The organism is Bordetella genomosp. 5, from assembly GCF_002261475.1.
In the GTDB taxonomy this organism is placed as follows: domain Bacteria; phylum Pseudomonadota; class Gammaproteobacteria; order Burkholderiales; family Burkholderiaceae_B; genus Bordetella.
In genome coordinates, this window is sequence record NZ_NEVN01000007.1 from 112,984 (window position 1) to 343,669 (window position 230,686).

General features: G+C 67.2%; 200 protein-coding genes, 2 tRNA genes, 4 rRNA genes, 1 other RNA gene and 1 pseudogene (1 of these 208 cut by a window edge). 79 read left to right on the top strand and 129 right to left on the bottom strand.

All coding sequences use genetic code 11. The annotated features are described in order from the left end of the window. The first annotated feature begins 116 nt into the window (after nt 1-116). From rpmB to CEK29_RS13465, 3 genes are all read left to right on the top strand, one after another. On the top strand, nt 117-353 hold the full coding sequence (gene rpmB, locus CEK29_RS13455; protein ID WP_026349988.1) for a 50S ribosomal protein L28: 237 nt from the start codon (nt 117-119) through the stop codon (nt 351-353). Nucleotides 354-400: 47 nt separating this feature from the next. Further along, nucleotides 401-568: a 50S ribosomal protein L33 gene (rpmG, locus tag CEK29_RS13460; RefSeq protein WP_003810296.1), complete on the top strand. Its 168-nt coding sequence runs from the start codon at nt 401-403 to the stop codon at nt 566-568. 127 nt (nt 569-695) lie between these two features. Then, nucleotides 696-2,348 (top strand): ABC transporter substrate-binding protein, encoded by a 1,653-nt coding sequence (locus tag CEK29_RS13465; protein WP_176456904.1) that lies wholly within the window; start codon nt 696-698, stop codon nt 2,346-2,348. On the opposite strand, the gene CEK29_RS13470 is transcribed toward CEK29_RS13465, so the two are convergent. Beyond that, nucleotides 2,315-4,099 (bottom strand): SulP family inorganic anion transporter, encoded by a 1,785-nt coding sequence (locus CEK29_RS13470; RefSeq protein WP_249279065.1) that lies wholly within the window; start codon nt 4,097-4,099, stop codon nt 2,315-2,317. The genes CEK29_RS13465 and CEK29_RS13470 overlap by 34 nt on opposite strands. Before the next feature lie 274 nt (nt 4,100-4,373). Here CEK29_RS13470 and CEK29_RS13475 point away from each other — a divergent pair, with 274 nt between their 5' ends. The 9 genes from CEK29_RS13475 (at nt 4,374) to CEK29_RS13515 (ending at nt 13,621) form a co-directional block, all read left to right on the top strand. Next, a complete protein-coding gene (locus CEK29_RS13475; RefSeq protein WP_094858425.1) occupies nt 4,374-4,862 on the top strand; it encodes an HU family DNA-binding protein in 489 nt (162 codons plus the stop codon). Nucleotides 4,863-5,017: 155 nt separating this feature from the next. Beyond that, nucleotides 5,018-5,530 (top strand): MarR family winged helix-turn-helix transcriptional regulator, encoded by a 513-nt coding sequence (locus CEK29_RS13480; RefSeq protein ID WP_094858426.1) that lies wholly within the window; start codon nt 5,018-5,020, stop codon nt 5,528-5,530. Continuing rightward, entirely contained in the window at nt 5,527-6,747 is a 1,221-nt protein-coding gene (locus CEK29_RS13485) for an MFS transporter (protein WP_094800751.1), read from the top strand. Before CEK29_RS13480 ends, CEK29_RS13485 begins: the two co-directional genes overlap by 4 nt. A 121-nt stretch (nt 6,748-6,868) precedes the next feature. Then, nucleotides 6,869-9,526, top strand: coding sequence for a leucine--tRNA ligase (gene leuS / locus CEK29_RS13490; RefSeq protein WP_094858427.1), 2,658 nt, complete (start codon nt 6,869-6,871; stop codon nt 9,524-9,526). A gap of 11 nt (nt 9,527-9,537) precedes the next feature. After that, nucleotides 9,538-10,200 (top strand): LPS-assembly lipoprotein LptE, encoded by a 663-nt coding sequence (locus CEK29_RS13495; RefSeq protein WP_094800754.1) that lies wholly within the window; start codon nt 9,538-9,540, stop codon nt 10,198-10,200. Between the two features lie 3 nt (nt 10,201-10,203). Continuing rightward, nucleotides 10,204-11,256 carry a DNA polymerase III subunit delta gene (gene holA, locus CEK29_RS13500; RefSeq protein ID WP_094800756.1) on the top strand — a complete coding sequence of 351 codons (1,053 nt, stop codon included), beginning with the start codon at nt 10,204-10,206 and terminating at the stop codon, nt 11,254-11,256. Nucleotides 11,257-11,445: 189 nt separating this feature from the next. Then, nucleotides 11,446-12,705 (top strand): glutamate-5-semialdehyde dehydrogenase, encoded by a 1,260-nt coding sequence (locus CEK29_RS13505; RefSeq protein WP_094858428.1) that lies wholly within the window; start codon nt 11,446-11,448, stop codon nt 12,703-12,705. A gap of 29 nt (nt 12,706-12,734) precedes the next feature. Continuing rightward, nucleotides 12,735-13,097, top strand: coding sequence for a hypothetical protein (locus CEK29_RS13510; protein WP_094800760.1), 363 nt, complete (start codon nt 12,735-12,737; stop codon nt 13,095-13,097). An 8-nt stretch (nt 13,098-13,105) separates the two neighbouring features. After that, the gene (locus CEK29_RS13515; RefSeq protein ID WP_094858429.1) at nt 13,106-13,621 is read left to right on the top strand and encodes a GNAT family N-acetyltransferase; all 516 of its coding nucleotides are present in this window, start codon (nt 13,106-13,108) and stop codon (nt 13,619-13,621) included. Between the two features lie 29 nt (nt 13,622-13,650). Here the strand turns inward: CEK29_RS13515 and CEK29_RS13520 are convergent, their stop codons facing one another. Then, nucleotides 13,651-15,060, bottom strand: a complete 1,410-nt coding sequence (locus tag CEK29_RS13520; RefSeq protein ID WP_094800764.1) for an amidase family protein — start codon at nt 15,058-15,060, stop codon at nt 13,651-13,653. Nucleotides 15,061-15,405: 345 nt separating this feature from the next. On the opposite strand from CEK29_RS13520, the gene CEK29_RS13525 reads away from it, so the two are divergent. Continuing rightward, nucleotides 15,406-16,362 carry a 3-hydroxyacyl-CoA dehydrogenase NAD-binding domain-containing protein gene (locus tag CEK29_RS13525; protein WP_094858541.1) on the top strand — a complete coding sequence of 319 codons (957 nt, stop codon included), beginning with the start codon at nt 15,406-15,408 and terminating at the stop codon, nt 16,360-16,362. After that, nucleotides 16,359-16,631: a GNAT family N-acetyltransferase gene (locus CEK29_RS13530; protein ID WP_094858430.1), complete on the top strand. Its 273-nt coding sequence runs from the start codon at nt 16,359-16,361 to the stop codon at nt 16,629-16,631. Before CEK29_RS13525 ends, CEK29_RS13530 begins: the two co-directional genes overlap by 4 nt. A gap of 212 nt (nt 16,632-16,843) precedes the next feature. Here CEK29_RS13530 and CEK29_RS13535 read toward each other — a convergent pair whose 3' ends face one another. The 7 genes from CEK29_RS13535 to CEK29_RS13565 form a co-directional block, all read right to left on the bottom strand. Beyond that, complete coding sequence (locus tag CEK29_RS13535) at nt 16,844-17,245, bottom strand: YchJ family protein (RefSeq protein ID WP_176456905.1); 402 nt, start codon at nt 17,243-17,245, stop codon at nt 16,844-16,846. 207 nt (nt 17,246-17,452) lie between these two features. Then, a 5S ribosomal RNA gene (gene rrf, locus CEK29_RS13540) occupies nt 17,453-17,565 on the bottom strand. 158 nt (nt 17,566-17,723) lie between these two features. Beyond that, nucleotides 17,724-17,836: ribosomal RNA gene (gene rrf / locus CEK29_RS13545) — 5S ribosomal RNA — on the bottom strand. A gap of 241 nt (nt 17,837-18,077) precedes the next feature. Next, a 23S ribosomal RNA gene (locus tag CEK29_RS13550) occupies nt 18,078-20,961 on the bottom strand. Between the two features lie 316 nt (nt 20,962-21,277). Next, a tRNA-Ala gene (locus CEK29_RS13555) sits at nt 21,278-21,353 on the bottom strand. Between the two features lie 24 nt (nt 21,354-21,377). Next, a tRNA-Ile gene (locus CEK29_RS13560) sits at nt 21,378-21,454 on the bottom strand. Nucleotides 21,455-21,544: 90 nt separating this feature from the next. After that, nucleotides 21,545-23,075: ribosomal RNA gene (locus CEK29_RS13565) — 16S ribosomal RNA — on the bottom strand. Together the 16S, 23S and 5S rRNA genes with 2 tRNA genes alongside form the textbook arrangement of a ribosomal RNA operon. Before the next feature lie 1,729 nt (nt 23,076-24,804). Between CEK29_RS13565 and rng the strand changes: the two genes are divergently transcribed. Then, nucleotides 24,805-26,268, top strand: coding sequence for a ribonuclease G (gene rng / locus CEK29_RS13570; protein ID WP_094800819.1), 1,464 nt, complete (start codon nt 24,805-24,807; stop codon nt 26,266-26,268). A 348-nt stretch (nt 26,269-26,616) separates the two neighbouring features. Here the strand turns inward: rng and CEK29_RS13580 are convergent, their stop codons facing one another. Beyond that, nucleotides 26,617-26,820, bottom strand: coding sequence for a hypothetical protein (locus tag CEK29_RS13580; protein WP_094800823.1), 204 nt, complete (start codon nt 26,818-26,820; stop codon nt 26,617-26,619). Nucleotides 26,821-27,009: 189 nt separating this feature from the next. Next, a complete protein-coding gene (locus CEK29_RS13585) occupies nt 27,010-27,567 on the bottom strand; it encodes a TetR/AcrR family transcriptional regulator (RefSeq protein WP_094858433.1) in 558 nt (185 codons plus the stop codon). A gap of 118 nt (nt 27,568-27,685) precedes the next feature. On the opposite strand from CEK29_RS13585, the gene CEK29_RS13590 reads away from it, so the two are divergent. Continuing rightward, complete coding sequence (locus CEK29_RS13590) at nt 27,686-29,182, top strand: MFS transporter (RefSeq protein ID WP_094858434.1); 1,497 nt, start codon at nt 27,686-27,688, stop codon at nt 29,180-29,182. Nucleotides 29,183-29,346: 164 nt separating this feature from the next. Here CEK29_RS13590 and msbA read toward each other — a convergent pair whose 3' ends face one another. Continuing rightward, nucleotides 29,347-31,122, bottom strand: coding sequence for a lipid A export permease/ATP-binding protein MsbA (gene msbA, locus CEK29_RS13595; protein WP_094800829.1), 1,776 nt, complete (start codon nt 31,120-31,122; stop codon nt 29,347-29,349). A 133-nt stretch (nt 31,123-31,255) separates the two neighbouring features. Between msbA and CEK29_RS13600 the strand changes: the two genes are divergently transcribed. From CEK29_RS13600 to CEK29_RS13610, 3 genes are read left to right on the top strand one after another with little or no spacing between them, the layout of a single operon-like run. Continuing rightward, a complete protein-coding gene (locus CEK29_RS13600) occupies nt 31,256-32,242 on the top strand; it encodes a glycosyltransferase family 9 protein (RefSeq protein WP_255176156.1) in 987 nt (328 codons plus the stop codon). Nucleotide 32,243: 1 nt separating this feature from the next. Beyond that, complete coding sequence (locus CEK29_RS13605; RefSeq protein WP_094800831.1) at nt 32,244-33,008, top strand: YdcF family protein; 765 nt, start codon at nt 32,244-32,246, stop codon at nt 33,006-33,008. Nucleotides 33,009-33,010: 2 nt separating this feature from the next. Beyond that, nucleotides 33,011-33,265 (top strand): YkgJ family cysteine cluster protein, encoded by a 255-nt coding sequence (locus CEK29_RS13610; RefSeq protein ID WP_094800833.1) that lies wholly within the window; start codon nt 33,011-33,013, stop codon nt 33,263-33,265. Nucleotides 33,266-33,286: 21 nt separating this feature from the next. Here CEK29_RS13610 and CEK29_RS13615 read toward each other — a convergent pair whose 3' ends face one another. From CEK29_RS13615 to dnaE, 7 genes are all read right to left on the bottom strand, one after another. After that, the gene (locus CEK29_RS13615; protein WP_176456906.1) at nt 33,287-34,444 is read right to left on the bottom strand and encodes a glycosyltransferase family 4 protein; all 1,158 of its coding nucleotides are present in this window, start codon (nt 34,442-34,444) and stop codon (nt 33,287-33,289) included. After that, nucleotides 34,422-35,147 carry a polysaccharide deacetylase family protein gene (locus tag CEK29_RS13620; RefSeq protein ID WP_255176157.1) on the bottom strand — a complete coding sequence of 242 codons (726 nt, stop codon included), beginning with the start codon at nt 35,145-35,147 and terminating at the stop codon, nt 34,422-34,424. Before CEK29_RS13620 ends, CEK29_RS13615 begins: the two co-directional genes overlap by 23 nt. A gap of 226 nt (nt 35,148-35,373) precedes the next feature. Continuing rightward, nucleotides 35,374-36,486: a glycosyltransferase family 4 protein gene (locus CEK29_RS13625; protein ID WP_094858436.1), complete on the bottom strand. Its 1,113-nt coding sequence runs from the start codon at nt 36,484-36,486 to the stop codon at nt 35,374-35,376. After that, entirely contained in the window at nt 36,483-37,235 is a 753-nt protein-coding gene (locus CEK29_RS13630) for a glycosyltransferase family 2 protein (RefSeq protein ID WP_094800837.1), read from the bottom strand. The genes CEK29_RS13625 and CEK29_RS13630 overlap by 4 nt, the downstream gene beginning before the upstream one ends. Then, nucleotides 37,232-38,104 (bottom strand): polysaccharide deacetylase family protein, encoded by an 873-nt coding sequence (locus tag CEK29_RS13635; RefSeq protein ID WP_094858437.1) that lies wholly within the window; start codon nt 38,102-38,104, stop codon nt 37,232-37,234. The genes CEK29_RS13630 and CEK29_RS13635 overlap by 4 nt, the downstream gene beginning before the upstream one ends. Further along, entirely contained in the window at nt 38,097-39,218 is a 1,122-nt protein-coding gene (locus tag CEK29_RS13640) for a glycosyltransferase family 4 protein (RefSeq protein ID WP_094858438.1), read from the bottom strand. Before CEK29_RS13640 ends, CEK29_RS13635 begins: the two co-directional genes overlap by 8 nt. Further along, nucleotides 39,218-42,709, bottom strand: a complete 3,492-nt coding sequence (gene dnaE, locus CEK29_RS13645; RefSeq protein WP_094800843.1) for a DNA polymerase III subunit alpha — start codon at nt 42,707-42,709, stop codon at nt 39,218-39,220. The genes CEK29_RS13640 and dnaE overlap by 1 nt, the downstream gene beginning before the upstream one ends. Nucleotides 42,710-42,790: 81 nt before the next feature. On the opposite strand from dnaE, the gene lpxO reads away from it, so the two are divergent. Together lpxO and CEK29_RS13655 are read left to right on the top strand one after the other, a co-directional pair. After that, nucleotides 42,791-43,690 (top strand): lipid A hydroxylase LpxO, encoded by a 900-nt coding sequence (lpxO, locus tag CEK29_RS13650; RefSeq protein WP_094800845.1) that lies wholly within the window; start codon nt 42,791-42,793, stop codon nt 43,688-43,690. An 18-nt stretch (nt 43,691-43,708) separates the two neighbouring features. Beyond that, nucleotides 43,709-44,638, top strand: a complete 930-nt coding sequence (locus CEK29_RS13655; RefSeq protein ID WP_094858439.1) for a transcriptional regulator GcvA — start codon at nt 43,709-43,711, stop codon at nt 44,636-44,638. Between the two features lie 94 nt (nt 44,639-44,732). Here the strand turns inward: CEK29_RS13655 and CEK29_RS13660 are convergent, their stop codons facing one another. Beyond that, nucleotides 44,733-45,950, bottom strand: a complete 1,218-nt coding sequence (locus CEK29_RS13660) for a CaiB/BaiF CoA transferase family protein (protein ID WP_094858440.1) — start codon at nt 45,948-45,950, stop codon at nt 44,733-44,735. A gap of 29 nt (nt 45,951-45,979) precedes the next feature. Next, complete coding sequence (locus CEK29_RS13665) at nt 45,980-46,759, bottom strand: enoyl-CoA hydratase/isomerase family protein (RefSeq protein ID WP_094858441.1); 780 nt, start codon at nt 46,757-46,759, stop codon at nt 45,980-45,982. A 257-nt stretch (nt 46,760-47,016) separates the two neighbouring features. Between CEK29_RS13665 and CEK29_RS13670 the strand changes: the two genes are divergently transcribed. Both CEK29_RS13670 and CEK29_RS13675 read left to right on the top strand, forming a co-directional pair. Further along, nucleotides 47,017-47,982, top strand: coding sequence for a Bug family tripartite tricarboxylate transporter substrate binding protein (locus tag CEK29_RS13670; protein ID WP_094800853.1), 966 nt, complete (start codon nt 47,017-47,019; stop codon nt 47,980-47,982). A gap of 40 nt (nt 47,983-48,022) precedes the next feature. Continuing rightward, on the top strand, nt 48,023-49,204 hold the full coding sequence (locus CEK29_RS13675) for an alpha-hydroxy acid oxidase (protein WP_094858442.1): 1,182 nt from the start codon (nt 48,023-48,025) through the stop codon (nt 49,202-49,204). A gap of 18 nt (nt 49,205-49,222) precedes the next feature. On the opposite strand, the gene hrpA is transcribed toward CEK29_RS13675, so the two are convergent. Continuing rightward, nucleotides 49,223-53,500, bottom strand: coding sequence for an ATP-dependent RNA helicase HrpA (hrpA, locus tag CEK29_RS13680; RefSeq protein WP_094858443.1), 4,278 nt, complete (start codon nt 53,498-53,500; stop codon nt 49,223-49,225). A gap of 252 nt (nt 53,501-53,752) precedes the next feature. Here hrpA and argA point away from each other — a divergent pair, with 252 nt between their 5' ends. The 3 genes from argA to CEK29_RS13695 all read left to right on the top strand — a co-directional run bounded on the left by argA (nt 53,753) and on the right by CEK29_RS13695 (nt 55,986). Continuing rightward, nucleotides 53,753-55,108, top strand: coding sequence for an amino-acid N-acetyltransferase (gene argA / locus CEK29_RS13685; protein ID WP_094858444.1), 1,356 nt, complete (start codon nt 53,753-53,755; stop codon nt 55,106-55,108). A gap of 108 nt (nt 55,109-55,216) precedes the next feature. Further along, nucleotides 55,217-55,489, top strand: coding sequence for an oxidative damage protection protein (locus CEK29_RS13690; RefSeq protein ID WP_094800861.1), 273 nt, complete (start codon nt 55,217-55,219; stop codon nt 55,487-55,489). 56 nt (nt 55,490-55,545) lie between these two features. Further along, nucleotides 55,546-55,986, top strand: a complete 441-nt coding sequence (locus tag CEK29_RS13695; RefSeq protein WP_094858445.1) for a secondary thiamine-phosphate synthase enzyme YjbQ — start codon at nt 55,546-55,548, stop codon at nt 55,984-55,986. 10 nt (nt 55,987-55,996) lie between these two features. On the opposite strand, the gene CEK29_RS13700 is transcribed toward CEK29_RS13695, so the two are convergent. Genes CEK29_RS13700 through CEK29_RS13710 form a run of 3 tightly spaced genes read right to left on the bottom strand, consistent with a single transcriptional unit; the run spans nt 55,997 to nt 59,038 of the window. Further along, nucleotides 55,997-57,253 (bottom strand): CaiB/BaiF CoA transferase family protein, encoded by a 1,257-nt coding sequence (locus tag CEK29_RS13700; protein ID WP_094858446.1) that lies wholly within the window; start codon nt 57,251-57,253, stop codon nt 55,997-55,999. After that, nucleotides 57,250-58,110, bottom strand: a complete 861-nt coding sequence (locus CEK29_RS13705; RefSeq protein WP_094858447.1) for a MaoC/PaaZ C-terminal domain-containing protein — start codon at nt 58,108-58,110, stop codon at nt 57,250-57,252. Before CEK29_RS13705 ends, CEK29_RS13700 begins: the two co-directional genes overlap by 4 nt. 10 nt (nt 58,111-58,120) lie before the next feature. After that, nucleotides 58,121-59,038 (bottom strand): SDR family NAD(P)-dependent oxidoreductase, encoded by a 918-nt coding sequence (locus CEK29_RS13710; protein ID WP_094858448.1) that lies wholly within the window; start codon nt 59,036-59,038, stop codon nt 58,121-58,123. A gap of 138 nt (nt 59,039-59,176) precedes the next feature. Here CEK29_RS13710 and CEK29_RS13715 point away from each other — a divergent pair, with 138 nt between their 5' ends. Both CEK29_RS13715 and CEK29_RS13720 read left to right on the top strand, forming a co-directional pair. Continuing rightward, on the top strand, nt 59,177-60,076 hold the full coding sequence (locus tag CEK29_RS13715) for a LysR family transcriptional regulator (protein ID WP_094858449.1): 900 nt from the start codon (nt 59,177-59,179) through the stop codon (nt 60,074-60,076). A gap of 159 nt (nt 60,077-60,235) precedes the next feature. Then, nucleotides 60,236-61,237 (top strand): tripartite tricarboxylate transporter substrate binding protein, encoded by a 1,002-nt coding sequence (locus tag CEK29_RS13720; RefSeq protein ID WP_094858450.1) that lies wholly within the window; start codon nt 60,236-60,238, stop codon nt 61,235-61,237. 99 nt (nt 61,238-61,336) lie between these two features. Here CEK29_RS13720 and CEK29_RS13725 read toward each other — a convergent pair whose 3' ends face one another. From CEK29_RS13725 to CEK29_RS13745, 5 genes are all read right to left on the bottom strand, one after another. Next, on the bottom strand, nt 61,337-62,299 hold the full coding sequence (locus tag CEK29_RS13725; protein WP_094858451.1) for an NAD(P)H-dependent flavin oxidoreductase: 963 nt from the start codon (nt 62,297-62,299) through the stop codon (nt 61,337-61,339). Between the two features lie 97 nt (nt 62,300-62,396). Continuing rightward, nucleotides 62,397-63,368 carry a Bug family tripartite tricarboxylate transporter substrate binding protein gene (locus CEK29_RS13730; RefSeq protein WP_094858452.1) on the bottom strand — a complete coding sequence of 324 codons (972 nt, stop codon included), beginning with the start codon at nt 63,366-63,368 and terminating at the stop codon, nt 62,397-62,399. A 40-nt stretch (nt 63,369-63,408) separates the two neighbouring features. After that, nucleotides 63,409-64,959, bottom strand: a complete 1,551-nt coding sequence (locus CEK29_RS13735) for a class I adenylate-forming enzyme family protein (protein WP_094858453.1) — start codon at nt 64,957-64,959, stop codon at nt 63,409-63,411. A gap of 4 nt (nt 64,960-64,963) precedes the next feature. Further along, the gene (locus CEK29_RS13740) at nt 64,964-66,136 is read right to left on the bottom strand and encodes a thiolase (RefSeq protein WP_094858454.1); all 1,173 of its coding nucleotides are present in this window, start codon (nt 66,134-66,136) and stop codon (nt 64,964-64,966) included. Then, nucleotides 66,133-66,525 carry a Zn-ribbon domain-containing OB-fold protein gene (locus tag CEK29_RS13745; RefSeq protein WP_094858455.1) on the bottom strand — a complete coding sequence of 131 codons (393 nt, stop codon included), beginning with the start codon at nt 66,523-66,525 and terminating at the stop codon, nt 66,133-66,135. The genes CEK29_RS13740 and CEK29_RS13745 overlap by 4 nt, the downstream gene beginning before the upstream one ends. Nucleotides 66,526-66,723: 198 nt before the next feature. On the opposite strand from CEK29_RS13745, the gene CEK29_RS13750 reads away from it, so the two are divergent. Genes CEK29_RS13750 through CEK29_RS13760 form a run of 3 tightly spaced genes read left to right on the top strand, consistent with a single transcriptional unit; the run spans nt 66,724 to nt 69,976 of the window. Then, nucleotides 66,724-67,917 (top strand): acyl-CoA dehydrogenase family protein, encoded by a 1,194-nt coding sequence (locus tag CEK29_RS13750; protein WP_094858456.1) that lies wholly within the window; start codon nt 66,724-66,726, stop codon nt 67,915-67,917. A 20-nt stretch (nt 67,918-67,937) separates the two neighbouring features. Further along, the gene (locus tag CEK29_RS13755) at nt 67,938-69,182 is read left to right on the top strand and encodes an acyl-CoA dehydrogenase family protein (protein WP_094858457.1); all 1,245 of its coding nucleotides are present in this window, start codon (nt 67,938-67,940) and stop codon (nt 69,180-69,182) included. After that, nucleotides 69,179-69,976, top strand: a complete 798-nt coding sequence (locus tag CEK29_RS13760) for an enoyl-CoA hydratase-related protein (protein ID WP_094858458.1) — start codon at nt 69,179-69,181, stop codon at nt 69,974-69,976. The genes CEK29_RS13755 and CEK29_RS13760 overlap by 4 nt, the downstream gene beginning before the upstream one ends. On the opposite strand, the gene CEK29_RS23935 is transcribed toward CEK29_RS13760, so the two are convergent. The 5 genes from CEK29_RS23935 to rmuC all read right to left on the bottom strand — a co-directional run bounded on the left by CEK29_RS23935 (nt 69,963) and on the right by rmuC (nt 75,237). Then, on the bottom strand, nt 69,963-70,100 hold the full coding sequence (locus CEK29_RS23935) for a hypothetical protein (RefSeq protein WP_176456907.1): 138 nt from the start codon (nt 70,098-70,100) through the stop codon (nt 69,963-69,965). The two genes, CEK29_RS13760 and CEK29_RS23935, sit on opposite strands and share 14 nt — an antisense overlap. 55 nt (nt 70,101-70,155) lie before the next feature. Beyond that, nucleotides 70,156-70,875: a phosphate signaling complex protein PhoU gene (phoU, locus tag CEK29_RS13765; protein ID WP_094858459.1), complete on the bottom strand. Its 720-nt coding sequence runs from the start codon at nt 70,873-70,875 to the stop codon at nt 70,156-70,158. 326 nt (nt 70,876-71,201) lie between these two features. Further along, complete coding sequence (rpiA, locus tag CEK29_RS13770) at nt 71,202-71,882, bottom strand: ribose-5-phosphate isomerase RpiA (protein ID WP_094858460.1); 681 nt, start codon at nt 71,880-71,882, stop codon at nt 71,202-71,204. Nucleotides 71,883-71,936: 54 nt separating this feature from the next. Next, complete coding sequence (locus tag CEK29_RS13775; protein ID WP_094858461.1) at nt 71,937-73,619, bottom strand: isovaleryl-CoA dehydrogenase; 1,683 nt, start codon at nt 73,617-73,619, stop codon at nt 71,937-71,939. Between the two features lie 187 nt (nt 73,620-73,806). After that, nucleotides 73,807-75,237 carry a DNA recombination protein RmuC gene (rmuC, locus tag CEK29_RS13780; RefSeq protein ID WP_094858462.1) on the bottom strand — a complete coding sequence of 477 codons (1,431 nt, stop codon included), beginning with the start codon at nt 75,235-75,237 and terminating at the stop codon, nt 73,807-73,809. Between the two features lie 229 nt (nt 75,238-75,466). Here rmuC and CEK29_RS13785 point away from each other — a divergent pair, with 229 nt between their 5' ends. Beyond that, nucleotides 75,467-76,111, top strand: coding sequence for a YrbL family protein (locus CEK29_RS13785; protein WP_094800875.1), 645 nt, complete (start codon nt 75,467-75,469; stop codon nt 76,109-76,111). On the opposite strand, the gene CEK29_RS13790 is transcribed toward CEK29_RS13785, so the two are convergent. The 9 genes from CEK29_RS13790 to CEK29_RS13830 form a co-directional block, all read right to left on the bottom strand. Beyond that, entirely contained in the window at nt 76,112-76,822 is a 711-nt protein-coding gene (locus CEK29_RS13790) for a DNA-3-methyladenine glycosylase (protein ID WP_094858463.1), read from the bottom strand. Between the two features lies 1 nt (nt 76,823). Beyond that, nucleotides 76,824-77,183, bottom strand: coding sequence for an arsenate reductase (locus CEK29_RS13795; protein WP_094800879.1), 360 nt, complete (start codon nt 77,181-77,183; stop codon nt 76,824-76,826). Further along, entirely contained in the window at nt 77,180-77,983 is an 804-nt protein-coding gene (locus CEK29_RS13800) for an ABC transporter permease subunit (RefSeq protein WP_094800881.1), read from the bottom strand. The genes CEK29_RS13795 and CEK29_RS13800 overlap by 4 nt, the downstream gene beginning before the upstream one ends. Continuing rightward, nucleotides 77,980-78,900: an ABC transporter permease subunit gene (locus tag CEK29_RS13805; RefSeq protein ID WP_094800883.1), complete on the bottom strand. Its 921-nt coding sequence runs from the start codon at nt 78,898-78,900 to the stop codon at nt 77,980-77,982. Before CEK29_RS13805 ends, CEK29_RS13800 begins: the two co-directional genes overlap by 4 nt. Then, the gene (locus CEK29_RS13810) at nt 78,897-80,024 is read right to left on the bottom strand and encodes an ABC transporter ATP-binding protein (protein ID WP_094800885.1); all 1,128 of its coding nucleotides are present in this window, start codon (nt 80,022-80,024) and stop codon (nt 78,897-78,899) included. The genes CEK29_RS13805 and CEK29_RS13810 overlap by 4 nt, the downstream gene beginning before the upstream one ends. Before the next feature lie 6 nt (nt 80,025-80,030). Next, nucleotides 80,031-81,134: a polyamine ABC transporter substrate-binding protein gene (locus CEK29_RS13815; RefSeq protein ID WP_094858464.1), complete on the bottom strand. Its 1,104-nt coding sequence runs from the start codon at nt 81,132-81,134 to the stop codon at nt 80,031-80,033. Between the two features lie 198 nt (nt 81,135-81,332). Beyond that, the gene (locus tag CEK29_RS13820; RefSeq protein WP_094800889.1) at nt 81,333-82,043 is read right to left on the bottom strand and encodes a 3-deoxy-D-manno-octulosonic acid kinase; all 711 of its coding nucleotides are present in this window, start codon (nt 82,041-82,043) and stop codon (nt 81,333-81,335) included. Beyond that, nucleotides 82,033-82,458: a group II truncated hemoglobin gene (locus CEK29_RS13825; protein WP_094858465.1), complete on the bottom strand. Its 426-nt coding sequence runs from the start codon at nt 82,456-82,458 to the stop codon at nt 82,033-82,035. The genes CEK29_RS13820 and CEK29_RS13825 overlap by 11 nt, the downstream gene beginning before the upstream one ends. Further along, nucleotides 82,458-84,995, bottom strand: coding sequence for an ABC transporter permease (locus tag CEK29_RS13830; protein ID WP_094858466.1), 2,538 nt, complete (start codon nt 84,993-84,995; stop codon nt 82,458-82,460). The genes CEK29_RS13825 and CEK29_RS13830 overlap by 1 nt, the downstream gene beginning before the upstream one ends. 115 nt (nt 84,996-85,110) lie before the next feature. Between CEK29_RS13830 and CEK29_RS13835 the strand changes: the two genes are divergently transcribed. The 3 genes from CEK29_RS13835 (at nt 85,111) to CEK29_RS13845 (ending at nt 87,988) form a co-directional block, all read left to right on the top strand. Next, nucleotides 85,111-86,085, top strand: a complete 975-nt coding sequence (locus tag CEK29_RS13835; protein ID WP_094858467.1) for a TRAP transporter substrate-binding protein — start codon at nt 85,111-85,113, stop codon at nt 86,083-86,085. A gap of 75 nt (nt 86,086-86,160) precedes the next feature. Then, a complete protein-coding gene (locus CEK29_RS13840; protein WP_094800897.1) occupies nt 86,161-86,661 on the top strand; it encodes a TRAP transporter small permease in 501 nt (166 codons plus the stop codon). Nucleotides 86,662-86,710: 49 nt separating this feature from the next. Further along, a complete protein-coding gene (locus CEK29_RS13845) occupies nt 86,711-87,988 on the top strand; it encodes a TRAP transporter large permease (protein ID WP_094858468.1) in 1,278 nt (425 codons plus the stop codon). A gap of 46 nt (nt 87,989-88,034) precedes the next feature. On the opposite strand, the gene CEK29_RS13850 is transcribed toward CEK29_RS13845, so the two are convergent. Next, complete coding sequence (locus CEK29_RS13850; protein WP_094800901.1) at nt 88,035-88,691, bottom strand: GntR family transcriptional regulator; 657 nt, start codon at nt 88,689-88,691, stop codon at nt 88,035-88,037. Between the two features lie 236 nt (nt 88,692-88,927). Between CEK29_RS13850 and CEK29_RS13855 the strand changes: the two genes are divergently transcribed. Both CEK29_RS13855 and ggt read left to right on the top strand, forming a co-directional pair. Then, nucleotides 88,928-89,902: a Bug family tripartite tricarboxylate transporter substrate binding protein gene (locus CEK29_RS13855; protein WP_094858469.1), complete on the top strand. Its 975-nt coding sequence runs from the start codon at nt 88,928-88,930 to the stop codon at nt 89,900-89,902. A 35-nt stretch (nt 89,903-89,937) separates the two neighbouring features. Further along, complete coding sequence (ggt, locus tag CEK29_RS13860) at nt 89,938-91,533, top strand: gamma-glutamyltransferase (protein ID WP_094858470.1); 1,596 nt, start codon at nt 89,938-89,940, stop codon at nt 91,531-91,533. Nucleotides 91,534-91,589: 56 nt separating this feature from the next. On the opposite strand, the gene CEK29_RS13865 is transcribed toward ggt, so the two are convergent. The 17 genes from CEK29_RS13865 to paaA form a co-directional block, all read right to left on the bottom strand. After that, complete coding sequence (locus CEK29_RS13865) at nt 91,590-92,564, bottom strand: Bug family tripartite tricarboxylate transporter substrate binding protein (protein WP_094858471.1); 975 nt, start codon at nt 92,562-92,564, stop codon at nt 91,590-91,592. Nucleotides 92,565-92,748: 184 nt separating this feature from the next. Further along, on the bottom strand, nt 92,749-93,564 hold the full coding sequence (locus tag CEK29_RS13870; RefSeq protein ID WP_094858472.1) for an enoyl-CoA hydratase: 816 nt from the start codon (nt 93,562-93,564) through the stop codon (nt 92,749-92,751). Between the two features lie 48 nt (nt 93,565-93,612). Then, on the bottom strand, nt 93,613-94,404 hold the full coding sequence (locus CEK29_RS13875) for a FadR/GntR family transcriptional regulator (protein WP_094800911.1): 792 nt from the start codon (nt 94,402-94,404) through the stop codon (nt 93,613-93,615). 38 nt (nt 94,405-94,442) lie between these two features. Then, on the bottom strand, nt 94,443-95,621 hold the full coding sequence (locus CEK29_RS13880) for a CaiB/BaiF CoA transferase family protein (protein WP_094800913.1): 1,179 nt from the start codon (nt 95,619-95,621) through the stop codon (nt 94,443-94,445). A 271-nt stretch (nt 95,622-95,892) separates the two neighbouring features. After that, nucleotides 95,893-96,723: an IclR family transcriptional regulator domain-containing protein gene (locus tag CEK29_RS13885; RefSeq protein ID WP_094858473.1), complete on the bottom strand. Its 831-nt coding sequence runs from the start codon at nt 96,721-96,723 to the stop codon at nt 95,893-95,895. Next, the gene (locus CEK29_RS13890) at nt 96,720-97,442 is read right to left on the bottom strand and encodes a 3-oxoacid CoA-transferase subunit B (RefSeq protein WP_094800917.1); all 723 of its coding nucleotides are present in this window, start codon (nt 97,440-97,442) and stop codon (nt 96,720-96,722) included. The genes CEK29_RS13885 and CEK29_RS13890 overlap by 4 nt, the downstream gene beginning before the upstream one ends. A gap of 10 nt (nt 97,443-97,452) precedes the next feature. Beyond that, a complete protein-coding gene (locus CEK29_RS13895) occupies nt 97,453-98,133 on the bottom strand; it encodes a 3-oxoacid CoA-transferase subunit A (RefSeq protein ID WP_094800919.1) in 681 nt (226 codons plus the stop codon). Between the two features lie 13 nt (nt 98,134-98,146). Then, the gene (locus CEK29_RS13900; RefSeq protein WP_094858474.1) at nt 98,147-99,136 is read right to left on the bottom strand and encodes a Bug family tripartite tricarboxylate transporter substrate binding protein; all 990 of its coding nucleotides are present in this window, start codon (nt 99,134-99,136) and stop codon (nt 98,147-98,149) included. Between the two features lie 345 nt (nt 99,137-99,481). Continuing rightward, entirely contained in the window at nt 99,482-100,795 is a 1,314-nt protein-coding gene (paaK, locus tag CEK29_RS13905; protein ID WP_094858475.1) for a phenylacetate--CoA ligase PaaK, read from the bottom strand. A gap of 67 nt (nt 100,796-100,862) precedes the next feature. Next, on the bottom strand, nt 100,863-101,327 hold the full coding sequence (gene paaI, locus CEK29_RS13910; RefSeq protein WP_094801173.1) for a hydroxyphenylacetyl-CoA thioesterase PaaI: 465 nt from the start codon (nt 101,325-101,327) through the stop codon (nt 100,863-100,865). Next, nucleotides 101,327-102,115 carry a 2-(1,2-epoxy-1,2-dihydrophenyl)acetyl-CoA isomerase PaaG gene (paaG, locus tag CEK29_RS13915; protein WP_094800925.1) on the bottom strand — a complete coding sequence of 263 codons (789 nt, stop codon included), beginning with the start codon at nt 102,113-102,115 and terminating at the stop codon, nt 101,327-101,329. The genes paaI and paaG overlap by 1 nt, the downstream gene beginning before the upstream one ends. 11 nt (nt 102,116-102,126) lie before the next feature. After that, nucleotides 102,127-103,791 (bottom strand): phenylacetic acid degradation protein PaaN, encoded by a 1,665-nt coding sequence (paaN, locus tag CEK29_RS13920; protein WP_094858476.1) that lies wholly within the window; start codon nt 103,789-103,791, stop codon nt 102,127-102,129. 81 nt (nt 103,792-103,872) lie between these two features. Beyond that, nucleotides 103,873-104,961 (bottom strand): 1,2-phenylacetyl-CoA epoxidase subunit PaaE, encoded by a 1,089-nt coding sequence (paaE, locus tag CEK29_RS13925; RefSeq protein WP_094800929.1) that lies wholly within the window; start codon nt 104,959-104,961, stop codon nt 103,873-103,875. A gap of 13 nt (nt 104,962-104,974) precedes the next feature. Beyond that, nucleotides 104,975-105,499 carry a 1,2-phenylacetyl-CoA epoxidase subunit PaaD gene (paaD, locus tag CEK29_RS13930; RefSeq protein WP_094858477.1) on the bottom strand — a complete coding sequence of 175 codons (525 nt, stop codon included), beginning with the start codon at nt 105,497-105,499 and terminating at the stop codon, nt 104,975-104,977. Then, entirely contained in the window at nt 105,493-106,257 is a 765-nt protein-coding gene (gene paaC, locus CEK29_RS13935; protein WP_094858478.1) for a 1,2-phenylacetyl-CoA epoxidase subunit PaaC, read from the bottom strand. Before paaC ends, paaD begins: the two co-directional genes overlap by 7 nt. An 11-nt stretch (nt 106,258-106,268) precedes the next feature. Continuing rightward, nucleotides 106,269-106,553 carry a 1,2-phenylacetyl-CoA epoxidase subunit PaaB gene (gene paaB, locus CEK29_RS13940; protein WP_094800935.1) on the bottom strand — a complete coding sequence of 95 codons (285 nt, stop codon included), beginning with the start codon at nt 106,551-106,553 and terminating at the stop codon, nt 106,269-106,271. Nucleotides 106,554-106,686: 133 nt separating this feature from the next. Then, the gene (gene paaA, locus CEK29_RS13945) at nt 106,687-107,676 is read right to left on the bottom strand and encodes a 1,2-phenylacetyl-CoA epoxidase subunit PaaA (protein ID WP_094800937.1); all 990 of its coding nucleotides are present in this window, start codon (nt 107,674-107,676) and stop codon (nt 106,687-106,689) included. 240 nt (nt 107,677-107,916) lie between these two features. On the opposite strand from paaA, the gene paaX reads away from it, so the two are divergent. Next, a complete protein-coding gene (gene paaX, locus CEK29_RS13950) occupies nt 107,917-108,867 on the top strand; it encodes a phenylacetic acid degradation operon negative regulatory protein PaaX (protein WP_094800939.1) in 951 nt (316 codons plus the stop codon). Nucleotides 108,868-109,021: 154 nt separating this feature from the next. Next, nucleotides 109,022-110,200 (top strand): GGDEF domain-containing protein, encoded by a 1,179-nt coding sequence (locus tag CEK29_RS13955; RefSeq protein ID WP_094858544.1) that lies wholly within the window; start codon nt 109,022-109,024, stop codon nt 110,198-110,200. 104 nt (nt 110,201-110,304) lie between these two features. On the opposite strand, the gene CEK29_RS13960 is transcribed toward CEK29_RS13955, so the two are convergent. Beyond that, complete coding sequence (locus CEK29_RS13960; RefSeq protein ID WP_255176160.1) at nt 110,305-110,952, bottom strand: NAD(P)H-hydrate epimerase; 648 nt, start codon at nt 110,950-110,952, stop codon at nt 110,305-110,307. A gap of 81 nt (nt 110,953-111,033) precedes the next feature. Beyond that, the gene (gene orn / locus CEK29_RS13965; protein ID WP_094800941.1) at nt 111,034-111,579 is read right to left on the bottom strand and encodes an oligoribonuclease; all 546 of its coding nucleotides are present in this window, start codon (nt 111,577-111,579) and stop codon (nt 111,034-111,036) included. 47 nt (nt 111,580-111,626) lie between these two features. Between orn and CEK29_RS13970 the strand changes: the two genes are divergently transcribed. The 3 genes from CEK29_RS13970 (at nt 111,627) to otnI (ending at nt 114,707) form a co-directional block, all read left to right on the top strand. Continuing rightward, a complete protein-coding gene (locus CEK29_RS13970) occupies nt 111,627-112,892 on the top strand; it encodes a M48 family metallopeptidase (protein WP_094800943.1) in 1,266 nt (421 codons plus the stop codon). After that, the gene (rsgA, locus tag CEK29_RS13975; RefSeq protein WP_094858479.1) at nt 112,889-113,791 is read left to right on the top strand and encodes a ribosome small subunit-dependent GTPase A; all 903 of its coding nucleotides are present in this window, start codon (nt 112,889-112,891) and stop codon (nt 113,789-113,791) included. The genes CEK29_RS13970 and rsgA overlap by 4 nt, the downstream gene beginning before the upstream one ends. A gap of 118 nt (nt 113,792-113,909) precedes the next feature. Further along, entirely contained in the window at nt 113,910-114,707 is a 798-nt protein-coding gene (gene otnI / locus CEK29_RS13980; RefSeq protein WP_094800947.1) for a 2-oxo-tetronate isomerase, read from the top strand. Between the two features lie 24 nt (nt 114,708-114,731). Here the strand turns inward: otnI and CEK29_RS13985 are convergent, their stop codons facing one another. Then, entirely contained in the window at nt 114,732-115,472 is a 741-nt protein-coding gene (locus tag CEK29_RS13985; protein ID WP_094800949.1) for a CoA pyrophosphatase, read from the bottom strand. Nucleotides 115,473-115,607: 135 nt separating this feature from the next. Beyond that, nucleotides 115,608-115,988 (bottom strand): 50S ribosomal protein L19, encoded by a 381-nt coding sequence (rplS, locus tag CEK29_RS13990; protein WP_094800951.1) that lies wholly within the window; start codon nt 115,986-115,988, stop codon nt 115,608-115,610. A gap of 806 nt (nt 115,989-116,794) precedes the next feature. Here rplS and CEK29_RS13995 point away from each other — a divergent pair. Beyond that, on the top strand, nt 116,795-117,667 hold the full coding sequence (locus tag CEK29_RS13995; RefSeq protein ID WP_094800953.1) for a DMT family transporter: 873 nt from the start codon (nt 116,795-116,797) through the stop codon (nt 117,665-117,667). A 43-nt stretch (nt 117,668-117,710) separates the two neighbouring features. Here the strand turns inward: CEK29_RS13995 and CEK29_RS14000 are convergent, their stop codons facing one another. From CEK29_RS14000 to CEK29_RS14065, 16 genes and pseudogenes are all read right to left on the bottom strand, one after another. Then, the gene (locus CEK29_RS14000) at nt 117,711-118,343 is read right to left on the bottom strand and encodes a hypothetical protein (RefSeq protein WP_094858480.1); all 633 of its coding nucleotides are present in this window, start codon (nt 118,341-118,343) and stop codon (nt 117,711-117,713) included. Between the two features lie 458 nt (nt 118,344-118,801). Next, a complete protein-coding gene (locus CEK29_RS14005; protein ID WP_094858546.1) occupies nt 118,802-119,887 on the bottom strand; it encodes a PA0069 family radical SAM protein in 1,086 nt (361 codons plus the stop codon). 999 nt (nt 119,888-120,886) lie between these two features. Then, a pseudogene (locus CEK29_RS24190) lies at nt 120,887-121,063 on the bottom strand (PA0069 family radical SAM protein); the annotation flags it as partial. Nucleotides 121,064-121,243: 180 nt separating this feature from the next. After that, nucleotides 121,244-122,542, bottom strand: coding sequence for a sulfate adenylyltransferase subunit 1 (locus CEK29_RS14010; RefSeq protein ID WP_094800957.1), 1,299 nt, complete (start codon nt 122,540-122,542; stop codon nt 121,244-121,246). 32 nt (nt 122,543-122,574) lie between these two features. After that, the gene (gene cysD, locus CEK29_RS24115) at nt 122,575-123,483 is read right to left on the bottom strand and encodes a sulfate adenylyltransferase subunit CysD (RefSeq protein ID WP_249279076.1); all 909 of its coding nucleotides are present in this window, start codon (nt 123,481-123,483) and stop codon (nt 122,575-122,577) included. 9 nt (nt 123,484-123,492) lie between these two features. After that, nucleotides 123,493-124,263 carry a phosphoadenylyl-sulfate reductase gene (locus CEK29_RS24120; RefSeq protein ID WP_249279077.1) on the bottom strand — a complete coding sequence of 257 codons (771 nt, stop codon included), beginning with the start codon at nt 124,261-124,263 and terminating at the stop codon, nt 123,493-123,495. 3 nt (nt 124,264-124,266) lie between these two features. After that, entirely contained in the window at nt 124,267-125,340 is a 1,074-nt protein-coding gene (locus CEK29_RS14020; protein ID WP_094858481.1) for a sulfate/molybdate ABC transporter ATP-binding protein, read from the bottom strand. A gap of 12 nt (nt 125,341-125,352) precedes the next feature. Then, entirely contained in the window at nt 125,353-126,255 is a 903-nt protein-coding gene (gene cysW / locus CEK29_RS14025) for a sulfate ABC transporter permease subunit CysW (RefSeq protein ID WP_094800961.1), read from the bottom strand. Then, on the bottom strand, nt 126,252-127,130 hold the full coding sequence (gene cysT / locus CEK29_RS14030) for a sulfate ABC transporter permease subunit CysT (RefSeq protein WP_094858482.1): 879 nt from the start codon (nt 127,128-127,130) through the stop codon (nt 126,252-126,254). Before cysT ends, cysW begins: the two co-directional genes overlap by 4 nt. Before the next feature lie 23 nt (nt 127,131-127,153). Next, entirely contained in the window at nt 127,154-128,185 is a 1,032-nt protein-coding gene (locus CEK29_RS14035) for a sulfate ABC transporter substrate-binding protein (protein ID WP_094800965.1), read from the bottom strand. A gap of 238 nt (nt 128,186-128,423) precedes the next feature. Beyond that, nucleotides 128,424-129,065: a peroxiredoxin gene (locus tag CEK29_RS14040; protein ID WP_094800967.1), complete on the bottom strand. Its 642-nt coding sequence runs from the start codon at nt 129,063-129,065 to the stop codon at nt 128,424-128,426. A gap of 83 nt (nt 129,066-129,148) precedes the next feature. Then, the gene (locus CEK29_RS14045; protein WP_094800969.1) at nt 129,149-130,975 is read right to left on the bottom strand and encodes an acyl-CoA dehydrogenase; all 1,827 of its coding nucleotides are present in this window, start codon (nt 130,973-130,975) and stop codon (nt 129,149-129,151) included. A gap of 75 nt (nt 130,976-131,050) precedes the next feature. Then, nucleotides 131,051-132,760, bottom strand: a complete 1,710-nt coding sequence (gene aspT / locus CEK29_RS14050; RefSeq protein WP_094858483.1) for an aspartate-alanine antiporter — start codon at nt 132,758-132,760, stop codon at nt 131,051-131,053. 323 nt (nt 132,761-133,083) lie between these two features. Then, nucleotides 133,084-134,013, bottom strand: a complete 930-nt coding sequence (locus CEK29_RS14055) for an electron transfer flavoprotein subunit alpha/FixB family protein (protein WP_094800973.1) — start codon at nt 134,011-134,013, stop codon at nt 133,084-133,086. After that, nucleotides 134,013-134,762, bottom strand: a complete 750-nt coding sequence (locus tag CEK29_RS14060; RefSeq protein ID WP_094800975.1) for an electron transfer flavoprotein subunit beta/FixA family protein — start codon at nt 134,760-134,762, stop codon at nt 134,013-134,015. Before CEK29_RS14060 ends, CEK29_RS14055 begins: the two co-directional genes overlap by 1 nt. 72 nt (nt 134,763-134,834) lie before the next feature. Next, complete coding sequence (locus CEK29_RS14065; protein WP_094858484.1) at nt 134,835-135,758, bottom strand: histone deacetylase family protein; 924 nt, start codon at nt 135,756-135,758, stop codon at nt 134,835-134,837. A gap of 10 nt (nt 135,759-135,768) precedes the next feature. Here CEK29_RS14065 and mltB point away from each other — a divergent pair, with 10 nt between their 5' ends. Further along, the gene (gene mltB, locus CEK29_RS14070) at nt 135,769-136,977 is read left to right on the top strand and encodes a lytic murein transglycosylase B (RefSeq protein WP_094858485.1); all 1,209 of its coding nucleotides are present in this window, start codon (nt 135,769-135,771) and stop codon (nt 136,975-136,977) included. Here mltB and cysM read toward each other — a convergent pair. From cysM to gyrA, 15 genes are all read right to left on the bottom strand, one after another. Beyond that, complete coding sequence (gene cysM, locus CEK29_RS14075) at nt 136,974-137,885, bottom strand: cysteine synthase CysM (protein WP_094800981.1); 912 nt, start codon at nt 137,883-137,885, stop codon at nt 136,974-136,976. The two genes, mltB and cysM, sit on opposite strands and share 4 nt — an antisense overlap. A gap of 347 nt (nt 137,886-138,232) precedes the next feature. After that, nucleotides 138,233-138,841 carry a ComEA family DNA-binding protein gene (locus CEK29_RS24125; protein ID WP_255176161.1) on the bottom strand — a complete coding sequence of 203 codons (609 nt, stop codon included), beginning with the start codon at nt 138,839-138,841 and terminating at the stop codon, nt 138,233-138,235. Nucleotides 138,842-139,062: 221 nt separating this feature from the next. Beyond that, entirely contained in the window at nt 139,063-140,052 is a 990-nt protein-coding gene (rfaD, locus tag CEK29_RS14085; RefSeq protein WP_094800983.1) for an ADP-glyceromanno-heptose 6-epimerase, read from the bottom strand. Beyond that, nucleotides 140,049-140,990: a D-glycero-beta-D-manno-heptose-7-phosphate kinase gene (gene rfaE1 / locus CEK29_RS14090; protein WP_094800985.1), complete on the bottom strand. Its 942-nt coding sequence runs from the start codon at nt 140,988-140,990 to the stop codon at nt 140,049-140,051. The genes rfaD and rfaE1 overlap by 4 nt, the downstream gene beginning before the upstream one ends. Next, a complete protein-coding gene (gene lapB, locus CEK29_RS14095; protein ID WP_094800987.1) occupies nt 140,987-142,207 on the bottom strand; it encodes a lipopolysaccharide assembly protein LapB in 1,221 nt (406 codons plus the stop codon). The genes rfaE1 and lapB overlap by 4 nt, the downstream gene beginning before the upstream one ends. A gap of 110 nt (nt 142,208-142,317) precedes the next feature. Continuing rightward, on the bottom strand, nt 142,318-142,632 hold the full coding sequence (locus CEK29_RS14100) for a lipopolysaccharide assembly protein LapA domain-containing protein (protein ID WP_094800989.1): 315 nt from the start codon (nt 142,630-142,632) through the stop codon (nt 142,318-142,320). A 195-nt stretch (nt 142,633-142,827) separates the two neighbouring features. Then, nucleotides 142,828-143,187 (bottom strand): integration host factor subunit beta, encoded by a 360-nt coding sequence (locus CEK29_RS14105; RefSeq protein WP_094800991.1) that lies wholly within the window; start codon nt 143,185-143,187, stop codon nt 142,828-142,830. Nucleotides 143,188-143,190: 3 nt separating this feature from the next. Then, nucleotides 143,191-144,903: a 30S ribosomal protein S1 gene (gene rpsA / locus CEK29_RS14110; RefSeq protein WP_170948495.1), complete on the bottom strand. Its 1,713-nt coding sequence runs from the start codon at nt 144,901-144,903 to the stop codon at nt 143,191-143,193. Nucleotides 144,904-145,206: 303 nt separating this feature from the next. Further along, nucleotides 145,207-145,890 carry a (d)CMP kinase gene (cmk, locus tag CEK29_RS14115; protein ID WP_094858486.1) on the bottom strand — a complete coding sequence of 228 codons (684 nt, stop codon included), beginning with the start codon at nt 145,888-145,890 and terminating at the stop codon, nt 145,207-145,209. A gap of 147 nt (nt 145,891-146,037) precedes the next feature. Further along, nucleotides 146,038-147,360: a 3-phosphoshikimate 1-carboxyvinyltransferase gene (gene aroA / locus CEK29_RS14120; protein WP_094858487.1), complete on the bottom strand. Its 1,323-nt coding sequence runs from the start codon at nt 147,358-147,360 to the stop codon at nt 146,038-146,040. Beyond that, on the bottom strand, nt 147,361-148,263 hold the full coding sequence (locus CEK29_RS14125) for a prephenate dehydrogenase (protein ID WP_094858488.1): 903 nt from the start codon (nt 148,261-148,263) through the stop codon (nt 147,361-147,363). Continuing rightward, nucleotides 148,260-149,378 (bottom strand): histidinol-phosphate transaminase, encoded by a 1,119-nt coding sequence (hisC, locus tag CEK29_RS14130; protein ID WP_094858489.1) that lies wholly within the window; start codon nt 149,376-149,378, stop codon nt 148,260-148,262. Before hisC ends, CEK29_RS14125 begins: the two co-directional genes overlap by 4 nt. Nucleotides 149,379-149,497: 119 nt before the next feature. Further along, nucleotides 149,498-150,583, bottom strand: a complete 1,086-nt coding sequence (pheA, locus tag CEK29_RS14135; RefSeq protein WP_094858490.1) for a prephenate dehydratase — start codon at nt 150,581-150,583, stop codon at nt 149,498-149,500. After that, the gene (serC, locus tag CEK29_RS14140) at nt 150,576-151,706 is read right to left on the bottom strand and encodes a 3-phosphoserine/phosphohydroxythreonine transaminase (protein ID WP_094801005.1); all 1,131 of its coding nucleotides are present in this window, start codon (nt 151,704-151,706) and stop codon (nt 150,576-150,578) included. Before serC ends, pheA begins: the two co-directional genes overlap by 8 nt. A gap of 2 nt (nt 151,707-151,708) precedes the next feature. Continuing rightward, on the bottom strand, nt 151,709-154,387 hold the full coding sequence (gene gyrA, locus CEK29_RS14145; protein WP_094801007.1) for a DNA gyrase subunit A: 2,679 nt from the start codon (nt 154,385-154,387) through the stop codon (nt 151,709-151,711). Between the two features lie 402 nt (nt 154,388-154,789). Between gyrA and ompA the strand changes: the two genes are divergently transcribed. The 14 genes from ompA (at nt 154,790) to CEK29_RS14215 (ending at nt 172,530) form a co-directional block, all read left to right on the top strand. Beyond that, the gene (gene ompA, locus CEK29_RS14150; RefSeq protein ID WP_094801009.1) at nt 154,790-155,386 is read left to right on the top strand and encodes an outer membrane protein OmpA; all 597 of its coding nucleotides are present in this window, start codon (nt 154,790-154,792) and stop codon (nt 155,384-155,386) included. Nucleotides 155,387-155,623: 237 nt separating this feature from the next. After that, nucleotides 155,624-156,349, top strand: a complete 726-nt coding sequence (gene ubiG / locus CEK29_RS14155) for a bifunctional 2-polyprenyl-6-hydroxyphenol methylase/3-demethylubiquinol 3-O-methyltransferase UbiG (RefSeq protein WP_094801011.1) — start codon at nt 155,624-155,626, stop codon at nt 156,347-156,349. After that, nucleotides 156,346-157,020: an HAD-IA family hydrolase gene (locus CEK29_RS14160; protein ID WP_094858491.1), complete on the top strand. Its 675-nt coding sequence runs from the start codon at nt 156,346-156,348 to the stop codon at nt 157,018-157,020. Before ubiG ends, CEK29_RS14160 begins: the two co-directional genes overlap by 4 nt. A 189-nt stretch (nt 157,021-157,209) precedes the next feature. After that, on the top strand, nt 157,210-158,382 hold the full coding sequence (wecB, locus tag CEK29_RS14165) for a non-hydrolyzing UDP-N-acetylglucosamine 2-epimerase (RefSeq protein WP_094801014.1): 1,173 nt from the start codon (nt 157,210-157,212) through the stop codon (nt 158,380-158,382). A 9-nt stretch (nt 158,383-158,391) separates the two neighbouring features. Further along, entirely contained in the window at nt 158,392-160,605 is a 2,214-nt protein-coding gene (locus CEK29_RS14170; protein ID WP_094858492.1) for a hypothetical protein, read from the top strand. A gap of 15 nt (nt 160,606-160,620) precedes the next feature. Then, the gene (locus CEK29_RS14175) at nt 160,621-162,324 is read left to right on the top strand and encodes a glycosyl transferase family protein (RefSeq protein ID WP_176456909.1); all 1,704 of its coding nucleotides are present in this window, start codon (nt 160,621-160,623) and stop codon (nt 162,322-162,324) included. Beyond that, nucleotides 162,321-165,095 (top strand): NfrA family protein, encoded by a 2,775-nt coding sequence (locus CEK29_RS14180; protein ID WP_094858494.1) that lies wholly within the window; start codon nt 162,321-162,323, stop codon nt 165,093-165,095. Before CEK29_RS14175 ends, CEK29_RS14180 begins: the two co-directional genes overlap by 4 nt. Nucleotides 165,096-165,128: 33 nt before the next feature. Further along, complete coding sequence (locus CEK29_RS14185) at nt 165,129-166,124, top strand: alginate O-acetyltransferase AlgX-related protein (protein WP_440588324.1); 996 nt, start codon at nt 165,129-165,131, stop codon at nt 166,122-166,124. A gap of 2 nt (nt 166,125-166,126) precedes the next feature. Next, the gene (locus tag CEK29_RS14190) at nt 166,127-167,332 is read left to right on the top strand and encodes an alginate O-acetyltransferase AlgX-related protein (RefSeq protein WP_255176162.1); all 1,206 of its coding nucleotides are present in this window, start codon (nt 166,127-166,129) and stop codon (nt 167,330-167,332) included. Further along, nucleotides 167,316-168,932, top strand: a complete 1,617-nt coding sequence (locus CEK29_RS14195; protein WP_249279080.1) for an MBOAT family O-acyltransferase — start codon at nt 167,316-167,318, stop codon at nt 168,930-168,932. Before CEK29_RS14190 ends, CEK29_RS14195 begins: the two co-directional genes overlap by 17 nt. Nucleotides 168,933-168,948: 16 nt before the next feature. Then, entirely contained in the window at nt 168,949-169,188 is a 240-nt protein-coding gene (locus CEK29_RS14200; RefSeq protein ID WP_094801024.1) for an acyl carrier protein, read from the top strand. A 45-nt stretch (nt 169,189-169,233) separates the two neighbouring features. Further along, nucleotides 169,234-170,706, top strand: coding sequence for an AMP-binding protein (locus CEK29_RS14205; protein ID WP_094858495.1), 1,473 nt, complete (start codon nt 169,234-169,236; stop codon nt 170,704-170,706). Then, a complete protein-coding gene (locus CEK29_RS14210; protein WP_094801028.1) occupies nt 170,703-171,392 on the top strand; it encodes an alginate O-acetyltransferase AlgF in 690 nt (229 codons plus the stop codon). The genes CEK29_RS14205 and CEK29_RS14210 overlap by 4 nt, the downstream gene beginning before the upstream one ends. Before the next feature lie 10 nt (nt 171,393-171,402). Next, nucleotides 171,403-172,530, top strand: a complete 1,128-nt coding sequence (locus tag CEK29_RS14215) for an acyl-CoA dehydrogenase family protein (protein WP_094801030.1) — start codon at nt 171,403-171,405, stop codon at nt 172,528-172,530. 66 nt (nt 172,531-172,596) lie between these two features. Here the strand turns inward: CEK29_RS14215 and CEK29_RS14220 are convergent, their stop codons facing one another. The 11 genes from CEK29_RS14220 to CEK29_RS14270 form a co-directional block, all read right to left on the bottom strand. Then, on the bottom strand, nt 172,597-173,076 hold the full coding sequence (locus tag CEK29_RS14220) for a VOC family protein (RefSeq protein ID WP_094801032.1): 480 nt from the start codon (nt 173,074-173,076) through the stop codon (nt 172,597-172,599). A gap of 236 nt (nt 173,077-173,312) precedes the next feature. Beyond that, complete coding sequence (locus CEK29_RS14225) at nt 173,313-174,335, bottom strand: DUF4434 domain-containing protein (RefSeq protein WP_094858496.1); 1,023 nt, start codon at nt 174,333-174,335, stop codon at nt 173,313-173,315. A gap of 217 nt (nt 174,336-174,552) precedes the next feature. Further along, the gene (locus tag CEK29_RS14230) at nt 174,553-176,448 is read right to left on the bottom strand and encodes a hypothetical protein (protein WP_094858497.1); all 1,896 of its coding nucleotides are present in this window, start codon (nt 176,446-176,448) and stop codon (nt 174,553-174,555) included. A gap of 31 nt (nt 176,449-176,479) precedes the next feature. Then, the gene (locus tag CEK29_RS14235) at nt 176,480-177,295 is read right to left on the bottom strand and encodes a glycosyltransferase family 2 protein (protein WP_094858498.1); all 816 of its coding nucleotides are present in this window, start codon (nt 177,293-177,295) and stop codon (nt 176,480-176,482) included. Between the two features lie 3 nt (nt 177,296-177,298). Then, complete coding sequence (locus CEK29_RS14240; RefSeq protein WP_094858499.1) at nt 177,299-177,655, bottom strand: EamA family transporter; 357 nt, start codon at nt 177,653-177,655, stop codon at nt 177,299-177,301. Further along, nucleotides 177,652-178,485 (bottom strand): sugar phosphate isomerase/epimerase family protein, encoded by an 834-nt coding sequence (locus tag CEK29_RS14245; RefSeq protein WP_094858500.1) that lies wholly within the window; start codon nt 178,483-178,485, stop codon nt 177,652-177,654. The genes CEK29_RS14240 and CEK29_RS14245 overlap by 4 nt, the downstream gene beginning before the upstream one ends. Next, nucleotides 178,482-179,279 carry an NAD(P)-dependent oxidoreductase gene (locus tag CEK29_RS14250; protein ID WP_094858501.1) on the bottom strand — a complete coding sequence of 266 codons (798 nt, stop codon included), beginning with the start codon at nt 179,277-179,279 and terminating at the stop codon, nt 178,482-178,484. The genes CEK29_RS14245 and CEK29_RS14250 overlap by 4 nt, the downstream gene beginning before the upstream one ends. Next, complete coding sequence (locus CEK29_RS14255; protein WP_094858502.1) at nt 179,276-180,427, bottom strand: NAD(P)/FAD-dependent oxidoreductase; 1,152 nt, start codon at nt 180,425-180,427, stop codon at nt 179,276-179,278. Before CEK29_RS14255 ends, CEK29_RS14250 begins: the two co-directional genes overlap by 4 nt. Next, nucleotides 180,424-181,449: a glycosyltransferase gene (locus tag CEK29_RS14260; RefSeq protein ID WP_094858503.1), complete on the bottom strand. Its 1,026-nt coding sequence runs from the start codon at nt 181,447-181,449 to the stop codon at nt 180,424-180,426. The genes CEK29_RS14255 and CEK29_RS14260 overlap by 4 nt, the downstream gene beginning before the upstream one ends. A 458-nt stretch (nt 181,450-181,907) precedes the next feature. Next, nucleotides 181,908-182,297, bottom strand: a transfer-messenger RNA (tmRNA) gene (gene ssrA / locus CEK29_RS14265). Nucleotides 182,298-182,489: 192 nt separating this feature from the next. Then, nucleotides 182,490-183,716, bottom strand: a complete 1,227-nt coding sequence (locus CEK29_RS14270; protein ID WP_094858504.1) for an MFS transporter — start codon at nt 183,714-183,716, stop codon at nt 182,490-182,492. 942 nt (nt 183,717-184,658) lie between these two features. Between CEK29_RS14270 and CEK29_RS14275 the strand changes: the two genes are divergently transcribed. After that, entirely contained in the window at nt 184,659-185,375 is a 717-nt protein-coding gene (locus CEK29_RS14275) for a response regulator transcription factor (protein ID WP_094801052.1), read from the top strand. 22 nt (nt 185,376-185,397) lie between these two features. Here CEK29_RS14275 and CEK29_RS14280 read toward each other — a convergent pair whose 3' ends face one another. After that, entirely contained in the window at nt 185,398-186,249 is an 852-nt protein-coding gene (locus tag CEK29_RS14280; RefSeq protein ID WP_094858505.1) for an IclR family transcriptional regulator, read from the bottom strand. Nucleotides 186,250-186,468: 219 nt separating this feature from the next. On the opposite strand from CEK29_RS14280, the gene CEK29_RS14285 reads away from it, so the two are divergent. From CEK29_RS14285 to CEK29_RS14330, 10 genes are all read left to right on the top strand, one after another. Next, complete coding sequence (locus tag CEK29_RS14285) at nt 186,469-187,548, top strand: ABC transporter ATP-binding protein (RefSeq protein ID WP_094858506.1); 1,080 nt, start codon at nt 186,469-186,471, stop codon at nt 187,546-187,548. Nucleotide 187,549: 1 nt separating this feature from the next. Beyond that, nucleotides 187,550-188,440, top strand: a complete 891-nt coding sequence (locus CEK29_RS14290) for an ABC transporter permease (RefSeq protein WP_094858507.1) — start codon at nt 187,550-187,552, stop codon at nt 188,438-188,440. A gap of 13 nt (nt 188,441-188,453) precedes the next feature. Beyond that, nucleotides 188,454-189,248 (top strand): ABC transporter permease, encoded by a 795-nt coding sequence (locus CEK29_RS14295; protein WP_094858508.1) that lies wholly within the window; start codon nt 188,454-188,456, stop codon nt 189,246-189,248. A gap of 43 nt (nt 189,249-189,291) precedes the next feature. Continuing rightward, nucleotides 189,292-189,585, top strand: a complete 294-nt coding sequence (locus tag CEK29_RS14300; RefSeq protein ID WP_094858509.1) for a (2Fe-2S)-binding protein — start codon at nt 189,292-189,294, stop codon at nt 189,583-189,585. Then, nucleotides 189,582-190,970 (top strand): NAD(P)/FAD-dependent oxidoreductase, encoded by a 1,389-nt coding sequence (locus CEK29_RS14305; protein ID WP_094858510.1) that lies wholly within the window; start codon nt 189,582-189,584, stop codon nt 190,968-190,970. The genes CEK29_RS14300 and CEK29_RS14305 overlap by 4 nt, the downstream gene beginning before the upstream one ends. Continuing rightward, complete coding sequence (locus tag CEK29_RS14310) at nt 190,967-192,151, top strand: NAD(P)/FAD-dependent oxidoreductase (protein WP_094858511.1); 1,185 nt, start codon at nt 190,967-190,969, stop codon at nt 192,149-192,151. Before CEK29_RS14305 ends, CEK29_RS14310 begins: the two co-directional genes overlap by 4 nt. Further along, nucleotides 192,148-193,221 (top strand): ABC transporter substrate-binding protein, encoded by a 1,074-nt coding sequence (locus tag CEK29_RS14315; RefSeq protein WP_094801067.1) that lies wholly within the window; start codon nt 192,148-192,150, stop codon nt 193,219-193,221. Before CEK29_RS14310 ends, CEK29_RS14315 begins: the two co-directional genes overlap by 4 nt. A gap of 125 nt (nt 193,222-193,346) precedes the next feature. Then, on the top strand, nt 193,347-194,126 hold the full coding sequence (locus CEK29_RS14320; protein WP_094801069.1) for an SDR family NAD(P)-dependent oxidoreductase: 780 nt from the start codon (nt 193,347-193,349) through the stop codon (nt 194,124-194,126). A gap of 2 nt (nt 194,127-194,128) precedes the next feature. Next, nucleotides 194,129-195,067: a 2-hydroxyacid dehydrogenase gene (locus tag CEK29_RS14325; RefSeq protein ID WP_094858512.1), complete on the top strand. Its 939-nt coding sequence runs from the start codon at nt 194,129-194,131 to the stop codon at nt 195,065-195,067. A 47-nt stretch (nt 195,068-195,114) separates the two neighbouring features. Beyond that, a complete protein-coding gene (locus CEK29_RS14330; RefSeq protein WP_094801073.1) occupies nt 195,115-195,450 on the top strand; it encodes a hypothetical protein in 336 nt (111 codons plus the stop codon). Nucleotides 195,451-195,453: 3 nt separating this feature from the next. Here the strand turns inward: CEK29_RS14330 and CEK29_RS14335 are convergent, their stop codons facing one another. Together CEK29_RS14335 and CEK29_RS14340 are read right to left on the bottom strand one after the other, a co-directional pair. After that, a complete protein-coding gene (locus CEK29_RS14335) occupies nt 195,454-197,067 on the bottom strand; it encodes a GGDEF domain-containing protein (RefSeq protein ID WP_094801075.1) in 1,614 nt (537 codons plus the stop codon). Between the two features lie 169 nt (nt 197,068-197,236). Continuing rightward, nucleotides 197,237-198,757, bottom strand: a complete 1,521-nt coding sequence (locus CEK29_RS14340; RefSeq protein ID WP_249279081.1) for a sensor domain-containing diguanylate cyclase — start codon at nt 198,755-198,757, stop codon at nt 197,237-197,239. A 260-nt stretch (nt 198,758-199,017) separates the two neighbouring features. Between CEK29_RS14340 and CEK29_RS14345 the strand changes: the two genes are divergently transcribed. After that, complete coding sequence (locus CEK29_RS14345) at nt 199,018-199,872, top strand: universal stress protein (protein WP_094801079.1); 855 nt, start codon at nt 199,018-199,020, stop codon at nt 199,870-199,872. A 5-nt stretch (nt 199,873-199,877) separates the two neighbouring features. On the opposite strand, the gene CEK29_RS14350 is transcribed toward CEK29_RS14345, so the two are convergent. The 4 genes from CEK29_RS14350 to CEK29_RS14365 form a co-directional block, all read right to left on the bottom strand. Next, a complete protein-coding gene (locus CEK29_RS14350) occupies nt 199,878-200,297 on the bottom strand; it encodes a YidB family protein (RefSeq protein ID WP_094801080.1) in 420 nt (139 codons plus the stop codon). A gap of 151 nt (nt 200,298-200,448) precedes the next feature. Continuing rightward, nucleotides 200,449-201,696 (bottom strand): lytic murein transglycosylase, encoded by a 1,248-nt coding sequence (locus tag CEK29_RS14355; protein WP_094858513.1) that lies wholly within the window; start codon nt 201,694-201,696, stop codon nt 200,449-200,451. Between the two features lie 35 nt (nt 201,697-201,731). Next, nucleotides 201,732-202,424 (bottom strand): MOSC domain-containing protein, encoded by a 693-nt coding sequence (locus CEK29_RS14360; protein WP_094858514.1) that lies wholly within the window; start codon nt 202,422-202,424, stop codon nt 201,732-201,734. Beyond that, the gene (locus tag CEK29_RS14365) at nt 202,421-203,245 is read right to left on the bottom strand and encodes a ferritin-like domain-containing protein (RefSeq protein WP_094858515.1); all 825 of its coding nucleotides are present in this window, start codon (nt 203,243-203,245) and stop codon (nt 202,421-202,423) included. Before CEK29_RS14365 ends, CEK29_RS14360 begins: the two co-directional genes overlap by 4 nt. 101 nt (nt 203,246-203,346) lie before the next feature. Between CEK29_RS14365 and CEK29_RS14370 the strand changes: the two genes are divergently transcribed. Then, nucleotides 203,347-204,486 (top strand): GNAT family N-acetyltransferase, encoded by a 1,140-nt coding sequence (locus CEK29_RS14370; RefSeq protein ID WP_094858516.1) that lies wholly within the window; start codon nt 203,347-203,349, stop codon nt 204,484-204,486. Nucleotides 204,487-204,502: 16 nt separating this feature from the next. Here the strand turns inward: CEK29_RS14370 and CEK29_RS14375 are convergent, their stop codons facing one another. Beyond that, nucleotides 204,503-204,979, bottom strand: a complete 477-nt coding sequence (locus tag CEK29_RS14375) for a cyanophycin metabolism-associated DUF1854 family protein (protein WP_094801090.1) — start codon at nt 204,977-204,979, stop codon at nt 204,503-204,505. Between the two features lie 4 nt (nt 204,980-204,983). Beyond that, nucleotides 204,984-207,266 carry a cyanophycin metabolism-associated ABC transporter gene (locus CEK29_RS14380; protein WP_094801092.1) on the bottom strand — a complete coding sequence of 761 codons (2,283 nt, stop codon included), beginning with the start codon at nt 207,264-207,266 and terminating at the stop codon, nt 204,984-204,986. A gap of 262 nt (nt 207,267-207,528) precedes the next feature. Here CEK29_RS14380 and cphA (CEK29_RS14385) point away from each other — a divergent pair, with 262 nt between their 5' ends. From cphA (CEK29_RS14385) to CEK29_RS14405, 5 genes are all read left to right on the top strand, one after another. Continuing rightward, nucleotides 207,529-210,144 carry a cyanophycin synthetase gene (gene cphA / locus CEK29_RS14385; RefSeq protein WP_094858517.1) on the top strand — a complete coding sequence of 872 codons (2,616 nt, stop codon included), beginning with the start codon at nt 207,529-207,531 and terminating at the stop codon, nt 210,142-210,144. Between the two features lie 55 nt (nt 210,145-210,199). Continuing rightward, a complete protein-coding gene (gene cphA / locus CEK29_RS14390; RefSeq protein ID WP_094858518.1) occupies nt 210,200-212,770 on the top strand; it encodes a cyanophycin synthetase in 2,571 nt (856 codons plus the stop codon). 464 nt (nt 212,771-213,234) lie between these two features. Beyond that, nucleotides 213,235-213,435 carry a CsbD family protein gene (locus CEK29_RS14395; protein ID WP_094801098.1) on the top strand — a complete coding sequence of 67 codons (201 nt, stop codon included), beginning with the start codon at nt 213,235-213,237 and terminating at the stop codon, nt 213,433-213,435. Between the two features lie 87 nt (nt 213,436-213,522). Continuing rightward, nucleotides 213,523-213,687: a DUF1328 domain-containing protein gene (locus CEK29_RS14400; RefSeq protein ID WP_094801100.1), complete on the top strand. Its 165-nt coding sequence runs from the start codon at nt 213,523-213,525 to the stop codon at nt 213,685-213,687. A 152-nt stretch (nt 213,688-213,839) separates the two neighbouring features. Next, on the top strand, nt 213,840-214,175 hold the full coding sequence (locus CEK29_RS14405; RefSeq protein WP_094801102.1) for a BON domain-containing protein: 336 nt from the start codon (nt 213,840-213,842) through the stop codon (nt 214,173-214,175). Between the two features lie 191 nt (nt 214,176-214,366). Here CEK29_RS14405 and CEK29_RS14410 read toward each other — a convergent pair whose 3' ends face one another. Next, nucleotides 214,367-214,867 carry an Rrf2 family transcriptional regulator gene (locus tag CEK29_RS14410; protein WP_094858519.1) on the bottom strand — a complete coding sequence of 167 codons (501 nt, stop codon included), beginning with the start codon at nt 214,865-214,867 and terminating at the stop codon, nt 214,367-214,369. Nucleotides 214,868-214,999: 132 nt separating this feature from the next. Between CEK29_RS14410 and CEK29_RS14415 the strand changes: the two genes are divergently transcribed. Further along, the gene (locus tag CEK29_RS14415) at nt 215,000-215,890 is read left to right on the top strand and encodes an NAD(P)/FAD-dependent oxidoreductase (protein WP_094858520.1); all 891 of its coding nucleotides are present in this window, start codon (nt 215,000-215,002) and stop codon (nt 215,888-215,890) included. Nucleotides 215,891-215,911: 21 nt separating this feature from the next. Here CEK29_RS14415 and CEK29_RS14420 read toward each other — a convergent pair whose 3' ends face one another. From CEK29_RS14420 to CEK29_RS14465, 10 genes are all read right to left on the bottom strand, one after another. After that, the gene (locus tag CEK29_RS14420) at nt 215,912-216,790 is read right to left on the bottom strand and encodes a PhzF family phenazine biosynthesis protein (protein WP_094858521.1); all 879 of its coding nucleotides are present in this window, start codon (nt 216,788-216,790) and stop codon (nt 215,912-215,914) included. 155 nt (nt 216,791-216,945) lie between these two features. Then, complete coding sequence (locus CEK29_RS14425; protein ID WP_094801110.1) at nt 216,946-218,367, bottom strand: 4Fe-4S binding protein; 1,422 nt, start codon at nt 218,365-218,367, stop codon at nt 216,946-216,948. Nucleotides 218,368-218,412: 45 nt separating this feature from the next. Next, nucleotides 218,413-219,258, bottom strand: a complete 846-nt coding sequence (locus tag CEK29_RS14430) for an FTR1 family iron permease (RefSeq protein WP_094801112.1) — start codon at nt 219,256-219,258, stop codon at nt 218,413-218,415. Between the two features lie 13 nt (nt 219,259-219,271). Then, nucleotides 219,272-219,622 (bottom strand): cupredoxin domain-containing protein, encoded by a 351-nt coding sequence (locus CEK29_RS14435; protein ID WP_094801114.1) that lies wholly within the window; start codon nt 219,620-219,622, stop codon nt 219,272-219,274. A 2-nt stretch (nt 219,623-219,624) separates the two neighbouring features. Continuing rightward, nucleotides 219,625-220,164, bottom strand: a complete 540-nt coding sequence (locus tag CEK29_RS14440; protein ID WP_094801116.1) for an iron transporter — start codon at nt 220,162-220,164, stop codon at nt 219,625-219,627. A 168-nt stretch (nt 220,165-220,332) separates the two neighbouring features. After that, nucleotides 220,333-220,899 carry a polyhydroxyalkanoate synthesis repressor PhaR gene (gene phaR / locus CEK29_RS14445; RefSeq protein ID WP_094801118.1) on the bottom strand — a complete coding sequence of 189 codons (567 nt, stop codon included), beginning with the start codon at nt 220,897-220,899 and terminating at the stop codon, nt 220,333-220,335. A 109-nt stretch (nt 220,900-221,008) separates the two neighbouring features. Then, nucleotides 221,009-221,746, bottom strand: a complete 738-nt coding sequence (phbB, locus tag CEK29_RS14450; protein WP_094801120.1) for an acetoacetyl-CoA reductase — start codon at nt 221,744-221,746, stop codon at nt 221,009-221,011. A gap of 83 nt (nt 221,747-221,829) precedes the next feature. Then, the gene (phaC, locus tag CEK29_RS14455) at nt 221,830-223,455 is read right to left on the bottom strand and encodes a class I poly(R)-hydroxyalkanoic acid synthase (protein WP_094858522.1); all 1,626 of its coding nucleotides are present in this window, start codon (nt 223,453-223,455) and stop codon (nt 221,830-221,832) included. A gap of 158 nt (nt 223,456-223,613) precedes the next feature. Beyond that, nucleotides 223,614-224,378 carry a peptidoglycan editing factor PgeF gene (pgeF, locus tag CEK29_RS14460; RefSeq protein ID WP_094858523.1) on the bottom strand — a complete coding sequence of 255 codons (765 nt, stop codon included), beginning with the start codon at nt 224,376-224,378 and terminating at the stop codon, nt 223,614-223,616. After that, nucleotides 224,366-225,328, bottom strand: coding sequence for an RluA family pseudouridine synthase (locus CEK29_RS14465; RefSeq protein WP_094858524.1), 963 nt, complete (start codon nt 225,326-225,328; stop codon nt 224,366-224,368). Before CEK29_RS14465 ends, pgeF begins: the two co-directional genes overlap by 13 nt. 53 nt (nt 225,329-225,381) lie before the next feature. On the opposite strand from CEK29_RS14465, the gene CEK29_RS14470 reads away from it, so the two are divergent. Beyond that, on the top strand, nt 225,382-226,230 hold the full coding sequence (locus tag CEK29_RS14470; protein WP_170948498.1) for an outer membrane protein assembly factor BamD: 849 nt from the start codon (nt 225,382-225,384) through the stop codon (nt 226,228-226,230). A 105-nt stretch (nt 226,231-226,335) separates the two neighbouring features. Here the strand turns inward: CEK29_RS14470 and CEK29_RS14475 are convergent, their stop codons facing one another. Next, nucleotides 226,336-228,417: an ATP-dependent DNA helicase gene (locus CEK29_RS14475; RefSeq protein WP_094858525.1), complete on the bottom strand. Its 2,082-nt coding sequence runs from the start codon at nt 228,415-228,417 to the stop codon at nt 226,336-226,338. Nucleotides 228,418-228,605: 188 nt separating this feature from the next. Between CEK29_RS14475 and tex the strand changes: the two genes are divergently transcribed. Next, nucleotides 228,606-230,686 carry the 5' portion of an RNA-binding transcriptional accessory protein Tex gene (gene tex, locus CEK29_RS14480; protein ID WP_094801130.1) on the top strand. Its footprint extends 304 nt past the window's final position, so 2,081 of the gene's 2,385 nt are visible here — the first part of the coding sequence; it begins with the start codon at nt 228,606-228,608; the stop codon falls past the right edge of the window.

Consider the following 230,686-nt stretch of genomic DNA (forward strand, 5'->3'; position numbering starts at 1 on the left):
CAGTTGGGTGGCCGGCCGTGTCGCAGTCTCGACACTCTCTCGCCGGCAGCTTGTATCTCCCCAACGCCCCCCCCCTGAATTGCACCGGCAAAGAACAAACCTCAAGAGGTGCATCCATGGCACGCGTATGCCAAGTTACCGGCAAAGGCCCGATGGTGGGCAACAATGTTTCGCACGCGAACAACAAGACCAAGCGTCGTTTCCTCCCCAACCTGCAATCGCGCCGGTTCTGGGTTGAAAGCGAAAACCGCTGGGTCCGTCTGCGCGTGACGACCAAGGCCATCCGCACGATCGACAAGAACGGCATCGACGCCGTCCTGGCCGACCTGCGTGCCCGCGGCGAAGCGGTCTAAGCAAGACCAGACCCACAACCGCCACATCTACATACTAGGAGCACGACATGGCCAAAGGTATCCGCGAAAAGATCAAGCTCGAGTCGACTGCCGGCACGGGCCACTTCTACACGACCACCAAGAACAAGCGCAACATGCCCGAGAAGATGCTGATCAAGAAGTTTGATCCCGTCGCTCGCAAGCACGTTGACTACAAGGAAACCAAGCTGAAGTAATTCAGCTGGATTCCGGTTCAGTCGTATGCTGACGGCCTCGCTCTTCGCGAGGCCGTTTGCTTTTGCGCCGGCCCGATCCCATCGCCGCCGTCCCGCCGTTAGCTGTCCCCGCCACGCCGCCACCGCCATGCCGTTTCGATTCGTGATCGCGCTTTTCGCCACCACCCTGATGCTCGGCGCCGCCACGGCCAGCGCGACCTCCGCGCCCCAGGCGCCGGCCGCGCGCATGCCGGCGGGCGCCACGCCACCGCCGATTCGTCTGGGCGACATCATCGGCAGCCGCCAGGATCCGGCGCAAGCCGCCTACCGCAAGGGTTGGCAGCTCGCGCTCGAGGCTCTCAACGCCGAAGGCGGCGTGCTGGGACGCAAGCTGCAGGTCGTCACACGCGAAGACGGCGGCCAGGCCCAGGAAACGGCCCGCCTGGCGGCCGAGCTGGCCGACCGCGAAGGCGTCGTGGCGCTGATGGGCGGCGCCTCCGAGGCCACCGCCGGTGCGCTGTCCGCCTACGCGGGCGAACATCAGATCCTGTATCTGGCGACGCTGGCGCGCGGCGAAGCCCTCACCTGGTCACGCAACAACCGCTACACCTATCGCCTGCCGCCGTCGGTGCGCATGCGCGTGGCGGCCGTGGCGCCCAAGGCATTGGGGCAGCGCAAGACACGCTGGGCGATCGTGCACCGGGACGACGAAGCCGGGCGCGAGAGCGCCGCCGCCTTCCGCTCGGTCATGCAGGCGTTCCAGTCTCACATCGAGTTCGTGGCCACCCAGCCGCTGCCTACGACCGCGAAGGCGCTCGACGAAACGGTGCGTGCGCTCGCCGATGCGCGCCCGGACGCGCTGTTTCTCGACCTGGACGCCGCCGGCCTCGCGCGCTTCGCCCACGCGGGCTACGCGCGCCAGTTGTTCGACGGCCGCGCCGTGGTGGCCCTGGACGCCGCCAACCCCGACGCCATCGCCGCATTGGAAGGGGGGGCGGGAATGCCGGCGGCGGGCGTCCCCGCGGCGGGCAGCCCCGCGCCGGGCGTCCCTTCGAGGGGCAGCCCCGCGACGGGCGCCCCCGCGCCGGGCAGCCCCGCGCCGGGCGCCACCGTACCGACCTCTCCCAACGCTGGCGCTGCGGTCGCCGGCCTCCCCGCCGGCTGGCTCGTGACGGGCTACGCCTGGGAAGGTATCGCCAGCCCCGCCGCGCAGGCCTTCGTCGAGGCCTATCGCAAGCGCCATGGCGAAACGCCCACCGCGTCGGCACTGCTGGGCTACGCCGCGATCCAGTCCTTTGCCGCCGGCCTGCGCGTGGCGCAGACGACCGACAGCGCGCAGCTGGCAGAGGCGTTTTCAGGACTGCGGGTCGACACGCCGGTCGCCACGATTCACTATCGCCCGCTCGATCATCAATCGACGCTCGGCGTCTACACCGGCCTGCTCACCGGCGCGCCGCCCCCGGCCGCGGTGAACAGCGTGAATTATCAGGAAGGCGGACGCCTGCAACCGCTGGACCACGATGTGCGCCGCCTGCGCGGCGAGGGCCGTGCGCGCACCGCGCCCGCGGCAACGGCCGCACCGGCACCGAACGCGCCGGCACAGAACGCCGCCAGCGACGCGGCGGCTGACGCCGCGCCCACGACGCCCGGCAAAGCGGGCGCCACACCGGCCCAGCCTCGCCCCGCCACGTCCTCACATCTCGTGCGACCCGCCACGCCGGTGACACGACCCGCGGACACCTGGACGCCCGACGCGGGCCCCGTGCTTCAGGATTGGCCGTCGGACGCGCAGGCGCGCTGATGGGCCGTCCCTGCGGGTCCGCACTCCTTGAAGATGCGGGCCGTGCAGCGGCGGCAAATCTCGGGATCCAGACGCTCGTAGATCTGCGCGATCGCGCTCGCCTTGTCGCGGAAGATGTGGTCGGCGCCCAGGCGTTGCACGAACCCCGTCCGCTCCCACTTGCCCAGCACTTCGGGACGCGGCCGATGGAAGTACAGGTCGCCGCCCATCGCGCGCCGGCGCGCGAGTTCGTCTTCCCAAACCTGCGCGCCCGCCACGTCGATGAAGTTCATGCTCTTGGTCATCACCAGCAGATGGCGCTGCGCCCCCGGGGCATCGCGCAGCATCTGCAGCCGCTCGGTCACATAGGCCGCCGCGCCGAAATAGATCGATCCCTCCATGCGCAGCAGCTTGAGTTGCGGACACTCGGGCAACGCGGTGCTTTGCCCTTCCAGCACCGCGAAGTGCCGCTCCGGGTCGCCCGCCTCGAACCCCATGGTGCGCATGGCCGGGCGTGATGTGCGATAGAGATAGGCGGTGAGCGACAACAGCGTGCCCAGCAGAATGGCCACTTCCATGCGCACCGTGACCGTGGCGATCAGCGTGACCAACGCGATCAGCGCCTCGTTGCGCTCGGTGCGCCAGAGCCAGCGCCAGCGCGCCAGATCGAACAGACCCCACGCCACCAGCAACAGCAGCCCCGAGATCGCGGCATACGGGATGTGCGCGAGCAAAGGCGCCGATAGCGCCACCAGCACGATCAGCAGCAGCGCCGCGAACACGCCCGCCAGCGGGGTCCGCGCGCCCGCTTCGTAGTTGGGCACCGAGCGGTTCAGCGAACCGCATGACAGATAACAGGAGAACAGTCCGCCCACCGCATTGGACAAGCCCTGCCCGAAGAACTCACGATTGGCGTCGATATGCTGACCCGAGCGCTGGCCGATGGCCTTGGCGATCGAGATCGACTGCGCCAGCGCGATGATGGTGAGCGGCACCGCCACGCCCAGCATGTCGGGCAACAGGCGCCAGTCGACCTGCGGCACGTGCAACGTCGGCCAGGGGCTTCCCACCGAACCCAGCACCGCGATGTCGGCGTTGGCGGCGGCCTGCAGCAGCGCGCCGCAGGCGGTGCCGGCCAGCAGCCCGGCCAGCATGTGCGGCTTGCGCCGGTCCCAGCGTTTGACGAGCAACGCGGCGCCCATCGTCACGACGGTGACCATGATCGCGGCCCAGCTCGATTGTCCGATTTCCGCGCCGAGCGTCCAGAGCAGCACGCCCGCGCCATGCGCATCGATACCGCGCAGGCCCAGCGCGTCCTTGGCCGCATGCAACGCGATCAGAAGCGCCGCGCCGCTGGTGAACCCGAACAACGCCGACGGCGAAATGAAATTGGCCAGCACGCCCAGGCGCAGCACCGCCACGGCCAACTGCAGCAATCCCACAAGCAAGGTCACGGCCAGTGCGAGTTCGATATAGCCGGGCGACCCCACCGCCGCCATCGGCGCGAGCACGGCGAACAGCGCTAGCGAATTGGCATTGGTCGGGCCTGACAACACATGACGGCTCGAACCGAACAGCGCCGCGATGATGCAAGGCACGATCGCGCTGGCGAGGCCGTATTGCGGCGGCAGCCCTGCCAGCAACGCGAATGCCACGCCTTGCGGCAACACCAGCAACGCACCGAGCAGACCGGCCCACGCATCGGCGCGCAACGTCTGTGGCGACACCTCGCGTACCCAGCTTCCAAACAGCGCGCTGACTCGTGCATGCACGACAAAAACTCCTTCGGGGCAGAGCCCGCAGACATCCGGCGGGCAGCTTAACCCCGCCCGCGCCGCGCTGGCAACGATGCCGCCGGCAACGCGCCGCGCACGCGCGCAGCAGTGCGCGCGCAACGCTTTCCATGCAAAACATCATGCCATAGGCATTCTTCTCGCAAAAAAGACGTGCACACACGGGAGATTCCGCTATCATCGGGCGCGTAGTGTCTATTGCCGGATTTCCGGCACAACGCTGCCTCATATACCCAACATACGGATTTTGACCATGGCTACCAAAGCAAAAGCTCCCGCCAAGAAAGTGACCAAGGCCGCCACCAAGGCGCCGGCTAAGGCCGTCAAGGCTCCGGCCAAGGCCGCCAAGGCACCCGCCAAGGCCCCCGCCAAGAAGGCTGCCACCAAGGCTGTCGTGAAGAAGGTCGCTGCCGCTCCGGCCGCCGCCCGTCCCATCAAGGCTGCGCTGAACAAGTCGCAACTGATCGCTCACCTGGTTGAAAACACCGGCGTGGAAGCCAAGTCGGTCAAGGCCGTTCTGGCCACCCTCGAAAGCGCCGTGCTGGGTTCGATCGACAAGAAGGGCGCTGGCGAATTCACGATGCCCGGCCTGTTCAAGGTTTCGGTGCAGAAGGTTCCCGCCAAGGCCAAGCGTTTCGGCAAGGATCCGTTCACCGGCGAAGAGCGCTGGTTCCCGGCCAAGCCCGCTTCGGTCAAGGTCAAGGTTCGCCCGCTCAAGAAGCTGAAAGACGCCGCTCAGTAAGCACGACGTCTTCCGGTCAAACCGGGAAGAGCCCGCCCTCAAGGCGGGCTCTTCTTTTTTCAGCTGCCGAATCGCGCACGTCCGACAAAGACCGTGTTGCGAACCGGGAATTTATTTTGATATAAAAATACTTTACGTCAAAATACTTTCTCATCATGCATGATCACGTAGACCGGGTTCTGGCCGACTGGAACCGCGAACGTCCCGATCTGGACGTCAGCGCAATGGCGGTGTGCTCGCGCCTGTTCCGCCTGGGCATCGTGGCCGCGCGCGGCGTCGACCGCGCCTTCAAGTCCCATGGCCTCACGCAGGGCGAGTTCGACCTGCTCGCGACCCTGCATCGCAGCGGCGCGCATGCCGGGCTCAGTCCGCAACAGCTCGTCAGCGCTCTGCTGCTGTCGGCGGGCGCCATGACCAACCGGCTCGACCGGCTCGAAGAGGCCGGCCTGATCGCCCGGCATCCGAATCCGGAGGATCGCCGCAGCGTCATCGTGTCGCTCACGCCCGAGGGCTTGCGCCTCATCCGACGCGCGCTCAACGACTACCTCGAAGAGCTCGACGGCCTGCTGGCTCCGCTCTCGGCGAGCGAACGCCGCCAGCTCGCGGGTCTGCTCAAGCGCATGCTGATCGAACATGACGGCGCCGCGCCCGGAGGGCTCGCAGCATGAGCGCCACGCAGAGCACGGCGCAACGTCCCGCCAATCTGTCGGCGCCGATCGTGTTGCTGATGGCGGTCGCCACCGGCCTCGCCGTGGCCGGCAATTACTACGCCCAACCGCTGCTGCACACCATCGGTCAGCAATTCGGCCTGTCCACCGCCGGCGCCGGCAGCATCGTCACGATCGCGCAGCTGAGCTACGCCGCCGGGCTGGTGTTGCTGGTGCCGCTGGGCGACATGCTCGAGCGCCGCGCGCTCATCGTGTCCATGACCGCGCTCTCGGCCGTCGGGCTGTTGATCTCCTCGTCGGCGCAAAGCATCGGATGGCTCATGTTCGGCACCGCGGTGAGCGGCATGCTGTCCGTCGTGGCGCAGGTGCTGGTGCCCTTCGCCGCCACGCTGACCGAGCCGCACGAACGTGGCCGCGTCGTCGGCACCATCATGAGCGGCCTGCTACTGGGCATCCTGCTGGCGCGCACGGCGGCCGGCGCGCTGGCCGACCTCGGCAGCTGGCGCACCATCTATTGGGTGGCCGCGATCCTGCTGTTCGCGATGGCGGGTGCCCTGTGGCGCGTGTTGCCGCGCCACCGCAGCCCGGCCGGCCTCGGCTACCCGCAACTGCTGCTGTCGATCCTGCATCTTTATCGCGACGAGCCGCTGCTGCGCGCGCGTTCGTTGATCGGCGCGTTGCTGTTCGCCTCGTTCAGCATGCTGTGGACGCCGCTCACGTTTCTGCTGGCGGGTCCGGCCTACGGCTATTCCGACACCGTGATCGGTCTGTTCGGCCTGGCGGGCGCCGTCGGGGCCTTCGCCGCGAACCGCTGCGGCCGGCTGACCGACCGCGGGCTGGGCAATCTCGCCACCCGCGCGGGGCTGCTGCTGCTCTTCGGCTCCTGGGCGTTCGTGGCCTGGGGCGCGAGCTCGGTGTGGGCGCTGCTGGCGGGGATCCTGATCCAGGACATGGCCATCCAAGGGGTGCACGTCACGAATCAGAGCGCCATCTATCGGCTTCGTCCCGAGGCGCGCAGCCGCCTCACCGCCGGCTACATGACCAGCTATTTCATCGGCGGCGCGGCGGGCTCGCTGGCCTCGGCCTGGATTTACACCCACGCGGGCTGGACCGGCGTCACGCTGACCGGCGCGGCCGTGGGCCTGCTCGGCCTGGCTTACGGCCTGCTGGCTCGCGGCGCGCGCATCCCGGACCTGGCGCCCCCGCAAGCGCAATAAAGCCCATCCGCCCCCGATCTGGGTCCGATCGCTCAGGATCCCCGGGGGTAGCCCTATAATCTATGGTTTTGGCCGACCCGCCCCGGTGTCGGCCTCTTCCTCTTTCTACGCGCACGAGTCCATGCAGGAACGCTATCAACCCAACGCCGTCGAAGCGGCCGCCCAACAAGACTGGCAGGCCCGCGACGCCTATCTCGTCCAAGAGCACGCCCGCACCGCCGACGGTGAGGAAAAGCCCAAGTTCTACGCCTGCTCGATGCTGCCCTACCCCAGCGGCAAGCTGCACATGGGCCACGTGCGGAACTACACCATCAACGACATGATGGCGCGCCAGCTGCGCATGCGCGGCTACAACGTGCTGATGCCCATGGGCTGGGATGCCTTCGGCATGCCCGCCGAGAACGCCGCCATCAAGTCCAAGGTCCCGCCCGCCAAGTGGACGTACGACAACATCGCCTACATGAAGAAGCAGATGAAGGCGATGGGTCTGGCGATCGACTGGTCGCGCGAGATGTGCGCCTGCGATCCGGCCTACTACAAGTGGAACCAGTGGCTGTTCCTCAAGATGCTCGACAAGGGCATTGCCTACCGCAAGACGCAGGTCGTCAACTGGGATCCGGTCGACCAGACCGTGCTCGCCAATGAGCAGGTGATCGACGGCCGCGGCTGGCGTTCGGGTGCGCTGGTCGAGAAGCGCGAGATCCCCGGCTACTACCTGCGCATCACCGATTACGCCGAAGAGCTGCTGTCGCAAGTGCAGACGGGCCTGCCCGGCTGGCCCGAGCGCGTGCGCGTGATGCAGGAAAACTGGATCGGCAAATCCGAAGGCGTGCGCCTGGCGTTCCCGCACACGATCAAGGGTGCCGACGGCGCCCTCATCCAGGACGGCAAGCTCTACGTCTTCACGACGCGCGCCGACACGCTGATGGGCGTGACCTTCGCCGCCGTGGCGCCCGAGCATCCGCTCGCCACGCTGGCGGCCAGCACCAATCCGGCGCTCGCCGCCTTCATCGAGCAGTGCAAGCTGGGCGGCACCACCGAGGCCGAAATGGCCACGCGCGAAAAAGAAGGCATGCCCACCGGCCTGACCGTCTCGCATCCGCTCACCGGCGCACCCGTCGAGGTGTGGGTCGGCAACTACGTCCTGATGAGCTACGGCGACGGCGCCGTGATGGGCGTGCCCGCGCACGACGAACGCGACTTCGCCTTCGCCCGCAAGTACGGCCTCGCGATCCGCCAGGTCATCGCCCAAGAGGGCAAGACCTACTCCGACGCCGCCTGGCAGGAGTGGTACGGCGACAAGCAGACCGGCCGCACCGTGAATTCGGGCAAATACGACGGCCTGGCCTACAAGGAAGCCGTCGACGCGATCGCGGCCGACCTCGTCGCCGCCGGCCTCGGCGAAAAGCAGACCACCTGGCGCCTGCGCGACTGGGGCATCTCGCGCCAGCGCTACTGGGGCACCCCGATCCCGATCATCCATTGCGAAGACTGCGGCCCGGTGCCGGTGCCGGAGCAGGATCTCCCGGTGGTGCTGCCCGACGACCTCATCCCCGATGGCTCCGGCAATCCGCTCGCCAAGAACGAAGCCTTCCTGTCGTGCAAGTGCCCGAGCTGCGGCAAGCCCGCGCGCCGCGAAACCGACACGATGGACACGTTCGTCGACTCGTCGTGGTATTTCATGCGCTACACCTCGCCGGGCAACGGCGACGCGATGGTGGATGCCCGCAACGACTACTGGATGCCGATGGACCAGTACATCGGCGGCATCGAACACGCCGTGCTGCATCTGCTGTACGCACGATTCTGGACCAAGGTCATGCGTGACCTGGGCCTGCTCAATTTCGACGAGCCGTTCACCAAGCTGCTGTGCCAGGGCATGGTGCTCAACCACATCTACTCGCGCAAGACCCCGCAGGGCGGCGTCGAGTACTTCTGGCCCGAAGAAGTCGAAAACACCTACGACGCCAAGGGCGCCATCACCGGCGCGCGCCTGAAGTCCGACGGCAGCGAGATCACCTATGGCGGCGTGGGCACGATGTCCAAGTCGAAGAACAACGGCGTGGATCCGCAGTCGCTGATCGACACGCAGGGCGCCGATACCGCGCGCCTGTTCGTGATGTTCGCGAGCCCGCCCGAGCAAACGCTCGAGTGGTCCGACTCCGGCGTCGAAGGCGCCAACCGCTTCCTGCGCCGCCTGTGGGCGCTGTGCCACGCGCAGCGCGACGCCGTGGCGCGCGGTCTGGCCCAGGGCGCCGACTGGACGCAGGCGCCGGCCGCCGTCAAAGACCTGCGCCGCGAGGTCTACGGTCTGCTCAAGCAGGCCGATTACGACTACCAGCGCATCCAGTACAACACCGTCGTGTCGGCCTGCATGAAAATGCTCAACGCCATCGACAACGCCACGCTGCCCGAAGGCCCGGCCACGGACGCCGCGCTCGCCGAAACCATCGGCGTGCTGCTGCGCGTGCTCTACCCGGTCGTGCCGCACGTCACCTGGAATCTCTGGCGCGAACTCGGTTATGCCGCCCCGATGGGCGACCTGCTCGACGCCCCGTGGCCGCACGTCGACGAAGCGGCGCTGATCGCCGACGAAATCGAGCTGATGCTGCAGGTCAACGGTAAACTGCGCGGGTCGATCCGGGTCGCGGCGCAAGCCTCCAAAGACGAGATCGAGAAGCTGGCCGCCGCCCAGGAAGAGGTGGCCCGTTTCCTCGAGGGCCGTCCGCCCAAGCGCGTGATCGTCGTTCCGGGCAAGCTGGTCAACGTTGTAGGCTGATGAGGTCACGCATGAACATCGCCGGGCACTCCCCGCTCTCCTCCCTGAAATGGCTGGGCCGCGCCGCCGGCCTGGCGGTGCTCATGCTGCTGACGTCCTGCGGCTTCGCGCTCAAGGGCGAAACGCCGCTGCCGTTCGACACGATGTACATCGGCATTCCGGACAACACCCTGTTCGGCGCCGACCTGCGCCGCCAGCTGAAGGCGGCCTCGCCCAACACGCGTCAGGTCGAGCGTCCCGACGAAGCCGAAGCCATCCTGCAGCAGACCGAGATGCGGCGCACGCAGCGCGAAGTCTCGCTCAACGCGCAGGGCCGGGTCGAGGAATACGAACTGGGCGTCATCTTCAGCTTCCGCCTGATCGACAACAAGGGCAACGCCCTGTTGCCCGACACCACGTTCGCCGTCTATCGCGACATGCCCTACGACGAGCAGATCGTGCAGGCCAAGCAGACGCAGATGGAAACCCTCTACAAGGCCATGCAGCAGTCCATCGTGCAGCGTCTGATGCGTCGCCTGACGGCGCCCGACGTGCGCGTGGCCGCCGAGCGGGTCCGCGCGGGCAAGGCCGATCCCGACGCACCGGTCTTCGATCCGAAGTCCGCCGTGCCGCAAAACACCACGCCGCAACCCTGGAACAGCCCGAGCATCAACCGCCAGCTGGACCCGCTCTGACCGATGGCTCAGGCGATGGACGGTGACGGGCTCATCGACCACCTGCGGCGCGCGGGTGGCCGGCTGGCCCCGCTCTACACGATCTCCGGTGACGAGCCCCTGCTCGTCACCGAGGCCGTCGATGCGCTGCGCGCGACGGCACGCGAGGCCGGCTATACCGACCGGACCTCGATGGTGATGGACGCCCGCTCCGACTGGAGCGCGGTGGCCGCCGCCACGCAGAGCGTTTCGCTGTTCGGCGACCGGCGCCTGCTCGAGCTCAAGATCCCGACCGGCAAACCCGGCAAGACTGGCGGCGACACCCTCGCCAAGCTGGCCGAACAGGCTCAGGCCCAGCCCGACGATTCCACGTTGGTCGTGATCGCGCTGCCGCGCCTGGACAAGGCCACGCGCGAGTCGCGCTGGGCGCAGGCGGTGGCGCGCGCCGGCATCTATGCCGAGATACCCACCATCGAACGCGGCCGCCTGCCGGGCTGGATCGGCGCCCGTCTCGCGCGGCAAAACCAGCGCGCCGACTCGGCCACCCTGCAATGGATGGCCGACAAGGTCGAAGGCAACCTGCTGGCGGCCCACCAGGAAATCCAGAAGCTCGGCCTGCTTTACCCCGAAGGCGAGCTGGCGGGCGCCGACGTCGAGCGCGCCGTGCTCAACGTCGCCCGTTACGATGTCTTCGGCCTGCGCGACGCCATGCTGGCCGGCGACATCGGACGCACCGTCCGCATGATCGACGGCCTGCGCGCCGAGGGCGAGGCCTTGCCGCTGGTGCTCTGGGCCGTCGGCGAAGAGATCCGCCTGCTCGCTCGGATCGCCCAGGCGCGCGCCCAGAACCAGGACGTGCCCGGCCTGATGCGCCGGCTGCGCATCTTCGGCGCGCACGAACGGCTCGCGATGCAGGCGCTGTCGCGCGTGCCGCCTCAAGGCTGGCCCGCCGCCGTGCAGCACGCGCACGAAGTCGACCGGCTGATCAAAGGCCTGAGCGTGCCGGGCCGCCTGTCCGACGCCTGGGAAGAGATGACGCGGCTCGCGCTGCGCGTGGCCGCCGCCGGACGACCGTGAAGGCGGTTTCGACCGCCGCCTTCGCCCCCGCGATGTCGACCGGCGCCCGTCCGGTTCCGGCCGATACCGCACCCCACGATGCCCTGCCCGCCCTCCGACGACCGGACCGGGAGAGCCAGCTACACTTCCGGGGATAGCCCCAGACATACCGGACGCCGTTCCAACGGCGCAGCCAGCGAGACCACCGCCATGTCCACGATAGAACAGACCATGCTCGCCCTGGGCGAGAACGCCCGCCAGGCTTCACGCGCCATGATGCGCGCCAGCGGCGCCGCCAAGAACCGTGCCCTGCACATCATGGCCGAGACCCTCGGCGCCGAGCGCGACGCGCTGAAGGCCGCGAATGCGCGCGACCTCGACGCCGCACGCGCCAACGGCATCGAGCCGGCCCTGCTCGACCGCCTCACGCTGTCGGATCGCTCGATCGACCTGATGGCCGAAGGCCTGCGCCAGATCGCCAATCTGCCGGATCCGATCGGCAGCCTCACCGGCGCCAGCATCCGCCCCAATGGCATGCGCGTGGCGCAGATGCGGGTGCCGCTGGGCGTCATCGGCATCATTTACGAGTCCCGCCCCAACGTCACGATCGACGCGGCCGCGCTCTGCCTGAAGTCCGGCAACGCCACCATCCTGCGTGGCGGCAGCGAGGCGCTGCATTCGAACCTGGCTCTGGGCCGCATCGTGCAGGCCGGCCTGCGCGCGGCCGAGCTCCCGCCCGCCGCGGTGCAGGTCATCGACACGCCCGACCGGGCGGCCGTCGGCAAGCTGATCACCATGACCGAACACGTGGACGTCATCGTCCCGCGCGGCGGCAAGGGCCTGATCGCACGTCTCGCCCAAGAGGCGCGCGTGCCGCTCATCAAGCACCTCGATGGCAACTGCCACGTCTATGTGGATGCGGCAGCAGACCTCGATCGCGCCTTCGAGATCGCGTTCAACGCCAAGACCTACCGCTACGGTATCTGCGGCTCGATGGAAACGCTGCTGGTGCACGCCTCGGTGGCCTCGACCTTCCTGCCCCGTTTCGGCCGCGCGCTGAGCGAACACGGCGTGCAGCTGCGTGGTTGCGAACGCACGCGCGCCCTGCTGCCCGACGCCCTACCGGCCTCCGATGAAGACTGGGGCACCGAGTACCTCGGCCCGATCCTGGCGATCCGCGTGGTGGACACGCTCGACGATGCCATGGAGCACATCGCGCGCTGGGGCTCGGGCCATACCGATGCCATCGTCACGCAGGACCTGAGCGCAGCCGAGCGCTTCCAGCGCGAGGTCGATTCGAGCTCGGTCTATGTCAACCTGCCGACCTGCTTCGCCGATGGCTTCGAATACGGGCTGGGCGCGGAGATCGGCATCTCCACCAACCGGCTGCACGCGCGCGGCCCCGTGGGCCTCGAAGGCCTCACCACCCTGAAATGGGTACTCAACGGCGAAGGCCAGACCCGAGGTTAAGGCAAGTGGCAACTCAATCCCCGATCTTCATGTACATCTTCAGCCTGCTGGCGACCTGCTTCATCACGTGCACGATCAGCGGCCTGTATCTGTTCTTCGTGGCACAGCGCCAGGTGAATGCCGAACTCAAGCATCCTTACCTGAAGCACAAGCCCTTCGGCCAGTATCCGTTTTCGATCCGCGCGGCGATCTTTCTCGACTATTTCCTGCGCCTGATGTTTCCGCGTACCAAGTTCTGGATCGTGGGCCATGCCAACGAGCAGTTGGCGCACGTCGATCCCAAGCGCGTACCGCTGGCCGTCAAATGGCCGATCGTGGGATTCTGGGGCGCATGCTGGCTGGGCCTGATCGCCATGATCGCGCTCTGGACCATGCTGCTGCTGGGCGCCTGATCGCGGCCATGCAGCTACGCGCCTTCGACCCCGCCGATTTCGACGCGCTTGCGAGCTGGTTCGATAGCCAGCGAGCGGTCTCGCAATGGGGCGGCTCGCATGTCCGACATCCCCTCACGGCCGCGCAGTTCGAGGTCATGCTCGCCGAAGGCCGCGGAACGCGTCCGCAACGGCAATGCTGGACGGCCTGGCACGAAGACCGGGCGGTCGGCCACGGCCAGATCGCCTACGACTGGCAGGACGGCAACGCGCGGCTCGGGCGCATCGTGATCGCGCCACAGGCGCGTGGCCAGGGCCTGGCGCGGCCGATGCTGCGCCAGCTCATCGACCTGGCCTTCGACATGCCCGACATCCAGCGCGTGGAATTGAACGTCTACATGTTCAACGAGGTCGCGATCCACACCTACAAAACGCTGGGCTTCGCCTTCGAAGGCGTGCGCCGTTCGTCGACCCGCGTGGACGACGAACGCTGGGATACCGGCATGATGGGCCTGCTACGCCACGAGTGGCGCCCACCCGCATGAACGGCGGCGGCAGCGCCGCCCCGCGTGGTTCAGCCCGCCGGCTGCGCGATCTGCACGGGCGGTAGCGCCGCCTCGATCGCCGCGCCCGCGGCCAGGCAGAGGTCTTCGCGATACCGGCCCGCGATGATCTGCACGCCCATCGGCGCGGGGCCGTCCGGGCCCTGGGTCTCTCCCGTCGCCACCGACAGCGCCGGCAGCCCCATGAACGGCACGGCGATCTGCGTCAGCTGCGCCGCCCAGACGCGCGCGTAAGCCGACTCGCCCTGCAGGTCGAGGCCATCCGGAAACGGCACCTCGCTGGAGACGGGCGTGAGCAGCACCGGATAACGCGAGAAGAACAGCTCCCAGTCGCGTACCAGGGTGGCCCGGCGGGTCAGGGTCTGGACATAACCCGGCAGATCCAGCCCGCGCGCCACCTCCTGCTGTCCCGCCAGCGCGGTCATCGCGCCGGGATCCCCCTCGCGCCGCGCCGCATCCAGCATGGCATCGTACCCATCGGCGAGCCACATGCGCAGTTGCAGCGCAGCCGCTTCGCGCATCGGCGGCGGATCCACTTCATCCACTTCCCAACCGGCCTCGCGCAGGGACGCGGCCGCATCGCGCAGCGCCTTTTCGACAGCGGGCTGCACCTCGAGGCCTTCCGGACTCACGCACAGCGCCGCGCGCCGCGGCACGACCGGGCCCTGCAGCGGCGCCGGCACCCACCAGGGATCGCGCGGATCGGGCGCGGCCATGACGGCGAGCGCGAGCCGCACGTCGGCGATCGTCCGGGCCAGCGGCCCGGACACCGCGGTGATCTGGCCGCCGAGCGAGCGCTCCGGCAGCGCCGCGTTGAACGCCGCCACCCGGCCGAGCGTCGGCCGCAGACCGTGCACGCCGCAGGCATACGCGGGATAACGGATGGAGCCCGCGATGTCGGTGCCATGGGCGATGTGACCGATGCCGGCCGCCACCGCCGACGCCGCGCCGCCCGAGGAACCCCCGGGTGTGAGCCGGGCATTGCGCGGATTGCGCGTGGCGCCGTGCAGCAGATTGTCGGTGAACCAGCGCAGCGAGAACGCCGGGGTATTAGTACGACCGAGAATGACCGCGCCGGCCCGTTTGAGGTTGTCCACCACGGGGCTGTTCTCGCGCGCGATCACCTGGGCTTGCAGCTTCACGCCGTTGCTGGTCGCGTAACCGGCCTGGTCGATGTTGATCTTCACGGTCACCGGCACACCGGCCAGCGGCCCCGGATGCTCGCCGCGCGCACGGCTCGCATCGGCTTCGCGCGCCTGCGCGAGCACCTCGTCCGGACGATGATCCACCACCGCGTTCAGCTGCGGATTCACCGCGTCGAGCCGTTCCAGCGCGGCCTCTGCCGCCTCCACGGCCGACACCTCACCCGCCCGGATATGCCCGGCCAATTCCGCTGCCGACATGCGCCAAAGCTCAGTCACTCTGTTCCCCTTGCATCGTTGCGTTCGTCGTTGGTCACTGCGCCGCCCGCGGGCGGCGCGTTCCACCATAGCGCCCGCACCGTCATGGCACAAGTCCGACGCCGGCACCACGCGCCGCGCCCCTTGCATTCCCGCGGCGCAGTGAGCCATGCGTGGCGCCCCGCCCCGCGCACGCTCGCGCCCTCGTCAGCCACGCCTTGCGCCGCATCCCGCGCACACTCACGGGCGTCGTCAGCCACGCGTTGCGCCGCCCCGCAATGGGCGCATTCCCGGTTGCGCGGCCTGCTCCGCGACTGCAACATCAGCACTTCCGCATCCCATTCCCCGCGCTGGCGGGGCGCCAGCATGCACACCCCTCCCATCTCGCATGTCGCCGTGGTCGGCGGCGGCACCATCGGCGCCAGTTGGGCCGCCCTGTTCCTGGCCCGTGGCCTCTCGGTCGCCATGTTCGATCCGGCTCCCGACGCCTGCGCCCAGACCCTGGCGCGAATTCACGCCGCGTGGCCCGCGCTGACGCAGGCCGGGCTCGTCGTGGCCGGCGCCTCCCTTGATCAGCTACGCTTCGAGACCGAGCTCGAGGCCGCGCTGGATCAGGCCGACTTCGTCCAGGAAAACGCGCCCGAGCGCGAGGCGTTCAAGATCGACTTGTTTTCGCGCATGGATGCCGTGCTGCCCGAGCACGTGCTGATCGCCTCCAGCTCTTCCGGGCTCTTGATGAGCCGCCTGCAGTCCGGATGCCGCTACCCCGGGCGCTGCCTGATCGGCCATCCCTTCAACCCGCCGCACCTGATTCCGCTCGTCGAGGTGGTGGGCGGTGAGCGCACGGCGCCCGACGCGCTGGCGCGCGCGATGGATTTTTATCGCGGTCTGGGCAAATACCCGATAAGGCTCAACAAAGAAGTGCCCGGCCATATCGCCAACCGCCTGCAGGCGGCGCTATGGCGAGAAGCCGTACACCTCGTCGCCGAAGACGTCGCGAGCGTGGCCGACATCGATGCCGCGGTCGCGCAGGGCCCGGGCCTGCGCTGGGCGCTGTTCGGCCCGCACATGACGTTCAATCTGGGCGGCGGCGCCGGCGGCCTGCAGCATTTCATGGACCATCTGCTGGGTCCGATGCAGGCCTGGTGGGACGACCTCGGCCATCCCGAACTCACACCCGAGCTGCAGCGTAAACTGGTGGCTGGCGTGCAGTCCGAAGCCTCCGGCCGATCGCTCGCCAGCCTTGCCACCGAGCGCGATCAGCAATTGGGCGCCATTCTTGCCCTGTTGCGGTCCGCCAGACCAGGAGCCCCCACCGAATGAGCGACATTCACCACGACTCGGCGCGCCAGCGCTTCGAAACCCGCGTCGACGGCCACGCCTGCGAACTCGATTACCAGGTGCGCAATCAGGTCATGGCGATTCTGCATACCGGCGTGCCCCAGGCCGTCGGCGGCCGCGGCATTGCCGCCCGCCTCACTCAGTCGGCACTCGACTACGCACGCGACCAGGGTTGGCAGGTGCAGCCCCTGTGTTCCTACGCGGCGGCCTACATACGCCGGCACCCGCAATACGCCGACCTGGTTCGCTGACCCGCTCTGCGCGCGGCCTATCAACGATCCCGTGACACGGCGCCGGCCACGGCCGGCCGCATTCCTGCGATACGCAAGGCTGCGCTGACGCTGCCTGCTGAACGACGCCTATCGTGGCGGTCATCCCGCCGCAGAGCACTGCCGCGCCTCGTGGTGAGGCCACCCGCTCGAACAGGTGCAGCAAATGCGCGCGACTGCGGTCGAGCGCCCGCTCAGCGATGCTCGCCGTCCAGGTAGTACCAGCGGCCCTCGATGCGCTCGAATCGGCTGGTTTCGTGCATGCGCGTGGCCCGTCCGGCCTGACGGCAGCGGGCCACGAACTCCACGACCGCGTGGTCGGCGTCCGTTTGCGCACTGCGCTTCACCTCCAGGCCCAGCCATTTCAGGTCGGGCGCATTCGGCTCGAGCTCAGACGGCCGCGTCTCGGGATGCCAGGTCGCCAACAAATACGCGATCTCGTCCAGCACGAACGCGCTGTAGCGTGAGCGCATGAGCGCGGGCGCGTCGGGCGCCTGCAGCGCAAGCGGCCCCTGATGCCAGCGGCCGCAGCAAGCCTGGTAGTCCTTGCCCAGATCGCAGGGGCAGGCCGTCGAAGAAGAAGACATTTTTTTCACGCCGCTATTTTCCCATGATCGTCCGCCGCCCGACGCCACGATCGTCCGCCGCCCGACGCGCCGAGGCCATGATCGTCCGCCGGCCAATGCGCCCAGGCCATGAGCCTCCGCTGGCCGACGCGCCGAGGCTCAGCTCAGCCGCGGAGCGAGGCGCTCGCAAAAACAAAAACCCCGCCGGATCTCTCCAGCGGGGTTCGGGGCATAAAAGCCTGACGATGACCTACTTTCACAAACGAATGTTCACTATCATCGGCGCGAAGGCGTTTCACGGTCCTGTTCGGGATGGGAAGGAGTGGGGCCACCTTGCTGTGGTCGTCAGGCGTAACCGTGGGCGGTAGACGCCATATTCTTGCCAGGTCGATGTCCGGCGTATGCCGGCGCGGGCTACCTGAGCGAGCCCTGAATCTGCGAAGCCAGTGGCTTCACCTAAAAGACAAAACCCCACTGGCGTGAGCCAGTGGGGTTTTGAGCAATAAAAGCCTGACGATGACCTACTTTCACAAACGAATGTTCACTATCATCGGCGCGAAGGCGTTTCACGGTCCTGTTCGGGATGGGAAGGAGTGGGGCCACCTTGCTATGGTCGTCAGGCGTAACCGGTAAGCGGTTGACGCGAGGGTCAAGCACTTGAATCTGGAAGAAGCACCGCGCTCGTGTCGCAGTCGGGCCGGGCGGTATGCGCCGGGCGGGGACTGGTCATCGAGAGCACGTATTGTGTGTATGGGTTGCGTTGATTGTGTTTGAACGGCACTGGCACGATGTCGGCCAGCGTCACGTGCGAGGGGCAAGGGTTAGTTGCGCTCTACACGGTTAATTAAGACTTGAGAGTTATAGGATCAAGCCTCACGAGCAATTAGTATCGGTTAGCTTAACGCATTACTGCGCTTCCACACCCGACCTATCAACGTCCTGGTCTTGAACGACTCTTCAGGGGGGTCAAGCCCCCAGGGATACCTTATCTTCAGACGAGTTTCCCGCTTAGATGCCTTCAGCGGTTATCTCTTCCGTACTTAGCTACCCGGCAATGCCATTGGCATGACAACCGGTACACCAGAGGTACGTCCACTCCGGTCCTCTCGTACTAGGAGCAGGCTCCGTCAAGTATCCAACGCCCACGGCAGATAGGGACCAAACTGTCTCACGACGTTTTAAACCCAGCTCACGTACCTCTTTAAATGGCGAACAGCCATACCCTTGGGACCGGCTACAGCCCCAGGATGAGATGAGCCGACATCGAGGTGCCAAACACCGCCGTCGATATGAACTCTTGGGCGGTATCAGCCTGTTATCCCCAGAGTACCTTTTATCCGTTGAGCGATGGCCCTTCCATTCAGAACCACCGGATCACTATGTCCTGCTTTCGCACCTGTTCGACTTGTCAGTCTCACAGTCAAGCACGCTTATGCCATTGCACTATCAGCACGATTTCCGACCGTACCTAGCGTACCTTCGAACTCCTCCGTTACGCTTTGGGAGGAGACCGCCCCAGTCAAACTGCCCACCATGCACTGTCCCCGATCCGGATAACGGACCAAGGTTAGAACCGCAAACAAACCAGGGTGGTATTTCAAGGTTGGCTCCACGAGATCTAGCGACCTCGCTTCAAAGCCTCCCACCTATCCTACACAGACCGGTTCACAGTCCAATGCAAAGCTACAGTAAAGGTTCATGGGGTCTTTCCGTCTAGCCGCGGGTAGATTGCATCATCACAAACACTTCAACTTCGCTGAGTCTCGGGAGGAGACAGTGTGGCCATCGTTACGCCATTCGTGCAGGTCGGAACTTACCCGACAAGGAATTTCGCTACCTTAGGACCGTTATAGTTACGGCCGCCGTTTACCGGGGCTTCGATCAAGAGCTTGCACCCCATCACTTAACCTTCCGGCACCGGGCAGGCGTCACACCCTATACGTCGACTTTCGTCTTTGCAGAGTGCTGTGTTTTTAATAAACAGTCGCAGCCACCGATTCTCTGCGACCCCATCATGCTCAGCGCGCAGGCGCATCACACTACCGGGGTATACCTTCTCCCGAAGTTACGGTATCAATTTGCCGAGTTCCTTCTCCCGAGTTCTCTCAAGCGCCTTGGAATATTCATCCCGTCCACCTGTGTCGGTTTGCGGTACGGTCTCGTATAGCTGAAGCTTAGAGGCTTTTCTTGGAACCACTTCTAATCACTTCGCGAGACATGCTCGCTCGAGCCACACCCTTGATTTACGCGCCCGGATTTGCCTAAGCGCCATCTTCAATGCAGCAACAGGGACATCCAACACCCTGATGATCTTCCGCGATCCGTCCCCCCATCGCACTATACGACGGTGCTGGAATATTAACCAGCTTCCCATCAGCTACGCATCTCTGCCTCGCCTTAGGGGCCGACTCACCCTGCGCCGATGAACGTTGCGCAGGAAACCTTGGACTTACGGCGAGGGGGCTTTTCACCCCCTTTATCGCTACTCATGTCAGCATTCGCACTTCTGATACCTCCAGCAGCCTTCACAAGCCACCTTCGCAGGCTTACAGAACGCTCTCCTACCGCGTATATCTAAAGATATACACCCGCAGCTTCGGTTTATCGCTTAGCCCCGTTACATCTTCCGCGCAGGACGACTCGATCAGTGAGCTATTACGCTTTCTTTAAAGGGTGGCTGCTTCTAAGCCAACCTCCTGACTGTCTATGCCTTCCCACTTCGTTTCCCACTTAGCGATAATTTGGGACCTTAGCTGGCGGTCTGGGTTGTTTCCCTCTTGAGTCCGGACGTTAGCACCCGGTGCTCTGTCTCCCAAGCTGTACTTGCAGGTATTCGGAGTTTGCCATGGTTTGGTAAGTCGCCATGACCCCCTAGCCATAACAGTGCTCTACCCCCTGCAGTAATACTTGAGGCACTACCTAAATAGTTTTCGGAGAGAACCAGCTATTTCCAGATTTGTTTAGCCTTTCACCCCTATCCACAGCTCATCCCCTAGTTTTTCAACACTAGTGGGTTCGGTCCTCCAGCACGTGTTACCGTGCCTTCAACCTGGCCATGGGTAGATCATCTGGTTTCGGGTCTACACCCAGCGACTGAACGCCCTATTCGGACTCGCTTTCGCTACGCCTTCCCTATCCGGTTAAGCTTGCCACTGAATGTAAGTCGCTGACCCATTATACAAAAGGTACGCCGTCACCCCACAAGGAGGCTCCGACTGTTTGTATGCACACGGTTTCAGGATCTATTTCACTCCCCTTCCGGGGTTCTTTTCGCCTTTCCCTCACGGTACTGGTTCACTATCGGTCGATCACGAGTATTTAGCCTTGGAGGATGGTCCCCCCATCTTCAAACAGGATTTCACGTGTCCCGCCCTACTTATCTCACGCTTAGTTCCACTATCAACATTTCGTCTACAGGGCTATCACCTGCTACGGCCAGACTTTCCAGACTGTTCGACTATGCTGTTAGCTAAAACGTGAAGGCTCTTCCGATTTCGCTCGCCACTACTTTCGGAATCTCGGTTGATTTCTTTTCCTCGAGCTACTGAGATGTTTCAGTTCACCCGGTTCGCTTCCACTGACCTATGTATTCAGTCAGGGATACCGCTTGCGCGGTGGGTTTCCCCATTCGGATATCTACGGATCAAAGCTTGTTTGCCAGCTCCCCGTAGCTTTTCGCAGGCTACCACGTCCTTCATCGCCTGTGATCGCCAAGGCATCCACCATGTGCACTTAGTCGCTTGATCCTATAACACTGAAGTCTTATAGGACGCTTGTTGACATTTCGCGTTTGTGCCGTTCTATCAAAGCTTTTCTCAACACACACTTGCGTGCGCATCGAGCTTGAGACTTTGGAACAAAATCATGCAATCACAACCCGTATCCATCTTCATCAGGCTTGCGCCGATTACTTGATGAACACTTTACGTTGTGCTTCTTCCAAATTGTTAAAGAACAAATATAGCTGTCAGGCCTAAACCCAACGATTAACACTGACTCGCAGCGCTAATCGTTGAACTCTTGCTGTCTAGATTTCTACCAACACCCGGCTAAGCCAGGCAGTGGTGGAGGTGAACGGGATCGAACCGATGACATCCTGCTTGCAAAGCAGGCGCTCTCCCAGCTGAGCTACACCCCCATACCCCGATCACTCGGAATAACTTGGTGGGTCTGGTTGGATTCGAACCAACGACCCCCGCCTTATCAAGACGGTGCTCTAACCGACTGAGCTACAGACCCCAGACTCTTTCTCTCGGATCTGTACGATCCACAGCAGCTATATTTCAACAACCGATAAGCGTGGACACTTGCTACGAGCGCTAAGCTCTTAAAGGAGGTGATCCAGCCGCACCTTCCGATACGGCTACCTTGTTACGACTTCACCCCAGTCATGAATCCTACCGTGGTAATCGCCCTCCTTACGGTTAGGCTAACTACTTCTGGTAAAACCCACTCCCATGGTGTGACGGGCGGTGTGTACAAGACCCGGGAACGTATTCACCGCGACATGCTGATCCGCGATTACTAGCGATTCCGACTTCACGCAGTCGAGTTGCAGACTGCGATCCGGACTACGATCGGGTTTCTGGGATTGGCTCCCCCTCGCGGGTTGGCGACCCTCTGTCCCGACCATTGTATGACGTGTGAAGCCCTACCCATAAGGGCCATGAGGACTTGACGTCATCCCCACCTTCCTCCGGTTTGTCACCGGCAGTCTCATTAGAGTGCCCTTTCGTAGCAACTAATGACAAGGGTTGCGCTCGTTGCGGGACTTAACCCAACATCTCACGACACGAGCTGACGACAGCCATGCAGCACCTGTGTTCCGGTTCTCTTGCGAGCACTCCCAAATCTCTTCGGGATTCCAGACATGTCAAGGGTAGGTAAGGTTTTTCGCGTTGCATCGAATTAATCCACATCATCCACCGCTTGTGCGGGTCCCCGTCAATTCCTTTGAGTTTTAATCTTGCGACCGTACTCCCCAGGCGGTCAACTTCACGCGTTAGCTGCGCTACCAAGGCCCGAAGGCCCCAACAGCTAGTTGACATCGTTTAGGGCGTGGACTACCAGGGTATCTAATCCTGTTTGCTCCCCACGCTTTCGTGCATGAGCGTCAGTGTTATCCCAGGAGGCTGCCTTCGCCATCGGTGTTCCTCCGCATATCTACGCATTTCACTGCTACACGCGGAATTCCACCTCCCTCTGACACACTCTAGCTCGGTAGTTAAAAATGCAGTTCCAAAGTTAAGCTCTGGGATTTCACATCTTTCTTTCCGAACCGCCTGCGCACGCTTTACGCCCAGTAATTCCGATTAACGCTTGCACCCTACGTATTACCGCGGCTGCTGGCACGTAGTTAGCCGGTGCTTATTCTGCAGGTACCGTCAGTTGCACGGGGTATTATCCCGTGCCGTTTCTTTCCTGCCAAAAGTGCTTTACAACCCGAAGGCCTTCATCGCACACGCGGGATGGCTGGATCAGGGTTTCCCCCATTGTCCAAAATTCCCCACTGCTGCCTCCCGTAGGAGTCTGGGCCGTGTCTCAGTCCCAGTGTGGCTGGTCGTCCTCTCAAACCAGCTACGGATCGTCGCCTTGGTGAGCCATTACCCCACCAACTAGCTAATCCGATATCGGCCGCTCTAATAGTGCGAGGCCCGAAGGTCCCCCGCTTTCCCCCGAAGGGCGTATGCGGTATTAGCTACGCTTTCGCGTAGTTATCCCCCGCTACTAGGCACGTTCCGATACATTACTCACCCGTTCGCCACTCGCCACCAGACCGAAGTCCGTGCTGCCGTTCGACTTGCATGTGTAAAGCATCCCGCCAGCGTTCAATCTGAGCCAGGATCAAACTCTTCAGTTTAATCTCTGTTTTGCGCCGCTATCCGAAGACAGCGACTTCGCTTGCTCTCAAAGGAAGTGAGGTTTAAAAAACCTTACTTCATATTGTGAGCACTTTGATACTTTTGCTTTGTCTGCCAGACCGAAATCTGACCGACTGCGCACTCGCATCAAGTGCCCACACTTATCGGCTGTTTAGTTGTTAAAGAGCGGTACTGCTAAATTCTTGCCCACTTACTGACTCGCCTCGCTGCGCCGCTTTCGCTTCGCGTCGTTTGCTGTGTCAGCAGCAGAGAAACGAGATTATGAAGAAGTTTTTTTCGTTTGTCAACTCAGTTTTGAATTTATTTATTCATCACGTCGCTGACTCACTTACCAACCACCTCACTCGCTTCCGGCTCGCTGCGTCGTTGCCGACATCGCTTGCCTTCTGCTTTGGCCTTTCTCAGAACATCAGGGTTAACCCTAACGTTTTGACAACTGCCAAGTCCGAAACTATAACACAGTTTTTGCAGATCGTGCAACTCAGTGCGCACAATTTGCAGCTCACCGTGCAACGCTGGAATTCGGTAAGCCCTTTCGGACAACCTCGGAAGCAAGCTTCCGTTCCTGCGCTGAAAGCCCTGTTTCGCGCCTCGCGTCCCACTCAGGTGGCAACCGCTTTGAGGCCGGCGAAACAGCACTTGCCGCTTCGGCTTCGTCGTTCACACTGTTGTGTGAGCAGCGAAGGGGGCGAACTATAGCACGGAAAAAAACGCCGTGTCATCCAAATGCCAAATTTTCTTCATTTCGATGAAAAAAAAGCGGCACGCTCTCTGATTTCTCGGGGAAGAATGACTCGCTTCCCAGGGAAAAGCAGGCTTTGGTGCAATGGAAGATGCCCTGGGGGCCGGGGTTCACGCCCTGGCACACTGTCAGGCAAGCAATGTTCTCGGCGTAATCCTGAAGAACAAGGGAGTAGGACTCTCCCTGAATGCGACAGTTCCTGCGTCACAGCAAATTTTTTCTCGCGGGGCGGGGACGCATCTTGGACAGGCTGTGCCAACGCGGTCCTCTGCCCCGCCCTCCCCCCTCTACTCTATATAGGGAGCGAGTGCGTTAGGTCCAACAACGGGCCGTGCATCCCGCCGGTATTGCGCAGCCGTACCGTTGCGCGTCTTTCGGCATCGGCCAAAGGCGCCGCCCCCGATGCGCGCGACAGGCGCGCATGCGGACAGACCCGGTCGCATGGCGGGCAGCTTCTGCGCAGAGGATCGCCTCGCTATATATAGGTGCGCGTTCCCTGGCGGGCTGTCCGGCTACAGATGTGCCAGGCCACGTGGGCACGCGATCGCCCGCCCGTCCGCCCGACCTATCGACCTATCGACCTATCGACCTATCGACCTATCGACCTATCGACCTATCGACCTATCGACCTATCGACCTAGCGACCTAGCGACCGCGTGAATCGAGGGAACCGCGGCCTAGGGGTCGCTGCATCGCCATATAGTTGACTCGCTAGGCCTCCACGTCGCCGTATCGCCGTATCGCCGGCTCCTCTGACCGCCGGATCGCCAGGAAGCCCCCCAAGACGCGCCTCCGCTATATATAGCGGGTGCAGAGGCGCGGACTCCGCTGCCGGCACGCGCGCGCGCCACCACTGGCGGCGCTCACAGGAACGTCAGCGACAAGCAGCCCGTCATCGCACGGACGGGCTGCGGGACTTACGGTACCCTACGCCATCGAGGACCGCATCTACGACACGGACAACAATGACAGAAGATATCCTGGTTAACGTCACCCCTTTCGAGACCCGTGTTGCCCTGGTGGCCCAAGGCGCCGTGCAGGAGCTGCACGTCGAACGCAGCATCCAGCGTGGCCAGGTCGGCAATATCTATCTCGGTCGTGTCGTGCGGGTATTGCCGGGCATGCAGAGTGCCTTTATCGATATCGGGCTCGAGCGCGCGGCCTTCATCCACATTGCGGACCTGCGCGAGAATCGCCTGGAGCGTAGCCAGGGGCACAATCCGACGCCCATCGAGAAGCTGCTGTTCGAGGGTCAGACCTTGATGGTGCAGGTGATCAAGGATCCGCTGGGCACCAAGGGCGCGCGCCTGTCCACGCAGATCAGCATTGCCGGCCGCATGCTGGTGTACCTGCCGCACGACCCGCACATCGGCATTTCTCAGAAGATCGACTCCGAGGTGGAGCGCGTTCAGCTGCGCGAGCGGCTGCAGAAGCTCATGCCCGAAGAAGAGAAAGGCGGTTTCATCGTACGCACGCAGGCCGAAGGCGCAAACGACGAGGAAATCGCGGCGGATCTGGAATACCTGCGCAAACTCTGGAGCAGCGTGCAGGCCGCGGCGCGCACTCACCCCGCCCCCACCGCGCTGCATCGCGACCTGACACTCGGTCAGCGCGTGCTGCGCGACATGGTCAGCCCGCACACCGGCAGCATTCTGGTGGACTCGCGCAGCACCACGGCCGAGCTGCAGGAATGGGCCCGCGTGTACACGCCCTCGGTGGCCGACCGCATCCGTCATTACAGTGGCGAACGGCCTCTGTTCGACACCGCCAATGTCGACGAAGAAATTGCGCGCGCCCTGTCGCGCCGGGTCGACCTGAAGTCCGGCGGCTATCTGATCGTGGACCAGACCGAAGCCCTCACGACGGTGGACGTGAACACGGGCGGTTTCGTGGGCGGCCGGAATTTCGACGACACCATCTTCAAGACCAATCTCGAGGCCGCGCAAGCCATCGCGCGCCAGTTGCGTCTGCGCAATCTGGGCGGCATCGTGATCCTGGACTTCATCGATATGGAGGACGCCGAGCATCGGGACACCGTGCTGAGCGAACTCAAGAAGGCGCTGTCGCGCGATCGCACGCGCATGACCGTGAATGGCTTCACGCAGCTGGGCCTGGTCGAAATGACGCGCAAGCGCACCCGCGACTCGCTCGCGCATCAGCTGTGCGAACCCTGCCCGATGTGCCAGGCGCGCGGCAACGTGCGTACCGCGAGGACGGTCTGCTACGAGATCCTGCGCGAAATCCTGCGCGAGGCACGGCAGTTCAACCCCAAGGAATTCCGCATCCTCGCGGCGCAGAGCGTGGTGGATCTATTCCTGGAAGAAGAAAGCCAGCATCTGGCCATGCTGGGCGATTTCGTGGGCAAGCCGATCTCGCTGGAGGTCGAGGCGACCTACTCGCAAGAGAACTACGACATTATTTTGATTTAGGCGTACCGGGTTCTGACCCTCTCGAGATGATGCAACAGTTCGCAAGAGCGCGATCAATGCGCGTCGTGACCGAGTATGGTGTAGGCGCAGGCGGAAACATTTTCCGCCTGATCCACGGAGTCGCCAGCATGGCACCGGCAGCCAAACACACCATGGTGATGTCTGAGTACCAGGCAGGGGCAATGGGAGCCCTCTGGGCCCGCGCCAATAGTTCCGACGAATGCGCCGCAGAGGCTGCCGCTCAAGCCTGGTACGCCCGAACGCCTCCGACGCAGCGGTATCGCTCCATGTTGGAACGGTATCTCGCTGGGACGTTCTACATCCACGTCCACGGGCTCTGAGCCCTTTCTAAGCGAATTCAAGGTCACGTAACGCGACCTCACCTGCCGCCTGCGCGGAGGCGAACGTGAGGAACCGCTCCCGCGCTTCCGTGATGGAGTGAATTCGCCCGGCATCCTCGTCGATCGTGAGAATGCGCCAGAAAAAGCTGACCGTATTGGGCTGGAGGATCTCGACTGTGCTGATCAGCGAGGTCCCGGGGTGCTGCTTCATGGCTTTCCAATATAGGGACACCCCTGACCACACTCAGCGTATGCCTTTGCCGGGCTGGGGTTCCCCGGAGGTCAGCAACAATCATGCCCTTGTTCAGCCTCTTGCAAGTTCCAAGCCGGGCGCGCGCCCGAACACGTCGATCTGATCAGGTAATGCACACCCTTGCGCCGCGGCCGCGCGCCCCGGCGCTCAACGCTTCCGGGCGGGTGGCGCGGGCAGGAGGCTGCGGATGTCTTCGAATGCGGCGTCCCAATCGGTGGCGTCCATGGGCAGCAGGTTGAAGAAACGCAGCATGAAGGCGCCTTCGGTGGCCAGGAACGCGAGGCGCGCCCGGCGCCCGGCCTCGGTGGTCAGGTCCAGGCCGTCGATGCGGCTGCGATACCAGGCCTGGGTGCTGGCCAGGTGTTCGGGCGACTGGATCAGGGTGGCCATCAGGCCGGCGGCTTTGGCGTTGGAGAGCGCGTCGGAGCCGTGGGTGGCGCCCACGTGCCCCGCGATGCGCTCGAGCGGGCCGGGCGACGTGCCCGCGATGTCGGCGAACAGGGTTTCGTAGCCTTTGCCGAAGCGCTCGAACAGGGCGTCGATGAGCGCGTCCTTGCTGCCGTAGCAGTACTGGATGCCGCCTTTGGTCACGCCCATTTCGCGGGCGACGGCGTCGATGGTGAGGCCGGCCGCGCCTTCGCGGGCGACGATGGCTTCCGCCGCGTCGAGCACTTTGTCGCGGTCGATGGTTCGCTTGCGCCCCATATTCGCCCTCTTTTCAATACATACGTATGGATTTATATTATAGCCCACGGACCTCTCGTCCGGTGTCCATGTTGGCCCTTCCTCGCGCTCGCGAGAAGCCGGGCCGAGGTGTTGTTTCATGCAGTCCCTTCCGCTTTCCCCCAACCGCTGGCGCGTCCTGGCGATCGTCTCGGTCGCGCTGCTTCTGATCACGGTGGATGCCACCGTCCTGTACGCCGCCCTTCCCCGCCTGACCCACGCCCTGCACGCGGACGCGTCCGCCAAGCTGTGGATCATCAACGCCTACCCGCTGGCGGTCACGGGCCTGCTGCCCGGCGCGGGCGCGCTGTCGGATCGCTTCGGCGCCAAGCGCATGTTCGTCTCGGGTCTGATCGTGTTCGGTCTGGCGTCGGCCTGCGTGGCCTTTTCGCCCACCGCCGCGTGGCTCATTGCGAATCGCGTGCTGCTGGCCCTCGGCGCGGCCATGATGATGCCGGCCACCCTGTCGCTGCTGCGCCACGCCTTCACCGACGCGCGCGAACGGGCGCTCGCCATCGGCGTGTGGGCGGCCATCGCCGCGGGCGGTGCCGCGCTCGGCCCCGTCGTGGGCGGCATCCTGCTGGAATTCTTCTGGTGGGGCTCGGTGTTCCTCATCAACGTGCCGATCGTGTTGCTGCTGCTGTGGCCCGCGACGCGCATCGCCGAGGCGGACGCGGGTCATGCCGTGCGTCCTTTCGATCCGGTGGGCTCCGTGCTGATCCTGATCGGCATGGTGGGCGTGGTCTACGCCATCAAGGAATTCAGCATGCCGCAGCCCTGGTACGCCGGCGCGAGCGTCGCCGCCCTGCTCGGCGTGGTGTTTTGCGGGGTGTTCGTGCGGCGCCAGCGGCGCAGCGCTCGGCCGATGATCGATTTCGGCCTGTTCCGCCTGCCTGCGTTCCGCCAAGGCGTGCTGGTGGCGCTGGTGGCGAGCTCCACGCTGGTGGGCATGGAGCTCGTGTTGAGCCAGCGCCTGCAACTGGTCATGGGCATGAGTCCGCTGCACGCCGCGCTCTATCTGTTGCCGGTGCCCGCCGCCGCCGCGGTGTCCGGTCCGCTGGCCGGCCTGATGATCGGGCGCGCAGGTCAGCAGACCGTGATGCGCGCGGCGTTGCTGACGGCCGGCCTCGGCATGGCGGGCACCGCGCTGCTGCATGCGCACTCGCCGATGATTCAGGTGATTGCCTTGTCGGTGCTGGGGCTGGGCCTGGGCGCCGCGATCACCGCCGCCTCGAACGCAGTGATGGGCAGCGCGCCGGTGGAGAGCGCCGGCATGGCGGCGTCGATCGAAGAGGTCTCTTATGAGATGGGCCATGTGCTGGGCGTGACGCTGCTGGGCAGCCTGCTGACGGCGGTGTACGCCCGCACCCTGGTGACGCCCGCCGCGCTGCAAGCCGACGCAGCCGTGCGCGACAGCCTGGACCAGGCGTTGGAGATGGCGAGCCGGCTCGATGCGGGCACCGGCGCCGAGCTGGTCCGGCTGGCGCATGGTGCCTTCGATCACGCTTATGTGATCGTGGTGGCGGTGGCCGCGGCGGTGCTGCTGCTGACGGCGCTCGGCCTGCGCGGCCGGTCGCAGGCCATGCGGCCGGGCTGAGGCCCGCGCGCCGCCGCCGAAGGGCGACACAACCGACGCGCTGCACGCGATGCGAGGGCGCGCCAAGGCGGGCCGTCAACGAAGCCGCCTCAGGCAGCCGCAGATGCAAAAACGCCCGGGACCGCGAGGTCGCCGGGCGTTTTCTTCGCGCAGCCGAGCCGGGCTCAGTCTTCGCGGAACTGCATGTTGTAGAGCGAGGCGTACAGGCCGTTGGCCGCCAGCAGTTCTTCGTGCGGGCCCTGCTCCACGATCTGGCCGTTATCCAGCACGACGATGCGATCGGCGTTCTGGACCGTGGAGAGACGGTGGGCGATCACCAGCGTGGTGCGGCCGCGCATCAGGCGCTCGAGCGAGGCCTGGACCTGGCGCTCGGATTCGTTATCCAGGGCCGACGTGGCCTCGTCCAGAATCAGGATGGGCGCGTTCTTGATGAGCGCACGCGCGATGGCCAGCCGCTGGCGTTGGCCGCCCGACAGGCGCGCGGCGTTTTCGCCTACCGCGCTGTGCATGCCCTGCGGCAGGCTGTCGACGAAGTCCAGCAGGTTGGCCGCGGCCAGGGCCTCGCGCACGCGCGCGTCGTCGGCCTCGCCCAGGGCGCCGTAGCCCACGTTGGCGGCGATGGTGTCGTCGAACAGCACGACATCCTGGCTCACCAGCGAGATGTGCGAACGCAGGTTCTGCAGCGTGAGCTCGTCGACCGGCACGTCGTCGACCAGGATCTGGCCCTCGGTGGGCAGCACGAACCGCGGCAACATGTTGGCCAGCGTGGTCTTGCCGCTACCCGAGCGCCCCACCAGGGCCACGGTCTGGCCCGGCAGCACCTCGAACGACACCTGCGAGACGGTGTCGCGGCTGGCGTCGGGGAAGCGATGCGTGACGTTGCGGAACTCGACCTTGCCGCGCACCGGCTCGGCCAGCTTGCGCGTGCCGGTATCGGTTTCGGGCTCCTGGTCGACCAGCGTGAACACGCTTTCGGCGGCGACCAGCATCTTCTGCATCTTGCTGGCCAGGTTGGTCAGGCGCTTGATCGGATCGAACAGCTGCGCCAGGGCGGCCATGAACGACGCGAAGCTGCCCGCGGTGAGCGCGCCGGCATTCGCCTGGCCCAGCGCCACGGCGATGACGGCGCCCACGGCGATGGAGATGCAGACCTGCGTGAGCGGCGTCATGGCCGCGTCGGCCGTGGCCGTGCGCATCGCGTAACGGCGCAGCTTGGCGTTGACGAAGCTGAAGCGGCCGCGCTCGGACTCGTAGCCGTCGAACAGCTTGATGACGCGCTGGCCGTCGATGCCTTCGCTCACGACCCGCGTGAGCTCGGCGTTCATGTTCACGGTTTCGCGGTTGATCTTGCGCAGGCGGCGGATGAACGTGCGGGCGATCAGCACCGACACCGGCAGCATCACCAGGATGATGAGCGTGAGCATCCACGACATGTAGAGCAGCACGCAGATCAGGGCGATGACGACGAGGGTTTCGCGCACCAGCACCGTGATCACGTCGGTGGCGTAACCCGTGACGTTGCCGGCGTCGATCGTGAAGCGATTGAGCAGGCGGCCGGTATCGCCGCGCTTGAAATCCGCGTCGGGCAGACCCAGCAGACGGTTGAACATGTCGCGGCGGATGCCGAGCAACACGTTGTTGGCGACCCAGGCCAGCAGATAGTCGGAGAAGAAGTTGCAGACGCCGCGCAGCATGATCAACCCGACCACGGCCAGCGGAATCGACCACATATACGACGGCTTGGCACCGGAGAAGCCATCGTCGAGCAGCGGCTTCATGATGATCGCCAGGGTCGGCTGGGTGGCGGCGGCGCCTGCCATCAGCAGGATGGCGAGGGCCAGGCCTTTCCAGTATGACCCCACCCGGCTGTAGATGCGTCGCCAGAGTTCGGGCCTGACCGGCTGCGACCCGGCGGACGCGTTGCGTGCGGCAGAATTCAAGGAATCACTCGCTTTAATACAATTGTGCCCGTGATTGTACTGGCCGACAGGCTGGCGGCCAGCGTCCGGGCCCCGCCCGCCCGGCGCCCGCCGCGCCGCCGAGCCTATCCGACTCTTAGCAAAACACCCCTCTATGTCCATTCCGTGTCTTTACGTGCGCATGCCCAATTGGGTGGGCGATGTCTGCATGAGCCTGCCCAGCCTGCGGCTCGCGCTCGCTACCGGCGTGCCGGTGGTGGTGTGCGCCCGGCCCTGGGCCCGCGAGCTGCTCGCCGGCCTGGATCTGGCCGGCTTCATCCCCATGCGCGGCAAGCTCGGCGCCGACCGGGCGGCCGTGCGGGCGCATCGCCTCACGCTGGGCGCGAACGCGCGCGCGGCCCGAGGCCTCGTCCTGCCGGATTCCCTCTCGAGCGCCGCCGTGTTCCGCCTGGCCGGCGTTCCGAGCGCGGGCTATCGGGACGATGGCCGCAGCCTGCTGCTGCGCTGGCCGGTACGCAAACCGGCCCGGCCGCTGCACGCCGTGCAATCCTGGTACTACCTGACCCGCCAGGCCCTCGGCGCCTGGGGTCTGCCCAACGGCCCCGAACAACCCGCGCCCGAGCTGGATCTGCCGGTGACCGCGGCTCAGGTGGCGCAGACCGACGCCGCCCTCGCCGACGCGGGGCTGGCCGACAAGCCCTTCGTGCTGATCGCGCCCACGGCCACCGGCCTGCACAAGGGCAAGGTCAAGGTCTGGCCGGGCTTCGACGGGCTCACCCGCCACTTGCAGGAACGGGGTCATACCGTGTTAATGTGCCCACCGGCATCCGAAGTGGACGAGGCGCGCCGCAACGCACCCACCGCCACGCTGCTGGCGCCGCTGCCCTTGGGCGCGTTCGCCGCGCTCACCCGACGGGCGGCCCTGGTGGTGTGCAATGATTCCGGGGTTTCGCACGTGGCGGCCGCGGCCGGCGCGAACGAACTCACGCTTTTTGGCGTGACGCGGCGCAGCCGCACCGGCCCCTGGTCACCGAAGGCGATCCTGCTCGGCGACGAGGACGCCTGGCCCACCCAGGACGCCGTGGAAAGTACGACCGTAGCATTGCTCGCCGGCGACCTGCCCGGGCAGAACCCGAATTGATATGCAGATCACGAGTTACCTGACCAGCCTCATCATTCCGCTCAATCTCTGTATCACCCTGGTGATACTCGGCCTCGTGCTGGGCCTCTTTCGGCTGCGCAAGACCGGCGCGACGCTGATCGCGGCCGGCGTGCTGTGGGCCGCCGCGTGGTCACTGCCGGCCACGTCGCTCTACTTCGGCGGCAAACTCGAAACCCATTATCCGCACCTGCAGCCTGCCCAGGCGCCCACCGCCGATGCGATCGTGGTGTTGGGCGGCAACACGGCCAATGGCCGCGCCAACTGGTTCCTGCCCTACGACAAGGACACCGCCGTGGTGCGTGTCGATACGGCCACCGAGCTCTATCTGGCGGGCCGCGCGCCCAAGGTGGTGCTCTCGGGCGGTGCGCTCGAAGGCGACGTGAGCGAGGCCAAGGGCATGGCACATCGGATGCGCCAGCAGGGCGTGCCCGAGCAGGCCCTGATCCTCGAGAACTCCAGTCGCAACACCTACGAAAACGCGGCGCTCACCGAAGACACGCTGCGCGCGCACGAGATCAAGAAGGTGCTGCTGGTGACGTCGGCGCTGCACATGCCGCGCGCCATGGCGGCCTTCTCGAAGCAGGGTGTGGAAGCCATCGCAGCACCCGCGCCGCAGCAGATCGTGCTGCCGCCCGACGGCTCGGTCTCGGCCTGGATCCCGGACGAGCGCACGCTGGACGCCAGCCGCTCCATCATCAAGGAATACGCCGGCCTGCTGGTGTACTGGCTGCGCGGCTGGGTGTAATCATGCAATGCCGTCCGGCCTGCGGGGCCTGTTGCACCGCGCCGTCCATCTCGAGCCCGATTCCGGGCATGCCGCAGGGCAAGCCCGCGGGCGTGCGCTGCGTGCAACTGGATGCCGACGAGCGCTGCCGGATCTTCGGCGACCCGGCCCGCCCGGCCGTCTGTGGCGGGCTGAAACCCTCGGCCGCCATGTGTGGCGAGTCGCGCGCCCATGCCCTGCACTGGCTGGGCGACCTCGAGCGGGCCACGGCGCCCTGAAACCGGCGCACGCCGGATCGCTCAGGATCCTGCGGCCTGCCGCTGCGCGACGATCTCGCGATATATCGCTTCGAACTGGGCCGTGACCGACTGCCAGCTGCGGGCGCAGGCGACCGCGTCACCTCCCGCGATCAGCTGACGGCGCAGGCCCTCGTCTTCTCCGATCAGACTGATGGCATCGGCCAGCTCGCGCGCGTCGCGCGGGTCTTTGAGGATCAGGGCATCCTGGGCGTGCGTGAGATAGCAGGCAAAGCCGCAATACCCCGAGGCGCTGATGACGACCGGCAGGTGATGCGACATGGCTTCGAGCGGCGCCATGCCGAAGCTGTCGTTGAGCGTGGGGTGGGTATAGAGATCGGCCGCTTCGTAATACTGCCCGACGTCCTGCGTGGGATCGACGAGCGAAATCCGGCTGCCCACCACGGCGCGGCGCGCGACGGCAGCCTTGGTGGGGGCATCCGCGCCCACCACCAGCAGCCGGTAGCGGGCCGGAAGCCGCTCGAGCGCGTCGAGCAGCGTGGGCAGCCCTTTGCGCATGGGATTGCGCGCCACCAGCAGACACAGCACGTCGCCGGGCTTGCAGCCCAGGCGCTCGCGCGTCGCCACGCGCCGGTCGGCGTCGAACGGCTTGCACACCTGCACCCCGGGCGCGATCGTCGCGAGCGGGATATCGCCATACGCCGTGCGCATCTGCTCGACGATCAGGGCCGACACGGCGACCACGCGCTTGTCGGGGCGGGGCCGCACGCGTGCACGCTCGAGCAGCAGATAGGTGGCGAGGCGCGGGCTGAGCCACACGAACGGACGCCGCCAGGCGGGCAGCGCGCAGATCCGGTTGTAGCGCACCGGGGTGACGTGCATGACCTGCACATCCCCTGCCCAACCGTTCATGTGCGAATGCACGATGTCGAAACGGCCGCCGCGCGTCAGCCGGCTGGCGCGCCAGGCAAAATTCAGTACCCGCATCCAGCTGGGCAGCTTGAAGGGCGGACACACCTTCATGTAGGGCAGCTGCAGGTCGCTGTCGTAGTCGCGCGCGATCACGGTGACATCGTGGCGCTCGGAGAGTTGGCGGACCAGCTCGACGCCGTAGGCTTCGGCGCCGCCGAAACGGTTGCCGAAGCGGTCCACCAGCAACGCAATACGCAAACGCGTGTCAACGCCGCCGGATGTCTTCATAGCGTGTCAGGGTCTTTTGCAGGAAGCGCAGCAGATGCGTGGAGCGTGCCACCGTGACACGGGGCAAGCCGTAGGGATCGTCGCGTTCGCTGGCCAGCCCGCGGGTGGTCAGCGTGGCGTTGACGTAGCCGGCCTCGCGCGCCATGTCGCGGTGCTCGGGGTTGTTGTCGCCGTAGGGATAGCAGAACGCGGTGACGGGCGCGCCGAGCACCTGCTCGAGGGCGTCTTTCGAGTCGCGGATCTGACGCCGGGCCTCGTCGGGCGCGATGCGCGGCAGATGCACGTGGTCGAGCGTATGCGAGCCCACTTCCTGGCCAAGCGCATGCCATTGGCGCATTTCATCGGCGCTCATCAGACCGGAATAGGGAATGCCCTTCGCCGTGTCCCAGACGTTGCCACCATCGAGCTGGTTGGCCACGAAATAATTGGTCCCGGTGAATCCGCACTCCTGCAGCACGGGCGCGGCGTTCTCGAGCACATTGCGATAGCCGTCGTCGAAGGTGATGCCGAATACCTTGCCCTGCTTCTCGTTGCGCAGATAGGGCATCAGGTCGCGCATCGACAGGCCGCGATAGCCGAGCCGGCGCATCCAGGTCATCTGGCGGCGAAAGCTCGCCGGATGCACCGTCAATCCGCGAAACGGCGTGCCGCGCGGGTTGGGCTGGCCGATCTGGTGATACATCAGGATGGGGATGGAACTCATGCGCGATCGGGATCCGGAAGAACGGCGAACGCGACCCAGCGCGCGCGCCGCAGGCATGCCTGCAAAGACCCTCATTATATGAGGGGCTCACGTTTCAATATGACGAGTCAGGGGGCGAACAGGCGCTATTTGTAGCGCCGTCGCAGCATCGACGGGCCGCAACGGCGGATCGGCCGTACCCGGCGGATCCGCCACACCAGCGGTCGCCACCGGCGGGCCGCCGCGTTCAGCGTGCCAGGGCGGCGTGGTAGACCTGCATGGTCGCCGCGGCGAAGTCCGGCAGGTTGAATTCGCGCAGAGCCTTTGCCCGCGCGGTCCGGCCCATCCGCTCGGGCAGGCCGCGGTCGGCCAGAAGCGTGTGCAGCACCTCGGCGATGCGCGTCACGTCGCGCGCCGGCACGACCCAGCCGTCGACGCCAGGCTCGATGTTTTCGGGCAGGCCGCCCGCATCGCTGGCCAGCACGGGCAGGCCGATCGACATCATTTCGCGCGCGGCGAACGACAGCGCTTCGCGATAAGACAGGACGAAACCCACATCGCAGGCGGCCAGCGCGGGCCGGACGTCGTCGAGCAGACCGGGGAAGAACACCTGCCCTTCCATGCCGGCGGCGCGCACGCGCGCCAGCTTGGCCTCGTTGGGCGGATCGCCCGCGACCATGATCAGAACCTGCTCGCGCAGGGACTGGGGCAGGATGCCCGCCGCCTCGACCAGGTCGAGCCAGCCCTTGGCGAGATCGGTGCCGCCGGCGCTGCCCAACAGCAGCTTGCCGCGCCAGCCCGCGCCGAAACAGGTCTCGCGCAGACGCTCGACGTCGGCCGCGGGCGGCGGCGCGTAGTAGTCGGTGTCGATGCCGTGATGCACCGTCGAGACCGGCAGCACGCCATAGGGCGAGTCCATCACCAGTTCGCGCACGTAATTGCTCACGGCAATGACGTGGTCCGTCGCCAGCCTGGCCCGCACGGCATTGCCCAGGCTCTTGAGCGAGTGGTCGTTGTGCTTGGTGAAGACGACGCGCGGCCGCTTGCGCAGGCCCAGCATCGCCACCATGACCTGGCGGTGGTCGGAGGATCCATTGCAATGGATCACGTCGAACTGCTCGCGCTTGATCAGCGCGCGCATCTGCGCCACCGGGCCCGGCCAGCGCGACACGCGCGAGGGGTAATCCATCGGCTCGACCCGCACGCCGGGGATCTCGGCCGCGTAACGATGCAGGCGGCTCGTGCCGGGCGACGCGACGAAAATCTCGTGGTGAGGCGCCAGCGCGCGCGCGAGGTTGATCACATACGTGACGTGGCCCCCGCCATTGCGCGGGTGAAAGTTGGTATAGAGGATCTTCACTTGCGCTGGTCGGTCAGGAACATCAACTTCGCGTAGCGGTAGAAGCTGCCGGAGGCGGCGGTGACCGCGAGCACGAGACCGTGCTTGCCATCGAGAAAGCCGCGCCGGATCAGGTAGATGCGCACGAAGGTCCAGAAGCTGTGGCCCAGCGCCGAAAAAATCGTGGCGCGCTTGCCGCGCGCGTGCATCATGGCCGCCGCGTCGGACGAATAGCGGTTGACCTTGTTGATGAGGGCTTCGAAGTTGTTATAGGGGTAATGCACGAGGTGACCCTTGAGGCGCGCGGGGCCACCGTGTTGCGGCACGACGCGCTCATGGACCGCCGCGTCGTTGAAGCGGGCCGAGCCGCGCTTCCAGAGGCGCAGCACGTAATCGGGCCACCAGCCGCTGTGGCGGATGAAACGGCCGCAGAAATCCGACAGGCGCGCCACCTCGAAGGTGTCGGCCGAGGGGTTGGCCATGACCGCCTGGATCTCGGCCGCCAGTTCGGGCGGGACGCGCTCGTCGGCGTCGATCGAGAACACCCAGTCGCCGGTCGCCAGATCGAGCGCGCGGTTTTTCTGCGGACCGAAGCCGGGCCAGTCGGGTGTGATCTCGACGCGGGCGCCGAAGTCGCGCGCCAGCTCGACCGTGTTGTCGGTGCTGCCAGAATCGACCACGATGAACTCATCGGCGAAGGCGACCGACTCCAGGCAGGCCAGGATATTCGCGGACTCGTTTTTGGTGATGATGATGACGGAGAGCGTCATTTGCGGTTCCTTGCGCGCTTGCGCCATGCCTTCCAGGCATGGAAGTACGGGCCGATCACGGGATGACGCGACAGCCAGATACGGCGGCGCAGCCAACCGCCGGCGCGATTGCGTACGGCAAAGCGGTAGATATGCCCGGGATCCGTGCCGGGGCGGTTCTGGCCGAACGGATCGGTCGTGTAGAGGTGGCGAAAGCCCGCCTCGCGCGCCGCCTCGACGTAATCGGCGTCGAAATACCCCTGCGGCCAGCACAGATGACTGCTGACCTCGCCCAGGCGTTCGGTCAGGGTGGCGCGCGACTGCGCGAGCTCTTCGTCGACATGCCGGCGCTTGGCCTGCGTGTCGCCCTTGCATTCCTTGTCCCAGCGCGTGTGGGTGTGCGTATGCGAGTGAAACTCGAAGGTGCCGGCGGCGCGCATGGCGTCGATTTCGCTCCAGCGCAGCATGCACTGGTCGGCCTGGCCCGCCGCGACGAGGCGCTTCGAGGCGTCGTGGTCGGGCGTGGCGGGCAGCGTGGCGCCCTGCTGTCCGGCATGCGGACGCACCGGGCCATCGCCGATCCAGCCCGTGATAAGGAACAGTACCGCGCGCATGCCATGACGCTCGAGCACGGGATGGGCATAGACCCAGTTGTCGAGATAGCCGTCGTCGAACGTGATCAGCACCGACTTCGGCGGTACCGGCGCACCGTCGAGGTAGGCCTCGAATTCGGCACAGGACAGGGCGTGATAGCCCGCCGCGGCCAGGCTCGCGATCTGCGCTTCGAAGACGTCGGGCGTGGCATTGATCATGCCGCCTTCGGGGGTGACGTGGTGGTACATGAGTACCGGCACGTTGGGTGCACTGTCGCGCGGCGATGCGTCAGCCATGAACGGCCCCCCCGTGACCCAGCTCGGCGAGCCAGCGCAGGTACTGCGTTTCGGTCGTCAAGGCGAGGCGCTCGGTCGAGAACACGCCTTCGTCGCGGATCATGCGATAACCAGCCTGCCCCATCGTACGGCGCAGCTCGGGATCGTCGATCAGGCGGCGCAAGGCGGCCGTGAGCGCGGGCGCGTCCCGGGGCGGGACGAGCAGGCCCGTCTCGCCTTCACGCATCATTTCGGCCACGCCACCCACGCGCGTCCCGATGACCGGCAGGCCCATGGCCTCGGCCTCGACGTACACGGTGCCCGACGCTTCCTGCTCGGTCGCCAAGGCAAAAATATCGAAGCCCGCGAGCAGGTTGGGCACGTCGCGGCGCACGCCCATGAGGTGAATGCGCGACTGCAGCCCGAGCTCGGCGATGTAGGCCTGCGTCCGCTCGAACACCGGCGAGCCACCGCCCACGAACACCAGGTGGAGGTTGTCGTGCTCGGCGATCAGCGGAAGCATGGCGTCGATCAGGGTGCGGTGACCCTTGAGCGCGCGCATCACGGCCACGCAGCCCACCACGATATCGGTGTCGGCCAGCGACAGCTCGCCGCGCAGGGTCGATTGCTCGATGGGCGGCGGCAGAATGATCGGCGAATACGCGGTCGCGACGCGCTCGCGCGGCACGCCCCGCGTGATCAGGTATTCGCGGACGTGATCGCTCACGGTCAGCACACGGTGGGGCAGCCAGGTGTACGACCACATCGACCCGACCTTGTTGGCCAGGTGACGGGTCCGCACGATCAGCGGCGTGCGGGCAAAACGCGCCGCGGCGGCCGCGATGACCGTGTCACGCCGGCTGTGCGTGTTGAGCACGTCGTAGTTGCGCTCACGCAGCAGGCGCGTCATCCGGGCCACGCCGCGCACATAGTTGACCGGGCCATTCATCGGCACTTCGTGCACGACGAAGTTTTCGGCCTTGAGGCGTTGGCCCAGCGGCGCGTCGGGTTGGACGATCGCCTCCATGTGGTGGCCGCGCTCACGCATGGCCAGCATTTCTTTGAAGATGCGGCCTTCCTGACCGCCGAAGCCCGTTGCGGCTTCCGAATGAACAATACGCAAAGGACGAAACATCAGTAAGTTACCTCGACGCCGTCCGGCTTGGCCCAGGCGGCCAGGTTTTCGAGCAGGGTGTCGGCCATGCGCACCCGCCACTCTTCGCCGAGGCGGACCGTGCACAGGAAGTTGTCCTTGCGGTAGACCACGTCGACGGGCACGCCAGGCACGCCATTCTCGGGCTCGGCGCGGAACGGATTGAGCATCTGACGCAGACGGGCGGCATCGGCCTGCCCGTTGAGGCTGATCCGCAGCGAGCGGGCCCGCGCTTCGCGAGCGAGCTGCAGGTCGTAGAGCTGGTCGGCCACGATGCGCATGCCGCCGGAATACTCGTCGTTGCTGACCTTGCCCTGCACGATGAGCAGCTGGTCTTCGCGCAGACGATTGCGATGCTTTTCGTAGAGCTCGTTGAAGACCGAAATCTCGACCTGGGCGGTGCCGTCGTCGAGCACGGCGAACACCATCTTGCCGCGGCGGGTCATCATGACGCGCACGGCGGCCAGCACGCCGCACATCCACTGAAGATCGCGCTGCGGTTCGACGCGCGCGAGCTGCATGGGCACGATGCGCCGGACTTCGTCGCGCCAGTGGTCGAACAGGTGACCGCTGAAGTAGTAACCCAGGGCCGACTTTTCTTCGGTGAGGCGCTGGTGCAGATTCCAGGGCGCGACCTTGGCCAGCTCGCCCGCCACCACATCGCCGCTGTCGTCGCCGAACAGCGAGGCCTGGTTGGCGCTGCGGGCGGCCTGCTCGGCCGCTTCCATGGCGGTGGGCACCGACGCCAGCATGGCGGCGCGGTTGGGCTCGATGGTGTCGAACGCCCCCGCACGGATCAAGGCTTCGACCGTGCGGCGGTTGACCGCATGTTTGCTGACGCGACGGCAGAAATCGAACAGGTTGAGGAACGGACCACCCTCTTCGCGTGCGCGCAGGATCTCTTCGACCGCGCCCTGCCCCGTGCCCTTGACCGCACCCAGGCCGTAGCGCATGGTGCGCGGCGGCTTGCCCTTGGCGGTGTAGGCGTCTTCGACCGGCGCGAAGCGATAGCCCGAGTAGTTGACGTCGGGCGGCAGCACCTCGACGCCGTTGTCCTTGGCGTCGCGGCAGAAGGTCTGGACCTTGTCGGTGTCGTCCATATCGGACGACAGGGTCGCGGCCAGGAACTCGGCCGGGTGATAGGCCTTGAGCCAGGCGGTCTGGTAGGAGATGAGCGCGTACGCGGCCGAGTGCGACTTGTTGAAGCCGTAGCCCGCGAACTTCTCCATCAGGTCGAAGAGCTTGACGGCCAAATCGGGATCGTGGCCCTTCTCCATGGCACCCTGCTGGAACAGCTCGCGGTGCTTGGCCATCTCTTCGGCCTTCTTCTTGCCCATCGCGCGGCGCAGCAGATCGGCGCCCCCGAGCGAGTAGCCGCCGAAGATCTGCGAGATCAGCATCACCTGCTCTTGGTAGACGATGACCCCGTACGTGCTCTTGAGGGTCGCCTCCAGATCGCCGTGGAAGTAGTCGACCGCGGCGCGCCCGTGCTTACGATTCACGAAGTCGTCGACCATGCCCGACTCCAGCGGGCCCGGACGATACAGCGCCAGCACGGCGATCACGTCTTCGAACGTGTTCGGCCGCAGCTTCTTGAGCAGCTCTTTCATGCCGCGCGATTCGAGCTGGAACACCGCGGTGGTGTTGGCGTCGCACAGCACCTTGTAGGCGGCGGGATCGTCCAGCTCCAGCGCCATCACGTCGAAATCGCGCTTCTCGGGGTTGAACTGGCGCACGTAGCGCACCGCCCAGTCGAGAATGGTGAGGTTGCGCAGGCCCAGGAAGTCGAACTTGACCAGGCCCGCGGCCTCGACGTCGTCTTTGTCGAACTGCGAGACCGCGCTGTTTTCCTGGCCCGGCTGGCAATACAGCGGGCAGAAGTCGGTGAGCTTGCCGGGCGCGATGAGCACGCCGCCGGCGTGCATGCCGATATTGCGGGTAAGCCCTTCGAGCGGCTGCGCCAGGTCGACCAGCGCGCGCACCTCTTCTTCCTGGTCGTAGCGTTCCTTGAAGGCGGGTTCGTCTTTCAGGGTGCGCTCGAGCGACCAGGGATCGGCCGGATTGAACGGAATGAGCTTGGACAGCCCATCGCAGAACATGTACGGCATATCGAGCACGCGGCCGGCGTCCCGCACGACGGCCTTGGCGCCCAAGGTACCGAAGGTGGCAATCTGGCTCACGGCCGCGCGGCCGTACTTTTCCTTGACGTAATCGATGACGCGTTCGCGGTTGTCCTGGCAGAAGTCGATATCGAAGTCGGGCATGGACACCCGCTCCGGATTCAGGAAGCGCTCGAACAGCAAGTCATAGCGGATGGGGTCGAGGTCGGTAATGCCCAGGGCATAGGCGACCAGCGAGCCGGCGCCCGAGCCCCGGCCAGGCCCCACGGGCACGCCGTTGTTCTTGCCCCAGTTGATGAAGTCCTGCACGATCAGGAAGTAGCCGGGGAAGCCCATCTGGATGATGGTCTTGCACTCCCAGCGCAGCCGGTCGTAATACTGCTGACGCTTGGCATCGCGCTCGGCGACGTCCGGAAACAGAAACTCGAGGCGCTTTTCGAGCCCCTCTTCCGAGAGCTGGATCAGGTAGTCGTCGAGCGTCACGCCCTCGGGCGTGGGGAAGTTGGGCAGGCGCGGCTTGCCCAGCACCAGCGAGAGGTTGCAGCGGCGCGCGATCTCGACCGTATTGGCCAGGGCCGACGGCACGTCGGCGTAGCGCTCGGCCATTTCTTCGGACGTGGCGAGATACTGCTGCTGCGTGAAGCGCTTGACGCGGCGCGGGTTGGCCAGGATCTCGCCCTCGGCGATACACACCCGGGCTTCGTGCGCCTGGAACTCTTCACGGTCGAGGAACTGCACCGGGTGCGTCGCCACGACGGGCAGGCCGGCCTCGGCCGCCAGCCGCAGGGCCGCCTGCGTGTAGGCTTCGTCGCCGTCGAAACCGGCGCGCTGCAGCTCGATGTAATAGGCGTTGGGGAACATCAGCGCCCACTGGCGCGCGAGCGCCAGCGCGGTGACGGCATTTCCCGCCTCGAGCGCCTGCCCGACATCGCCCGCCCGGGCGCCGGACAGCACGATCAGGCCGTCCTGGCCCTGCAGCCACTCGCGGCGCACCTCGGCGCGCCCCTTGTACTGATTCTTCAGGAACGACTGCGTGAGCAGCTCGCACAGATTCAGGTAGCCCTGGTGGTTACGCACCAGCAGCAGCACGCGAAACGGCTTCTCGCGATCGTCGTCGTTGGTGATCCACACATCGCAGCCCGCGATGGGCTTGATGCCGGCGCCGCGCGCGCCCTTGTAGAACTTGATCAGGCCAAAAATATTCGACAGATCGGTCAAGGCGACGGCGGGCTGGCCCAGCTTGGCGACGCGCTTGATGAGGTCGGAAATACGCACGATGCCGTCCACGACCGAGAACTCGGAGTGGACGCGCAGGTGTACAAATGGGGGCGGATTGGATACGGCTTCGGACATGGACGCGATTGTACCCAGTCGCACCCCGGGGGTGGGCGAGCTAAAATGGCGGCTAATTCACCGAGTAGATACGTCCCCATAATGAAATGGTTGATCCCTGGCATCTGGCTGGCCGCCATTCTGTTCGCGCACTTCCGCGGACGCGTGCGCCTGTCCCTGTCGCGTCAGTTTCTTGATCACTCCGTGCTGCTGGCCCCGATCAACGCCTTCATGGTGTTGTGCTCGCGCGTGCCGACCACGCCCTACCTCACCTCGCGCGAGATCCCCGAGCTGCAGGTGCTGGACGACAACTGGGAAGTGATCCGCGCCGAAGCGCTCCAGATGGCCGAGCTGCGCCGCATCAAGGCCGCCGAGCGCCACGACGACATCGGCTTCAACTCGTTTTTCAAGTACGGCTGGAAACGCTTTTATCTGAAGTGGTACGACGCCCGCCATCCCTCGGCGGAAGAGCTCTGCCCCAAGACCGTGGCCATCCTGAAGAGCCTGCCCAAGGTCAAGGCGGCGATGTTCGCCGAGCTGCCGCCGGGCGGCAAGCTCAACGCCCACCGCGATCCGTTCGCGGGCTCGCTGCGCTACCACCTGGGTCTGGTCACGCCCAACGACGACCGCTGCTTCATCCGCGTGGACGGCGACGACTACAGCTGGCGCGACGGCGAAAGCGTGGTGTTCGACGAAACCTACGTGCACGAAGCGCACAATCGCTCCGAGGCCAACCGCATCATCCTCTTCTGCGACGTCGAGCGTCCGCTCAAGTGGCGCTGGGCCGAGGCGTTCAACCGCTGGTTCGGCCGCAAGGTGATGTCGGCCGCGAGCTCGCCCAACGATGCCGGCGACCAGACCGGTGCCATCAATAAGCTCACGCACCTGCACTGGACCATCGACCAGAAGCGCAAGAAGTTCAAGGCCTGGAACCGCACGGTCTACAAGGCGACCAAGTACCTGCTGATCGTGGCGGTGATCGCGGGCTTCATCCTGCTCTGATCCGCGCGCGGCGCCCCCATGCCCCGTCCCATTCCGCCGCTCAATCCGCTGCGCGCCTTCGAGGTCGCGGCGCGGCACCTGAGCTTCACCCGCGCAGCCGAAGAGCTGTGCGTGACGCCGTCGGCGGTAAGCCATCAGATCAAGGTGCTGGAGGACAACCTCGGCATTCCCTTGTTCGTGCGGGACACCAAGTCGCTGATTCTCACGAGCGCGGGCAAGGCCTACCTGCCCGGCGTGCAGGAGGCGTTCCGGCAGCTGGTGCAGGCCACCTATCGCGTGCAGCGCGAGCGCCAGGTGCCGGCGCTCAAGCTCAACCTGCCGCCCACGTTCGCGATGAAATGGCTCATCCCGCGCATGAAACGCTTCATGACGCGGCATCCTGATATCGATCTGCGCGTGTCGACCTCGAAGCACATGTCCGATTTCGCGCGTGACGATGTCGATCTCGAGGTGCGCTACGGGCGCGGCGACTATCCCGGCCTGCGTGCGGAGCCATGCCTGACGGTGGCCGTCACCCCGGTGTGCAGCCCTGCCCTGCTGACGAGCGGCACCCCGCTCGCGACCGTGGAGGACCTGCGGCATCACACGCTGCTGCACGACGACAGCACCTACGATGACGTGAGCAATCCCGACTGGGCCACCTGGCTCGAACACGCCGGCGTGAGCGATATCGACACCTCGCGCGGGCCCTCCTTCTGGCCCAGCCATCTGGTGATCGACGCGGCCATGGACGGGCTGGGCGTGGCGCTGGCCAAACGCCCCTGGGTGAGTCGCGACATCGCCGAAGGCCGCCTGATCGAGCCCTTCCCGGCGCTCACGCTGCCCGTCCAGTTTGCCTATTACCTGGTCTATCCGGAGGAGCGCGCCGCGGATCCGCGTATCCAGGCATTCGCCGCCTGGGTGCGCGAGGAGCAGGCAGCCGAGGGTCAGCCGCCGCCGCTACGGTAGAAACGCAGCGCGCTACGATCACGCAGCGCGTGGCGCTCCGCAGGCGCAGGCGGCGCGATCGCCTCGCGAAAGGCAGCGCCCAGGCGCCCCCACATCACGCCATCTCGGCCGCACGCTGCGCGCCGAACGCCCCGCCCTCGCGCCAGCGCGCCACGCGTTGCGCATCGATGCCCAGCTCACGAAACACCTCGTCGGTGTGCTGGCCCAGCAACGGCGCCGGGCGGCGCACCTGTTGCGGCGTGCCGTGCAACTTCACCGGAAACCCCAGCGCCTTGGTCGGGCCTTCGACCGGGTGGTCGATCTCGAGCACCATCTCGCGCGCCCTGGCCTGCTCGGTATCGAGCGCCTCGGCATAGTCGAGGATGGGCGCCGCCGGCACGCCCGCGGCAAGCAGGCGCTCGACCCAGACGTCGGCCGGCGCGGCGGCGAGCGCCTGTTCGATCAACGGAATCAGGTCGGCGCGGTTGGACAGGCGCGCCACGTTATCGATGAAGCGCGGGTCGGCCGGCAGATCCGGACGGCCGATGACGCCGCAAAGCGCGGTCCAGAGCTTGTCGTTGGCCGCGCCGATCACCATGTAGCGGTCGGCCGCCCGAACGGCCTGGTACGGCGCGCTCATGCGGTTGGCGCTGCCCAGCGGCGCCGGCACGCGGCCCGTGCCCCAGAACTCCGCGCTCTCCCACACCGACAGCCCAAGCGCGGTTTCGTACAGCGACGCGTCGATGTATTGGCCCAGGCCCGAGGTGGCGCGACCGATCACCGCGCTGAGGATGGCGTACGAGGCGAAGAGCGCGGCGCCCAGGTCGGCAAACGGCACGCTGGACTTCATGGGCGCGCCGCCGGGCTCGCCCATCACGCTCATGGCGCCGCAACTTGCCTGCGCGATCAGATCCAGGCCGGGCCGGCGCGACCAGGGCCCCGTCTGACCAAAGCCGGAGATGCTGGCGTAGACCAGCCGTGGGTTGATCGCGTGCAGCGTCTCGAAATCGATCTTCAGCCGCGCGGCCACGCCCGGCCGGTTGTTCTCCACCAGGATGTCGGCCTGGCGCACCAGCTCGTAGAAGGCTTCGCGGCCCTCGGGGTGCTTGAGATCGATTTCGACGCTGCGCTTGTTGCGGTTGAGCGCCAGAAAGCCGCCACTGTCATCGCCCTTGAGACGGAATCCCATGGCACGGCGAGTCTGGTCGCCCGTGCCGGGAGCCTCGACCTTGATCACGTCGGCGCCCATATCGCCGAGCAGCATGCAACAGTAGGGCCCGGCCATGATCTGACTCACGTCGAGCACGCGCAGGTTGGCAAGCGGAAGCGTCATTCTGAATTCCTTGTGTCGCGTGGTGCGGCTCAGCGGCCGACGAAGACGGGGCGCTCTTTGGCGAGAAAGGCGTGATAGCCGATGCGGAAGTCCTCGGTGTCGAAGCAGTCGTAGGCTTCTTCCAGCTCGGCATCGGTGAGCGGACGGGCTTCGCCCAGACGCTGCACGAAGCGCTTGTGCCAGCGCGCCACGAGCGGTGCTCCCTGGGCGATGCGGCGCGCGGCGGCGGCGCCTTCGATGTCCACATCGGCGTCCGCTACCACGCGATTGACCAGGCCCTTGGCCTGCGCCTCTTCGGCACCGAACACGCGGCCTTCGAGCACGATCTCGAGGGCAACGGCGCGGCCCGCCAAGGCCACCAGACCGCCTAACTCGCCGTACGACATCACCAGGCCGAGACGGTTGATCGGCGCGCCGAAGCGGCTGGAGGCCCCGCAGATGCGCATATCGCACATCGACGCGAGCTCCAGGCCGCCCCCGATGCAGGCGCCATGAATCACCGCCAGCGTCGGGTGGCGGCTCTCGGCCACCGCCTGCATCGCGCGGTGCGTGACCTCGCCGTAGGCCCGGGCGGCCGCCTTGTCGCGTCGGGTGCGCGGAAACTCCTCGATGTCGGCGCCGGCCGAGAAGGCGCGTTCGCCGGCACCGCGCAGCACCACGCAGCGCACGGTCTCGTCGGCGGACAGTTGCTGCATGGCGTCGATCAGCCCCTGCCACATGGCGAGGTTCATGGCGTTCATGCGGTCGGGATTGTTGAGAATGACGGTGGCGATGGCGCCATCGCGTTCGACGCTGAGGGAGGGGGACATGGGGCTCTCTGCTTGGGCCGCGCCAGCGGAACGGCCGAGGTTGATTCGGGTGAGAAAAGTGTAGGAAGCCCCTCGGAACGCGCCAAGCGAGAAATACTGCGCCGCCTTTCAAGAAAATCTCGTGCACCGCTGTGAGAAAAACTCAGCGCCGATTCAAGTATTTCGACGTTGCGGCGAAGCGGCGGCGCTTCCTACACTTTCCGCCATACACCGCCTCGTCCGCTTGCGGACCGGCGCATAACACGACGGAGACAACAATGAATCGACGCCAGCTTCTGGCAGCGGCCGCGGCCGTCAGCCTGCTTCCCCTGGTGGCCCGGGCCCAGCCCGCGGCCGCCGGCAACATGCGCATCGTGGTGGGCTTCCCGCCCGGTGGCGGCACCGACATGGTGACCCGGCTGCTGGCGCAGAAGCTCGGCGCGCTGTGGAACACGCCCGTGGTGGTCGAGAACCGCGCCGGCGCGGCGGGCGTGATCGCGGCCGAACACGTGGTCAAACAGCCCGCCGACGGCAGCTGCCTGCTGATGACCAATTTCAGCAATCACGCCGTCGCGCCCAGCCTCTACCCCAAGCTCAGCTATCAGGTCGAACGCGATTTCACGCCCGTCATGCTGGCCGGGGTGTCGCCCAGCCTGCTGGTGTGCCGCGCCGACCAGCAGGCCCGCACGCTGCCCGCGCTGGTCGAACGTTGCCGCAAATCACCGGGCAGTGTGACATTCGGCTCGGCCGGTCCGGGCTCGGTGCAGCATCTCGCGCTCGAGATGTTCAAGCTGCGCGCGGGCATCGACGCGCTGCATGTGCCTTACCGCGGCTCCGGCGCCATGATGACCGACCTGCTGGGCGGCCAGATCGACTACAGCTTCGAGACCATGGCCTCGGCCTCGCCGCACGTGGCCGCCGGCAAGCTGGTGGCCATTGCCCAGACGCGCCTGCGCCGCTCGCCCGCGCAACCCAACGTGCCGACCATGGCCGAGCAGGGCTATGCGGGCTTCGACGCCAGCACCTGGTACGGCCTGGTGGGACCGGCCGGCATGGACCCTGCCTTCGTGGCGCGGCTCAACACCGATCTGAACACCATCCTGCGCCAGCCCGACGTGGTCGAGAAGATGACCTCTTATGGCGCCGAAGACGGCGGCGGCAGCGCCGAGCGCTTTGCCGCCTTCATCACGGAAGAAAAGAACAAATGGGCCAAGGTGATCCACGACGCCAAGGTCACCGTCTGAACCTGCCCGGCCCGCCCTCGCCGCACGAACCGCTATCGCCATGACCGTCATCACCTGCATCGAAGACCTGCGTGTCCTCGCGCGCCGCCGCGTGCCGAAGATGTTTTACGACTACGTGGACGTGGGATCCTGGACGGAATCCACCTACCGCGCCAACGAGGCGGACCTGCAACGCATCCTGCTGCGCCAACGCGTGGCGGTGGACCTGAGCGAGCGCAACGTGCGCTCGCGCCTGCTGGGCCGGGACGTGACCATGCCGGTCGCCATCGCGCCCACCGGGCTGACGGGCATGGTGCATGCCGATGGCGAAATCCTTGCCGCCCGCGCCGCCCAACGTTTTGGCGTGCCTTTCACCCTGTCGACGGTGAGCATCTGCTCGATCGAGGACATTGCCGAGGCCACGGGCGGACACCCGTTCTGGTTTCAGCTCTACATGATGCGCGACCGCCGATTCGTCGAGCAATTGATCCGCCGGGCCCATGCGGCGAACTGCGACGCGCTCGTGCTGACGCTCGATCTGCCGATCAGCGGCCAGCGCCACAAAGACCTGAAGAACGGCCTGACCGCGCCACCGCGCCTGAGCGCGCGCAATCTGCTCAACATGATGAGCAAACCCGCGTGGTGCCTGGGCATGCTGGGCACGCGCCGGCGCACCTTCGGCAACATCGTGGGTCATGCGGAGGGCGTGGGCGACATGGCCTCGATGGCCGACTGGAGTTCGCGCCAGTACGATCCCTCCATGACCTGGGACGACATCGCCTGGGTGCGCAGGCTCTGGGATCGAAAACTCATCCTCAAGGGCATCCTCGACGCCGAGGACGCCCGTCTGGCGCAGCAGGCCGGCGCCGACGCGATCATCGTGTCGAACCACGGCGGACGTCAGCTCGACGGCGCCCCTTCGACGATTCGCGCCCTGCCCCCGATCGTGGCGGCGGTGGGCGCCCGCACCGAGGTGCATCTCGACGGCGGCATCCGCAGTGGCCAGGACGTGCTCAAGGCCCTGGCGCTCGGCGCGCATGGCGTCCACATCGGACGCGCCATGCTTTACGGACTGGGCGCGTTGGGCGAAGCCGGGGTGACCCGCGCGCTGGAGATCATCCACAAGGAGCTCGACCTCACGATGGCGTTCTGCGGCCGCACCGCCATCAGCCAGGTCGATGCCGGCGTCCTGTTGCAGGACACGCCGGACCTGCCGCCCGTCGCGCTGGCCGCCGTCGCGTAGCGCAACGCGCCCAAGCGCTCAGCGGCGCAACGACTCCCAGGTCTTCATCAGGCGCTTGACCGACACCGGCATCGGCGTGCGCAGCTCCTGGGCGAACAAGGCCACGCGCAGCTCTTCGAGCAGCCAGCGGAACTCGTCCAGGCGCGGATCGGGCGCCCCCTTGAGCGCCGCACGGGCGCGCTGATACTGGGTGAGGAGCGGCGCCATCTCGGCCATCAGGCGCGCGTCGCGGGCGGGGTCCGCGCGCAGCTTGTCGATGCGCGCGACCGCCGCCTTGAGATAGCGCGGGAAATGCGCGAGCTGGGCGTATGCCGTCTCGCGCACGAACCACTTCGGCATCAGCGCGCCGATCTGCTGCTGCAGGTCGGCGTAGGCCGCGGCATGGGCCTTGGCCTGCGGCAGCTTGCGCTGCAATGCGCCGAACTCGGTCAGGATGGCGCCCGCCAGCCGCGCGACTTCCTGGGCCAGCAGGCCCAGGCGGCCCTTGCCTTCGGCGCGGCGCGACTCGAACTGCTGTTCGTTCACGGGCCAGGGCTCGGCCAGGCAGGCCTGCGCCAGCGCGCAATCGATGACCTGGTCGCGCAGTTCTTCCTGCGTGCCCAGGGTCATGTACAGCATGCTCATCTTGGTGAGATCGGTGAGGTTCTTCTCGAGGAACTTCACCTGTTCGCGCAACGCCAGACGGAAGAGCCGCAGCAGGCCCGCGCGATGGTGACGCCGGGCCTCTTCGGGATCGTCGAACACGTCGAGGTCGCAATGGGCGCCGCGGTCGACCAGCGCGGGATAGCCGATCACCGACTGTCCGCCGCGCTTGATCTCCATGATCTCGGGCAAGGGGCCGAACGACCAGGAGGTGAGGTTCTCGTGCGCCAGGGCCTGCGCCACCTCGGTGTCGCGGGCAGCGAGCTGCTGGAAGGTCGCCTGGGCCTGCTTGCCGAGCTCGGCCCGCAGCTGCGCCAGATTGCGCCCGGCCGCCAGCATGCGTCCGTGCTCGTCCACCACCTTGAAGTTCATGAACAGATGCGCCGGCAGCGTCTCGAGCTTGAAGTCGCTCGGCACGGGCCGCACCTGCACCTGCTTCCACATGTCCGCGATCAGCGCGTCGACCAGACCCTGCTGCGGATCGTTCATCTGCTCGAACCAGCGGTCGAAGAAGCCGCTCGCGTAGTCGGGTAGCGGCACGCAATGGCGGCGCAGCTTCTGCGGCAGCGACTTGAGCAGCAGCTGGACCTTTTCCTTGAGCATGCCCGGCACCAGCCACTCGCAGCGCTGCGCATCGAGCTGATTGAGCGCGAACAGCGGCACCGACAGCGTCACGCCGTCACGCGGCGAGCCCGGTTCGAAGTGGTAATCGAGCGGCATGACCACGCCCTGCCACTCCACCTTTTTGGGGAAGACATCGGTGGTCACGCCGGCCGCCTCGTGGCGCATCAGCTCGTCACGCGTGAGCATCAGCTGGGCGGCGCGGTCTTTGTCCAGGCCATGCACCCACTTCTCGAGCGAGGCCGTCTGCGAGATGTCGGCGGGAAGCTGACGATCGTAGAACGCGTAGATCAGCTCGTCGTCGACCAGGATGTCCGGGCGACGCGTTTGATGCTCGAGCTTTTCGATGCCCGCGATCAGCTTGCGGTTGTGTGCCACGAACGCGAGGCGCGTGTCGATCTCGCTCGGCACCAGCGCCTGCCGAATGAAGAGCTCGCGGGCATGCGCGGGATTGACGCGGCCATAGTGGATGCGCCGGCCCGAGTACACCGTCAGGCCATAGAGGGTCGCGCGTTCGTTGGCCACCACCTGGCCGGCCTTCTTTTCCCAGCGCGGATCGGACCAGTTGCGTCGCAGCAGGTGGCCGGCGGCGCGCTCGAGCCAGGTGGGCTCGATGCGGGCGACGCACCGCGCATACAGGCGCGTCGTGTCGACCAGCTCGCCCGCCACGATCCAGCGACCGCCCTTCTTGGCGAGATTCGACCCGGGATGGATCAGGAAACGGATCTCGCGCGCGCCGTGGTACAAGCCGGCGTCTTCGCCCTTGAAGCCGATATTGCCCAGCAGGCCCGTCAGCAGGGCGAGATGCAATTGCTCGTAGGTGGCCTCGCTGGCGTTCACGCGCCAGCCCTGCTCGCCCACGACCGCGGCCAGCTGGCCGTGCACGTCGTGCCATTCGCGCAGCCGGATGGGCGACAGGAAATTCTGACGCAGCAGCGCAACCAGCTTGCGCTGCGAGCCCTTGTGCTGCACCTGCTCGCCGTACCACTTCCAGAGTTTCAGGAACGACACGAACTCGGACTTGTCATCGGCGAACTTCGCGTGCGCCGCCTCCGCCGCCTCGCGCTCGGCCATGGGGCGGTCGCGCGGGTCCTGCACCGACAGCGCGGCCGCGATGATGAGCATCTCGGCCAGACACTGGTGCTCGCGCGCGGCCAGGATCATGCGCCCGATGCGCGGATCCACGGGCAGGCGGGCGAGGTCCTCGCCGGTGCGGGTCAGCACGAAAGCCGGGTTCGTGCCGGCTTCGGCCTCCTCGTTCATTTCGATGGCGCCGAGCTCCTGGAGCAGATGGTAGCCATCGGCCACCGCGCGCCCGGGCGGCGCCTCCACGAATGGGAAGGCCTCGATGTCGTCGAGCCGCAGCGACTTCATGCGCAGGATCACGGACGCCAGCGAGGACCGCAGCACCTCGGGATCGGTGAACGCCGCGCGATTGTTGAAGTCGAGCTCGTCGTAGAGCCGGATGCACAGGCCGGGGCCCACGCGGCCGCAGCGACCGGCGCGCTGATTGGCCGAGGCGCGGCTGATCGGCTCGATGCGCAGCTGCTCGACCTTGTTGCGCCAGGAATAACGCTTGATGCGGGCCAGACCGCTGTCGACCACGAAGCGGATGCCGGGCACGGTCAGCGAGGTCTCGGCCACGTTGGTGGCGAGCACCACCCGGCGCGCATTGCCGCGCGGGTGGAAGATCTGCTCCTGCTCGGCCTGCGACAGGCGCGCGAACAGCGGCAGGATCTCGGTGGCGGCAGGATGGTGCTTGCGCAGGGCCTCGGCCGCCTCGCGGATCTCGCGTTCGCCGGGCAGGAACACCAGCACATCGCCGGGACCATGGCGGGCGCACTCGTCGACCGCATCGACGATGGCGTCGATGAGATCGCGCTCCTCGTCGCCGCTCAGGCGTTGACCCGGGCCGGACTTGTCGCCGCCGCGCTCCCCGCCGCGCTCGCCGCCGCGCCGGTTGCCGGTGGCGGCGGCCGCGTCGTCGTCGGAGAGCGGCTGCTGCACCGGGCGATAGCGCACCTCGACCGGATAGAGCCGGCCCGACACCTCGATGACCGGCGCGAGCTGGTCCGGTGCCGGCGCAAAGTGGCGGGCAAAGCGCTCCGCGTCGATCGTGGCCGAGGTGATGATCACCTTCAGGTCGGGACGGCGCGGCAGCAGCTGCTTGAGGTAGCCGAGCAGGAAGTCGATGTTGAGGCTGCGTTCGTGCGCCTCGTCGATGATGATCGTGTCGTAGCGGCGCAGCAGCGGATCACGCTGGGACTCGGCCAGCAGGATGCCGTCGGTCATCAGCTTGATGGATGCGTTCGGGCCCGTGCGATCGTTAAACCGCACCTGATAGCCCACGACCTCGCCCATCGGCGTGTTGAGCTCTTCGGCGATGCGCTTGGCGACCGAGGTGGCGGCCAGGCGGCGCGGCTGGGTGTGGCCGATCATGCGCTGGCGGCCGCGACCGAGCTCGAGGCAGATCTTGGGCAGCTGCGTGGTCTTGCCCGAACCGGTCTCGCCACTGACGATCACCACCTGATGCGCGGCGATGGCGCGCGCGATCTCGTCGCGCCGGGCGCTGACGGGCAGATCCTCGGGATAGGTGATGGCCGGGATTGGGCGCTCTGGCCGCTCGGTGCGCGGCGGCTGATCTGCGCGGTCTGCGCGCGGCGAACGCTCCGTGCGTTCCGGGCGGGGTGCCTGCTCCGCGCGCTCCGGCCGGCGCGCCTGCTCCGTGCGCTCCGCGCGCGGGGGCCGATCCGCGCGATCCCCGCGCGGCGAACGTTCCGTGCGCTCCGGGCGGGGTGCCTGGTCCGCGCGCTCCGCGCCTTCGGCCCGCGGCGGCCGCTGTCCGCGCTCCGGACGCGGCGCGCCCTCGGCGCGCGGCGCACGCTCCCCCTGACCCGACCCGCCGGCACGCGGCGGCCGGGCAGGACGCGCGGTCTTCGGCGGGCGCGGCGCGTCCGCGCTGGCGGCACGCTCGTCGCGGGCGGGCCCACCATCGGCGGAACCACGGGGCGGGCGCTGGGTAGAGTCAGACATATGAGGCAAATTCATCCGGTCAACCGCACATTATAAATTTTTGCGGGCAACGGGCCGAACGAAGGCCGGACGCTGGACCGCCCGGCTGCCCGGCCTGCCGGATAAGCGCGAATTCGGGCGGCAAATTCCTCTTGTTGCAGCGCCACGAGCCGCCCCGCGCGGTCATATAATTTCGGCAGCCGCGCGCCGCGTGGCCTGTTGCCGACCGGGCGCCGCCCGGTGGCCCTACCGGAATCCCCAACTCAAATCATCATGCCCGACCTGGAACCTGACACCGTCTCCGCCCTTGAAGCTCCCGAATTCGCCCCTGCGCAGTTCGTTCGATGGTTCCGAGAGGTGGCGCCGTACGTGCACGCGTTCCGAGGCAAGACCTTCGTGGTGGCTTTCGGTGGCGAGTTGGTGCAGGCGGGCGCGCTCAACACGCTGGTACAGGATCTCTCGCTGCTGTCGGCCCTGGGCATCCGTCTGGTGCTGGTGCACGGCTCGCGCCCGCAGGTCAATGAGCAGCTGCGCCTGAAGGGCTTCACCCAGCAGTTCGACCGGGGCATGGCGCCCACCGACGCCGCCGCGCTCGAGTGCGCCAAAGAGGCCGCCGGCGAAATCCGCCTCGACATCGAGGCCGCGTTCAGCCAAGGCCTGCCGAACACCCCGATGTCGCACTCGCACATCCGCGTGATCTCGGGCAATTTCGTGACCGCGCGCCCGGCCGGCGTGCTCGACGGCGTCGATTACAAGCACACGGGCCACGTCCGCAAGATCGACGTCGACGCGCTCAAGTTCGCCATCGAGCACGGTTCGATGGTGCTGCTGTCGCCCCTGGGCTTCTCGCCCACCGGCGACGCCTTCAATCTGGCCATGGAAGACCTCGCCACCAGCGTGGCCGTGGCGCTGCGCGCCGAGAAGCTGATCTTCCTGTCGAGTTCGCCGGGCGTGCTGAACGACGACGGCTCGGTCGACACCGAGCTGGCGCGCGCCGACGCCGACAACCTGCTGGCCGCGGGCGAGCTCGACGAAGACACCGCCTACTTCCTGCGCCACGCCTCGCTCGCCGTGAAGCGCGGCGTGGCCCGCGCCCACCTGGTGCCGTACAACCGCGATGGCAGCGTGCTGCTGGAGATCTTCACCCACGACGGCGTGGGCACGATGGTGGTCGAAGACACCCTCGACGATCTGCGTCCCGCCACGCTCGACGACGTCGGCGCGATCCTGAGCCTGATCGAGCCGCTCGAACAGGACGGCACGCTGGTGCCGCGCCCGCGCGGCGTGGTCGAGCGCGACGTCGATCGCTTCACCGTGCTCGAGCACGATGGCGTGATTTACGGCTGCGCCGCGCTGCACCCCTTCCCCGAAGACAACATGGCCGAGATGGCCTGCCTGATCGTGCACCCCGAATGGCAGGGTTCCGGCGAAGGCGAGATGCTGCTGCGCCACATGGAGTCGCGCGCGCGTGCCCAGGGCGCCAAGCGCCTGTTCGTGCTCACCACCCGCACCTCGCACTGGTTCATGAAACGCGGCTTCGTGCAGGGCGGCATCGCCGATCTGCCGCGCGAAAAGCAGAACAATTACAACCGCTCGCGCAACAGCCTCGTCTTCATCAAGAAGCTGTAAACACCGGCGTCCACGGATAGACCCTGCCGCGCGCAGGGTCTATCCGGTCGGCAAGGGCCCCCAAGACCGCTAAAATAGCGGGATCCGCAACTTTCCGGCAGCAAGCAAATGGCCCGTACCGTCAACTGTGTGAAACTCAAGCGCGAAGCCGAAGGCCTGGACTTCCCGCCCTACCCCGGCGAGGTGGGCACGCGCATCTGGCGCGAGATCTCCAAAGAAGCCTGGGAAGAATGGAAGGCCGTGCAAACGCGCCTGGTCAACGAAAACCGCCTGAACCTGGCCGATTCCCGCGCCCGCAAGTATCTGCAGCAGCAGATGGAGCGCTTCCTGTTCGAAGACGGCTCCGTCGAAGCGCAAGGCTTCGTGCCGCCCTCGGCCTGAGCCAGGCAGCGCCCCTCCGACCGGCCCGCGTGGCCGGTTTTGTTTTGGGAGATCCCATGACCGCCGTGCCCGCCCCGCTCATCGCCCAGACCCGCCTGCGGGTCGAGACCCGCGGCAAGTCGTTTACGGAAATCACCGATCAGGTGGCCCGCGACGTGCGCGCCAGCGCTATCCGCACAGGCCTCGCCGTGGTGTTCACCTGCCACACGAGCTGTTCGCTGATCATCAACGAGAACGCCGACCCGACGGTGCGCCATGATCTCGAACGCTATTTCGCCAGGCTGGTGCCCGAGGGCGATCCGCTCTACCGCCACGACGCGGAGGGACCGGACGACATGCCGGCCCACATCCGCACCGCGCTCACCGCCGTATCGCTCACGATCCCGGTGGCCGACGGCGCGCTGGGCCTGGGCACCTGGCAGGGCATCTACCTATGGGAGCATCGCGACCGGCCGCACCGGCGCGACCTGATCGTCACCGTGCACGGCGCGGCCTGAAGGCGGCGACTCAGGTGGCCGCGGGTGGCGCGGTCGCGGCCAGCCAACGCGCGATCTCGTCGTCGGATTTGCCGAGCACGTCGCGCAGCACATCGGCCGTGTGCTCCCCCAGCAGGGGCGGCGCGCGGCGATAGGCGACCGGCGTGGCCGACAGGCGCAAGGGCGAGGCCGTGACCGAGGCCCGGCCGCCGCTCGGATGCGGCAGATCCACGCGCAGGCCGCGCGCCTGCACGTGCGGATCGGCAAACACCTGGGCGATATCGTTGATCGGGCCGCACGGCACGCCGGCTGCCTCGAGACGCGCGAGCCAGTCGTCGCGGCGGCCTTCGCGCATGATCGCCGACAGCAGCGCGACCAGCTCGTCGCGCCGGGTGACGCGCAGGCGATTGGTCGCGAAGCGCGGGTCATCGCCCAGCTCGGGTGCGCCGATGGCGCGGCAATAGGCACGATACTGGGTCTCGTTGCCGGTGGCCACGATCAGATGGCCATCGCTCGCCTCGAACACCTGATAGGGCACGACGTTCTGGTGCGCGTTGCCGGCCCGGCGCGGCGCGACGTCGCTGTTGAAGTAATTGGAATTCTGGTTCGCCAGCATGGCGACGTGGCAATCGAGCAGCGCGATGTCCAGATGCTGCCCCTGCCCGCTCGCATTGCGCTCGGCCAGCGCGGCCAGGATCGCGATGGTGGCGTACTGGCCGGTGATTATGTCGGTGACCGCCACACCGGCCTTCTGCGGCCCGCCGCCCGGCAGATCGTCGCGCTCGCCGGTGATGCTCATGAGCCCGCCCATGCCCTGGATCATGAAGTCGTATCCGGGGCGCTGAGCATAGGGGCCTTGCTGGCCAAAGCCCGTGACCGAGCAATAGATCAGGCGCGGATTCAGTGCCGACACGCTGGCGTAGTCGAGGCCATACTTGGCGAGCCCGCCGACTTTGAAGTTTTCGACCAGCACATCGCTCACGGCCACCAGCTCGCGGATCAGCGCCGCGCCCGCCGGGGTGGCGATGTCGGCCACGACCGAGCGCTTGTTGCGGTTGGTGCTCAGGTAGTAGGCGGCCTCGGCGGTTTCGTCTCCGGCGGCGTCCTTGAGGAAAGGCGGCCCCCAGTGCCGCGTGTCATCGCCGGCGCCGGGGCGCTCGATCTTGATGACGTCGGCGCCCAGATCCGCAAGATTCTGCGTGCACCAGGGCCCGGCGAGAATGCGGCTCAGATCGAGCACGCGCACGCCTTCGAGCGGTGCGCGGCGTGGAGCGTGGGTCTGCGTCATGTGCGTATCCTCGCGCTGCCGTGGGACAGCACCGTAACGCCGCGCCGCGGCGCGCGCGCCGTGAAGCGGATCTCGTCGGCATCCGTGCGCCACATATCGAACGTGAGCGTTTCGCCGGGAAAGCACGGCGCCGAGAAGCGGGTATCGAGCTGCACGAGCGCGTCGCCATCGCCATCGCACCAGGTATCGACCACCGCGCGCGCGGCCATGCCATAGGTGCACAGGCCATGCAGGATCGGCCGTTCGAAACCGGCGCGGCGCGCGACCTCGGGATCGGCGTGCAGCGGGTTGTAATCCGCGCTCAGGCGATAGAGCAGCGCCGCGCGCGGTGAGATCGGCAGCGTCAGGCTGCGCTCCGGCGTGCCGTCGGGCGCGGCGACGAGCGGCGCGGGCGGCGCATCGCCCGCGCCGAAGCCGCCGTCGCCGCGGCAGAAGGTGGTCTGGGTGATGGTGGCGAGCAGCGCGCCCGCCTCGTCGTAGAGCGTGCGTTCGTTGATCACGAGCGCGCCCTTGTCGGCGCCCTTGTCGATCACGTGCGTGTTGCGCATCTTTCCGATGACCGTGCCGGCCGCCGGCAGCGGACGATGCACCGTGAGCCGCTGCTCTCCGTGCACGAGCTTGACCCAGTCGATCCCGGTTCGGGGATCGCGCATCCAGAACCCCGGATAGGCAATCACGACGCCCATGGTCGGATAGGTGGCGAGGTCTTTTTCATAGACATACCGCAGCTCGCGCGCGGCCAGCGGATCGGCGCCGAGACCGATGCCCAGCGCATACAGCATGGTGTCGCGCTCGCCATAAGTGTGGCGGATATCGTCGAAGCGCCAATGCTTGAGGGTGTCGTAGCTCAGTGGCATGGCCGCGCCCTCAGATGGGATCCCAATCGATCACGTCGGGCGAGCGCTCGAGCGCATAGAAGTGCTTGCGCATCGCGGGCATCGCGATCTCGCCGATGGACTCGGGTGTCCAGCCATCGGCATGGTGCACCGTGCGCAGCGGCCGCGGCTGGCTCATGAGCATGATCTCGTTTGCCCGCACCGCGAAGATCTGCGCCGTGACCTCGCGCGCCGCGTCCGACAGCAGATAGACGACCAGCGGCGCCACCTTGCCGGCCTCCATTTTCTTGAGCTTTTCGACGCGGGCGAGCTCGGCTTCGGTCTCGGCCGGAATCGAGCTCGTCATGCGGCTCCAGGCAAACGGCGCGATGCAGTTCGAACGCACGTGATAGCGCGCCATATCGAGCGCGATGGACTTGGACAGCGCCACGATGCCGAGCTTGGCGGCCGCGTAGTTGGCCTGCCCGAAATTGCCGATCAGCCCCGACGTGGAGGTCATGTGCACGAACGCGCCGCCCTCCTGCTCGCGGAAATGCGCGGCCGCGGCGCGGCTCATGTAGAACGAGCCGTTCAGGTGCACGTCGAGCACCTGCCGCCATTCTTCTTCGTTCATCTTGTGGAAGACGCGGTCGCGGAGATTGCCCGCGTTGTTGACCACGCCGTCGACGCGGCCGAAGCGCTCGATCGCGGTCTGCACGATGGCGTGCGCGCCTTCGTAGCTGGCGACACTGTCGGTATTGGCGCAGGCCTGCCCGCCCGCGGCCTCGATTTCGGCGACCACCTGCGCCGCGGGGCCGCCACTGCCGCCCGCGCCGTCGAGCGCGACGCCGATGTCGTTGACCACGACGCGCGCGCCCGCGGCGCCCAGGGCCAGCGCGACGGCGCGGCCGATACCGCCTCCCGCGCCCGTTACGACCACCACTTTGCCCTGCATCATGCCGCCACTCATCGGTCTGCCTCCTCGGGTGCGCCACGCGCACGTTTGCTGGTTGCCCCGCCTTGACGGCAGCGCTTTTCAGCATGGTAGATTTCGGGGCGGGTTTGCAGAATTCGAAAATAGATAGACCCCCCTTCTGTGTGGTGGAAGATGAGACACGATCTGACAGACTTGCGGCTGTTCGTCCATGTGGGCGAGACCCTCAACCTCACCCGTGCGGCCGAGCGCACCTTCCTGTCGCTGCCAGCCGCCAGCGCGCGCATCAAGAACATGGAAGAAGCCTTCAAGGCGCGCCTGCTGATACGCCAGGCCACCGGCGTGGCGCTCACGCCGGCGGGCGAGGTGCTGCTCAAGCATGCGCATGCCGTGTTTCGCCAGCTCGAGTGCCTCAATGCCGATCTGCAGCCCTACGCCAGCGGCATCAAGGGCCGCCTGCGCCTGTTGGCCAACACCACGGCCACCAACTCCTTCCTCGCCGATGCGCTGTCCACCTTTCTGGCGCAGAACCCCGACGTCGACATCGAGCTCGAAGAAAAAATGTCGGGCGACATCGTGCTCGCCATCCGCGCCGGGGCCGGCGATCTGGGCATCGTGGCGGGCAACATCGATGTCGAGGGTCTCGATGTGCTGCCGCTCTTTCGCGACGAACTCGCGATCGTCACCGCGCTCGATCACCCGCTGGCCGCGCGTGCGTCGATCCCCTTCGTCGAGGTGATCGACGGCTATCAGTTCGTGGGCATCCACCCCAACAGCGCGATCCAGTCCTTTCTCGAAGACATCGCGTCCGGCCTGGGCAAGCGCATCTGCCAGCGCGTACACGTCGGCAGCTTCGAAGCGGTGTGCCGGATGGTCGAGGCAGGCGCCGGCATCGCCGTGGTGCCGCGGGCCTGCGCCGAGCGCTACAGCCGCCCTCACGCTCTGCATGTGCTGAAGATCGAAGACAGCTGGTCGCTGCGCGACCGCCTGCTGGTGCGCCAGCGCGGCCGTGACCTGCCGCGCTTCGCCGAAGACTTCATCGAGCACATCCAGCGCGCCTCGCACGCGAGCTAGTCGGACCGCGCGCGCGTCTCGCCACGCGCCCGCAGCCTGCTGTCGGGCCGAACAGGGGCTTAGGCAAATAAGAATCGGCGCGCGATGCCTTCTGCCCGAATAATGGGCACGCGCCGGCTCCTTGCCGCGCCATAACGATACCGACACCGGAGACAAGACATGATCGACATCACCCGACGCCGCGTCGTCGCGGGGCTGGGCGCCGCCTGCGCTGGCGCCATGGGCCTCGTGCCCGATCTGGCCCGGGCCCGCGACGCCTGGCCCGCGCGCCCCGTCAACTTCATCGTGCCCTTCCCGCCCGGCGGGCCCGTCGACACCACGGCGCGCCTGGCCACGCAGCCCATGGCGCAGCGGTGGTCCGAGCCGGCCGTCGTGGACAACAAATCCGGTGCCGGCGGCATCGTGGGCGCGCAGTTCGCCGCCAAGGCCGCACCCGACGGCTACAACTTCTTCTTTGCGTCGATTCACCACGCCGTACTGCCGAGCCTGCGCGGCAATCTGAGCTACGACATCACGACCGACTTCGAGCCGGTCGGCATGGCGGCGCTGTTTCCGATCGTGCTGGTCGTGCACGCCGGGCTGCCGGTCAATTCCGTGCAGGAGCTCATCGCCTACGCCCGCGCCAACCCCGGCAAGCTCTCCTACGGCTCGTCGGGCACCGGCGGGGGCACGCACCTGGCCGGCGAGCTCTTCTGCAGCATGACCGGCGTGAAGATGCAGCACGTGCCGTATCGCGGCAGCGCCCCGGCGATGCAGGATCTGCTGGGTGGCCAGGTGCAGGTCATGTTCGCCGATGGGCCCTCGGCCATGCCGCATCTGCAGGGCGGCAAACTGCGTCCGCTGGGCGTCGGCAACCCCGAGCCCAGCCCGCTGTTCCCCGGAGTGCAGACGATCGCCGCCTCGGGCGTGCCGGACTACGAAGCCTATTCCTGGAGCGGCCTGCTGGCGCCCAAGGGAACGCCCCGTGCGACGATCGAGCGCCTGAACGCCGATCTCGTGCGGGTGCTGTCCGACCCCGCGACCACCCGGGCAATGATGGCCGCGGGCGCCCAGCCCCGCAGCGGCACGCCGGCGGAGTTCGGCGAGTTCCTGCGCGCCGAAATCGACAAGTGGGGCAAGGTGATCAAGACGGCGGGCATCAAGCTCGACGCCGGCGCCTGAGTCGGGTCAGCGCGGGGCAGCCGCCTCGCGCGTGATCTTGAGAAGGACCGTCAGGGGGGCCACCGCGGCGCGCCGTCGCGCCCGCCCCCCTGCCTGCCCTCAGGCCGCGGCCTGCATCAGCCGCCGCGCCTCCTGGTACTCGCGCTTGAGCTGCGCCACCAGTTCGGTGGCCGGCAATATCTCTTGCACCGCCCCCACCCCTTGCCCGGCGCTCCATATGTCTTTCCAGGCGCGCGGTTGCCGGGTCTTGTCGAGCTGCGGGCCACCGGGGCGGGCGGCATGCACCTGATCCGGATCCAGCCCGACCGAGCGGATGCTGTCGGCCAGGTAGTTTGCGGCCACGCCCGAGAAGTACGGCGTGTTGACGATGTCCTGCGCGGCGGCGGCGAGCATCATCTCGCGATACCGGTCGGGTGCCAGCGACTCCCGCGTCGCGACGAAGCGCGTGCCCATGTAGGCCACGTCGCAGCCCAGTACCTGGGCCGCGAGGATGTCTTTGCCGTGGCTGATGCATCCCGACAGCGCGAGCGGGCCATCATAGAAAGCCCTGACTTCGTTGACGAGCGCGATCGGATTGAGCTGGCCCGCATGCCCGCCCGCGCCGGCCGCCACCAGGATCAACCCGTCGACACCCGCGCGCAGCGCGCGGCGGGCATGCCGCACCGTGGTCACGTCGTGCCAGACCTGCGCGCCGTAGCGATGCGCCGCCTCGACCACCACCTCGGGCGAATGCAGCGAGGTGATGTAGAGCGGCACGCGATGCGCCACGCAGATATCGAGGTCGCCGCGCCAGCGCGGATTGGAATCGTGCACGACGAGGTTCACGCCGTAGGGCGCCGCGGGCGCCCCTGGATGTGCGGCGTCGTGCTGCGCCAGCCGCGCTTCGATGCCCGCGAGCCAGTCGTGCAGTTGCGACTGAGGACGCGCGTTCAGTGTGGGAAAGGTCCCCGCGATGCCGGCCGTGCATTGCGCCACGACGAGGTCGGGTCCGGAGACGAGAAACATCGGCGCGCCGATGAGGGGCAGGCTCAGTCTGTCTTGCAAACGCATCGCGGCAGCCATCGGATCGGAAACCTGTTCGGGAAACGGGGCCGCCCGCTGTAGGCAGGCGGCCGGTGGGGGCAAGGACTGCCCGCAGGGCGGGGGCGGGCCGAGTGCGCTAATTGACCTGTATCTGGGCCGAGTCGATCACGTCCGACCACATCGCGTACTCGCGCTCGATACGCTGTTGCAGCGCGCGGGACCCACCCGGGTTCACGGTGTAGCCGCCATCGACCATGGCCTTGCGAAACTTCTCGTCGGCCAGCACGGCCTGCAAGGCCTCGGTGAGGCGCGTGCGGGTCGCGTCCGGCAGCGCGGGCGGCGCCATGAGGGCGTACCAGCCCACCACCTCGTAGTCCGGCAGCCCCGCCTCGATCATGGTCGGCACGTCCGGCAGCTCGGGGTTGCGGTTGCGCGAGGTGACGGCGAGCGCGCGCGCCTTGCCGCTCTTCACGAAGGGGATCGCGGTGCTGGTGATGTCGAACATGAAGGTGATCTTGCCGCTCACCACGTCCATCATGGCCGGCGAGTTACCGCGGTACGGCACGTGCAGCATCGGCACGGCGGCCTGCTTTTTCAGCAGCTCGGCCGAGAGGTGATTGGACGCGCCCACACCCGCCGATCCGAACGACACGGCGTCGGGATGCGCCTTGGCGTGTCCCACCAGGGCCTGCACCGAATCCGCGCGTACCTGCGGCCCAACGACCAGCACGTTGGCGTAGTCGACCACCAGGCCGATGGGCGTGAAGTCCTTGCGCGGGTCGAACAGTGTGCTCTTCTGCACCTGGGGCGACATGGTCAGCGTGGGACTGGCCGCGAAGCCCAGCACATAGCCGTCGGGTGTCGCTTTGGCGGTGGCGTCGGAGGCGATCATGCCGCTCGCGCCCGCGCGGTTCTCGACGACGACCGCCTGGTTCAGACGCTCGCCAAGATACTTCGCGAACACGCGCGCCGTGGTGTCCACCGGCCCGCCCGGGGCATAGCCGACCAGCAGCCGGATCGGGCGATCGGGATAGGTATCGGCGTGGGCCGCGCTCGCGGCCAGCACGCAGGCGGCCAGACCGGCCCGCAACGCAAGGGGGAACTTCATGACTGTCGTCTCCTTTGGTATGTGGCCGGTCTGTCACGGCTCAGGGCCGTGCCGCCAGCCTTTCGCGCAGCGGCTGTTTGAGGATCTTGCCGCTGACGGTGGTGGGAATCGAATCGATCAGCCGCAGCTCGGCGGGCCGTTTGTAAGGCGCGAGCTGCGTACGCAGATGGGCCATCAGACCGGCTCGGTCGAACGCCGCGCCCGGCAGCGGTTCGATGAACGCCACGACCGCTTCGTTGCCATCGGGCTCAGGCCGGCCGACCACGGCCGACAGGCGCACGCCGGGCCAGGCGTTGATCACGCTCTCCACCTCGAGCGGATAGACGTTGAAGCCCGATCGGATGATGAGGTCTTTGGAACGGCCGACGATATGCAGCGCGCCATCGTCGCCGAGCAGGCCGATGTCGCCCGTGCGCAGCCAGCCGCCGGCCGGAAGCGCATGCGCCGATTGCGCGGGGTCGCGGTAGTAACCCAGCATGACGCCCGGGCCGCGCACCAGGATCTCGCCGCGCTCCCCCGCCGGCAGCGGCGGCGATTCCGGCGCGCCGATGCGCAGCTCCACCCCTTCGACGGCGCAGCCTGCCGCGCAGTCGTCGCGGGGCGCGTCGATATCCGTGATGAAGAGCGAGCCCGCGTACTCGGTGATGCCGTAGCCGTGATGCAGCGGCAGGCCGAACGCCGCCTGCACGTCGCGCTTGAGCGTGGGGTCTAGCGCCGCACCGCCGGTGTACAGATACCGCAATCGCGGCGCCTGCGGCCTGCCGTCGCCGCCGTGCTCGCGCAGATGCGCCAGCAGCCGGGTGAACATCGTGGGCACGCCTTGCAGCACGGTCAGACCGGGGTCGCGCAGCGCGTCCAGCACGTCGGCCGGGTCGAAGCGGCTGCGCAACACCAGGCTCGCACCGCCGTACAGCGTGGCGAGCAGCACGGTGGCGATGCCGAAGATGTGCGAGATCGGAAGCGCCGCGTAGGCGACGTCGGCCGGCACCAGACGCCGCGAGGCGGCGGAGATGCGGGCGAAATGCAGCAGGCCGCGGTGCGGCACCAGCACGCCCTTGGGCGCGCCCGTCGTGCCCGAGGTGTAGATCACGGTCGCCACCTGATCGCGCAGCGCTCCGGTCTCGGGCGCGGGCGGCACGTGCCGGTGCGATACGGCGATGCCCTCGCCCCAGACGCCGGCGTCGGCGGCTCGCGCGCCGCCGGCCTGGGCATGCGCCGCCGCCTCGCGTGACAGGGCGGCCGTATACAGCGTGAGCACCGGCTCGGCATGATCGGCGATCACCCCGACTTCGCGCTCGGACAGCCGCGCGTTCACGCCGACCGGCCATGCGCCCGCCCGGCTGCACGCCAGCAGCGCGACGACCATGGCGATGCCGTTCTCGCCCACCAGCAGCACGCGCTGCCCGGGGATCGCACCCTGGTCACGCAGCCATGCCGCCGCGCGGGTGACCCGTGCATCGAGCTCGGCATAGGTGAGGTCGCCTTCGAGCGAGCGCAGACACGGCGCGCCGGGCTGGCGCGTGGCCTGCCAGGCGAGGATCTGATCGATACGGGTCGCGTCATGCAAATTCTCTACGTGGGTCTGCTGCATGGTGTCAGAGGGTCGATGCGTCGCCAAGAATGGCGGTGGATTGACTGGAAAGCGTGCCGCCGTTGCCGTGCACGAGCGCAAGGTGCGCGTCGGCGACCTGTCGTTCGCCGGCCTCGCCGCGCAGCTGGCGCACGGCCTCGATCATGATGAAGACGCCATACATGCCCGGATGCACGCAGCACAGGCCGCCGCCGTTGGTGTTGACCGCCAGCCGTCCTCCGGGGGCGATGGCGCCCCCGCTCACGAACGGCCCGCCCTCGCCTTTGGCGCAAAAACCGAGGTCTTCGAGAAACAGGATCGTGTTGATGGTGAAGGCGTCGTAGAGCTCGACCACGTCGATGTCCTGCGCCGACACCCCGGCCATGGCGTACGCGCCGCGGCCCGACTCGCTCGCCGCCGTGACGGTGAGGTCGTGCATCGAGGAGATCTGGCGATTCCAGACGGCGGTCGCGTTGCCCAGCACGTAGACGGGCTTGCGCGGCAGATCGCGCGCGCGCTCGGCGCGCACCAGCACGAACGCGCCGGCGCCGTCGGTGACGAGGCAGCAATCGCGGACCGACAGCGGATCGGACACCATGCGCGCGGAAAGAATGCTGTCGAGCGTGGCGGGCTCGCGCAACTGCGCCTCGGGGTTGCGCTGCGCCCATCGATTGGCCGCGAGCGCGACCTCGGCGAGGTGCTCGCGAGTGGTGCCATACACATGCATATGCCGGGCCGCGGCGAGCGCATAGCTGCTCAAGGGGTTGAGCGGCTCGTACGGGGCCTCGTACGGCTGCGGATCGAACGCCTTGCGGACCCGGCCGATCTCGGCGCGGCTCAGCGCGGACGTGCGCTGCGTGCTGCCATAGCAGACCAGCACGGCGTTGCATTGCCCGCTGTCGAGCGCATGCAGCGCGGGCAGCAGATGCGCCACGAAACTGCTGCCGCCCAGCATCGTGCTGTCGATGAACGTGGGCCGAATTCCCAGATACTCGATGACGGGCATAGCCCACATGGGCGCGGCCACGCTGGCCGTGCACAGGCCATCGATGTCCTGCATGGTGAGCCCCGCATCGGCGACCGCGCGTTGCGCGGCCTGTGCCAGGATTTCCATTTCGGTGTAGCCGGTGGCCTGCCCGAGCCCGGCATGACCGACCCCGGCGACCGCCACCCGCCCTCGCAACCGGCGTGTGCTCATACGGCCTCCTGCGTGAACTCGACGCGCGGCACCGTGCCCGACACGTTGACGCGCGCCCGTACCCGCATGCCGATGCCGACCGCCTCGGGCGCGACGCCGGTCACGCAACTCATCATGCGCACGCCTTCGTCGAGGTCGATCAGCGCGACGTTGTAGTCGCCGCCGGCCTCCGGCTTGCGGCGCACCACGGTCGTGGAATAGACCTGGCCACGGCCGCTCGGCTCGATCCAGTCGAGGTGGTCCGCGCCGCAATGCGGGCACAGCAGCCGGGGGTAGAACACCGCATGCGCGCACGCGCCGCAACGCTGTATGAGGAACTGTCCGCGTGTTAGCGCGGCATGAAAGGCCTGTTCGGCGCCGCCCGAGGCCGTGGCTTCTGCTGTACTCATCTTCGGATCCACCGTCTGACTTCAAAGGTGACCCAGTGTCCGCGCTCGCCGGCGGGCGGGCCATTCTTCATTGCCGAAGCGTGGCTTCAGGTCATCTGTAGAGGCACGCTTCCGCTGTTCCGAAGCGGGGGTTCCACAGAGCCAGATTGTGCGCGGCGCCTCACGCGTGGCTAGATGTGCCGCGAGGAGGCGTGAATCATGGACCTGAGCTGGACGCAGGAAGAACGTCGCTTTCGCGACGAGGTACGCACGTTCGCGCGGGAGCACTTGCCCGCCGACATCAGCGCCAAGGTGTGGCGGCATCAGCGACTCGAGCGCGACGATTACGTCCGCTGGCATCGCATACTGGCCGAGCACGGCTGGGGCGCGCCGACGTGGCCGCGCGAGCACGGTGGCACCGGCTGGAACGCCGTGCAACGTCTGCTGTTCGAGATGGAATGCTTCAAGGCCGGCGCGCCGCGCCTGCTGCCATTCGGCTTGCAGATGATCGGGCCCGTGCTGATGCGCTTCGGCAGCGCGGCCCAGCAGCAGGCGCTCCTGCCCCGCATCCTTCGCATGGAAGACTGGTGGTGCCAGGGCTATTCCGAGCCCGGGGCCGGATCCGACCTGGCCTCGCTCACCACGCGCGCGGTGCGCGATGGCGACCACTACATCGTGAATGGCCAGAAAACCTGGACCACGCTGGCGCAGTACGCCGACCGGATGTTCTGCCTGGCCCGCACGGACCCGCAGGCCAAACCGCAGCGCGGCATCTCGATGCTGCTGCTCGATATGCATGCGCCGGGCGTGACCGTGCGACCCATCCGCACGCTCGACGGCGGCCATGATGTCAATGAAGTCTGGCTCGAGAACGTGCGCGTGCCGGTGCACGACATCGTCGGCGAAGAAGGCGCGGGCTGGACCTACGCCAAGTATCTGCTCGGGCACGAGCGCACGGGCATCGCCGGGCTCGGGCATTGCCATCGTGAGCTCGCGCTGCTCAAGCGCATGTTCGCGGCGGCGCAGGACAACGCGGGCACCCCGCTCGGCGCCAGCCAGCGATGGCGCGACCGCATCAGCCTGATCGAGGGCGACATCCTCGCGCTGGAAATGCTGCTCTATCGCGTGGCGGCCGAGCGCGGTGATCATCCCGGGCCGGAGGCGTCGGTGCTGAAGATCCGCGGCTCCGAGATCCAGCAGGATCTCGCGATGCTGCAGATGGAAGTGGCCGGCCCCGATGCCTGGCCCTACGACCCGGCGTGGATGGAGGCAGAAGCGGATTTCCACGGGCCGGGCCCCGGGATGACGGCCGCCGCCGGCGCCGGCTATTGCGACATGCGCAAGACGACGATCTACGGCGGCTCCACCGAAATCCAGAAAGGCCTGATCGCCCGCATGGTTCTCGAACACTGACGCCGGAAGGAAACCCGACCATGGATTTCACATATAGCGAAGAGCAGCGCATGCTGGCCGAGAGCCTGCAGCGGCTGCTCGATGATCAATGGCGTTTTGCAGACCGCCGGGCCCGCCGCGCTGCCGCGGGCTTCGACGAGGCGCCGTGGCGCGCGCTGGCCGAGCTGGGCGTGCTCGGCCTCTGCGTTCCGGCCGAGGCCGGCGGCTTCGGCGAGCCGCCCGCCAGCCTGGTGCCGGTACATCTGGCATTGGGCCGGGCGCTCGTCGACGAGCCGGTGATCCCTGCCGTCATGGTGGCCGCCGCGTTGCAGGCCTGCGCCGATGCGGCGCGCGAGGGACAGGCCGGCGCGGGGCATCCCGGCGCGGAGCATCCCGGCGCGGGGCAACCCGGCGCGGGGCAGCCCGGCGCAGTGCCGGCCGGCGCGGGACAGCCAGACGTGGGGCTGGCGCACGACCTGCTCGCCAGCCTTGCCGCGGGCGGGCAGGTGCTTACGCTGGCCTATCAGGAGCCGGGCCGGCGCTACGCCGTTCCGGCCGATCAGTGCCGCGCCCGGGAGGCCGATGGCGCGTGGCAGGTGAGCGGCGTCAAACATCTCGTCTGGCATGGCGCCGCCGCGCATGGCTGGATCCTCAACGCGGTGACCCAGGCCGGCGAGCAAGTGCTGCTGCATGTCTCGCGCGAGGCCAGCGGCGCGGATATCGTCGATACGCCCACGCTGGACGGAACCCGCTGCGCCCGCCTGACCTTGCAGGATGCTCCGGCCACGCTGCTCGCGCACGGCAGCGCCGCCGAACGGGCGATCGAACGCGGGCTGCAGTGGGGCACGGCGGCGCTGTGCGCGCACGCGGCCGGCGCGATGGCGCGCCTGCTGGAGCTCACCGCCGACTACCTCCGCACACGGCGGCAATTCGGCCAGCCGCTGGCCGCCTTCCAGGCGCTGCAGCACCGCGTGGCCGACATGCTCGTGAACCGCGAAATGGCGCTTGCCATGGCCCACGTCGCCGCGGCCGCGCTGGCCGAGCCCGACACGCGCGAACGGGCGCGAATGCTGGCGCACGCCAAGCTTCAGGTGGGACGCCACGCCAGACAGCTCGGCCAGGCCGCCGTGCAGCTGCATGGTGGCATGGGCATGACCGACGAGCTGGAAGTCGGCGACTACTTCAAGCGGCTGACCGCCGTCGACCTGCTGCTGGGCGATACCGCGACACAGCTCGCCACCCTGCAGACCCTGGCGGCGGATGCCGATGAGGAGACACCTTCGTGAGCCGTGATTTCGAGGAAATCCGCCTTGAGTGGCTGGGCGACGTCGCCCGCATCACGCTGCACCGCCCGGAGCGGCTCAACGCCTTCACCGACACGATGCAGGGCGAGCTGCAGGCCGCGCTCGACCAGATCGAGGCCCGTCCGGATCTGCGCGGCGTGCTGCTGACCGGCGCCGGCCGCGCGTTCTGCGCGGGGCAGGATCTCGCCCAGCGGCAGCCTCTTCCCGAGGGCCAGCGGCGCGATCTGTCGCAAGGTCTGCGGCAGCACTACCGCCCGCTGATCCTCCGCCTGCGCGCCCTGCCCGTGCCCGTCGTGTGCCTGGTCAACGGCGTGGCGGCGGGCGCTGGCGCCAGCCTCGTGTTCGCCTGCGACGTGGTGATCGCCACCGAGTCCGCCCGCTTCGTGCAGGCGTTCGCCCGGATCGGCCTGATGCCCGATGCCGGCGCGACCTGGTTCTGGCCGCGCCTGGCCGGCAGCGCCCGAGCGATGGGCGCCGCCGTCTTCGGCGAGCCCGTCAGCGCGCGCCAGGCCCAAGACTGGGGCCTCATCTGGAAATGCGTGCCCGACGATGCCTTCGCGTCCGAAGCCGAGCGCCTCGCCGCGCAGCTCGATAGCGGCCCCACCCGCGCCTGGGCCGCCGTGAAAGCCGCGCTGTCCGTCAGCGGCCAGCACACGCTCGCCGAACAGTTCGACCTCGAGTGCGAACTGCAACGCGGCCTGGGCTACACCGACGACTACCTCGAAGGCATGCGCGCCTTCGGCGAGAAGCGCCCGCCGCGCTTCACCGGGCGCTAGCGAGGCGAAAAATGCCGCCCTCGTAGGGCAGCAAGCCGAAGGCGCGGCGTGGAGGCGTTTCTTTTTCAGGCGGCTTGAGGACAAAAAAGGCCTCGGTGTAGACCGAGGCCGTTTCGAGCCACATGCATTTCGAGCCCCCCGCATGTCGAGCCGCATGCAGGGGCGCCGGGCGTCGCCGCTCAGCTTTCGGCGGACTCTTCTTCGCCGCGCGCCAGGCGCTCGGTGTTCTTCACACCGGTGTGACGCACGTCGGCGCCCTTGACCATGTAGATCACGCGCTCGGCCATGTTCTTGGCGTGGTCGCCGATGCGCTCGAGCGCACGGGCGATGAAGATCATGTCGATCGCGCGCGAAATCGTGCGCGGATCTTCCATCATGTAGGTGATCAGGTTGCGCAGGGCAGCCTTCCACTCTTTGTCGACTTCTTTGTCGCTGCGCACGACCTGGGCGGCCAGGATCGGATCCAGGCGGGCAAAGGCGTCGAGGGCGTTGTGCAGCATGTTGCCGACGTTCTGCGCCATGTGGCGCAGCTCGATCAGCGGGATCTGCTGCTGGCTGTTTTCGTACATGCGGCGCACCGCGGTGGCGATCTTCTCGGCCTCGTCGCCCGAGCGCTCCATGTCGGTCAGCATCTTGGAGACGGCCAGCAGCGTGCGCAGGTCGATCGCGGTGGGCTGGTGGCGCGCCAGGATCAGGCTGATGCGCTCATCGATCTCGACCTCGTGACGGTTGACCTCTTTCTCGCGCTCGCGCACCTTTTCCACGAGGGTCATGTCGCCCGCGGGAATGGCTTCGATGGCTTCGTGGATCATGGCCTCGACCACGCCCCCCATCTGGAGGAACTGCGATCGAACGTGCTCGAGATCGGCATCGAACTGTTTGTTGGTGTGCTCCGTCATCCGGACTCCCTGCGAGGTTGGTCTCATGGTTGCGTCCCCTGTACGCGAAAGGCGCGGGGGACCTGCCGACCCGCAAGGTTATGACTTGGATGTGACAGGATTATGAATGCGCCGGGAGGTGCCGGCAAGCGCCCGCGGAGCCGCTCGCACGGGGGGGGCGACACTGCGGGCGGCGAGGCGCCGACGCCCGGCGCCGGATTCGGCGAGGCGCCGCGATCCGGAGGCGGTGGAGTCAGGCGCCGCGGCGAGATCGGCGCGGTGCCGCGGCCAACGTCCTCGGCGAAATCGGCACGGTGCCGCGGCCAGCGGCCGCGGCGCGCGCGGCCTCAGGCCTTGCGCTCGAGCCGGCGGATGCCGTCCTGCGTGGCCAGCAGCGCCACGTCGGCACCTGCGATGGCGAACAAACCGACCGTCACCACGCCGGGCAGGTCGTTGATGCGGGTTTCGAGCCCGCGCGCATCGGTGATCGACAGACCGGCCACGTCCAGGATGACGTTGCCGTTGTCCGTCACGAAGCCCTCGCGCAGGCGCGGCGTGCCGCCCAGCTCGGCCAGGGCACGCGCCACGCTGGCACGCGCCATCGGGATCACCTCGACCGGCAGCGGGAAGGCGCCCAGGGTCTGCACCAGCTTGGACTCGTCGGCGATGCAGATGAAGCGCTCGGCCACCGAGGCCACGATCTTCTCGCGGGTGAGCGCGCCGCCGCCGCCCTTGATCATGGCCAGGTCGCCATCGAGCTCGTCGGCGCCGTCGACGTAGATCGGCATGGACTCGACCTCGTTGAGATCGAGCACCGGCAGGCCATGGCCGGCCAGACGCGCCGCGCTGCGCTCGGAGCTGGCGACCGTGGCGCGGATGCGACCCTTGAAACGCGCCAGACCGTCGATGAAGAGGTCGGCCGTGGAACCGGTGCCCACGCCGATGACGACATCGGGGCCGGCGACCTGTTCGACCAGTTCGAGCGCCGCGTCGGCGGCCTGTTGCTTGAGTTGTTGCTGAGTGAGCATATGCGGAAGTCACGCGCGGATGAACGCGCAAAAGTCGAGTGCAAGGCCTGCAATTTAGCAGATGCCCGGCCAGGCCCGCGAAAGCACGGCGGCGGCATCGACGCCGGCGCCGCCCTCGCCCCACAGGCCCGCCCTGCCCGCCAGACGCGTGCTCACAAAGCCCTCGGCGACCGGCGCCGGCGCGTGGCATAACAGCAGCGCGCCCTGCCACAGCCGGGCGAGCTCGGCCGCCAGCCAGCGCGCGGACGCCGGGTCCGCCGCCGCGTGGTCGTGGTGCCTCGCACCGGCACGCCGTGCGGCGTCGAGCCAGGCCGCGAGCCGCGCGTCGTAGCGGGCATCGCGGCCCCGGGCCAGGCCCAGCTCGGTCTCGATCGCCTCGGTGACGTCGGGCTCGCGCGCCAGCGCGCGCAGCACGTCGAGCGCCATGACGTTGCCCGAACCCTCCCAGATCGAGTTCACGGGGGCCTCGCGGTAGAGCCGGGCCAACGGCGATTCTTCGACGTAGCCGTTGCCGCCCAGCACCTCCAGGCATTCGCCCAGGGCCTGCACCGCGCGCTTGCACACCCAGAGCTTGGCCGCCGGCGTGCCCACCCGCAGCAGCGCTCGGGCCACGGGCGAGTCACGCTCGTCCATGGCGCGCGCCAGACGCAACGCCAGCACGGTGGCGGCCTCGGACTCGAGGGCCAGGTCGGCGAGCAGCGCGCGCATGAGCGGCTGCGACAGCAGCGGCGCGCCGAACGCCTGACGATGCCGGGCGTGGTGCAGGGCCTGCACCACGCCCTGGCGCAGCAACGCGGCGCTGCCCAGCACGCAGTCCAGCCGGGTGGTGGACGCCATCTCGAGCAGCAGCGCGAGGCCGCGGTCGGGCTCGCCCATCATCACACCCCAGGCGTCCTCGAACTCGACCTCCGCGCTGGCGTTGCTGCGGTTGCCGAGCTTGTCCTTGAGCCGCCGCACCCGGACCGCATTGCGCGGTCCATCGGGCACCCAGCGCGGCACGAAGAAGCACCCCAGGCCCGCGTCGGTGCGGGCGAGCACCAGATGCGCGTCGGCCTGCGGCACCGAGAAAAACCACTTATGGCCGGTCAGCCGATACGGCCGGCCGCGTCCGGCCGCGCCCTCGGGCTCGGCCCGCGTCGTGATGGCGCGCAGGTCGGACCCGCCCTGCTTCTCGGTGAGGCCCATGCCGATCAGGGCGCCGCTCTTGGCGCCGACGGGCGCGTCGGCCGGATCGAATTCGCGCGACGCCAGACGGGGCATCCAGGTCTGCGCGAAGTCGATCGCGCCCGCCGGCTCGCGTGCGATGAGCGGCAGGGCCGCGAAGGTCATCGTGGTGGGGCACAGGGTGCCGGCCTCGACCTGCCCCTGCATGAGAAACGCGGCGGCGCGCGCCACATGGGCCCCGGCTCCCGGCTGCAGCCAGGCACGGTTATGCAGGCCGCGCGCGGCGATGCCGCGCATGAGCTGGGTCCAGGCGGGATGGAATTCGATCCGGTCGATGCGGTGGCCGCCGCGATCGTAGCCATGCAGCTCGGGCGGATGACGGTTGGCCTCGTCGCCGGCGGCGAGGGTCTGGGCCCGGCCCAGCCAGGCCCCGTGCTCGCGCAGCTCGGCCGCATGGGCGTGCGCGCCTTCGCGCGCCACCGCCTCGGCCAGCACCGGATCGGTGTCGTAGAGCGAGTAATCGTCCAGGGGCGGCACCTGATTGGTCACCGCGTGCGTGAAGAACGGCTGCATGGCGTCTCCTTGCGGACTTGCGGACCCGCCCTGAGACGCGGCGGGCTACGAACCTAGTGTATCGGGTTCGTTGGAGGACGGCGCGGGGCTACCCGGCGCGGGGCAACCCGGCGCGGGGCTACCCGGCGCGGGGCAACCCGGCGCGGGGCTACCCGGCGCGGGGCTACCCGGCGCGGAGCGGCGCGGTTCAGGCGGGCCCGGGGCGACCCTGCGCGGCAGGGGACGGCGCGGCGTCGGCCGCCGCGGCATCGCCCGGCGCGGCATCGGCCGGCGCGCCATCGGCCGCCGCGGCGCTGTCCAGCGTGGCATCTGCCGCCGCCACACCAAAGAGCTGCCGCGTTTCGTCTTCGGGCAGGGCCTCGACCGTCTTGAGGCTGCGCAACATCACGCGGGTGCGGGTTTCGGTGGCGCCGATCTTGCTGCTGGCGTTGTCGAGCGACTTCTTGACCGTGGCGAGCGCGTCACCGAACTTCGAGAACTCGGTCTTGACCGCGCGCAGCACCTGCCAGACTTCGGACGAGCGCTGCTCGATGGCGAGCGTGCGAAAGCCCATCTGCAGGCTGTTGAGCAGCGCGGCCAGGTTGGTGGGACCGGCCACGTTCACGCGCAGGCCGTGCAGCTTGTCGATCAAGCCGGGCTGACGCAGCACCTCGGCATACAGCCCTTCGGTGGGCAGGAACATGATGGCGAAATCGGTGGTGTGCGGCGGGGCCACGTACTTATCGGCGATGAGACGCGCCTGGGTCTCGACCGCGCGGGCCAGCGCGGTGCCCGCCTGACGCGCGCCGTCGGCGTCCGCGGCTTCCTGGGCGTTGAGCAGGCGCTCGTATTCTTCCTTGGGAAACTTGGCGTCCACCGGCAGCCAGACCGGTTCGCCCCCGGCATCGCGGCCCGGCAGCCGGATCGCGAACTCGACGATCGCGTCGCTGCCCGGCACCGGCCGCACATTGCGCGCGTACTGGTCCGCGGTCATGGTGTCTTCGATCAGGCGGGCGAGCTGGACCTCGCCCCAGGTGCCGCGCGACTTCACGTTGGTGAGCACCCGGCGCAGATCGCCCACGCCGGCCGCCAGCGTCTGCATCTCGCCCAGGCCCTTGTGCACGGCCTCGAGCCGTTCGGATACCAGTTTGAACGACTCGCCCAGCCGCTGCTCGAGGGTGGCGTGCAGCTTCTCGTCCACCGTGCGCCGCATCTCTTCGAGACGGGCGCCGTTATCGGCCTGCAGCGCCTGCAGGCGCGCATCGACCGTCTGGCGCACTTCGGCCATGCGCCGGTCGTTGAGCTCGACCAGCCCCTGCAGCCGCTCGCCGAACTGGGCCGAGAAGCGCGCCAGCGAGGCGGCGTATTCCTCGCGCGCCTCGCGCTGGTCACGTGCCAGCGCGCCCCGCAGGTCTTCCTGGGTTTGCGCGAGCTCGGTGCGCAGCGCGCGGGACGACTCCGACAGCTCGCCGCGCAGCCCGCGCTGGCCCTCGGCCAGATCCGCGCGCAGCAGGCGCTCGAGCCGTTCGATGTCGGCGCGCAGGGCATCGACGCCCGCGCCGCCGCCCGCCCGCAAGAACGCGCCGAGCGCGAACAACGCGGCCAGCACCGCGGCCCCCGCCATGACCCACGACAGCATTGGCTCCAAATCCCTCTCCTCGCAATTCCGACGACAACATCAAGACGCGATTCTGCCTGAAGCCGGGATCGCCAGCCGCGCGGGCCCCGCGCCCTGCCCCATATCGCAGTAAGATTGCGCCTTCCATCAGACTAGTCCTATTTTTCCCTTGGCCGCCTTGCCTCCGCAGACGCCGTTTTCCGGCGCTCCCCTTCCGCCCGACGGCCGCACCGCGCCTGGCGTGCGCGCCATGTTCGGCCCGCTCGATCTGTCGGGCGCCGCGCCGCTCGCGCAGGGCGGAGACCGGTATGTGTTCCAGCATCCGCACGAACCCGGACTGCTGGTCAAGGTGATGGACATGCAGGCCCGCGCCGTCTTTCTGCAGGCGCGGCCCTTCAAGCGCTGGTACAAGCAATTCCAGCGCGAGAGCGCCTATCGCGTCTACCTGAACGAGTTCTCGGAGTACGTCTGTACCACCACCCGCCCCTCCGGCGTGTGGCAGGTGCCGATGGCGCGCATTCTGGGCGTGGCGCAGACCAGCCTGGGGCTGGGCCTGCTGGTGGAAAAGATCACCGACGGCAACGGCCTGCTCGCGCCCACCGTGAAGGACCTGGCGGCGCAGGGCAAGTTCACCGTCACGCTGGCAGCCAAGCTGGATGCCTTCTTCGCCGATCTGGCCGACGCTCACCTGGTGATCCACGACATGTCGGCCAGCAACGTGGCCTGCGGCTACAACGCCGACGGCAAGCCCGGTCTGTATCTGGTGGATGGCTTCGGCGTGCTGCCGCTGATTCCGTTCTATGCCTGGAGCCGCCGGCTCAACCGCCGCCGCATCGAGCGCAAATACGCCGAGATGCGCGCGCGCATGCCGGCGCCTGTGCCGGATCCGGACTGATCAGGCCAGCGTCGCGCCGCTGCGATCCATCCAGACGTAGTCCCGCCCCGCCTCCTGACCGCGGCGTAGCGGATTGCGCGTACAGAACGCGGCGTAGGCCGGGTCCACGAACCGGTACGGCAGATGCTCGTCGCGGCCTGCGGGAATCCCGAGACGCGTCGTGTTGATCAGGCGCGGCACCTCCTGCCCCACGTCTTCGACAAAAAAGCGTTGCGGGTCGAATCCCTTGCCGTCCCAGTCGGGCACCTTGAGCCCGAGCGCCCGGCACAGCAGTGTCTGGCCCGCGCACAGACGCGTCGGCGCGCGCGGTCGACCCTGTGCGTCGGGATTGAGGCGCTGCATGCAGGCCAGCGCGCGGGCGTCGCTCACGGCGTCGAGCCAGGGATGCGCGGACTTGATCAGCACCGCGTTGCCGGGACCGTGCGCGCTGAAGTTCAGCGAGTCGCCCCCGCGGGCGTAATACATGTAGATCGTCCCGCCGTTCATGAACAGCGCGCGGCGCTTCTCGGTGTAGCCGAGCGAGGCGTGACTGCCGCGATCGGTGAGGTAATACGCCTCGGTCTCGATGATGCGGGCCGACAGCCACAGCCCGCGCCAGCGGCGCCGGATCACCTTGCCGAGCAGATCGCGGGCCAGTTGGGCGGCATCGCGGTCGAAGAAGGCATCGGGCAGTGCCGGCCCCGGCACGCCGGCGGGCGCCTCGCCGGTCATGTCAGGCGAAGCGCTCGCCGTAGCGCTTTTCGGAGAAGCCCACCGTCACCACGCCGTCGGATGTGACGGTGACGGGCCGGCGCACCAGTGCCGGGTACTCGGCGATGAGGCGGGTCCATTGGGCCGCGGTGCTCGCCGCCTTCTGCTCGTCGGACAGGGCACGCCAGGTCATGGAGGTGCGATTGACCAGCTTCTCCCAGCCGCCCAGCTGCTCGGCCCATTCTTTGAGCGTGGCAGCTGGCACCGGATGGTCGCGGTAGTCGATGAAGGTGTGCGCCACGCCGTTTTCATTGAGCCAGTCGCGCGCCTTCACGCAGGTGCTGCATTTGTTCAGGCCGTACAGGGTGGTGGTTTGGGTCATGAGGATTCCTTGCGCACTTGCAGGCGGTTGGCAAGGATCACGCAGGTGCCGACCGCCAGAATGAACAACGTGGCCAGGGCATTGACCTCGGGCTTGAGGCCCAGGCGCACGCGCGAAAACACTTCCATGGGCAAGGTGGTGAAACCCGGCCCGGACAGGAACGACGCCAGCACGACGTCGTCGAGCGAGAGCGTGAACGACAGCAGCCAGGCCGACGCCAGGGCCGGTGCGATCAGCGGCAGCGTGATCGAGAAGAACACGCGCAGCGGCGTGGCGCCGAGATCCAGCGCGGCCTCTTCCAGCGAGCGGTCCATGTCGCGGATGCGCGACTGGATCACCACCGCCACGAAAGCCATGCAGAGCGTGACGTGGCCGACCCAGATCGTGAACATGCCGTTTTGCTCGGGCCAGCCCAGCAGGCCGCGCATCTCGACGAACATGAGCAGCAGCGAGATGCCCAGCACCACCTCGGGAATCACCAGAGGCGCGCTCAGCATGCCCAGGTAGAGGCCGAAGCCGCGGAAGCGGCCCATGCGCGCCAGCACGTAGCCGGCCCAGGTGCCGATGATGGTGGCCGCGGTCGCGGTGAGCGCCGCCACCTTGAACGACAGCCAGGCGGCCCGCAGCAGCGCGTCGTCGGCGAACAGCGCCGAGTACCAGCGCAGCGAAAAGCCGGTCCAGGAGGTGACGACGGGCGAATCGTTGAACGAAAACGCCATCAGGCTCAGGATGGGCACATACAGAAAGAAATAGCCCAGGCCGAGGGCCAGCCCGCGCAGGGACTTGTTGGGTCCTTTCATCGGCGGCCCCCGCGATCGAGCTGCTGCTGCTTGATCTGGTTGTACTGGAACAGCGCCAGCGGCACGAGCAACAGCAGCACCATGACGCACGTCACCGCCGAGGCCATCGGCCAGTCGGTGTTGTTGAAGAACTCATTCCACATCACGCGGCCCATCATCAGCGTATCGGCGCCGCCGAGCATCTCGGGAATCACGTATTCGCCCACCGCCGGGATGAACACCAGCATCGCCCCGGCGATCACGCCCGGCCGCGACAGCGGCACGGTGATGCGCCAGAACGCCTGCCAGGGCTTGGCGCCCAGATCGTAGGCGGCCTCGAGCAGACGCAGGTCCATCTTCACGAGATTGGCGTAGAGCGGCAGGATGAAAAACGGCAGATAGGCATAGACCATGCCGATGTACACGGCCAGGTCGGTGCGGTAGATCTCGAGCGGGCTCGCGGTGATGCCGAGGGTCATCAGCACCTTGTTGAGCAGGCCGTCGTTGCGCAGGATGCCGACCCAGGCATACACGCGCAGCAGCAGCGAACTCCAGAAGGGCAGGATCACGGCCAGCAGCAGCACGTTGCGAATCGCTGGCGACGAGCGCGCGATGTAGTACGCCATCGGATAACCGATCAGGATGCAGACCAGCGTCGTGATCGCGGCCATCTTGACCGAGTTCAGGTAGGTGGCGAAGTACAGGTTGTCGGTGAACAGCAGGACGTAGCTGCGCAGGTGCAGGCTGAGCTGCACCGCCTCGTCCTTGAACTCGGCCAGCGGCGTGTACGGCGGGATGCCGAACTCGAGCTCCGCGAAGCTGATCTTGAACACCAGCAGGAACGGCACCAGCAGGAAGACCACCAGCCACAGAAATGGCGGCACCACCGCCAGGGCACGCCCCGACGGCAGCCACTCGCGCACGGACGGCAGCCTCATGATGCCAGCACCGTGGCGCTATCGGCGTCCCAGCTGACGTAGACCTCTTCGTCGATGCCGGGCGCGTCGATCGAGCCCAGCAGCAGGCTGGGCATGCTGGCCTCGATCACCATGCCGGAGTCGAGCCGGATCTGAAAGAGACCGTAGCTGCCCATCCAGGCCATGTGACTGACCATGCCATGGGCCCAGTTGTAGTCGCCATCGGGTTGATTGCGCGACACGACCAGACGCTCGGGGCGGATCGAGACGTGCACGTCCATGCCCAGCGGCTCGCTCACGCCGTGATTGACGTAGAGCGGACGCGACAGCTCCTCGGACTCGATCACGACATGGTCGGGCGCGTCTTCGGTGATGGTGCCGGTGAAGAGATTCGTGCTGCCGATGAAGCCCGCCACGAAGCGCGAGTTGGGGAAGTTGTAGACGTCTTGGGGCGAGCCGCACTGCACGATCTGGCCGTCGGTCATGACGGCCAGCCGGTGCGCCATCGTCATGGCTTCTTCCTGGTCGTGGGTGACCATGATGCAGGTCACGCCGACCTGCTCCAGGATCTTGACCAGCTCGATCTGCGTTTTCTGGCGGATCTGCTTGTCGAGCGCCGACATGGGCTCGTCGAGCAGCAGCAGCTTGGGCCGCTTGACCAGGCTGCGCGCCAGCGCCACGCGCTGTTGCTGGCCGCCCGACAACTGATGCGGCTTGCGGCGCGAATAACCCGCCATCTGCATCAGGTCGAGCGCCTCGAACACGCGGTCGTGGATCTCCGCGCGGTCGACCCCCTCCTGCTTGAGGCCGAAGGCGACGTTGGCCTCGACGGTCATGTGGGGAAACAGCGCGTACGACTGGAACATCATGTTGACCGGCCGCCGGTAAGGCGGCACGGCCGTGATGTCTTCGCCATCGAGCATGATCTGCCCCGACGTCGCGTCTTCGAAGCCCGCCAGCATGCGCAGCAGCGTGGACTTGCCACTGCCCGAGCTGCCCAGGAGGGCGAAGATCTCGTTGCGCTTGACCGAAAGGTTGACCGATCGGACGGCGACGGTGTCGCCGAAAATCTTGACCACGTCGACGATCTTGACGAACTCGTCCGGATCGGTGGAGTGCTGTGCCGTGTAACGGCTATCGCTCATGATGACTTATCTTCCGGACTTCAGTTCGGCCCACATGCGGGTCTGCAGGCGCTGGACGGGCAGCGGCTGCGCCTTGATGACGTACAGCGTCTTGGCGACATCCGGACCCGGATAGATCATCGGATTGTCGGCGACGTCCTTCACCACGTACTTGCGCGCCTCTTTGTTGGCGTTGGGGTAGAACATGGTGTTGGTGATCGCGGCGTGCACCTGCGGCGTTTCGATGTAGTTGATGAACGCGTGCGCCTCTTCGGGATGCGGCGCATCCTTGGGGATCACCATCAGATCGAACCAGGCCGGCGCGCCACCCTTCGGAATGAAGTAGTTGATGTCGTAGGTCTTTTTGGCCTGCTGGGCGCGGTTGCGCGAGATCATCACGTCGCCCGAGAAGCCATAGACCATGCACAGATCGCCCACGGCGAGCTCGTCGATATAGCCCGACGAGCTGAACTGGCGGATGTACGGGCGGATCTTCTTGAGGAGCTCGAGCGCTTCTTTATAGTCTTCGGGCTTGTCGGAGTTGGGATCCTTGCCGAGGTACTTGAGCGCGGCCGGGAACACCTGCGCGGCTTCGTCGAGCACCGAAATGCCGCAATCCTTGAGCTTGGCGGCGTTCTCGGGCTTGAACAGCATGTCCCAGCTTCCGAGATCGGCGTTCTCGCCCATGATCTCTTTGACCTTGGTGACGTTGTAGCCCAGGCCGTTGGTGCCATAGCCCCACGGCACGGCGTACTCGTTGCCGGGATCGACGGTGGCGACCAGCGCCATGATGTCCGGGTCGAGATACTTCAGGTTCGGGATCTTCGACTTGTCGAGCTTCTGAAACAGGCCACCCTGGATCTGGCGCGAGGCGTAATGCGTCGAGGGCACGACGATGTCGTAGCCCGACTTGCCCGTCAGCAGCTTGGCCTGCAGGGTATCGTTGTTGTCGTAGACGTCGTAGCGGACCTTGATGCCGGTCTCTTTCTCGAAGCCTGGAATGGTATCGGGCGCGGTGTATTCGGCCCAGTTGTAGACGTTGACGACCTTGTTCTGTGCCAACGCGGGTGTAACCGCCGCGGCGACTGCCGTGAGACCCAGCGCAAAGCGCATTCCCGTCATGAATTTCATCGCGACCCCTTGCCTAATTTCGCGTGTTGGAGAAATGCCAAAAGGCAAAATGATAAAGCCTTTTAGAGGGTGGTTGTTGTCGCCCGCCCTCCGAATCGGCGATTTTCGCGGGGGGATGGCGACGCGACCGACACCGCGCGTTCGCCCACCCTTGCCCGCGGGGCTGCTCAGGCAGCCATGGCGTTCATGCCGCAGCCTTCATGCCTGGGCCGCTCGGTATGCGGCGACGATCCGGTCCCAGGCCGCCGCGCCCGGTTCGCCCGCCACTTTGACGAGCGAGCGCTTGAGGCGGTCGAGATTGGCCTGGCGCGCCGACGCGGAGACGCCGCCGCCCGTGCCGCGGTCGAAGTCGATCAGCCAGGCGTCGCCCGCCGCGTCGAGCAGAATGTTGAAGGCGTTGAGATCGGCATGCCAGACGCCGGCCGCGTGCAGGGCCGCGATGGCGCGTCCGGCGGCCTCGCAGGCCGCGGGCGCGAGCACGTGGGCCAGCGGCCGCACCTCGGGAATGCGCTCGATCAGGATCGCCGCGCGATAGATGAGCCCGCTGCGCCAGTAGCCGGCGGCCAGCGGCGCCGGCACGCGCAGGCCCTGGGCCCGCATCGCGGCCAGCAGCCTGAACTCTCGGAACGCTCGGGTCCGCTCTTCGCCCTGCCAGAGATAGGCCGCGCGCGAAATCCTGGCGACGAGCCCGCCGCGCCGGTAACCGCGCAGCACGCCCTGCCACCCCGCCCCCGCCACGAACCAGGCCGCCGCCCGGCCGCCGGCCTGCACCGGCTCGGCCGAGGCGCCGTAGGCCTCGGGTCGCAACAATGTGGGATCGGGGCTCGCGATACGGCCCGGATCGAACAGCATGGCGCCGTCGTTCCAGGCGTGACGCGCGACCGGCTGCGCGCGGGCGTCAGCCGGCACGATTGCGCATCCAGTCGGCCACGCCGAAGAACGAATGCACCAGACGCTCGACCAGCGCCGGCTCGATCTGCTGGTCTTGCATGGCGCGGCCCATGCAGGCCACCCACTGATCCCGCTCGATCTCGCCGATGGAAAACGGCAGATGGCGCGCGCGCAGGCGCGGATGGCCGAAGCGCTGAATGTAGTGATCGGGGCCGCCGAAGTAACCACAGAGAAACCAGAACAGCTTGTCGCGGGCGTCGTCCAGGCTCGGGCCGTGCGCGGCGCGCAGCTCGCGGAAGTCGGGCTCGAGGTCCATCAGATCGTAGAAGCGGTCGACGAGCGCACGCACGGCGGACTCGCCGCCGAGCAGTTCGAAAATGGTCTTGGTGGTGTCGAGCGGCTCGAAAATCGGCTCGACGCGGGTGGTGGTCATCAGGCTTCTCGCAAGGTCACTAGGGGCGGCGTGCGCAGCACGCCGCGCAGGGCCAGCGCACCGCCGGCCCAGGCGCCGGCCATGCCGGCGGCCATCCCGGCCAGCCACGGCCAGACGCGCATGGTAATCGTGAAATCGAAGACCTGGGTCGACAGCACCCAGGCGATCGCCGTCGCGCCGCCCGCGCCGAGCAGGCCGGCCAGGGCGCCCACGGCGAGCAGCTCGATGCGCTGGGCGCGCGCCAGCTGGGCCCGGGTGGCGCCCAGCGCGCGCAGCACGGCCGCCTCGCGCACGCGCTCGTCGCGCGTGGCGGTGAGCGCCGCCGCCAGCACCAGCACGCCCGCCGTCAGGGTGAAGGCGAACAGCAGTTGCACCGCCTTGGTCACTTCCTGCAGCACCGACTGCAGCTGCGACAGGATCGCGCCCACGTCGAACACCGTCAGGTTGGGAAAGTCACGCACCAGGCTGCGCAAGACCGGCACCTTGTCGGGCGGCAGATGGAACGAGGTGATCCAGCTCTGCGGCATGTCGGCCAGCGCCGGCGGCGACAGAATGGCGAAGAAATTGACGCGCATGGTATCCCAGTCGACCCGGCGCACGCCGGCCACGGTCACCTCGGTGGTCTGCCCCGCCACGTCGAAGCGCAGCCGGTCGCCCAGCTGCAGGCCCAGCGACTGGGCCAGGCCCGATTCCAGCGAGACTTCGTGGGCCGCCGGATCGATCCAGCGGCCGGTGACCAGCCGGTTGCCTTCCGGCGGCGTGTCGGCGAAGGACAGGTTGAACTCGCGGTCGACCAGCCGCTTGGCGCGCGGCTCTTCGTAATGGTCGGGGCTGACCGGTCTGTCGTTGATCGAGACCAGCCGGCCCCGCACCATAGGCCACAGCCGCACCTGCGACAGCCCCTCGGCCTGCAGGCGGGCCAGCACTTCCGTGCGCTGGTCGGGCTGGATATTGATCAGGAAACGATTGGGCGCGTCGACCGGCAGCGTGCGCTGCCAGCCCGCGATGAGGTCGGTGCGCGTCATGGTGAGCAGAATCAGCGCCATCAGCCCGACGGCCAGCGCGCAGACCTGCGTGATCGTCGCGGCCCGCCGGCGCACCACGCCGGCCAGCGCGAAGCGCAGGGCCGGCAGGCCGCCGACCGCGCCGCGCAGGCGCGCCAGCAGCAGCACGGCCAGCCAGGCCACCAGCGCGAAGATCAGGAAGGCGCCCAGGAAGCCGCCGGCCACGACGGCCCCCAGCTTGAGATCGCCCGCGAACCACCAGATCAGCAGCGAGAGGCCCACCGCGCCGATCGCGTAGCCGCCGGCGCTGCGCGCCCGGCCGGTGCCGGCGTCACGCCGCAGCACACGCGCCGGAGGCACGTGTCGCAACTGCGCCAGCGAGGGCAAGGCGAAGCCCAGCAGCATCAGCAGGCCGGTGACCAGCCCCTGCAGGGCGGGCATCAGCGAGGGCAAGGGCAAGGTCGTGTCGATCAGGCCGGCCAGCGCCATCACCAGCAACTGATGCACGCCGAATCCCACCAGGCATCCGCCCAGCGCGGCCGCCAGCCCCACCAGGGTGAACTCGGCACAGAGCATGGCGCTCACCTGCGCCTGTGACGCCCCCAGACAGCGCATGACGGCGATGCCATTGCGATGCCGCTGCATGAAGCGGCCCGCGGCCAGCGCCACCGCCACCGCCGAGATCAGCACGGCCAGCAGGGCCACCAGCGACAGGAAGCGCTGCGCGCGGTCGAGCGTGCGGCGCACCTCGGGCCGGCCCGACTCGAGCGTGGCGATCTTCTGACCGCGCTGCAGGTGGTCTTTGAGCCAGGTTTGATAGCCGGCGACCGCGGCGGGCTCGCCGGCCGCGAGCAGGCCGTAGCCGATGCGGCTGCCCGGCGCGACGAGGCCGGTGGCTTCGAGGTCGGACACGCGCAACATGACGCGCGGCGCCACGTTGACGAATTGCATGCCGCGATCCGGCTCGTAGGTCAGCACGCGCTCGACCTTGAGGCGGGTGTCGCCCAGGCCGATGGTCTGGCCCACCGACACATTCAGCAGCGCCAGCAACTGCGGGTCGGCCCACACCGTGCCCGGCGACGGCACTTCGGTGGTGGGCGCATCGGGCGCGAACGGCGCCTCGGCCACGCGCAACCGGCCGCGCAGCGGATACCCCGGCTCGACCGCCTTGATCGACACCAGTTGCGCGCTGTCGCCGGCGCTGGCCATCGACGGAAACTGCAGCGTGGACGACACGCGCAGGCCGCGCTCGCGCGCCGCGTCGAGAAAGGCCGCGGGCACCGGCTCGTCGGCGTCGAGCAGCAGGTCGGCGCCCAGCATCTGGCCGGCGTCGCGCTCGAGGGCACGCGAGACCCGGTCGGACAGGAAGCCCACGCTCGTGACCGCGGCCACCGCCACGATGAGCGCCAGCACCAGCAGGCGCAGTTCGCCCGACCGGGCGTCGCGCACCATCATGCGCACGCCCAGCGCGAGCGAGGCCAAAAAGCCGGGACGGGCGCCGCGGCGCGCGGCGGAATCAGGGAAATCCATCATCGTTGAACCATGAACCATCGGGGTTTACCGCAGGGAATCCCGCTATCATGCAGCAGGGCGAAAACTCGGGTTTTCGTCAGCATACCTAATACAAAAGACCCCTGGAGAAGACATCATGCGTAAGACGTGGCTAGCCGCCGCCCTGTTTGCCGCCGGCGCATTCGGCGTGACCGCCCCGGCCCAAGCCCAGACCACCCTCAAGATGGCCTATGCCCTGTCCGCTACGTCGCACTACGGCGCGGGTGGCGAGGCCTTCGCCAAGTCGATCGAAGCCAGCACCGGCGGCAAGTACAAAGTCCAGCAATTCGCCAACAGCGCGCTGGGCGGCGAACGCGAAGTGATCGAAGGGCTGCAGATCGGCACCATCGATCTCGCCATCGTCTCGACCGGCGCCACGCTCAACTTCGTGCCCGAAACCGGCGTCTTCGACATCCCCTTCCTGCTGCGCGACCTGTCCCACGCCCGTGCCGTGCTCGACAGCAAGATAGGCCAGGATATGCTCGCCAAGTTCCCCGATCGGGACATCGTGGCGCTGGCCTGGGGCGAACAGGGCTTTCGTCACCTGACCAATAACGTCCGCCCCGTGGCCACTCCGGCCGACGCCAAGGGCCTGAAGATCCGCACCACCGAGAACCCGGTCCACATCACCGCGTTCCGTCAGAGCGGCATCCTGCCGACGCCGATGGCCTGGCCCGAAGTGGCCACCGCCCTGCAACAGGGCACGATCGACGGTCAGGAAAATCCGCTGTCGGTCATCACCTCGGCCAAGCTGTCGCAGATGCAAAAGTACCTGTCGCTGACCGGCCACGTGTACGGCCCCGCGCTGGTCCTGATGTCTGCCTCCACCTATGGCAATCTGTCTGCCGACCAGAAAAAGGCGTTCGATCAGGCCGGCAAGGACTCGGCGATGGCGATGCGCGGCTACGTCGACAACATCGAAAAGACCGGCGTCGAGCAGCTCAAGAAAGAAGGCATGCAGGTGACCGAGGTCGATCGCGCTGCGTTCGCGGCCGCCGTCGAGCCGGCCTACCCGCAGTACTACAAGAAGTTCGACCAGAAGCTGATCGAAGCAATCCGCGATACCAAGTAAACGCGCCTGCGTTGCGTGCACAGCCGTTCGCCCCGTGCGAACGGCTGTGTCCGTTCATCTGCACTGGATGTTCCCATGCGCCTGCTGTGCCTTGCCGAAACCTATTTGTTCAAACTCGCGTCCGCGCTCGCCCAGATTCTGCTGGTGGGCTCGGCCTGCGCCGCCTTCTGGCAGGTGATCGCGCGCTTCGTGCTGCATTCGCCGGCCGACTGGAGCGAAGTCGCCACCCGCGCCCTGCTGATCTGGACCGTGCTGCTCGGCGTGGCGCTGGCCTTCCGTCACGGCGCCATGATCAGCGTCGAGATGCTGCGTAACGCCCTTCAGGGGCGCGCCCGCCGCGCGCTGGAGATCGCCATCGGCGCGATCTGCGTGCTGTTCCTGGGCACCCTCGCCTGGATCGGCGGCCAGATGACCTGGCGCGTGCGCTTCCAGAACGTACCCAGCCTCGACATCTCGATCTCCTGGATCTACCTGGCCATCCCGGTGGGCGCCACGCTCGCGGTGATCGCCGTGATCGCCCGGCTCGCGCGCGCCGAAGAAGACGACGTCCCCGTGCGCAACGACGCACAGGGCTGAGCCTCACGGCCCCGCCCACTCTCTCTGAATTCCTGAAGGCGAAAATCTTATGTCGCAGTTGATGATCGTCACGATGCTGATCTTCTTCGGCCTGTCGGTGCCCGTGGCCGTGTCCATCGGGCTGGCGAGCCTGGCGGGCGTGGCGTCGAGTGGCCTGCCCTCGCTGGTGGTGGCGCAGCAGCTCTTCGCCGCGCTCGACAAGTACCCTCTCGTGGCCATTCCGTTCTTCATCCTCGCCGGCAACCTGATGGAGGCCGGCGGCATTTCCGAACGCATGGTCGACTTCGCCAAGAGCCTCGTGGGCGGCGTGCAGGGCGGCCTGGCCTGCACCTGCGTGCTGACCTGCATGATCTTCGCGGCGGTGGCGGGTTCGAGCGTGGCCACGACCTTCGCGGTCGGCGCCATCCTGATTCCCGCCATGATCCGGCACGGCTACCCCGCGCCGTTCGCGGCCTCGCTGCAGGCCTCGGCCGCCGAGCTCGGCGTGATCATCCCGCCCTCGATTCCGATGATTCTGTTCGCCGTGTCCACCGACACCTCGACCGGCGAGCTCTTCATCGCGGGCGTGGTGCCGGGCATCCTGATCGGCGTCGCCCTGATGTTCTACGTGTGGATGTATGCACGCCGCAACAAGCTCGGCCTGCGCGACGGCGAAGGCCGGCTGCCGATCTGGCCCGCGTTCAAGCGGGCGTGGCTGGCGCTGCTGATGCCGGTGATCATTCTGGGCGGTATTTACGGTGGCGTGTTCACGCCGACCGAGGCCTCGGTGGTGGCGGTGGTCTACGCCGTCGTGGTGGGCAAGTTCATCTACCGCCGCCTGTCGTTCCGCGCGATGTCCACGACGCTGCACAAGTCGGTCGTCTCTACCGCGGTGATCATGTTCGTGATCGCCAACGCGGGCCTTTTCAGCTTCCTGCTCAATCGTGCCGGCATTCCGGACATGCTGGGTCAATGGCTGTCGGGCCTGTTCGACACCAAGATCGGCTTCCTGATGGGCGTGAATGCCGCGCTCTTCGTGATCGGCATGTTCATCGAGACCTCGGCCTCGATCGTGGTGTTGGCCCCGCTGCTGCTGCCGGTGGCGCTGTCGTTCGGGGTCGACCCGGTGCACTTCGGCATCATCATGGTCGTCAACCTGGCGCTCGGCATGATCACGCCGCCCTTCGGCGTGAACCTGTTCGCGGCCTGCGCGGTGGCGAAGCTGCCGCTCGAACGCCTGATCAAGCCGCTGATTCCGTTCGTGCTGGTGGTGATCGCCTGCCTGTTGGTGATTACCTACTGGCCCGGCCTGTCGCTCGGCCTGCGCGATCTGGTCTACGGCCGCTGAGGCCGAAAGCGCGCGGGCCCACCGGCCGGCGCGCGCGGGCCCCGCTTCAGTGGCCCTGCTGCAAAAATTCGGACAGCGCCGGTACCGTGTTGAGCACGTGCCGGCGCATCGCCGCCTCGCATCGATCGGGGTCGCGCGTGGCCAGCGCGTCGATCAATTCCTGGTGCGATTCGCGGGCGCGCAACGCGCGGCCCGGCTGACTCGACCACAGCCGCATGTACGGCTCGACCACGGCGTGCAGCTCGGCGATCTGCCGCAACAGGCGCGGCTGACCACAGAAGCTGCACAGATATTCGTGAAACTCGCGATGCGCGGTGGTCCAGTCCAGGTAATCGCCTGAGCCCTGCTCGAGCTGGTCCAGCATGCTGATCAGGCGGCGCAGATGCTCGGGGCCCATGTTGAGCACGGCATTGCGCATGGCCAGCCCCTCGAGCACCGAACGGATCTCGAACACCTCCAGCATCTCTTTCTGGTCGAGGCCGCGCACGACGGCGCCGCGATTCGGCCGGATCTGCACCAGGCCTTCGGAGGCCAGGCGCCGCAGCGCGCCGCGCACGGGCATGCGGCTCGTGCCGATCCGCCCCGCGATCACTTCGGGCACGAGCCGTTCGCCGGGCGCGTAGCGGCCCAGGCGTATCTCGTGCTGAATGTGCTGGTAGGCCTCTTCTTCAGCGGTCAGTGCCGTCTTCTGCAGTTGCAGCATTGCTGATTTCCATAGGGAGGGATGCCGCACGGCAGTGCGTGTGCCGGGCGTGCGAGCGCCAGAGTTTAAGGCTATGGCAAAATAGCACAAATTGGATCCAATGATCCATAGATGCAATTCCCGATAGGCATGCCCGCCCCTGGCCGCTCTAATCGCCTTGGCGCGGCAACGCCGTCCTGTCAGGCGGGCCGCGCCATTTTTTGTCGACGAATCAATCAGATATACAGGGGAACCCTATGAAACTCCGTCTCGCCCGGACGCTGCTCGTGGCCGCCGGCCTCGTGGCTGGCGCACAAGCCGCCGCGCAGGCCACCGACTGGCCGCAGCATCCCGTGAAGATCGTGGTGCCCTTCCAGGCCGGCTCCGCCACCGACCTGATCTCGCGCCAGCTGGGCGCAGCGCTGGCCCAGGAATTCGGCCAGCCCTTCGTGATCGAGGCCCGCCCGGGCGCCGCCGCCGCGATCGGCAGCGCCGCCGTCGCGCGCGCCGAGCCGGACGGCTACACCCTGCTGATGGGTGGCCCCGCCGCCATCGTCACCAACCGCTTCCTGCAGAAGCGCCTGGCCTACGATCCCGACAAATTCGAGCTGGTGTCGATGGTGGCCTACACGCCCAACATCCTGCTGGCCAACACGAAGCAGCCGTTCAAGACGCTGCCGGAGATGGTGGCCTATGCCAAGGCCAATCCGGGCAAACTGACCTACGCCTCGTTCGGCACCGGCACGACCTCGCACATGGCGGGCGAAATGCTGAAGTCCGTGGCGGGCATCGACATCCTGCACGTGCCGTACAAGGGCGCGGGCGAGGCCATCCCGGCCCTGCTCTCGGGCCAGGTCTCGATGTACTTCGACACCATCATGACCGGTCTGCCGCAAGCCAAGGCCGGCGCGCTGGTGCCGCTGGGCATGTCCAACGCCAAGCGTTCGGCGCTGGCGCCCGAGATCCCCACCATCGCCGAGCAGGGTTTCGCCGGCTATGACATCGCACCGTGGTACGGTCTCGTCGCGCCTCCGGGCACGCCCGCGCCGGTGCTGGACAAGCTGAACCAGGCCGTCAACAAGGTGTTGGCACAGCCCGCGTTGCGTGACAAGCTTGCCGAAGCCGGTGCCGAGCCCCAGGGCGGCAGCCGCGCCGAGTTCTCCGCCTTCATCAAGGCCGAGATCCCGCGCACGCAGAAGCTGATCGAGCAAGCCGGCATCACGCCCCAGTAATTTTTATTTCCACGACTCATTCCACCTCCAGCCTCATGTCATCTTCTTTCGATTGGACCTTCCCTTACGCCTCCCGGAAAATGCCCGTGCTGGCCTCCAACGCGGTGGCGACCAGCCAGCCGCTGGCCGCACAGGCAGGGCTGCGCATGTTGCTGGCCGGTGGCAATGCCGTCGATAGCGCGATCGCCACGGCGATCGCGCTCACCGTCGTCGAACCCGTGATGAACGGGATCGGCGGCGATATGTTCGCCCTGATCTGGCACGACGGCGAGCTGCACGGCCTGAGCTCGTGTGGCGCGGCGCCCGCCGCCTGGACCCCCGAGTACTTCAATGGCCGCGACGCGATGCCGCCCACCGGCTGGGGCACCGTCACCGTGCCCGGCCAGATCGCCGGCTGGAAGGCGCTGTCCGAGCGTTTCGGCAAGCTGCCGTTCGCGCAGCTCTTCGAACCCGCCATCGCCTACGCCGAAGACGGCTTCCCGATCTCGCCGACGATCGCGCGGCAATGGGCCAACCAGGCGCCCAAGCTCGCGCACGAGCCCGGCTTTGCCGAAGCCTTCATGATCGACGGCAAGACGCCCGAAGCCGGTCAATGGTGGCGCTTCCCGGCGCAGGCGCGCACGCTGCGCGACATCGCGCAGACCGGCGGCGAGAGCTTCTACCGCGGCGACCTCGCGCGCCGCATCACCGATTTCGCCCGTGCCACCGGCGGCGCGCTCACGATGCAGGATCTGGCCGAGCACCAGGCCGAGTGGGTCAAGCCGATCGGCCAGAACTTCCGCGACTACACGCTGCACGAGATCCCGCCGAACGGCCAGGGCATCGCCGCCCTGATGGCGCTGGGCATGCTCGAGCGTTTCGACCTCGAAGGCATGGGCCGCGACAGCGCCGACTACTACCACGTCAGCATCGAGGCCATGAAGCTGGCCTTCGCCGATCTGCATCACCACGTGGCCGATCCGCGCCACATGCGGGTGAGCGCGGCCGATCTGCTCGACGGCGACTACCTCGCCGCGCGCTCGCGCCTGATCGCCATGGACCGCGCCACCACGCCGTCGGCCGGCAGCCCGCCGTCGGGCGGCACGGTGTACCTCACCGCCGCCGACGCGAACGGCACGATGGTGTCGTTCATCCAGTCCAACTATCACGGCTTCGGCTCCGGCGTCGTCGTGCCCGACACCGGCATCGGCCTGCACAACCGTGGCCTGAACTTCGTGCTGAAGGACGGTCACGCCAATCAGGTGGCGCCGCGCAAGAAGCCGATGCACACCATCATCCCGGCCTTCGTCACCCGCAAGGGCGAACCCGTGATGTCGTTCGGCGTGATGGGCGGCTCGATGCAGGCCCAGGGCCATCTGCAAATGGTGACGCGCCTGGCCGCCTTCGGCCAGAACCCGCAGGCCATGAGCGACGCGCCGCGCTTCCGCGTCGAGAACGGCCCGGTGGTCAACGTCGAAGCCCACCTGCCCGCCGACGTGGTGCAGGTACTGCGCGACCGCGGCCACAACGTGGCCGTGGCGCCCGCCGACAGCCTCGAGTTCGGCTCGGCCCAGCTGATCCATCGCCTGCCGCAAGGTGGCTATCTCGCCGCCTCGGACTCGCGCCGCGACGGCCAGGCCGTGGGCTTCTGAGCCCTGCCACGACAGGTGAGAACAACGCCGCCCTCGGGCGGCGTTTTTTTTGCGCGTCAATCGACCCGGATGTTGACGGTGCGCACCACCTCGGCCCACTTCACCAGCTCGCCATCGATGAAGGTCGCGAGTTCGGCGGGCGTGCTGGTCGTGGGCACCGCCCCTTCCTTCTCGAACAGCTGACGCAGCTTGGGCGAGTTCATCGCCGTCTTGAGCGCGGCGTTGAACGTCTCCACGGCTTCGGGCGGCGTGCCCTTGGGCGCCAGGATCGCGTTCCAGGTGTTGATTTCATAGCCCTTGAAGCCCTCGGTCTCGGCCACGGTCGGCACGTCGGGCAGCTGGGTCGAGCGCTGCTGCGTGGTGACGGCGAGCGGGCGCAGATTGTCGGCCTTCACCTGCGGCATCGCGCCGGGCAGCGTGGCAAAGCTGAATTGCGCCTCGCCCGTCATCACGGCCGTGTTGGCCAACGATCCGCCGCGATACGGCACGTGCACCAGCTCGAGCTTGGCCTGCTGCGCGAACATGGCGCCCGCCAGATGCACGGGCGAGCCGTTGCCGCTGGACGAATAGTTGAGCTCGCCGGGTTTGCTGCGTGCCAGCGTCACCAGCTCGGGCACCGACTTCACCGGCAGCTTGGGATTGGCCACCAGCACCAGCGGAATCGACGCCACCATGCCGACCGGCGTAAAACCGCCCACGGGATCGTAGCCCAGCGACTTTTTGTAGAGCGCAGGATTGATGCCATGGCTGGACACCGTGGCCATCAGCACCGTGTAGCCATCGGGCTTGGCCTGCTGCACGGCGGCGGCGGCGATGTTGCCGGCGGCACCGGCTTTGTTCTCCACGATGATGGACTGCTTGAGCGTGCGACTGAGCTCTTCGCCCAGCGCGCGCGCCAGGATATCGGTGGTGCCGCCCGCGGCATAACCCACGACGATGCGGATCGGCTGCTCGGGCCAGGCGGCGAAGGTGGACGGCGCGGCGCAGGCCAGGCCCGCGGCGAGCGCGATGGCTGCCAGGTTGCGTTTCATGGTTGTCTCCGTTGTTTTATGAGGTTCTGTTCTTGAAGCAGTGCATGGCCTCGCACGCCCGGCCCCGGCGGCCCGCTTGCGGACGGCGGCCGCCGTCCCCGCGCGGCGGGCGCGCGCGGTCCTGCCGGGCATCGCCCGGCACGAAAGACTTGTGAAAACCTTGCGCCGCCTGCGCGGCGCGCACTCAGGTGCCGGTGAAGACCGGCGTGCGCTTCTCAGCGAAGGCACGCTTGCCCTCGCGATAGTCATTGCTTTCGAAGCACTCGAGCACCAGCCGCGTCATGGCCTCCATGTCGACCTCCGGCCCGAGCGCCTGCATGGCGCGGATCATCTTCTTGCCGGCCCGCAAGGTGAGCGGCGCATTGGCCGATATCTGCGCCACGTACTCATCGAGCGCGGCGTCGAGGCTGCCGGGAGCGCAGACTTTGTGCACCAGGCCGCGCTTCTCGGCCTCGGCGGCGGTGTAGCGCGCGGCCGTCAGAAAGATCTCCAGCGCCCCCGCGGGCCCGGCGGCATGCACCAGATTGCGGATGGCGGTCATGCGATAGCCCAGACCGAGCTTGCCGGCCGGAATGGCGAAACTGCTGTCTTCGGAGGCCAGCCGCAGGTCGCAGCACAAGGCAATGTTGAGTCCGCCGCCGATGCAATAGCCCTTGATGCGCGCCACCGTGGGCTTGTCATAGTCGTAGAGCGCAAGCTGGGCGGCCTCGGCGACTTTTTCGTAGGCCTGCACCGCTTCTTCGCCCGAACGTAGCGTGTCGAACTGCGAGATGTTGGCGCCGCTCACGAAGGCCCGTTCGCCCGCGCCGGTCAGCACGACCACGCGGATCCGCGGATCCGCCGCCAGCGCTTCCAGCGCCAGCGGAATGCCTTCCCACATCGCGTACGACACGGCATTGTGGCGAGCAGGGTCGTTGAAGGTGATCCAGCCCGCGCCGTCGCGCTTCTCGACGATGAGGTGTTCGGTGATGCGATCCTGCAGAATGCGTTCGGCGGTCATCGGTGCTGTCCTGAGCCCGGCGCCAGTGCGGCCGGGCGGTTCGGTGGATCAATCCGGGCCTGGGCCCGCTCGAGGTGAGGTCGCGGCCGCCGGCGCGGCGGCGCCGGTCTGCTGCAGCTGCGCCTGGCGCCGCTGCATGCCGTTGGTCAGATGCTCGCGCATCGCCGCGCGCGCCGCGTCGGCGTCGCGCGCCACGATGGCATCGAAGATGCGGTGGTGTTCGAGCTCGATCTGCGCCACGCGCTCGGTGCCGGTGCTGCAATAGCGCAGCGTGCGCACCGCATCGCCGATGGCACGGCCGAAGAGCGACAGCAACCGCAGAAAATACGGATTGTTCGCGGCCTGACAGACCGCCATGTGGAAGTCGAGCGCGCGATCCGCGCCCATGCGCCAGTCGTCGCTGGCCGCGTCCACCCGCGTCAGCGCGACACGCAGCTGCTCGATCTGCGCGTCCGTGCGGTGCTGCGCGGCCAGCGCGGCCGCCCCCGCCTCGATCTCGACCCGCAGCTGATAGACGTGTTCGAGTGCTTGCGCCTGCAACAGATCGGCCGGCAACAGCTCGAAGGCCTGCTGCCCCGCATCGGTGGCCACGAAGCTGCCGACCCCGCGCCGCGTCTCGATGTAGCCCGATAGCTTCAGGCGCGCGATGGCCTCGCGCACGACGTTGCGGCTCACGCCGAAACGCTGCGCGAATTCCTGTTCGGTGGGCAGACGCTGCCCCGGCTCGAACGCCTGGCTGACGATCTTCTGCCGGATCTGCTGCGCGATTTCGTCGGGCAGATTGTCGGGCCGGGCGAGGCTGCCGAACAGCGCATCGGACACGGGTTCAGGATGGGCCATGGAATTTCCGAAGGGTGGCGGGGAAGGCCACGATGGTGTCACACCGCCCCGGCGGCGCGCAAACGCTGGCGCGCCGCTTCATCCAGGCCCAGCCAGGCCAGGATGTCGTCGGTGTGGGCACCGGTCTCGGGCGCGGGCGACACGGGCGGCGGCTCGCCGCCGCCGAACGTCACGGCGGGCGCGATGATGTCGACGTCGCCACGCTGCGGATGCGTCACGCGGCGCGTCATGCGCAGGTGCCGCACCTGTTCGTTCTCGAAGGCCGTGTCCATGGACAGGATCGGCCCGCATGGCACACCGGCCTGGTTCAGGCGCTCGATCCAATCCGCGCTGTCGCGGGTCCGCGTGCGGGCAACGATCTCGCGATTGAGTTCGCCGCGGTTTTCCACGCGCAAGCCGGCCGACGCGAAGCGCGCGTCGTCCTTGAGCTCGGGCATGCCGAGCACATCGCACAGCCGCGCGAACATGCTCGAGCCCATCGCCGCGATATTGATGTAGCCATCGGCCGTGGGGTAGACGCCCGTGGGCGAACTGGTCGGATGGTCGTTGCCCGACTGGCCCGGCACCTCGCCATCGATGAGCCAGCGCGTCGCCTGGAAGTCCATCATCCAGACCTGCGCCTGCAGCAGCGACGTGTGCACCCAGCGCCCCTGCCCGGTGCGCTCGCGGTCCAGCAAGGCCGTGAGGATGCCGATCGCGGCGAACAGGCCGGCGCTCAGATCGGCGATCGGAATCCCGGCGCGCATCGGCCCCCGGTCGGCTTCGCCGGTCACGGACATCAGGCCGCCCAAGCCCTGCGCGATCTGGTCGAGGCCGGGGCGGTCGGCGTAGGGGCCGTCCTGGCCGAACCCCGAAATGCTGGCGTAGACCAGCCGCGGGTTGACCTTGGAGAGCGACTCGAAATCGATGCCGAGCTTGGTCTTGACCGACGGCCGGTAGTTTTCGACCAGCACGTCGGCGCGCTTGACCAGCTCCATGAACACCGCCCGCCCTTCCGGCTGCTTCAGATTCAGCGTGAGGCTGCGCTTGTTGCGGTGGGTGTTCTGGTAATCGCTGAACTTGGCCGCGCCGCCCGGCTTGTCGTCCTTCACCTGGGTCGGCTCTTCGATCTTGATCACGTCCGCGCCCCAATCGGCAAACTGCCGCACGGCGGCCGGCCCGGAGCGCACGCGGGTGAGGTCCAGCACGACGAAGCGGTCCAGCGGCGCATAAATCATGACGAGGTGTCTCCGAATCGTTATTGGCGGGCGGGCGTGGCCGCGACGCGACCGGCCGCGCGGGCCGGTCGGCGCACCCATCACCGCAGTGCCCGTCCATTTGTAGGATGTTGGACATCCTATGACTTGAAAGACCCCTCGCCTATCATCGGAAACCCCAGGTGGGGGCCGGCCCTCCCCGCGCGGCCGGCGGCGGCGTCGCGCCCCAGCCTCTACAACACCTAAAACCGCCCCGGTCCTGTCAGCGGCCCGGGCGGCTTGGCAGCCACCCCTACAACACCAGAAACCGCCCTATCTTGTCGGCGGCCGCCTGCGCCGCCGGCAGGATTTCGCCGATCATTCGCTCCCGCGGCAGCCGCGACGCCTTGACGCTGACGTTGATCGCGCTCACGACCTGACCGCTGGCGCTGCGCACGGGCACACCGATGGCGCACACGTTGAGCTCCAGCTCCTGATCGCCGATGGCGTAGCCGCGCTGCCGCACCTGTTCGAGTTCGGCGCACAGCTGCGCGCGTTGCGTGACGGTGTATTCGGTAAACGGCGCGAGCTCCACGTCGTCGAAGTAGCGCGCCAGCGCGGCGGCACCGAGCTGCGCCAGCATGACCCTGCCGATCGACGTGCAGTAGGCGGGCAGGCGGCTGCCCAGACCCAGCGAGGTGGCGAGGATACGGTGCACCTCCGAGCGCGCCAGATACATCATCTCGTGGCCGGTCATGATGCCGAGCGCGCAGGTTTCGTTCACCGTTGCGCTCAGGTCGTCCAGCACCGGCTGCGCGAGCGACACGAACGGCGTGGACGCGAAGTACGCATGGCCCAGGCTCAGAATGCGCGGCGTGAGCACATAGTGACGCTCGTGCTGCTCGGCATACCCGAGCGCGACCAGGGTGTAGAGACAGCGCTGCGTCACCGCGCGCGACAGCCCGGCGCGCCGCGCCAGCTCGGCCGCGGTCTGCGGTTGGCGGCGTTCGCCAAAGGCGCGGATCACATGCAGACCGCGTGCCAGGGTCTGCATGAAATCGGGATCGCCGCGCAGTTGCTCGGGATGGGCCTGCGTGGGCAGCGGCGCGGTGTAGGCCGGGGCAATCGAAGGCGGATAGATCATCGGTGATGGGCTCCAGGCGTAGAGACCTCGCAAGCCGGCAGGGCCGCGGCATCGGACGCGGGCGCCGCGTGCAGCGGCGCGTCGCTGAGCGCCTGCAGGCTTTCCAGCGTGACGCCGGGCGCCATGGCGCGCACGCAAAAGCCGGCGGGTGTCACGTCAATCACCGCGAGGTCGGTGTAGATGCGGTCGACGACGCCCCGTCCGGTGAGCGGCAAGGTGCAGCGGCGCAGCAGCTTGGCCGCCCCGCTCTTGCTGTTGTGTTCCATCAGAATGTAGACCCGGCGCGCGCCCACCGCCAGGTCCATCGCGCCGCCCACCGCCGGCGCCTCTCCGGGCCGCGCCAGCGACCAGTTCGCCAGGTCGCCGTTATCGGCGACCTGCATGCCGCCCATCACGCACAGATCGAGATGGCCGCCCCGCATCATCGCGAACGAGTCGGCGTGGTGAAAGTACGCCCCGCCGGGCACCAGCGTGGCGGGCAGTTTTCCGGCGTTGATCAGATCCGGATCTTCCTGGCCGGGCGCGGGCGGCGGGCCCATGCCGAGAATGCCGTTTTCGCTGTGCAGCACGACCTCGCGCTCCGGCGCGAGAAACCGCGCCACATGCACCGGCATGCCGATGCCGAGATTTACGTAGCTGCCATCGGGAATGTCGCCGGCCACGCGCGCGGCCATCTCGTCACGCGTCCAGGGCCGATGGGAAGAGGATTTGGCCTGCATCGATACTCCTTCAACTCGAAAAGCCCGCGTGCTCGACGCGCGCGACCCGCTGCACGAAGATGCCGGGCGTCACGATCGCCTCGGGCGACAACGCGCCCAGCTCGACCTGTTCGCGCACCTGCACGATGGCGGTGCGGGCCGCCATGCACATCACCGGACCGAAATTGCGGGCGCTCATGCGGTAGGTGAGATTGCCCCAGCGATCGGCCTGATCGGCCTTCACCAGCGCGAAGTCGCCCGGCAGCGCGTGCTCGAACACGTACTCGCGGCCATCGATCACGCGGGTTTCCTTGCCCCGCGCCAGGTCGGTGCCCGCCCCCGTCGGCGTGTAGAAGCCGCCCAGGCCCGCGCCCGCGGCGCGCAGCCGTTCGGCGATGGTGCCCTGCGGCACGCACTCGAGCTCGATGCGCTGCTGGCGATACAGCTCGTCGAAGACCCACGAGTGCGAGGCCTTCGGGAACGAGCAGATCACCTTGCGCACGCGCCCGGCCTTGATCAGCGCCGCCAGGCCGGTTTCATGGTTGCCGGCGTTGTTGCTCACCACCGTCAGATCGCGCGCGCCCTGTTCGATCAGCGCATGCAGCAGCTCGGTGGGCATGCCGGCGCCGCCGAAGCCGCCGACCAGGACGGTGGCGCCGTCATGCACGTCCGCCACCGCCGCGGCGGGATCGGCCACGAATTTGTCGATCATCGCCACCCTCCTCTCAGTTCACGGTGATGCCGGCATCCTTGATGATGCGAGCGTAGCGGGACGAATCGGCGCGCATGAGGGCATCGAACGCCGCGGGCGTGCCGCCGGCGGGCAGAAAGCCCACGTCCATGAACTTCTGTTTGACGTCGTCCTCTTTGACGATCGCGCTGATCTCGGTGGCCATCCGGTTCACGATGGCGGGGTCCGTGCCGCGCGGCGCCAGCAAGCCGACCCAGGAGGCGGTGACGAAGCCCGGCATGCCGGCCTCTTCGAGCGTCGGCACATCGGCCGCGGTGGCCCAGCGCGTCTTGCCGGTGAAGGCGAGCGCCTTGAGGCGGTTCTCCTTCACGTACTGCATGGGCACCAGCACCGGGTCGAACACCATAGACACCCGGCCGGCGAGCAGGTCGGTGAGAATCGGCGCGCTGCCCTTGTAGGCCACATGCGTCATCTTCAGCTTCGCGCGGAGCGCCAGCTCGGCGCCGGTCAGGTGCGCGCTCGACCCCGTGCCGCTCGAGGCGTACGTGAGCTTGTCGGGGTGAGCGTGACCGTAGTCCACCAGCTCCTGCAGCGAATTCACGGGCAGATCCTTGCTCACGAACAGAAAGAGCGGCAGATCCGCCATGTGCACCACGGGCACCAGGCTTTCCTGCGAGTAGGTCAGCTCATAGAGATGCGCATTGATCACGTAGGCCGGCAGGATGCTGAGAAAGGTGTAGCCGTCGGGTTCGGCGCGGGCCGCCGCCGCGGCGCCCACATTGCTGTTCGCGCCGGGGCGGTTCTCGATGATGATGGTCTGCTTCAGGCGGGTGGACAGCTTTTCCATCACCACGCGCGTGACGGTGTCGGTCGCGCCGCCCGGGGTATAGGGCACGATCACGCGCAGGGGTTTCTCGGGCCAGTCGGAAGCGGCTTGCGCGCCGCTCCAGCCGGCCGCCATCAAGACGGCGAGCGCCATCGTAGCCAGCGCGCGACGGCGCGGGCGGGTGTGCTGCTGTGCCATGGATTGTCTCCTCCATGAGTGGGCCGTTGCCGCCGCCGCGTCGTCTCCGGAAGACGCCGCGATGGCGGCCGATGTCAGTTGTCCTGACTATTGGTCGGTACCGTGGAAAAAGTATGGCACGCCACCCGGCGGGCTGAGACAGGCCTCACTGGCGATTGTGTTCGCTCATCGGACGCGGCAGCGCGCTCGTGCCGCCGCGCCCTCCGGGGAGCGCTGGCCGATCATCGGCGGGGACGCCACGCTGCCGCCGGGACGAAAAAAAGCCCCGTGCGGGGCACGGGGCAGCATCATGAAAGCGAAGCAGCGTGAAGCGCCCGCGCCAGCGGCGGACGCTACGCATCACAGTCAGCGGGGGCGTTTGTCGATCACGCGGCGGGCCTTGCCCGTCAGGGTGCGCTCGACGAAACCCGCCTCGGCCACCTGCACGCGAGCCGACACGCCGATGTAGGACTTCACGGCATGCTGCAATTGCTTGCCGACGTTGGCGCGCTCGTCGTCCGAGAGGCCGCCGAACTCGGGCCGCAGCTCGGTGAGGATCTCGAGTTCGTCGAGATTGCCGCTGCGCGACAGCACCAGCTGATAGTGCGGCGCGAGCTGCGCGATCTTGAGCACCAGCTCCTCGACCTGCGTCGGGAACAGGTTCACGCCGCGCACGATCAGCATGTCGTCGCTGCGGCCCGTGATCTTGCCGATGCGGCGCATGCTGCGCGAGGTCGGGGCCAGCAGACGGGTGAGGTCGCGGGTACGGTAGCGAATGATGGGCATCGCCTCTTTGGTGAGCGAGGTGAACACCAGCTCGCCCTGCTCGCCATCGGCCACCGGCTCGCCCGTTTCCGGGTTGATGATCTCGGCGTAGAAGTGGTCTTCCCAGACCACCGGGCCATCCTTGGTCTCGACGCACTCGCTCGCCACGCCCGGGCCCATCACCTCGGACAGACCGTAGATGTCGACCGCGTCGATCGCGGCTTCGTTCTCGATGTCGGCGCGCATCTGACCGGTCCAGGGCTCGGCGCCGAAGATACCGATGCGCAGCGACGTTTGACGCGGATCAATGCCCTGGCGGCGCTGCTCTTCCAGAATATTGCAGAAATAGGAGGGCGTGACCATGATGATGTCCGGACGGAAATCGTTGATCAGCTGCACCTGCTTTTCGGTCTGCCCGCCCGACATCGGGATCACCGTGCAACCCAGGCGCTCGGCACCGTAATGCGCGCCCAGGCCACCCGTGAAGAGGCCATAGCCATAGGCCACATGCACGATGTCGCCCGGCTTGCCGCCGGCCGCACGGATCGAGCGCGCCACGAGATTGGCCCAGTTGTCGAGGTCGCGCGCGGTGTAGCCCACCACCGTCGGCTTGCCCGTGGTACCGCTCGAGGCATGAATGCGCGACACGCGCTCGCGCGGCACCGCGAACATACCGTAAGGGTAGTTGTCGCGCAGGTCTTTCTTGGTCGTGAACGGAAACTTCGAAATATCCGACAACTGCTTCAGGTCGTCGGGATGCACACCCTTTTCGTCGAACGCGCGCTTGTAGTGCGGCACGTTCTGGTAGGCATGGCTCAGCGTCCACTTGAGGCGTTCGAGCTGCAGGGCCTGCAGTTCGTCGCGGCTGGCATGCTCGATCGGGTCCAGCCCCGGCTTGCTCATGGTGTTGGACATGGTGTCTCTCTCCTAAATTGCGGCGTGCACGCGCGGCGCGCACGATCCTGATTCCGTCCGGCAGTGCTCACGCCTCTTCGGGCGTGCCCACCACTTGTCCTTTGATGCGATACGAGCGGCCGCGGAACAGCGCCACGGTCTTGCCGTGCTGATTGGTCACGGTCACGTCGTACACGCCGGTGCGCCCGGCCAGCGAGCGCTCCTGCGCCTCGGCCGTGAGCACGTCGCCCTCGAAGCCCGGCGCGAGATAGTCGATCACGCAGCCCGAGGCCACGGTCGCCACATTGCGCGAGTTGCACGAGAAGGCAAATGCACTGTCGGCCAGCGCGAAAATGAAACCGCCATGGCAGGTCTTGTGCCCATTGAGCATGTCGGCCCGGATCGTCATGGTGAGCCGGGCAAAGCCCGGCGCGATGTCGGTCACGGCCATGCCGAGCGACTGCGTCGCCGCGTCTTCGGCATACATGGCCGTGCGCACGGCGTGGGCCAGCTCCTGCGGATCGGTCGGAACCGTCTCTACGGTGGCGTTCATCATTGCCCCTTGAAAGACGGTTCGCGCTTGTCGAGGAACGCGGCCACGCCCTCGGCGTAGTCGGCGCTGCGGCCGAGTTCGCGCATCATGTCGCGCTCCAGATCCAGCTGCGTCGCCAGATCGTTCTGCAGGCTTTGCTGGATCGCGCGCTTGGTGAACGCCAGGCCCTTGGTCGGCGCCTTGGCGAAGTGCTGCGCCAGACGGTCGAGCGTGGCATCGAACTCGGCGTCGGCCACGCATTGCCAGATCAGGCCCCACTCCTGCGCCTGTTTGGCGGAAAGCTTATCGCCCAGCAGGGCCAGACCCAGCGCGCGAGCGCGCCCTACCAGACGCGGCAGCACGAAGGTGCCGCCGGTGTCGGGAATCAGGCCGAGCTTGCAGAACGACTGGATGAAATTCGCCGATTCCTTGGCGATAACGAGGTCGCCCGCGAATGCCAGGTTGGCGCCGGCGCCCGCCGCCACGCCGTTCACGCCCACTACGACCGGCAGCGGCAACGCCTGCAGGCGCTTGACGAGCGGGCCGTAGAACTTCTCGACGGTCTCGCCCAGATCGGGCGGCGATCCGTCGGCGGCCGGCCGCCGCTCGCTGAGGTCCTGACCGGCGCAGAAGCCGCGGCCGGCGCCGGTCAGCACGAGCACCCGCGCGCCTTCGGTCTCGACGCGCGTGATGGCTTCTGCCACTTCGCCGTGCATGCGCGCGGTGAAGCTGTTGAGCTTGTCGGGGCGGTTGAGCGTCAGACGTGCGATGCCGCCGTCGAGCTCGAACAAAATATCCTGGAAGGCCATGGTGTCGCTCCTCAGACGTGACGGCGGGTCTGCACCACGCGGAAGCGGTTCGACACGAACGCGGTGTCCGACAGCGCGGCGTTGGCGGCCGGATTGGCGCCGGTGCCGTGGAAGTCGCTGAACGCGGCGGTCTGGTTCACGAACACCGCGCCGGTGAGGTTGAGCGAGAGCGACACGCCCGCCACTTCGGCCGCGTCCTGCACGGCCTCGGCTACTTCCGGACGCGTGGTGTAGGCCGAGAAGCTCAGCGCGCCATGACGGCTGACCGTGTCACGCGCGATCTCGATGCTCTGCTCGGTCGAGTCGGTCGCGACCACGAAGGAGATCGGGCCGAACCATTCACGCGCGATGGCGGGGTTGCCGGCTTCGGCGCGCAGCATCAGCGGGGTACGCACGCGGGCGCCCGCGAACTGCGGATGCTCGAGCTCGCGCGAATCCGCCACGACCGGCAGGCCCAGCATGCGGGCTTCGTCGATGCGAGCCGCGGTGGCCTCGCTCTGGATCGCGCCGGTGAGCTCGACGGCCTTGGCCGCATCGCCCGAGAGCTTTTCGACGGCCGTGCCCAGGGCCGCGACCACCTCGTCGAAGCTCTTGTGGCCTTCGGCCGTGTCGATGCCGCCGCGCGGCACGTAGATGTTTTGCGGCGCCGTGCACATCTGGCCCGAGTAGAGCGCCAGCGAGAACGCCAGGTTGCGCGCCACGCCCTTCAGGTCGTCGGCCGAATCGATGATGACCTGGTTGACGCCGGCCTTCTCGGTGTAGACCTGGGCCTGGCGCGCATTCTGCTCGAGCCAGTCGCCGTTGGCGCTGCTGCCGGTGAAGTCGATCAGCTTGACGGCAGGATCCAGCGCCAGCGTCTGCGCGGTGTCGTCGCCCGCGGCGTGCGCGGCCAGTTGCACCACATCGGGATCGAAGCCCGCTTCGGCCAGCACCTCGCGCGCCACCTGCACGGTGATCGCGAGCGGCAGGATCGCGCCGGGATGCGGCTTGACGATCACGGTGTTGCCGGTGGCCAGGCTGGCGAACAGGCCGGGATAGCCGTTCCAGGTCGGGAAGGTCGAGCAGCCGATCACCAGGGCCACGCCGCGCGGCACCACGGTGAAGTGCTTCTCCATCTTGATCGGATCACTCTTGCCCTGCGGCTTTTCCCACAGCGCCACGCCGGGGATGCGGGCCATTTCCTGCCAGGCGTAGGCCACGGCCTCGACGCCGCGGTCCTGGGCGTGCGGGCCGCCCGCCTGGAACGCCATCATGAAACCCTGACCCGTCGTGTGCTGCACGGCATGGGCGATCTCGAAACTCTTGCGGTTCAGGCGCGACAGGATTTCGAGCGACACGCCCACCCATACCTGCGGACCGGCGCGGCGCCATTCCTGCAGCGCCTTCTGGGCATTGGCCACGAGCTTGGCGGCGGAGAGCTTGGGATAGGTGATGTCGAGCGCGAAGCCGAACGGCGACACCTCGCCACCCACCTGGCCCTCGGCACCGTTCTGCTCGAGCGCGAACGGCTTGCCGCGCAGCGCCTCGAACGCGGCCTGGCCATCGGCCGCGGCGGTCTCGCCGTAGTTGCGCGGGCTGGGGGATTCGGCGAACGGGCTCCAATAGCCGCGTTCGGCGGCGGCCTTCACGGCCTGGTCGAGCAAGGGACGGTGGCGTTCAAAGAAATCGTTGGACACGCTGTTCTCCGATATATTTTTGAGATTCGCAAATAGGAATGAAACGGCAGCCGGACCGGGCCGGATACGGACATCGACGACTCAGGTTTCCTGGTCGAAATCCAGTACCAGCCGGTCGCTGACCGGAAAGCTCTGGCAGCTCAGCACGAAGCCGCGCGCCACTTCATAGTCTTCGAGCGCGAAGTTCGCATCCATGTCGACCTCGCCCTCCACCACCTTGCAACGGCAGGTGGAGCACACGCCCCCCTTGCACGAGTAAGGCAGCTCCACGCCCTGGGCCAGCGCGGCGTCGAGCACGCTGTCCTTGTTCTTGTCGATCGTGAAGGTGCGGCTGTGGCCGTCCTGCACGACGGTGACTTCGCATTGGCCCTTGCCCGGCGCCGTGGGCGCCTCGCGGCCGGTGCGCAGCGCACGCGGGCCCTTGGGCGCGCCGAACAGCTCGAACTTGATCTGGCTCTTTTCGAGGCCGCGGGCCTGCAGGTGCTCGACCACGCTTTCGATCATGGTCTGCGGACCACAGACGAAGGCATAGTCGATGTCGTCGGGGCTCATCCAGGCCCGCATGAGCTGCTCGACCTTCTCGCCGTCGAGACGACCGTTGAAGAGCTCGATGTCCTGGGTTTCGCGGCTCATGATGTAGACCAGCGAAAAACGCTCCATGTAGCGGTTTTTCAGGTCTTCGATCTCTTCGCGGAACAGCACCGACGACGACGCGCGGTTGCCGAAGAACAGCGTGAAGCGGCTGTCGGGCTCGGTGGACAGCGCCGTCTTGACGAGCGAGAATACCGGGGTGATGCCGCTGCCGACCGCGAATGCCACGTAGTGGCGCTTGTTGCCGGGCGCGAAGTCCACCGTGAAATTACCGGCGGGGGCCATCACTTCGAGGGTCTGGCCGGGCTGCAACTCGTGATTGGCCCAGCTCGAGAACACGCCCTCGTCGACCTTCTTGATCGCGACGCGCAGCACGCCGTCGGTCGGCGCGGAACAGATCGAGTACGAGCGGCGCACTTCTTCGCCGTCCAGGCTCGTGCGCAGCGTCAGGTACTGGCCGGGCCGGAACGAAAAATCGTCGCGCAGGTCCGGCGGCAGATCGAAGGTCACGACCACCGCGTCGCGCGTGTTGCGTGCGACCGATGCGACCTTGAGCGTATGGAATTGGTTCTGGCTCATGATGTCACCAGCTTCAGTGAGGCTTGAAATAATCGAAAGGCTCGTGGCAGGCGGCGCAGCGATAGAGCGCCTTGCACGAGGTCGAACCGAAATGGCTGACCAGACGGGTGTTGTGCGAGCCGCAGCGGGGACAGGCGATGGCGGGCGCCGCGTGACGGCGGCTGATGCCCGAAATATCGATCGCGCGCTCGGCGGGCGCGGCGATGCCGTAGCCCTTGAGCGCCGTGCGGCCGCGTTCGGTCATCCAGTCCGTGGTCCAGGCGGGCGACAGGCGCGTCTCGATGCGCACCTCGTCTAGACCATGGGCCTGCAGGGTGCGCGTGATGTCTTCGCTGATCTCGCGCATCGCCGGACAACCGGAATACGTCGGCGTGATCGTGACCACGCAGGCGGCCTCCTCGAAACGCACCTCGCGCACCACGCCCAGATCCACCACCGACAGCACCGGAATTTCGGGATCGGGCACTTCCTGCAGCCAGGTCATGACCTGGGCGGGTTCGACGGAAACAGGCGTGGCGGGCGCGGACGTATTCACCATTTGGCTCCGGGGTAGGCACGCGGCAGGTGCTGCATTTCGGCCAGCAGAAAGCCCAGCGCCTCGGTGTGCCGCCCGATGCGGCCGCCGCGATGCGCGGGATGGAAGGCGGCTTCTTCGGACGGCTGCGTCAGCGTGGCTTCGTCGAGCACCTCGCTCACATGCGCGAGCCAGGGCTGGCGCAGCGCGGCGAGCTCACAGCCGATGCCGCGGGCCGCGAGGTCCGTGTCGACCGCGTCGTCGACGAACAGCTCGCCGCTGTACGGCCAGATGGCGTCGAGCGCGTCCTGCATGCGGCGGTGGCTTTCGTCGGTGCCGTCGCCGAGCCGCACGACCAGGTCGGACGAGCGGCGCACGTGATACGTGACTTCCTTTTGCGCCTTGGCGGCGATTGCCGCCACGCGCTCGTCGCTCGACTGGACCAGCCGCTCGAGCAGGAAGTAGTGCCAGACGTCGAACAGGAACTGGCGCGCCATGGTGTCGCCATAGTGGCCGTTTTCGCGTTCGACGAGCAGCGGATTGCGGAATTGATGCGCGTCGCGCAGGTAGGCGAGCTGGTCCTCGTCGCGGCCCGCGCCCTCGATCTCGGCGGCCAGACTCAGCCACATGCGGGCCTGACCGAGCAGGTCGAGCGCGGTGTTGGTGAGGGCCAGGTCTTCTTCGAGGACGGGCCCGTGGCCGGTCCATTCAGACAGACGCTGCGACAGCACCAGCGTGGTGTCGCCCATGCGCAGCGCGAACTCGAACAGATTCTTGTCCATGGTGCCCACGCTCACATGTGCTTGATTTCTTCCGGCATCGGGAAGAACGTGGGATGGCGGTAGACCTTGCTGTTGGCCGGCTCGAACAGCGGCTCTTTGTCGCTCGGGCTGCTCGCCACGATGTCGGCGGCGCGCACGACCCAGATGCTCAGGCCTTCATTACGCCGCGTGTAGACGTCGCGCGCATGGTTGATCGCCATCTCGGCGTCGGGCGCGTGCAGGCTGCCGACGTGCTTGTGCGCCAGACCGTGCTGGCTGCGGATGAACACTTCCCAGAGGGGCCATTCTTTGCTCATGATGCGTCTCCGGCCCGGCGCGGCGGCGGCCGCGCGCGAGGGCGTAAGGGCTAGGGGCGATATCGGAATCGGGGATCGGGTGGCGTGGCCGCCGGCGCCGGGCTTGGAAGCCCCTACCGGCAGGCCGCTCGCCTCAGGCGGCCTTGCGGCGGGCCTGCTTGTCGGCGTAGGCGGACAGGCCGTCGCGCACCCAGGCGCCGTCTTCGTGGGCCTTGACGCGCGCGGCGAGGCGGTCGCGGTTGCAGGGGCCGTTGCCCTTGATCACCGCATAGAACTCCGACCAGTCGATCTCGCCGAAGTCATAGTGGCCGCGCTCGGCGTTCCATTTGAGATCGGGATCGGGCACCTTCAGGCCCAGGTACTCGGCCTGCGGCACGGTCTGGTCGACCATCTTCTGGCGCAGCTCGTCGTTGGTGAAGAGCTTGATCTTCCATTGCATCGACTGCGCGCTGTTGGGCGAGTCGGCATCGGACGGGCCGAACATCATCAACGCGGGCCACCACCAGCGGTTGAAGGCTTCCTGGCACATGGCCTTTTGTTCGGGCGTGCCGTTCAGGCACATCTCGATCAGCAGGTCGTAGCCCTGGCGCTGGTGGAACGACTCCTCCTTACAGACCCGCACCATCGCGCGGGCGTAGGGGCCATAGGAACAGCGGCACAGCGGGATCTGGTTGATGATGGCCGAGCCGTCGACCAGCCAGCCGATCATGCCGATGTCGGCCCACGACAGCGTCGGGTAATTGAAGATGCTGGAGTACTTGGCCTTGCCGCTGTGCAGGTCGTCGATCAGGTCGTCGCGCGAGACGCCGAGCGTTTCGGCGGCGCTGTAGAGATACAGCCCGTGACCGGCTTCGTCCTGCACCTTGGCGAGCAGGATGGCCTTGCGCTTGAGGCTGGGCGCGCGGGTGATCCAGTTGCCTTCGGGCAGCATGCCGACGATCTCGGAATGCGCGTGCTGCGAAATCTGGCGCACGAGCGTCTTGCGGTAGGCATCGGGCATCCAGTCCTTGGCCTCGATGCGCACGCCGTCGTCGATGCGCTTCTGGAAGGCCGCTTCGGGGCCGGTGAGCTGATCCACGCCTTTGACCTGCTTGACGCCGGTCTCGACCAATTGAGCGTACATGGTTTGTCTCCTTGCGCGGCGGCGATCCCGGGGCCAGTGCGGCAGCCCGGGCGCAGTCCGCTCTCATAGATCCATTATTTAATACAGAAAAACCATTGTCAAACCGATTTCTGTATCACGTCGGATTTATGTATCATGTCGCACCCGCGATTTTTTCCTTGTGTCACAGGAGCTTAGCGCTGCACAACCAGCGCGGCTGCGCGACCTGGGATTTACCCTGATCCGACCCCATTCGCTGATATGGCCACCCTTTCCGACCCGATGGACCGCTTCATCGCCAAGCTCCTCAAGCAGGACCCGCCGCGCGCCAAGTCGCTGTGCGTGAGCCTGCTGGGCGACGCGCTGGGTCCGCACGGCGGCGCCATCTGGCTGGGCGATCTGATCGAGCTGCTCGCCCCGGTCGGCATCAACGAACGGCTGCTGCGCACGAGCGTGTTCCGGCTGGTGTCACAGGGTTGGCTGCATTCCGAACGCCACGGGCGCCGCAGCCTGTATCTGATGTCCGAACAGGGGCAACGCAACACGGCGCGCGCGTCGCAGCGCATCTACGAAGGCCCGGCCTCCGAGTGGAGCGGCGAGTGGACGCTGGTGGCGCTGCCGCGCACCGGCGGCAACGGCCTGGCCGAACGCGCGGAACTGCGGCGCGAGCTCGAGTGGGAGGGATTCGCGCTGGTCGCGCCGGGCCTGTTCGCCCATCCGGCCACCGAGGCCCGCGCGGCCCACGACATCCTCGAGAAGCTCGGCATTCCCGACCGCGCGCTGGTGCTGTCGGCCCGCGATCTCGCCGGCGCGGGCGGGTTGCCCATCGCCAGCCTGGCGCCGCAGTGCTGGAATCTCGACGCCGTGGCGGAGCAATACCGCCTGTTCATCCGTCATTTCGGCCCGCTCGAAACCCTGCTCGACGCACCGGACGCGGCCGAACCGGCCCAGGCCTTCGCCCTGCGCGTGCTGTTGCTGCACCACTGGCGCCGGATCGTGTTGCACGATCCGCAGTTGCCGATGCCGATGCTGCCGGCTCAATGGCCGGGCATTCCGGCACGCGAAATGTGCCGGCGGCTCTACTGGCGTCTGTTCGACGCCTCCGAAGCCCATCTGGACACGGTCGCCGGACGCGAGAACGCCGGCTATCGTCCGCTATCGCCGGAGATCATGGCGCGCTTCGGCGGGCGCCCGGGCACCCTGCCCGGCTGAGCGGCGCGGCAGGCGGCGCAGGCCCGCGCACCGGCGCGTCAGCGGCTCGCACTGGCCCTTTTATAAGGGCTGTTCGCAGCATGCCGCTGTCAAGTTTTCCACGTAAAATCAGACCGCCGCCGCGATGTATCGGCGCAATGCCTTTACGTCCTGGATGTACGTCGACCTCATCACTCTTTACCTACTCGCAGTCGGAACCCTGCTCGCCAGTGCAGGCATGACATTCTGGGAGCACAGGTCCAATCCCAAGCGCAGCCTGTCCCTGCGGATTCTGTCCGCCGGGTTTGCGACGCTGGCCGCCGGCTGCGCGCTGGCGCTGATCCGGCGCGACTTTCCCGGCGCCCTCGGCTCGGCCATCGCCAACCTCACCGTGCTGTCGGGCTATCTGCTCATCTTCACGGGTGTGGCCTCGCTGAGCGGGCGCACGCACAAACGCATTTCGCTCGCCCTGCTCGCCGTGATGGCGCTCACCTGGCTCATCGGCGGCGTGCGCTACCAGGAAGTGATCTGGAATTACCTCAGCTCGATCCCGATCGCGCTCGCCAGCGGCCTGACCGCCTGGGCCATGCTGCGTTGCGACGCCATGAAGTCGATGCAGTCGCGCTATATCGTCGTGGCCCTGAGCAGCATCCACGCGCTGTGTTACGCCGGCCGGGCGCTGGTGCTGCCCTGGCTGGTGGGCGAACAGGGTCAGGCGATCCAGTCACTGGCCAGCAAGATCACGGTTTACGAGGGGGTGCTGTATTCGGTCGTGCTGCCGATGACCCTGCTCAAGCTCATCCGCGACGAGTCGCATGGCCATCTGCTGCGCGAGTCGCAGACCGACTACCTGACGCGGCTGGGCAATCGGCGCTGGTTCTTCGAACAGGGCGTGGCCGCGCTCGAGGCCACCGCGGCCCGTTCGCCGATCGCCGTGCTGGCCTTCGATCTGGATCGCTTCAAGGCCATCAACGATCGATATGGCCATCAGGCGGGCGACGAGGTCTTGAAGTCGTTTGCCGACATCGCCCAGGGCGTGTTCGGTCCGAACGCCATCCTGGCGCGCATGGGCGGCGAAGAGTTCGCCGGCCTGCTGACGGGCGACGACGCGCGCCGAGCCCAGATGCTGGGCGAGGCGATCATCGCGCGCTTCTCGCAGACGAGCGCGCTGCATGTGCGGCAGAACGGCCTGTCGGCCACCGTGAGCATCGGTCTGGCGCAATTCGACGATCGCGCCCCGTCGCTGGTCGAGGCGCTGGCGGCCGCCGACCACGCGCTCTACCGCGCCAAATCGCAGGGCGGCAACCGGCTCGAGCTGGCCTCCTCGCCCGAACGCGGCTCCGTCGCGGCCTGATCCCTGATCCCCTACGCTTTGCACTGCCGGCTGCCTGACGTGAGCGGGCGTGGGCGCGCGCCCGCGCGGCGGGGGTGGCGAGCCTCGCGCGCCCCGGGCAGAGGTCAGGCGGCCGTGTCCGGCGCGGCGAACGCGCGCGACAGCCAGTCGGGCTCGAGCCCCAGCGTGTCGAGATGGGTTTCGCCCGCGGCGAGCCGTCCGGCGCCCTGAGCGAGGCCGGGTGACGTGGCGATGAACGACAGGGTCCAGCGCGCCCGCACCGGCTGACCGAGCGCCGCGCCATTGACGGCGGAGATTCCGCTGGGGATGTCCAGTGCCAGGACGGGCACCTGCCAGGCGTTGACGGCATCGACCGCGGCCTGCCACTGGGCGGAAAGCTTGCGGTTCAGCCCGATGCCGAAGAGCCCGTCGATCACGACCTGCGGCGCCCGCAGCGGCAGTGCACGATCTTCGATGCCCCCGGCCGCGCGCCAGCCCGCGTAGGCGTGCGCGGCGTCGGCCGGCAGCGCCGCCGGATCGCTCAGCATCACGACCTGGGTCTCGTAGCCCCAGCGGCTCAGCCAGGTGGCGGCAACCAGCGCATCGCCCCCGTTGTTGCCGGGGCCGGCCAACGCGAGCACGTGGGTTTCGGGGCCATGGCGGGCCGCGATGAAATCGGCGGCGGCGCGTCCGGCGCGCGCCATCAGGTCCAGGCCTTCGGCGCGGGCCTGCGCTTCGGCGCGCCGGATGCCATCGAGCAGAAATGAACTCACGGGGAGAACGGCGGGTGCCGCCTGTGCAAACGAGATGTCCCAGCGTAATGCACGCCGGGACCCCGCGTCACCCGCCGGGTTTTACACCTTGAGGAAATGCTCGCGGTAGTACTTGAGCTCGTCGATCGACTCGTAGATGTCCGCCAGCGCCTCGTGGCGGCTCTTTTTCTCGAAGCCCTTCAGGAGCGCGGGCGACCAGCGGCGGGCCAGCTCCTTGAGGGTGCTGACGTCGAGGTTGCGGTAGTGGAAGAAGCGCTCGAGCTCGGGCATGTACGCGAACATGAAGCGGCGGTCCTGGCTGATCGTGTTGCCGCACAGGGGCGACTTGCCCGCCGGCACGTGCTGCGCCAGGAAGGCGATCAGCTGGGCCTCGGCCTCGGCTTCGGTCAGGGTGGACGCGCGCACCTTGTCGATCAGGCCGCTCTTGCCGTGCGTGGACTTGTTCCAGTTGTCCATGGCGTCGAGCAGGCTGTCGGGCTGATGGATCACCAGCACCGGGCCTTCGGCGACCACGGTAAGATCGGGCTCGGTGACCACCACCGCCACCTCGATGATGCGTTCTTTCTCGGGATCGAGCCCGGTCATTTCCATATCGAGCCAGACCAGGCGGTTTTCGTTGGCAGCCATATAATTTCGTTTGCTGTGTAAAACCGCGATTTTCGCATACCAGACCCGTGCCAGACGCCGCCTCCGCCTTTGCTGTCCTGTTCGTCGTGTTGCTGCTGGCCGATACCGGTCTGCGCTTGTGGCTGGCCGCGCGCCAGATCCGGCACGTAGCCGCCCACCGGGGCGCCGTCCCCGACGAGTTCGCGCAGCGCATCAGCCTCACCAGCCATCAGCGCGCCGCCGACTACACCGTGGCGCGCATCCGCCTGGGCATGCTCGAGCGGGTGTTCGACGCGGTCGTGTTGATTGCGCTCACCCTGATGGGCGGGCTGCAGGCGCTCGACCTGCTGGTGAGCTCGCTCACCGATCACGACATGCTGCGCCAGCTGGGCCTGCTGGTGGCCCTGCTGCTGGTGCTGGGGCTGCTGAGCCTGCCGTTCACGCTGTATCGCCAGTTCCGCCTGGAGGCGCGCTTCGGCTTCAATCGCATGACCCCCGGGCTGTTCGCGGCCGACATGGTGAAGGGCATCGTGCTCAGCATGGCGCTGGGCCTGCCGCTGGCGGCCGCCATCCTGTGGCTGATGGCCAGCGCGGGATCGCTGTGGTGGCTGTGGGCCTGGGTGGTCTGGAGCGCGTTCCAGCTGCTGATCAACTACATCGCGCCGGTCGTGATCGCGCCAATGTTCAACAAGTTCACGCCCCTGACCGACGCGCAGCTGGCCGGCCGCATCCGCGCGCTGGGCGAGCGCTGCGGCTTCACGGTCAATGGCATGTTCGTGATGGACGGCTCGCGCCGCTCGGGCCACGGCAACGCCTATTTCACCGGCTTTGGCCGCACCCGCCGCATCGTGTTCTTCGACACCCTGCTCAACAAGCTCAACGCCGACGAGATCGAAGCGGTGCTCGCGCACGAGCTCGGTCACTTCGCGCGCCGCCACATCGTGCGCCGCCATGCGATCAGCATCGTGATGGCGCTCGCCTTCTTCGCGGTGCTCGGCTGGCTGGCCAATCAACCCTGGTTCTACGTGGGCCTGGGCGTGCTGCCGCAACTGGGCGCCCGCAACGACGCGATGGCGCTGATTCTCTTCTTCCTGGTCATTCCGGTTTTCACTTTCATGTTCACCCCCCTCGCAAGCTGGTTTTCGCGCCGCGACGAGTTCGAGGCCGACCGCTATGCGGCGGGCCAGAGCTCGCCCGCGTACCTGATCTCGGCCCTGGTCAAGCTCTACGACGACAACGCCGCCACCCTCACCCCCGACCCGGTGCACTCGGCCTTCTACGACAGCCACCCTCCGGCCGCGATCCGGATCCGCCACTTGCTGGCGGCCGCATGACGGGCGCGCTCGAAGGCCGCATCATCGCGGCGCACGGCCGCCATTACACGGTGGAGCTGCCCGATGGCAGCGTGCGCAAGTGCTTCCCGCGCGGCAAGAAAACCGGCCCGGCCGTGGGCGATCTCGTGCGCATTTCACCGCAAGGCAAGGACGAAGGCGCGATCGACGCCGTCCTGCCGCGGCGCAATCTGCTGTTCCGCTCCGACGAAATGCGCTCGAAGCAGTTCGCCGCGAATGTGGATCAGCTCCTGATCGTGATCGCGGTCGAGCCCACGTTTTCCGATGACCTGACCGGGCGGGCCCTGACCGGCGCCTGGAGCGCCGGGATCGAGCCGCTCATCATCCTGAACAAGATCGACCTGGTCGCCGGCCTGCCCGCCGCCCGCGCGCGGCTGGCGCCGATCCAGGCGCTGGGCGTGCCGGTGGTGGAGCTGTGCGCGCAGGATCACGACAGCGTGCGCGAACTGCTCGCGCCGCGGCTGACCGGCCGCGTCAACCTGCTGCTGGGCCAGAGCGGCATGGGCAAGTCGACCCTGCTCAACAGCCTGATCCCCGATGCCCGCGCGGCCACGCGCGAGCACTCGACCGCGCTCGACATGGGCCGGCACACGACCACCAGCACCCGGCTCTATCACCTGCCCGCGCCGGGCGGCGACCTGATCGACTCGCCCGGATTCCAGGCCTTCGGCCTGCAGCACCTGAGCGGCGAGGACATCCTGCGCGGCTTCCCGGAGTTCCAGCCGCACATCGAAAGCTGCCGGTTCTACAACTGCACGCATCGGCACGAACCCGGCTGCGGCGTGGTGGCGGCCCTGTCGGCCGGCAAGATCGACCCGAGCCGCTACGCGCTCTACGAACGGCTCCTGGCCGAAAACGAAGCGACTCGTCACCGGTACTGACAAGTCGCTTGCGCACGGGCGCTACACTGGAGGCCATGCGCGTCTCGTTATGAGACATATGTCATAAGGACCGCGCCCGCCATGCCGGGCCGCGGCCATGCCTCAGAGGACTGTTGCAATGCCTCGTTTTGCCGCCAATCTGACCACCATGTATGGGGAATTGGAATTGCCCGAACGCTGCACCGCGGCCGCGCGCGACGGCTTCCGCGCCGTCGAGATGCAGTTTCCCTATGCGCACCCTGCCCGCACCTGGCAGGCGCAGTTGAACGCGTCGGATCTCGAAGTCGTGCTGTTCAACACGCCGCCGGGCGACGCCGAGCGCGGCGAACGCGGGCTGGCCTGCCTGCCGGGCCGCGTGGATGATTTCCGGGCCGGCCTGGACCAGGCACTCGACTACGCCGCGGTGCTGCTGTGCCCGCGCATTCACGTGATGGCCGGCTGCCCGCCGGCGGACGCCGATCCCGCGGCCGTGCGCGGCACCTACATCGAGAATCTGGCCTACGCGGCCGAGCAGGCCGCGGCCATGAATGTCGACATCATGATCGAGCCGATCAACACCCGTGACATTCCGGGCTACTACCTCAATCATCAGCAGGTCGCGCACGACATCGCCGCCGCCACCGGCGCCGACAACGTCAAGGTGCAGATGGATCTGTATCACTGCCAGATCGTCGAAGGCGACGTCAGCACCCGGCTGCGCACCTATATCCCGCAGGGGCGCGTCGGTCACGTGCAGATCGCGGGCGTGCCGCTGCGCCAGGAACCCGACCACGGCGAGCTGAACTACCGCTATCTGTTCCAGATCCTGGACGAGCTGGGCTACAACGGCTGGGTGGGCTGCGAATATCGGCCCCGCGCCGACACCCGCGCTGGTCTGGGCTGGCTGCACGCCGCCCGCCGCGCCTCGTCGCACTGAAACGGGCGCGGCCCGTCCAGAGGCTCAGGCGCCGGCGGGCCCGTGCGCGAGGGTGCGGTAGAGGTTACGCAGAATGCCCGCCGTGGCGCCCCAGATGAAGCGGTCGCCGAACGGCATGGCGTAGTACTGGCGCACGCGGCCATCGGGCAGCTGCGCCTGGTAGAGCCGGTGGTTGGCCGGGTCCATCAGAAACGACAGTGGCACTTCGAAGAGCTCGGCGACTTCGAAGGTGTCGATGGACGGCGCGAAGTCCGTGCGGACCAGCGACACCACGGGCGTGATCGAAAAGCCGGTCGAGGTCAGGTAGTCGGGCATGCTGCCCAGGACTTCGACGCGGTCGACAGGCAGGCCGGTTTCTTCTTCGGCCTCGCGCAGCGCCGCCGCGACCGGCGTGCCATCGCTGGTCTCGACCCGGCCGCCCGGAAAACTGATCTGCCCCGCGTGGTCATGCAGATGCGCCGCGCGCTGGGTCAGCATCACGCTGACGCCCTCGGGGCGCATCATCATCGGGATCAACACGGCCGCCAGCACGGGCGCTCCGTCGCGGCCCGGATAGGGATCGACCTCGAGGTTGAGCGGATCGAGCGTCCAGCGGCCGCTCGCGAACTCAGGCCGCCGCAGTTGGTCGCGCAGCCGCTCGGGCGTCAGCACCGATGCGGGCAAGGCCGACAGGCCGCGATCGGCGGGCTGCCAGGGTTGTGCCATCGGGTCGAAGAGCGGACGCACTGCCGGACGGCGGGCCCGCGGCGGATTGGATTCGGGCATAGTCCCAACAAATACAAAAAAGGCACCGTGCAGTGACCTGCAGGTGCCTTTCTTTTAACCCGGAAAACCGTTCGGGGATGCAACCATGAGCGTACTCATGAGACCGTTGTTCCCCGGAACGGCTGCCGTCTGCGATCAAGCCGCCTTGGCTTGCTTGCTGACGAGCTTTTCCTTGATGCGCGCCGACTTGCCCGAGCGGTTGCGCAGGTAGTACAGCTTGGCGCGGCGCACGTCGCCGCGGCGCTTGACTTCGATGCTCGCGATTTGCGGCGAGTAGAGCTGGAACGTACGTTCCACGGCTTCACCCGACGAGATCTTGCGCACGATGAAAGCAGAATTCAGACCGCGATTGCGCTTGGCGATGACCACGCCTTCGAAGGCCTGGACGCGCTTGCGGGTACCTTCCACGACGTTGACGTTGACCACCACGGTGTCGCCGGGGGCGAACGAGGTAACGGTCTTGTCGCCGGTCAGGCGGGCGATTTCTTCCTGCTCGAGGATAGCGATGAGGTTCACATGAACTCCTAGATCATCTTGCCTTTGCGGGGTGAAGCTTTGCCGAGAGATAAATCCGCAGCAGACAGAGGCCAGACCCGTGGGATCGAAAACCACGCACCGAAGCGCGTGCCCCGACCTCACCGGCTGCCGAGTCGGCCACGGCGTACATTGTTGTACTCGTGCCGCAAGCAGAGGATGAGATTTGGCAAACCCAGCATTCTACATCAGGGTGCGATGCTCGGCCAGCAAAACTGCGCATTATTTGCGCAGGACCGGCAGTCACGCCAGGGGCAGAGCAAGGGTAAAACCAGGGACGTAGCTGGGCGCGCCGAAGTACGAACGCAACCTGGCCGTGATCGAGCCCGGCATGGCCGTAGCCCCTAACTCGCCGAGACCGATCATAGCCGCGGCCGGAGCCCCTATCTGCATCGAGACCGCTCATAGCCGCGGCCGGCCCCCGTATCTGCATCGGGACCGCTGATAGCCGCGGCCGTAGCCCCTATCTGCACCGCGACCGATCATAGCCGCGACGTGACCCGATACAGCGCAGCCGAATCGTGGCCGATCCGCCACACTTTCGGCGGCCGTCATGCCTCTGCAAACATCCACCCTGCCGCGCGCCACCGTACCGTGCGACGCGGCGCGACGCCCGGCAGGCGCGGCCGAAAGCCCTGCTCCCGACACCACAATTCATCTATACCTTTCGCTGTCAAGCCGCATGTTTGCTGGCTCGCTAACTATGACAAAACGCTGCACCGCCGCGCCGGTTGCAGTAATCTGCATGGCTTTCCTGCTGCCGCGATCGCCCGCCCGGGCGTCTCCCGATGTCTGCTACATCCCTGCTGTTGGTCGTCCTCGCCGCCGTGGCGCATGCCAGTTGGAACCTGCTCGCCAAGCGAGCGGCCATGGTCGGCCCGATGTTCGTGTTCGCGTACGGCCTGGCGGCCAGCGTGCTTTATGCACCCTGGGTCATCTGGGTGCTGCTGCACGAAGGCATGGTGTGGAACTGGCCCGTCGTGCTCTGCATCCTGGCCTCGAGCCTGCTGCATCTGGGATACAGCCTCTGCCTGCAGCGCGGGTATCAGGTGGCGGACCTGTCGGTGGTGTATCCCATCGCGCGAGGCACCGGCCCCCTGCTCTCGACCTTCGGCGCCTTTCTGCTGCTGAGCGAGCCCGCGTCCGCGAGCGGCATCGCTGGCATGCTGTGCGTGGTCGGCGGTGTGCTGCTGATCGCCACCCAGGGCAGGCTGAGTCTGTTTCGGCAACCGCATGCCTGGGTTGGCGTGCGCTGGGGCGTGATCATCGGCCTCTTTATCGCGGCCTACACCGTCGTGGACGCGTACGGGGTGAAGGTCTTGCTCATCATGCCGGTGTTGTTCGACTGGTTCACCTGCGTGACCCGCACCCTCATGATGACGCCCCACGTGCTGAAACGCCGGGCCACGTATGTGCCCGCCATGCGCGGCTACTGGCACCTGGCCATCGCCGTGGGGTTTTTGTCGCCGCTCGGCTACATCCTGGTGCTGTATGCCTTGCGCAATGGCGCGCCGCTCAGCCTGGTGGCGCCGGCGCGCGAGATGTCGATGATGCTGGGCACCCTGGCCGGCATGATGCTGCTGCGCGAAAAGGTCGGCCCCGGCCGGCTCGCTGGCTGCGCGGCCATCCTGGCGGGCGTCGTTCTGCTGGGGTCGTCGTGAGAAAGCTCGACGAGCGTCGGATCGCCGCGCGACGCCTTGTCGTTCAGAAGCCGACCGCCGCACCCACCCACATCACTGCGGGAATCATCACGCCCCACGCGAGCACCAGCGCGACATCGAGCACCTGACGGCGGCGCCACTGCTGGCGCAGCCCGGCGTCGGACGCCAACATCGCCGCGAACGCCGCGCTCGACACGCCCGCCATCGAGGCGCCCGGCACATGGGCAGCCTGGGTGGGAGCAGGATCGGGAAGATCGTGCGGCACATCGAGCGGCGCGCCGGGCGACGCCGGCACGGCCGAGAACGGCCAGCGACGCGCCCCCTGCGTGGCGGTGGCGAGGTCGGCAGCGGTCGCCGTGGCGGTGGCGCTAACGGTGGCAGCAGCGGCAGCGGCAACGGCACTGGTAGCAGCAGCGGCAACGGTGACAGTGGCGGCACCGGCAGCGGCCGCATGGCGTTGGTCCGCCTGCCGCGCCTGTCCGGCGGCAGCCGCCGGTGCCCGCAGCGGCAACATCAGGCGCGCCGCGCCCTTCAGACCCGCCCCCATGCCTCGCATGCTCGCGGCGAGGGCCGTACGCAGGCCGGTCGGGACGACACGGCGAACCGACATCGGGCCGCGGACGTCAGCGGCATCGAACTCGTCAAGCACATCGGTGGAAAGCATTACGCTGCTCATGATCACTCCTAGATCGTGATGCCCGAACCCTGCGGGTCGGAGCATCTGGCCGAGATTCGGCAGTTTTGGCGGATATCTCGCCATCGGACCGCGGTCTGTGCCTCCAGACCGCGGCGAGCTCGCCGGCCGGAACCCTCAGGTGAGGCTGAGAACCCAGGCCTGGCGCCGAACTCGGCCAGATTCGAGAGCCACGGCACCCACCGGCGCCGCGACCAACCATCGCCGTGCAACGGCACGGCAAAACCAGACAACAAAAACAGAAGACAACAACGACGAAAACAACGGCCGACGGGCAGACCACGAGCGGACCACTGGCGGACTATTGACGGACCACTGGCAAACCACTGGCAAACCACTAGCAGACCATCCGCACGCCACTCGCACGCCACTAACACGTCACCAGCACCCCACCTGCACCCCACTCGCACAGGGCGTTAGCCCCCGCCTGCAAAGCGCGGTCAGAAGAGATCGAGCTGCCCTTCGCGGCGCGCCTGCTCCACCTGCTCGCGCCGCGACACACGCGGCGCCTGCTGCGGGGGCACGAAGTGCACGCACGACAGCACCGGCCGCTCGGCGCGAAACGACAGGCGCCGCATCGCGACCTGAAACCGTTGCTTGATCAGATCTGCCCAGATGCCCGTGCCGCGCATGCGCGTGCCGAAGTCGGGGTCGTTGAGGCGGCCGCTGCGCATGTCTTCGATGCGATGCAGGACGCGCTGGGCACGATCCGGAAAATGCGCGTGCAGCCAGGCTTCGAATACGTCTTTGACTTCCCAGGGCAGCCGCACGACGGTGTAGCTTGCCGAACGCGCGCCCGCGGCCGCCGACTGCTCGAGAATCTGCTCGAGCGCGTCGTCGTTGATGAAGGGGATCACCGGCGCGACATTCACGCTCACCGGGATGCCGGCACGCGCCAGGGTGCGCACGGTCTGGATACGCCGCCACGGCGCCGACGCGCGCGGCTCGAGCGTGCGCGACATGGCGCTATCGAGCGTGGTGATACTCATGTACACCGTGATCAGATTGCGCTCTGCCAGACGCTGAAGCACATCGAGGTCGCGCTCGATCAGAGAATTCTTGGTGACGAGCGTGGCGGGATGGCCGGTTTCGTCCATCAGCTCGAGCAGACCGCGCGTGAGCTTCCAGGTGCGCTCGATGGGCTGGTAGACATCCGTGGCCGACCCGATATTGATCGGGGAAACCTTGTAGCCCGGCTTGGCCAGCTCGGCCCGCAACGCCTCGACGGCATTGGCCTTGGCGATGAGACGGGTTTCGAAATCGAGACCGGGCGAATAGCCCAGGTAGGCATGCGTGGGACGCGCGTAGCAATACACGCAGCCATGTTCGCATCCGCGATAGGGATTGACCGCCTGATCGAACGGAATGTCGGGAGAATCATTGCGCGACAACAGCTTGCGCGCCTGCTCCGCCTTGACGGTGGTCTTGAGGGCGCCGCCGGTGGGCAGGATGCTGGGCCGGCCCAAGGCTGCCGGATCGCCTGCACCCACGGCCTCGCAATTGCCCGCGGCGCCCGGCCGGGTCAGCCCGGCCGCGTTGTCCGCCGCATCCGCATCGAGACCGCCCGAGGCCGAACCCGGGGCATCCGTCGGGGCGGCATCGGCGCCAGTGATGAAGGCACGGCGAGGAAAAAACACCACCGGCGCCTCGTTGGGATCGCCACCGCAGGCCTCGTTGGCCGCGCGAGCGGCCGCCTGCAGCGCCTCGGTGAGCGCGCGCGCGGCGCCGGCGTCGGCACCGGTATAAGGCGGCATGCCGTCGTGCGCCGCGGCGGCGGTGAGCGAACTCGCGCCGGACGCGACCAAGCTGGACGAAGCCACGCTGGCAGAACCCGGATCGACCGACAGGCCGGAGACATTCAAGCCGGACGCGTTAAAGCCGGATGCATTAAGGCCGGATGCATTAAGGCCGGAGACATTCGCCGCGGCCGACCTGAGACTGGGCGGCACCGGCGGATACGCCACCGGATAGACCACGGTGGTGCGCGCGGCACGCTGCTCCAGCGCGGCCCGGCCCTGCGGCTGGGACTGCGGTGCCGCCGGAGACTGTGACTGTGACTGTGACTGTGCCTGTGCCACCGCCTGTGCCACTGATAGCGACTGACGCGGCCCCCCCTCGCCCGGCGCCGCAACGGCGCGGCTGCGCATGCCGGACGCCAGACCGCGATCCACCGGCACCCGATCCCAGAAACCCGCGCGGCGCGCCGCGGAGCCTACCTGCCCCGCGGGCGATGCCGCCGAAGACGGGTCGTCGAAGCGCTCGGCGCGGCGTGCGCTGCGCCCGGCGTGCGGGAAATCATCGGTGGACACATCATCGGTGGCGGAATCAAGGCCCTGAGCGGCCGGATCGATGTCGAGATCGGAGAAATCGTCATCGACAGCCAGATCGTAATCAGGGACGGGCTCGGAGACGAGCGACTCGACCGCATCGTGGCCGCCCTCGTCGGCGGACCGATAGGAGATGTCGTCGATGAAATCGGCGACATCGGATACATATTCGCCAGGCAAGCCATCCAACGCGTCGGTTGCACTGTGCGATGCAGCATCCAGCGCCTCGCTGTGCCAGCCATCGTCGATACCTTCTCGGTCGGATTGCTGGAAGCGATGCGGAACATTAGTAACCGCACCCCGACCGCGCGAGGCGGCGGGGGCGGCAGCCGGGGACCCATAACCGGCGGAAAGCGAATGTTCGGTGCTAGCCATGGAAGTACTGTACAAAAAACCAGTACTTTGTGCAAGCCCCGAACCGCGATCCCAATTTAACGCAAGTCGTGACTAGGTGGTCACGGCGTTCCGGGAAAAGTTGTTAAATCGCCCGGAGACCCGCGCCAAATAAGGATTTAGCCGAAAAACAACAAGGCTCGGCCACGCCCTTCTTGACCTTCAGCGCAACATGCCGGCGGCCGCCGTCTGGTGCGTCGCCTCGTCGATCAGGATGAATGCGCCATTGCTCGGAATGTCGTCGTACGCATCGACCGCGAGCGACTCGCGCGTGATGAGTGAGACGCGTCCGATGTCGTTCATCTGCAGCACGCCCGCCTCGTTCGGCACCTCCTGCAATTCGTGAATATCGCGGCGCGTGTGCAGCGCACGAATCTTGGCCGACGTCAGGCGCGTGCCATGCTTGAGCAGGTAGCGACGCGCGGGGTTGAGCGCTTGCGTATCGAGCCAGCACAACTCCGCATCGAACTCGCGCCCCACGCGCGCGGGCGCATCGGCATGCACGATCACATCGCCACGCGAAACATCGACGTCACGATCGAGCACCACGGTGACCGAGTCGCCCGCATACGCGGCCTCGAGCGCGCGATCGTGCAGACGCACTTCGCGCACGACGGCACTCACCCCCGATGGCTGCACCTGTACCGTATCGCCCGGCCGCAGCACGCCGCTGGACACCCGGCCCGCGTAGCCGCGGAAGTCGTCGGCGCGGTCGCCGCCTTCGCGCGACACCCATTGCACCGCCAGCCGCAGCGGCTGGTCGCTGCCGTTGTCATCCACCGCCAGCCCTTCGAGCAGCGTGAGCAGCGGCTCGCCGCGATACCAGGGCGTGCGCGGCGACAGCGTGACGACGTTGTCGCCGTTGAGCGCCGACAGCGGCAGGATCTGGAACGACGCAATGCCGAGCCGCTCGGCCAGTTGCGCGTACGACGCATGGATGCGCTCGAACACCGCCTGATCCCAATCGACCAGATCCATCTTGTTGACCGCGACCACGATGTGACGCAGGCCCAGCAGCTTGGCGATCGTGCTGTGGCGCTTGGTCTGCGGCAGCAGCACGCCGTCGGCCGCGCGCGTGGCGTCGATCAGGATGATGGCCGCGTCCGCCGTCGAGGCGCCCGTGACCATGTTGCGGGTGTACTGCTCGTGGCCGGGCGCGTCGGCGATGATGAACTTGCGCGCGGGCGTGGCGAAGTAGCGATAGGCCACGTCGATCGTGATGCCCTGCTCGCGTTCGGCCTCGAGGCCGTCGGTCAACAGCGAGAAGTCGATGCCCTCGCCCGCGACGCGCTTGTACTTGGCGCGCGCGATCGCGTCGAGCTGATCGGCGAACACGCCCTTGCTGTCATAGAGCAGACGTCCGATGAGGGTGGACTTGCCGTCGTCGACCGAGCCGGCGGTGATGAGGCGCAGCACACCGTTGTCGGCGCCGCCCAGAAATGATTCGTTCACTGCGTTCATGATGTGTCCCTGTGTTCGATTGCGCGGCGCGGTCAGAAGTAGCCTTCGCGTTTGCGGCGCTCCATCGAGGCCTCCGAGGTCTGGTCGTCCATCCGGGTGGCGCCGCGCTCCGTGATGTCCGTGACGGCGGTCTCCGCGATGATGTCGGCCGTGGTGCTCGCCTCCGAGGCCACCGGGCAGGTGCACGAGATATCGCCCACCGTGCGAAAGCGCACCTGCAGCCGCTCGACCGTCTCATCCTCGCGCGGCGGCGTGAGCCGCGTCACCGGCACGAGCAGCCCCTTGCGCCGGACCACCTCGCGTTCGTGGGTGTAATAGATGGACGGCAGCGCGAGCTGTTCGCGCTGGATGTACTGCCACACGTCGAGCTCGGTCCAGTTCGAGATCGGAAACACCCGCATGTTCTCGCCCGCGTGCACGCGGGTATTGAAGATGTTCCAGACCTCCGGACGCTGGGCCTTGGGATCCCACTGACCGAACTCGTCGCGGAACGAAAAGATGCGCTCTTTGGCGCGGGCCTTCTCTTCGTCGCGGCGCGCGCCGCCGATGCAGGCGTCGAGCTGCAGCTCCTCGATCGCCTCCAGCAGCGTCACGGCCTGGGCCGCATTGCGCGAGTCGGTCTCGCGGCGCAGCACCACGCTGCCCCGCTTGATCGAATCCTCGACACTGCGCACCAGCAGGGTCTCGCCCAGCTCGGCCGCACGTGCGTCGCGGAACGCGATCACCTCATCGAAATTGTGACCCGTGTCGATGTGCAGCAAGGGGAAGGGAAACCGGCCCGGGCGAAACGCCTTTTCGGCCAGGCGCAGCAGCACCACCGAATCCTTGCCGCCCGAGAACAGCAGCGCGGGCCGGGCGCACTCGGCCGCGACCTCGCGCAAGATATAGATTGCTTCCGCCTCGAGCCAATCGAGATGACTGCGGTTGATGACGACAGACATGGTGAATCCTCAATGCGTGGGGGGTGCGCCCGCGGGCACGATAGAAATGATCTGGCTGCGAGGCGCGGGCGACGCGGCGTTGCCCGCGTGCAGCCCGCACTCCTTGGAGTCCGACGACTCCCACCACCAGCGGCCCGCGCGCAGGTCTTCGCCGGGGCGGATGGCCCGCGTACAGGGCTCGCAGCCGATCGACGGGTAGCCCTGGTCGTGCAGCGGGTTGTAGGGAATGCCCAGCTCGCGGATCGCCAGCCAGACATCGGCCTCGGTCCAGGCGGCCAGGGGATTGAATTTGTGCAGGCCGAACACCGGATCGTGCTCGTCGAACGGCAGCTCGCCGCGCGTGACGGCCTGCTCGCGCCGCTGGCCCGTGATCCAGGCGCTGCGGCCGGCGAGCGCGCGCTTGAGCGGCTCGACCTTGCGGATCTGGCAACAGGCCTTGCGCAGGGCCACGCTCTCGTAGAACGCGTAGGCGCCATGCTCGGCCACATGGGCCGCGACGGCGGTCGCATCGGGGCGCCACACCTCGATCTCCCGGCCGTAGTGCTCGTGTACGGTATCCAGCATGGCGAGCGTCTCGGCGTGCAGGCGGCCGGTGTCGAGCGAAAACACGCCCAGCGGCACGCCGCCACCGAAAATGGCGTGGGTGAGCAACATGTCTTCGGCGGCGAGCGAAGACGCGAGCACGGCGTCGGGGTGCGACGCCGCGATGCCGGCCAGCCGCGCCTGCAGCTCGTGCCAGAGCTGGGCCACGCGGGGGTCGGAAAGTGCGGATTGCGTCATGGATCAGGCCTGTGCGGCGAATACCCGGGCGCGGCGCGGCCGCGCCAGCAGGGCTTCGCCTTCTTTCAGATTGAGTTCGCGGAACAGCCGCTCGGGCACCTCGGCCTCGATCAGCGCGTCGGCGTCTTCGCGCGCGAGTTCGAGGTAGGCACTCGGGCCGGCCAGGTAGGCATGCGCCAGCCGCACCGGCACGCCAGCCGCGCCGGCCCCCGCGTCGGCGACGCGCAGCACCTCGACCTCGTGCGGCCGGACGTAGGCGATGGCGCCGACGTCGTGTCCCTGCTCCAGCCCCGGGGCCGGCAGCGCCACGCCATGGGCATGCCACTGGCCGTCGCGGGCGTGACCGTGCAGCTGGTTCACGTCGCCCAAAAAGCCATAGACGAACGGCGTGGCCGGGTTCTCCCAGACCTCGCGCGGCGTGCCTACCTGTTCGATCTTGCCGGCGTTCATCAGCACCACCCGGTCGGCCACCTCGAGCGCCTCTTCCTGATCGTGGGTGACGAACACGCTGGCCACGTTGAGCTCGTCGTGCAGGCGGCGCAACCAACGGCGCAGCTCCTTGCGCACCTTGGCGTCGAGCGCGCCGAACGGCTCGTCGAGCAGCAGCACGCGCGGCTCCACGGCCAGCGCCCGGGCCAGCGCGATGCGCTGGCGCTGACCGCCCGAGAGCTGCGAGGGATAGCGGTCGGCCAGCCAATCGAGCTGCACCAGTTGCAGCAGTTCGTGCACCTTGGATCGGATCTGCGCCTCGGACGGGCGCAGCGAGCGGTGCTTCACGCGCAAACCGAAGGCGACATTCTCGAACACCGTCATGTGCTTGAAGAGCGCGTAATGCTGGAACACGAAGCCGACCTGGCGGCGGCGCACGTCCACGGCGGTGGCATCCTCGCCCGCGAACAGCACGCTGCCCTGGTCCGGCGCTTCCAGCCCCGCGATGATGCGCAGCAACGTCGTCTTGCCACAGCCCGACGGCCCCAGCAGCGCGACCAGCTCGCCGGTCTCGATCGAGAGCGACACGTCGTCCAACGCACGGAAGTCGTTGAAACGCTTGGACAGATTGCGAACTTCGATACTCATGCCTTATCTCCTTCAGGCCACGGCGGCCGAGGTCGCCGGCGACGGGGCCACCGGGCGCTCCACCGGCAGCGATGCGTCGCGCAGCAGCTTGTGGTTGCGCCACTCGACGAGGTTCTTGATCAACAGGGTCACGAGCGCCAGCAGCGCCAGCAGCGACGCCACCGCGAACGACGCGGCGAACTGGTACTCGTTGTAGAGAATCTCCACGTGCAACGTCATCGTGTTGGTGAGGCCGCGCACCTGGCCCGACACCACCGACACCGCGCCGAATTCCCCCATCGCCCGCGCGTTGCACAGGATGGCGCCGTACAGCAGGCCCCACTTGATGTTGGGCAGCGTGATGCGCCAGAAGATCTGCCAGCCGCTCGCGCCCAAGGTGAGCGCGGCCTGTTCTTCCTCGCTGCCCTGGGCCTGCATCAGCGGAATCAGCTCACGCGCGACAAACGGAAAGGTCACGAACAAGGTGGCGAGGATCACGCCCGGCACGGCATACACGATCTTGATGTCATGCGCCTGCAGCCACGGGCCGAACCAGCCCTGGGCGCCGAACAACAGCACGAACACCAGACCGGCCACCACCGGCGACACGGAAAACGGCAGGTCGATCAGGGTGATCAGCACCTGCTTGCCGCGAAACTGAAACTTGGTGATGGCCCAGGCCGCCGCCACGCCGAACACCAGATTCACCGGCAGCGCGATCGCGGCCACCAGCAGCGTCAGCTTGATCGCCGACCAGGCGTCGTCGTCGGTGATGGCGGCCACGTAGACTTCCCAGCCACGCTTGAACGCCTCCGTGAACACCGCCACCAGCGGCACCAGCAGAAACAGCGCGAGAAAGCCCAGACCGAGCGTCAGCAGCAGGCCGCGCACCCAGCGCGGCTCGGTCAGATGGTCGGGACGAATGTCGGCGCTCATGCGAGCCTCCCGTTACGGCGGGTCTGCCAGCCTTGCAGCAGGTTGATGAGCAGCAGCAATGCGAACGACATCAACAGCATCACCGTCGCGATCGCCGCGGCGCCCGCATAGTCGAACTCTTCGAGCTTGGCGATGATGAGCAGCGGCGTGATCTCCGACACCATGGGCATGTTGCCGGCAATGAACACGACCGAGCCGTACTCGCCCACCGCCCGGGCGAACGCCAGCGCGAACCCCGTCAGCAGCGCCGGAAACAAGGCGGGCAGCAGCACGCGGCGCACCGTCTGCCAGCGGTCGGCGCCCAGGCTGGCGGCGGCCTCCTCGATCTCGCGCTCCACGTCTTCGAGCACCGGCTGCACCGTGCGCACCACGAACGGCAGCCCGATGAATATCAGCGCGATCACGATGCCCAGCGGCGTGAACGCCACCTTGAGATCGAACCAGCGCAGAAGCGGCTCGCCGAGCCAGCCGTTCTTGGCATAGAGCGCGGTGAGCGCGATGCCGGCCACGGCCGTGGGCAAGGCGAACGGCAGGTCGACCAGGGCATCCACGACCTTCTTGCCCGGAAAGCGGTAGCGCACGAGGACCCAGGCGACGATGGTGCCGAACACCAGATTCACGAGCGCCGCGATCAGCGACGCCCCGAACGTCAGTTTGTAGGAGGCGACGACGCGCGGCGCGGTCACCGTGTCCCAGAAGCCCTCCCACCCCAGCCCGGCGCTCTTGATCGGCAGCGCGGCCAGCGGAATCAGCACCAGCAGGCTGAGATACAGCACCGCGAAGCCCATGGAGATGCCAAAACCCGGCAGGACGCCGGGGCCGTTGCGTCGGCGGGGCGCCGCAGCGCCCCCCGCGGAAATGGAGACCGAACTCATCGTGTCGCTTCCGCTATCGCCGCTTATTTCTTCTGCGGCTGGTACACCTGGTCAAAGGTGCCGCCGTCGCTGAAGTGGTCCTTCTGGGCCTTGCGCCAGCCGCCGAAGATCGGATCGTCGATCGTCACCAGCTTGAGCTTGGGGAACCGGCTCTCGTACTTGGCCGCGACGTTCTTGTCGGTCGGGCGGTAGAAATTCTTGGCGATGATTTCCTGTGCGGCCGGGGTGTACAGAAACTCGAGGTAGGCCTGCGCCGCGGCGCGGGTGCCCTTCTTGTCCACGACCTTGTCCACGATGGCCACCGGGGGCTCGGCCAGGATCGAGAGCGACGGCACGATGATGTCGAACTTGTCCGGACCCAGCTCTTCCTGGGCCAGGAAGGCTTCGTTCTCCCAGGCCAGCAGCACGTCGCCCACGCCACGCTCGACGAAGGTCGTGGTCGAGCCCCGGGCGCCGGTATCGAGCACCGGCACGTTCTTGAGCAGCGCGCCCACGAACTCACGGGCTTTGTCGGTGCTGCCGTTGTTCTTCTGCAGCGCATAGGCCCAGGCGGCCAGATAATTCCAGCGCGCGCCACCCGAGGTCTTGGGATTGGGCGTGATGACCTCGACGCCCTGCTTGATCAGGTCGTCCCAATCCTTGATCTGCTTGGGGTTGCCCTTGCGCACCAGGAACACGATGGTCGAGGTGTACGGCGAGCTGTTCAGCGGCAGACGCTTTTGCCAGTCCTGCGGCAACAGGCCCTTGTCGGCGATCGCGTCGATATCGTAGGCCAGCGCCAGCGTGACCACGTCGGCATCCAGACCGTCGATCACCGAGCGCGCCTGACGACCCGAACCGCCATGCGACTGGCGAATCGTGAGATCGGTGTTGGCCTTTGCCTTGTATTCCTTGATGAAGGCATCGTCCACCGCGCGGTACAGCTCGCGGGTCGGGTCGTACGACACGTTCAACAGCGTCTGCTTCTGCTGGGCTTGCGCCACGGGCAGGCCCAGGGTGAACGTCATGGCGAGCGCGGCGAGCGCGGTAAGGAATCCGGCATTACGGGCAGGCATCTGTGCATCCTTGGTTTGTTTGTAGTGAGTGGATGCAAGTGTGCGTGCGGCACGTTGTGAACGGAACGAATCATTAATTGATTGTTCATCGCCGCAAGGCATAAGAAAAACCGGGACGCCACGCGATGAAAAAAGGCCGTTTTCCCCGGGGAAAAACGGCCTTTTTCATAGAGGGCAGCCAGCGACTGCCCCTCCGCGCACGGGCTCGAAAATCGAGCCGCCGCTACAGAAAAGTCATTTACTTATTCGGTTGCGGCGTGATGCGCAGATACGGACGCACGGCCTTGTAGCCCTTGGGGAACTTCTCTTTGATCACCGCTTCGTCTTTCAGCGACGGCACGATGATGACGTCATCGCCGTCATTCCAGTTCACCGGCGTGGCCACGCTGTGGCTGTCGGTGAGCTGCAGCGAATCGATCACGCGCAGGATCTCGTTGAAGTTGCGGCCGGTGCTGGCCGGATAGGTGATGATCAGACGCACCTTCTTGGCCGGGTCGATGATGAAGACCGAGCGCACGGTAGCCGTGGCGCTGGCGTTCGGGTGGATCATGTCGTAGAGCTCGGAGACCTTGCGATCTTCGTCGGCCAGGATCGGGAAGTTGACCTGGGTGGACTGGGTCTCGTTGATGTCGCCGATCCACTGCTGGTGCGAATCGACGCCGTCGACCGACAGGGCCAGCACCTTGACGTTGCGCTTGGCGAACTCATCGGCCAGCTTGGCCGTGTAGCCGAGTTCGGTGGTGCACACCGGCGTGAAGTCGGCCGGATGCGAAAACAGCACGCCCCAGCTGTCGCCGAGATAATCGTAGAAACGCAGCGTGCCCGTGGAGGACTTTTGTTCGAAATCGGGGGCGGTGTCGCCCAGACGGAGTTGACCCATCGCTATCTCCTGACGGCAAGTTGTGAGGCCAGATGATTCTTGCATCAAACCTGGCCACGGGGAAATAAGGAACTTATATAACCTTATGCAATATCGGCGAGCGCGGCGCTGGCGTCCGTGACCTCGCCCGCGCGCACGGTGGCGGACAGCCCCAGCGCACGCGGCAGCAGCTGCGCGCCGTAGAACAGCGCCGTGCCCAGCTTGTTGCGATAAAAGGGATCGCTGCTGCCATCGGCCAGATAGCGGCGGCTCACCAGGGCGGCGCGCGCCATCTGCCAGCCGCCGTGCACGATGCCGGCCAGCATCAGATACGGCACGCTGCCGGCATACACCGCACGCGGGTGGGTGCTGGCGTGCTGCAGCAGATAATCGACCGCCGACTCATAGGCCTGGATCGCCTGATCGAAGTTGTCGCGCAGCAGGCGCAGGCCATCGCGCTCCGTGGCGTCGGCGCGCGCCGCGTCGCCCTCCAGCGCCTTGAGTGTGTCGCGCATGGCGGCGATCGAGGCATACGCAGTGGCGCCGCCGTCGCGCAGGGTCTTGCGTCCGACCAGATCGTTGGCCTGGATCGCGGTCGTGCCTTCGTAGATCGGCAGGATGCGGGCGTCGCGGTAGTGCTGCGCCGCGCCGGTCTCCTCGATGAAGCCCATGCCGCCGTGCACCTGCACACCGAGGGACGCCACCTCGACGGCCGACTCGGTGGAGAAGCCTTTCACGATCGGGACCAGGTATTCGTAGAACGCGCGGTTGCGCGCCCGCACCTCAGCGTCGGGATGATGCGTGCCCTTGTCGTGCGCCGCGGCCGCCACGTAGGAAATCGCACGCGCGGCTTCGGTCAGTGCGCGCATGGTGAGCAGCATGCGCTGCACGTCGGGGTGATGCGAGATCGTGACCGGCCCCGCCGAGCCTTCGATGGCACGGCCCTGCACGCGGTCGCGCGCGTAGGCCTGCGCCAGCTGGTAGGCGCGCTCCGACAGCGCGATGCCCTGCTGCCCCACGGAATAACGCGCCGCATTCATCATGATGAACATGTACTCGAGGCCGCGGTTCTGTTCGCCTACCAGATAGCCCACTGCGCCTTCGCCCACATCGCCCTTGCCGGAGCCATACAGCAGCACGGCCGTCGGACTGCCGTGAATGCCGAGCTTGTGCTCGAGCGAGGCGCACCAGACATCGTTGCGCGCGCCCAGCGAGCCGTCGTCGTTGACGAGGAACTTCGGCACGATGAACAGCGAGATGCCCTTCACGCCCGCCGGCGCATCGGGCGTGCGCGCCAGCACCAGATGGATGATGTTTTCGGCGAGATCGTGTTCGCCATAGGTGATGAATATCTTCTGGCCCGACAGGCGGTAGCTGCCGTCGTCCTGCTTGACCGCGCGCGTATTGACCAGCGCCAGATCGGAGCCTGCCTGCGGCTCCGTGAGGTTCATCGTGCCGGTCCATTTGCCGCCCAGCAGATTGGGCACGTAGGCACGGCGCTGCGCCTCCGAGCCCACGGTCAGCAGGGCCTCGATCACGCCATCGGTCAGCATGGGACACAGCGAGAAAGCGAGGCTCGCCGCCTGGATGTTCTCGCCCGCCGGCGCGGACACCAGATGCGGCAGGCCCTGCCCGCCCCATTGCTGCGGGTGCTGCAGGCCCTGCCAGCCGCCCGCCGCGTAGTCGGCGAAGGCCTGGGCGAAACCGGGCGTGGTCGTGACCTTGCCGTCCTGCCAGACAGGCGGCTTCGTATCGCCCGCCACGTTCAGCGGCGCCACCGCCTGCTGCACGAATCGCGCGTTTTCTTCGAGGATCGCTTCCACCAGGTCCGGCGTCACCTCTTCGAACCCCGGCAGCTTCAGGATCTCGGCCAATCCGGCCAGCTCGTTCAGGGCAAAGCGGATGTCGCGTGCGGGCGTGGTGTAGGTCATGTCGTCTCCGTTGATATAAGCGCGGCGGACAGCGTGCTGGCACGCCATCCGCGGAAAAACTCAAACGTTGAACCGCTAGCTTGCATGGTAGGCCAGCGCCACGATGAGTGGCCCCAGCACGGGCAGAAGCACGTTGGCGATCGCGTACGTGACGGTGTAGCCCAGGAGGGGAATGGGGCTGCCCGCCTTCGCGATCACCGCGCTCACGGTGGGCGTGCTTACGTGCTGGCCGGCGATCGCCCCCAGCAGGAGCGGCCCTTCGATCTTGAGGATCTTGTGCCCGATCCAGAGCGATGCACATGCCGGGCCCAGCGATACCAGCAGCCCGAGCAACGGCAGTACCAATCCGTGCTCTTTCAAAAGCGTAATCGCCTGCGGACCTGCGGACAACCCCACGCACGCAATGAAGATCGCCAGACCCAGCTCCTTGAGCAGGCTCAGGGCCGGCGCCGGGATATGACCCACGCCCGGGCGCTTCGCCGCGATCCAGCCGCAGATGAGCCCGCTCACGAGCGCCCCGCCCCCGCTGCCGAGCGACAGAGGAATGCCGCCGAGCGTGACCGCGAGGCTGCCGATCAGCAGGCCGGCCAGAATGCCGGCCGACAGGAACACGAGGTCCGTCATGCCGTCGCGGCGCAACTCGCCGCCCAACCGCTGCGCGGCCTCGCCGAGCTCGGGGTCGGTGCCGACCAGGGTCACCACGTCACCGTACTGCACCGTGGTCGACGGCAGAATGGGCAGATCCAGACCGCCGCGCTCCAGGTTCACGAGGAACACGCCGCGCGCCGCCGCGTTGGCCTCGGCGCGGCGGCCCAACTCGGCCAGCGTCTGGCCATTGACGTGCTTGCGATTCACCACGACCTGCTTTTCGCGCAGGTTGAGGGCTTCCGCGTGCGCGGCGGGAATATCGATCTCGGGGCCCACCAGCGCATTGGCGCGCAAGGCGAAGCCGCGCAGGCCGAGCACGACCACGATATCGCCCGAGCGCAGCGTCTCGGCACGGCTGGCGGGCACCGCCTCGCCATTGCGCAGGATGCGCGTGATCACGGTACGCCCGCCCAGCTCGGCCTCGATCGCGCCCACATCGCGGCCATCCGCCTCGCGCACGAGGTGCGTGCGCCCGACCAGCCGCGGCAGCGCCGGCAGGTTGTCTTCGTCCTTGTCCGGCACGCCACCGAGCTTTTCTTCCAGCGCCTTGGACGCCTTGCGCAGGTCGATGCCGAGCAGCACGGGCGCGACCTGACTGGTGAAGATCACGATGCTGATCATGCCGACCAGATAGGTGAGCGAGTAGGCGATGGCGATGTTGGCTTCCATCTGCTGCACCTGGGCGGCGTTGAGCCCCAGGTGGCGCAGCGCCTCGGAGGCCGTGCCCACCACCGCCGACTCCGTCGCGGCGCCCGCGGCGAGGCCCGCCGTCGTGCCAGGATCGAAGCCGAACAGGCGTGCCGCCATCAGTGCGATGCTCAGCACCAGCACGGCCTCGACCAGCGGCAGCACCATGAAGCGCAGGCTGGAACGATTGAGGTTGGCGAAGAAGCCCGGGCCGCCGGAATAGCCCATGGCAAAGATGAACAGCGCGAAGGCGATGTCCTTGACCTGGAAGCTCGCCTGGCACCCCGTCTGCCCCAGCAGCAGGGCGACGATCAGCGTGCCACACACGCCGCCGAGCTCGACGGGTCCGATGCGTAATCGCCCGACCAGAAAGCCCAGCCCCACCGCGAGAAAGACGATCGCGATCGGGACGCTATTGAAAAAACCCACCGAGCAGGAGAGGTCTCTCATCGGAGCACCTCGCCACGCAGCCACACGGGATATCGCCGAGCCATGCCCATCTCCTTTGCCGGTCCAGGAACGCGATGAAGGGTGTTGCGACATGCGGTGATGCGAACGACGCGCCATGGCCGGTCATGCGGCCCCGAACGCGCGTCCGGGAGACATTAGCACCAAACTTGCGAGCATGGTGGGGTGGCGATGCGCGCGCGCCCGCCGCCCTCGCGGGCGCCCGCATGAAGCCGTGCATGGGGCCGCGCAAGGACGAAAAAAAACCGCAGGCCGAAGCCTGCGGTTTTTTGGGGATGGGCGGCTTGCGCGGCCCGGCCCCTGACTTACAGCGCGGAGGTCAACTCCGGAACGACCTGGAACAGATCGCCCACGAGGCCGTAGTCGGCCACGCCGAAGATCGGCGCTTCGGGGTCTTTGTTGACCGCGACGATGACCTTCGAGTCTTTCATGCCGGCCAGATGCTGGATCGCACCCGAGATGCCGACCGCCACGTACAGCTGCGGTGCGACGATCTTGCCGGTCTGGCCGACCTGCCAGTCGTTGGGGGCGTAGCCCGCATCGACGGCGGCGCGCGAGGCGCCCAGGGCGGCGCCCAGCTTGTCGGCGAGCGGATCGAGAATCTTGAAGTTCTCGGCGCTGCCCAGACCACGGCCACCCGAGACCACGACGCGCGCGCCGGCCAGTTCGGGACGGTCGCTCTTGGCGACTTCGCGGCCCACGAACGAGGACAGGCCCGAATCGGCCACGGCTTCGATCGTTTCGACGGCAGCCGAGCCGCCTTCGGCGGCCACGGCGTCGAAGCCGGTAGAGCGCACGGTGATGACCTTGACCGAGTCGGCCGACTGCACGGTGGCGATCGCATTGCCCGCGTAGATCGGGCGCTGGAACGTGTCGGCGGATTCGACGGCGGTGATGTCGGAGATCTGAGCCACGTCGAGCTTGGCGGCCACGCGCGGGGCGATGTTCTTGCCCGAGGCGGTCGCGGGGAACAGGATGTGGCTGTACGAGCTCGCCACGGCCAGGACCTGAGCGGCGGCGTTCTCGGCCAGCGCGTCGGCCAGTTGCGGGGCGTCGGCCAGCAGGACCTTGCTCACGCCGGCGATCTTGGCGGCCTGGTCGGCCACGGCGCGCGCGTTGCTGCCCGAAACCAGCACGTGCACGTCACCACCGATCTTGGCGGCGGCGGCAACGGTGTTCAGGGTAGCGCCCTTCAACTGGGCGTTGTCGTGTTCGGCAATAACCAGCGTCGTCATCACACCACCTTCGCTTCGTTCTTGAGTTTGTCGACCAGCGCGGCGACATCGGCCACCTTGATGCCGGCCTTGCGTGCCGGCGGCTCGCTGACCTTCAGCGTCTTCAGGCGCGGCGCGGCATCCACACCCAGGTCATCGGGCGTGAGGGTGTCGAGCTGCTTCTTCTTGGCCTTCATGATGTTGGGCAGCGTGACGTAACGCGGCTCGTTCAGGCGCAGGTCGGTGGTGACGATGGCGGGCAGCTTGAGCGCGACGGTTTCGAGACCGCCGTCGACTTCACGCGTGACCGTGACCTTGCCGTCGGCAAGCTCGACCTTGCTGGCGAACGTGGCCTGGGGCCAGTCGAGCAGCGCGGCCAGCATCTGGCCGGTCTGGTTGGCGTCGTCGTCGATGGCCTGCTTGCCCAGGATGACCAGCTGCGGCTGTTCCTTGTCGACCACGGCCTTGAGCAGCTTGGCCACGGCCAGCGGCTGGAGTTCGGCGTCGGTCTGCACCAGCACGCCGCGGTCGGCGCCGATGGCCATCGCGGTGCGCAGGGTTTCCTGGCTTTGTGCAACGCCGCAAGAGACGGCGATGACTTCCGCAACGCTGCCCTTTTCCTTCAGGCGCGTCGCTTCCTCGACGGCGATTTCATCGAAGGGGTTCATCGACATCTTCACGTTGGCGATGTCCACCCCGGTTTGATCGGACTTCACGCGTACCTTGACGTTGTAGTCAACGACACGCTTGACGGGTACCAGCACCTTCATCCAGCAGCCTCCTAATAAACAATCATTGCCCGGCATGGAGCCGGGCCCGCATTGCACAAATTTCTTTCGATTCTACAGCTTTGAAAGGGATCGTATGTGCGCAACAACACTTCGGCCCAATGCCGACAGGTTGTAACCCCCCTCCAGCATGCTGACGACGCGGCCCTGCGCGTGCTTGTCGGCCAGCGCGACGAGTTGGTCCGTGATCCAGGCATAGTCGGCCTCCACCAATCCCATTTGCCCCATGTCGTCTTCGCGGTGGGCATCGAAACCCGCGGAGATCAGCACCAGCTGGGGCCGGTGCGCCTCCAGGCGCGGCAGCCAGGTGTCGCGCACGATGTCGCGCACCGCCGCGCCGGCGGTGTAGGCGTCCACCGGCACGTTGACCATGTTGTCGGCCGGATGATCCGTCCCGCTATTGGGAAAAAACGGATGCTGGAAAAAGCTGCACATCAGCACGCGCTCGTCGCCGGCGAAAATCTCTTCGGTGCCGTTGCCGTGATGCACGTCGAAATCCACGACCGCCACCCGCTCGAGCGTGTGGAATGCGAGGGCATGCGCCGCCGCGATCGCCACATTGTTCAGAAAGCAGAATCCCATGGCCCGCGCCGACTCGGCGTGGTGCCCGGGCGGGCGGACCGCGCAGAACGCCGTGCTCGCCTCGCCGCCCATCACCGCGTCGACCGCCGCCACCCCTGCCCCGGCGGCATGCAGCGCCGCCTCGTAGGTGTACGGATTCATCAGGGTATCGGGATCGATCGTGGCGTAGCCCACGTCGGGCTGGCGCGCGCGCAGGTTATCCAGATAGGCCACGGTGTGGACGCGCAGGATGTCGGCGCGCGAGGCTTCGGGCGCCTGCCGCTCGTTGACGTAAGGCGCCAGCCCGCTGGCCAGCAGCTGGTCGGAAATGGCATCCAGCCTCTGTGGGCTCTCGGGGTGCCAGCTGCCCATTTCATGCATGCGGCATGAGGGGTGGGTAAGATACATGGTCTCCATAAGGAAGATTATGTTCATCAGTGGTCGTTTCCTGCAAATCACCGCGCTAGCCGCCGCCCTCGCCACCTCCCTCGCCGGGTGCGCCACCCGCGCGCCCCAGGCCGCTCCCGCCGCGGCCGCCGCCCCCGAAATCGCCCCCGCGGCCGCCCGTGGCACGCCTGGCGCGGTTCGGATCGGTCCGACCGAACCGCCCGCCGAGCCCTCCGCCACGCTGGATCCGAGCGGCAAGCTGCGCCCCGAGGTGCGCGCTTTCGGCGAACAGCTCGCGCGCGACCGCAGCCTGCCGCTGAATCAGGTGCTCACCACGCTGGAGTCGTCCCGCTATAACGCCACGGTCTCGCGTCTGATCGCGCCCTCGCCGCCGGGCAAGAAGGTATGGCGCAGCTGGAACACCTATCGCGCACGGTTCATCGAGCCCAAGCGCATCGGTTGGGGCGTGGACTTCTGGCAGGCCAATGCCCCCCTCCTCGACCGCGCGGCGCAGCAGTACGGCGTGCCGGCGTCGATCATCGCGGCCATCATCGGCGTGGAGACGCTCTACGGCCGCAATATGGGCAATTTCCGCGTGCTGGACGCGCTGGCGACCCTGGCCTTCGACTACCCGGATCCCGCCAAGCCCGAGCGCGCCGAGATGTTCCGCGGCCAGCTGGCCGACTTCATCACGCTGTCGTATCAGGGCAAGCTCGAAATCGACGCCGTGGGCTCATTCGCGGGCGCCATCGGCATGCCGCAGTTCATGCCCGGCTCGATCGCGCGCTATGCCGTCGACGGCGACGGCGATGGCCACATCCACCTCGAGAGCAGCGTCGAAGACGCCGTGATGTCGGTGGGCAATTTCCTGGTGCAGCACGGCTGGCAGCGCGGCCTGCCGGTGTTCGCGCCCGTTACCCTGCCGGCCGATCCCGCGCCGCTGGTGGCGGGCGGCCTGCAACCCACGCTCGACTGGCCCGCCCTGCAGCGCGCGGGCGCGCGTCTGGCGCCGGGTGCCGCGCCTGCCAGCTGGCAGACGCATCCGCTGGGTGTGATCGACCTCGCCGAAGAAATGCGCGGCACGGCGGTCTATCGCACCTCCACGCCCAATTTCTTTGCCCTTACCCACTACAACCGCAGCTACTTCTACGCCACGGCGGTCGCCGACCTCGCGGCCGAGCTGCAAAGCCGCATGAACCGCCAGGCCGCGGCCGGCACGGCCGCGCCGGGCACGACGAAGCGCAATTAGTTGAACACGCCGGTCGACAGATACCGGTCACCCCGGTCGCAGACGATGAACACGATGGTGGCGTTCTCGACGCGCTCGGCGACGCGCAGCGCGCCGACCAGCGCGCCGGCCGACGAAATGCCGGCGAAGATGCCTTCTTCGGCGGCCAGCCGGCGGGCCATCTGCTCGGCATCGGCCTGCACGATCGACTCGTACGCGTCGACCAGGCTGCGATCGAAAATCTTGGGCAGGTAGGCTTCGGGCCACTTGCGGATGCCCGGGATCGACGAGCCTTCGGCGGGCTGCGCACCGACCACCTGCACGGCGGGGTTGCGCGACTTGAGGTAGGTGGACACACCCATGATCGTGCCGGTGGTGCCCATGGCGCTCACGAAGTGGGTGATGCGGCCGCCGGTCTGGGTCCAGATCTCGGGACCGGTACCTTCGATGTGGGCGCGCGGGTTGTCCGGGTTGGCAAACTGATCGAGCACCTTGCCCTTGCCTTCGGCCTGCATCGCCATGGCCAGGTCCCGGGCGTATTCCATGCCGCCCTTGTCGGCCGGGGTCAGGATCAACTTTGCGCCGTAGGCGGTCATGGCGGCGCGGCGCTCGACCGAGAGGTTGTCGGGCATGATCAGGATCATGCGATAGCCGCGCATCGCCGCCGTCATGGCGAGCGCGATGCCGGTGTTGCCGCTCGTGGCCTCGATCAGCGTGTCGCCCGGCGCGATCTCGCCGCGCTCCTCGGCGCGCAGGATCATCGACAGGGCAGGACGATCCTTGACGGAACCCGCGGGGTTGTTGCCTTCCAGCTTGGCCAGGATCACATTGCCACGCGCCTCGCCGGCCGAGCCGGGGATGCGCTGCAGGCGGACCAGCGGCGTGTTGCCGACGGTCTGTTCGATGGTGGGATAGGTGACTTTGCTCATCGGCTGATCATACCCGCGCGGACGGCGGCGGGGGCGAAAGCCCCGAATGGGCTCAGGGCCTCCACGACAGGCGGCCGTCAGGTGCGTCGGGACCGGGCCGCTGGCACGGCGCCCGGCAAGCCCCTCGGGCAGTGGTGGCGACAGGGAGTGGCGGGGGCCACCGGCAGTGGCGGCCCCAGGCAGGGACGCGGGCCACCGGCAGTGGCGGCCCCAGGCAGGGACGGAGGCCACCGGCAGTGGCGGCCGCAGGCGTGGTGGGTGCCACGGGCAGTGGAAGCGGTCGCAGGCAGGGGCGGCGGCCACGGATACCTGTGCGCTGCCGTACCGCCCTGCCCGAGCCCTCGGGCTCAACGGCCCGCCGCCGCGCCGGACTGGGACCGGCCACGGCCGGCCGGCGCCGCCGTGCCGCCCTCCTTGCCCGGCTGCGGGGCACCGGCGGAGCTCGCCCCCGCGGCGGGCGGCGAAGCCGCGGGCGCCGCACTGGCACGAGAGGCGCCCTGCTCCGCACCCGCGGACAGGCCGGCCTCGCGCAGCGACTGCAGCGTCTTCTCGCCGATGCCACGCACGCGCTCGCGCAACGCGTCGAGCGTGGCGAACGGACCATTGCGATCCCGTTCGGTCAGGATGCGCTGCGCCATGCTGGGACCGATACCGCGCAGGGTTTGCAGCTGGGAGGCGTCGGCCCGATTGACGTCGAGCGCGCGAGCATTACCGGAGGGCAGCGCCAGACCGCCCATCAACGCCACGCCGAGCAGCGCAGCCCGCGCACGGCCACCCAGCGCGAGCCACGCGCGGCTCGCGGCGCGGCCGGACGGCACGGCGGGTGGCACGGAAGACGACGGCGCGACGCGACTCGGCGGCGCCGGTCGACGATGCGTCGGGCGGATCGGCGCGGCGGATGTGCGGGAATGAAAGCCGTGAAAGACGGGGAAATGGAAAGACGTCGGGCGGGACATGGCAGGCTCCTGGGAAGGATGACGGCCGATACGGCCGCCACGACCTCATGGTCGGCCCGCGCGGCCCCGCGTGCACGGGGAGTGCACGCGATTGCCCCTGCGGAAGCCCCGCAGGGTGGGCGCGACACCCGCCCTGCGATTGGCCATCATCGACTTGCCGTCCGCGACTAGCCGTCCGCGACTGGCCCTCCCGCCTCTCCGACCGCGACTCGCCTTCTGCCTCAGCCCTGCGAACGCCAGTAGCGGACGTATTCCGTCACGCCGGTCTGGACGTCCCGCATGGGAGCGACGAAACCCGTTGCGCGCAGGTTGTCGACGTTGGCCTGCGTGAAGCTCTGATAGCGCCCCTTCAGATCGTCGGGGAACGGCACATAGCGGATCAGGCCCTGCTCGACCTGCTGCGCCAGCGTGAGGGCCGCCTCGCCGCGTTCGGCGCGCAGCGCGTTGACTACCGCATGCGCGATGTCGTTGAAGGGCTGCGCCCGGCCGGTGCCGCAATTGAACACGCCGGAAATCTGCGGATGATCGAGGAAGTGCAGGTTCACGGCCACGACATCCTCGACCGAGATGAAGTCGCGGCTCTGACCGCCGTCGGCCCAGCCGTCCCAGCCGCCGAACAGGCGCACATGTCCTTCGGCCAGGAACTGGTTCATGTTGTGGAATGCCACCGAGGCCATGCGGCCCTTGTGCTGCTCGTGCGGACCGTAGACGTTGAAATAACGCAGGCCCACGACCTGCGCCGTGAGGCGGTCCATGCGGGTGCGCAGCACCTGATCGAACAACAGCTTGGAGTAGCCGTAGACGTTGAGCGGCTTTTCGTTGGCCGGCTCTTCGACATACACCGACGAGCCGCCATAGACCGCGGCCGACGAGGCGTACAGGAACGGCACGCGCTGCGCCTGGCAGTACTCGAACAACTCCAGCGTGACGCGGTAGTTGTTGTCCATCATGTAGCGGCCGTTGCGCTCGGTCGTGTCGGAACACGCGCCCTGATGAAACACGGCGCGCAGCTTGGGCAGACGCCCTTCGCGCACGCGCTCGCGGAAGTCATCGTGGCCGATGTAATCGGCGATGCGGCAATCGACCAGATTGCGGAATTTGTCGCCGTCGGTCAGATCGTCGACGACGATCACGTCGTTGATGCCCCGGCGGTTCAGGCCGCGCACGAGGTTGCTGCCGATAAAGCCGGCGGCGCCAGTAACCACGATCATGGTGTCTCTCCTGCAAGTTCGGCGGCCGTCACCACCGAGGTACCGAGTTTGCCGACCACGATGCCGCCGGCACGATTGGCCCAGCCCATCGCGTCGGCCCAGGGCAGGCCCGCGGCGCGCATGACGGCCAGGGTGGCCAGCACGGTATCGCCCGCGCCGGACACGTCGAAAACCTCATGAGCCTGTGCGTCCACATGCTCGCGGCCTTCCTGGGTGAAGAGGGTCATGCCCTGCTCCGAACGCGTGACCAGCAGCGCGTCGAGATCGAGCTCGCCGCGCAGGCGCTGCGCGCGCTCGGTGAGCTGGGCCTCGGTCGTCCAGCGGCCCACGGCCTGCTGCATCTCGGAACGATTGGGCGTGACCAGGGCCGCGCCGCGATAACGCGTGTAGTCGTCGCCCTTGGGATCGACCAGCACCGGGATGCCCGCGGCACGCGCCATGGAAATCAGATGCCCGACACGCTCCAGCGTACCCTTGGCGTAGTCGGACAGAATGACGATGTCGTGCCGGCCGAGCTGACGCGCGAACGCGGACTCGACGCGGTCCAGCGCGGCGGCGTCGGGTTGTTCTTCGAAGTCGACACGCAGCAACTGCTGCTGGCGGCCCAGCACGCGCATCTTGAGCGTGGTGTGACGCTGCGGATCGCGGACCAGCTCGGCCTGGACGCCATCGGCGCCCGCCAGGGCCTGGATGCTCGCGCCGGCTTCGTCGTCGCCGATCACGCCGATCAAGGTGACCTGAGCGCCGAGCGCGGCGATGTTGCGCGCCACGTTGGCCGCGCCGCCGAGACGGTCTTCGCGGCGCGCCACGCGCACCACGGGCACGGGCGCCTCGGGCGAGATGCGGTCGACCTCGCCGAACCAATACCGGTCGAGCATCACGTCGCCCACGACCAGGATGCGGGCCCCGGCGACTTTATCGGAGGGAAAACGATTCATTCGGACTCTTCCAGACGACGCGGCGCGTAGGTCTCCCAGGCATTGCAGCCGGGGCACTGCCAGTAGAAGCGCCGCGCCTGAAAGCCGCAGTTGCGGCAGGCATAACGGTCGAGACGCTGCGTGTGCTTGTGGATCAGGCTGCGCAGCAGGGTGAGATCCGCGCCGGGCACGGGGCTCTCTTCGCCCGCGCCGGCCGGGCTGGCCAGCTCGGCCTCGAGGAGGCGATCCAGGCCCAGCAGCGAGGGGTGATGGCGCAGCGCATTGCGGGCGAATGCCCAAGCCGTCGCGCTGCCCTGCTGCACACGCAGCTCGCGAAACACCACGTTGAACAGATCGAGCGAGGCATGGCGCTCGTATTGCTTGTGCAGCAGCTCCAGGCCCACGGCGGGCTGGCCCGCCTGACGATAATTGTTGAGCAGCGTCTCGGCGACCAGGCCCGCGAACTCGGGCGCGTCGCTCAGCACCGACTCGAGATGCAGGCGCTCGCTCTTGGTGTCCTGGGTGGCGGCCGCGAGGCGCGCGCGCAGCATCGCGGTGCGCACCTTGGAGGCTTTGCTCAGGCCACCGCTCTTGCCGGCCAGCTCGGCGGCGTGGTCGGCGGCGTCGAGGGCCGTCTGTGCCGCCTCGATGGCGGGCGGCTTGGCCGACAGCGCCGTGTGGGCCTCTTCGCAGTAGTAATGCACGATCTGCGGCACCGGTTCATCGACCAGGCCATGCAGCGTCTTGACGGCCTCGATGGCGCGCGGCCAATCGTGCTCGGACTCGTAGATGCGGATCAGCGAGCGCAGCGCCGGCAGCGCGTAACGCGTGTCTTTGAGCGATTCGAACGTGGCCTCGGCACGATCCAGCATGCCGGCCTTGAGAAAGTCCTGGGCCAGCTCGTGCTGCGCGTGTTCGCGCTCGGCTGCGGGCAAGTCGGACCGCGCCAGCAGGCTCTGGTGCACGCGGATCGCGCGCTCCATCTCGCCACGGCGCCGGAACAGGCTGCCGAGCGCGAAGTGCAGTTCGGTGGTTTCGGGGTCGAGCTTGGCCACTTCGACGAACGCGTCGATGGCGCGATCGGGCTGCTCGTTGAGCAGAAAATTCAGGCCCCGAAAGTACGAGTCGGGCAGCGTGCGCGTCTCGCGCAGCATTTGGCGGAAGTCAAACCGCGCCGCCAGCCATCCCAGGGCAAACAGCACGGGCACGAAAATGAGCCACCAAGGTTCAAAATCCACAGTGTGGGCACTCGCAGGGTTGCATAAATAACAACGATACCGTCAGCCTGGCGGAGACGGTATCGAATAAATCAAGAAAAACGGCCGAACGCGGGATGAATGAACCCGGATCAGAGCGGCGACATGGGCGCCACGGCTTCGGGCACCACGGGCTGCGGGGTGCCGTTGGCGGCGGCCTGCAGGCGCTCGACCTCGCGGCGCAGGCGCTGGGCCTCGCGGCGGCGGCGCATGGAGGCCGGAACGGTCAGCAACAGGCCGAACAAGGTACCGAGCACGAAGGTCACCAGCATCACCACGATGAGCGGCACGTCGTGCACCACGTAGTCGGCATAGAACTTCACGGCAACCGGGTCGGTGTTCTTGAGCGCGAACATCAACACCGCAACGAACACGAGCAATCGCAGTGCCCAGACAAGGTAGCGCATGACGCATGCTCCAAATAGAGAAACTCAACGCGGGTGATTGTAAGCGAGAAGCGTCCCCTGCTCCGCTTCGCCAGGCCGTGGCGTCGCAGCTCGCCTGAAATCCGGCGCGGGCGCCAAAAAACAAAGCCCCTCGATCACTCGAGGGGCTTTGTGGGTCGAGACGACCGTGCAGCGCGCCGTACGCGCCCGCCTTGCTCAATGCATGGCGTGCAGGTCCAGCACGGACTGCAACGGGTCGGACGATCCATTGGAGGAATCGCCACCCTGTTCGCTACCAACCAGATCCACGCGTTCGCGCAATTCCTTGCCGGCCTTGAAGTGAGGCACCTGTTTACCAGGCACCAGCACCTGTTCACCCGACTTGGGATTGCGACCGACGCGGGGCGACCGCTGGGACAACGAGAAGCTGCCAAAACCGCGGATCTCGATGCGCTGACCCGAGGCCAGGGCCTGGGTCATCGCGTCGAGCATGGTCTTGACGGCGTAATCGGTGTCGCGGGCGGCCAGCTGGGGATAGCGGGCCGCCAGAGCGGCGATCAGCTCCGACTTGGTCACGTATTAACCGTCGTTGCGCTGTTGGTCCAGCTTGGCCTTGAGCAGAGCACCCAGGTTGGTGGTACCCGAGGAGGCGCTGGCTTCGGACATGCGCTGAATGGTATCGGCGGTCTCGGCGTTGTCGCGAGCCTTGATCGACAGCTGGATCGAACGCGCCTTGCGGTCGATGTTGATGATCATGGCTTCGACGTTGGTGCCAGCGGACAGAACCGTGGTGGCATCTTCGACGCGGCCCGAGGAGATCTCGGAAGCGCGCAGGTAACCTTCGACGTCGACGGACAGCGTCACGACGGCACCCTTGGGTTCGACCGACTTGATCGTACCGGGGACCACGGCGCCCTTGTCGTAGGTGGCCACGAAGTTGTTGAACGGATCGCCTTCGAGCTGCTTGATACCCAGCGAGATGCGCTCCTTGTCGGTGTCGATACCGAGCACAACGGCTTCGATCTCGTCGCCCTTCTTGAAGTTGCGCACGGCTTCTTCGCCGGTTTCCGTCCACGACAGGTCGGACAGGTGAACCAGACCATCGATGCCGCCGGGCAGACCGACGAACACGCCGAAGTCGGTGATCGACTTGATGGCGCCGCGGACCTTGTCACCACGCTTGAAGTTGGTGGCGAACTCTTCCCACGGATTCTGACGGCACTGCTTCATGCCCAGCGAGATACGACGACGGTCTTCGTCGATTTCCAGGACCATGACTTCGACTTCTTCGCCCAGGGTCACGACCTTGCGCGGATCGACGTTCTTGTTGGTCCAGTCCATTTCGGAGACGTGCACCAGGCCTTCGATGCCGGCTTCGACTTCAACGAACGCGCCGTAGTCGGTCAGGTTGGTCACCTTGCCGAACAGACGGGTGCCCTGCGGGTAGCGGCGAGCGAGGCCGACCCACGGATCTTCGCCCAGCTGCTTGACGCCCAGCGACACGCGGCTCTTTTCCTGGTCGAACTTGAGGACCTTGGCTTCGACTTCCTGACCCACTTGCAGGACTTCGGAGGGGTGACGCACACGGCGCCAGGCCATGTCGGTGATGTGCAGCAGGCCGTCGATACCGCCGAGGTCCACGAACGCGCCGTAGTCGGTGATGTTCTTGACCACGCCCTTGACCACAGCACCTTCGTGCAGGGTTTCGAGCAGCTTCTGACGCTCTTCGCCCATGCTGGCTTCCAGCACTTGGCGGCGCGACAGCACGACGTTGTTGCGCTTGCGGTCGAGCTTGATGACCTTGAACTCGAGGGTCTTGCCTTCGTACGGGGTCGTGTCCTTGACCGGACGCAGGTCGACCAGCGAACCCGGCAGGAACGCGCGGATGCCGTTGGTCATGACGGTCAGGCCGCCCTTGACCTTGCCCGTGATGGTGCCGGTAACCAGCTCGCCATTCTCCAGGGCCTTTTCCAGCTGCAGCCATGCCGACAGACGCTTGGCGCGGTCACGCGACAGGATCGTGTCGCCGTAGCCGTTTTCGAGCGAGTCGATCGCCACCGAGACGAAGTCGCCAGGTTGAACTTCCAGTTCGCCCTGGTCGTTCAGGAACTCTTCCAGGGGGATGAGCGCCTCGGACTTCAGGCCGGCGTTGACGACGACGAAATTGTGGTCGACGCGAACGACTTCGGCGCTGATGACCTCGCCGGACTTCATGTCCTGGCTCTTGAGGCTCTCGGCAAACAGGGCGGCAAAGCTTTCGCCGCCGGCAGCTTGAGTGGAAATGGAAGACATTAGGTTGGAATCCATTAGGCCAAAATGGCCGTTGAAAACACACCGCAACGGATTGCCCGCCACAGTGGAGTGAAAAAACCTGGCGATTGCGCCGGCTCTTGCGGGGTGGTCCCGTGGGAGCGCGGTCTGGCCGTCAGGGCGGTAAAACCATCCCGTGCACAAACATCCCGCACGGGGTAAAAAACGAGTCAAAACAATCGGCCTGGGCCGGCGGTGCCTGTGAGCATCCCGCACCCCATTCGCGGGATCTTCGCGCCGCATTTGGGTCACCCCCGCGCCGCATTCGGGTCACATCCGCAAGGCTCAGGCCTGCCGGGCGCGCCACAGATCGAGCACCGCGGCAACGGTCTGCTCGATCGTGAGACCGGACGAATCCAGCTCCACGGCGTCGGGTGCCGCGGCAAGCGGCGCCACCGCTCTCTGGGTGTCGCGGGCGTCACGCTCGCGCATATCCTTCAAGAGGTCGGCTAGGTTAGCAGAAATTCCCTTTTCGATCAACTGCTTACACCGCCTCTCGGCGCGGGCCTCGACGTCGGCGATCAGGAAGATTTTCAGGGACGCGTCGGGGAAGACGACGGTGCCCATATCGCGGCCGTCTGCCACGAGTCCGGGCGGGAGCCGGAAGGCCCGCTGGCGCTCCAGCAGCGCCTGGCGCAGGGCGGGATAGCCCGCGATGCGCGACGCGAAATTGCCCACGGCCTCCTGGCGGATGTCATGCCCCGCGTCACGGCCGGCCAGATACATATGCGGCCCCTCGAAGCGCACGTCGAGGTTCTGGGCCACGGCGACCACGCCCCCCTCGTCGTCGGGATCGATGCCCGCCTGACGCGCGGCGAGCGCCGTCAGGCGATACAGCGCGCCGCTGTCGAGCACCGTGAAACCCAGCGCCTTCGCCACACGGTGCGCGATCGTGCCCTTGCCCGAAGCGGTCGGGCCGTCGATGGTGATCACCGGCGCCTGGGCGCCTGCGGCTGCGGGAGTGCTCATGTGTGCTTCCAGTAATGAGGCCCGCGGCAGGCGGGCCGGCCGGCGGGGCCGGCAATGGGATGTTGCGGTCGATGCGAACGTCTGTGACACGGGACGGCGGCAGGCACGGCGTCGCGACGACGCCGCTCCCGCAGCCCTCCGGGGCCATCAGGCCCTGACCAGCCCGGCGTAGACGTCGAAGTAGTCGGGGAAGGTCTTGCTCACGCAACCGGGATCGAGAATGCGCACGGCCGCCGGCCCGAAGGCGGCGAGCGAGAAGCACATGGCCATGCGATGGTCGTCGTAGGTGCCGATATGCGCATCATGCCACTGCCCCGCCGCCGGCGGCACCACCTCGAGCCAATCCGGCCCCGAATTGACCGTGGCGCCGAGCTTGGCGAGCTCGGTATGCATGGCGTGTATGCGGTCGGTTTCCTTGACGCGCCAGCTGCCGATATTGCGCAGGCGGCAGGGGCCATCGGCGTAGAGCGCCAGCGCCGCGGCCGTCATGGCGGCGTCGGGGATCAGGTTGAAGTCGGCGTCGAACGCCTTCAGGCGCGCGCCCTGCGCGACTTCCACGCCACTGACCTCGATCCAGTCGGGCCCCTTCTCGACGCGCGCGCCCATGGCGGCCAGCGTGTCGGCAAAGGCCACGTCGCCCTGGATGCTGTCGGCACCGACCCCGGTGACGCGCAACGGCCCGCCGCCAATGGCGCCCAGCGCCAGGAAGTACGACGCCGTGGAGGCATCGCCCTCCACCGCGATCTTGCCCGGGCTACGGTAGCGGCTGGCCGCCGGCACCGTGAACCGTTGCCAGCCGTCGCGCTCGACCTGCACGCCGTAGCGCGCCATCAGGTTCAGCGTGATCTCGATGTACGGCTTGGAGATCAGTTCGCCCACCACCTCGATCACCACCGGCTGGCCGCTGGCGGCGCAGTGGATCGGCGCGGCCAGCAGCAGCGCGGTGAGGAACTGGCTCGACACCGAGCCCTGCACACGCACGGGGGTGTCGGTCGCGATGGCGCCCTGCCCGATCCGCAGCGGCGGATAACCGGGCTGGCCCAGGTAATCAATGCGGGCGCCCCACCCGCGCAGCGCGTCGGCCAGATCGCCGATCGGCCGCTCGTGCATGCGCGGCACGCCCGAGAGCGTGTAATCGCCGCCCATGAGCGCGAGCGCCGCGCACAACGGCCGGAACGCGGTACCGGCGTTACCCAGGAACAGTTCGGCCTGCTGCACGGGAAAGCGCGTCACGCCCTCGACCGCCACATGCCCCGTACCCAGGGTCTCGACCGTCACGCCCAATTGACGCAGCGCGGCCAGCATCACGCGCGTATCGTCGGAATCGAGCAGCCCGGTGATCTCGGTGCGGCCCTCGGCCAGCGCGGCCAGCAGCAGCACGCGATTGGAAATGCTTTTGGATCCGGGCAGCGCCACCACGCCCTGCGCGTGACGGACCCGCGGCAGATCGAGATAAGCCTGGGCGTTCATTCAGTGAGACTCCTTGCGCCAGCCGCGGCGCGCATCGGCGGCCTCGGCGAGCAGGTCGTGCATGGCGTCGCCATCGCGCGCGCGCAGCGCGGCCTCGGCGGCGTCGAGCACCGCACGCACATCGGCCAGCTCCGCGAGCATGGCGTCGCGATTGGAAAGAAAGATATCCCGCCACATTTCGGGCGAGCCCGCGGCGATGCGGGTGAAGTCGCGAAAGCCCGAGCCGGCCAGCGCCAGCCGCGTGGCGGCGTCGTCTGCGCGCGCCACCTGCGTCATGTACACCGACGACAGAAAGTGCGGCATGTGGCTGATCGAGGCCAGCACGCGATCGTGCACGACCGCGTCCATGTCGAGCACGCGGGCGCCGCAGGCCTGCCAGCTGGCGCGGACCCGTTCTAGGGCCGCCGCGCCGTTCTCGGGCAAGGGGGTCAGGATCACATCGCGCTGCTGATACAGGCGGGCGTCGGCCGCCTCGGGTCCGGTGCGCTCGGCCCCCGCGATGGGGTGGCCGGGCACGAACTGGCCGATGCGATCGCCCAGCGCCGCGCGGGCGGCACCGATCACTTCGGCCTTGGTACTGCCGCCATCGGTGAGCACCGTGTCGGGCCGCAGATGCTCGCGCATCTGCGACAGCACGGCACCCAGGCCGCCTACCGGCGTGGCCAGCATGATGAGATCGGCCTGGGCGGCCGCCTCCGCCGGCGTGGCGACGGCGTCGATGAGACCCAGCTCGCGGGCGCGCTCGAGCGACTGCGGATTGCGCCCCACCCCCAGCACGCGGCCGACGTGGCCGGCCTGGCGCAGCGCGGCGGCATACGAGCCGCCGATCAAGCCGACACCGACCACCGCCAGCACGCCGATCGCGGGCGCCTGCGCGCCGCCGGGCTTGGCGGTGAGACTCATGCCGACAGAATCTCGGTCAGGGCGTCGATGAAGCGGGCGTTCTCGGCCGGCAGACCCACCGTGACGCGCAGCCACTCGGGCAGGTCGTCGCCCGCCACCGGACGCACGATCACGCCGCGCTTGAGCAGCGCGAGGTTGACGCCCGGCGCGTCGCCGACATGCACCAGCACGAAGTTGCCATAGCCGGGCACGTAGCGCAGCGACAGCGCCTCGAACGCGCGGTAAAGCTGTTCCTTGCCGGCCTTGTTGGCTTCGTAGGCACGCTGCAGATACTCGGCATCGGCCAGCGCGGCGATCGCGGCGGCCTGCGCCAGCGTATTCACGTTGAAGGGCTGACGCACTCGATTGAGCAGATCGGTCAGGGCCGGCTGCGCCACCGAGAAACCCACGCGCAGGCCTGCCAGGCCGTAGGCCTTGGAGAAGGTGCGCGAGACGATCAGGTTGGGGTGCCGGCGCACCAGCGCCGTGCTGTCGAAACGCAGTTCGGGATCGAGATATTCGTTGTACGCCTCGTCGAGCACGACCGTCACACGGGTGCCGTGGGCCTGCTCGACGCGCTCGAGGAAGCGCGCGATCTCGTCGCCGGGCACGAAGGTGCCGGTGGGATTGTTGGGGTTCGCAATAAACACCACGCGCGTATCGGCCTCGATGGCGTCGAACATCGCGTCGAGGTCATGGCCGTAGTCGCGCGCCGGCACGACGATGTGACGGGCGCCGCGGGCCTGGGTGGCCAGGCGGTACACCGCGAACGAATGCCGCGCGTACACCGCCGAGGTGCCCGGCTCGAGCAGCGCGAGCGCCACGATCTCGAGAATGTCGTTGGAGCCGTTGCCCAGCGTCAGCCAGTTGGCCGGCACGCCATAGCGCTCGGCGAGCGCCGCCTTCAGGTCGAAGCCATTGGGATCGGGGTAGCGGGCCAGCGAAGCGGCCGCGGACAGCATCGCCTGGCGCGCCGACTCCGGCATGCCCAGGGGGTTTTCGTTGGAGGCCAGCTTCACGATGCCGGCCGGATCCAGCCCGAACTCACGAGCCAGCTCCTCGATGGGCTTGCCGGCCTGGTACGGGGCGATAGCGCCGACGTGGGCGGGCGCGACGAGAGTTTTTTGTGCGGTCATGGTGACGAACGAGGGGCGAAACGTTGAACGGACGGCAGCGGGACGGGTTGCAGCGGAAAGAAAACCTGTGCGCGGAGAAAGCAGGACAGCGGCGGGCAGGCGTTCTGCCCGCGCGCCGATCACTGTGCCGGGTAGGATCCCAGAATCTTCAGGAAAGCGGCCTGTGCCTGCAATTCGGTCAGGGCGGCCACCACCTGCGGATCGCGCTGGTGACCCAGCACGTCGACATAGAAGTAATACTCCCACTGACCCGTGCGTGCCGGACGCGATTCGAAGCGGGTCATGGAGACGCCGTTGGCCGCCAGCGGCTTGAGCATCTCGTAGACGGCGCCGGCGCGATGCGGCACGGCCAGGATGAGACTGGTCTTGTCCTTGCCGCTGGAGAGCGGCTCGATGTGGCCGATGGCCAGGAAGCGCGTGCGGTTGTACGGGTCGTCCTGGATGCCGGCCTCGACCACGCGCAGCTTCCAGGCCGGCGCCGCGACCTCGCCCGCGATCGCCGCGACCGCCGGGTTTTCGGAGGCCACGCGCGCGGCTTCGGAATTGCTCGCGGCGGCGACGCGCTCCAGATTCGGGTAGTGGCGGGTGAGCCAGCCCTGGCACTGGGCCAGCGCCTGCGGATGCGCCGAGATGGTCGTGATGCCGTCCATCGTGCCCGATTGCGTCATCAGGCAATGGCGGATCAGCAGCGAGCGCTCGCCCATGATTTTGAGCGGCGTGTTCAGCAGCAGGTCCATGCTGCGATTGACGGCGCCTTCGGTCGAATTCTCGACCGGCACCATGCCCACGTCGGCCTGGCCCCCTTCGATCGCGCGGAACACGTCATCGAACGAGGCGCACGGCAAGCCCTGCACGGAATGGCCGAACTGCTCGAAGGCCGCCTGCTCGGAAAACGAGCCCTGCGGGCCCAGATAGGCGACGGTCATGCCGCGCTCCAGGCCACGGCAGGCCGACATGATTTCGGTCCAGACGGAGGCCACCGCGGCGTTGGGAAACGGCCCCGGATTGCGGGCCTGCAGACCGCGGATCACCTCGGCCTCGCGCTCGGGGCGCAACACCGGGCCATCGGCCTGGGCCGCATGCTTGACCACGCCCACTTCCTGCGCGGCCAGGGCACGCTGCGACAGCAGTTCGAGAATCTGTGCATCGATCGCATCGATGCGCGCGCGCAGCGGCGCGAGCTGGGCCTGCAGCGACTCATCCATGGCGGCGCTCGAATTCCTTGAGGTACTCGACCAGCGCCTGCACGCCGGCCAGCGGCATGGCGTTGTAGATCGAGGCGCGCATGCCGCCCACGCTCTTGTGGCCTTTGAGCTGAGTGAGGCCGGCCGCGTCCGCGCCCTGCAGGAAGGCGTCGTTGAGCGATTCGTCGCGCAGCACGAACGGCACGTTCATGCGCGAGCGCACCGGCGCATGCACGGGGTTGCGGTAGAAGCCGCTGCTGTCGAGGAAACCGTAGAGCAGGTCGGCCTTGGCACGATTGGCGGCTTCCATGCCGGCCACGCCGCCATTGGCCTTGACCCACTTGTAGACCAGGCCCGCCACATAGATGGCGAACGTGGGCGGCGTGTTGTAGCGCGAATGCTCGGCGGCCACGTTGGCGTAGTCGAACGCCGACGGGCAGATGGGCAGCGCCTTGCCGATGAGGTCACGGCGCGCGATGACGACCGTCACGCCGGCGGGGCCTGCGTTTTTCTGGGCACCGGCGAACACCAGGCCGGCGCGCTGCACGTCGAGCGGACGCGACAGGAAGTGCGAGGACGCGTCCACCACCAGCGGCACGTCGGGCGCGCCGAGCGCGGCCGTATCGGGCCACTCGGTGAACTCGACGCCACCGATGGTTTCGTTGCTGCACAGGTGCAGATAGGCCGCTTCGGGACGAACCTGCCAGCTTTCGACCGGCGGCACCCACGAGAACGGCGCCTGCTCGACACCGTCGAGCCTGGCGGCCACGCCGCTGCTGGCGGCGATGCGCGCATCGCCGTAGCGCCCGGCTTCCTTGTGCGAACGGGTCGACCAGTGGCCGGTGACCACGAAGTCGGCCGCGGCGGCGCCGCGGCGGCCGATCAAGTTCATCGGCACGATCGCGTTTTCGCCCAGACCGCCGCCCTGCATGAACATCACGGCATAGTCGGCCGACACGCCGAGCAGTTCACGCAGATCCGCTTCGGCTTCGTCGCAGATCTGCACGAAGTGGCGCCCCCGGTGACTCATCTCCATCACTGACATGCCACTGCCATGCCAGTCCAGCATCTCGGCAGCGGCCTGCTGCAAGACGGTCTCCGGCAATACCGAAGGACCGGCCGAGAAATTCCAGGGGCGGGCCATTTTTACTCCGTAGGTTCTGTCGTGTCGGTTGCGGCATCGGGCTTGGCATCGCCCTCGCCATTGTCATCGGCGGCCGCGTCGGCGCCGTCGGCATCGTCTTCGGCGCCTTCGTCGGCGTCGCTTTCGACCACGCGGCGCACGCCCGAGAGCGAGCTGCCATCATCGACGCTGATGAGCGTGACGCCTTGCGTGGCGCGGCCCATTTCGCGAATCTCGCCCACGCGGGTACGCACCAGCACGCCGCCCGTCGTGATCAGCATGATCTCGTCGGTCGGGGTGACGAGCACGGCGCCCACCACCTTGCCATTACGCGAGCTGGTCTGGATGGCGATCATGCCCTTCGTGCCGCGGCCGTGGCGCGTGTACTCGACGATCGAGGTGCGCTTGCCGTAGCCGTTTTCGGTGGCGGTCAGCACGCTCTGGCTTTCGTCGCCGGCCACGAGCAGCGAAATCACGGTCTGGCTGTCTTCGAGCATCATGCCGCGCACGCCGCGGGCGTTGCGGCCCATCGGACGCACGTCGTTTTCGTCGAAACGCACGGCCTTGCCGGCGTCGGAGAACAGCATGACGTCGTGCTTGCCGTCGGTAAGGTCGGCGCCGATCAGGTAGTCGCCATCATCGAGGTCGACCGCGATGATGCCGGCCTTGCGCGGATTGGAGAAATCGGACAGCGGGGTCTTCTTGACCGTGCCGCGCGAGGTCGCCATGAACACGAAGTGATCTTCGCTGAATTCCTTGACCGGCAGCACCACGGTGATCTTCTCGCCGTCGGCCAGCGGGAACATGTTGACGATGGGCTTGCCACGCGAATTGCGCGTGCCTTGCGGCACTTCCCAGACCTTGAGCCAGTACACGCGGCCGCGGTTCGAGAAGCACAGCAGGTAGTCGTGCGTGTTGGCGATGAAGAGCTGGTCGACCCAGTCGTTTTCCTTGGTGGCGGTGGCCTGCTTGCCGCGCCCGCCGCGCTTCTGCGAACGGTACTCGGACAGGGGCTGGCTCTTGATGTAGCCGCCGTGCGAGAGCGTCACCACCATGTCCATGGGGGTGATCAGGTCTTCGGTGTCGAGTTCGGTCGCGTTGACTTCGATGTCGGAGCGGCGCGAATCCTTGGCCGAGGTGGAGAACTCCGCCTTGATGGCCTGCAGCTCTTCGCTGATGATCGACGAGATGCGCTCCGGCTTGGCCAGGATGTCGAGCAGGTCGGCGATGGTGGCCATCACGTCCTTGTACTCGCCAATGATCTTGTCCTGCTCCAGCCCGGTGAGGCGTTGCAGGCGCATGTTCAGGATTTCCTGGGCCTGGGTGTCGCTCAGGCGGTACATGCCGTCGCCCTGCAGACCGAATTCGGCCGCCAGGTCGTCGGGACGGAACGCCGCGCGGCCACCGGCCGCATCGCCATCCACGCGCGACAGCATCTCGCGCACCAGCGACGAATCCCAGGTGCGGGCCATCAGTTCCTGGCGCGCCACCGGCGGGGTCGGCGCGGCCTTGATGATCGCGATGAAGTCGTCGATGTTGGCCAGTGCCACGGCCAGGCCTTCGAGCACGTGACCGCGCTCGCGCGCCTTGCGCAGCTGGAATACCGTGCGACGCGTCACCACTTCGCGGCGATGCTGCAGGAAGTATTCGATCATCTGCTTCAGGTTGAGCAGACGCGGCTGACCGTCGACCAGCGCGACCAGGTTCATCCCGAAGGTGTCCTGGAGCTGGGTGTTTTTGTAGAGGTTGTTGAGCACGACCTCGGGCACTTCACCGCGCTTGAGCTCGATCACGAGACGCATGCCGTCCTTGTCGGACTCGTCACGGATGTCGGAGATGCCTTCGATCTTCTTGTCGTTGACCAGCTCGGCGATGCGCTCCTGCAGGGTCTTCTTGTTGACCTGATAGGGAATCGCGTCGACCACGATGGCCTGACGGTTGCCCTTTTCGAGGTCTTCGAAGTGGGTCTTGGCGCGCATGATGACGCGGCCGCGGCCCGTGCGGTAACCCTCGCGCACACCGGAGATGCCATAGATGACGCCACCGGTGGGGAAATCAGGGGCCGGAATCAGCTCGATCAGTTCGTCGATCGTGCAGCCGGGGTTGCGCAGGCAATACAGGCAGCCGTCGACGACTTCCTGGAGATTGTGCGGCGGAATATTGGTGGCCATGCCCACCGCGATACCCGAGCTGCCGTTGACGAGCAGGTTGGGCAGACGCGACGGGAGCAGGAGCGGCTCTTGCTCGCTGCCGTCGTAGTTAGGACCGAAGTCGACCGTTTCCTGGTCGATGTCGGCCAGCAGCTCGTGCGCGATCTTGGCCAGGCGGATTTCGGTGTAACGCATCGCCGCGGCGTTGTCGCCGTCGATGGAGCCGAAGTTGCCCTGGCCGTCGACGAGCATGTAGCGCATGGAGAAATCCTGCGCCATGCGGACGATGGTGTCGTAAACGGACTGGTCGCCGTGGGGATGGTACTTACCGATCACATCGCCGACGATACGAGCCGACTTCTTGTACGCGCGGTTCCAGTCGTTGTTGAGTTCGTGCATCGCGTACAACACGCGCCGGTGCACGGGCTTGAGGCCGTCTCGCACATCCGGTAGCGCCCGACCCACGATCACGCTCATTGCGTAATCGAGGTAACTGCGGCGCATCTCTTCTTCCAGCGATACCGGAAGCGTCTCCTTGGCAAAGGAATCCATATATATAACGACTGAATCGTGTTTAAGAAGGAACCCAGGCCGGGTAAACGCGAAATTCTATCATCCGAACGTCGTAGGCACCCCGGGGGCGCCTCAAGGAGGCCCCGGAGTCGGCGGACGAGATGCCGCCATCGGCTTGCATTGCGCCGCTTCTCGGCCTGTTGCCAAAAACCAACACGAAGAACGCGCCGACCCGCTAAATGGTCATATCCTGAGCCAATGGGGGGCACCAAGGAAGCCAAAGGTCCCCAAATGCCTTAAGATTGTTTCCAGCACGCAGGAGACCCAGTGGCGATCCTTTGAACCTGTTCTTAGCGTTGCTATACTGGCCCCGTTTTCCTGATATGCGGCGGGGGTTCGCTGCGAGTCACTTATCCAGCTTCAAGCTCAACGAGGAGAAACATGAACAAACCCTCCAAATTCGCTCTGGCGCTCGCCTTCGCCGCCGTTACGGCCTCTGGTGTAGCCTCGGCCCAGTCCTACCCGCAGACGGTGGACAACTGGCGTAATGCGTTCGGCGACGTGTGGAAGAACGGCACGAACGAACTGTGCTGGCGCGATGCGTTCTGGACCCCGGCCACCGGTATCCCCGGTTGCGACGGCGTGCCGGTCGCTCAACAAAAAGACAAGCCGGCTCCGATGGCTGCCAAGGTCGTCTTCAACGCTGACACGTTCTTCGACTTCGACAAGTCGGTTCTGAAGCCCGAAGGCCGTCAACTGCTGGATCAAGTGGCCCAGCAAGCTGGCACCATCGATCTGGAAACCATCATCGCCGTCGGCCACACCGACTCGATCGGTACCGAGGCTTACAACCAGAAGCTGTCCGAGCGCCGTGCCGCTTCGGTCAAGGCCTACCTGGTCAGCAAGGGCATCGACCCCAACCGTGTCTACACGGAAGGCAAGGGCGAGCTGCAACCGATCGCCACGAACAAGACGGCCGAAGGCCGTGCGCGCAACCGTCGCGTGGAAATCGAAATCGTCGGCAGCCGTCGCAAGTAATTGCTTCGTCAGTCGTACTGAAAAAGGCCTCGCTCATGCGAGGCCTTTTTTTATGCCCGTCTCGAGCGACTCGGCGGGCGGATGCGGCCATACCCCCCTGATTTTTCAGGCACAATCTAGGCTGAGGGCGGCCCAGACCTGCCCGCCGCTGCTCGCGATCCTGACGCAGGATCCGCCAGCGCTCCCTTTCGTTTGCGCACGCATCCGGCCTCGCGCGCGCCACAGCCAGCCACGCCCATGACCGTAGATACCCCTACCCCCTCCCGCCCCGTCAACGCCGACCAGGCTGAACTCGACAAGTTCGCCGCGCTGGCCTCGCGCTGGTGGGACCCGGAAAGCGAGTTCAAGCCGCTGCACGCCATCAACCCGTTGCGCCTGGAATGGATCCAGGAAGTGGCGGGCCCGCTCACCGGACGCCGGGTGCTGGACGTCGGCTGCGGCGGGGGCATCCTGTCGGAGAGCATGGCGCGCGCCGGTGCCGACGTGACCGGCATCGATCTGGCCGACAAATCGCTCAAGGTGGCGCGGCTGCACGGCCTGGAATCGGGCGTGAAGGTCGAGTACCGCAAGGTGCCGGTCGAAGAGCTTGCCGCCGAGCAGCCCGGTCAGTACGACGTCGTGACCTGCATGGAAATGCTGGAACACGTGCCCGACCCCGCCTCCATCGTGCGCGCCTGCTCGGCGCTGGTGAAACCGGGCGGCTGGGTGTTCTTCTCCACGCTGAACCGCAATCCGAAGTCGTTCCTGTTCGCCATCGTCGGCGCCGAATATGTGCTGCGGCTCTTGCCGCGCGGCACGCACTCGTATGCGCAGTTCATCAAGCCGAGCGAACTGGCCACCTCGGCCCGCCAGGCTCAGCTCGAGCCGGTGGGCATGCGCGGCATGGAATACAACCCCATTACCCAGGTCTACACCCTGAGCGGCGATACCTCGGTCAACTACCTGATGGCGACCCGCAAATGAGCGCGCTGGTTCTGTTTGATTTTGATGGCACCCTGGCCGACACGGCGCCCGACCTGGCGGCGGCCGCCAACCAGCAGCGCGTGCGCCGGGGGCTCGCCCCCCTGCCCTACGAGACGCTGCGGCCGGTAGCCTCGCAGGGCGCGCGCGGATTGTTGCGTGTAGCGCTCGAACTGACGCCCGGCCATCCCGACTACGAACCCACGCGACTGCAGTTTCTGGAGGACTACGCGGCGGGTTCTACGGTGCACAGCCGGCTCTTCCCGGGCATCGCGGCACTGCTCGAAAAGCTGCGCGATCGGGGGCTGTCCTGGGGGATTGTTACCAATAAAGTCACGCACCTTACATTGCCCATTGTTGCTTACCTGGGCCTGAATGAGCACAGTGCAGTGTTGGTTTGTGGCGACACTACGGCTCATGCCAAGCCGCACCCCCTCCCGCTGCTCCACGCCGCCGAACAGGCCGGTTTCGCACCGGATCGGTGCGTTTATGTGGGCGACGATCTCCGCGACATCCAGTCGGCCCACGCGGCCCGCATGCCCGCCATTGCTGCCGCTTACGGGTATGTCGGTCAGGATGAGGACTGCACGACCTGGCTTGCCGAAGCCACGGTGCATACGCCAGACGCGCTCTGGCCGGCAATCGAATCTTTGCTACCGGACGATCTGCACTGATTCGAGGCCGTTGGCAATGCTGCTTACGGCCTCTTTCAAATGTGTCTCGTATGTGAGACTTTAATACGCAGGATTAAGCATCTTGCTATATCCTGCCACGCAAATATTCTAGTTTTCAGATTATTGCGAGGCTTATCGCCCACGCAGAATCTGCGCTCGGGGCCACTCATTCTTTGACTGGTGCGTCCGATGAAAATCCTGTCGATCTTTGGTACCCGGCCCGAGGCCATCAAAATGATGCCGCTGGTTCGGGCATTGCAACAGGAACGCACCGTCGAGAGCGTCGTGTGTGTCACCGGCCAGCATCGCCAGATGCTGGACCAGGTGCTGCAGCTGTTCGAGATCCAGGCCGATCACGATCTGGATGTGATGGTGCCCAACCAGACGCTCAACGGCCTCTTCGCCCGCATCATGACGCGCGTGGACGCGCTGCTCGAAGAGGTGAAGCCCGACGTCGTGCTCGTGCACGGCGATACGAGCACCGCCACCGCCTGCAGCCTCGCCGCCTTTCATCGCCGCATTCCGATCGGCCACGTCGAGGCCGGTCTGCGCACCGGCGATCTCGCACAACCCTTTCCTGAAGAAATGAACCGCCGCGTCGTGGATGTGGTGGGACAGTGGCTGTTCGCACCCACGCTGACCTCGCGTGCGAACCTGCGCCAGGAGAATCTGCAGGGCCGCATTTACGTCACCGGGAACACCGTGATCGATGCGCTGGACCTGACCTTGACAAAGCTTGACAGTGATCGGGCCCTCAATAATGCGCTATCGACGCGCTATCACTGGCAGAATCCGGACCGCCGACTACTGCTTGTTACGGGGCATCGTCGCGAAAGCTTCGGAGAGGGCTTTCGCAACATCTGCGCCGCCCTCGCCACCCTCGCGAAACGCGATGACCTGGATATCGTCTATCCGGTGCATCTGAATCCGCAGGTGCGCGAGGTCGTGATGGGCACGTTGTCGGGACTGTCGAACGTCCACCTCATCGATCCGCTCGATTACCTCGATTTCGTTTGGTTCATGCGCCGCGCCCACATCATTCTCACCGACTCTGGTGGTGTCCAGGAGGAAGCCCCTCACCTGGGCAAGCCCGTTCTCGTCATGCGCGATGTGACGGAACGGCCGGAGGCCCTGGCCGCCGGCACGGTGGCGCTGGTCGGCACGGAATCCGACCGCATCGTGCGGGCGGTCAATGCACTGCTCGATGATCCCGCGCATTACGAACGCTTCGCCCGGGGCGTCAATCCCTACGGCGACGGCAACGCAAGCGCGCGCATCGTGTCTGCCCTGCTGGGTCGCGCGGTGCAAGAGTTCGATCCCAGCCAGCCTGGCCTGGCCGTCCCTCACTCCTTGGTCGCCTAAAACCCCATCATGGTCATCACTTCTACCCGCACTTTCCGCCTCCATGCCGCGCGCCGCGCGCTGCTGCTGGCCTGCCTCGCCGGTCCGGCAGCCGTCATGGCCAGCCCTGCCAGCGACGCCCTGCTCGAGCTGGGACGTGACGGTTTGATCCAGCGCAGTCTGTCTCTGAAGGACCTGGGCATCGGCAATCCTGTCGTGCTCGACCAAAGCGATAACCGCCAGGAATTCTTCCTGCCGGTGCCGCGCGGCGTGACCTTGACCGATGCCGCGCTGACGCTGGAAGGCAATTACCTGAAGGGCGAGGACGTGCCCGCCACGCTGAACGTGGCGATCGATGGACGTCCTCAGGTCGCGCAGCGCGTCGTGGATCGCGAAGGCAATCTGCATCGCGCCCTGCCGATCGAGCCGCGTGCGCGTGAATCGGGCTTCGTGCAACTCACCGTGAACTGGAGCTCGCCGATCGGCCTGCGCCTGTGCGAGTCGGACCGCCTCACGGCCAATGTGCTGACGCTGTCGCCCGACACGCGCCTGACCTACCGCTATCCCGCCCAGGCCGTGCGCGGCCTGGACGACACCTGGCACACGCTGCCGGGCCAACCGGTCCTGCTGGTGGCCGGTGGCAAGCTCGACAAGCAGAGCTTCGACGCGGCGTGGCGCGTGGGCGTGGCGCTCGAGCGCACCGGCAAGCGCGCGGTCGTGAAAAGCCTGCCCGCCGTGGGCGACGAGATCCGCCTGGCCGGCCTGCAGGTGCCCGCCGCGCTGAGCAGCATCCCGGCCTTTGCCGCCTTCGCGGGCAAAGACACGCACAAGATCGCCGACCCGGCCGAGGTCGGCGCCTTGATCGTGCTGGGCGGCGCGCAAGGGGATCTGGCGATCACCGATAGCGCGCTGACCGGCCAGATCGATCAGGCGCTGGATGCGCTCGCCGGGCAGTTGCAGAACGATGCCGACGCGGCCCGCGAACTCACGCAATGGCGCGAGCGCCATGCCACGCTCGCCAGCGACAAGCCGGCCGCGCAGCAGGTCAAGGTGGCGCTGCTCGGGCATCAGCCGATGATCTCGATCTCGCCGGACGCCGGCGCGCAAGCCGCCGGCATCTTCGACAGCATCTGGCGCCGCGTGCTCACGTCGCGCCAGGCCACGGTGTTCCAGGCCGGCCAGAACGCAGCCAGCCTGGGCGACACGACGCGCCTGACGGCGCTCGGCGCCTCCACCACGGTGTTCGATGTGGTGACGCGCGGCGACTGGAACATGACGTTCCCGCTGGCCGCCATCTCCAGCGATGGCCGCATTCCGGGCGAACTGGTGCTCGACCTGGCCGCCGCGCCCGGCGCGTCCATCACCAAGCCCGTGGCGTCGGTCATCTGGAACGGCGTGCTGCTCAATGCCAAGCAACTCGACGCGGACGGCCACCCGGAGCGGCTCGCCGCGCGGGTGCCGGGCTATGCGCTGGGCGTGACCAACAACCTGCGCGTGTCGTTCCAGCGCCAGCCCGTGTCGCCCAACTGTGCCGAAACGCCGCAGGGCTATCCGGTCAACGTGCTGCCTTCGAGCTTCGTGCGTGCCGGCAGCGCGCAACCGGACGGCACCTTCGTGGGCATCCTGCCGCTGCTGGCGGGCACGCCGCAGGTGCTGGTGCCGCAGAGCGCGCTCGACGCGCCGGTGACGCCGCTGCGCAACCTGATCGCGCTGGCCAACGCCAGCGCCCTGTCGCCGGTGCGCGCCGAACTCGTGCTGGCCGACGGCGCACAGGCCGTCAAACCGACGAAGCCGTTCCTGTCGATGGGTGTGCCTGTCGACGGCGTGGCACCGGTCATCAATGTGGTCGACGGCAAGCGCCTGACCGTCCGTGGCAAGGCGCAGAACGACCAGCCCTGGCTCGACGTCGAAGGCCCGGACCGTCTCAGCACGGCGTCGGTGGTCAAGTCGGGCACGCAGAACGGCATTCTCTGGCAGGCACTCGGCGAGCATCCCGCGCGCTTCGCGGAGTCGTTCGTGCTGACCCGCGGCAACGCCGTGGTGCTGGGCGAACAAGGCGCGCTGGCCTGGATCGACACCACCGACCCCGGCCTGAGCCAACCGCCCGGCATGGGTGGCGGTCCGTTCTACGAATGGCGTCAGTATCTGGGCTGGGGTGTGCCGCTGCTGGGCGCCCTGATCCTGCTGGCGCTGGTGCTGGCCGTGATGGCGCGCCGCGCCCGGGCCCGCAGCGAGAAGAAGTAAGGACGGCGGGCGATCATGTCCTCGCTCTACCTGCCCTATCTGGTGGCGGACTACTATCGCGGCCTGGAGATCATGGCCGCGATCGTAGGCGTGCTCATCATGCTCTCGAGCCTCGATGATCTGTTCATCGATCTCTGGTACTGGGTGCGCGAAGCCTGGCGATCGGTCACGATCAAGCGGCGCTACAAGGCCCTGACGGCCGAGGAGCTGCGCGCCAAGCCCGAGCAGCCGCTGGCGATCATGGTGCCGGCCTGGCTCGAGTACGACGTGATCGCGCCCATGCTCGAGAACATGGTCGCCACGCTCGAGTACAAGAACTACATGATCTTCGCGGGCACCTACCAGAACGACGCCCGCACGATCCAGGAAGTCGAGCGCATGAAGCTGCGCTACCGCCAGCTCGTGCGCGTGGAGGTGCCGCACGATGGCCCGACCTGCAAGGCCGATTGTCTGAACTGGATCGTGCAAGCGATCTTCGCGCAGGACGCCAAGCAGGACGAGCCGTTTGCCGGCGTGATCCTGCACGACAGCGAAGACGTGCTTCACCCGCTCGAGCTGAAGTACTTCAATTACCTGCTGCCGCGCATCGACTTCATCCAGCTGCCCGTGACCTCGCTCGAGCGTCACTGGCACGAGTTCGTTGCCGGCACCTACATGGACGAGTTCGCCGAGTGGCACACCAAGGATCTGGTGGTGCGCGAGAGCATGTCGCGCATGGTGCCGTCGGCCGGTGTGGGCACCTGTTTTTCGCGCCGCGCCCTGCTCGATCTGGCGGCCCAGACCCACAACCAGCCGTTCAACACGGATACCCTGACCGAGGATTACGACATCGGCGCGCGGCTCTCGCAGCGCGGCATGAAGCAGATCTTCGGCAAGTTTCCGGTGGACTACGTCGCCAAGCGCCGGGGGCTCTTCGGCTGGGGCAAGGAACGCATGGTGGCGGTGCACATGCCGCTGGGCGTGCGCGAGTACTTCCCGAACACCTTCCGCACCGCCTACCGCCAGAAGGCGCGCTGGACGCTCGGGATCGGGCTGCAGGGCTGGCAGCAGGTCGGCTGGACGGGCTCGTTCGCGACCAAGTATCTGCTGTTCCGTGACCGCAAGGGCCTCTTCACGTCGTTCATCGCGATCGTGGCGTACCTGCTGCTGGCGCAGTTCGTCCTGTTCATGTTCATCAATGCGATGGGCTGGTGGACCGTGTTCTTCCCGTCGGCATTCGGGCCCAGCAGCTGGGTGCTGAACCTGATGTGGATCAACACGATCCTGCTGGGGCTGCGCCTGACGCAACGCGCGTATTTCGTGGGCCGCCTCTACGGGTGGGAGCACGCCCTGCTGTCGGCGCCGCGCATGATCGTGGGCAACTTCATCAACGCCATGGCGGCGGCGCGCGCGTGGCGCCTGTACCTGGGCCACCTCATCTTCCGCAAGCGCCTGGTCTGGGACAAGACCATGCATGACTTCCCGTCGGCCGACCAGCTGACGCAGCAGCGTCTGCGTCTGGGCGATCTGCTGCTATCGTGGCGCGCCGTCGACGAGAACCATCTGCGTCAGGCGCTGGAAGCGCAGGCGACCGAACACCGCCCCCTCGGGCAAATCCTGCTCGAGCGCGGCTGGCTCGACGAGCCGACGCTGAACGAGGCGATCTCGTATCAGCACGGCAACGCCGCACCGAATCACCCCCCGTCGGCCTCGCCCGAACAAAGATCGAACCCAACATGATTGCATTCACGCGCCCCCTGCTGCTGGCCGCAGCCTTGTGCGCCGTTACCGGCGCCAGCCTGGTCCCCGCCGGCCCTGTCCTGGCGGCCGAAGAAGTCCCGCTGAGCGGCGAGGCCTTCGAGCTGGCCGACCAGGCCTACAAAAGCTACAACGCCGGCAAGTTCGCCGACGCGCTGACGCAGGTCAACGGCGCGCTCAAGACGCGTCCGGACGTCGCGCGGCTGCAGCTGCTGAAGGTCTACACGCTGCAGAAGCTCGGCCGCATCAAAGAGGCGCGCGAGGCCGCGCAGGCCGCGCTCAAGCAGGGGGTGGACGATCCGGGCCTGCGCGCCGCGGTGACCAACCTGCGCCAGGGCCCGGCCCCCGGCGCCGGCGCCGGCAATGGCCGCAGCGCCGCCTACAACCGCGCGTTCCCGATCGCCACCAAGGCCTACGCCGACTACAACCGCGGCGAGATGCAGGCGGCGGCCGCCGGCGCCGAGCGCGCGGTGCGCATCGATCCCTCGCAAGGCGAGTGGTCGATCCTGTGGGTGGACTCGTTGCAGGCGCAACAAAAATTTCCCGAGGCCGAGAAGGCGGCCACGGCCGCCATCGCACTGGGCGCGCCCAACAAGGGCGACCTGGAAGCGCGCCGCGCGGCCATCAAGCGCCGCATCGCCATCGATCCGGTCGCGGCCGCCTACCGCGAACTCGCCGTGGATCGGCCCGCCGCGGCCATCCCGCTCGCGCGCGAAGCCGTGGCGCTCGCGCCCGATGTCTCCAGCTACCGCCTGCTGCTGCTCACCACGCTGATGCTGGCCGACCAGCTCGACGCCGCCGAAGCCGCCGCCAGCGACGCGCTGGTGCAGGACGACGAAAACACCGTGGCGCTCGTGCTGCGCGGCTATCTGAAGCAGCGCCAGGGCAAGACCGCCGAAGCGAACGCCGATTTCGACGAAGCGCTCAAGCAGGACTGGCTCGACGACGATCAGCGCCGCAACATCCGCCTGATCGCCATCGACGGCGCCATCGCCGCGGGCGACTACGCGCGGGCGCGCAGCATCATCGAGCCCATGGACGCCAAGGACGAAGGCGTCGCACGGCGCCAGAAGCTCATCCGCGCGGGCAAGTCCGCGCCCATGCTGACGGCATCGAACTATCCCCCGCCGGCGCAGGCCTGCCGCGACACGCCGTACGGCACGCAGTGCGAGCTTGCGCCCTCGGACGAAGCCGGCGGCGGCAACAGCCCGGCCGCGCTGGCCTACGCGGCCTATGGCCGCCAGCACTACCAGGAAGCGATCGAGCAGGCCCAGCGCGCGGTCGCCGCGTCGCCCGATGACCCGGCCCTGCAGCAATTGCTGACGACCGCGCTCGCTTCGGGCAATGCCGCCCAGGCGGCGCAGGCCGAGCAACGGCTCAATGCCGCGCTGGCCAAGACCCCGCAGGATCCGTCGCTGCTGATGCAGCGCGCCTACCTGCGCCAGCGCACCGGCCGGCCCGAACTGGCGCTGCAGGATTTCCGTGCCGCGCGCGACACCGGCAAGGCACCGCCCACGGTGATCCTCGACGAGGCGTATGCGCTCTCGGCCACCGGCGATAACCGCCAGGCCGTCGAGAAGCTCAAACAGGCCATCGATCTGGACGACACCGGCAATCTGAAGCTCGATCCCCAGCAACGCGAGAACACGCGCGGCGCCATCGCCGGCCTGTCGCGAGAATGGGGCGCCATCGCCTCGATCGGCTATCGCGGCGCGCGCCCCGCCTCGAGCAGCCTGGACGGCGCGGCCATCAGCACCCCCGGAGACGCCGCGTTCAGCACGGCCGAAGTGTTCTGGCGTCCGCCCGCGACCAACAACCAGTACGGCACGCTGGAAGCCTACGCCCGCCTGTCGAACACGATCTACGAGGGCAGCAGCAAGTTCCAATCCACCCGCTTCGTGGATCCCTGCGGCATTCAGAACGACGTGGAAGTGACCGGTCCCGACGGCACCCTGCGCTCCCGCTCGGCCACCGGCTTCCCGAGCACGATCGGCTCGCTGGGCCTGCGCTACGCCTTGTCGGACACGGGCGTGTCGTTCGGCCTCGAGCGGCGCTTCTTCCTGGGCAGCGCCACGCGCCAGGGCTCGCTGAACCCGGCCTCGCGTCAGCTCCAGTGCGACATCCGCCAGCAGTTCGATCCGCGCCTGCAGAACGCGACCGCGTCGTACAAGCTGAACGGCGACGCGGGCGGCTGGATGACCTACCTGACCTACGGCTACTACTACGGCAACAGCCTGCGTTCCGACGTGCCGAGCTGGCTCACGATCGAAGGCTACTCGCAGCTGGGCTATGCGTGGGACAGCAACAGCGCGCGCTTCGACGTGCGCGGCCTCGACTCGAATGGCAATACCGCAGACCGCTACCAGTCCCGCGGCAAGCTCTCGCGCGACCAGGCTTTTGCCTCCGCCGAGTTGCGCGTGGGTCAGAGCTTCCGCCTCGACCGCATCAGCAACAAGCTGGTCGTGTTTCCGCACGCCGTGCTCGCGACCGACTGGCTGTGGCAGAAGAGCCGTGTCAGCGGCGTCGATTACGGCGACCCGCTGGGCACGCAAAGCTACGCCCTGTCGGGCAACGGCAAGAGCTGGTCGATGGGCGTGGGCCCCGGTATCGACGTGCGCTACTGGTTCCGCGAAGACCACTACAACGCGGCCCGCTCTTATTTCAATGTGTCCATGCAGTACCGCACCCCTATCGGTGGCGGCGCGACCGACCGCGCCAAGGGCTTCTTCATGAACATGACGATGTACTACTAGGCCGAGCCCGCCACTTATCACCAGGAGAATCGCTTGAGCACCCTCTTTCGCACCCTGACCGCCCTGCGCCGCCCCGCGGCCGCGGTCGCCCTCACCCTGGCCGGCCTCGGCGCGGCGCACGCGCAGGCCACCGCGTCGTCGATCGTCTTCATGGGCAAGGACGGCTGGCTCTTCCCCGGCTGGGGCAGCCTGACCCAGGTCGACACGGCCGGCATCGACGCCTCGACCCAGCTCATCAAGGACACGCGCGACGCGCTGGCCAAACGCAACATCCAGCTCGAAGTGCTGGTGCTGCCGGACAAGACCCGTTTCTACGGCGACAAGCTGCCCGCCGACAAGTCGTTGAGCCCCGCCGTGCAGGGCCGCTACCAGACCATTCTGGGCAAGCTCAAGCAGGCGCAGATCCTCGCGATCGACGACGAGGCGGTGCTGCAGAAGGTCAAGCAGGGCGGCCAGGACGTGTTCTACCGCAGCGACCAGCACTGGACGCAGCCGGCGGCCGACGCCACCGCGGTCGCCGTGGCGGCCCAGATCAAGCAGAACGTCAAGCAGCTCGCGGGCAAGCCGGGCACCGGCATGCCGCTCGGCACGGTGTTCAACGAGCGTCGCTATGGCGACCTGGCCGAGCTTTTCCTGACGGCCGAGCAACGCAAGCAGATCGGCCGCGACACTTTCACGGTGCGCCGCCAGGCCGAAGGTCAGAGCCTGCTCGAGGATGCGCCCGCGCCGGTGCACGTGACCGGTCACAGCATGGTGCAGCCGTACTTCGGCTTCCCGCAGAAGCTGTCCAACGAGCTCGACCGTCCGGTCAGCGTCAACTGGAAGCCGGGTAACGTCGGCCACTGGACCATGCTGCTCGAGTATCTCGAGTCCCCCGCGTTCAAGCAGAACCCGCCGCAAGTGCTGGTGTGGCAGATGTTCGAGCCCGCCTACTCGCAGGGCCCGAACGCGCAAGGGCTGTGGGATAACGCCTCGATCATGAGCCCCGACACCTTCCGCAGCCGCATGCGCCGCGCACTGGGTCAATGAGCATGAGCACGCCGCAAGAGCCCGGCGAATCGGGCGCGCAGACCGCGCCCGGCATGGCCGCGGGCAAGTTGGCCGCGAAGGCCGGGGCGCCCGGTATCAAGAAGGCGGGTTCGCCCCCGCCGGATACCGGGCCCGAGCCGTCGCACCGGCTGACCGCCCTCGTGGTCGCGGGTCTGCTGACCGTGGGCGGGCTGTCCGGCATGTGGATGCTGGCCAACGCCAAGGTCAGCGCCGATCAGCTCACGCCGTCGTCGTGGGCCGATGGTCACGCCGGGAATGCGCTCAATGCGGCGTTGCGCCTGCCGATTCAGGCAGAAATGGATACCGCCACCGCGGCCGCCCGCTATCGTCTGCTGGGCGATCTCGGCCCGCAGGTGACGATGGGTTGCCCCGACTGGCTCTATTACCGCGACGGCCTGCGTCCGCAACCCGGCGTACGCGATGCCTATGAAGGCCGCATCACGCTGATGCGGCACTGGGTCGACCGCCTGCGCGAGCGCGGCGTGCAGGTGCTCGTGGTGCCGGTGCCCGACAAGTCGCGCATCCAGGCCGACGGACTTTGCGGCCTGCGCTACTCGCAGGCCATGCGTGACCGCCTGGACGACTGGCAGCGCGTGCTGGGCAGCTACAAGGTGCCCTATGTGGACCTGCGGCCCGCGCTCGCGCAGGGCACGGCGCCGCGCTTCTTTCATACCGACGTACACATGACATCGGTGGGCGCGCAGGCGGCGGCCAACGCCGTCGCGCAGGCCGCCTTGCCGCTGCTGGGCGGACGCGGTCCTCAGGCTTTCAAGGTGGATCCGCCCGGACCCGCCGTGCCGCGCATGGGCGACCTGATCGTGCTGGCCGGTTTGGAGCATGCGCCGCCGGCCTGGCGTCCGCCGCTGGACAAGGAACCCGAACAGACCATCGCCCCGGTGCGTGGCGGGGGCCTGCTCGACGACACGCCGCCCGTCGAGGTGCTGCTGGCAGGCAGCTCCAACGGCCGGCGCAGCCTGTTCGCCGAACGCCTGGGCGAAGGCCTGGGTCGCGAAGTCTGGAATCTGAGCCTGGATGGCGGCCAGTTTTCCGGCGCCCTGCTCGCGGCATTCCAGCAGCAGGACAAGTGGCCGAAGAGTCTGAAGCTGGTGATCTGGGAGTTCTCGGAAATGGCGCTTTCGCTGCCGCTCACGCCCGAAGAACGCAAGGCGCTTGCCGCGCTCAAATAACAACGACGACGCCGCGATGCTCTTCAACTCCTATCTCTTCCTGCTGGTCTTCCTGCCCATCACGCTGGCCGTGCACTACGCCGTCGGCTCGGTGAGCCTGCGCCTGGCCGCGCTCTGGCTGTGCATCACCTCGATCGTTTTCTATGGCTGGTGGAATCCGCAGTTCGTCGTGCTGCTGTCGGGCTCGATCGCGTTTAACTACATCGTCAGCCAGATCATCTTGAGCCTGGGCTCGCGGCCCAAGCTGCAGCTGCTCGTGACCGGCCTGGGCGTGGCGGGCGACCTCGCCCTGCTCTTTTATTACAAGTACTTCACGGCGCTGCTGGGCTTTCTGCATGGCATGGGCATGGGCAGCGGCGGCCCGATCGACGACATCCTGCTGCCGCTGGGCATCTCGTTTTTCACGTTCACCCAGATCGGCTACCTGCTGGACTGCCGCGCCGGCGTGGTCAACGAGCGCAGCCTGCTCTCGTACGTGCTGTTCGTGACGTTCTTCCCGCACCTGATCGCCGGCCCGATCCTGCATCACAAAGAGATGATGCCGCAATTCGCGCAGCGCGATAACTACCGCTTCCGCTCCGAAAACCTGTCCATCGGCGGCATGCTGTTCCTGATCGGCCTGACCAAGAAGGTGGTGCTGGCCGACTCGATCGCGCCGTATGCCGACGCGGGCTTCGCCGAACCGGGATCGCTGCAGTTCTGGGCCGCCTGGGGCGCGAGCATGAGCTACGCCCTGCAGCTCTATTTCGATTTTTCGGGCTACTCGGACATGGCCCTGGGCCTGGCCAAGATGTTCGGCATCCGCTTCCCGCTGAATTTCAATTCGCCCTACAAGGCGACCAGCATCATCGATTTCTGGGCGCGCTGGCACATCACGCTGACGCGATATCTGACCGCCTATCTCTATTACCCGGTGGCCATGGCGGTGTCGCGCTGGCGCACCGACCGCGGCAAGCCCGTGGGCGCGGCGGGCGTCGCGACCGCCGGCGGCTTCGCCTCGACCATCGTGCTTCCGACCGTCTTCACCATGGGGCTCGCCGGGATCTGGCACGGCGCCGGTCTGCAGTATCTGGTGTTCGGCCTGTTGCATGCCGGGTATCTGTCGATCAATCACGCCTGGCGCATCTTCGTGGTGGGCCGCCAGGCGGCCGTGTCGCGCAACCCCGGCCGCCTCGCCAAGATCTTTTATCTGCTGCTGACCTTCGCCGCGGTGCTGGTGGCCCAGGCCTTCTTCCGTGCGCACAGCACCGCGGATGCCTGGCTGCTGGTGCAGGGCATGATGGGCCTGCGCGGCTTCGAAGGCATGGAGACCTTCTCCTACCTGTCGGGCGTCTCGTTCGCGGACGGCTGGCGCATGCTGGCGGGCCGCCACATTCAGCTGCTGTACGTGATCGTGCTGCTGGCCATCGTGTGGTTCACGCCCAACGCGCACCAGATCATGGGCCGCTACTCGCCCGCCCTGGTGCGTCCGAATCCGGCGCCCACGCCGTGGATGCGCTGGCGGCCGAACCTGGCCTGGCTGGGCGTGATGCTGCTGATGCTGGCCCTGTGCCTGCTGAATCTGCACAAAGAAACCCGCTTCCTCTACTTCCAATTCTGACCTCACTGGAGCCGTCATGGACATGCAAGAACTCGAACAGCAAGTTGCCGACATCATCGAAGGCGTCATCCTCACCAAGGTCGATGCCGATACGCTGCTGGTGGAATCCGGCCTGATCGATTCGCTTTCGGCGGTGGACGTGGCGCTCGCCGTGGAGCGCAAGTTCGGCGTCAAGATCCCGCCGACCGAGATCGACGTGCATCTGGAATCGGTGCAGGCGCTGGCGCAGTTCATCGCCGAAAACAAGCAAGGCTGATCGTTCACTCGCGCCGCCGCGCGCATCCGCAGCAGGAGTTCCGACATGCGCTTCGATTTCGATCTTTACGACTTCGCCGATACCGATGTCGCTGCGGAGGCGCCCGCCATCCAGGATGCCAGCGGCACGATGAGCTGGGGCGCGCTGCGCGAGGCGACCGACGCGTGGATCACGCGCGCGCGCGCCGCGGGTGTCGCCCCCGGCTATGCCCTGGTGATCTCGGGCCACAAGGAAGCCGGCTTCCTGGTGGCCATGCTCGCCTGCCTGCGCATGGGCGTGACCTACGTGCCGGTCGACACCATCAATCCGCAGCAACGCATCCAGCGCATCGGCGATATCGTGCAGGCGCCCGTGCGTTACGACGCGACGGCCGACCGCTTCGAGCCGGCCTGCGCCGACCCGCAGCCGCTCAGGCAGACCGGCCTGGCCTACATCATGTTCACCTCGGGCAGCACCGGGGATCCCAAGGGCGTGCAGATCGGCCGCGAAAGCGTGGCGCTGTTCGCCGGCTGGATCCGCGACTGCCTGAATCTGGGTCCGGCGCCCGCGTTCATGAACCAGATGCTGTTTTCGTTCGACTTCTCGTTGTTCGATATCTGCGGCGCGCTGGTGCTGGGCGGCGTGTGCGTGCTGTGCCCGCGCGAGGTGATCGGTCAGCGCGACCAGTTCGTGGGCTATCTGGCGCAGAACAAGATCGAGGTGTGGGCGTCCACGCCTTCGTTCGTGCGTCAGCAGCTCATCAATCCGGAGTTCAACCACGAACACCTGCCGGCACTGAAGGTGTTCGTGTTCGGCGCCGAATCGCTCACGCCGACGCTGGCCGAGGAGCTCTGGACGCGCTTTCCGTCGGTGCGCATCATCAACTCGTACGGGCCGACCGAAGCCACCTGCTCCACCACCTGGGTCGAGATCGACCCGGCCCTGCGTGCCCGCGCGCCCAATCCGTTTCCGATCGGCCGCGCCAAGCCCTACGCCGAGGTCTTCCTGGTGGACGGCGAAATCTGCATGTCGGGCGATCACGTCATGTATGGCTATCTGAACCGGCCCGATCTCGACCAGAACGTGCTGTTCACGCACAACGGCAAGCGGGCCTATCGCAGCGGCGACCTGGGCGTGATCGATGACCAGGGTCTCGTGACCTTCAAGGGCCGCAAGGACGACCAGATCAAGATGCACGGCTACCGCATCGAGCTGGCCGAAGTCGACGCCGCGCTCGCCACCCTGCCCGGCGTGCGCGCCGGCGCCACCGTCGCATTGCGCCGGCCGGACGGCACGCTCGTGCGCATGATCGGCTTCGTCGAGCTCACCCAGACCGCCCCGCCCGGACTGGGTCCGCTGCCCGACGCGCTGGCGAGCTGGAAAGACCTGCTGGCGGTGCGCATGCCGCCTTATATGATCCCGTCGGAACTGCTCGCCTGCGATGCGTTCCCGACGACCAACAGCGATAAAGTCGATCGCAAGAAACTCGAGCGCATGTACCTCGATGCGCGCACCAGCCGATCCTCGGAGAAAGCATGAACACCCTGTCGTCCCGCCTCCTGGCTGCCGCGCTGGCCGCCGCCGCCCTGAGCGCCACCGCCCCCGCCGCGGCCCAGGCCCAGGCCGAAGGCGCCTTCGCGCAGCTGTACGCGCCGCGCCCGCCCGCGGGCTCCTCATTCGTGCGCGTGGTCAATCCCGGCACGGCGCCGATCAAGGTCAAGCTCGCCAGCGGCCCCGAGCAGGAAATCGGCCCCAAGCAGCGCGCCAGCAGCTATGCCATCGTCAAGGGCGGCCAGTCGTTCGAGATTCGTATCGACGGCAAGGTGGCCGGCTCGCTGCAGGTGCAACCGGACAGCTTCAACACGCTCGTGCCCACGCCGGGTGCCGCGCAGCCGTTCAAGGCGCTGGATGATTCCAATGGCAACCAGGATGCGCTGAAAGCGGAGATCCGGTTCTACAATCTGGCTCAGGATTGCCCCGCGGGCAGCCTGACGGTGGCCAACGGCCCCACGCTGTTCGCCGATGTGGCGCCGGCCAGCGCCAAGGCACGGGCCATCAACCCGGTCACGGCGAGCCTCATGGCCACCTGCGGCCAGGCCGTCACCGCCGCCTGGCCCCTGCCCGCCCTGCAACCCGGCGACCATTACAGCCTGTTCCTGACCGGCAGCGCCGCCTCCCCCCAACTTTCGGGCCAGACCGGCCAGACCGACCCGTACACCCGCTAGGCAGCACCGCATGCGCACCGTATTTCGCGACGACCACGAGCTGTTTCGTGACCAGGTTCGCCGCTTCATCGCCGAAGAGATCAAGCCGCATTACGAGCAATGGGAACGTGATGGCGTGACGCCGCGCAGCCTGTGGCGCCGCGCGGGCGAAGAAGGTCTGCTGAATTGCGCGCTGCCCGATCCGTATGGGCTGGGCGGCGACGACGGGCATTCGGCCTGCGTCATCGAAGAGCTGGCGCGCGCCAATTATCTGGGCATCGGCTTCTCGATCCACTCGGATATGGTCTCGCCCTACATCATGCGGTATGGCACCGATGCGCAACGCGAACGCTGGCTGCCGCGCATGACCCGGGGCGAGCTGATCGGCGCGATCGCCATGACGGAGCCCGGCGCGGGCAGCGATCTCAAGGCCATCCGCAGCCGCGCCGTGCGCGAAGGCGATGGTTATGTGCTGAACGGCCAGAAGACCTTCATCACCAACGGCACGAACGCCGGCATCGTGGTGCTGGCCGCCAGTACCAATCCCGATCTCGGCGCGCGCGGCCTGTCGCTGTTCGCCGTGGAAGAAGGCACGCCCGGCTTCACCAAGGGCCCGCCCATCGCCAAGATCGGCCAGCATGCCCAGGACACCTGCGAGCTCTTCTTTACCGACGTGCGCCTGCCCGCCGACGCCCTGCTCGGCGAAGAGGGGCGCGGGTTCGAATACATGAACGAGCAGCTGGCCGGCGAACGCATGGCCATCGCATTGCGCGCGGCCGCCTCGGCCGAGGGCATGTTGCGCGAAGCCGTCACCTACACCAGCGAGCGCAAGGCCTTCGGCCGCCGCGTGCTGGACTACCAGAACAGCCGCTTCAAGCTGGCCGATGCGCAGGCGCAGCTCACGATGTTGCGTGTGTTTCTCGACGACTGCCTGGCGCGCCAGATGGCCGGCACGCTCGACGCGCTGACGGCCGCCGTGGCCAAGCTCAACGCCACCGAGATTCAGGGCAAGGTGCTCGACGACCTGCTGCAACTCTACGGCGGCTATGGCTACACCACCGAGTACGGCATCGGCCGCGCCTGGGCCGACGCCCGCGCGCTGCGTATCTTCGGCGGCACCAGCGAAATCCTGCGCGAGATCATCGGCCGCTCGCTGTAAGGCGTCGCGTCCACGACTGCAGGCGCGACGGGCACCGTCCGGGCAGCACGGCCGGACGGGCCGCCTTCAACCGCGGCGTGCCGCCTCGATCGCGGCGATGTCGATCTTGCGCATCGTCATCATGGCCTGGAAGGCGCGTTGCGCGACGCCCGGGTCGGCGTCCATGATCGCGTCGGTCAGCGCGCGCGGCGTGATCTGCCACGACACGCCCCACTTATCCTTGCACCAGCCGCAATCGCTTTCCTGACCGCCGTTGCTCACGATGGCGTTCCACAGGCGATCGGTCTCGGCCTGATCGTCGGTGGCGATCTGGAACGAGAACGCCTCGTTATGCCGGAACGTCGGGCCCCCGTTCAGGCCCAGGCACGGAATGCCCGCCACGGTGAATTGCACCGTCAGCACGTCGCCCTGCTGGCCGGCCGGATAGTCGCCGGGCGCATGCATGACGCGGCCGACGCTGCTGTCGGGAAAGGTCTGCGCATAGAAACGCGCGGCGTCGAGCGCGTCGCGGTCGTACCAGAGGCAGATGGTGTTTTTGCTGAGCATGGGCGTCTCCCTGAAAATCCGGGCAGCTCGCGGGGCGCGTTGCGGACACGACGATGCAGAGGCCCCGGCGCGGCATCCGGCAGAACCAGCTTAGCCGCGTCGGCGCGTCAGATGCGTGACCAACGGTATGCGACGGCGCGGCCCGGCTCAGGCAGGCGCGATGCCTGCGGCGTTCCGACGCGACGGTTGCGTGGCGGTTGCGCGACGGGCCCGGCGCGGCGCCCGTTCAAACGGGGTCAGAAGTAGGAGCGGCGCCAGTTGCGGCGCAGCGCCCGCGCCCGCTCGTCTTCGTTGGTGACCCACGGATCCACCGCAAAGCCCACCACCTTTTCCGCCCCGGTCTGCCGTGCCCACTCGAGCTGGCGCTGCACGCGCGCCCAGTCGGCCGAGCGCGCCTTGAAATCGGTGCCGTCCTTCTTCTCGGAGGGCAGCTCCTCGAACAGCTCGATGATCACGTCGAACGGCACGCCACGCGCGCGCAGCATTTCGATCAGCGGCGCGAGCTTGGCCAGATTGGGCCAACCGGCCACGCCCACGCCGTCCTGCACCATCGGGCGCACCGGCGCGCGTTCGAGGATGCGGGTCCAGAGCTGGGTCAGGGTGCCGGGGGTTTCGAGCTGACTGAAGTAAGTGGAGACCGCGGGCGCGCCACGGTTGGCCGCCTGCGCGCCTTGCGCCAGCGCCTGCAGCCAGCCGCTCAGCATGTCCTGCCGCGCCGGGTCCGCCCAGTGGTACTGCTCGATCTCATAGGGGATATACCAGCCGGCGAAGCGGCGGCGCTGCGGCCACGGGGACGCCGCCATGAACGCCAGCGCCGCCTCGCGCGACTGCGTGAAGAAATCCTGCAACACGCGCGGGTCCTGCGCACCGATGGCGCTCCACCAGCGATTGTCGAACGGCAGGCCCACCCTCACGTTCATGCCCTGCACGCCGGCCGTCTCGAAGATGGTCTCCATCACCTCGTCGGGCACCAGCCAGTCGGGATCCTTGCCGCCCACGAGCCCCACCCACTGCAGCACCACCTCGCGGCAGCCCAGCGCATGCATCTCACCCATGCGCCGCCGCCACTGCGTGCGCGACAGCTCCAGATGGCTTTTCCAGGGCTGCAGAAAGCTGGCCTGCAGGCCGGGCGTGGTCGCACACCCCGCAAGGGCGCCAAGCCCCAGCACGGCCGGCGTGGACAAGGCCAGGCGCAACAGCCTGCGGCGGGTCGGGTTGAGGGAATTGGACGAATCCAGGACAGACGAATCGACGGGCATCGCTACTCACGCAATCGTGGCGGACCCGCGGCAACGCGCCGCCGGGCCTCGTTGCTAGATTATGCCCTCCGGACCCGATTTTGGGGCTCGCGCGGCGGAAGTATCCGGCATCGCCCGTGAGAGGCATGGACCCAGACGGAAAAACGTGCGTTGGAGCACTGGAGCCGGGTTCAGGCGTCGCGTCGTGGCACCTCGCGCTTCGCGACAGCGCGAGGGTTCAGAACATCGGGCATCCCGGGGTGAGGCCGCGGCTGCCATCGGAAAAGACATACCGCACGCAGGTCAGGTCGGGGCCGTTCTCGTCATGGCTTTCCCAGGTGCTGATGCCCACGCCGGTTCGCCATTGAATATCGCCGGCGATATAGCTGCCCTGTGGAATGTCGAATCGCTGATAGCGATTGTCCGCCAGGCCCGCCAGCGAGAACTCGAGACTCACCCGCTCGCCGCCCGCTTCCTCGAGCATCAGACGCGCCTTGCCGGGATTGATGCGGGCATGCGTGCCGAATCTGATCTCGATCGCGGTCAGCGCGTGATCCCGGGACATTGCGATCAGGTCCTTGTCGATGTGCAATTTGATGCGCCGGGTCTTTTCGAGCGCCGGGCTGGCCACCAGCCGGCGCGTGCCGGGCACGCGATACCGCTCGAACCCGCGCAGCAGGTCCTTGCGCACGTAAAAGGGCCTGTCGGGCACCTGCAGATAATTTGAGTCGATCAGCGCCTGCACGCAGCTCGCGTAGCTGTCCCACGGAAACTTGTCCCAGACCTTCCACTTGTTGATATACATGACCTTGGGCGCGGCCTGCCGGATCTGCCCGCAAGCATCGATGGCGATCCCGAACTTCGGCTGCTCGTTGTATTTTTCTTGCCAGGGCAAATAGAAGAAATGGCCCGATGCAGGCAAGCGGTGCGATGCCAGGTATTCGATGTTCATGAACGAATAGGCGATGATCCGATCACCCTCGTCGGTGAAATCCGCCACCAGGCGCGAAAACTCCGTCTGCACCGGTACCGGCTGCGATTCGATCTTCTGCTGGTCTCCGGGCAGCAGCAGAGAGACCTTCGCCAGACACAGCAGCAAAAACGCCAGCAGCAGCGGCCGGGAGGCAGGCGACTTGGTATCGACCGCGCTCAGGCTCAGCCCGATCAGGGGCAGGATCGCGTAGAAGTACGGCATGCCGTGCACGTCCGCGCCGCGCATCAGCAAGCTGCACAAACCGGCGAGCACCAGCAGCGTCCGCCACGGAAAGCGCGCGTCTTTCCTGGCCAGCATCGAGGCGCTCAGCAGCACGGCGACGAGCGACAGTACATGCGCGAAGTCGGCGGTGGCGACCGAGAGCGCGTTCCAGATCAGCGCCATGCCGGGCTGCAGTCCAGAATAGAACGGCAGCACCTTCGCATTCAGATAAAGATGAAAGGCCAGAAAGCCCGCGAAAGACCCGTATACCCCCAGAAAAACCACATTCGCCAACACACCCAGCGAGGCGCCGATCACGGCAGCGCGCAGGCTTTTTTGCCTCAATGACGCGATAAACAACAGCCCCGCGATCGGCAGATACGTGACGGCCAGGAACGGAAGCGAAGCGATCAGGGCGGCTGCCGGGATCACCCGCGACGCCGTCAGCGCCGCGGGACAAAGAATCGCAGGGATCGTGTACTGCGCCAGAATCATGACCAGCAAAATGCCCGCAAGGGTTTGATACTGGTACATATGCCCGTATATCTCGGGCAACAGTATGAGGATGATCGTCTTGGCGGCGACCGACGCCATGACGCGGTGCGCGCCATGCTTCAAGGCGGGCGATGTGGTGATGGACAGTACGGCCAGCACCTGCAGCAGCGCGATGAATGCGCGGTGGCCGGCGATCCCGACGTCGCCGAGCTTCTCGAGCACCAGGCCTGGCAAGAACGTAAGTGGACCGTGATGATTGAAAATGTCGGCATAGAGCCGCATCCCTGCCGCCATCATCTTCGCGGTCACGATGGTCTCGGACTCGTCACCCCACTCCCGATAATCGAGCAGCAGGTATTGATAGCGCAGACTCAGGCCGGCAAACAGAAGCAGCAACAGCGCGAACAGCCACGCGTAAATGCGGCGCCCGTGGGTCAGGAACATTTTCTCAAGGCATCCCGACATCGCCCCGACCTTATGCCACATCGTATTTACCCAGGCAGGCTCGAAAAAGAATGGTCAGCACGGCCCAATTGCCCTTGAAGCCGTTGATCTTGGTCGGGACTTCGCCGACCGGATAGCGCCTGGCCGTCGGCACCTCGCGGCACACGTAGCCGAGCTGCGGGACCCGGCATGACAGATAGGCCAGCAGCTCGTAGGTCATGAAGACATCGCGGAACGGGGCGATCCGGGGATCCAGCAACATCCGGCGACTGTAGGCGCGGAAGCCCTGCGTGGTGTCTGTCCAGCGGAATCCCGAAGCGATGCTCAAGCACGGCGCATGGATACAGCGGATCGCGAAAGCGCGTGACGCCGGCGTGTTTACGGCCACCCCGCCCGGCAGAAAGCGCGACCCTTGCGCAAAATCGACGCCGTCCTGCAGCGCGTCGATAAAGCGCGGTATGGCTTCGGGATCGTCCTTGTCGTTGCCATCGAGGGTGATGATGCCCTCGTAACCCTGATCCAGCGCAAAGGCATAGGCACATCGAAGCTGGGCACTCAGCTTTCCGGGGCCGGTTTTGACCAGCAAACCGCGCACGCCCAACTGGCGCAGCATGTCCGTTGCCAGCGAGCCATCGGTGCTGCCCCCGTCGACGATGATGATGTCCGCGGTCGCAGGAATATGCTGGTGTTGCATACGCCCGAGCAGGCGTTTGATTCGGTCGCCTTCGTTGATGACGGGAATCACGACGCAATAGGGATGGCGCCTGCCCGACCACAGGGGAATGTCCATGGCGGGCACGCGCCAGGCGGCCCGGCCCGCGGGAGAGATCTCGTGTCTGGTGTTCATGTTTTATGCAAGCCGTGCCGTGATGAGTGCGACCCCCGCCATCACAAGCAGGATGCCGACGCCCGTGCTCCAGTGAAACGGTTCACGGAACAGCACCACGGACGCGCAGGCGACCGTGGCGATCGCACCGGCCGTCAGGATCGGGTGCGCGACGTGCAGGGGAAGCCTGGCCAACGCCGCGGCATAGAGCAGAAAGGCGGCGCCGTACAGGCCAAGGCCCAGCCAGAACGGCCAGTTGCCGAGCGCGGCGACGGGATCGGTGAGAGAGGGAAACTTTCTGGGTGCCGTCATGGCCAGCTTGACCAGGACGCTCGCCGACGCGTTGGCGACGATACCGAGCAACAGAATCAACCATTTCATCCGGCTGCCCCCGGTGCGGTGCGATAGCACGCGAGCGCGCAGGTCAGCGCCCGCTCGATCGCCTGAAGATGAGGCTCATCGCGTGCCGCGAGCATTTCGATCGACACCACGTGGCCGGGAAGATGGCGCCGCAATGCGGCGTGCATCCGCCGATGGTCGGTGCCCCCCTCGCCCAGGGGCAGCAGGTCGGGCTCACTGGCATGCACATGCCCGATCAGGCCGGCGCTGCGCAGCAGCAGGTCTTCGGGCGACTCCTGGTTGATCGTCAAGGCGCCGGTGTCGAACTGCATGCGGATCGACGCGTGCCCCACTGCGTCGACGACCTCGACCGTCTCGGCGCTGGTGGTCATGAAGTTGCAGCCGTAACGCGCGGGATTCGGCTCCAGGCATACGAGGACACCGTGCTCCCGCGCCACGGCGCCCAGGCGGCGGAAGAAGCCGACGGCGTGATCGAAGGCGTCGGCATCGCGCCAACCCGTGCGGTCACGGTTCTTGGGAGACCCGAACACCAGGCGCGTGGCGCCCAGGCGCGCGCCGATGCGGCACACGGCCCGCAGATGCGCCAGCATCGCTTCCTGACGCTCGCTCGCGCCGAACAGATTCAGCCCCGTCGTGCCGAACAGCAGCGCCTGCATGCCCGTCAGCGCGATGCCGCGGTCGGCCCACCATCGGCCGACGTGATCGATCTCGTGGTCGGTGGCCCTGACGGGATCCGGGAAGTACTTGCCGGGCGCGATATCGATGGCGTCCACGCCGGACCTGGCCAGCAGGCTGGCGACGCAGGCGTCCTCAGTGGTATCCCAGGCGATGTTGGAGATCGCGAGCCTCACGATGCCGCTCCGTGGCCGGTCTGCACGGTCAGCGGTTCGGACTGGGCGTAGGCCCGGATCGCCTGGATGGTTTCGCGCGCGCTGTATTGATACGGGCCGGGCGAGCCGAAGCGTGGCGCATGCCGGCTTGTCATGTCGTAGCGTGCGGGCGGCGCATCCAGTGTCTGCGCGAAGCGCCGTCCGAATCCATGCAGCGCCACGTCCGCCACGCTGATGGGTTCGGCGGTCAGATGCACCAGGGACAGGCCCGCCGCCAGCGCGGTCTGGATGTCATACCAGAGGTTGATCATGGGATAGAACTGGAATATCCCGCGACTCTCGATGGCCTGGAGATTGTTGTGGTTCAGGAAATCGAAAATCACGTTCTTGCGTAATCCCGGCCCGACCAGACCCGGCAAGCGGACGATCAGAGGCCGGGCAAACGTCTGCTCGACGAAGGTTTCGAGCTGCCGGCGATGCAGGCCGTAAGGATGCAGTCCCCGCTCATCGACCCGTGTGGCTTCGTCGACGTTGGCCGGCTGTTTGAAAACATCCACCGTGCTGATCAGGATGAAGGTCTTGCACGTGATCGTTCGGAGGTGGTCCGTCAGGCCTTCGATACGCGCACGGTCGGCGGCAGGATCGCGATTGGCGAGCCACTTCTGTGCCGGGGCGCCCGCGCACACGACGACATCGAACTCCCGATGCGCGATCTCCGCGATATCGGTCGAACGATAGAGCGCGGCAAACCGCGCCTGCCTGAGCAGCGTGGTGCCGACAAAACCGGAGCATCCGATCAAAGCGTTTTGATTCATGACGCCAGCGCCACCGTGAAATCTTCCGTCTCGAGCTTTTCGAGCACGTCGTAAATGTTGTCGATTTTTCCGCCCAGCACCGAATAGCAGCCGGGCAGGTCCGCGTGTTTCTCGAAGAGAATGGGCCGGCCGTCGTCCACTTCGTTTTTCATCAGCACCGTCTTTACCTCGAAGAGCGATTCCACATACTTCGCATCGCGCACCGCCGGCAGATAACGGCCCACGTCTCGCACCATCCGGTCGACCCGCGTGACGCGGTCGTAGTGACCGAGCCGCTCGTAGGGGTCGGCACCGCGCTGGTCCTGCCACTGGCAGTGCGGCGTATAGCGGACGTGCGACAGGGTGTGCAGGCCGCGCGCGGGAAAGGGCATCATCGAAAAGAACGGGCCGTCCATTACGGTCACGCCGATGTCCTCGAGCACGGCGGGCACCTGCATCAGCGCCATCTCGGTCACTTCCTGCTTGAGGCGCGTCTGCGTGCCGGGAAAATCGCCGGAGAATTGATTGAGCCCGCTGTAGGTGCAGTTGAAAGCGTAGCGGCAGCGGATGGGCGAGCGCTCGCCCGACTTCGCCTCGGTCGCGACGCTCAGGCGCGGGTCGGACGCCGACCGGAAGATCGCCAGCGCGCGGTTGGAGGTCTGGATCTCGACGCCCGCCTCCCGCAGCGCATCGACGGCCCACGCCGCCAGCCGGGTCGCGTCGAAGGCGTACTCCTCGACCAGAAACACGTCTTCGATCAGCCTCGGCTCGAACAGCCTTTTCAGGCCGGGCTCCGCAGGCTTGATGCTGGCGCCGATCTCGCGGCAGAAGCGCTCGAACTGCCTGGCCGTGACCTTGGAATTGCGTCTTGCGATCGCGTATAGCTTGACGAAGTCGCGCTTGACCGCCTGCGGCCAGTCGTGCACGAAGCGCGGCATGTTGATCCGGCTGCGGAAGGCCGTCGTGAAGCTTCGGGGATAGTGATAACCGTTGTGCACGCGCGCCTGGTTGTTGTACGACGCGCGTGACAGCAGCGTGCGCTCGCGCTCCAGCAGAACGACGCGCCGCATGCCGCGATGTTTGGCTAGGTAGATGGCGATCGCGGCGCCGTAGAAGCCGCCGCCGATGACGACGGCATCCGCGTCCGAATCCGGGAACGACACGTTCATGCCGCGGCCTGATCCGAGGGGCGGGAATCGCGCGCCGCCGTTGGCGAAACACTCTCGATATTCAGCTTTTCGCGGCGGCTGATGCGCGTGCTCGTGAACTCCTGGCCCACGTGATAAAGCGGCCCCTCGTTACTGAGGCTCGCCATATGCAGCACATATTCGCCCAGCACCAGCAGCACGAGCGAAATCAGGAAAAACATGCCCGACAGCTGGGAAGACAGGCTGACCCAACCGGGCGCCACGTCGGATTTGAACAGCGCGACGGCGACCACGTACAGCGAATAAACCAGATTGGCGAGCGCGCCGAACAGCGACAGCGAGGTGACGAGCCGCATCGGCGCATGCGTCGTGGAAACCAGCAGCCGCATGCCGCGATCGATGCTTTCGCGAAGTTTTTTGGTGTTGTTGGCGCGCGGCGGGGTGCTGTACTCGAGATTGATGCGCGCGAATCCCGCGGTGGCCGGTAGGTGCCGATAAGACACGGCCGGCTGCGGATGCTGCATGATGAAGTTCACGACGCGCTTGCTCAGCAGACGATACTGGGGCGCGTCTTTGGCCAGATGAATGCCGTTGAAGACCTTGTACAGAAAATTGAAGGCGGCGCACGCGGCGCGATACGCCAGGCTGCGGGGCGGCTTCTGGCGGTTGTTGGCGAACACCACGTCCGCCCCCAGCACCGCCTTATCGAGCATTTCGGGCAGAAAGCCGATGTCGTCGAGCATGGGATCGATCACCGCCACGAAATCGCCCAGGGCATTTTCCAGCCCGACCCACGACGCGGTGTCGCCATCGACCTCTTTGGTGAGCGCATACACCTGCATGTCCGGGTAGCCCGAATGCCCGGTCAGGTTTTTGAGGATGCAGATGCTGTCGTCGTCGGACGCGTTGTCGACGATGATCAGCTCGCACGCGGGCACCAGCGATGACAGTTTTTCGGTGGCGTTCCGGACGATGCTCTCCAGCTGATGGGCCTGGTTGCGCACCACATAAACGACCGATAGAAATACCGGGAAAAATGCCATTCTCTTGGTCCCTTCCGAGCCTGCGATCGCTATGCAATCGCGCATATCCGCAAAATTTTTTCATCCTAAATTTCGGGAGGGCCGAAGACTCACACACATCCTCGCAATGAATGGAAGAAACGCCATTGCGGCGGCGCGGTTGCGGCAGCGCGGTTGCGCCGACGACGAGGCGCGCCCAGAGCGGAGCCGGCGCAGAACCACCCAGGCGGCGCGGGCGCATGTCAGGACGGGATCGGTGTGGCGGGATGCGAGCGCGACGCCGGTTCAGGGCGGAGCGACTCGGGCGCGTCGGTCCGGAAAGAATGGAAAGGAATACGCGCGGGCGTCGTCGCGTGGGGCGGACGCGGGCTACCCATAGGGTGGCCCGGCATGCGCCGGGGAGATTTCCGAGCGCGTGACGGGCGAGAGGAAGCCCAAAAGAAAAAACCCCAACCGCGAAGGGTTGGGGTTTTGAATAGTGGTGGAGCCGGGGGGAATTGAACCCCCGTCCGCAAGCCCTCCACAGTCAGTTCTACATGCTTAGTCGATCTATTTGGATTTAACCCTGGACTTAGCCGATCAACGGGCCGGACCAGGGCGATTCACGTAATTTAAACCTACGCCGTGTGACCCCAGCGCAGACCGATTCCTTGTGAATGTCGCTGCTGCGGTTCGGGGGTTACCCCCCTAAAGAGTTGCCTCTTCCCGCCTGACCCAAGGACAGATCAGTGCAGCGGCTCACCGCTTAAGCGGCGAGAGCGAAACGCTCGTCGTTGGCGTTTAGTTTGTTTCCAGTGGTTTTACGAGCGTACTGGTGCTCGGCATGCCCTGAGCTGCTTCATGACCCACGTCGAATCCGGATCGGCCCCAGGTGATCTCTATTGTACGCCAAAAGCGGGACGGGTTTTCGCGGGGCGCTGCCCCGGCGGCGCAGAGGTCCGGCGGCCGGCGCCCCGGCGGCCGGCGCCCCGGCGGCTGGCGCCCCGGCAGCTGGCGTCACGAAGCCCGGCGTTCCGCCGGCCGGAGCGCCTGCGCCGCGTGAACGAGCGCCCCGCCCTCCCTCAGCCCCGGCCTTCCGCGCAGGACGCGGGCGTGGGGCACGTCAGCGCGTGGGCCTCGGCCGACCCCCGGGCATCGCGGGCGCGGGCCCGGCGCGTGGCGCCCATCAGCGCCACGCCCACCGCGATCGCAGCCGCCACGATCAGGGCGGAGGTCCAGCCCAGCGCGGCCAGGCCCAGCCGGTCGATGATCGCGCCGCCGATCACGGCGCCCACGCCGATGCCGATGTTGGCGCCGGAGATGTTCAGCGAGGCGGCGAAGGCCGGCGCCTGCGGCGCGGACTTCATCACGCGCACATGGCACACGAGGAACAGCGCGGCCTGCGCGATGCCCCAGGCGCCCAGCGCGATGGCCAGCAGCACGGGCGCGTCCATCACGGTGGTGACGAAGGTGAGCCCGAAGGCCATCAGGGCGGCAAAAAACAGCGTGGTACCGAGCGGGCTTCGGTCGACCAGCCGGCCGCCGATCCAGTTGCCCAGGATGCCGATACCGCCGAACGCCATCATGCTCCAGCCCACGACCTTGCCGTCGAAGCCGCCCAGACGCTCCAGCATGTCGGCCAGATAGGTGTAGGCGGTGAACATGCCGGTAAAGATCAGCAGCGACAGCAGCACGTGGGTGACCACGATGGGGTCGCGCACGATGCGAAGCTGCGTGGCGAAGCGGATGGTCTCGCCGGCCATGCGCTTCTGGGGGAAATACACCATCAGCAGCAAGGCTTTGGCGAACGCCACGGCCGCCAGCACGCCGAAGGCGGCGCGCCAGCCGAACGCGTCGGAGATCAGCACGCCGATCGGAATGCCGAACACCGTGGCCGCGACGATGCCGAAGGCCACGGTGGAAATGGCGCGGCCCGCGTAGGCCGGGCCGACGATCTCGACCGCGGTGGCGCTGGCGAGCGACCAGAACACCGGCAACGTGAGCGCCGGAATGAAGCGCGCCACGGCCATGACCCAGATGTTGGGCGCCAGCGCGGCCGCCACGTTGGACAGGCCGAACACGATCAGCACGCCGATGAACAGGCGCTTGCGCTCGATGTTGGCCATCAGGGCGGTCAGGAACGGGCCGGCGGCCGCCACCGTGAAGGCGAACAGCGACACCAGCAGGCCGGCCTGCGACACGGTGACCTGGAGGTCGCGCGCCATGGGCGGCAAGAGGCCGATGATGAGAAATTCGGTGGTCAGGATGGTGAATCCGGCCGCCGACAGCAGCAGAATAGGCAAAAGCATGGTGTTCCCTGCGCTGCGCAAAAAGGCAACGCGGACTGGCCCGGTCAACGGGCTATGGACTAGGTGATATCGGAGCTTGACGCGAGGTCAGGTGGCGCGCCGCGGTGGACGATCGAAGCGGCGGCTTGTCGAGGCGCTACTGTAGAACGGATTGCTCGCCGAATAAAGCCGGACGACTGGAAATGACTATCCGGCAGAACCGACAGAACGGGTAGGACCGGGAGAACCGACCGAACAGAGAGAACCGGGGGAGCCGGGAGAATCGGGAAGAGCCGGGAGCGCCGCGGGAGCCGGGAGGGGCCGGGAGGCGCCGGGGGGACCGGGGGATCGGGGGATCGGGCGATCGGGGGGACCGGAGCGCCGGGGTACCGGGAGGCACCGGAGGCATCGGGAGAACCGGAAGGAGCCGGCCGAAGAGCGGATGACGGGCACAAAAAAAGTGCCGAAGGCGGCGCCTTCGGCACAGGACCGCCGGAGGAACGATGCGCGAGGACTGGGCCCGCGACTCGTGCGGTACGCGCCAGCCGGTTCGTTGAGGGGTAAACAGGCCGACGCGAGCCCTGTTTATAAGTCGCCATCGCCGCCTCCATCCTCCCGAATACACGCGCCCGCGGCTTCGCCCGCCCTGGCCGCACCGTGTGCGCGCCGACGAAGGAAGCGAGGAATGAAGCAGGAAAGCAGGGAAGGAACGAAGGAAGGAAGCAGGGAAGCAAGGAAGCAACGAAGGAAGGAAGCAAGCAAGAGAGGCAGCCGACAGAAACCCTGAGACCTGCGCCGGCCACCAGGCTATTTCGCAATTCTTCTATTCGCTTGCCACCCGGATTCGCCCCTAATTACAGGAGTGCGACGAGGGCCGCTAGCGGTCATTGCCGCGTCGGCATCCTCGAGCCGGTGCCACAGGGTTCCGGCACGTCGCTCCCCCTTCCGCCGACCCCGTTTCCGATGCGCATCCTCATTGCCGAAGACCACCCCGAGTGGGGCCACATTCTCCAGACCCACGTCGCGCAACTCGCCTACAGCAGCACCCTGTGCACGAGCTGCGAAGAGACGCTGACGGCCCTGAACGAAACCGGCCCCCAGATCCTGCTGACCGACGCGTTGCTCAGCGATGGCGACATCCGCGACGAGATTCCGGGCATCCGGCAGCGTCTGCCCGGCCTGGGCATCATCGTGCTCACCGCGCGCACGCATTTCGACGATCAGATCCGCGCCCTCACCGATGGGGCCGACTACTACCTCATCAAACCGATCAAGCTGCCGATCCTGACGGCCACCCTGACCGCGCTGGCGCGCCGCCTCGCGGCGCAGGCGCGCCACGCCTGCGCGAAAGCCGCGCCCGGATGGGTGTTCGACCGCGCGGCCAGCCTGCTGCTGCGGCCGTCCGACGGCGCATCGATCAAGCTCACCGACCGCGAAGGCACCGTGTTCTCGCTGCTCCTGCAGAACCCGACGTTTCCGGTGCGGCATCAGGCGCTGTGCCATGCGCTCGGCATCCCCGACTACGCGTTCGATCCTCATCGGATCGACAGCCTGATGTATCGCGTGCGCAAGAAGCTGTTGCAGGTCGCGGACTCGCCGTTTTCGATCCGCAATGTCTACGCCGAAGGCTTTTTGCTGTCCACGGGCGGGGCCAGCGTGCAGTTCAGCAGCGAAACCTGACCGCGCGCAGCGGCACCTTCCCTCAGCTCGCATCCACGCTGCCACCGCCACCCAGGAAGTGATTCGGGCGGCGCAGCGCCGGGTCGAACGGGTTGATGCGCGCGCCGATCTGCTGGGCCTCGCGCCGCAACATTTCCACGATCATCGGCACCCGTTCCGGCGTCATGCGTTCCGACGGCGCGGCCACGCTGAGGGCTGCGACCACCGTGCCGTTGCGGTCGGTGATCGGTACGGCCAGGCCCATGGTCCCGGGATACAGCGCCGGCCCGGAGCTGAGCGCGTAGTCTTTCTCCAGGCATTCTTTCAGCAGAACGCGCACCGAGATCTCGTCCATGAAGCCGAGGTGGCGCAGACGCGGAATATTGAATCGGATCACTTCCTCGCGCTCCGCTTCGGGCAGCCGGGCGAGCAGGATGAGACCCGCCTGGCCCAGGCCGAGCGGCATCTTGCCGCCGATATCGCCCGTGTGCGAGCGCACCGGAAACGGCCCGTCGATACGATCCAGGCACACCGCATCGAAGCCGTGGCGCACCAGCACGAACACGGTGTCGTTGAGCATGCCTGACAGGCGCAGCAGCGCCGGCCGGCACACATCGCGCAGCGTGGAGTGACGGTTGCCCGCCGACGCGGCCAGCGCGAAGAACGCCACGCTCAGCTGGTAGGCCTTGCTCTGCGCCGGCTGCTCCACCATGTCTTCCTGGATGAGGGCCTGCAACACGCGGTGCGCCGTCGCCGGCGCCTGGCCGGTGCGCGCCGCGATCTCGGTCAGGCGCAGGCGCTCGCCCTGTGCCTCGGCGAGTACGCGCAACACGCTGAAGGCCCGCTGCAGCGATCCGGGCGCGCCGGACTCGCCAGCCTCTTTTTTATCCGCCATTCGTTTTCCTTGATCGGAAAAAATAAGCACTCTTAAAAACCTTCGTTCCATTTTACGGAATTTATTGAAGAAAAATTCACGTCTACGGAAAAACACCCTTGACCCGCCAAATGACGCCCTCCTAGACTGCGCTGCATCGAATGACGGCCCCGGCCACCACCGGGGTGGTCGCGAGGTCAGTCAGCACAAGGCCGCAAGCACGGCCAAACGGGGCGGAAAATGGCTTTTCTCAGACTGGAGCACGTCTCCAAGTACTACGGCGACCTGTGCGTGGTCTCCGACATGAACCTGAGCGTGGAGCAGGGAGAATTCGTCTCGCTGCTCGGGCCCTCGGGCTGCGGCAAGACCACAACGCTGCAAATGATCGCGGGCTTCGCGGACGTCACGCGCGGTGCCATCACCCTGGCCGGACGCGACATCACGCACGCCAAAGCCAATACGCGCGGACTGGGCATCGTGTTCCAGAGCTACGCCCTCTTCCCCCACATGACCGTGCAGGACAACGTGGCCTTCGGCCTGGCGATGCGCAAAGTGGGACGCGCCGAGCGCGACGCCCGCACGCGGGACGCGCTGGCGATGGTGCGGCTCGACAAACATGCCGAGCGCTATCCCCGCGAGCTCTCCGGCGGACAACGGCAACGCGTGGCCCTCGCGCGCGCGCTCGTCATCCGGCCGCCGGTGCTGCTGCTCGACGAACCCCTGTCCAATCTCGACGCACAGCTGCGCGAGGAAATGCAGTTCGAATTGCGCGATATCCAGCGCAAGACCGGCACCACCACGATCATGGTCACGCACGATCAGGCCGAAGCGCTCTCGATCAGCGATCGCGTGGTCGTGATGCAGGAAGGCCGCGCGACCCAGATCGATGCGCCCTACCGCATGTACGAGCATCCGGAGACCCACTTCATCTCGCGCTTCGTCGGCAAGACGAACATGCTCGACGGCACGGTCGATCGGATCGATGCCGAGGGCGCCGATGTGCGCGCCGGCACCCTGGCGCTGCGGGTGAGCGCGGCCGGCATGCGGCCGGGCAGCGTCCGCGCGGGCGACCGGGTGAGCGTGTCGCTGCGGCCCGAAAAGCTCGTGGCCGTGGCGCCGGGCGCGGGCAAGCTGGACGGCCGCGTCACGACCCGCTACTTCCTGGGCAGCCAATGGCAGTACGAGCTCGACACCGCCGCCGGCCCCCTGCTGATGCTCGCGCCCAACGACGGGCGCGCGCCGCACGGCGATGGCGCGACCGTGGGCCTGGACTGGCCAGCCGAAATCGTGCGGGTGCTGCCCGCCGCCGCCGAGGCCTGACATGACCAGCCCCTCCCACACCCTGGCGGCGCCGGCCGCACCGCGGCCCCGCACCGATGGCGCCGCCGCCATTCTCGGTTCGATACCGCTGGCCCTGCTGTTCCTGACGATGGTGCTGACGCCGCTGGCGCTCACGCTGCTGCTGTCGTTCGCCCAGTTCGACTACAACACCGGCATCCAGCCGGGCTACACGCTCTCGCAATACGGCGAGGTGCTGACGGACTCGTACTTCCTCGAGATCTTCTGGCGCACGTTCTGGATCTCGGCGCTCACCACGCTGATCTGCGCGGCGATCGGGCTGCCCGAGGCCTACATCCTGAGCCGCATGCGCAAGCCCTGGCGCTCGATTTTCCTGCTGGTGGTGCTGTCGCCGCTGCTCATCTCGCTGGTGGTGCGCGCCTTCGGCTGGAGCCTGCTGCTCGGCCCGAATGGCCCGATCGGCGCAGCATCGGACGCGATGGGACTCGGCTCGCTGCTATACACGCCGACCGCGGTCATCATCGGCCTGGTGCACGTGATGCTGCCCTTCATGGTGATTCCGGTCTGGACCTCGCTGCAAAAGCTCGATCCGACCGTCGAACAGGCCGCCTATTCGCTCAACGCCTCGCGCACGCAAACCTTCCTGCGGGTGATCCTGCCGCAGGCCACGCCCGGTCTGCTGTCGGGCAGCCTGATCGTGTTCGGCCTCGCGGCAAGCTCGTTCGCCATCCCGGCGCTGCTGGGCGGACGCCGTCTCAAGATGGTGGCGACGATCGTGTACGACGAGTTCCTCACCGAGCTGAACTGGCCGCTGGGCGCCGCCATCGCCGTGCTGCTGCTGCTGGCCAATCTGATCATCATGCTGAGCTACAACCGCATCGTCGAGCGCAGCTATCGCCGCAGCCTGGGCTGAGCCGGAGAATCCCATGCAAAAGAACGGCGCCATCGCGCTCGCCTTCAACGCGCTGGTCGTGGCCTTCGTGCTGGCCCCGCTGGCCATCGTCTGCCTGGTGGCTTTCACGCCCGGCTCCACACTTTCGATTCCGACCACGGAGTTCTCGCTGCGCTGGTTCCGCGCGGTCTTCGCGCACTCGGATTTCATGCAGGCGTTTCGCAATAGCCTGTGGCTGGCCTTCTGCGCGGCAAGCATCGCCTCGTGTCTGGCCGTGCCGGCCGCCATCGCGATCACGCGCTACCGCTTTCCGGGCCGCGACGTGCTCAACGGCCTGTTTCTTTCGCCGCTCATGATTCCGCATCTGGTGCTGGGGGTCGCGTTGCTGCGCTTCTTCGCGCTGATGGGGACCACGGGCAGCTTCGGCTGGCTGATCCTGGCGCACGTGGTGGTGATCACGCCATACGTGATGCGGCTGGTGATCGGCGCGCTGGTGGGCTTCGACCGCTCGATCGAACACGCGGCGCTGTCCCTGGGCGCGAGCCGCGCAACAGTGTTCTTCAAGGTCACCCTGCCGCTGATCCTGCCGGGCGTATCGGGCGGCTGGCTGCTCGCCTTCATCAACAGCTTCGACGAGCTGACGATGTCGATCTTCATCACCGCGCCCAGCACGGTGACGCTGCCCGTGCGCATGTACATGTATGCGACCGAATCGATCGATCCGATGATGGCGGCGATTTCCGCGCTGGTCATCGCACTCACCGCCCTCACCATGCTGCTGCTCGACCGGGTCTATGGCCTGGACCGCGTGCTGGTCGGCCAGAAGTGATCGCACCTCATCCCATCAGGCAACCCCGGAGACCGGCAGCATCATGCCCTTGCTCAAACGCGTGGCCGAAATCGACCGGCCGGCGCTGACTTTCATGCTCGACGGCGAACCCGTCACGGCACTCGCCGGCGACACGCTGCTGACCGCCGTGCTCACCCACGGTGAGCGGCTGCGCCGCTCGGAGTTCAGCGGCGCGCCGCGTGCCGGATTCTGCATGATGGGGGCCTGCCAGGACTGCTGGATGCAGCTGGAGGACGGCACGCGCGTGCGCGCCTGCTCGACGCCGGTACTCGCCGGCATGCGTGTGCGGACCCGCCCGCTGACGGAGACGCCATGAGCCCGGCACTATCGCCTGTCATCGTGGGCGCGGGACCGGCCGGTGTGCGCGCGGCCCAGACCCTGGCGAACGCGGGACTGCGCCCCATCGTGATCGACGAGGCCCCGCGCGCCGGTGGACAGATCTACCGGCAGCCTCCGCCCGGATTCGTGCGCGACAAGCGCGCGTTGTACGGCTCGGAGCATCGCAAGGCCGACGCCGTGCATCGCGCCATGGAGGGCCTCGCGGCACGCATCGACTATCGCCCCGGCACGCTGGTATGGAACGGCGAGGACGGCATGCTCGACCTCATCCGCGACGGCGTGGGCAGCGAACTGCCGTATCGGCACCTCATCATCGCCACGGGCGCGACCGACCGCGTGCTGCCGTTTCCGGGCTGGCTCACGCCCGGCGTCTACACGCTCGGCGGAGCGCAGGTGGCCCTCAAGTATCAGGGCTGTGCCATCGGCGAAGCGGTGGTGTTTCTGGGCACCGGCCCCCTGCTCTACCTCGTGGCCTATCAATACGCCCGCGCCGGCGCGCATGTCGCCGCCGTGCTCGACACGGCCGGCGCGGCGGACCGCATGCGCGGTCTGCCCGGCATGCTCGCCGCGCCCCTGCTGCTGGCCCGGGGCATGTATTACATGGCGTGGCTGCGCGCGCATGGCGTGCCATTGCACGGCGGCGTGAGGCCGCTGCGCGTGCTGGGCGCGGATCGCGTCGCCGGCCTGGTCTGGCAGGATGCGGCCGGCCGGCAACACCAGACCGACTGCGATGCCGTGGGCTACGGCCTCGCGCTGCGCGCCGAGACGCAGCTGGCCGCGCTGACCGGCTGCGAGTTCGACTTCAACGAGCGCGACCGCAACTGGCTGCCGCGCCGCGATGCCGCGGGCCGCAGCTCCGCGGCAGGCGTTTATCTGGCCGGTGACTGTGCCGGCATCGCCGGCGCCGACGCCGCGGAAATAGCGGGTGAACGCGCCGCACTGGCGGTGCTGCAGGACGCTGGGCTGCCCTTCGATTCGCGCCGCGCCGCCGCCCTGGAGCGGCGTCTGGCCCGAATCAGCCGGATCCGCGATGCCCTGGAACGCGCCTTTCCCTTCCCGGCCGACTGGGCCCGCGAGATCGACGACGAGGTGGTGCTGTGCCGCTGCGAGGAGATCACGGCCGGAACGCTGCGCGCCGCCGCGGCCAGCGGCGCCGCGCGCGAGATGAACCGCTTGAAGGCGCTGACCCGCGTGGGCATGGGCCGCTGCCAGGGCCGGATGTGCGGCGCCGGCGCCGCCGAGGTGCTGGCCCATGCGCTGGGCGTGGCCCCCGGCGCGGTGGGCCGCCTGCGCAATCAGCCGCCAATCAAGCCGATTCCGATCACGTTCGTGGCGCCGCCCGCGGCGGAGCAATCACGATGAACCGCCCCGAGAACGCGCCACGGAACACCGAGGTCGTCATCATCGGCGGCGGCATCGTCGGCGCGAGCGCCGCGCTGTTCCTGCGCCGCCGCGGCGTCGACGTGACCTTGCTGGACATGGGGGCGTGCGGCGCCAAGGCCAGCGGCGTGAATTACGGCGGCGTGCGCCGCCAGGGCCGGCCGCTGTCGCAGATGCCGCTCACCGCCCGCGCGCACGAACTCTGGCAGCAACTGCCCGCGCTGATCGGCACCGACGGCGAATATGTTCGCAGCGGCCATCTGAAGCTGGCGCGCACCGAGGCCGACCTGCACGCGCTCGAACAGTATCGCGACGCCACCCGCGGCTACCGCATGAATCTGCAGCTGATCGGCACGAATGAGCTGCGCCGCCGCTTCGGCTGGCTGAGCGCCGATCTGGCCGGCGCATCGCTCTGCCCCGACGACGGCCACGCCAACCCGCGACTCGTATCGCCCGCGTTCGCGCAGGCCGCCGCCGCGGCCGGCGCATGCATCCTCGAAAACACGCGGGTCACGCGCGCCACGCATGACGGCCAGCGCTTCGAGGTCGAGACCGAACAGGGCCCGCGCGTCCGCGCCCGTTACCTGCTCAACTGCGCCGGGGCCTGGGCGGGCGACATCGCCGCCGGCTTCGGCGAACCCGTGCCCGAAGATGTCATCCATCCGCTCATGATGGTGACCGAGCCGTTGCCGCAGTTCATGGCCGTGAGCCTCGGCATGCAGGGCGGCGGCATCTACGCGCGCCAGGTCGACCGCGGCAACTGCGTGATCGGTGGCGGACGTGGCGTGATGCAGCCCGATGGCTACGCACGTCCCGCGCGCAGCGCCCTGCCCGCCCTGCTCGCCAGGGCCGCCGAGCTGTTGCCGCCGCTGCGCGGCGCGCACGTCATCCGGTTCTGGACGGGCGTGGAAGGCAGCATGCCTGACCACAACCCCGTGCTGGGCCCGAGCCGGCGCGTGCCCGGCCTGATCCATGCCTTCGGCCTCTCGGGCGCGGGCTTTCAGGTCGGCCCCGCGATCGGCGAGATCCTTTCTGAATTGGTCGTCGATGGCACGTCGACCATCCCTATCGACGCATTTGGCGTCGAACGATACGCGGTCCCCGCTCATGAGGCCGCGCATCGATCCGAGCTTTCTCGTGAGCAATCGCTGGAGTCAACATGATCAATCGGAATCGCGGCGCACAACAGCGCGTCAAAAAAATCGGGGGTTGGGTCGCGGGCGCACTGATGCTGGCAGCCTCGGCCGGGGCCGTCGCGCAGCAGAAGACGCTGTACGTGGGCATGAATGGCGGCGACATGGAACGCGCCTTCACGCAGCACGTATTCCCGGCATTCGAGAAGGCCAACAACGTGAAGATCGTGGTGGTGCCCGGCACCTCCACCGACGTGCTGGCCAAGGCCCAGGCCTACAAGGACAAGCCGCAGATGCACCTGATGTTCCTCGATGACGGCGTGATGGCGCGCGCGATCTCGATGGGCCTGTGCCAGAAAATGGACGACGCGCCGGTCTTCCAGGATCTGTACCCCACCGCCATCATGAAGGACCGCATGGCCGCCGGTATCGACATCGGCATGACCGGCCTGGGCTACAACACCAAGATCTTCGCCGACAAGGGCTGGGCCCCGCCCACCTCCTGGATGGACCTGGCGGATCCCAAGTACAAGGGCAAGGTCGTGTTCCAGTCGGCATCGGGCAGCACGTTCGGCCTGCACGCCTTTTTGATGTACAACCGCATCCTGGGCGGCGACGACAAGAATCCGGAGCCCGGCTTCAAGAAGTGGAGCGACACGATCGGCCCCAACGTGCTCGAGTACATTCCGAACTCGGCCAAGCTGGCGGAGATGATCCAGGGCGGCGAGGCGGCGATCTTCCCGCTCACGCCGACCGCGATCGCGCGTCTCAAGAAACGCGACATTCCGGTCGAGTATGCGCAGCCCAAGGAAGGCTCCGTGATCCTCATGGTGGGTGAGTGCGTGATCGCCAACAACACCGAGCCGGCCCTGTCGCAGAAGCTCGCGCAGTACCTGCTGTCGCCCGAGGCACAGAAGGCCGCGCTGGAGTTCGGCGGTCACTTCCCGTCCAACCGCAAGGTCCAGGCCGACGCCGCCAATGCCGCCACGCTCAAGCAGTTCCAGGGCTATATGGAAAGCGCGAAGGTGCTGGACTGGGACGTGATCAACGCCAGCCGTCCGGCCTTCAACGCGCGCTGGAACCGCACGGTCGAACGCTGAAAGCCCGCGGCCGGTGTCGACGCCGCGTTGGGCGGCGCGGCGCCGGCCGCGCCAGCGGGATCGCGTGGTTGCGCGGCGCGGCTGCGCCGCCCCCTTCATTCTTTTCAAGCAACAAGGAAGTCGTTATGAGCAGCACCCAGTTTCACTTCGAGGGCAAGGTCGCCGTGGTCACGGGCGGCGCGCAGGGCATCGGCGCCGCGTGCGTGCGGGCCCTGGCCCGCGCCGGCGCCACCGTCTGCATCTGGGACGTGGCGGACGCGCCCGGCGAGGCCCTCGCGCGTGAACTGGACGGCGCCGGCACGCGCGTGCATTACCAGCGCTGCGACGTGTCCAGCAAAGCCGACGTCGACGCAGCGCTGGCGCAAACGCTCGCGCAGTGCGGGCGGGTCGACCAGCTCGTCAACAACGCCGGCATCGTGCGCCCCTGCGATTTTCTCGACATCACCGAAGCCGATTGGGATCTCGTGATGGGCGTGAACCTCAAGGGCGCCTTTCTGGTGGGCCAGGCCGTGGCCCGCGCCATGGCCGGCGCCGAAGGCGGCGCGATCGTGCACATGAGCTCGGTGAATGCCGTCATGGCCATCCCGACCATCGCGTCGTACAACGCCAGCAAGGGCGGCATCGCCCAGCTCACGCGCGCGATGGCGCTCGCGCTGATCGACCGCGGCATCCGCGTGAACGCGGTGGCACCCGGCACGATCGCCACCGAGCTCGCGCAGAACGCCGTGATGTCCGATCCGGCCGGCCGCGCGCGCCTGTTGAGCCGCACCCCCATGCGCCGTCTCGGCGAACCCGCCGAAGTCGCCGATGCCGTGCTCTATCTGCTGAGCGACGCCTCCAGCTACATCACGGGCGAGACGCTCTTCGTCGACGGCGGCCGCCTGGCGCTGAACTACACGGTCTGAGCATGCGCATCGCGATCGCTTCCGGCGGCCCGGCCGCCCTGCCCGAGTGGCAGGCACATTTCCAGGCGTTCGACCCCGCCATCGAGGTGCTGGGCTGGGAAGCGGCGCAAGCCGATCCGGCCGGCGTGCGCTATGCGCTGGTGTGGCAGCCCCCGCACGGCGGGCTGGCCGCGCTGCCCGATCTGCGCCTCATCATCAGCGCCGGCGCGGGTGTGGACGGCATTCTCGACGACCCGCTGCGCCCGGCCCACCTGCCGATCGCGCGCATGATCACCGACAGCACGCCCGACGTGATGGCCGAATACGTGCTGAGCGCGGCCCTGATGCTGTTGCGCGAGGGGCGCCGCATGGCGCTGAACCAGGCCGAACGGCGCTGGGAAATCCTGCCCGCGCCGCGGCGCATGCAGGACACGCGCGTGGGCGTCATGGGCCTCGGGCAGCTGGGCAAGGCGAGCGCGCTGCTGCTCGCGCGGGCCGGGTTCCCGGTCTCGGGCTGGTCCCGTACGCCCACCGAACTGCCCGGCGTGCGCACGCATGCCGGCGCGGCGGGCTTCGATGCCTTTCTGGCCGACACCGACATCCTGGTGTGCCTGCTCCCCGCCACGCCCGCCACCCAGGGCATCCTGGGCGCGCGCACCTTCGAGCGCCTGCCCGCCGGCGCCGCGGTCATCAACGTGGGCCGAGGCAGTCACCTCGACGAGCCTGCCCTGCTGGCCGCGCTCGACGCAGGCCGGCTCTCGGGCGCGGTGCTCGACGTGTTCGAGACCGAGCCCCTGCCGGCCGCGTCGCCGCTCTGGTCGCACCCGGCCATCATCGTCACGCCGCATTACGGCGCGACGCCGTCGCGGCGCGATCGTGCGCAGCACGCCGTGCAGTTGATCCACCTCGCCGAGCGGGGCCAGCCGCTGCCGCATCTGTACGACGCCGCCCGCGGCTATTGAGGCGGGCTTGCGGGATAATGGCTGCCTCATCACTCGCGAGCACAACCATGGAATGGCATCTCTACCGCACGGCCCCGATCGACGTGGGCTGGGATTTTCTGCTGACACTGGCGGAGGCCTTCGCGCTGCTCGAAACCGCCGAGGCGCGCGAAGAGCCGCTGGGCATCGACCACGATCTGTTGCGCGCGCAATTCAATGAGGTGCAGGAGCGCGCCGAGCAGCTCGGCTGGGAGGGCGATTTCCGCACCGAGCCGCACGTGCTCATGCTGCCCGACCCGGCGCAGGGCCGGCTCGCGCCCGGCTTCGTCTGGAAACAGGACAACGGCGGCCTGTGCTTCGTGGCCTCGCCGATCGCCCTGCCCTGGCTCGATCAGCCGGCCTGACGCTCAGTCTTGGCGCGCTGCCGCGCCGGTGCCGAGGTCGCTCGCCGGACGGCTGCCTGCCGCCGAGTACACATAAGCGCGGTCGCGCCCGGCCTCCTTGGCGTCGTACAGCGCCTCGTCGGCATGCTGAAACACGATCTCGCTGGTCTTGCCCGACGACGGGAAGTGCGCCACGCCCACCGAGATCGTCATCGGCCGCCCGCCCTCCACCCGCAGCCGCGCCACGCACTCACGCAGGCGCTCGGCGAACACGGCGCCGCCCTCCAGCGGCACGCGGGGCAGCACGATCATGAACTCGTCGCCGCCCAGGCGCGCCACGGCATCGCGCCGGCGCGCCTGCTGCTCGATCGCGCGTGCCACCTCCTGCACCGACAGATCGCCGATGTGGTGGCCGAAGGTGTCGTTGATGGTCTTGAAGCGGTCGATGTCGAAGGTGACCACCGAGAACGGCACATCGGCCCGCTCCAGCGCCTCGACCACGTTCTGCAGACCGCGCCGGTTGAGCAGCTCGGTGAGCGGGTCGCTCTCGCTCTCGCGCCGCAACGACCGGATCCGGCGCAAGGTGGCGGTCAGGCCGATCAACAGCCCCCGCCTGAGATCGGCCGCCTCCTGATACCAGGCGCGGATCGTCCGCACGTCGTTGGGGGTGGCCGGATCCTGCATGGCCGTGGCGGCCCGGGCCAGTTGGCGCAAGGGCCGCGTGATGAGGCCCGACAGCCACCAGATGCCCAGCAGGCTCAGGCCCACTAGCGGCAAGGCGTACATCAGGGTGCGCCATAGCGCGGCGTCGACCCGGTCGAGCGCGGCCTCGGTGGGCTTCTGGATGATCACGCCCCATCCGGCCGACGGCACCGGGGCATAGCCGCCCAGCATGTCCACCCCCTCCTGATTGACGAAGCGCATGGCGCCGCGCTCGCCGCGCCGGGCGGCGGACTCGGCCGCATTGCTCACCACTTCGCCCTCGCGCGTGGTGGTGGGGTGGTAGATCAGCGCGCCGCTTCGGTCCACCACATAGCCATAGGTGCCGTCGAGAAACGTGTGCTCGTCGAGGATGGCCTGCAGGATGGCGGGCTCATGCAGATAAATGAGACCGGCCACGAAGCCCAGGGCGCTGCCGTCGGCGGCCCGTATCGGCTGGGACAGCATCACCGCCCACAACCCGTTCGGGCGGCGATAGGGCTGACCGGTCAGCGGGCCGTGCGCCTCGAGCGCCGCCCGCGCCTGCGGGCTGTCCACCCGCGTGCCGACGAGGTCCGCCGTGGCGTCGGTGCCGGCCAGCACGACGGAACGGGTGTCGACCACGACCAGCGCATTGAACAGATCGCTTGCGCGCAGCATGTGCTCGACGGCGGCCTGCGCCCGCGCGGGCGTGAGCGGCTGGCCGCCCAGGTCGTCGCCCAGCGTGGTCAGCAGCTGACGGCAGCTGCGCAGGTAGTTTTCGGTGACGCGCGCGAGCTTCTCGGCGTAGACGCGATGCGAGGCGAGGATGTCCTGCAGCAGTACGTCGCGCTTGACGATGTAGGTGGCGTAGAACGTGTTCGCGAAGACGGCCACCACGAAGAACACGCAGATCCCCAGGATCAGGCTGCGCAGGTGCACGCGTATGGGAAGTAGCATAGGCAGGCAGCAGGACGGGCAAGCTACCTATGATAGCGACACACCATGGCAACGGCGAGCGTATGCCATGGCCGGAACAAGCGCCGTCTCACGCGCGCCACGTCTGCGAGTATGGCCGGGCCATAGGCCGCCTGCCCGCCAGACCCCGCCGCTCGGTCTGGCTGCCGGGTCAATCGGGATTCTGCGCGGAGCACACCCGATTGCGGCCGCTGGCCTTGGCGCGGTAGAGCGCCTGGTCCGCGCGCGCCAGCGTCTCGGCCAGCGTGGCGCCATCCTGCGGATAGGCGGCCACGCCGATCGACACCGTGCGCGCGCCCTGCGGGATGGCCTGGAATCCCTCGATATCCACGCGGATCCGTTCGGCCACGCGCAGCGCCACATCGTGCGGCGCGCCGGGCAGCAGCATGACGAACTCCTCTCCGCCCAGCCGTCCGACGATGTCGTGGCTGCGGGCGCGCTTGCTCAACAAGGCCGCGATGCCTCGCAGCACCGTGTCGCCCGCGGCGTGGCCGTGCTCGTCGTTCACCGACTTGAACAGGTCGATGTCGATCGCCAGCACCCCCACCGGCGCGGCCAGCGTAATCTCGTGCTGCAGGTATTCGTCGAGCCCCCGGCGATTGAGCGTGCCGGTCAGCGGGTCGGTCAGGCTCTCCTGACGCAGGCGGTCGAACTTGTTGCCGATGCGGCGCCGCGCGGCGGCCAGCGAGCGCTTGATCTGATCGGCTTCGCGGTACCACGCGCTGATGGCCTCGATCCGGCGCGGCGCGCGGAACTGGTCCAGGTCGACCGCCACCGCGGCCAGGCGCGAGAGCGGGCGCACGATGCGGTTGGCCAGCCACCACACGAACAGGATGGACAGGCACAACCACGGCAGGGAGATCTGAAGCGTGCGTTGCACCAGCTGGGGCGAGCGGGCCAGCACGGTATCGACCGGGCGCTGCACGACCAGCCCCCACCCCGCCGTGCGCACGCGCGCGTAGCCGGCGAGCATCTCGCCGCCTTGCGGCGCCGTCAGCCGCTGGGATCCCTCTTCGCCACGCATCAGCGCGGCCACGGCCGGATCGTCGACCAGATCCGCCCCGACCGTCTCGAACCTCGGGTGATACAGCACCACCCCTTCGGCGTCGACCACGTAATGCTCGGTGCCGTTGCGGTGCACCTGCTCGCCCAGCAACTCGCTCAAGCCATTGGGCTCGTGCAGATACAACACGCCGGCCACCATGCCGCCGTAGCTGCCATCCTCGAGAAACACCGGATGCGAAATGGAGACGACCCACCGGCCCGTCGGCGATACGAAAGGCGCGCTGATGCGGGGCTCGCGGCTGGCGAGCGCCCGGGCGCTTTCGGAGGAGGTCACCCGGCGCGGCAGGACGCCCGAGGGCGGCGCCTGGGCGGCGATCATGCCGTCGGCCCGCACGTAGATCACGGTGTTGAAATCGGTGCCAAGGCTCTGCATGCGGCGCAGCTCGGCTTCGACCACGTCGGGCCGGCCATCGGCCTCGCCGATTTCCTCGGCGCCATAAGCCAGATCGGACAGCGCCTTGCGCAGAAACACATCGGCCGTGTGCGCGAGCTTCTGCGCGAACACGCGGTTGTCTTCGAGGGTGCTGCTGGTGAGGATCTCGCGCTGTACGACGGTGCTCGAATAGAGGGCGCCCGCCAGGCCAAGCAGCAGAGAAAGGACGCTCAACCCGAGAACCAGGTGACGTAGATCGAGTTGGCGCATGAGACGCTAAGGGCCGGGCAACACACAAACCTTCGATCATAGCCCCGGGGGGCTCACTATGGTTAGTCCTGCGTCGATGAAACCGCAAAACTGTGGGGCGCCAGCCTCCTTTTGGGGGATCCGTCTCTGCTTTGCGCAGGCTTGCACCGCCCCGCCGAACGCACGATAGTTAGGGGACAGCGCCGTCCCGCGGGCCCCGCCCGCGCCGCGACCAGGAGAAGGCCATGAAACACGTCATCGCCTGTATTGCAGACACCCCTCGGGCCGAGGATGTCTGCGATCACGCCATCTGGGCCGCGCAGCGGCTCGACACCGATCTCGAGTTCCTGCACGTGCTCGAATACCAGCCCGAAACGGCGCCGATCTCCGATCTGGGCGGCGGCATCTGGATCGGAGCGCAAGAAACCCTGCTCCTGGAACTCGCCGAGCTCGACAAACGGCGTTACGAACTGGCCCGGCAACACGGGCAGCAACGCCTCGAGGCCGCGATCCAGCGTGCCCGCGACGGCGGTGCGCTACGTACCGATGGGCGCCAGCGCCAGGGGCTGCTGGTGGATACGCTGCTGGAGCTCGAGGCCGACACCCGGCTCTTCGTGATGGGCCCGCACAGCGGCCCGCCGCGCACGTCGCGCCTGCTGCCCGACCACAAGCTGGAGGCCTCGGTGCGGGCGCTGCGCCGGCCAGTGCTGGTGGCCAACCGGCCATTTCAGCCGCCCGCGCGCTTCATGGTCGCCTTCGACGGCAGCGAGACGTCGCGGCACACGGTCGAGGCCGTCAGCCGCAGCCCGCTGCTGGTGGGGCTGGAATGTCATGTGGTGGTCGTGCACGCCGATCGGGGCGTGTGCGCCGAGGCGCTGCAGTGGGCGCGCTCGGCCCTGACCCAGGCGGGCTTCGCCACCGAAGGCGTGCAGCGCCAGGGCGAGCCGGCCGCCGCGCTGGTCGCGCATGCGCGCGAGGCCGGCATGGACCTGCTGGTGATGGGCGCCTATGGCCACTCGCGCATCCGGCAGTGGGTTTTGGGCAGCACCACCACCGCCCTGCTCAATCAGGCGCCGACCAACCTGCTGATTCTGCGCTGACGCGTTCAGCCGGCCTGGCCGCGCCCGTCGAGCAGACCCGCCAGCGAGCCGAGCAGTTTGGCGGGATCGAGCCCCTGGCCGGCGCCCAGCGCGCCGTCGGGCGTGGCCTGGTCGACCAGCTTGGGCAACAGGGAGGTGAGCGACTCCAGCACCGAACCGCGCTCCTGGCCGGTACGGGTCGCGACGGCGTCGACCATGCCGGGGTCCAGCACGCCGTCGAGCTGCTGCGCCGAGACCGGCAGATTCGGGCCGGTACCTACCCACGAGCTCACCACGTCGCCCAGGCCGCCCTTCTGGAAGCGCTCGACGAGCCCGGAAAGACCACCGGGATATTTGTTGATCTGTTCGATGAGCGCGGGGATCAGGGATGCGGCGCTGCCGGCCTGGCTGCCCGCCAGCGTGGAAAGGGTGTTCAACAGACTCATCACGCACTCCTCATCAAGGGGGGACACGCCCCGGACTCAGGCAGTCTAGCGTGAGGGGCCGGCATCGCGCCGGCCCGGATTTGCTGCAATTGCAACGAATCGTGCAACAACGCCGGGGCGGCGGAGGGCTCCGCCCACCCCGGCGCGGGCCTTACTTGGCTCGCATGGCGCGCAAGGTTTTCTGGCCGGCGCGCCCGTCGTCGGGCAGCCCGAGCTTGCGCTGCTCTTCCTGCAGCGCCTGGCGGGTGCGGGTGCCGATCACGCCATCGGGCTTGCCGATGTCGTAGCCGCGCGCCACCAGCAGCTCCTGCAGTTCGCGGCGCTCGGCGCGCGACAGGCCCGGATCATCGGTGGGCCATGCGCGGGCGAACGGCATGCCGCCGCGCAGGCGATCCGACAGGTGGGCGATGGCGAGCGCGTAGCTCTCGGCCGCGTTGTACGAATAAAGCGCATCGAAGTTGCGCGTGACCAGGAAGGCCGGCCCCTGCACCCCGGCCGGCAGCAGCAGGCCCACCTGCTGATCGCCGGACGGCAAGGCGCGGCCATCGGCGCGCTTGATGCCCTGCGCGGCCCACTGCGACATGGGCTTCTTGTTGCGGCGACCCGCGCCGCTGGTGTCCATGCCGGCGGGCACGGTGACCTCGAAACCCCAGGTCAAGGCGGGATTCCAGCCGGCCCGCTTCAGGAAATTGGCCGTGGACGCGAGCGCGTCGGGCTTGCTGTCGACCAGATCGCGGCGGCCATCGCCGTCGAAGTCGACCGCCAGCCGCAGATAGGTGGACGGCATGAACTGCGTCTGGCCGAAGGCGCCGGCCCACGAGCCGTTCAGGCGTTCGGGCTTGACGTGTTCGTCCTGGATGATCTTGAGCGTGGCGTAGAGCTCGCCGCGGAAATAGGCCTGGCGCCGGCCGAAGCACGAGAGCGTCGAGAGCGAGGTGAGTAGCGGCCGGCCACCGAGATTCTGGCCGAAGTTGCTCTCCACGCCCCAGACGGCCACCACCGTGGCGGGATCCACGCCATATTGACGCTCGATCTGCGCCAGCTCCTTGGACCATTCTTCGAGGCCCTGCTGGCCGTCGTGGATGCGCTCCTCGTCGACCAGGCTCGCTAGATAATCCCAGATCGGCGTCTTGAATTCGGGTTGGGCGTCGAGGAAGCCGATCACGGCCATGTCGGGCGTGAGCGACTTCGTGTGCTGGTCGAACGTGGCGCCGCTCACCCCCGCCTTGATGGCCTCGGGCCGCAAGGTGGCCAGGCAACTGGCATAAGTTTTGAGGTCGGCCTCGCTGGGCGCCTCGGGCGTGGCCTGGGCCTGGACGGCGCCGGCGGCGGCGGTGAGCGCCGTGATGGCGGCGAATTGAGACAGGAATCGGCGGGTCGTGATGGCGTGTCGGTTCATGCGGAGATTCTAAACGCAGCCCCGCGGACACGGTGTCACAAGCCGTCACCTTGCAGTCGCCGGGTCCAGTCTTCGGCCAGACCGGCGTCCCGCCGCTTGGCGAACAGCGTCCGCCACCCTGGCGAAAGCTCCGGCATCTCCGCCAGCTCGGCCAGCGCGTCGCCTTCGACCAGACGACGATTGAGCACGTCCTGGATCCGCGCCAGGGGCCAGTTCGGCCGCGGCCGCTCGGCGAGCACGAGCGTGTCGCCGGCTGCGAGCATCCCCTCTTCGAGCACGCGGTAATACCAACCGGTGCGGCCGCCCTGCTGCACCTGCGCGGCCATGCCCTTGTGGTCGAACCGCACATCGAGCTTCCAGCAGGGCTGACGCGCCTGCGACACCTGCAGCACCAGGTCGCCACAGCGGTACACATCGCCGATGCAGACCTCGTGTTCGGTCAGGCCGCGGGTGCTGATGTTCTCGCCGAAGGCGCCGGGCTGACGCAGCACCGCGCGCTCGCCGAGGCGCTCCCGCCAGGCCGGATAATGGTCGTAGGCATAGTGGTGCACCGCTTTCTCGGGGCCACCATGAAAGCGCGGATCGGCCTGCTCGTCGCCCACGAGGCCGAGGCGGCCCACGCGCACGGGGCCGCTCAAGGCCGTCTTGGCGATGGCGCTGCGTTTGCCGCTATCGCCCAGCGGCGCCACGGCGCCGGTCAGCACCGCTTCGATGATCCAGCCACTCATGTCGCCTCCTGGGGCGTTCCGGCGACCAGCGCCGCCAATTCCTCGTCGTCGAATCCGGCCGCGCGGCGCGCCTCGACATTGAAGGGTCCGCGCTGACGTGGCGCGCCATAACGCGCCGCCAGCTCGGCGTACTGCGCCACCGGCGCCAGACCGCGCTCGGCGCAAACCTGCCGGTACCAGCGATTGCCGATCGCCACATGGCCGATCTCGTCGCGCAGAATGATATCGAGGATGGCCGCCCCCTCGGCATCGCCGGCGCGCGCCAGCTTGTCGCGGATGAGCGGTGATGCGTCGAGCCCGCGCGCCTCCAGCGTGCGCGGCACCAGCGCCAGCCGCGCGAGCAGATCATCGCGGGTGCGGTGGGCCATGTCCCACAGGCCGTTATGCGCCGGGAAATCGCCGTAGGCATGGCCGAGCGTGCCGAGATGGCGATTGAGCAGGTCGAAGTGGTAGGCCTCTTCGCGGGCGACGAAAAGCCAGTCGCGGTAAAAGGCCGCCGGCAGCCCCGGGTAGCGCCAGATCGCGTCGAGCGCCAGATTGATCGCGTTGAACTCGATGTGGGCCAGGGCATGCAGCAAGGCGGCGCGCCCCTCGGGCGTCTGGACCGAGCGCTGCCGCACCTGCACGGGCGGCACCAGCTCGGGCGCACGCGGGCGTCCCGGCAGGCCGGCCGGCTCGGCGAGCACGGCGTCGGCGCCGGGCGGCAGGTCGTCGCCGATCGCCGCCACGGCCGCCAGCTTGGCCGGCCATTCGGCGGCGCACAGCGCGTTCAGCGCCAGGGAGCGCAGCGTGGGCTGCGGCGCAACTGCATTCATGTCCATATCCGCAAGAGCGAGCCCGGCGCAATGGCCGGGCGATGCAATAACCTCGGCCCGCGCACGGCTACCCCGGCACGGACACCGGCAGACTTTATCATTGCGCCATGGACCCCGCGTATCGCCTTTGCATCGAATCCTCGCTCGCCGCCATCGATCCCGACGCGTGGAACGCCCTGACGGACGGTCACCCCTGTCTGCAACATGCCTATCTGCATGCGCTGCACGAGACGGGCTGCGCCACGCCGCGCACCGGCTGGACGCCGTACTACCTGACGCTGCGTCATGACGAGGCGCTGGCCGGCGCGGTGCCGCTCTACCTCAAGACGCACTCCCGCGGCGAATACGTGTTCGACTTTGCCTGGGCCGATGCCTACGAGCGTCATGGCCTGCGCTACTACCCGAAGCTGCTGGCCGCCGTGCCGTTCACGCCGGTGCCCGGCCGCCGCCTGCTGGCGCGTACGCCCGCCGAGCGCGACGCGCTGGCCGAGGGCCTGGTCGGGCTCGCGCGCGCCCTCAAGGTCTCGTCGCTGCATGTGCTGTTTCCGGATCCGGACGAGCGCGATGCGCTGGCGCGCGCCGGCTGTCTGGTGCGCGAAGGCGTGCAGTTCCATTGGCAGAACGCGGGCCATCCGGACATGGCCGCCTTTCTGGCCGCGTTCAATCACGACAAGCGCAAGAAGCTGCTGCAGGACCGCAAGCGGGTCGCGGCCGCCGGCGTGCGGTTCCGTCGCCTCGACGGTCCCGACATCACCGCCGACCATCTCGATTTTTTCTATGCCTGCTACTGCCGGACCTACTTTCAGCACGGCAACCCGCCCTATCTCACCCGCGCCTTCTTCGAACGGCTGCATCGCGAGATGCCCGGGCAGCTGATGCTGGTGCTGGCGGAACGCGAGGGCGAACCCGAGCCGGTCGCCGCGGCGCTCAATCTGCGCGGCGACGATGTGCTCTACGGCCGCTACTGGGGCACCCGCGAATTCATTTCGGGCCTGCACTTCGAGACCTGCTACATGCAGGCGATCGAGTACTGCATCGCGCACGGACTGCGGGCCTTCGAGGGCGGCGCGCAGGGCGAACACAAGATGGCGCGCGGGCTGATGCCGGTGCCGACGTGGTCGGCGCACTGGATCGCCGATCCCCGCTTCGAGGCGGCGATCGACGAATTCCTGACTGATGAAACGCGCTCGGTGGATGCCTACCGGGATGCGCTCGCGCACCACACGCCGTTTCGGCGCGAAGGCTGAGCCGCGCCGGCCCGCCTCAGAGAAAGCGGTCGAGCAGCTTGCGGCTGTGGCGATCGAGGGCCAGCGCGTCGCGGATCAGATAGTGGATCCCGTGGCTGTCGGAGATCAGCAAGGTGTGGCCGGTCAGCCGGCGAATGTCTTCTTCGCCGCGCAACACGAACGACACGTCGCCGCGATCCGTCGAGACCTTCCAGGTCGAGGGCGTCGCGTAGGTGGACACCGCCACGATGCGCTTGATCTCGGGCATGAACTCGCGCCCGGCCAGCTCCGCATCGAGCAACTCGCGCGCCGCTGGCGCCAGCGCGGCCATGTCGCCGATCCACACCAGCTCGTGACCATCGGCGCTCATGAGCGACAGGCCGCCGCGCGGATCGCTCACCGGAAACGCGCGCACCGGATAGACGCCCTCGTGCACCGCGCCCGACTCTTCCTGGAAGACCAGGCGGCCCATGGCATTGCGCTGCAGCCGCAGATTGGAAAGTGAATGCGCCATGGCGTTATGCGACGGCGACGATGTCGTCATCGTCTTCGCCGTTTTCGGAGTCGTTGTTGCGGGCCTGGGCCTGATAGAGGCGGTAGTACGCGCCCTCGCGCGCCATCAGCGCCTCGTGCGGCCCTTCTTCGATCACCTGACCGCGATCCAGCACCACCAGCCGGTTGGCGCGGCGCAGGGTCGACAGACGGTGGGCGATCGCGATGGTGGTGCGGCCACGCACCAGATTGTCGAGCGCCTTCTGGATTTCTTTCTCGGTGGTGGTATCGACCGAGGAGGTCGCTTCGTCGAGGATCAGGATGCGGGGGTCGATCAGCAACGCGCGGGCGATCGAGATGCGCTGGCGTTCGCCGCCCGACAGGGCCTGGCCCCGCTCGCCCACGAGCGAATCGTAGCCATGGGGCAGGCGCAGAATGAAGTCGTGCGCATGCGCGGCGCGCGCCGCGGCGATGATCTCTTCGCGCGTCGCCTCGGGCTTGCCGTAGGCGATGTTGTCGGCGATGGTGCCGAAGAACAGGAACGGCTCCTGCAGCACCAGCCCGATATGCCGGCGGTAATCCGACACGCGCAGCGAGCGGATGTCGGTGCCGTCGACCAGCACCGAGCCCTCCGAGACGTCGTAGAAGCGGCAGATCAGGTTGATCAGCGTGCTCTTGCCCGAACCGCTATGGCCGACCAGGCCGATCATCTCGCCGGGCGCGATGTCGAGGTTCAGGCCGCGGATCACCTGGCGGTTGCCATAACGGAAGCCGACGTCACGCAGCTTGATGTGCCCCTGCACGTGCGGCAGCGCGACGGGCCGCGCGGGCTCCGGCACGCTCGAGACGTGATCGAGAATATCGAAGATGCGCTTCGCGCCCGCCGCCGCCTTTTGCGTGACGGACACGATGCGGCTCATCGAATCGAGCCGCGTGTAGAAGCGCCCGATATAGGCCAGGAAGGCCGCGAGCACGCCCACGGTGATCTGATTCTGCGAGACCTGCCAGATGCCGAAGATCCACACCACCAGCAAACCGATCTCGGTGAGCAGCGTGACGGTCGGCGAAAACAGCGACCACACGGTGTTCACGCGATCGTTGACTTCGAGGTTGCGGTTGTTGGCCTCGCGAAAGCGCTGCACTTCGCGCTTTTCCTGGGCAAACGCCTTCACCACGCGGATGCCGGGAATCGTATCGGCCAGGACGTTGGTGATCTCGGACCAGATGCGATCGACCTTCTCGAAGCCGTGCCGCAGGCGATCGCGCACCACGTGGATCATCCACATGATGAACGGCAGCGGCACCAGCGTGACCAGGGCGAGCCACGGATTGATCGTGAAGAGGATGGCCGAGGTCATGACGATCATCAGCACATCGTTGGCGAAATCGAGCAGGTGCAGCGACAGGAACACGCAGATGCGGTCGGTCTCGCTGCCGATGCGCGCCATCAGATCGCCGGTGCGCTTGCCGCCGAAATACTCGAGCGACAGGTGCTGCAGATGCTCGTAGGTGGTCGTGCGCAGATCGGCGCCGATACGCTCGCTGACCCAGGCCAGGATGTACGTGCGGGCCCAGCCCAGCGCCCACGCCAGGATGGCCGAGGCGAGCAGGCCACCGAGATACAGCCGCACCTTGTTGTAGTCGATCACCTCGCCGTTCTGGTAGGGGATCAGCACCTCGTCCATCAGCGGCATGGTGAGGTACGGCGCCACCAAGGTGGCGGCGGTACCCAGCAGCGTGAGCAGGAAACCAACGAGGAGCGGCAGGCGGTAGGGCCGGGCGAAGCGCCACAGGCGCAGCAGCGCCCAGGTCGAGGGCGCCTCGGCGGGTTCGCCGTCGCAGTGCGGACACTCCTCCTGGTCGGCGCTCAGCAGCGCCTGACAGGTCGGGCAGACATGGACGTCGGCGTCGGCGGCCGGCCTGTTGGACAGACGCAACGCCTGCTGGCTTTCGAATTGGCCCAGCAGACGCAGCGCGGCGGGATTGCGGCCCAGCGTGAAGCGCCAGAGCCCGAGGCGCTGTGTGCCGTCATCGAGCTCGAGGCTGGCCGCCCCGGCGTGGTCGTGCAGATTGAGCCGCAGCGCGCTGGAATAGGACCAGGCCTGCCAGAGGCCGTCGGCGTCGCGGGCCAGCAGGCGCTGGTCGGTGGCGAGCACCAACCCGCTCGCGTACCGCAGGCGCGCGTCGAGGTCGGTTTCGAGCCACGCCAGGATGGACTCGCCCTCGCCCAATTGGGCGTCGGCCTCGGCCCGCCACGACGAGGGCAACTCGCGCGTGTTGGCGCCGGAAGTTGTTTGGTGATTTTTCATCAGAACGCGTATTACACCGCTCCCAGCCGGCCATGAGTCATCTACTCAGGCCACGGACCGAAAACGTGTCCGTTCCTTACAACAGCGCGAGTTTATATGGGCAAAAAGGCGGCGTATAGTAGCAGCCGATTTTCGTATTTTCCACCGTAGGAAATCTCCACTCACCACACATAGGCTACACCCCGTCCGGCACCAGTCTGGCTCTACGGCCTGCCCCGGGAAATCCCTCCCCTGCCTATGTGTAAACGCACCCCAAGCATCCATGAAAAAAAAGGACATTGAATTTCTCGATGTCGTGGCTTTGCGCGGCCCGAACATTTGGACGTACCGACCGGTGCTGGAAGCCTGGGTCGACATCGGCGAGTTGGAAAACTACCCGTCGAATGTCATTCCCGGCTTCTACGAGCGGTTGACGGCCTGGCTGCCCACGCTGATCGAGCACCGGTGCAGTCCGGGTGTGCGTGGAGGCTTCCTGCAGCGCCTGCGCGAAGGCACCTGGCCCGGTCACATCCTCGAGCACGTCACGCTCGAGGTGCAGAACCTGGCCGGCCTGCCGGGCGGCTTCGGCAAGGCCCGCGAGACGTCCACGGTGGGGGTCTACAAGGTGGTGGTGCGCGCCTGGCACGAACAGGTCACCCGCGCCGCCCTGGCGGCCGCGCGCGACTTGGTCATGGCGGCCATCGAGGATCGGCCGTTCGACGTCGACGACGCGGTGAGCGACCTGCGCACCCTGGTCGACCGTCATTGCCTGGGTCCGAGCACGGCCTGCATCGTCGATGCCGCCGATGATCGCGATATTCCTTATATTCGTTTGTTTGAGGGCAATCTCGTCCAGTTCGGTTACGGCGCGCGTCAGCGCCGCATCTGGACCGCCGAGACCGACCGTACCAGCGCCATCGCCGAAGGCATCTCGCGCGACAAGGATCTCACCAAGTCGCTGCTCTCCACCGCCGGCGTGCCGGTGCCCGAGGGCCGTCTGGTCGAAACCGTCGAAGACGCCTGGGACGCCGCGCAGGACATCGGCCTGCCGGTGGTGGTCAAGCCGTACGACGGCAACCACGGACGCGGCGTCTTCACCAACCTCATGACGCGCGAAGAGGTCGAATCGGCCTACGCCGTCGCGGTCGAGGAAGGCAGCGGCGTGATCGTCGAGCGCTTCGTGCTGGGCATCGAGCATCGCCTGCTGGTCGTGGGCGACCGCATGGTGGCCGCCGCCGCCGGCGAAGAAGCCTGGATCACGGGCGACGGCACGCAGACCGTCGACGAGCTCATCGCGAGCCAGATCAACACCGATCCGCGCCGCGGCCGCACCGAAAACCACCCGCTCAATCCGGTCCGGCTGGATTCGGCCGCACGCCTGGAGATCGCGCGCCAGGGCCTCACCGCCGACAGCGTGCCGGCCGAAGGCCTGCGCGTCCTGATTCAGCGCAGCGGCAACGTCGCGTTCGACGTGACCGACAAGGTCCACCCCGACATCGCCGAGCTGGTCGTCCTGGCCGCCCGCGTCGTTGGCCTGGACATCGCCGGTGTCGACCTGGTCGTACAGGACATCACCAAGCCGCTCGAGGCACAGCGTGGCGCCATCGTCGAAGTCAACGCGGGCCCGGGCCTGCTGATGCACCTGAAGCCGGCCGAAGGCACGCCGCGCCCGGTGGGCCGCGCGATCGTCGACCATCTCTTCCCCGACGGCGAGTACGGCCGCATTCCGGTCGTCGGCATCACCGGCACCAACGGCAAGACCGTGGTGGCGCGCCTCGTCGGCCGCATCCTGCACCTCTCCGGCAAGCAGACCGGCGTGGCCTGCAGCGAGGGCCTGTACCTGAACAAGCGCGCGGTCCAGCAGGGCGATTGCGCCACCTGGGCAGCGGGCCGCCGTGTGCTGATGAACCGCTCGGTCGACGCCGCCGTGATCGAAAACGACAGCGGCGTGATCCTCGGCCAGGGCCTGGCCTACGACCGCTGCCAGGTCGGCGTGGTCACCAACATCGACGAAGGCGATCACCTCGGCGACTTCGACATCAACGAAACCGACCGTCTGTTCAACGTGTTCCGCACGCAGATCGACGTGGTGCTGCCGGGCGGCGTGGGCGTGCTCAACGCCCGCGACCCGCGCGTGGTCGAGATGGCCGAGCTCTGCGACGGCGAAGTGATGTACTTCGGGCTCACGCCCGACGTCCCGGCGCTCGCCTCGCACGTGGCCCTCGGCAAGCGCGCCGTGTTCGTGCGCGACGGCCGCATCGTGCTGGCGCGCGGCCGCGACGAAGAGCAGCTTGCCGACATCGCCGCCGTGCCGCTCACCCATGGCGGCCGGGTGCAGTTCCAGATCGAAAACGTGCTGGCCGCGGTGGCCACGGCCTGGGCGCTCGACGTCCCGGTCGAGGTGATCCGCGCCAGCATCGAGACCTTCGACATCGACCAGGCCGATGCGCCGTGGCAGTTCACGCTGTTCGAACGCGACGGCGTGTCCGTCGTGGTCGACGACGTGCACAACGTGCCCGGTCTGCGCGCGCTGCTCGCGTCGGTCGACCAATTTCCCAGCCAGTCGCGCACGGCCGTTTACTCGGCCGGCCAGGACCGGCGCGACGAAGACCTCATCGAGCAGGGTCGCCTGCTCGGCGCGGCATTCGATCGTGTCGTCCTCTACGATGACTGCACCGTGAAGAGCAAACGCCCGGCCGGTCAGGCCCGCGCGCTGCTGCGTCAGGGGCTGGAACAAGGAGGCCGGACCGTCGAGATTCTCGACGAACCCGACCATGCGCAAGCCATTCTCCGGGTGCTCGCGCAGCCGGTGGCTGGTGAGTTCGTGCTGCTGCAATCCGATGAAGCGTTTTCTGGTCCGACCATAGACCTGGTTCGCCGCTGGATCCAACAAAACTGATAACCGACTCAGCGCCGTCGCAAGACGGCGCACTTTCCCGACAGGAATGCCTGCCATGGAAGTTTCTCGCATCCGCGCGCTGCGCGGCCCCAATCTCTGGAGCCGCAACACGGCCATCGAGGCAATCGCCTCCTGCGCCGACCAGGAATGTTCGCTGGCGTCGCTGCCTGATCTCGAAGCGCGGCTGCGAGCCCGCTTTCCCCAGCTCGGGCTGTTACAGCCCGAGGGTCACGCCGACTCCGTGTCGCTGGCCCACGTTCTGCAGATCATCGCGCTGTCATTGCAGGCCCATGCGGGCTGTCCGGTGACCTTCGGGCGCACTTCGCCCACGATCGAACCCGGCGTGTTCCAGGTCGTTGTCGAGTACAGCGAAGAAGAAGTCGGCCGCCTTGCCATGACGCTGGCCGTCGAGCTGATCGAGTCGGCGCAGGCCGACACGCCGTTCGACCTGCCCGACGCGCTGCGCCGCCTGCGCGAGCTCGACGAAGACGTGCGCCTCGGTCCCAGCACCGGCTCGATCGTCAACGCCGCCACCGCGCGCAACATTCCCTACCATCGCCTCACGCAGGGCAGCATGGTGCAGTTCGGCTGGGGCCGGCGTCAGCGCCGCATCCAGGCCGCCGAGACCGACCGCACCAGCGCGATCTCCGAATCGATTGCGCAGGATAAAGACCTGACCAAGATGCTGCTCGACGCCGCCGGCGTGCCCGTCCCGCTCGGCCGCTCGGTCGACAGCGCCGAGGCCGCCTGGGAAGCCGCCCAGGAGCTCGGTGGCCCGGTGGTGGTCAAGCCGCGCGACGGCAGCCAGGGCCGCGGTGTCGCGGTCAACATCGAAACGCGCGAGCGCGTGCTGGCCGCCTTCGAGGCCGCCTCCGACATCAGCTCCGAAGTGATCGTCGAGCGCTACATTCCGGGCCACGACTTCCGTCTGCTGGTGGTGGGCAATACGCTCGTCGCCGCGGCCCGCCGCGACCCGCCGCAGGTCACCGGCGATGGCGTGCAGACCATCCGCCAACTGGTCGAGCAGGTCAATGCCGACCCGCTGCGCGGCGATGGCCATGCCACCTCGCTCACCAAGATCCGTTTCGACGACATCGCGCTGGCCACCCTGCGCAAACAGGGTTACGAGGCCGACTCGGTGCCGCCCGCCGGCACGCTGGTCGTGCTGCGCAACAACGCGAACCTGAGCACCGGCGGCTCCGCCACCGACGTGACCGACGAAGTGCACCCCGAAATGGCCGCCCGCGCCGTGACGGCCGCGCGCATGATCGGCCTGGACATCTGCGGCGTGGACGTGGTTGCCGAGACGGTCCATCTGCCGCTCGAAGACCAGCACGGCGGCGTGGTCGAGGTCAACGCGGCGCCGGGTCTGCGCATGCACCTGAACCCCTCGTTCGGCAAGGGCCGCGCGGTGGGCGAAGCCATCGTGGGCCAGATGTTCGCCGACGGCGACGATGCGCGGATTCCCGTCATCGCGGTGGCGGGCACCAACGGCAAGACCACCACGGTGCGCCTGAGCGCGCACCTCCTGACCTGCGCCGGCAACAACGTCGGCATGACGAACTCCGACGGCGTGTACGTCGGCAAGCGCCGCATCGACACCGGTGACTGCAGCGGCCCGCGCAGCGCGCGCCGCATCCTGCTGCACCCCGAGGTCGACGCGGCCGTGTTCGAAACCGCGCGCGGGGGCATCCTGCGCGAAGGCCTGGCCTTCGACCGCTGCGACGTCGCCATCGTGACCAACATCGGCATGGGCGACCACCTGGGTCTGGGCTATATCAGCACCGTCGAAGACCTGGCCGTGGTCAAGCGCGTGATCGTGCAATACGTGAAGAACAGCGGCATGGCCGTGCTCAACGCGGGCGATCACATCGTGGCCGAGATGGCCAGCGCCTGCCCGGGCGAGGTCACCTATTTCGCGCTCGACCGCAACCATCCCCTGATCGCCACCCATCGGGCCCAGGGCAAGCGCGTGGTCTATCGCGATGGCGACCACATCGTGGCCGCTCAAGGCACCCAGGAAGTCACGCTGCCGCTGGCCGCCATTCCGCTCACGCGCGACGGCGCGATCACCTTCCAGGTCGAAAACGCCATGGCCTGCGTGGGCGCGGCCTGGGCGCTCGGGCTGGATTGGCAGGTCGTGCGCGACGGCCTCGCCAGCTTCGTCAACGACGCCGCCACGGCGCCGGGCCGCTTCAACGTGTTCGACTACCGCGGCGCCACCCTGATCGCCGATTACGGCCACAACCCCGACGCCATCCTGGCGCTGGTGCAGGCGGTGCAGGCCATGCCGGCCAAGCGCCTGAGCGTGGTCATCAGCGGCGCGGGCGACCGGCGCGACGAAGATCTCAGCCGCCAGACCGAGATCCTCGGTGATGTGTTCGACGACGTGATTCTCTACGAAGACCAATGCCAGCGCGGCCGCGCCGACGGCGAGGTGCTCGCGCTGTTGCGCCAGGGCCTGGCCAACGCACAGCGCGCCAACCATGTCGAAGAGATCCGCGGCGAGTTCATCGCCATCGACCGCGCGCTCGAACGCCTCAACCCCGGCGACCTCTGCCTGATCCTGGTCGACCAGGTCGAAGAAGCGCTCGCGCACATCGCCGAGCGCGTGGCCGGCCGCTGAGACGTCCCCCTGCCCGGCCTGCTGTCCGCGTGACGGCAGGCCGGCGCGCCCCCTCCGCCCGGCCCCAGCGCCTCACCTCTTGGCTCCTCTTCGCCCGGTCGGCACCCTCCTTCCAGATACATTCAGTTAATTAATCGGCGCGAAAGCGCCGTTTTGTTTATCTGAATGCAACTGACGCATGGCTTTACTCCATCCCCGTTTATTGCCCGGCAAGCGTTACAAATTCGATTTTCGCTATGGCGTTTTACTGAAATCGCATTTGTAACAGCGACCTCGGGCACGACCCTTGCTCATGAGAAGTGTGTTGTCGATCAAGGGCTTACATTTGCCCACACCCCGGCTTTGACAGGCCGCGCCGGGGCCTCGTACGGTAGGAACCGTGCTGATCAGCAACCAAACATCCCGGCGGCACGAGACACCCAGGCCACGGTGGATCGGTCACCAAGCAACGCAAGGAGAGGCAGATGAACAACGACATCATCGCAGGCAAGTGGAAGCAACTGAGCGGTAAGGCCAAGGCGGCCTGGGGCGACCTGACCGACGACGAGCTGACGCGCACCGAAGGCAACGCCGAACGTCTGGCCGGCCTGATCCAGGAGCGTTATGGCAAGACCAAGGACGAAGCCAAGAAGGAAGTGGACGACTTCTTTGATCGCAATCGTTGATGGCGCGGGGCGTGCCTCGGGCACGCCCCTTGCTGAATAGGGTACGCCCCCCGATCGCATCGGGAAATTCCTCCGAGGAGCACCATCATGCTGTATTACGCAGCTGTCTTCTTCGTGATCGCCATCATCGCCGCTGTGCTCGGCTTTGGCGGGATCGCCGCCGGCGCTGCCGGTATCGCGAAAGTCCTGTTCTTTGTCTTCCTGGTCCTGGCCCTGCTCTCCATCCTGAGCGGCGCGCTGCGCAGGAAATAGGCGGTGGCGTGGCATCTGGCGCCGGTCTGATCCGCGCTCATGCTGGCCCGGCCTCACGGCCGCGGCGTGAGCGCCCCTGGACCGGACCGGCCCTCGATGCCAGGCCCGCAACGCCCCTAAGACCAACAAACAAATCATTCTGGAGTAATGCCATGAACACTCGCAAACTGATCGCCGCTATCGCTATCGGCAGCACCGCCATCCTGGGTACGACCGCTTACGCCGCCGACGACGGCAAGCCCAAGCAGTCGGTCGGCGAATACGCCGGCGACGCCGCCGTCACCACCAAGGTGAAGGCCGCCATCGTGGCCGAAAAGGATCTGAGCGCCCTGGACGTGGCCGTGGAAACCAACAACGGCGTCGTGACGCTGACCGGCACCGTCGGCACCGCCGACCAGGCCGACCGCGCCGCCAAGGTTGCGCGTGGCGTCGACGGCGTCAAGCAAGTCGAAAACAAGGTCAAGGTGGACCCGGCCAAGGCCAAGTAATAGGCCAACCGGAAGGCCGCGCAAGCGGCCTTCACGCACCGCTTCGCGCGGTCTTGCTTTGAGTGACCCCGTCCATCCCCGCGATGGACGAATCTTCCGGGCCCCTGTGGCCCGGTTTTTTTTGTCTTGGGACCGTGCAGGTCGCGTCGTCATGCGGCCACGGGCGACGACACGGGCCGGGCCGCCGCGCTTCAAGCCGCCGCCGGCGGCTCCCCCCCGGCATGCGATTCGCACGCCATCCGCTCGGCCACCTTCGCGTCCCAGCCCCGTTCGCGGCAGAGCACATCGAATTCGCGCGCCAGATCGGCCAGCGCGATACGGCCCAGGCGCTCGACCAGCAGGGCCTCGGCCTGCCTGAGCGCGTCGTCCAGCGCGGCGTTGACCACCTGCTCCACCCCGCACTCGGGATTCTCGACCTCGTTGCCGATGGCAAAAATGCGCGGCCCGCCGACGGCGTTGTGCACGTCGAGCAGCGTCACCCGCGCGAGGTCGCAGGCGAGCGACCATCCGCCACCGTGGCCCTTTTCCGAACGCACATAGCCCGCTTGCCGCAGACCCGCCATGGTCCGGCGCACCACCACCGGGTTCGTGCCTAGCATTTTGGCGATCTGCTCGGAGGTGTAAGGCGCGTCGTGCCGCGCCATATGCAGCAGCACGTGCAGCATGCGCGATAGACGGCTGTCGCTTCGCATCGAATGTTCTCCCTGTCGAATACGAAACATTATAAGTTGCGTGATGCCCCGCGCGCGGCTACCATGACGGCACATCACGTAACTTTAAATGTTTCGATAGGCCGGCACACCGGCCGCACGCAAGGAGCCCGTATGTTTCATGACGCCCTCATCATCGGCGGCAGCTATGCCGGCATGGCCGCCGCTCTGCAGTTGGCACGCGCACGGCGGCGCGTCCTGGTCGTCGACGCAGGTCAGCGACGCAACCGCTACGCCGCGCACTCGCATGGCTTTCTGACCCGGGACGGCGAGTCGCCCGCTGCCATCGCCGATATCGCGCGGCAGCAGTTGCTGGCCTACGACACGGTGACGTGGATCGACGGCACGGCGGAATCGGCCGAGCGCGTCGACGGCGGTTTCAGCGTGACGATCGGCAAGACGGGCGCGGCGCGCGCCCGGCGCCTCATTCTGGCCACCGGCCTGCGCGACCACCTCCCCGAGCTGCCCGGTCTGGCCGAGCGCTGGGGCCGATCGGCCTTCATGTGTCCGTACTGCGACGGCTATGAACTCGATCGCGGCCCGGTCGGCGTGCTGGCCACGTCGGCGCTCGCCATGCACCAGGCCCTGCTGCTGCCGGATTGGGGGCCGACCACGCTGTTGCTGAATGGGGCGTTCGTGCCCGATGCGGATCAGGCCGCACAGCTGGCGGCGCGCGGCGTCGTGATCGAACCCGCGCCCGTGCTGCGGCTCGAGGGCAAGGCCGACGTGGTCATGGGCGATGGCCGGACGCTGTCTTTCGCCGCCGTGTTCGTCGCGACCCGGATCGAGCTTGCCAGTCCGATCGGCGCCACCCTGGGCTGCGCCCTGGACGACTGGCCCCAGGGCCAGACGCTGCGCACCGATGCACTAAAAGCGACCACGGTCGAAGGCGTGTACGCCTGCGGCGACGCGATCCGGGCCGCGGGCTCGGTGTCACTCGCCGTCGCGGACGGCGCCATGGCCGGCATGGCGGTGCACCGATCGCTCGTGTTCCCCGCGCACTGAGGCAGGCGCGGGGGCAGCGCATCAGGGCAGGCGGACTTCGCCCTGCCCCAATTCGATCACGCGGCCTCCGACCTGAATCGCGCCCTCGGCGCGCAGGTCGAGCAGCAGACGGCAGGGCCGGGACACCTGATCGCCCTGGCTCACGCGCAGGCTGGCCGGCAGGGTTTCGCCGCGCGAGAGCAGCCAGCCGCCCAGGTTGGCGCACGCCGACCCGGTGCCCGGATCCTCGGCCACGCCGCCGCCCGACTTGGCGAAGAAATAGCGCGCGGTCACGGGGCGTCGGCCATCGGCCTGCGCGTCGCCTTCGAACGCGAACACATAAGCGGTGCGGCGTCCCAGGCTGGACAGCTCCCATTCATCGAGCCGCGCGCCATCCGGTTGCGCGCGCAACACCGCCTCGGCGGTCTTGACCGGCACCAGCAGTTGGTCGGCGCCGGTATCGACCCAGCGCGGTGCATCCAGCAAATCCGACTCGGCCAGACCGAGGTGGCTCGCAATCGTGGCGGGGTCGAGCTTGGCCGCCGCCGTGCGCGGCGCGCCCTCGGTGGGCGCCGTGAGCGTCCAGGTATCGCCTTGTGCCCGCACGCCGACAATGCCGGACGGGAACGACAGCCTGACCTGATCGCCCTTGCCTTGCAGCGCACGCACGACATGCGCCGTGCCGAGCGTGGGATGTCCGGCAAAGCGCATCTCGTAGCCCGGCGTGAAGATCCGCACGCGTGCATCGGCGCCATCGGTGGCCGGCAGCACGAACGTGGTCTCGGACAGATTGAACTGCAGCGCCAGGGCCTGCATGGTGGCATCGTCCATGCCTTGCGCGTCTTCGAACACGCACAGCGGATTGCCGTCGAACGTGGACTCGGCAAAGACATTGAGCAGACGATAACGATAGATCTTCATGGCGGGCCGCTCCTCGGGCACATCGAACGAGCGGCCACTATACCGGCGGCCCCGCGCGCCTCACAGATACAGTTCTGCCGAAACGCGCCGGCACAGCCGGGCCGGCGCACCGGTACAGCGAGCGCCCCGCCGCGATCGGCGAGGCGTGCTGGCGCTCACCAGGCGATGAAGAACAGATACCAGGCGAGGCAGAACGGCACGAGCCCGGCGGCGGCCATGCCCCACGCGAGCGCGCGTCGCGGCAGGCCGTGGCCACGCTGCGCCAGCACTCGCCACAGCAGGCGCAGCGTCCAGGCCACCGCGAGCGACAGCAGCGTGAGCCGTACCGGCGTGGCCCAGCCCGTGCGCACGCCTTCGTGCTGCAGCAGGGTGAGCGTGGTGGCCGACAGGCCGAGAAACACGCCGATGCCCGCCGTGGGAATCAGGGCCTGCGCCAGCTTGTGCAGGCCGGCGAATCGGCCGTGCGCGACGTGGTCGGGATGTTCGGCATCGGCCGGCGCGACGACCGCGGCGGTGAGCGGCGCGATGCGATCGGACAGCCACAGCGCCAGCCACGCCACACCGCCCACGCACACGGTGCTGCCCGCGCAGAACGCCAGGATCGCCCCGCCGTCGAGCCACGAGAAGCTGTCGTTCACCTCGGGATAGTGCGTGAGGATGAACCAGGGCGCGTTGTCCGCCAGCGGCCACATGATGTCGTGCTCGACCAGCCAGGTGGCGGCCCATTGCTTGAGCGTGACGTACCAGGGGCTCGCGCTCCAGAGAAACGCGCCGATCGCGATGCCCATCAGGCCGAACAGGATGAGCGCGGTCTGCCAGCCGTCTCCCTGAGCCACCTGCACGATTTCTTCTTCGGGCGAGCGCGGCGTGAGCTGGATCGCGCCGCGGTAGTCGCTGCAGCGGCCACAGACATGGCAATCCCCGGCCCCCTTCATATGACGCAGCGGCACCAGCGGCGCGCAATTGACCGGTTCGATCCGGATCACCGGATGGCGCCAGGCCTCTTCATTGACCTTGAAATGCCAGGGCGCCAGCTTGGCGAGCAGATTGAACACGCCGTTGACCGGGCACAGATACTTGCACCACACGCGCTTGCTGCGGCCGTAGAGGTAGCCCACGATCATGGCCGCGACGGTCGAGCCGCCCAGCACCGCCAGCACGGCCAGCGGATACTGATACACGCTCACCAGCTGGCCGTAGACCGTGGTGAGCGCGAACGCCACGAACGGCCAGCCGCCCCAGCGCATCCACTTCGGAATCGCGCGGCCGCGGCCGCGCTCGCTGGCCCACTCCGTCAGCATGCCCTCCGGGCAGAGCCACCCGCACCAGGCGCGCCCGAGGATCGGCATCGACACCAGCACGAAGGGCCACCACACGCCCCAGAACGCGAACTGCGCCACGATGGTCAGGTTGTCGACCACCGATGCCGCGTTGTCGGGCAGCGGCAGACAGGCGGGCACGATGAGCAGAAAAGCGTAAACCGCGACGATCCCCCACTGCAGCTTGCGCAGCAACGGGGCATGGTCGCGGAGAAAGTCGGCAAAGCGGGCGGTCGCCCGCCCGAGCACAGCTGCCATGGTAGAACCTTAAAGAATCATCCGGGGTGGTGCCGCTCCGGCATGTCAGGAGACCGCGCGGGCCGGACGACCCGCGGCGCCGCGGCTGGCGCGGCCGAGCAACAGCCAGACCACCACCCAGTAGGCCACCCAGATCAGCACCGACGAGAGCGCAGGGAACGCGCGATAACCCGCGAAATCCGCCAGCAACTTGCCCAGGCCGCTGCTGTCGTCGAGCAGCCACGAGCTGTCCCACACCGGATCGACCAGCGTCGGCACGACGCCGAGCGAGATCAGGCGGTCGATGCCACCGACCAGCAGCGCACCGGCGAGCAGCAGCAGGAGCACTTCGGTCAGCACAAAAAAGCGGCGCCAGGTGATGAGCTTGCCGCCCAGCTGCAGCAGCCAGAACGTCAGCAGCGCGACGGCAAAACCACCGAGACCCGCGAGCGTGAGCGCCAGCGCGCCGCCCTCCTGCTGCGCGGCCGCCACCGTGCCATAAAGAAACACCACGGTCTCGCTGCCCTCGCGCGCCACGGCGATCATGACCAGCACGAAGAGGCCCCACCAGCTGTCCCGGACGAGAGACTCCTGCGCACCGCCTTCGAGCTCTCGCTTGAGGGTGCGGCCGTGGCGCTTCATCCAGACCACCATCTGCACGACGAGCGCGCAGGCGACGAGCGACATGCCCGCCTGGAACCACTCCTGGCCCTCGTCGCTCAGCCACTCGGACACGCCCAGCAGCACCAGCGCCAGCGCCAATGCGAGCGCCAGCCCGGCGGCCACGCCGCCCCACAGATAAGGCATGCCGCGGCGCCCTTGCGGCGCGGCGCGCAGCCAGGTGTACAGAATGCCCACGACGAGCAGGGCTTCGACGCTTTCGCGCCAGACGATGAATAGAACCTGTTCCATGAAACTCTCGCGCTCAGTCTTTGGGCTTGACCACCAGCGTGCCCTTCACGTCCTGGTGGAAGTCATCGAAGAACGGATACTCGCCGGGCCGCGAAATCGTGATGACCACAAAGGACTTCACGCCCGGGCCCAGCACTTTTTCCTTGCGCAGCGGAATGCTCTCGAACTCGACGGGCGCGTTGCTCTCGTTGATGAGTTCGATCTTGAAGCGCCCTGCCGGCACTTCGAGCCGCGCGGGCTCGAAGGTGCCGTCGGGTTTGAAGGTCAGCGTGAACGTCGGCAACTCGGCGGCGCGCGCGGCCTGGGGCCACGCCAGCGCCACGGCCAGCACGCACGCGAACAATCCTGCCCACAAGGCGCGCACGATCAGTACCCGCCCTTCTTGCCGGTGCCGGCGAAGACGAATTCGTAATCGATGTCGAAGGGTTCGAACCACGGACCCACGCCGGTTTCCTTGTCGACGTGGCGGCCGAAGTGGCTCATCTTGTCGGCCGAGGGCGGCAGGATCGAATACTTGAGCTTGTACTTGCCGGGACCGTCGAGCTTGACGTTGTCGCCGTAGTGCGGACCGTCGTTGGCCACCATGGGCATGAACGTGCCCTTCTGCACCTTGTCGCTACCGACCTTTTGCAGCTCGTACTTGACCACGAGATACGGCATCCATTCGCCTTCGGGGAAGCCCGTGACGTTGCCGGCGGTGGCGTGGATGTCGGCTTCGAGGTGAACATCGGAATCCTTGGCCGGACGCATCATGCCCGGAGGATCCATCTCGATCGGCTGCAGGTAGACAGCACCGATTTCCATGCCGCCTTTTTCCACGGGCTTGCCGATGGGGTACTCGGCGGCGATCGCGGCGGCGGAGAACGTCATGCCGGCGAGTGCCAGCACAAGGGCTTTCTTCATCATCAGGGGATCCTTGAAAACAGCGGGCAGTTCAAAAACAAACAAGAACTGTTTTCATTAATGTAGCCCCGATGAACTGACATTCTCCTTAAGTTAAAGGCTCCAAAACAAAGCGGCGCCGTATCAACGGCGCCGCTTTGCGGTGTATCAATCTCGGATTCGAGCGCGCAATTACTTGCGGCCGCCCGGGGGCGTGGTGCCCGGCGGGAACGGGAAATTTGAGAACATCGCGCGCGTCTGATCCTGCATCTGATCCTGCATCTGCACGAACAGATTCTTGCTCTGGTCGATGTAGTTGTTCATCATTTTCTGCAGCATGGGCGTCTGCACATTCATGAACTGCGTCCAGGCTTCGGGACCGAACTGGCTGCCGTAAACGCCCTTGGACTGCTCGGCCATGCGTTGCTGGATTTCCATGAACGCCTGGATGTTCTTCTCGAGGTACGAGCCCATGATGCCCTGCATCGCGTGGCCGTAGAAACGGATGATCTGCGAGAGCATGTTGGACGAGAACATCGGCATGCCGCCGCTCTCTTCTTCGAGAATGATCTGCAGCAGAATGCTGCGCGTGAGGTCTTCGCCGCTCTTGGCGTCGACGACCTGGAATTCTTCGTTGGCCAGCACCAGTTGCTTGACGTCGGCCAGCGTGATGTACGTGCTCGTCTGCGTGTCGTACAGGCGGCGGTTGGGATACTTCTTGATGAGGCGCAGGGCGGCGCCCGTTTGTGCTTGCGTCATGTCTGTCCCCGAGATCGGGAGATCTCTTTAACTTTGAATGATTTTACGTGCATTGCCGGATGCCCGCTGGCAGCGCGCATCCGGCCCTCCTGTGCATGGATGTATGACGTCAGCCCATATGCAGCCCGCCGTTGAGCGAGAAGTCGGCGCCCGTGGCGAAACCCGACTCTTCACCCGCCAGCCACGACGTCATGGAAGCGATCTCTTCGGGCGCGCCCAGGCGGCGCACCGGGATCGTGGCCACGATCTTCTCGAGCACGTCCGGACGAATCGCGCGCACCATGTCCGTGCCGATATAACCCGGCGAGATCGTGTTGACGGTCACGCCCTTGCTCGCGAGCTCCTGTGCCAGCGCCATGGTGAAGCCATGAATGCCGGCCTTCGCGGTCGAGTAGTTGGTCTGGCCGAACTGGCCCTTCTGGCCATTGACCGAGCTGATGTTGATGATGCGGCCGAACTGACGCTCGACCATGCTGTCGATCACCTGCTTGGTGACGTTGAACAGGCTGTTGAGGTTGGTGTCGATCACCGCGCGCCAATCGTCGACCGTCATTTTGCGGAACAGTCCGTCGCGCGTGATGCCCGCGTTGTTGACCAGCACGTCGACTTCGCCCAGCTCCGACTTCACCTTGTTGAAGGCATCCACGGTGGATTCCCAGTCGGACACGTTGCCCACCGACGCGTAGAACGTGTAGCCCTGCGCGGCCTGCTCGTCGATCCACTGCTGATAATTGCGGCTCGGCCCGCAGCCCGCCACGACGCGGAAACCATCCTTGGCCAGCCGTTGGCAGATCGCCGTTCCGATGCCGCCCATACCGCCCGTCACATATGCCAGTTTTCCGCTCATTTGAAACCCTCCTTGGGGTGACGCACGCATGTTGATGGATGTAGCACCAACGCCCCGCCATGCGCGGGGCGCGGTAGTGAGGTTTAAACCGCTCGCACTTTGACGTAGCTGCCAGGCGCCGCCTCGATCGGCGCAAAGCGTGCGTTGCCCAGCTTGCGGCGCGCGGCCACGCGCGTGCCGCCCTGGCCCGACAGCCACTCGGCCCAATCGGACCACCAGCTGCCTGGGCGCTCTTGCGCCTGCGACAGCCAGGCGTTGGGGTCGCCCGGAAGGCTTGCGCCCTCGGGAGCGACCCAGTAACTGCGTTTTTTCTTGGCCGGCGGATTGATCACCCCGGCGATGTGCCCCGACGCGCCCAGCACGAAGCGACGGGGGCCGCGCAGCAGTTGGGTGGAGGCATACGCCGACACCCACGGCACGATGTGGTCTTCGCGCGAGCCGAACAGATATGCCGGCATCTCGAGCCGCGTGAGATCGATCGGCGTATCGGCGGCCTGCGCGAGGCCCGGCACCTTGAGGTTGTTTTCGAGGTAGGTATTGCGGAAGTACCAGGAAAAAAACGGGCCCGGCAGATTGGTGCTGTCGGCGTTCCAGAACAGCAGATCGAACGCCGGCGGCGTCTGGCCCTTGAGGTAGTTGTTGACCACGTAGTTCCAGACGAGCTCGTTGGGCCGCAGGAACGAGAAGGTGGTGGCGAGATCGCGCGCCGGCATCAGGCCGCCCTTGCCGAACTGCTGCTCGCGCACCTGCGCATGCAGCTCGTCGACGAACACCTTCAGCACGCCGGTATCGTGAAAATCCAGCAGCGAGGTCAGCAGCGTGAGCGAAGCCACCGGCTCCTGGCCACGCGCGTGCGCCAGCGCCAGGGCCGAGGCCAGCATCGTGCCGCCCACGCAGAAGCCGAGCGCATTGACCTGCTTTTCGCCGGTGATCTCGCGCGCCACGTCGAGCGCGCGCAGCACGGCGTCATCGAGGTAGTCGGACCAGGTGGCCGTGTCGACCCCATCGGCATCCGACGCCAGCGGATTGCGCCACGAAATGATAAAGACCGTGTGGCCCTGCTCGACCGCGTGCCGCACGAACGAATTCTCGGGCTGCAGGTCGAGGATGTAGTACTTGTTGATGTTGGGAGGCACGATCACCAGCGGCCGGCGGTACACCTTGTCGGTGAGCGGCGCGTACTGGATCACCTGCATCAGCGGATTCTGGAAGACCACCGAGCCCGCCGTGGTGGCGACGTTGCGGCCGATCTCGAAGTGCGTTTCGTCGGTCTGCGTGATGCGGCCGCGCTTGATGTCGGCCAGCAGATTGGCCATCCCGGCGCTGAGCACCTTGCCCGCGCTGTCGATGATCGACTGCTGGGCGTCGGGGTTGAACGCGAGAAAATTGGCGGGCGATAGCGCATCGATCCATTGCATGATCGAAAAGCGCAGACGCTGACGCAGCGGCTCGCTGACCTGCGCGGCATCGACCATGCGATTGAGCGCGCGCGCCGACAACAGATAGGCATGCACCATCAGCAGGTGCGGGCCGGCCTTGGCCCAGGCTTCACCGGCGAAGCGGCGATCGGCAGGCGGCGGCAGGGTGCCCGCCTTGGCCTGCTCGCAAAGGCGCAGCCACTCTCGCGAGAATTCGGCTTGGATGTCTGCCAGAGCGTCCGGTGCCACGCTCACCGGGACGGGCCTTGCAGCGGATAGATGGGCGTTCACTTCGACACCTTGTTATCGGAACTGCGCGAGTTGATGGTGCATGGCAGCGTCGATCACTGTCAATGCGGGTATACCTAGGATAATGCATCCGGCGCCCTGCCCTGCGGCGCCGCACGCACGGCACGGGCCGTGAAAATGCTGCGCTGCCTTGGCAGCGATCAAAGCGGCCGCAACCAGGCGAGCAATGCCATGCGTCCGGTGACGCGATCGCGCCGGTACGAAAAGAACCGCGCCGGGTCACTGACCGTGCACAGGCCGCTCAGTTCGACCTCGGCCACGCCGGCGCGCCGCAGGCGCAGCCGCGCCAATGCGGGCAGATCGGCCAGCCACTTGCCGGAGATGCCCGGCCGTGGCGTGAAGCACGCGGCGGCCTCCGGACCGTCGGCGGCGAAGGCCTCGAGCACGTCGGCGCCCACCTCGAAATGCGCCGCGCCGATGCCCGGGCCGACCCACGCGCGAAAGTCGCGCGCCGCGGGGGCCTTGGCCTGCATGGCGGCCATCGTGTTTTCGAGCACGCCGCCGGCCAGACCGCGCCAGCCCGCGTGGGCGGCACCCAATACGGTGCCGGCCGCGTCCGCGATCACCACCGGCAGACAATCGGCCACCATGACGGCCAGCACCTGCCCCGGCCGGGTGGTGACGCTCGCATCGGCAGCGATCTCGCCCTCGGGCGCCGGTCCGTCGGCATCGTGCACCTCGGCGCCGTGCACCTGACGCAGCCAGCGCGGCTCGCCCGCAACGGCGGCGCGCACGCGCCGACGGTTCTCCGCCACGACCTCGGGTGCGTCGTCGGCCCGGATGCCGAGATTGAGACTGGCGTGAGGCCCCTGCCCGGCGCCACCGGCGCGCGTGGTGCAGAAATACTCGACGCCGGTCCAGGCCGCGCCGCTCACCACCGGCAAGCCGGCCACTATGCGTTCCATGTGATCGTCTCCTGTACGGCGCTCATGTCGGCCGGCACGGGCGCCTGAAAGCTCACTTCGCCGCCGCCACCGGGATCGTCGAAATGCAGGGCACGCGCGTGCAGCATCTGCCGCTGCGCGCCCGCCAGCGGCTTGCCGCCGTAGGTGGCGTCGGCCAGCAGCGGATGGCCGAGGCTGGCGATATGGACGCGAATTTGATGCGTGCGGCCGGTTTCGAGGCGGCACACGATTTCGGTGACGCGCTCGCCTGCCGGCGCCGTGCCGCGGCGTTGGGGTTGGTAGTGCGTGATGGCGGGCTTGGGCGCCACCGGGCGCTCCACGCTCATGCGCACCGGCACCCGCGGATCCCGACCGATGGGTCGGTCGACGGTGCCGGAGGCCGTGAGCCAGCCGTGCGCCAGCGCCACATATTCGCGGCCCATGGAGCGGGCCTGCAGCTGACGCACCAGATGCGTCTGCGCGACATCGTTGCGCGCCACCACCATCAGGCCGGAAGTGTCTTTGTCGAGGCGGTGCACGATGCCGGCCCGGGCCACGCGGGCCAGTTCCGGGTATCGGTGCAACAGGCCGTTGAGCAGGGTGCCGCTCCAGTTGCCCGCGCCGGGATGCGTCACCAGGCCGGCCGGCTTGTTGACCACGATCCAGTCGGGGCTGTCGGCGATCACGCGGAACTCGACGGGCTCGGGCGCGAACGCCTGGCTTTCGGGGGAGGCCTGCTCCCAGACGGTGAGCACGTCACCGGGGCCGACCGTCTGGCGCACCTTGGCCGGTTTGCCGTTGACCTGCACATGCCCATCCTCGATCCAGCCCTGCAGACGGCTGCGGGAATGGTCCGGCAAAAGCCCCGCCAGGACCTTGTCGAGCCGGTCGGCCCGGACCGTTTCGGGCACCGTGAGCAGCTGGGGTTCGTCGTCGGAAAGCGCTTCTGCGCTGACGGCTGTATCAGACATGGAGACAAATCATATAATCAGCCCAGCATGCTAACACCAAGGAAACGACTCTCGTGATTCTCCGCCACGCTGCTCCTACGAATACCGCCCCTCGAAAAGGGGCGGTCCTTGCCGCGGCAATCGCGCTGGCCGGCGTTCTGCTCGTCTCCGGTTGCGGCGGCGCCGACACCAAGTACGACAAGACCGCCGGCTGGAGTGCCGAGCAACTCTACGCCGATGCCAAAGAAGAAGTTTCCGCTGGCAACTGGAACGAAGCGCGCGAACGCCTGACCGCGATCGAGAGCCGCTATCCGTTCGGAACCTACGCCCAGCAGGCCTTGATCGAACTGGCCTACGTCAACTGGAAAGACGGCGAAAACGAACAGGCCCTGGCTGCCTGCGACCGCTTCCAGCAGCTCTACCCGAACCATCCCGGCACGGACTACGTTCTGTACCTCAAGGGTCTGGTCAGCTTCACGCCGGCCAGCGCTTTCATGAGCAACCTGACGGGTCAGGATCCGGCCGAGCGCGACCCCAAGGGCCTGCGCGCGTCCTACGATGCCTTCGGCGAGCTGGTCAAACGCTATCCCGAAAGCAAGTACACGCCCGATGCGCAAAAGCGCATGACCTGGCTCGTGAACGCGATCGCGATGAACGAAGTCTACGTCGCCCGCTACTACTACGAGCGCGGCGCCTACGTGGCCGCGGCCAGCCGCGCCCAGACGGTCATCACCGACTTCGAGGGCGCCCCCGCCACCGAAGAGGCGCTGTACCTGCTGGTGCTGTCGTACGACAAGCTCAACATGACCCAGCTGCGCGACGACGCCAAGCGCGTGCTCGACCAGAACTTCCCCAACAGCCAGTTCAACCAAAAGGGCCTGGCCGCGGACAAGAGCTGGTGGAACCCCTTCAGCTGGCGCTGAGCCCCGCGCAGTTCATGTAAAAGGCCTCGCAACCCAAGGGTTGCGAGGCCTTTTGTTTGGCAGGCGCGACCGGGTCCAGCGGGTGCGCCTGAGACGGCGCGCGGCTCAGTCGCTGCTCTCGGCCTTGCGCTCCAGAAAAGCCAGCGCTTCGTTCAGCTCGCGCGTGCGGGCAAACGGCGGCAGGCCGCGCCACAGGCGCTTGCCGTAGGGCTTCTCGACCAGGCGCGCGTCGCCCACCATCAGGACGCCCCAATCGGACTCGGTGCGGATCAAGCGCCCTGCCCCCTGCTTGAGCGAGATCGCGGCTTCCGGCAGCTGATACTCGGCGAACGGATTGCCGCCTTCGGCACGGCAGGCACGCAGCCGCGCCTCGATGACCGGATCGTCGGGCGGCGCGAACGGCAGCTTGTCGATCGCCACCAGCGTGAGGATGTCGCCAGGTAGGTCGATGCCTTCCCAGAAGCTCTGGCTGCCCACCAGCACCGGGTGCTTCAGCTTGGCGAAGCGCTCGAGCAGGTCGCGGCGCGTGGACTGGCCCTGGCGCAGCAGGGGCCAGTCGTGGCCGGCATCCTCGAAGGCATCGGCGAGCAGGTCGGCGACGCGCTCGACCGCACGCAGCGTGGTGCACAGCACCAGCGCGCCGCCGGGGCTTGCCTCGAGCAGCGGCATCAGGGTTTCGACAAAGCGCCCCACGAACTGCGGCGCGTGCGGCTCGGGCATGTCGCGCGGCACGAACAGCAGGCCCTGGCTCGGATAGTCGAACGGCGACTCCCATTTGCCGGTGCGCGCGCCCTCCAGGCCGAGCTGACGCAGAAAATGCTGGAAATCGCCCTGCACCGACAGCGTGGCCGAGGTCATGACCCAGGCCTGATCGCCCTTGCGGTAGCGCGAGAACGCCTTGGCCACCGAAAGCGGCGCGGCGTGCAGGCGCACGTGATGCTGCCCCTGCTCGACCCAGCGCACGGCCGGACCGCTCCAGCTGTGCTGGGCCTGATCGGCCAGCGCGGCGATCTCGCTCGCCACGGCGGGCGAGGTGTCTTCGGGCAGGTTGATGTCCTGGCCGAAACCGTCGTCGTCGGCGCCGGGCGCGCCATGCCGCGCCGGCGTGGCCCAGCGCGACAGACGCAGCGACAGGCCCGCCCCGGCGCGCGCGGCCGCCATCAGATCGGGATGCTTTTCGGCCACGCCGGTGAGCGCGCGGGTGGCCGCGTCGACGACTTCGCGCAGATGCGCCAGCGCCACGTCGAACTCCGCGGCATTGGGGATGGCCTCGAAGGTGGCCTTGCGGCCGGGCATCTGCTCCAGCGGCGCACAGACGAGGCGCAGTTCGCGCGCGGCGGTCTCGACCTGGCGGCTCACGTCGCTCCATTTGGCGGCCTCGCGCGCATAGGCGAGGCCCGCGGCTTCGAGGGTGCGGCCAAAATCGAGCAACTGGTGCGTCGAGACGCTGCTGCCCAGGAAACGCGTGGCGGTGTCGGGCAACTGATGCGCTTCGTCGAAGATGACCGTATCGACTTCGGGCAGCAGGTCCGTGACACCCTCTTCGCGCAACACCAGGTCGGCCATGAAGAGGGCGTGGTTGACGACCACGACGTCGGCCTCCTGCGCCGCCCGGCGTGCCTTCACGACGAAGCAGTCGCGAATGCGCGGGCACTCCTGGCCCAGGCAGTTTTCGCGCGTGGAGGTCACGCGTTGCCAGATCTCCGCGTCTTCGGGGATCTGCGCCAGATCGGAGCGGTCGCCCGTTTTGGTGATGCCCGCGAAGACCTGGATCTTGCGCAACTGGGCGACTTCGGAGCGCGACTTGAGCGCGCGTTCGTCGCCCTGCAGGCGGTCGAGGTGGTAATGACAGACGTAGTTGCCCCGGCCCTTGAGCAGCGCGGCCGTGACCGGTGCGCCCAGCGCGGCGCGCACGCGCGGCAGGTCGCGCGCATAGAGCTGGTCTTGCAGCGTGCGGGTGCCGGTGGAGATCAGCACCTTGCCGCCCTGCACGAACGCCGGCACGAGATAGGCCCAGGTTTTGCCCGTGCCGGTACCGGCCTCGGCCACCAGGGTGGCGCGATCGACGATGGCCTCCTCGATGGCTTGAGCCAGCGCCACCTGGGCGGGCCGCGAGCGGTAGCCCGGCATGGCTTGCGCCAGCGGGCCGTCGTCGGCGAAGAATTCCGAAATGTTCAGGTCCAGCATCGATGCGGTGGGTGCGCTAAAGTGGCAGGCATTTTAGCGCGCCGTCCTGTAGGGGCCCGGCGCAGCCTCCCCGATTTGACGGGGAAATCCGCCTTTCTGCCAGAGTGACAGCCATGTCTCGTAACAGGGCGCCACGGGCAGCTTATGGCACAATCCGCCCCTTGTTTTCCCTTTGACGCCGTCTCGAGATGTCCGAAATTTCCGTCACCACGCCCGCCGTGCCGAGCGTCGATCACGCCCGGATCCTTGCCCAACTGGCCACCGAACTGGGCGCCCGCGCCGCACAGGTGTCGGCCGCCGTCGAATTGCTCGACGATGGCGCCACCGTGCCCTTCATCGCGCGCTATCGCAAGGAAGCCACCGGCGGCCTGGACGACACCGCGCTGCGCAACCTCGAAGTGCGCCTCGGTTATCTGCGCGAGCTCGAAGAGCGCCGCGTCGCGATCTTCGAATCGATCACGCAGCAGGGCAAGATGACGCCCGAACTGCACAAGGACATCACCGGCGCCGACACCAAACAGCGCCTCGAGGATCTGTACGCGCCGTACAAGCCCAAGCGCCGCACGCGCGCCCAGATCGCGCGCGAAGCCGGCCTCGAGCCGCTGGCCGACGCGATCCTGGCCGACCCGGCCTGCGATCCCGCCGCGCTGGCCGCGGGCTACCTCAACGCCGAAGCCAACATCACGGATGCCAAGGCCGCGCTCGACGGCGCGCGCGACATCCTGGCCGAACGCTACGCCGAAAACGCCGACCTGCTCACCGACATGCGCGAGCATCTCTGGGGCACGGGCCTGCTGTATTCGAAGATGGTCGACGGCAAGGAAAACGACGGCGCCAACTTCCGCGACTGGTTCGATTTCAATGAGGCGGTTCGCACCCTGCCCTCGCACCGCATCCTCGCCCTCATGCGTGGCCGCCAGCAAGGCGTGCTCGAACTGCGCCTCGGCCTGGACGCCGAGCTCGAAGCCCAGACGCCACATCCCTGCGTGGCACGCGTGGCCAACTTCCTCAAGCTGGGCAATCTGTTTGCCCTCGACGCCACGCCGCGCGCGCGCTGGCTGGGCGAAGTGTGCCGCTGGACCTGGCGCGTGAAGCTGCTCACGGCGTTCGAGAGCGAGCTGTTCTCGCGCCTGCGCGAGACCGCCGAGGCCGAGGCCATCCGCGTGTTCGCCGCCAACCTCAAGGATCTGCTGCTGGCCGCGCCGGCGGGCCCCAAGACCGTGCTCGGCCTCGATCCCGGCATCCGCACGGGCTGCAAGATCGCCGTGATCGATCGCACCGGCAAGGTCGTCGACACGACCACCGTCTATCCGTTCGAGCCGCGCCGCGACCGCGAAGGCACCATCTCCACGCTGGCCGCGCTGTGCAAGCGCCATCAGGTCGAGCTGATCGCCATCGGCAACGGCACCGCATCGCGCGAGAGCGAAAAGCTGGTCGGCGACATGATGAGCCTCTATCCCGACATGAAGCTCACCCGCGTCGTCGTGTCCGAAGCCGGCGCCTCGGTGTACTCGGCTTCCGAGACCGCGGCCCTCGAATTCCCGGACCTCGACGTGACGCTGCGTGGCGCCGTGTCGATCGCCCGCCGTCTGCAGGATCCGCTGGCCGAGCTGGTCAAGATCGATCCCAAGGCCATCGGCGTGGGCCAGTACCAGCACGACGTGAACCAGCGCGAGCTGGCCCGTTCGCTGGACGCCGTGGTCGAGGATTGCGTGAACGCCGTGGGCGTGGACGTGAACACCGCTTCGGCCGCCCTGCTCGCCCGCGTGTCGGGCCTGAATTCGTCGCTCGCCAAGAACATCGTCGCCTGGCGTGACGAGAACGGCGCGTTCCCCACCCGCAAGCAACTGCTCAAGGTGCCGCGCTTCGGCGATAAGGCCTTCGAGCAGGCCGCCGGCTTCCTGCGCATCCCGTCGGGCGACAATCCGCTCGACGCCTCGGCGGTCCACCCCGAGGCCTACCCGGTGGTCGAGCGCATCGTCGCCCGCATCAAGGCCGACGTGAAGCAGATCATCGGCCAGCGCGAAGCCCTCAAGGGCGTGTCGCCGTCCGAGTTCACCGACGAACGCTTCGGCTTGCCCACGGTGCGCGACATCTTCGCCGAGCTCGAAAAGCCCGGCCGCGATCCGCGTCCCGAGTTCAAGACCGCGCAGTTCAAGGAAGGCGTCGAGACCCTCAACGACCTGCATCCCGGCATGCTGCTCGAAGGCGTCGTGACCAACGTGGCCAACTTCGGCGCGTTCGTCGACATCGGCGTGCACCAGGACGG

Coding starts and splice junctions, on each gene's coding strand:
- rpmB (WP_026349988.1), top strand. CDS start 117: ATGGCACGCGTATGCCAAGTTACCGGCAAAGGCCCGATGGTGGGCAAC.
- rpmG (WP_003810296.1), top strand. CDS start 401: ATGGCCAAAGGTATCCGCGAAAAGATCAAGCTCGAGTCGACTGCCGGC.
- CEK29_RS13465 (WP_176456904.1), top strand. CDS start 696: ATGCCGTTTCGATTCGTGATCGCGCTTTTCGCCACCACCCTGATGCTC.
- CEK29_RS13475 (WP_094858425.1), top strand. CDS start 4,374: ATGGCTACCAAAGCAAAAGCTCCCGCCAAGAAAGTGACCAAGGCCGCC.
- CEK29_RS13480 (WP_094858426.1), top strand. CDS start 5,018: ATGCATGATCACGTAGACCGGGTTCTGGCCGACTGGAACCGCGAACGT.
- CEK29_RS13485 (WP_094800751.1), top strand. CDS start 5,527: ATGAGCGCCACGCAGAGCACGGCGCAACGTCCCGCCAATCTGTCGGCG.
- leuS (WP_094858427.1), top strand. CDS start 6,869: ATGCAGGAACGCTATCAACCCAACGCCGTCGAAGCGGCCGCCCAACAA.
- CEK29_RS13495 (WP_094800754.1), top strand. CDS start 9,538: ATGAACATCGCCGGGCACTCCCCGCTCTCCTCCCTGAAATGGCTGGGC.
- holA (WP_094800756.1), top strand. CDS start 10,204: ATGGCTCAGGCGATGGACGGTGACGGGCTCATCGACCACCTGCGGCGC.
- CEK29_RS13505 (WP_094858428.1), top strand. CDS start 11,446: ATGTCCACGATAGAACAGACCATGCTCGCCCTGGGCGAGAACGCCCGC.
- CEK29_RS13510 (WP_094800760.1), top strand. CDS start 12,735: ATGTACATCTTCAGCCTGCTGGCGACCTGCTTCATCACGTGCACGATC.
- CEK29_RS13515 (WP_094858429.1), top strand. CDS start 13,106: ATGCAGCTACGCGCCTTCGACCCCGCCGATTTCGACGCGCTTGCGAGC.
- CEK29_RS13525 (WP_094858541.1), top strand. CDS start 15,406: ATGCACACCCCTCCCATCTCGCATGTCGCCGTGGTCGGCGGCGGCACC.
- CEK29_RS13530 (WP_094858430.1), top strand. CDS start 16,359: ATGAGCGACATTCACCACGACTCGGCGCGCCAGCGCTTCGAAACCCGC.
- rng (WP_094800819.1), top strand. CDS start 24,805: ATGACAGAAGATATCCTGGTTAACGTCACCCCTTTCGAGACCCGTGTT.
- CEK29_RS13580 (WP_094800823.1), bottom strand. CDS start 26,820: ATGAAGCAGCACCCCGGGACCTCGCTGATCAGCACAGTCGAGATCCTC.
- CEK29_RS13585 (WP_094858433.1), bottom strand. CDS start 27,567: ATGGGGCGCAAGCGAACCATCGACCGCGACAAAGTGCTCGACGCGGCG.
- CEK29_RS13590 (WP_094858434.1), top strand. CDS start 27,686: ATGCAGTCCCTTCCGCTTTCCCCCAACCGCTGGCGCGTCCTGGCGATC.
- CEK29_RS13600 (WP_255176156.1), top strand. CDS start 31,256: ATGTCCATTCCGTGTCTTTACGTGCGCATGCCCAATTGGGTGGGCGAT.
- CEK29_RS13605 (WP_094800831.1), top strand. CDS start 32,244: ATGCAGATCACGAGTTACCTGACCAGCCTCATCATTCCGCTCAATCTC.
- CEK29_RS13610 (WP_094800833.1), top strand. CDS start 33,011: ATGCAATGCCGTCCGGCCTGCGGGGCCTGTTGCACCGCGCCGTCCATC.
- CEK29_RS13615 (WP_176456906.1), bottom strand. CDS start 34,444: ATGAAGACATCCGGCGGCGTTGACACGCGTTTGCGTATTGCGTTGCTG.
- CEK29_RS13620 (WP_255176157.1), bottom strand. CDS start 35,147: ATGAGTTCCATCCCCATCCTGATGTATCACCAGATCGGCCAGCCCAAC.
- CEK29_RS13630 (WP_094800837.1), bottom strand. CDS start 37,235: ATGACGCTCTCCGTCATCATCATCACCAAAAACGAGTCCGCGAATATC.
- CEK29_RS13635 (WP_094858437.1), bottom strand. CDS start 38,104: ATGGCTGACGCATCGCCGCGCGACAGTGCACCCAACGTGCCGGTACTC.
- CEK29_RS13640 (WP_094858438.1), bottom strand. CDS start 39,218: ATGTTTCGTCCTTTGCGTATTGTTCATTCGGAAGCCGCAACGGGCTTC.
- dnaE (WP_094800843.1), bottom strand. CDS start 42,709: ATGTCCGAAGCCGTATCCAATCCGCCCCCATTTGTACACCTGCGCGTC.
- lpxO (WP_094800845.1), top strand. CDS start 42,791: ATGAAATGGTTGATCCCTGGCATCTGGCTGGCCGCCATTCTGTTCGCG.
- CEK29_RS13655 (WP_094858439.1), top strand. CDS start 43,709: ATGCCCCGTCCCATTCCGCCGCTCAATCCGCTGCGCGCCTTCGAGGTC.
- CEK29_RS13660 (WP_094858440.1), bottom strand. CDS start 45,950: ATGACGCTTCCGCTTGCCAACCTGCGCGTGCTCGACGTGAGTCAGATC.
- CEK29_RS13665 (WP_094858441.1), bottom strand. CDS start 46,759: ATGTCCCCCTCCCTCAGCGTCGAACGCGATGGCGCCATCGCCACCGTC.
- CEK29_RS13670 (WP_094800853.1), top strand. CDS start 47,017: ATGAATCGACGCCAGCTTCTGGCAGCGGCCGCGGCCGTCAGCCTGCTT.
- CEK29_RS13675 (WP_094858442.1), top strand. CDS start 48,023: ATGACCGTCATCACCTGCATCGAAGACCTGCGTGTCCTCGCGCGCCGC.
- hrpA (WP_094858443.1), bottom strand. CDS start 53,500: ATGTCTGACTCTACCCAGCGCCCGCCCCGTGGTTCCGCCGATGGTGGG.
- argA (WP_094858444.1), top strand. CDS start 53,753: ATGCCCGACCTGGAACCTGACACCGTCTCCGCCCTTGAAGCTCCCGAA.
- CEK29_RS13690 (WP_094800861.1), top strand. CDS start 55,217: ATGGCCCGTACCGTCAACTGTGTGAAACTCAAGCGCGAAGCCGAAGGC.
- CEK29_RS13695 (WP_094858445.1), top strand. CDS start 55,546: ATGACCGCCGTGCCCGCCCCGCTCATCGCCCAGACCCGCCTGCGGGTC.
- CEK29_RS13700 (WP_094858446.1), bottom strand. CDS start 57,253: ATGACGCAGACCCACGCTCCACGCCGCGCACCGCTCGAAGGCGTGCGC.
- CEK29_RS13705 (WP_094858447.1), bottom strand. CDS start 58,110: ATGCCACTGAGCTACGACACCCTCAAGCATTGGCGCTTCGACGATATC.
- CEK29_RS13710 (WP_094858448.1), bottom strand. CDS start 59,038: ATGAGTGGCGGCATGATGCAGGGCAAAGTGGTGGTCGTAACGGGCGCG.
- CEK29_RS13715 (WP_094858449.1), top strand. CDS start 59,177: ATGAGACACGATCTGACAGACTTGCGGCTGTTCGTCCATGTGGGCGAG.
- CEK29_RS13720 (WP_094858450.1), top strand. CDS start 60,236: ATGATCGACATCACCCGACGCCGCGTCGTCGCGGGGCTGGGCGCCGCC.
- CEK29_RS13725 (WP_094858451.1), bottom strand. CDS start 62,299: ATGGCTGCCGCGATGCGTTTGCAAGACAGACTGAGCCTGCCCCTCATC.
- CEK29_RS13730 (WP_094858452.1), bottom strand. CDS start 63,368: ATGAAGTTCCCCCTTGCGTTGCGGGCCGGTCTGGCCGCCTGCGTGCTG.
- CEK29_RS13735 (WP_094858453.1), bottom strand. CDS start 64,959: ATGCAGCAGACCCACGTAGAGAATTTGCATGACGCGACCCGTATCGAT.
- CEK29_RS13740 (WP_094858454.1), bottom strand. CDS start 66,136: ATGAGCACACGCCGGTTGCGAGGGCGGGTGGCGGTCGCCGGGGTCGGT.
- CEK29_RS13745 (WP_094858455.1), bottom strand. CDS start 66,525: ATGAGTACAGCAGAAGCCACGGCCTCGGGCGGCGCCGAACAGGCCTTT.
- CEK29_RS13750 (WP_094858456.1), top strand. CDS start 66,724: ATGGACCTGAGCTGGACGCAGGAAGAACGTCGCTTTCGCGACGAGGTA.
- CEK29_RS13755 (WP_094858457.1), top strand. CDS start 67,938: ATGGATTTCACATATAGCGAAGAGCAGCGCATGCTGGCCGAGAGCCTG.
- CEK29_RS23935 (WP_176456907.1), bottom strand. CDS start 70,100: ATGTGGCTCGAAACGGCCTCGGTCTACACCGAGGCCTTTTTTGTCCTC.
- phoU (WP_094858459.1), bottom strand. CDS start 70,875: ATGACGGAGCACACCAACAAACAGTTCGATGCCGATCTCGAGCACGTT.
- rpiA (WP_094858460.1), bottom strand. CDS start 71,882: ATGCTCACTCAGCAACAACTCAAGCAACAGGCCGCCGACGCGGCGCTC.
- CEK29_RS13775 (WP_094858461.1), bottom strand. CDS start 73,619: ATGCAGCCGTTCTTCACGCACGCGGTGACCAATCAGGTGCCGCCCCTG.
- rmuC (WP_094858462.1), bottom strand. CDS start 75,237: ATGCTGTCGTGGGTCATGGCGGGGGCCGCGGTGCTGGCCGCGTTGTTC.
- CEK29_RS13785 (WP_094800875.1), top strand. CDS start 75,467: ATGTTCGGCCCGCTCGATCTGTCGGGCGCCGCGCCGCTCGCGCAGGGC.
- CEK29_RS13790 (WP_094858463.1), bottom strand. CDS start 76,822: ATGACCGGCGAGGCGCCCGCCGGCGTGCCGGGGCCGGCACTGCCCGAT.
- CEK29_RS13795 (WP_094800879.1), bottom strand. CDS start 77,183: ATGACCCAAACCACCACCCTGTACGGCCTGAACAAATGCAGCACCTGC.
- CEK29_RS13800 (WP_094800881.1), bottom strand. CDS start 77,983: ATGAAAGGACCCAACAAGTCCCTGCGCGGGCTGGCCCTCGGCCTGGGC.
- CEK29_RS13805 (WP_094800883.1), bottom strand. CDS start 78,900: ATGAGGCTGCCGTCCGTGCGCGAGTGGCTGCCGTCGGGGCGTGCCCTG.
- CEK29_RS13810 (WP_094800885.1), bottom strand. CDS start 80,024: ATGAGCGATAGCCGTTACACGGCACAGCACTCCACCGATCCGGACGAG.
- CEK29_RS13815 (WP_094858464.1), bottom strand. CDS start 81,134: ATGAAATTCATGACGGGAATGCGCTTTGCGCTGGGTCTCACGGCAGTC.
- CEK29_RS13825 (WP_094858465.1), bottom strand. CDS start 82,458: ATGACCACCACCCGCGTCGAGCCGATTTTCGAGCCGCTCGACACCACC.
- CEK29_RS13830 (WP_094858466.1), bottom strand. CDS start 84,995: ATGATGGATTTCCCTGATTCCGCCGCGCGCCGCGGCGCCCGTCCCGGC.
- CEK29_RS13835 (WP_094858467.1), top strand. CDS start 85,111: ATGCGTAAGACGTGGCTAGCCGCCGCCCTGTTTGCCGCCGGCGCATTC.
- CEK29_RS13840 (WP_094800897.1), top strand. CDS start 86,161: ATGCGCCTGCTGTGCCTTGCCGAAACCTATTTGTTCAAACTCGCGTCC.
- CEK29_RS13845 (WP_094858468.1), top strand. CDS start 86,711: ATGTCGCAGTTGATGATCGTCACGATGCTGATCTTCTTCGGCCTGTCG.
- CEK29_RS13850 (WP_094800901.1), bottom strand. CDS start 88,691: ATGCTGCAACTGCAGAAGACGGCACTGACCGCTGAAGAAGAGGCCTAC.
- CEK29_RS13855 (WP_094858469.1), top strand. CDS start 88,928: ATGAAACTCCGTCTCGCCCGGACGCTGCTCGTGGCCGCCGGCCTCGTG.
- ggt (WP_094858470.1), top strand. CDS start 89,938: ATGTCATCTTCTTTCGATTGGACCTTCCCTTACGCCTCCCGGAAAATG.
- CEK29_RS13865 (WP_094858471.1), bottom strand. CDS start 92,564: ATGAAACGCAACCTGGCAGCCATCGCGCTCGCCGCGGGCCTGGCCTGC.
- CEK29_RS13870 (WP_094858472.1), bottom strand. CDS start 93,564: ATGACCGCCGAACGCATTCTGCAGGATCGCATCACCGAACACCTCATC.
- CEK29_RS13875 (WP_094800911.1), bottom strand. CDS start 94,404: ATGGCCCATCCTGAACCCGTGTCCGATGCGCTGTTCGGCAGCCTCGCC.
- CEK29_RS13880 (WP_094800913.1), bottom strand. CDS start 95,621: ATGATTTATGCGCCGCTGGACCGCTTCGTCGTGCTGGACCTCACCCGC.
- CEK29_RS13885 (WP_094858473.1), bottom strand. CDS start 96,723: ATGATCTATCCGCCTTCGATTGCCCCGGCCTACACCGCGCCGCTGCCC.
- CEK29_RS13890 (WP_094800917.1), bottom strand. CDS start 97,442: ATGCAGGCCAAATCCTCTTCCCATCGGCCCTGGACGCGTGACGAGATG.
- CEK29_RS13895 (WP_094800919.1), bottom strand. CDS start 98,133: ATGATCGACAAATTCGTGGCCGATCCCGCCGCGGCGGTGGCGGACGTG.
- CEK29_RS13900 (WP_094858474.1), bottom strand. CDS start 99,136: ATGGCACAGCAGCACACCCGCCCGCGCCGTCGCGCGCTGGCTACGATG.
- paaK (WP_094858475.1), bottom strand. CDS start 100,795: ATGTCCAACACCATGAGCAAGCCGGGGCTGGACCCGATCGAGCATGCC.
- paaI (WP_094801173.1), bottom strand. CDS start 101,327: ATGAACGCCACCGTAGAGACGGTTCCGACCGATCCGCAGGAGCTGGCC.
- paaG (WP_094800925.1), bottom strand. CDS start 102,115: ATGGCCTTCCAGGATATTTTGTTCGAGCTCGACGGCGGCATCGCACGT.
- paaE (WP_094800929.1), bottom strand. CDS start 104,961: ATGAGCCAGAACCAATTCCATACGCTCAAGGTCGCATCGGTCGCACGC.
- paaD (WP_094858477.1), bottom strand. CDS start 105,499: ATGGTGAATACGTCCGCGCCCGCCACGCCTGTTTCCGTCGAACCCGCC.
- paaC (WP_094858478.1), bottom strand. CDS start 106,257: ATGGACAAGAATCTGTTCGAGTTCGCGCTGCGCATGGGCGACACCACG.
- paaB (WP_094800935.1), bottom strand. CDS start 106,553: ATGAGCAAAGAATGGCCCCTCTGGGAAGTGTTCATCCGCAGCCAGCAC.
- paaA (WP_094800937.1), bottom strand. CDS start 107,676: ATGTACGCTCAATTGGTCGAGACCGGCGTCAAGCAGGTCAAAGGCGTG.
- paaX (WP_094800939.1), top strand. CDS start 107,917: ATGGCCACCCTTTCCGACCCGATGGACCGCTTCATCGCCAAGCTCCTC.
- CEK29_RS13955 (WP_094858544.1), top strand. CDS start 109,022: ATGTACGTCGACCTCATCACTCTTTACCTACTCGCAGTCGGAACCCTG.
- orn (WP_094800941.1), bottom strand. CDS start 111,579: ATGGCTGCCAACGAAAACCGCCTGGTCTGGCTCGATATGGAAATGACC.
- rsgA (WP_094858479.1), top strand. CDS start 112,889: ATGACGGGCGCGCTCGAAGGCCGCATCATCGCGGCGCACGGCCGCCAT.
- otnI (WP_094800947.1), top strand. CDS start 113,910: ATGCCTCGTTTTGCCGCCAATCTGACCACCATGTATGGGGAATTGGAA.
- CEK29_RS13985 (WP_094800949.1), bottom strand. CDS start 115,472: ATGCCCGAATCCAATCCGCCGCGGGCCCGCCGTCCGGCAGTGCGTCCG.
- CEK29_RS13995 (WP_094800953.1), top strand. CDS start 116,795: ATGTCTGCTACATCCCTGCTGTTGGTCGTCCTCGCCGCCGTGGCGCAT.
- CEK29_RS14000 (WP_094858480.1), bottom strand. CDS start 118,343: ATGAGCAGCGTAATGCTTTCCACCGATGTGCTTGACGAGTTCGATGCC.
- CEK29_RS14010 (WP_094800957.1), bottom strand. CDS start 122,542: ATGAACGCAGTGAACGAATCATTTCTGGGCGGCGCCGACAACGGTGTG.
- cysD (WP_249279076.1), bottom strand. CDS start 123,483: ATGTCTGTCGTCATCAACCGCAGTCATCTCGATTGGCTCGAGGCGGAA.
- CEK29_RS24120 (WP_249279077.1), bottom strand. CDS start 124,263: ATGACGCAATCCGCACTTTCCGACCCCCGCGTGGCCCAGCTCTGGCAC.
- CEK29_RS14020 (WP_094858481.1), bottom strand. CDS start 125,340: ATGAGTATCGAAGTTCGCAATCTGTCCAAGCGTTTCAACGACTTCCGT.
- cysW (WP_094800961.1), bottom strand. CDS start 126,255: ATGAGCGCCGACATTCGTCCCGACCATCTGACCGAGCCGCGCTGGGTG.
- cysT (WP_094858482.1), bottom strand. CDS start 127,130: ATGAGTTCGGTCTCCATTTCCGCGGGGGGCGCTGCGGCGCCCCGCCGA.
- CEK29_RS14035 (WP_094800965.1), bottom strand. CDS start 128,185: ATGCCTGCCCGTAATGCCGGATTCCTTACCGCGCTCGCCGCGCTCGCC.
- CEK29_RS14040 (WP_094800967.1), bottom strand. CDS start 129,065: ATGGGTCAACTCCGTCTGGGCGACACCGCCCCCGATTTCGAACAAAAG.
- CEK29_RS14045 (WP_094800969.1), bottom strand. CDS start 130,975: ATGACCTACACCACGCCCGCACGCGACATCCGCTTTGCCCTGAACGAG.
- aspT (WP_094858483.1), bottom strand. CDS start 132,760: ATGAGAGACCTCTCCTGCTCGGTGGGTTTTTTCAATAGCGTCCCGATC.
- CEK29_RS14055 (WP_094800973.1), bottom strand. CDS start 134,013: ATGACGACGCTGGTTATTGCCGAACACGACAACGCCCAGTTGAAGGGC.
- CEK29_RS14060 (WP_094800975.1), bottom strand. CDS start 134,762: ATGAAGGTGCTGGTACCCGTCAAGCGTGTCGTTGACTACAACGTCAAG.
- CEK29_RS14065 (WP_094858484.1), bottom strand. CDS start 135,758: ATGGAGACCATGTATCTTACCCACCCCTCATGCCGCATGCATGAAATG.
- mltB (WP_094858485.1), top strand. CDS start 135,769: ATGTTCATCAGTGGTCGTTTCCTGCAAATCACCGCGCTAGCCGCCGCC.
- cysM (WP_094800981.1), bottom strand. CDS start 137,885: ATGAGCAAAGTCACCTATCCCACCATCGAACAGACCGTCGGCAACACG.
- CEK29_RS24125 (WP_255176161.1), bottom strand. CDS start 138,841: ATGTCCCGCCCGACGTCTTTCCATTTCCCCGTCTTTCACGGCTTTCAT.
- rfaD (WP_094800983.1), bottom strand. CDS start 140,052: ATGATCGTGGTTACTGGCGCCGCCGGCTTTATCGGCAGCAACCTCGTG.
- rfaE1 (WP_094800985.1), bottom strand. CDS start 140,990: ATGAATCGTTTTCCCTCCGATAAAGTCGCCGGGGCCCGCATCCTGGTC.
- CEK29_RS14100 (WP_094800989.1), bottom strand. CDS start 142,632: ATGCGCTACCTTGTCTGGGCACTGCGATTGCTCGTGTTCGTTGCGGTG.
- rpsA (WP_170948495.1), bottom strand. CDS start 144,903: ATGTCTTCCATTTCCACTCAAGCTGCCGGCGGCGAAAGCTTTGCCGCC.
- cmk (WP_094858486.1), bottom strand. CDS start 145,890: ATGAGCACTCCCGCAGCCGCAGGCGCCCAGGCGCCGGTGATCACCATC.
- aroA (WP_094858487.1), bottom strand. CDS start 147,360: ATGAACGCCCAGGCTTATCTCGATCTGCCGCGGGTCCGTCACGCGCAG.
- CEK29_RS14125 (WP_094858488.1), bottom strand. CDS start 148,263: ATGAGTCTCACCGCCAAGCCCGGCGGCGCGCAGGCGCCCGCGATCGGC.
- hisC (WP_094858489.1), bottom strand. CDS start 149,378: ATGACCGCACAAAAAACTCTCGTCGCGCCCGCCCACGTCGGCGCTATC.
- pheA (WP_094858490.1), bottom strand. CDS start 150,583: ATGGATGAGTCGCTGCAGGCCCAGCTCGCGCCGCTGCGCGCGCGCATC.
- serC (WP_094801005.1), bottom strand. CDS start 151,706: ATGGCCCGCCCCTGGAATTTCTCGGCCGGTCCTTCGGTATTGCCGGAG.
- gyrA (WP_094801007.1), bottom strand. CDS start 154,387: ATGGATTCCTTTGCCAAGGAGACGCTTCCGGTATCGCTGGAAGAAGAG.
- ompA (WP_094801009.1), top strand. CDS start 154,790: ATGAACAAACCCTCCAAATTCGCTCTGGCGCTCGCCTTCGCCGCCGTT.
- ubiG (WP_094801011.1), top strand. CDS start 155,624: ATGACCGTAGATACCCCTACCCCCTCCCGCCCCGTCAACGCCGACCAG.
- CEK29_RS14160 (WP_094858491.1), top strand. CDS start 156,346: ATGAGCGCGCTGGTTCTGTTTGATTTTGATGGCACCCTGGCCGACACG.
- wecB (WP_094801014.1), top strand. CDS start 157,210: ATGAAAATCCTGTCGATCTTTGGTACCCGGCCCGAGGCCATCAAAATG.
- CEK29_RS14170 (WP_094858492.1), top strand. CDS start 158,392: ATGGTCATCACTTCTACCCGCACTTTCCGCCTCCATGCCGCGCGCCGC.
- CEK29_RS14175 (WP_176456909.1), top strand. CDS start 160,621: ATGTCCTCGCTCTACCTGCCCTATCTGGTGGCGGACTACTATCGCGGC.
- CEK29_RS14180 (WP_094858494.1), top strand. CDS start 162,321: ATGATTGCATTCACGCGCCCCCTGCTGCTGGCCGCAGCCTTGTGCGCC.
- CEK29_RS14190 (WP_255176162.1), top strand. CDS start 166,127: ATGAGCACGCCGCAAGAGCCCGGCGAATCGGGCGCGCAGACCGCGCCC.
- CEK29_RS14200 (WP_094801024.1), top strand. CDS start 168,949: ATGGACATGCAAGAACTCGAACAGCAAGTTGCCGACATCATCGAAGGC.
- CEK29_RS14205 (WP_094858495.1), top strand. CDS start 169,234: ATGCGCTTCGATTTCGATCTTTACGACTTCGCCGATACCGATGTCGCT.
- CEK29_RS14210 (WP_094801028.1), top strand. CDS start 170,703: ATGAACACCCTGTCGTCCCGCCTCCTGGCTGCCGCGCTGGCCGCCGCC.
- CEK29_RS14215 (WP_094801030.1), top strand. CDS start 171,403: ATGCGCACCGTATTTCGCGACGACCACGAGCTGTTTCGTGACCAGGTT.
- CEK29_RS14220 (WP_094801032.1), bottom strand. CDS start 173,076: ATGCTCAGCAAAAACACCATCTGCCTCTGGTACGACCGCGACGCGCTC.
- CEK29_RS14225 (WP_094858496.1), bottom strand. CDS start 174,335: ATGCCCGTCGATTCGTCTGTCCTGGATTCGTCCAATTCCCTCAACCCG.
- CEK29_RS14230 (WP_094858497.1), bottom strand. CDS start 176,448: ATGTTCCTGACCCACGGGCGCCGCATTTACGCGTGGCTGTTCGCGCTG.
- CEK29_RS14235 (WP_094858498.1), bottom strand. CDS start 177,295: ATGAACACCAGACACGAGATCTCTCCCGCGGGCCGGGCCGCCTGGCGC.
- CEK29_RS14240 (WP_094858499.1), bottom strand. CDS start 177,655: ATGAAATGGTTGATTCTGTTGCTCGGTATCGTCGCCAACGCGTCGGCG.
- CEK29_RS14250 (WP_094858501.1), bottom strand. CDS start 179,279: ATGAATCAAAACGCTTTGATCGGATGCTCCGGTTTTGTCGGCACCACG.
- CEK29_RS14255 (WP_094858502.1), bottom strand. CDS start 180,427: ATGAACGTGTCGTTCCCGGATTCGGACGCGGATGCCGTCGTCATCGGC.
- CEK29_RS14260 (WP_094858503.1), bottom strand. CDS start 181,449: ATGGCATTTTTCCCGGTATTTCTATCGGTCGTTTATGTGGTGCGCAAC.
- CEK29_RS14270 (WP_094858504.1), bottom strand. CDS start 183,716: ATGCTTTTGCCTATTCTGCTGCTGTCGGCGGCCGGATTCACCATCCTG.
- CEK29_RS14275 (WP_094801052.1), top strand. CDS start 184,659: ATGCGCATCCTCATTGCCGAAGACCACCCCGAGTGGGGCCACATTCTC.
- CEK29_RS14280 (WP_094858505.1), bottom strand. CDS start 186,249: ATGGCGGATAAAAAAGAGGCTGGCGAGTCCGGCGCGCCCGGATCGCTG.
- CEK29_RS14285 (WP_094858506.1), top strand. CDS start 186,469: ATGGCTTTTCTCAGACTGGAGCACGTCTCCAAGTACTACGGCGACCTG.
- CEK29_RS14290 (WP_094858507.1), top strand. CDS start 187,550: ATGACCAGCCCCTCCCACACCCTGGCGGCGCCGGCCGCACCGCGGCCC.
- CEK29_RS14295 (WP_094858508.1), top strand. CDS start 188,454: ATGCAAAAGAACGGCGCCATCGCGCTCGCCTTCAACGCGCTGGTCGTG.
- CEK29_RS14300 (WP_094858509.1), top strand. CDS start 189,292: ATGCCCTTGCTCAAACGCGTGGCCGAAATCGACCGGCCGGCGCTGACT.
- CEK29_RS14305 (WP_094858510.1), top strand. CDS start 189,582: ATGAGCCCGGCACTATCGCCTGTCATCGTGGGCGCGGGACCGGCCGGT.
- CEK29_RS14310 (WP_094858511.1), top strand. CDS start 190,967: ATGAACCGCCCCGAGAACGCGCCACGGAACACCGAGGTCGTCATCATC.
- CEK29_RS14315 (WP_094801067.1), top strand. CDS start 192,148: ATGATCAATCGGAATCGCGGCGCACAACAGCGCGTCAAAAAAATCGGG.
- CEK29_RS14320 (WP_094801069.1), top strand. CDS start 193,347: ATGAGCAGCACCCAGTTTCACTTCGAGGGCAAGGTCGCCGTGGTCACG.
- CEK29_RS14325 (WP_094858512.1), top strand. CDS start 194,129: ATGCGCATCGCGATCGCTTCCGGCGGCCCGGCCGCCCTGCCCGAGTGG.
- CEK29_RS14330 (WP_094801073.1), top strand. CDS start 195,115: ATGGAATGGCATCTCTACCGCACGGCCCCGATCGACGTGGGCTGGGAT.
- CEK29_RS14335 (WP_094801075.1), bottom strand. CDS start 197,067: ATGCTACTTCCCATACGCGTGCACCTGCGCAGCCTGATCCTGGGGATC.
- CEK29_RS14345 (WP_094801079.1), top strand. CDS start 199,018: ATGAAACACGTCATCGCCTGTATTGCAGACACCCCTCGGGCCGAGGAT.
- CEK29_RS14350 (WP_094801080.1), bottom strand. CDS start 200,297: ATGAGTCTGTTGAACACCCTTTCCACGCTGGCGGGCAGCCAGGCCGGC.
- CEK29_RS14355 (WP_094858513.1), bottom strand. CDS start 201,696: ATGAACCGACACGCCATCACGACCCGCCGATTCCTGTCTCAATTCGCC.
- CEK29_RS14360 (WP_094858514.1), bottom strand. CDS start 202,424: ATGAGTGGCTGGATCATCGAAGCGGTGCTGACCGGCGCCGTGGCGCCG.
- CEK29_RS14365 (WP_094858515.1), bottom strand. CDS start 203,245: ATGGACATGAATGCAGTTGCGCCGCAGCCCACGCTGCGCTCCCTGGCG.
- CEK29_RS14370 (WP_094858516.1), top strand. CDS start 203,347: ATGGACCCCGCGTATCGCCTTTGCATCGAATCCTCGCTCGCCGCCATC.
- CEK29_RS14375 (WP_094801090.1), bottom strand. CDS start 204,979: ATGGCGCATTCACTTTCCAATCTGCGGCTGCAGCGCAATGCCATGGGC.
- CEK29_RS14380 (WP_094801092.1), bottom strand. CDS start 207,266: ATGAAAAATCACCAAACAACTTCCGGCGCCAACACGCGCGAGTTGCCC.
- cphA (WP_094858517.1), top strand. CDS start 207,529: ATGAAAAAAAAGGACATTGAATTTCTCGATGTCGTGGCTTTGCGCGGC.
- cphA (WP_094858518.1), top strand. CDS start 210,200: ATGGAAGTTTCTCGCATCCGCGCGCTGCGCGGCCCCAATCTCTGGAGC.
- CEK29_RS14395 (WP_094801098.1), top strand. CDS start 213,235: ATGAACAACGACATCATCGCAGGCAAGTGGAAGCAACTGAGCGGTAAG.
- CEK29_RS14400 (WP_094801100.1), top strand. CDS start 213,523: ATGCTGTATTACGCAGCTGTCTTCTTCGTGATCGCCATCATCGCCGCT.
- CEK29_RS14405 (WP_094801102.1), top strand. CDS start 213,840: ATGAACACTCGCAAACTGATCGCCGCTATCGCTATCGGCAGCACCGCC.
- CEK29_RS14410 (WP_094858519.1), bottom strand. CDS start 214,867: ATGCGAAGCGACAGCCGTCTATCGCGCATGCTGCACGTGCTGCTGCAT.
- CEK29_RS14415 (WP_094858520.1), top strand. CDS start 215,000: ATGTTTCATGACGCCCTCATCATCGGCGGCAGCTATGCCGGCATGGCC.
- CEK29_RS14420 (WP_094858521.1), bottom strand. CDS start 216,790: ATGAAGATCTATCGTTATCGTCTGCTCAATGTCTTTGCCGAGTCCACG.
- CEK29_RS14425 (WP_094801110.1), bottom strand. CDS start 218,367: ATGGCAGCTGTGCTCGGGCGGGCGACCGCCCGCTTTGCCGACTTTCTC.
- CEK29_RS14430 (WP_094801112.1), bottom strand. CDS start 219,258: ATGGAACAGGTTCTATTCATCGTCTGGCGCGAAAGCGTCGAAGCCCTG.
- CEK29_RS14440 (WP_094801116.1), bottom strand. CDS start 220,164: ATGATGAAGAAAGCCCTTGTGCTGGCACTCGCCGGCATGACGTTCTCC.
- phaR (WP_094801118.1), bottom strand. CDS start 220,899: ATGACGCAAGCACAAACGGGCGCCGCCCTGCGCCTCATCAAGAAGTAT.
- phbB (WP_094801120.1), bottom strand. CDS start 221,746: ATGAGCGGAAAACTGGCATATGTGACGGGCGGTATGGGCGGCATCGGA.
- pgeF (WP_094858523.1), bottom strand. CDS start 224,378: ATGGAACGCATAGTGGCCGGCTTGCCGGTGGTGAGCGGCGCGGCCTGG.
- CEK29_RS14465 (WP_094858524.1), bottom strand. CDS start 225,328: ATGTCTGATACAGCCGTCAGCGCAGAAGCGCTTTCCGACGACGAACCC.
- CEK29_RS14475 (WP_094858525.1), bottom strand. CDS start 228,417: ATGCTGGACCTGAACATTTCGGAATTCTTCGCCGACGACGGCCCGCTG.